The organism is Bacillus cereus group sp. MG9 (assembly GCF_040459995.1).
GTDB classification, from domain to species: domain Bacteria; phylum Bacillota; class Bacilli; order Bacillales; family Bacillaceae_G; genus Bacillus_A; species Bacillus_A mycoides.
Genome location: NZ_JARVHC010000001.1, coordinates 776372 through 1007057 on the forward strand (window position 1 = coordinate 776372; position 230686 = coordinate 1007057).

A 230686-nucleotide genomic window follows, 5' to 3' on the forward strand; every position below is an offset into this window, starting at 1 on the left:
CTGTCGTACGTTCGCCATTAAATCATGTTGTATCGCTGAAATCAGCAGGTATTAAGTCACCTAAAGACTTAGAAGGAAAAACAGTTGGATATTCTGGAACACCTTTAAGTGAAGCATATTTAAAAACAATGGTAAAAGAAGATGGTGGTAATCCAGATACAGTAAAAGTAGTCGATGTTGGATTCGATTTAGTACCAGCGTTAATTACGAAAAAAGTGGATGCTGTAACAGGAGCATACATTAACCATGAAGTACCTGTTATGCGTCATGAGGGCCATGAACCAGCGTACTTTAATCCAGCTGATTACGGTGTGCCGAATTATCATGAACTTGTGTTTGTAACAGGTGATAAAACTTTGAAAAAGGATAAAGAAGCATTACAGGCCTTTTTACGTGGTGCGAAAAAAGGATATGATTTCATGAAGAAAAATCCGGATGAAGCATTGAATATTTTATTAAATCATCAAGAAAAAGAAAACTTCCCACTTGTACCAGAAGTTGAAAAAGAAAGTATGAAAATTTTATTAGAGAAGATGGAAACGAAAGATGAGCCATTCTTATCAGATTCAAAAGAGTCATGGGAGAAACAAAATAAATGGCTGAAAGAAAAAGGAATGACGAAAGAAATCGTTCCAGCCGATGAATTATTCGAAAACATTTTAAAGTAGGCGAATGAATATGAAAAATGAGCTCCATGTAATCTCAAATGGTCACATGCCATTCGAAGAGTTAGTAAATGTAGCGATGCAAATTGAGAGTGAGATTGATTATTTGCATATTCGTGAGCGTGAGAAAAGTACGAAGGAATTGTATGAAGGTGTGGAAAGTCTTTTGGAGAAAGGCTTTCCGACATCGAAGATAGTGATAAATGATCGAATTGATATTGCTATTCTATTAAATATTCCGCGTGTGCAGCTAGGATATCGAAGCGCAGATGTAAGGTCAGTGAAAGAAAAGTTTTCTTATTTGCATGTTGGTTATTCAGTACATTCTCTAGATGAAGCGATAGTGGCATTTAAAAATGGAGCGGATTCCCTCGTTTACGGTCATGTATTTCCAACGGCTTGTAAAAAGGATGTGCCAGCAAGAGGATTAGAAGAAATTGCTGATATGGCAAGGTGTTTATCCATACCAATAACTGCAATTGGTGGAATCACTCCTGAAAATACAGGTGATGTTCTTGCAAATGGTGTAAGTGGCATTGCTGTTATGTCCGGGATTATAAGCAGTAGTAATCCGCATAGCAAGGCGAAATCTTATAAGGAATCAATAAGAAAGTGGGCGGAAAAACATGTGTAAGAAGTACGATGTAGCGATTATTGGCGGAGGTGTAATTGGTAGTTCAGTTGCACACTTTCTAGCAGAAAGAGGGCATAAAATAGCGATTGTAGAGAAGCAAGGAATCGCATCTGAAGCTTCGAAAGCAGCTGCTGGTTTGCTCGGTGTTCAGGCAGAATGGGATGCATATGATCCGTTGTTTGAGCTTGCTAGAGAAAGCCGTGCTATATTTCCACAACTTGCAGCAGTTTTACGTGAAAAAACAGGCATCGATATTGGGTATGAAGAAAAGGGCATTTATCGCATCGCTCAAAATGAAGATGAGAAGAAAAGAATTCTTCATATTATGGATTGGCAGCAGAAAACAGGTGAAGATTCCCGATTTCTAACGGGGGACCATTTACGGGAAAAAGAGCCGTTTCTTTCCGAGTCAATTATAGGAGCGGTATATTATCCGAAAGATGGTCACGTTATTGCACCAGAGCTTACGAAAGCATTCGCACATTCTGCAGCAATTTCCGGTGCTGATATATATGAACAAACAGAAGTGTTTGATATTCGTATTGAAAATAATAAAGTGACTGGAATTGTTACGAGCGAAGGTGTTATCACATGTGAAAAAGTTGTTATTGCGGGTGGTTCATGGAGTACGAAATTACTACATTATTTCCATAGTGATTGGGGCACGTATCCTGTGAAGGGTGAAGTTGTTGCAGTAAGAAGCAGGAAACCTCTCTTGAAAGCTCCTATTTTCCAAGAAAGATTTTACATCACACCGAAACGTGGTGGCCGTTACGTAATTGGGGCAACAATGAAGCCTCATACGTTTAATAAGTCTGTACAACCAGAAAGTATTACTGCCATATTAGAGCGTGCCTACACAATATTGCCTGCTTTAAAAGAAGCAGAATGGGAAAGTACGTGGGCTGGGTTAAGACCGCAGTCTAATCATGAAGCTCCTTATATGGGAGAGCATGAAGAAATAAAAGGTTTATATGCTTGTACGGGCCATTATCGAAACGGCATTTTATTAAGTCCTGTTTCTGGTCAGTATATGGCTGATTTAATAGAAGGAAAGCAGGAGAATCACTTGCTAGATTCATTGCTTTCTAAAACGGTTTAGAAAGGGGATGGAAGTTTGAATTTAAAAATTAATGGTAACCAAATTGAAGTACCAGAGAGTATAAAAACAGTAGCTGGGCTACTTACACATTTAGAGTTAGATAACAGAATTGTTGTAGTAGAACGTAATAAAGATATTTTACAAAAAGATGATCATAACGATACATCTGTTTTTGATGGGGACCAAATTGAGATTGTAACTTTCGTAGGAGGCGGTTGATTATGTTAAACATTGGACAATTTTCATTTCATTCTAGACTTTTATTAGGAACAGGGAAATTCCCTGATTTTGATGTGCAGCAAAAGGCAATTGATGTTTCTGAGGCTGAGATTTTAACATTCGCAGTACGTCGTATGGATATATTTGATGCGAAGCAGCCTAATTTATTAGAGAAACTTGATGTGAAAAAATATACGTTACTACCGAATACAGCAGGAGCAAAAAATGCTGAAGAAGCTGTTCGTATTGCAAAATTAGCAAAAGCTTTTGGACTTTGTGACATGATAAAAGTAGAAGTTATTGGTGATGATAGAACGTTATTACCTGATCCAGTAGAAACGTTAAAGGCATCTGAAATGTTACTAGAAGAAGGATTTATCGTTCTTCCTTACACATCTGATGATGTTGTATTAGCACGCAAACTACAAGAACTTGGTGTGCATGCGATTATGCCAGGAGCATCACCAATTGGATCAGGACTTGGTATTGTAAATCCATTAAATTTAAGCTTCATTATTGAACAAGCGACAGTACCAGTTATCGTTGACGCAGGTATTGGTAGCCCAGCTGATGCGGCATTTGCGATGGAATTAGGAGCGGATGGTGTGTTATTGAATACAGCTGTGTCGGGAGCAAAAGATCCTATTAAGATGGCACAAGCAATGAAATTAAGTATTGAGGCAGGTCGTTTAGGTTTTGAAGCAGGTCGTATTGCACGCAAGCGCTGCGCGACAGCAAGTAGTCCTTTAGAAGGAATGAGCGTAGTTGAATAATCGATATTCTCGCCAAGAACTATTTTCTCCAATTGGGGAAGAAGGGCAACAAAAGCTAGGAGAAAAGCATGTACTTATTATCGGTGCAGGTGCATTAGGTAGTGCAAATGCAGAGATGTTTGTAAGGGCAGGCGTTGGTAAGGTAACAATTGTTGACCGCGATTATGTAGATTGGAGTAATTTACAAAGGCAGCAATTGTATGCAGAGTGTGATGTAGAGAATAACCTTCCGAAGGCTGTGGCGGCAAAAAAACGTCTAGAAGAGATTAATAGTGAAGTAAGAGTAGAAGCTCTCGTGCAAGATGTAACGGCTGAAGAATTAGAAGAACTCGTTACAAATGTTGATGTAATCATCGATGCGACTGATAATTTCGAAACGCGTTTCATTGTGAATGATGTAGCGCAAAAATATTCTATTCCATGGGTTTACGGGGCATGTGTAGGAAGTTACGGTCTGTCTTATACTATTCTTCCAGGCAAAACGCCATGTTTATCTTGTTTATTACAATCGATTCCACTTGGCGGAGCGACATGTGACACAGCGGGGATTATATCACCTGCTGTATCTCTTGTCGTTTCTCATCAAGTAACGGAAACACTTAAACTGTTAGTAGAAGATTATGACTCGCTTCGAGATGGGCTTGTATCATTTGATGTATGGAAAAATGAATATTCATGTATGAATGTGCAAAAGCTTCGTAAGCATAATTGTCTATCGTGCGGTGAGAACGCATTATACCCGTATTTGAATAAAGAAAACACTTCAAAAACAGCCGTTTTATGCGGGAGAAATACAGTTCAAATTAGACCACCTCATAAAGAGGAAATGGATTTTGAACAATATAAAAAATTGCTGAATGATCGTGTGACTGATTTAAATATAAATCCATATTTATTATCCTTTTCTGTTGGAGAAAAGAGATTAGTTGCCTTCAAAGATGGTCGTGTACTTGTGCATGGAACAAAAGATATAAGTGAAGCGAAAACAATTTATCATCGCTATTTTGGGTAGAAAAGGATGAGTGGGATGAAAGTGAATAAAGCTTTAACAATTGCAGGATCTGATAGCGGAGGCGGCGCTGGAATTCAAGCAGATTTAAAAACTTTCCAAGAGCTTGGTGTGTATGGAATGACGGCTATTACAGCAATTACTGCTCAAAATACGCTTGGCGTTCAAGGGGTATATCCTGTTTCTTTAGAAGGAATTACGGAACAGCTGAATTCAATTGGTACGGATTTAACACCAGATGCTGTAAAACTGGGAATGTTATTTAGTAGTGAAATTATTCAAATTGTGGCAGAGCATATTAAGAAATTTGGCTGGAATAATATTGTGCTAGATCCTGTTATGATTGCTAAAGGCGGTGCGTCATTATTACAACAAGAAGCAGTACAAGCATTAAAAGAATATTTATTGCCAGTAGCAACTGTTGTAACACCGAATGTTCCTGAAGCAGAAGTGTTAACTGGAATGGAGATTCATAATGTAGAAGATAGTAAGGAAGCTGCAAAAGTATTGCACGAATTAGGTGCTAAATATGTGCTTATGAAGGGCGGACATGCAGAATATCAAGGTAATGAAGTAATTGATTTACTCTTCGATGGAGAAGAGTTTATTGAATTTAGAAGCGAGCGAATTCCTTCGAAGCAAACGCACGGAAGCGGGTGTACATTTGCGTCTGCAGTTACAGCAGGACTTGCTAAAGGGTATTCAATTGAAGAGGCAGTTCAAGAGGCGAAACAATTTATTAGCATAGCGATTGAAGAGCCGTTGAATATTGGAAGTGGTCATGGGCCGACGAATCATTTTGCGTATAAATGGAATAAAGCGCGTGCATAAGTAAGTGAAAAGCCAGTTTTGTAACTGGCTTTTTTTTCTGTTTACTTTTTCCAAATACAGGAGTAATATATCAGCCAGAATACATTTTTTGTAATACGCTGAGTCCAAATGTATGGAGCGGAGGAACCAATTTGTGCGTCGTCACTAGGGGTGAATCTTTCAATTTTGAAAGTAGGGCTACTCTCAAAGCCCGAATCCGACAGCTAACTTCGTAAGCGTCTTGAGAGAGGGCGGTGCCATGATGGATATATCACTTCGTCGGTCTGATTAGTATAGGAGAATATCAATCTATGTTTGAGTTCTTTTATGCTAAGGAGGATGAGGTACATGGAATTAACGCTTATTTGCGTTGGAGAAGAAAATAAGGTAAAGAGTTTAAGAGAGCTAGCAGCATTTCAGCATGAGTTAATTATTTTTACAGCAAATGAAGAGATAGCAGATCAAGTTAGAAATTGTGGATTTGATTGGACTTATAGCTGTACTAAGGAGCAGGATTTTACTAGTATTTGCGAGCATATTAAGAAGGTGATTTTACTAGGAGATGAGCTTCCGATAGTTAGTTTCTTCACAGAACGCATTCGTTTTTCTTTTCAAGCGCCTATTACTGTTGTTACAAGGAATAAACGATATCCGGCCAGGCTCTATGAAACAATTGGAGCTAAATTTGTAGTGTTTACGAACTGTGATAATATTTCTTTTTTATTTTTTGAATAAGGTGGGGGAAATGAAGATGAAAGTGTTGTTACTAGGAGATATAGCGAATCGTTGGGCGATATCGGTAGAGAGAGTTCACGAATTGGTAGTGCTCGATCCTCTTTTTCCAGGGCCATATATTATATTACCATCAAAAGATGTTTTGTATTTAGAGACGGATATTACCGAATATGAGCAGTTACATGCAGAATTATCACAAGTTTATATTCGAGGGAGAAATTTGCGTGCTTTTTTGCGTGGAGAATAAAGGTTGAATGAAAAAAGAGCGAATGCTGAGTGCAACAAGCTATGCACTTCATGTAATTCGCTCTTTTTATTTCATATTTAAAGGATCATTTTTATGAAAAAGAAAGAAAAGACAAGAAAACAGATGAAAAAATATTAATAACACTCAATGTAAACGCTTAAATGACGGAATATTTTCGTATTTTAAGAAATTCTCCTCTTTACAAGTTAAATATAGAGGAGTATATTTACTCTCATAAATCATTCATGAAATTTCCAAAAAAACCTAAAATCGCTGAGTTCCAGAAATGGAGCGGGGGAACCAATTTTGTGCATTGTCACTTGGGGTGAATCTTTCAATTTTGAAAGTAGGGCTACTCTTTAGGCCCGAATCCGACAGCTAACCTCGTAAGCGTTTAGAGAGGAGGTTTACTTTGTGTTGTTCGTTTCGAACACTAAGTAGAGCTTAGTGTTCTTTTTTTGATAACTAGATGGTAAATTTTAACAAAAGTGAGGGGTAGTTATGTTAGATGTTGTAATGATCGGTATTTTTGTTGGGTTAGTCGCATCGATGGCAAGTCTTGCAAGTTGGTCAGATAAAGTTGTGAAAGAAGGGAAGCAATCATGATGATTGCCTTATCGGTTATTGTTGCAGCGATTATGGTGTACTTAGTGTACGCATTATTAAATCCAGAAAAGTTTTAATTAGGGGGAATCATTCATTATGATTTGGGTTGCAGTCGTTATTACAATGCTCTTGTTTATTTTAGTAGCAAAGCCAACGGGAATTTATTTAGAGAAAGCCTTTCAAGGTAGTAAAACGCTAGATAAAGTATTCGGGCCTTTTGAAAAACTTATTTTTAAAATTACGGGTGTAAAAGCATACAATCAAACGTGGAAACAGTACGCATTATCATTAGTTTTACTCAATGGATTTATGATTGTTGTTGTATATTTCATTTTCAGATTACAAGGCGTATTGCCATTAAATCCAGCGCATATTGAAGGGATGGAGCCTACGCTCGCTTTTAATACAGCAATTAGTTTTATGGCTGATACAAACTTACAGCATTATAGCGGTGAAAATGGCTTATCTTATTTATCACAATTAATCGGGATTACATTTTTAATGTTTGCGGCACCAGCAACGACGTTAGCGCTCGTTATGGCATTTATAAGAGGGCTCGGTGGAAAAGAACTTGGTAACTTTTTCGTTGATTTTACGAGAGCATTAACGAGAGTTTTTCTTCCTATCGCATTTATTGCGGCGTTGGTCTTTGTCGCACTTGGTGTACCACAAACGTTAGACGGGGCAGTTACGGCACAAACAATTGATGGTGCGAAGCAAAGTATTTTACGTGGTCCAGTTGCATCATTCGTTTCAATTAAGGAACTTGGAAATAACGGCGGTGGATTTTTCGGGGCAAACTCTACACATCCTTTTGAAAATCCAGGGCAAATGAGTAATATTTTGCAAATGATGCTTATGATGTTATTGCCAACAGCACTTCCATTTACGTACGGACGAATGGTAGGAAATAAAAAACAAGGTCGTATCCTTTTCGTGTCACTATTCATGGTGTTTTTACTAGGATTTATAACGATTACGACATCTGAATTACATGGAAATCCAGTGTTAAATGGAATGGGTATCGAACATGTACAAGGAAGTACAGAAGGAAAAGAAGTCCGATTTGGAACAGTATTTTCTTCCCTTTATGCGACAGTAACGACAGCTGCGGAAACAGGGGCCGTTAATACGATGCATGATACGTTAACACCAATTGGTGGTCTAGTTCCACTCGTAAATATGATGTTAAATACAGTATACGGCGGTGTTGGAGCAGGTTTTGTGAACATTATTATGTATGCAATTATTGCAGTCTTTATATCTGGTTTAATGGTTGGACGGACACCGGAGTTTTTAGGTAAGAAAATTGAAGGTAAGGAAATGAAATTGATTGCGGTAACGATTTTATTTCATCCATTGCTTATTTTAGGGTTTTCAGCATTAGCTCTTTCAACAAGCTTAGGAACGGATGCAATTTCTCATTCAGGTTTCCACGGTTTAACGCAAGTTGTTTATGAGTATACATCATCAGCTGCGAATAACGGATCTGGATTTGAAGGATTGGGGGATAATACACCGTTTTGGAATATTACGACTGGTTTAGTTATGTTTTTAGGACGCTATTTCAGTTTAATTACGATGCTAGCTGTTGCAGCTTCACTGAAAGAGAAGACGGTAGTACCAGAAACAGTCGGGACATTCCGTACGGATAATGGTTTATTTGGAGGGATCTTTATCGGAACAATTGTAATTGTTGGTGCGTTAACATTCTTCCCGATGTTAGTACTTGGCCCAATTGCAGAATTTCTTACATTGAAGTAATGGAGGGGAAATGATGAGACCGGTAGTAGTAAAAGAAAAAAGAGTAAATGAATCACAAATACATGCTGTAGAAGATGAGGTTAGACAAGCAAAAACGATGGATCGTGATATCGTGACACATGCGATGAAACAATCCTTTGCGAAATTGAATCCGAAAGTAATGATAAAGAATCCGATTATGTTCGTTGTGGAAATTGGATTTATCATTACGTTAATTTTATCCTTTCTTCCAAGTAGTTCTAGTAGTGTACCAGGGTGGTTTAATATAACAGTTTCTCTCATTCTATTATTTACAGTTTTATTTGCTAACTTTGCAGAAGCTTTAGCTGAAGGGCGTGGTAAAGCGCAAGCTGATTCTTTAAAACAATCGAAGAAAGATGTATTTGCAAATGTTGTAAAAGAAAATGGAGATATTGTTCAAGTTTCAGCAACTGATCTGAGAAAAGGTGACGTTGTTATTGTAAAACAAGGAGAAATGATTCCAAATGATGGTGAAGTAATTAAAGGTTTAGCGTCTGTCGATGAATCTGCAATTACAGGGGAATCAGCTCCTGTTATAAAAGAAGCAGGTGGTGATTTTTGTTCAGTAACAGGCGGTACGATGGTCGTAAGTGATGAGATTACGATTGTAATTACGAGTAACCCTGGCGAATCATTTATTGATAAAATGATTTCTTTAGTAGAAGGAGCTGCGCGTCAAAAAACGCCGAATGAAATTGCCTTAAATACAGTATTAACGAGTTTAACTCTAATTTTCTTAATCGTCGTTGTGACGTTGCCGATTTTTACAAACTATTTAGGGTTTCAAATTGATACAGCTGTACTTGTAGCATTGTTAGTTTGTTTAATTCCAACGACAATTGGTGGGTTATTATCAGCGATTGGTATTGCTGGGATGGACCGCGTAACAAAGTTTAATGTATTAGCGATGTCAGGGAAAGCAGTAGAAGCTGCGGGCGATATTAATACGATTATTTTAGATAAAACAGGTACGATTACTTTCGGGAACCGGATGGCACATACACTGCTACCAGTAGGAAATGAAACGATTGAGCAAGTAGGAAAATGGGCTGCGATTAGCTCAGTTTTAGATGAAACACCAGAAGGTCGATCTGTTATAGAATATGTACAAACGAAATCTATATCATATAATAGAGAAATTACAGAACAAGGTGAATTTGTTCCATTTAAAGCAGAAACAAGAATGAGCGGTGTTGATTTACAGGATGGAACGAAAGTGAGAAAAGGTGCTGTTGGTGCCGTGATTGAATGGGTTCAATCGCAAGGCGGGATGATTCCAAAGGATGTGAATCAAAAAGCAGATTTAATTTCAAAAGAAGGCGGAACACCACTTGTAGTTGCAGTAGACAATCGTATTTACGGTTTAATATATTTAAAGGATACAGTGAAACCTGGTATGCGTGAACGTTTTGAACAATTGCGCCAAATGGGGATTAAAACGGTTATGTGTACAGGTGATAATCCGTTAACAGCAGCAACAATTGCAAAGGAAGCAGGAGTAGATGAATTCGTTGCTGAGTGTAAACCAGAAGATAAAATTGCGGTTATTAAAGCAGAACAAGACAAAGGGAAACTTGTAGCGATGACAGGTGATGGTACAAATGATGCCCCGGCATTAGCGCAAGCTGACGTTGGGTTAGCGATGAATAGTGGTACGACAGCTGCGAAAGAAGCAGCAAATATGATCGATTTAGATTCGAATCCAACTAAAATTATTGAGGTTGTAGGAATCGGTAAGCAATTGTTAATGACGCGTGGTGCGTTAACAACGTTTAGTATTGCAAACGATATAGCAAAATACTTTGCAATCATTCCAGCGATGTTTACATTAGCAATTCCGCAAATGGAAGCATTGAACATTATGAAATTAACATCGCCACTTTCAGCGATTTTATCAGCATTAATATTTAATGCGGTTATTATTCCGTTACTTATTCCGCTAGCGATGAAAGGTATCGCATATAAACCAATGAGTTCTAATGCATTGCTTAGCAGAAACTTACTCATTTATGGGCTTGGCGGAGTGATCGTTCCATTCATTGGAATCAAAGTAATTGATATGATTGTCGGCTTGTTCATATAAGGAAGAGGGGAAAAAAGATGGCGGAAAAACAAAGTATACTTTCACCAATTATTCGTATTACTTTTACGTTCTTAGTCTTGTGCGGACTTGTATACCCGCTTATTGTAACTGGTATTGCGCAAGCGGTAATGAAGGATAATGCGGATGGAAGTCTTATCTATAATGATAAGGATGAAGTAGTTGGTTCAAAATTAATCGGTCAAAATTTCACAGATCCACGCTATTTTCATGGACGTGTCTCTAGTATAGAATATAAAGCAGAAGCATCTGGTTCAAATAACTATGCACCGTCTAATCCAGATTTAGCAAAACGAGTTGAGAAAAGTATTGATGACTGGAAGAAACAAAACCGGGCCGTTCCAGTTACAGAAGTACCGATAGATTTAGTGACGAATTCAGGTTCAGGGCTTGATCCTGACATTAGTCCGAAGGCGGCTTCCGTACAGGTAGATCGCATCTCGAAATTAACGAATATTCCGAAAGAAAAGCTAGATCAATTGATTAAGGATCAAACGGAAGGTGCTGCACTCGGCTTGTTTGGAGAAGATCGCGTGAACGTCTTAAAGTTAAATTTAGAATTGCAGAAATTAATGAAATAGTAACAGTGCTACCTCAATCTAACGGATTGAGGTAGCGTTGTTTCGAAAGAAAGGTTGTGAGTGTTTTGTATGCGGATGACTATAAACCGACGTTTCAAAGGCGAACGCCAGAAGAGTATTTAGAATATATTCGGCAGCAAAATCGCGGAAAGTTAAAGCTATACGTAGGGGCTGCACCAGGAGTAGGGAAAAGTTATAAAATGCTCTATGATGCTAGAGAAATGAAAAAGGATGGTATTGATATTGTAATTGGTTTAATTGAAACACATGGTAGGGAAGAGACAGAAGAAGCGATTGCTGATTTAGAAAAAGTCCCTTTAAAAGAAATAGATTATAAAGGAAAGGGATTTTATGAGCTTGATGTGGAAGGAATTATAAAGCGGGCACCACAAATTGTTGTTGTGGATGAACTTGCGCATAGTAATATTCCCGGGTCGAAAAATAAGAAACGTTACATGGATGTGCAGGAATTGTTAGATGCCGGTATATCTGTATTATCAGCATTTAATATTCAACATTTAGAAAGTGTTCATGATATTGTAGCTCAAATTACGAATGTCAAGGTACGAGAGCGTATTCCAGACTTTATTTTACAAAAAGCAAATGAAATTCAGCTTGTTGATGCAACACCTGAGGTACTCCGGAAGAGATTAATAGATGGAAAGATATATAAGGAAGAAAAAATTCAACAAAGCTTACAAAACTTCTTTACGATAAATAATTTAGGGGCATTAAGAGAGTTATCACTTCGAGAAGTTGCAGATGATATGGATGAGAAAATTAGCCAAACAGTAATAGAACCGATCGGTGTGAAAGAAAAAATTCTCGTTTGTGTACAATACAGTTCAACAGCAGAGAAATTAATACGGAGAGGTTGGCGCATGGCTGATCGGCTAAATGCTGAATTGTATGTGTTAAACGTTGAAAGAGAAAATATAGATTCTATTTCAGCAGGCAAAAAGCAAACGATTGAAGAATGGAAATCGCTAACGAATCAATTTGATGCGAGCTTTGTATTAGAAGAAGCAAAGGGAAGAAAGCCCGCTGATGTTATTATTGAAGTTGCAAAAAGACTACAGGTGACACAAGTTTTACTCGGGCAATCGGCGAGAACACGGTGGGAAGAAATACGAAAAGGTTCTATTGTAAATGAAATTATGAGACAAACGAAGTATATTGATATTCATATCGTTGCTGATCAAAGAGCTTAAGAGACCATCTATAGGTCTCTTAAGCTCTTTGTGCAGCATGGGAATGTAGCATTTTCATTGCGTGTAAAACTATAAGTAGAAATATAATTGCCCCTAGGAAGAAAATCCAAAAGTAATTTTGATTAAATAAAAGAAACCCACCTACAATAGGCCCTGTACCCATACCAAGATAGCGAATGAAGTTGTACATACCGATGGCAGTTGCGCGTTCTTGTACGAATTCTTCCGTTAATAAAGTAGTGTGAGTCGGTATAGAAAGTCCCATACTAAAACCGTATAAAGAGGTAACGATAATTACGGATGGGATATTGATGCTATATGTGAAAGAGAATAAAGTGACACATATAATATTGAAGAAACTAGTGATGAATAAAGCCTGCTTTGTTGTGAAATGTTTTTGCGAAAATTTGTAGCAATAGCTTCCTAACATAAGAGAAAGGGACATCGGTACAAACATAAGACCAATTTCGCTTGCGCTTAGATGAAATATATTTGTTAATATGCTAGGTAAAAAAACGAGGAAACAGAAATATATACAAAATTGAATAAAGCCAATAAGTGTAATGGAAAATCCAGTTTTATTTTTTAAGATAAGCCAGTAATTCTTTTTTGCTTTAGGTTTCTCAATTACATTTGGTTTTGTTTCTGGAAGTAGTGAAATGTTTATAATTAATAAGATGATGCCAATTGTAGATAAAAAAAGAAATACAGATAAGTGGCCATTTATACTGCCGAGATAGCCACCTATGAGAGGACCGATTGCAGGTGCGAGAGCAAGTAACATTTGATAAAGGCTCATCGCTTCTCCGCGTTCTTTTCCTTCAAATAAATCACCGATAATCGTTGCTGCAACTACAGGTATAGCCGCTATTCCTATAGCTTGAACAGCTCTAAAAAATAGAAATAAGTAAATGTTTGGTGAGAAAGCACAACCAATTGAGCCGATTGTACTAATGATTAAACTAGGGATAAGGACAGATTTTCTTCCCTTTGTATCAATTAAAGGTCCGTATATGAGCTGCATAATCGCAAGAACGAATGTGAAAAGTGAAACTGTTAAATTTACAAGATAAAGAGAAGTATGAAACGAATTTTGAATCATCGGTAAGATCGGTGTGTAAATATTTTGAGAGAAGGAACCGAGTAAGGCACTCGTACAGACAACATATAAAATGAAATTCAGTTTGGTTTTTTCCATAATGCTAACCTCCTTGTTATTTAGTTTCCTTAGAAACTAAATTCATTTTAACATGATTTTCTCACTTGTAAAGATGGGGAAATGATTTTAAAATGGTATATAGTTAAATTGTTTCTTTGGAAACTTAGGAGGCGAACGGATTGGAACGTACAGCGAAACAAATGGAAATACTTTCGGATATTCGTACACTTTTTCATAAAAAAGAAGAGCAGTTGAAAGGAAATAATGAGAAGTTTCTTCGTGAGACAGGTGTAAGCGGTATGTCTTTATCTGAGTTACATGTTATCGAGTGTATCGGAAAAAAGGGTCTTATGAATGTAACGGCTATTACGACAGAAATGGGAATGACGAAGGGTGCAATCTCTAAAATTTGTACAAAGTTGTTTCAAAAGCAATTCGTTGAGAAGATGCAAATGTTAGATAATCAAAAAGAAATTTTCTTTCGCTTAACGGAAAGCGGAAATGAAATATATAAAGCTCATGATAAATTGCATAAACAAGCTGAAGAAAAGTGGCTGCTACTGTTAGATGGATATACGGAAGAAGAGCAAGATTTTATTCAAAGGTTTATAAAGGATGTCTCCAAACATTTGGAAATATAATTGGAAGAAAAAAACTCCTTTATTTCAAGCCTTTTGAATATAATTTCTAAAAAAACTCATATATAATAGAGGAAGATACTTAACAAAGTGAATAATTAAAGAGTCAATATATATAAAGAGGAGAGAATAACATGCTTGAAAATACGGGGTTAGTATTAGAAGGCGGCGGTATGCGTGGTGTATATACGGGCGGGATATTAGAATATTTTATGGAACAAGATTTATATTTTCCATATGTAATTGGTGTATCAGCTGGTGCTTGTCATGCAGCGTCGTATCTTTCCAGACAAAGAAATAGAAATAAAACAGTAAATATTGATTATGCATCACATCCGCAGTATTTATCGTATAAAAACTTGTGGAAAAAACGTCAGCTATTTGATATGGAATTCATTTTTCATGAAATTCCAGAAAAGCATGTACCGTTTGATTTTGAAACATACTTTAATAGTCCAGAGCGTTTCCTTGTAGGAACAACTGATTGTGAAACAGGACAGTCTGTTTATTTTGAAAAAGAGGGAACGAATGATGATGCACTAAATTTATTGCAAGCATCTAGTTCATTACCTTTCATTGCACCGGCAGTAAACTACCGAGGTAAGCAATTGTTAGATGGCGGGATTTCAGATCCGATTCCAGTTCGTAAAGCACAGGAAGATGGATTTGAAAAATCAGTCGTTATTTTGACGAGAAATCATGGTTACGCGAAGAAAAAATCAAAATTTGGTTGGATTGCAGCAAAGGCTTATAAGAAGTATCCAAACCTTGTAAATACGATGCTGAATCGTTATGAAGTGTATAATGAAACACTTCACTACATTGAAAAAGAAGAGCAAGCTGGTAATTTATTTGTTATTCGCCCAGAAGTACCGCTTCAAGTAGATCGTATGGAAAAGGATACGGCTAAATTACAAAGTTTATATGAGCAAGGCTATGAAGATGCAAAGAGACAATTTGCAGATTTACAGGCGTTTTTGCAAAAATAATAATTAGGCTGTGGAGAAGGAGTTCTCTGCAGCCTTTTTTATTATTGGTTTCAATACCGAATGTTGGTTATATACATTTTGGGATTATGGTATAATATGGATAAAAGTATGTAGAGAGGTGATACATATGGAAAATGTATATAAAGGGCTTAGACATACTGGATTTACAATGTTGCTTATTTTTGGTGGCGTATTTCTACTGCGCTGGTTCATTCATGATGAAATGTTATTAGATCAGCTTATTGGTTTTAGTATAGGAATGGTAATGGTTATTTCATCAGTGTTCATTCAAAAGTATAGTAAAGAATTGCAGGTAAATGAGAAATATTAAAGGTTTCTAACCTCTTTTAAGTAGTTTGGTCGTAGAGGAGGCTTTCATATGACTTTTTTATTTGCGGTATATTTTGTTTTTATTATGACATTGTTAATTACATTTCTTCTTTCTAAAAGATCATTTGAGAAGCCTTTTATTAAATATATACCAGCGTTCATATTGTTTATTTTGGCTTTCATTTCTTCTATTATTTTTATATTTAATAACGGAATGGGAGAGCTTATGATAGCAATCTTCTTAGGTGTTACAGCAATAGCGAACGGTCTTTTGCTTTTTGCGTTGAAAGTAGTTCGTGTGATTGTTGCAAAAGGAAAGTAGCGCATCGGAATTCGATGCGCTACTTTTTTATTTACGCTTCTTTTTAATAAATGAAAAGGCTAAAGCTGCAATTAAAATACTGCCTTTAATGATATCTTGCGCATAATAAGGAACGTTCATCATTGTAAGGCCGTTTAATATGATTCCAATTAATACGGAACCAAGAAATGTTCCGATGACATTTGGTTTCTTAGCACCGAACATTGCATAACCGATATAGGCAGCTGCAACTGCATCCATTAATAATGGGGCGCCAGCTGAAACTTGTCCTGTTCCAACGCGGCTACATAGAATAATACCGCCAATAGAGGCAAGTAAACCGCTAATCATATAAGCATATACACGGTAACGATCAGTAGGAATACCAGCTAGTCTAGCAGCTTCTCGATTCCCACCTGTCATATAAAAGAAACGACCGTACGTTGTTTTTTCTAAAAATACATATGCAATTAAAACGACGATAAGCATGATAATGACAGGGACTGGAATTCCTAACACAGAACCTTGACCGATAAATAAAAAGGATGGAATAAAATGTCCTTTGGCACCAGACATTCCTTCATAAATAGAAGATCCTTTTGAAAATGTTAAGTGTAGTCCATTCACGATATACATGATACTTAATGTAGCTAGTAAATCTGGTAGTTTAATTCGGATAACGAGTAGTGCATTTAATAATCCAACTAATAGCCCACAAAGAATAGGAACAAGGAGTGTGACTAATAGTTCTTGTCGATATAAAATGAGACAGGAAGCAGCGGCAATGGTTGCTAAACTAGCGGTAGAGCCGACTGATAAATCAAATCCATCTACAATTAATGTAAAGGTAACACCAATTGCAAGTAACGTTACGATAGAAATGGAACGTAAAATATCACTAATATTGTTGTATGTTAAAAAAGAATCGTTGACGATAGAGAAGAAAATTGTAACACCTATAATGATAGCAATCGTACTAAATTGATAAAAAAGATGAGTAGGTAAATATAGTTTCTTAGTTTTTGTTTTATGAACGAGATTCAATGGAATAACTCCCTTCAGATAAATGTAAAAGCTGTTCAGGAGATAGTTCGTCTGGTAAGTATTCACCTACAAATTCTCCGTTTGCGAGTATAAGAATGCGATCAGCGATATGTAGTGCTTCATCTTGTTCTCCTGTGAAGTAAATTACGGAACTTCCGTTTTCAGTAATGTTACGAATGAATTGAAAAATGTCTTGTTTTGCAGCTATGTCTACACCTTTAGTTGGCTCGTCCAAAAGAAATAGATTCGGTTTGAATCCATGCCACTTTGCAATGGAGACTTTTTGCTGGTTTCCACCGCTAAGTGAATGAATAAATGCTTTTGGGTCATTGGGTGAAATGCTGAAAGAAGAAATTGCTGTAGTAGCATTATTTACTTCGGTTTGCTTTCGTCTCCAACCTGATTGGTGTAAATTAGTGTGGCTTATAATATCTTCCGAAAGAAATACGCCTTGTTTTCTTCTTTCCTCTGGTACAAGTGCGATCTTTGCTTTAATCGCATCTCGCGGTGTTTTAATTGTTATTGTTTGACCATCTATTTCTGCGTGATAAGTATGACGAGTACCAAATAACGTTTCAGCAAGTGTTGTTTTGCCACTGCCAATTAATCCGTATATCACAACAGTTTCACCTTTCTGTACGGTGAGAGAAAGAGGAGAATGGTCTTTGTGTAATGGAAGTTCTTGTACTTTAAATAATTCTTCGTTCCCTCGTTTTGGCGCTGTATTAATAGGAAGTGTAAGTTGTTTTCCAGTCATCGCTTCCACAATTTGTTGATCTGTAACCTTTGTAATCGCTTCAGAAATTGCAACTTTACCGTTATGTAATACGGTTACATCATCCGCGAAATTTCGAATCTCTGATAAACGATGAGAAATTAAGATGATGCCAATTCCTTTCAATGTTAAATCTTTTAATAGTTGCCCGAAGGTTTCAACTTCTTTCGGTCCAAGAGAAGAAGTAGGCTCATCTAATAAAAGATAATTTGTATTGTTGGATAAAGCTCTTGCGATAAGAAGTAATTGTTTTTCATGTAATGAGCAGTTTGAAACATCTTCCGAAACATTTAAATCAGCCTGTACAGTTTGCAAATGTTGTTTAGCGAGTGAGACTAATTTTGACTTTGAAAATAGTACTTTATTTTGCATTGCTAAATGATCGATTAGTACATTTTCTAATACAGATAATCCAGGAATAAGTCCGTGATCCACTTCTTGTGTTACGAAAGAAATACCATGCTTTTTTGCATCGCGTGGTGAAGTAAAGGAAATAGACTGATTATCAATTTTTATATTCCCAGCAACTGGTTGAATTTCACCAGTTGCTATTTTTAGTAAAGTACTTTTTCCTGCACCATTCATTCCTAGTAAAGCGTGAACTTTTCCTTTTTGTATGTTAATAGAAACATTTTCTAGTACAGGGGTAGAGATGTGATAAGAATGTGTAATGTTTTGAAGAGAGAATGTCATCATTTTTTCTCCTTCTCTAATTTTTTCATCCAAGGTGAATATGCATCTTTCGAGTCTCCCCAACCGTTTATATGTTTTGATAATTGATCCATCGTTATATTTTCTTGTGGCAAACTATTTTTCTTTACTAAATAAGGTTCTAGTGAATAAATATCTGGCGTTTGTTCACCAGCGATTTTCTTGTATAAGAAACGCACTTGAACTTTACCGACTTCAGCTGGATCGGTTGCAGCCGTAGCAGTCCAAGGTGAATTTTCTTTTTGCATGAGTTGTAAATCTTCATTACTTAAGTCAATGCTGTATACTTTTATATCTGTACGACCAGCTTGTTCGAGTGCTTTGACGGCCCCCTTAGCAAACTCATCCCACGAAGCGAAAATAGCTTGTAAATCACCTTTTTTCGGATATTTTTTTAGTAAAGCCTCTACTTGTGTTTGCGTATCAAGTGGTGTGTTATTACTAGCGGTACCAAAGCGTGCAACTTCTTTTATATTTGGATAACGTTTATAAAAAGCATCAATGATAACATTGCGACGTTCCATTGGAGCAAATCCGCCAACCCATACGACGGCGATATTCCCTTGTCCATTCAGATCTTCCGCTAACGTTTTTAATGATTTCCATGCAAGACTATAGTCATCTTGATCAATAATCGTTACGCCTGGTAAGCGTAGGTCGTTATCAAATGCAACTACAGGAATATTCGCTTGTAATGCTTTTTCTACTCCGGGTTTTAGTGCTTCAGAGCGACCGTGATCAATTAAAATACCATCAACTTTTGAATTAATAGCAGTATCTAGATTTGCTGCCATTTTTGCTAAATCATTATCAGAATTGTAGACTTGCACACTGCCGCCGAATAGCTCGACTTGTTTTTTGACACCCTCAATATATTGAGAGGAAAAAGTTCCGATAGACATTTGCATAATTAATGCGATTTTTAATGGATTTTTTACTTGGCTTGGAATTTCTGTTTGTAAATGATTTGCTGCTGTAGTAGCTTCTTTCTTCACCGTTTGTTGCTTTTGTGAAGAGATGGCATCTTGTTCATTTGTGCAAGCTGTTAATGCGAGTAAGAGAATAATGAGTACGGTGGAACATAATTTTTTCATGAAAAAATCCCTCCTAAATTAAGAAAAGAGAGGAGGGAGTGAAAATAAAAACGTCTTTTCATATAGAAAAGACGTCTTATCATATTACTCTTATCTTTCAACACAATGTGTTGTAAGAATTAGCACCGTGCCCATAAATGGGTCGGTTGCCGGGCTTCGTAGGGCTCATCCCTCCACCTGCTCTTGATAAGACATCGAATATTTAACTATTTCGAATTATTCCATAAGTGTATGCTGTTGTCAAATGTTTTTTTGTAAATAAAAAATCCCTCTTTACGAGGGATTTTAATGTGGTAAGAAAACTAATTGATAAGCGAACAAGATCCCGAATAAATACACAAGTGGGTGAACAGCACGGAATTGTCCTTTTGCCACTTTCATAAGTGGGTATGAAATAAATCCAAGTGCAATACCTGTTGAGATACTTGATGTAAGTGGCATGCTTAAGATTACTAAAAATGCTGGGAATGCTTCATCGAATGTATCCCAATCGATGTGGCGAACTGAGCCCATCATAAGACTACCAACGATAATTAGTGATGGTGCTGTAATAGCTGAAACGCCAGAAACAGCGCTCACTAACGGTCCGAAGAATGCTGCTAATGCAAATAGAACAGCTACTGTAACAGTTGTTAAACCAGTACGACCACCAGCTGCAACACCAGCAGATGATTCAATGTAAGCTGTTGATGGTGTTGTTCCGAACATAGCTCCAATTGTTGCTGAGAATGAGTCAGATAGAAGAGCTCGTCCTGCTTTTGGAAGCTTTCCATCTTTCATAAATCCACCTTGTTGTGCAACGCCAAGTAGTGTACCTGTTGTATCAAATAGTGTAACAAGGAAGAATGAGAACACAACGCCGTATAATCCGTAGTTAATTACATCAGATACAGCAGTAATTGGATTTGAAACGATAATTCCTTCTGGTAATCCAGGCATTGATGTAACGCCGCTTGAGAATGTTAATTGACCTGTGAAGTAAGCAATAATACCAGTTAATAACATTCCGATAAATAGTGCCCCGTTTATATTTAAAGACATAAGGATAATTGTAATTCCAAGGCCAGCTAATGCTAGTAGAACTGGAGCAGAGTGAAGATCGCCAAGCCCAACTAAGTTTGCATCATTTTTTGTAACAATTCCCGTTAAGCGCAAACCGATAAAAGCAATAAAAAGACCGATACCAGCAGTAAGTGCATGTTTTAAGTTTTCAGGAATTACTTCCATTAATTTTGTACGGAATGATGTGAATGATAACAAAATTAAAATCATACCTGCTACGAATACAGCAGAGAATGCAATCGCGAAAGTCATGCCTTCATGAGCTTTTACAACAGAATAAGAGAAGTAAGCATTTAATCCCATACCCGGTGCAATTGCGATTGGTAAGTTTGTAAAGATTGCCATAAATAATGTTCCGACAACAGCAGCGATAATTGTAGCTGTAAATGCTTGTTCAAATGGAACGCCTGCATCCCCAAGGATGACAGGGTTTACGACAATGATATATGCCATTGTTAAAAAGGTAATAATACCTGCCATAATTTCAGTTTTAATAGAAGTTTTATGTTTTGAAAGGTTAAACATATAAACATCCTTTCTTTTTACGAATAATTTCCACAACAGTTATATATAATATTCGTTTTTTATCTATTTTGCAATAGTTTTGCATAAAAACTTTAGAACAACTCATATTTTATGTCTTAAATTCGAATGTTAACCGTAAAATTGCGTGTGAATTGCGGTTTTTTAATGTGTAAGTAGTTTTTATTATTGTGCACATTATAAGGGGAAAGGAGTTGAAGGAAGTTATGCCACAGCAAAAAAACTTTTTAACGATGCCAGCGCAGCATCAAAATAAACAGCCTGGTATTGAATCGTTAATGAATCCTCTTCCAAAGTTTGAAGATCCTAATTATAAAGGAAGCGAAAAGTTAAAAGGAAAGAATGTATTAATTACAGGGGGAGATAGTGGGATTGGGAGAGCTGTTTCCATCGCTTTTGCAAAAGAGGGAGCAAATATTGCGATTGCTTATTTAGATGAGGACGAAGATGCGAATGAGACGAAACAACTTGTTGAGAAAGAAGGCGTGAATTGTGTATTACTGCCGGGGGATTTAAGTAAGGAACAACAATGTAAAGATATTGTGGAAGAGACCGCCCGGCAGCTGGGGAGTTTAAATGTTCTTGTGAATAACGTCGCACAGCAATATCCGCAGCAAGGGCTAGAGTATATTACAGCGGAACAGTTAGAAAAAACGTTCCGTATTAATATTTTTTCTTATTTTCATGTTACAAAAGCAGCACTCTCTCATTTAAAACAAGGTGATGTAATTATAAACACGGCATCTATCGTTGCGTATGAAGGAAATGAAACGTTGATTGATTATTCTGCAACGAAAGGAGCGATTGTCGCTTTTACAAGATCGCTATCTCAGTCGTTAGTACAAAAGGGAATTCGTGTAAATGGTGTTGCACCAGGCCCAATTTGGACACCGCTTATTCCATCCAGTTTTGATGAGAAAAAAGTATCACAGTTTGGGAGTAATGTTCCTATGCAAAGGCCTGGTCAGCCGTATGAATTAGCGCCTGCATATGTATATTTAGCGTCTAGTGATTCGGCATATGTAACGGGACAGATGATGCATGTAAATGGTGGAGTAATTGTGAATGGATAGTTTTCATTTATAAGAGCAAAGTAAAGTTAATTGTATTTATCACGCTATTTGCGGGCAGTAAGACTCCTACCTAACAATTCGGTGAATACAAGGAAGTTAGGTGGGAGATAAATGTCCGTAAATGCTCGATTGGTGAAGGCTAATCCTCAGTGGGGATGGACAAAATCCCCCAACGAGTAAAGTTTCACTTTATTATGATGTTAGTGCTAGGGAGGATTTAGATGAAGAAAGTATGGTTTATCGCAATCCTATTTTTCTGCCTGCCAACTAGCGTTTTTGCTAATACAGATCATTTAATATTAGTTAACCTTACGACGAATCAGCTGTCTTTTTTTGAAGATGGAAACTATACTAAGACATTTCCGATAACGACAGGAAAAGACAGGACCCCGACGCCTGAGGGTAATTTTTGTATTATAACTAAATATAAAAATAAAGAATACCATCGTAAAAAAATAGCTGGGGGTGCTCCGAATAACCCTCTCGGTACGAGGTGGTTAGGTCTAGATAAAAAGGAATATGCAATTCATGGAACAAATCGGGAATGGACGATTGGAAGCAGGGAGTCGAATGGTTGTATTCGCATGCACGATCGGGACATACAATGGTTATACGACCGGGTACAATTACAGACGAAAGTAATTATTTCTCGTTTTCATACGAGTCCCGAATATGAAGCGTATAAGCTTGGTTATCGGGTTGTGAGTTGGAATGGTCGTAAAGTAGAAGAAGAACAAATTGGAATGCTTACGTTAGTAGATCGTGTAAATATATATTGGCAAGAACCAAATGGACAATTGACGAAAGTAAAAACGGTATTGCCAATTGAAAAATATACAGTGTATTCAAAACGAAAAGATGGAACCTATTATATAGGAAACAATTTGTATATTGTAGATGTAACGGGAGAAAAAATTCGTTATGAGCAATTACCTTATTCGATTTTAAGTAACATATATAAAAGGAAATATAATGTTCCATAATAGCTACCGTGTATAGGCGGTAGCTTATTTGTGATGAAGTTTAGTTGGTTTTAATGATTTCATACCAATCGCGCGCCTGTAAATAGTGAGATAAAAAAATTGAAACAGCAACTATTATGTTTTGCTGAATATAATACAGTACAGACTGGGGGGCGGTCACATTATGAAAAGTGAATTTGCATTTAAAATTTTCTTAATCACGACTTGTTTATTTATCGTGTATTTATATGCGTTACTCGTCTTCTCCTTTTATGTTCCATATATTGATTTAATATTGTTCGTTGGATTTATTTGGGCATTTGTTAAAGCGAGGGAAGGGGAGAAGAGTGTATATCGGCGCATTACTTTATGCGGGACGGTCCTTCTCGTTATTTTGTACTTTTTTATGATGCATGATGTTTGGAGAGGAATGTAAAAAAGCATACGACAATCGTATGCTTTTACGTTTAATATTTCGGTTTAAATGTATGACAACACGTTTCTACACTCGTTGTTACAGAACTTTCAAGCGTCTCGTTTGTTAAAGTAGCGTTTGTATATGAACTGTTTTCAATTTGACCTGCCTCTTGTGCATCAGGTTGAACAACGATTGCACTTGCTTGACAAAGGTTACCTTGTCCCCAAAATGAGCAATTGGAAACAGAGCATTTCACTTCTGGCATAAAACCCCCTCCTTATACATTAGTGTGGGAGTTTACACGCATTTCATGTATAGAAGGAGTTTCCTTTTCTTATTATTTTTTCGTTTGCTCAAGCCACTCTTTTAATTTGTCTTCCGGTTGTTCGCCGCTAATACGGCTCACTTCTTTACCATCTTTAAAATGAATGATTGTTGGAGTTCCTTTAATTTTATATTCATCCCAAGGAGCATCTAATTTTTCAATATCCATAACTTTCATATCAACATTCAAGTCTTTAGCCATTGGTACTAAGATAGGAGATAATTTTTGGCAATGAACGCAAGATGTTTGATAAAAGTATACTGTTTCTTCTTTTTTCTCTTTTAAATTCTTTTGGAGATCTGAAAGAGAGATTTTATTTGTGTAGTAGTCAGAACCATCTGTTTGACTAGTAGCATTATCAATTTTTTGGCTTGTTGAAGCATTTTTTTCTTCCATTTGTGTTACAGCGAAAATTGCTGCAAACAAGGCGATAATAATACCGCCAAATATAAGCATTTTTTTCATTCTTTCATCTCCTTATTTGTTTTTAATTACAATAAAGCTGCAAATAGCGATTGTGATAAAGCCGATAAGTGCTAAAAACGGGATTGTCACAAAGCCGAACCAGTTTATGTATTCTCCCGTACAAGGTACGCGGCCGCAAGCTGCCCCAGCAGCTGAAAATGCTGCGATTTTTTGAATTGCATAGTGATATAAAGAAATACAAGCACCAATACTTGCGATTGGTAAAGAATAACTTGCAATGCGATAGTCTTTCTTTACTACAGCGATACCGAGCCATAAAACAAATGGATACATAAAAATACGTTGATACCAACAAAGGACACAAGGCTCAAATTTCATAATTTCGGAAAAGTATAGACTTCCTAATGTAGCAATAAACGAAGCTCCCCATGCAGTAAGTAAAGCATATTCTTGCTTTTTTTCTCGTCCCATATTTTATACCTCACTTATAATAGTTACATACTAAATTATAGTATGAAGTAGTAGGGAAAAGAAAGAAAAAATATGTTTATCAATAAAAGTTTTATGAGGAGAAACATTTATTGATATGAACATTTTAAAAAGCGCCATTCTCATAAAGAGAATAGCGCTATATTTTACATTTGAATTTGCTCTACTTCTTCTACATGTGACTTTTGGGATGCGTGGTCAATATATTGAAATAGGAGCTGCAATTGTTTATCAACTTCTGGTAGTTCTTTACTGTATTGATAAGCGTATAAAAAATGCTCAATACGCTTAGAAAATAATTGATCGTTCGTTTGAACCATGAGAACGAGTAATTTATCCCAATTACAGCAATACGTGTAATAGAGAGCTTTATCATAGTCGTTATATGTTTGCACTGTGTACCCTCCTTACCGAGGAGTTATATATAGTGTGTGACAAGTAAGGAGAAATACACTTGAAAGAATTTGTTAAGAAAAAAGGTGAATGAAAAGAGAAAAACGAGGGATTTCCTCGTTTTTATGCTTTTGGCATTGGCGTAGGTGTTGGCTTGCCATAGCCTTCTTTGTATTTATTGTCGATATAGTTACGAATTTCGAGCGTTGATTTTCCTTTTTGTTTCATGGAAGCCGATTCAAACGCGATTTCTAGGCAGTTGACACAAGTTGTTGCGTGGGAATCCCAAACAACTTCACCATTCTTTTTAATTTCACGAATAAAGCAATTTTTATTATTTTTATGTCCTACACTTTCACCACACCCGCAGTAACAAGGAATCCAATCCAATAGTTCAGCATTTTGTCCAGCGACAGTATAGATGTCTTTCATTTGTGGATCAAGTTTGTCTAGGAAGGCCGGAAGTGTATCGACTCCTTTTGTCTTTTCTTGAATGTCAGCTTGCTGAGTATGTGATGCATGGTCATGCTCTTCTTTTGATTCAGATGATTTTTTTTCATTTGTACCAGTACTCCCGCATCCAGCAAGAATTAAACTCAGTACTGCAAGTAAAGAAAATACATATTTCTTCATACGCTTGTCCCCTTTACACATGTATTAATCAAATTGTATCAAATATCATGGTGTGTCGGGTGAAGATTCTTTCGACTTATTTTTGAAGCGCCATCGTAGTGAATGGAATAGAAATAAGATTGGGATATAAGCGTATACAATATATAAACCAGCTTGAGACAGTACAGTATTTAATGTATTGATACTTTCGCGGTTTGTGAAAAATAAGGATGAAATAAATATAGTTGCGATAAAAAATGGCAGTGCAATGTTAAATGGTATGCGAAAAGATTTCTTAGTAATGCAACAAGAAGACCAAATCGTTAAGCAAAGGTTAGGTAAAATAATAAGGAACCATACGAAAATAATTATGTATTCAAATCGCTGAATAAAAGGGATTTTAATAATTTTTAACATTGTTAATGTAGGCCAAATAGTATGATGTAGTTGTCCTTGGCTATAGTACATAAGGGACACGATCGCTAATATTACGTATAGAATGGTTGTAAAAACAATACCACTATGTGCCCATTTATTTAACGATTTTCCTTTTTTAATAAATGGATAAAAAATAAGGATTGCTTCAAATCCAAGAAATTCTAATGCAGATGCTTTAGCTGAATATAGAATGTCTAAAGGTGAATGAGTAAAAATCGGGAAAATGTTACGGACATGTGCATGTTTCATCGGGAAAACTAAGAAAAATAGTACGAAAATCGGTATTACGACGCCCCAAAAACATATTCCTGTTACAGAGCGAAAGCCGCCTCTAATTACGTAGTAAGTCACAAGTAAAAATAGTAAAGTTAATTTCCACGGTTTAATTGTAGGAAAGACCCAAACTTGAATGACTTCAATATATGTACGAAGAACAGTAAGGCAAAATAATAGAAGGTATGCGGCAAAGCACACGGAAAAAAAGGTTCCAATCCACTTTCCGAAACATGTCGTATGAATATTTATTAAATCATTATCTTTTTCTAACATTTTAAGCATGCAAAAGAGCACGATATGAGTTGCAATACCTGCAACAATAAGGGAAATCCAAGCATCATAGCCAGCATATTGCGCAATAATTCGTTGATATCCTAACACACCTACTCCGATTTGAAGGGAGTGTAATAGAAGAAATGCGAAATAAGGGGAAACAGTATTCTTTTTATTTTGCTCAGCCATTTTAGCACCTCATTATTCTCCGATACCAGATTGAACGACATTAATTTGCACATTAACGGCAACCTCTACGCTAGGATACATTTCTTGAATTTGTTTTATACTCCATTTTCTTGAGTGGCTACGAATTTCTTCACGTATCCCGATTGGATCGATTTCTTTTTCTTGAAATTGTTTTATTAATTCATTTAAATGTTTTTCAAGTGTGTTCTCCACATGTTTTTTTACATAAGTTATGTTTTTATTTTTTGATAAATCAAGCCAGTCGGGAGCGTTTTTTATGAGTCCATTTAATTTTAAGTGGATGTTAACTTTCGGAATGTCACCGTTTTGGGAAAGGGAACAAAAACTTTTTCCAGATAAGTTTTGAGTTGCGATTAATCCTTTATGTTTACCTTGACGTATCGGAACTTCGTAACGTCCATTGTTAGTTGGATTAATGAGTAATTTAAATAAAAAAGATCCTGTTTTATCTGTATACATAGCTACTTTATCCTTTTTTAAAAAAGCGAGTCCTTTAATGGAAGCAGACTTGTCTTCTGCAACTTGAATGTAAGGAAGAAATGGATCGGAACCTGATGAATAAAAGTTATATAAGAAAATATTTAAAGCTGTCCGAGGGATTGTCTCGGTTTCTATATTTTGCTCCAGTAAATCAGACAGATATAGCGATCCATTTGTTTTGACATGTTTAAGTAGTTTTTCTGTTGAACCATCTACAAGTGCTAGCTGCACATCTCGGCCAATGTTAGGATCACGTTGCAAGTTGTTAATAACATCCCCAATTCCACGTTCGCCAAATGATTTTCCAAATAGGACAAGACGCATTTGACCTACAGCGATAGTATGTGGCGATTTGGCGTTTAGGAGTGAAGAGATTGTTTCAATGGTACCAGCGGTAGTTGACTGAGTTTCTGGTTTGGATTGCACTCCTTTTGTGTAATCCGGATATAAAATCGTCCCACGGAATTTTGTATCTTTCGTTATATCGAATCCACCCACATGAATAATTCGCTGCGTATCAACTATATTCGTTTGTGTACAGCCGGATTGGAAAATTAAAATGATAATGGAAAAGCATAGTAAAATATTTTTCATTTTTTCTCACCATCGCGTTTTTCTTTCGCTTTGTTTGGATCATAGCGCCATTTCTTTTTTGGTCTCAGAAAAGAGGCGCGCCCTGCAGTTTGACTAAATGGTAAGCGCAGGAGACCTTCTGCTGTCCCTAAACCGCGAAATGGATATAAAGGTAATAAATAAGGTGATCCAAGTGATTTTAAGCGAATTAAATGAGCTAATATGAATACGAATCCTACAATGAGACCTAAGCCCCCAAATGCACCAGCTAAAAGAATAAGTGGAAATCGTAGTATCCGGATAGTAGAAGACATTTTTACAGTTGGTGTTGTAAAAGAAGCGAGTGCTGATAAAGCAACCGCAATTAATAAAATGGTACTCGTTAAAGCAGCCTGAACAGATGCTTGGCCAATTACAATTCCGCCAACGATGCCGATTGTTTGTCCAACTTTTGTAGGTAATCGTGCTCCAGCTTCACGGAGCAATTCGATTGTGATTTCTAAAAAAAGTGCTTCTAAAATGGGCGGAAAGGGTACATTGGCTCTTGAAAAAATAATCGGACCTAGTAAATCCGCAGGAATCATTTGATAGTGATACGTTAATACAGCTGTATAAATAGCTGATGAAAATAGCGAGAATGCTGCTCCGAAAAAGCGAACCATTCGAAGAAATGAGCCTGCTATCCAGGGTAAATAATAATCTTCTGGAGAGACGAAGAAATCGAGTAATGTCGCTGGTCCAGCTAATGCATATGGTGAACCGTCTGTTAAAATGACAACTCCTCCATTCAATAATGCATAAACGGAGCGATCTAAACGCTCTGTAGGGAGTAAAACAGGGAAGGGAGAGTTACTATTATCGCTAATAAATTGTTCGATCATAGTCGCATCGAAAGGAACATCAAAGTCAATGCCTTGTAGGCGCTGCATTGCAGTATTGACGTGCTGATCATTTGTAATGCCTTCGATGTAAGCAACTACGACCTTTGTTTTTGATATAGAACCAACTATAACTTCTTTGAAAACTAATTGTTCTGTTACGATATTTCGCCGAAGTAAGTGTATATTTGTATCGATATTCTCAACGAAGCCGACTTTTGGACCGATGACACTATATTCATTCTCTGTATCGTTATATAACCGTGTACCTAAAACCGAACTTTCAGCACGAATAAGTGCATATTCTGCTGAGTGAGAATCATTTTTTAGCTGAATAAGTACATACCCACTTAATAATTTTTCACGAATATCATCAATAGAAGGGTTGGTGATGATGTCCTCGAGTGTTACGATATTTGCTATATCACTTATATTTTCAATGTGATCTAATTCTCTTTTTATAGGTGTTAAAATGAACCGATTAATGAGGAGTGATTCGGCTGTAGATTTATAATAAAACAAACACAATGTTCCATCGTCTACTACGTTATAAGACACGAAATCACTGGATTCTTTCATAGTGTGGATAAACTCCGGAATAGAACAGAGTGCTTTTTTCTTCTTTTTAGATGATACACGGAACATTTCCTCACCCCTTACACACATCATTTACTTGTGTTAGTTTTTGGGAAAGACGGGAATTTATACTTGAAAATTGAAAGTTCATAAAGTGAAGGCTAATAATCGGGATTTTACGGGCAGCCCGACTCCCACCTAACTTCTTTGCTCCAGCCGAATTTTGAGGTGGGAGTTTTACTACCCACAAATAGCGGTATAAAGAAAAGGAAGAGTATTGAATATCTCTTCCTTTTTGACAGGCTAATTTGTTTTCTTTTCTTTAATAGACTTCACTAATTTAATCATTTCTGCCCGTATATCTTCTTTTTTAACATTTAATTTTTCCGCAATTTGTTTAATATCCATCCCATCTTTTTTCATTTTTAGTACATCGTCAAGAGGGGTATTACTTTTTTGAGAGATGATTGTTAACACGGTAAGTTGGCGTAAGCCGATGTTATATTCTTTCATTTTTTGTTTCAGTCCATCTGGTGTGGACTTTTGCATATTTGCTAATTTTTGCAGTAGTGCTTTTTTCGTTTCTTTATTCATATGATGCTTTTTCAATTTACTTGGGTCTACACCGAAATGCTCGGCTGTTTTCTCCCAAGATTTATTTTGCTTATAGTAAGCTAAAACGTCCTTAATTTCTTTTTTACTTATTCTTGCAATGTGGGAAGCTTTCCAAATTTCATGTTTATTATAGCCGAGTTTTTCGAGCGACTGCATTTCTTCTTCTGAAATAGGCTTATGATGGTGCATTGTTACTTCTTTTGGCGTGGCAGCGGAAGCAGGAAAGACAGATATCCCGCACAATAATGCTGCCATAGTCATACTTACTGCGATTTTCTTGTACATATAAACTCCTCCTAGATGGGTAATGTGGAAAACTTACACATATCATTTCCATAAAATATGAAAAACTTGTGAACACACTAAGTTTTTTTATTCACAACGAGAAATTAATTTTTTAGCTGTTTTCCAACATAAAACATTGATTAATAGTGAAAAACTAGGTTATAATCGAAATTGAAAATCAATATCAATAACGGAATTATACATATAGATAAAAATAAGGGAGAGAAAAATATGACTACATATACTTCCATCGCAAATGTTATTAAAGAAAGACGCTCTGTTCGTACATTTACAAATAAAGCAGTAGAAAAAGAGCTATTAATTGAACTATTAAACGACGCAACATGGGCACCGAATCATAAACACCGTGAACCATGGAATTGTAAATTATACATTGGAGAAGGCCGTCAGAAATTAGTGGACGCAGTACTAAACTCTTTCACAGAAGAAGAAAGAGCGAAACGCGGCAAAATTTTATCTGATCGTTTCTTAAGCACACCTGCACAAATCGTTGTTTACATTAATGAAGATCCGCGTCAAATTCAACGTGACGAAGATTACGCTGCAACATGTGCATTTATGCAAAACTTCCAATTACTTGCTTGGGAACGCGGCTTAGGATGCGTTTGGAAATCAGGTGGATTAAACTACAATCCACTATTTATAGAAGGAATCGGTTTAACAAGAGGTCAACGCATCATTGGAATTCTTCATATCGGCTATTTCGATAAAGCACCAGAAGGAAAAGCTCGTACACCGATTACGGAGAAGATGGAGATCATTGAAGGTTAATTAGAAAGAGGCATTCTCGTTTTTTTAGAGGGTGTCTTTTTATTATGCAATCAATCCTCATGAAAGCTTGTTCCTCATCATACACTTTCTTAAGGGAAAGTGTAAGGAGGGAAAATAATGAGAGCAAGTGATGATAAAGCACTACAATATGCGATTGCTGAAATTACGGAAATTGCGACTGGATTTGGTCTTGATTTTTATCCGATGCGCTATGAAGTATGTCCAGCGGAAATTATCTATACATTTGGTGCATATGGGATGCCGACGAGGTTTTCGCATTGGAGTTTTGGAAAGCAATTTTTCAGAATGAAATTACAATACGATTTAGGACTTAGTAAAATTTATGAACTCGTTATTAACTCTAATCCATGTTACGCCTTTTTATTAGATACGAATTCTTTAATTCAAAATAAATTAATCGTGGCGCACGTTTTAGCACATTGTGATTTCTTCAAAAATAATATTCGTTTTTCTAATACGAAACGCGATATGGTGGAGAGTATGGCAGCGACAGCAGATCGTGTGAAGGCGTATGAACATAAGTATGGAAGAGAAGAGGTAGAAACATTTTTAGATGCCGTACTTGCCATTCAAGAACATATTGATCCATCGCTTATGCGTCCGAAACTTGCATGGAGTATTGAAGATTTAGAAGAGGATGTAGAAAAGAAAAAGATATCACAGTACGATGATTTATGGAATTTAGATGATCGAAACAAAAAGAGAGAACGACCTAATATGCATAAAAAGAAGAAAATCCCACCGCAGCCAGAAAAAGATTTACTCCTCTTTATTGAAGAATATAGCCGTGAGCTAGAAGAGTGGCAGCGCGACATATTAACGATGATGCGTGAAGAAATGTTATACTTCTGGCCACAGCTTGAAACGAAGATTATGAATGAAGGTTGGGCTTCCTTCTGGCATCAACGCATACTTCGTGAAATGGACTTAACATCTGGTGAAGCAATTGAATTTGCGAAATTAAATGCAGGTGTCGTACAGCCATCAAAAACAAGTATTAATCCATACTACCTCGGTATTAAAATGTTCGAAGATATTGAAGAGCGCTATAACAACCCGACAGAAGAAATGAAACGACGCGGTGTGAAACCTGGTTCTGGTCGTGACAAAATCTTTGAAGTACGGGAAATTGAATGGGATGTATCGTTCCTAAGAAACTATTTAAATAAAAAACTTGTAATGAGAGAAGATATGTACTTATTCCAGCGCCAAGGAAAAGAATATAAAGTAATTGATAAAGAATGGGAGCATGTGCGTGATCAACTTGTAAATATGCGTACTAATGGAGGTTTCCCGTACTTAGTAGTAGAAGATGGAGACTACTTAAAGAATGGGGAATTGTACATTAAACATAGCTATGAAGGAATTGAGTTAGATTTAAAATACTTAGAAAAAGTATTACCGTATCTTCATCAGCTATGGGGAAGAACAGTGCATATGGAGTCGATTGTGGAGAGTAAGGGCGTTGTGTTTTCTTATGATGGGAAGATGGTGCATCGGAAGTATGTGTGATGGAAAGAACGGACATAGAAATGCTATGTCCGTTCTTTTTTATTATATGGAGTTTTTGTTTACCAAACAGGTCGTATGCTCGATGATAATTTTCCTGTATTTTCTTTAGTAACGAATGTTGTTAAATCCTCTTTAAGCATTTGCATTCGTTCTGCACCTATGTTTGCAATCCATCGTTGTTCTATTTCAGCTACTATTTCTTCTTTTGCTTTCATTACTGCTAAACCACGCTCGGTTAAAACAATAATTTTACCTCTTTTATCAGTAGGATGCGTTTGGCGCGTGACATAACCACTGTTCTCAAGAGAATCTACCATTTTACTTATGGCTTGTTTTGAAACCCCTAAATATTCAGCTAGTTCTATACCGGTTGCTCCATTAGGAAGGATACGTTTGAACATAAAACCGTGTGCGGGCCTAATATCTTCAAATCCCAATTCACTTAATTTGTCGTGTAGTTCAGTAATTAATGTACTGAAGGATAGTGATAAAAGTGAAGTAAGATCTAGTTCGTTAAGTGTTTGATGAGTCATGTATATAACCTCCTTACTTATAGTCAATTAAATTGACTATAAGTAGAATCTATTGTACTATACAGGATATAGTCAATCAAATTGACTATATAATAGTAATAGAACAAATAATGATTTATCTAAATAAAATCAATGAATTATGGAGGTTTCACATGGTTAATATCGTTAAAATTAGAGGGAGTGTATTTGCACCGTATGCTTTGCTGAAACCTATTCAGGATCCTGCGACGGGAAGAGTGTTTGAATATGCCGGAGATGCACGTGAATTTACACCATACGCTGTGAACACAAAGCGTTCAAGATTAGAACAAGAAGTGGTTGTTGATTTTTATAAAAGAGAAATTTTCACATATGCAGATGCTTGTATCGTTACTGTGAAAATTACAAATCCAGATGGCTCAATTGAGTATCAAAAAGGAGAAACAAGTACAGAAAACATTGCATGTACAAATATTGTATGGAGTGAAGATGAAGTTTCATTTGAAATGAGAGCAAGTGCAAGTAATCCGTTAAACGCGGCAGCACCTGCAGCTGATTATTTTTTGACTATACGAGTTAATGAAAGTGGTACTGCGCATGTTGAAGGTTTACATGATGGTTTTCCTTGCTATGAATTTTATAAACAAATCGACTTTGGTTCATTTGAATTAATATATACACATGATTTCAGGAAAACGGATGATACCCCAGCAGCACTAGCTGGAGAAATGGAATATAGCTTTAAAACGAAAATCTAGATATAAATATAGTGCTATTTTTTAGAAGGAAGTAGCAAACGTAAAAGAGAAAGCTATTGGTTCTAGGATTGAAATTGTGGTCTATTTTATTCAATAGTATGCAGTATATAAAATTAGAATTACAGGGGTGTTTCTTATGACGAATATCGTTAAAATTAGAGCCAGTGTATTTATTCCAATGTCTTGGACAGAACCGCGGAAGGATGCACAAACAGGGAAAGTAATCCAGTTCGAAGGTGATTCACGTGAATTTACACCACATGCGGTAAATACTATGCGCTCTAGAGTTGAGCAAGAGGTAGTAGTGGACTTTTATAAAGAAGAAGTGTTTTCATATGCAAACACGGGTATTACGACAGAGAAGGTCACAAATCCAGATGGTTCTGTGAATAAAAGAACAGGAAAAGCGAGTACTGAAAATATTGTTTGTACGGATATTTCATGGAATTCTGATGGTGTGCAATTCAAAATGAGTGCAAGCGCTAGTAATCCGTTAAATGTGTATGCCCCTCCTGTGGACTATTTATTAACTGTATGTGTGAACAAGGATGGTAGTATCGATATTCAAGGGGAACATGATGGATTCCCTTGTTTCGAATTTTATAAGCAAGTAGATTTCGGTTCATTTGAACAAATTTATACACATGATTTTAGAGAAACTGGTGATACACCTGAAGCGTTAGGTGGAGAAATGGATTATAGTTTTACAAAGAGATTATAAGAAGTAGGATAATAAAACGGTTGATTCCTTGATTCGTAAATGAAATGAATTAGTTGGACTACCAAGTAGTGTAGTTGAGAAATGCAAAAGCCAATGAAATCAGTGGCTTTTGCATTTTTACTATACTCTAGGAGATTTCAAAAAAATAAACCACTTTACAATATACCCTTAAGGGTATATGATGTTATACAAAGTTACAAAGTAATGTATAATATAGGTATAATTACGGAGGTGGTCTACAGTGGAATATAATCAAGATATGAAAAATAGATTGAAACGTATTGAAGGTCAAGTTCGTGGTGTGCTTCGCATGATGGAAGAGGGAAAAGATTGCCGAGATGTTATTACACAGTTAACTGCATCCCGTTCTGCACTTGATCGTACAATTGGACTCGTTGTTGGAACAAATTTAGAGCAATGTTTGCGCGAGCAGTTTGAAACAGGTAATGGTTCAAATGAAGAGTTAATTAAAGAAGCCGTTCAATTACTTGTAAAAAGCCGATAATCTGTCAAACGTATGTGTTGACAGATTTTCAAAAACATTTTATTATACCCCTACAGGTATATGTATGCTAATTAGGGAGGAAATGATTATGAGTATAAAAGTTGATATGAATTTAGACTGTAAAGGCTTGGCTTGCCCGATGCCAATTGTGAAGACAAAAAAGGCGATGGAAGGGTTGGCATCAGGGCAAGTTATTGAAATAGAGGCGACAGATAAAGGTTCTATGCTAGATATTCAAAGTTGGTCAAGTAAAGTAGGGCATCAATATATCGGAACGAAACAAGAGGGAGATATATTAAAGCATTATGTACGAAAATCCCATGAACATGAAGTAAATGAAGTTGTGAAGTATCCTCATACAATTACGAATGGGGAATTGCAAGATCTATTATTAAGTGGTGAAGAGTGTATTGTAGTAGATGTTCGTGAAGCGGCGGAATTTGCCTTTGGTCATATTCCATCTGCCATTTCGGTTCCATTAGGTGAAATAGATAGTGCTATGTTAGACAGTGCGAAACCAATTTATGTTGTTTGCCGAACTGGTAACCGTAGTGATGTAGCTTGCCAAGTGTTGAAAGAGAGAGGTTTTTCAAACGTGAAAAATGTCATTCCAGGTATGTTAGAGTGGCAAGGAAATATAGAAAAATAAAATTTTTTAAATATAAATATACCTCAGGGGGTAATTGAATGAGTGTTAAACTGTTACAAGCAAAAGATGTCGCAGAGAAAGTTTTATTCGGAGAATTGTTTATTTTAGATGTTCGTAATGAAACGGACTATGAAGATTGGAAAATTGAAGGGAAACAAGTTTCTTCTATAAATAAACCGTATTTTGACTTATTAGATGGTGTAGATCATATTGTAAATGAATTGCCGAGGGAGAAAGAAATTTTAGTCGTATGTGCGAAAGAAGGTTCTTCGCAGTTTGTCGCAGAGCAATTGTTACATGCCGGATTCAATGATATTTATTATTTAGCTGGTGGTATGAAGGCTTGGAGTGAATATGTAAAGCCGTTAAAAGTAGGAGATGTACAGGGCGGAGGAAGTGTATATCAATTTAACCGTCTTGGAAAAGGCTGTTTATCTTATATGATCGTCTCAAACGGTGAAGCAGCAGTTATTGATGCAGTCAGAACGGTTGAAGCATATGAAGATTTTGCGGAAGAGCATGGCGTTACTATTACGAATGTCATGGATACACATTTACATGCAGACCATATTTCTGGAGGACGTAGGTTAGCTGAAAAAGTAGGGGGTACGTATTGGTTACCTCCAAAAGATGCGGAGGAAGTCGTTTTCTCATATAAACCGCTTGTTGAAGGATCTGTTATTACGGTGGGGGGTACCAAAATTGAAATTGACGCATTATACTCACCGGGGCATACGATTGGAAGTACATCATTTATTGTAGATGATTCCTATTTATTATCAGGCGATATTTTATTTGTAGATTCAATCGGGCGTCCAGATCTTGCTGGGAAGGCGGAAGACTGGGTAGGGGATTTACGAAATACTTTATATAAACGTTATAAGGAATTATCTCAAGGTTTAATTGTTTTACCAGCTCATTATTCAAAAATAAGTGAAATGGACGACAGAGGCATTGTGAGTGCGCATTTACAAGATTTATTTAAGGAGAATGTAGGGTTAAATATTGCCGATGAGGTAGAGTTTCGTAAAACTGTGACAGAGAACTTACCGCCTCAGCCGAATGCTTATGAAGAAATTCGTCAAACGAATATGGGTAAGATTTATCCGAGTGTGGAAGAAGAGCGTGAAATGGAGATTGGTCCAAATCGCTGTGCAGTTCATGATTCATTATAAAATAAAAAACTGGAGGAATAGATGATGAATGTAAAACAAGTATTAGATGCGAAAGGTTTAGCATGTCCAATGCCGATCGTAAGAACGAAGAGAGCGATGGATACTTTACAAACTGGAGAAGTGTTAGAAGTACATGTAACGGATAAAGGATCAGTAAAAGATATTCCAGCATGGTCAAAAACAGGCGGTCATGAAATAGTAAAGCATAATATAGAAGACGATGTGCTGAAGTTTTGGATTAAGAAGGCGTAGTGAAGAACTAGTTTTGTAAAGGCGGAGAGGTTGGTTATATGAATACAATATTAAGTACGCTTTTCATTGTAATTGCTGTATGGTTTGTTATTTCACGTTTTTTACCGGTGAAAGGTGTTCAAAATATAAATGGAAAAGAATTAAAGAGTATAGTGGGAAAACAGGGAAAGCAGTTTATCGATGTTCGTACAGTAGGTGAGTATAGAGGGAATCATATGAAAGGATTTCAAAATATCCCGTTAAATGAGTTAGCGAGTAAAGCAAATCAGTTAGATAAAAATAAGGAAGTAATCGTTATTTGCCAGAGCGGGATGAGAAGTAAGCAGGCTGCAAAAGTATTAAAAAAATTAGGATTTCAGCACGTTATCAATGTTTCAGGCGGTATGAATGGTTTGTGAGGAGGGAATTTAAAATGAAAGAAATGAAAGCAAAAGAATTAGAAGGAAAATTGTTACGTAAAGAAGCAGTAAATATTGTGGACGTACGTGAAGTAGAAGAAGTAGCTGAAGGGGAAATTCCAGAAGCGTGTAATATTCCACTAGGACTATTAGAGTTTCGTATGCATGAGTTGGATAAAAAGAAAGAGTATATTATCGTTTGTCGTTCTGGCGGAAGAAGTGCACGAGCAGTTCAATTTTTAGAGAGCTACGGTTTTCAAGCAATCAATATGGTAGGCGGTATGTTAGCGTGGGAAGGTAAAGTCGTATAGTACAGAGATAAATGATTTGAGCCTTTTTATAAATGATAAAATACCCCTATAGGTAATTAGGAGGAGAACAACATGGAACAACAGAAGAAAACAACAATCGTTTTATTTAGCGGAGATTATGATAAAGCAATGGCTGCTTATATTATTGCAAATGGTTCAGCGGCGTACGATCATGAAGTGACTATTTTTCATACTTTCTGGGGTTTAAATGCTCTTAGGAAAGATGAGCATGTGAAAGTAAAGAAAACATTTATAGAGAAAGTGTTTGGAAAAATGATGCCGCGCGGCGCTGATAAGATGGGATTATCAAAAATGAATTTTGCCGGTATGGGACCAAAGATGATTAAAGGTATTATGAAAAAACATAATGCGATGCCTTTACCAGATTTAATCGATTTGGCGAAAGAACAGGGAATTAAACTTGTAGCTTGTCAAATGACAGTAGATTTATTAGGGTTAAAAGAGGAAGAGATTATGGATGGGGTAGAGTTTGCAGGAGTAGGAGCTTATTTAGCAGATGCTTCGGATGGGAATGTAAACTTATTCATTTAATTCACCTTCTTTTTAGAAGGGAGGGGATGTAAGATGAGCTTAGTCGTATTACTTTTTATAATTGGGTTTATAGGATCGTTTATATCAGGAATGGTTGGAATTGGTGGTGCAATTATTAATTATCCGATGATCTTATACATTCCGGTATTGCTAGGATTTGCTGGATATACATCACATGAAGTGAGCGGTATTACAGCGATTCAAGTATTCTTTGCAACTTTTGCAGGCGCGTGGGCGTATAGGAAAAGTAACGATATGGATAAAACTTTAGTTGTGTATATGGGAGCTAGTATATTGATAGGAAGCTTTGTAGGTAGCTTTAGTGCGAATCTATTAAATGAGCATGCTGTAAACGTTGTTTACACATTACTAGCTACTATTGCGTCTATTATGATGTTTATACCGAAGCGAAGCAATCGTAAGGGGACAGAAGGAATTACGTACAATAAGTGGCTCGCTAGTTTGCTAGCTTTTATTGTAGGAAGTGTTTCCGGCATTATTGGGGCTGGTGGTGCATTTCTTTTAGTACCGATTATGCTAGTTGTTTTAAAACTACCGATACGTACAACAATAGCAACATCTATCGCTATTACTTTTATTTCCTCGATAGGAATTACTACTGGGAAAGTGATTACTGGACAAATAGTTGTTATTCCGGCTCTTATCGTTGCGATAGCAAGTTTATTTGCCGCTCCTCTTGGAGTGAGAGTAGGGAAGAGAGTGAATCAAAAAGTTTTGCAATACGTATTGTCTACTTTAATTGTAGGAACCGCGATAAAGATGTGGGTTGATATGATATCGAAATAAAAAGATGGTGCTCTTGTAGCACCATCTTTTTATTTACGCCCAAATCACTTTCATTAAGTTCTTATATTCATCGTTTGCCAGTTTATATAGCATTCTCGTATGTTCAAAGACAAGTGCGGGATTAAAGTTTGGTTCTGAGAATGCAAGAGATGTTGAAATATCAATTGCATTTTGTTTGTTTAGCGTGAATTTTGCAAATCGATAAGATGTGTTTAATTCATTGATGACATGTAAAATATCATTTGTTGATGTTGAATCAGGTACAAGAGCAACATTGAAGCAGTATATATCCACAGCAGGATGTTCGCTTTGGAAAGCAGCGATAAGTTGAATTTTTGCGCCAGCTTCTGTTTCTAATCCTACTGAAAAATGTACCGAACCATCATTTTCATCTATATTTTCTTCCATGTATATATCGTTTGATTTTAAATACTCTTTAAAATCTGAAATGTTATGTTTTACTGCAGCTTTCATATGTATGAGCCCCCTGATAATTGGAATAGATTACTACTATTTATTATAATTTAAAAATATTAAAAAAGATAGTTGGAAAGTTCTGATTTTTTATTTTGAAAGCATTAAAAAGAAGCAGTGCTCTACCTCCATAGAGCACTGCTTCACTTTATTCATTGTCATTAGACGATGTTTCTGTATCTTCACTGTTATTCTTATTTTGAGTTTCATCGTTACTTGATTCGCGTTCACTCGTATTTTCAGACTTAGATTCTTTTGTTTTCTCTGAGCTTGTTTTTTTCGAATCAGAATCAGATTTTGTATAGGCAGGTAGTCCAAGGTGACTACGAAGTTCGTTTGTAACATTAGCTAATTCTTTTTTATCTGGATTGTAGTAGTAAGTTCGACCACCACCAGCTGACTTACTACATGTATCATCACCTTTTGCCATGTAACAATCTTCACCTTGAAGTTGTAATTTCTCAATTTCCGAATCCGATCCATATTTATAGAATGAAAGCATGTCATCGAATGTTAAGTTTGTAACGAATTGTCCGTTAATATCATCAATTATGTTACCAACTTTTGTTACAGAGTTAACGCTTGTTAGTTTCTTTAAAATGGCTTCGATAACGAGTTGCTGACGTTGACCACGCATCGCATCACTATCAATGTGCCTTGTTCTAGCAAGAGCAAGAGCTTCTTCACTATTTAACTTTTGAACACCTTTTTTCAGGTGAATTGCTTCGGCGTTATCATTACTATCTTGTTCAGTAAACTCAACTGGTACGTCAACTTCAATGCCGCCTAAATCATCAACGATTTTCATGAATGATTTAAAGTTGAATTTTACAAAGTAATCGACGGGAACATTCATTAATTTTTCAACTGCATCAATACTAGCTTGTGGTCCACCATCTTTTCCGTTTTTAGTAGAACCAAATGCATGAGCGTGTGTAATTTTATCTTTTTTCTTTTCTACTGGAATATAAGTATATGTGTCTCGTGGAATACTTAATAGTTTTACAGTTTTGCTATCTTTATTAAACGTTGCAAGTAATAGTGCATCCGTTCTTATAGCTTCACCATATTCTTTTCCGCGGACATCGCTTTCATCAACGCCCATTATTAAGACAGAGACGTTATTTGTAATAGGTTTTACAGCTTTATCACGTAAATCAGACTTATCACCGCGTGCTAAATCGTGAGCGGCGTTTCGAACAGCAGAAGATGCTTTATTTACTAAAAACCATGTATAACCGCCACCTATTATTAAAACTAATAGAATAACGCTTATAATAATTTTTGTTTTTTTCTTACTTTTTTTCGGTTTATTGCGTGTATTTTCTTGCAAAGATGGGTTTTGCTCCATTTCTTGTACTCCTTCATTTGAATTGAAATACGACACTCATATCCACTTATTATAATGAAATTTAGCGAAAAAAAACATTACAAATCATTTACATTTCGTAAAAATTCAATTTATTTATAAAAAGTCAGATTTTCTATATTTTATTTTTAAGATGTAGAACAAGTATAATGTGTTTTAGTAGAAATGAAAATATGTATTGTGAGAAAGTGATAGAGAAGTAAGATTTGTTGAAATATAGCCAAGAAGATGTGATTAGCTGTATATATACTTCTTATATAATAAAGAAAGATTTTACGGATGAAGGAGAGAGCATAATGAATCATACATCATTCCGAGCAATTGTCGTGAACGAAAAAGAAAATAATCAATTTGAAAGAAATCTTGTTGAGAGAGAAATTAATAGTTTACCTGAAGGAGACGTATTAATACGTGTTTATTATTCTTCATTAAATTATAAAGATGCCCTTTCAGCTACTGGTAATAAAGGTGTAACGAGAACATATCCTCATACACCTGGTATAGATGCAGCGGGAGAGGTAGTTAATAGTGAAAATAACGCCTTTCAGGAAGGCGATCAAGTTATTGTAACTGGATATGATTTAGGTATGAATACTTCTGGTGGTTTCGGGGAATATATTCGCGTGCCATCATCTTGGGTTGTTCCTTTACCAAAAGAAATGACTTTGAAGGAAAGTATGATGTACGGGACAGCAGGTTTTACAGCTGCCCTATCGGTATATAAGCTTATTAGAGCGGGAATTACGCCTAGTATGGGAGATGTTTTAGTAACGGGTGCTACGGGCGGAGTAGGCAGTGTAGCAGTTAGCATTTTAGCGAAGCTAGGATATAACGTAGTAGGATCAACTGGGAAAATGGAAGAGGAACAGATGCTGCTACGTTTAGGTGCAAAAAAGATGATTCATCGCGCGGAGTTGAGTGATGAATCAGGAAGACCGATGCTTAAAGGAATATACGCTGGGGTTGTCGATACCGTAGGCGGAAGCATGTTAGAAAGTTCTTTAAAGGTAGTTAAGTATGGAGGCTGTGTAACAACGTGTGGTAACGTAGCAGGGCATGAATTAAATACAACTGTATACCCATTCATATTACGAGGGATTAGCCTTTTAGGAATAGATTCAGTTCAATGTCCAGTAGATGTGAGAAGAGACGTGTGGGCATTGCTAGCAGGTGAGTGGAAAAATTCAGAGCTATTATCTTATACAGAAGAATGTACATTAAAAGAATTAGATGAGAAGTTTACACTTATACTGCAAGGAAAGTTAAAAGGAAGAACTGTTGTAAAGATGAAATGAAAAAAGAGACGCTAATTTGAGCGTCTCTTTCCTATTATAATGATTGTTTTAAATTTACTTTTCCTTGTTCACCTAAAACGCCATCAGCAATATTTACAGCGTGATCACCGATACGCTCTAAGTTACTTACCATATCAACGAAAATGATGCTTGCATCACCTGAACAGCTACGCTCGTTCAGACGTAATACATGACGTTTACGAAGAACACGTTCCATTTGGTCAATTTTACGTTCTTTTGCAATAACTGTTTGTGCTAATTCAATGTCGAAGTTTGTTAAAGCTCCAATTGCGTCTTGTAATGTTGAAATTGTTAATTCAAGCATTTCATTTAGTTCAGCTAGTGCTTCATCTGATAGTGAAACGCGGTTTGAAATTTGGAAATCTACAAGTTCTACCAGGTTTTCTACATGATCACCGACACGTTCAATATCTCCAACAACACCTGCTAGAACTGAATGCTTTTCGGAGTCTGTATGTGAAAGTGGTTTTTCTGATAGTAAAACTAAATACTCGATAATTTTTTTATCTAAATTGTTAATAGCTGCTTCTAATTGAGTAGCCATATCCGCGTGTTTCTTTTCTTGTGTATTTAAAAATTGGTTTGCTTCTTTTAATCCGTGTAATGAAAACTCAGCCATACGAATCACTTCTTTTTGTGCTTCTGTTAGTGCAATGGATGGAGATTGTTCAATAAAAATCGGATTCAAATGCTGTGGTTTAAAGTCAATAGCAGCATCTTCACCGCGAATGATTTTTGTTACAATCCATGCTAACACTGCAATGAATGGGAACTGAATAACTGCATTCGTTACGTTAAATGTTCCGTGAGCAAATGCGATTGTCATTTCTGGATTTAAGTTTAATGATGTTTGGAAATATTGAATTAAACTTGTAAATGGTACTAATAAAATTGTAAAGATGATTGCACCGACGATATTAAAGATAACGTGAACTAATGCTGCACGTCTTGCTGCAATAGAAGTACCGATTGCTGCTAATATAGCTGTAATTGTTGTACCGATGTTATCACCGAATAATACAGGAAGGGCAGCTTGTAAATCGATTGCACCTTGACCGAATAATTCTTGTAAAATACCGATTGTCGCACTTGAACTTTGTACAATTAAAGTGAAGACTGTACCAACAACGATTCCTAAGATTGGGTTATCACTCATGCTAACCATTAATTCTTGGAATGACTCTAAAGAGCGAAGAGGTTTCATACCTGAACTCATTAGTTCTAAACCGAAGAATAACATACCAAAACCGAATATCACTTGACCTAAAGAATGTACTTTTTTATTTTTAAAGAAGAATAGTAAGATTGCTCCAAGCGCCATAATTGGGAGAGCGTATTCTCCAATTTTAATTCCGATAATAAATGCAGTAACTGTCGTACCGATGTTCGCACCCATAATAACACCAATTGCTTGTCTTAATGTCATAAATCCGGCACTTACAAGTCCGACTGTTAAAGCTGTTGTTCCTGAACTTGATTGAATTAATACTGTAACTAACATACCCGCTAGTACACCCATAAGAGGGTTTGTTGTAAAACGATCTAGAATATCGCGAAGACGATCTCCAGCTGCTTGTTGCAGTCCATCGCCCATGTATTTAATCCCGAATAAGAAAATACCTAATCCACCAATGAACTGGAAGATCATATCTTGAATATTGTATTCCACGCATTCCACTCCTTAAATTTCATGTACGATGTAATTATTAACTAAACCTTGAGGCACTGTAAACGGTTTATCAGTAAAATTTACACTAAATTTACAAAGGGATAAAAAGTTTACAAATCTTTAAAGAAACACCTGGATTTAATTGGTTTTTCAGATGATATATCTGATCGGTTTGTAAAGAAGTCACATTTATCACACTATTTGTGGATAGTAAAAATAGGTGAAGGGAAACTACCCAACTGGGTATGTGGATTGGAATTTTATTTTGTTATGATGATGGTTCTTTGCATATTTTTTGATTAAAGTTAGAAAAATATGTAGGGAAACGGGGGAGGTTTGAAATGGATTTATTTAATGAGAGTAAAAAACGATTAAATTATTTTAAACTGTTTTCTTTTGAGATGCTCGCAACAATAAAAAAGAGCAATTCGCATATGAATTTGCTCTGCTTTTTTATGTTAAAAACTTTCGGTGCTTTGCATTTTAACAATTATGCAAAGTGTTTTTTCTTTATTTAGAATCGTCATTATGCTCCATAGTTATGACGACATTTCCCTTCTTATGTCCTTTTTCAACATATATGTGAGCCTCAATAATTTCCTCAAAAGTGTATTGCCTATCAATGACCACTTTTATTTTACCGTTCTCAACAAGTTTTTTAAGGAAATTTAATGCTTCGGAATTTTCAGGTGCGTTTTGACTTAATATGAGTTTCACGCGACTTGTCAATTTAGTCCAGAGCATTTGAGCACTTGGTAACGGTTCAACGATATTTATATAGGTACCATCTTCTTTTAACATTTTAATACACTCTGAAAAGGAGCTCCTGTTTACCGCTTCAAAGATAACATCATAAGTTTCGTCTGTAGTAGAAAAATTTTTTGTGGTGTAATCAATTACTTCGTCAGCTCCTAGAGATTTGACCAATTCTAAATTTGAGCTACTGCACACACCTGTAACTGTTGCGCCGAAATACTTGGAAATTTGTACTGCATAACTTCCGACACTTCCAGAAGCTCCGTAAATAAGAATGTTTTGACCGCTTTGAACGTTAGCTTTCCTAAGGAAAAACAAAGCTGTACGTGCTCCAATTGGGATGGCTGCGGCTTCTTCATAGGATATATTGGAGGGCTTCATGCACACTGCTCCACCTTCAGGTAGACAAATATACTCAGCATAAGAACCAAAATTTACTTGGGTAGCTGCAAAAACTTGGTCTCCTTTTTTAAATCGTGTGACGTCTTTTCCTACCGATTCAACTTCACCAGCCAATTCCATTCCGAGTATTTGTTTTTTCGGTTGCTTAAAGCCAAGTGCGATTCGAGCGGGTAGCCAAACAGAAGAGGGAACCGTAAAACTTCGTGAGCGAATATCTCCTGCTGTTACGGTTGTCGCTTTTATTTTTACTAGTATTTCATTGTCCTTAGGAGTAGGTTTTTCTATCTCTTTCAGTTGAAGAACGTCGGGGAGACCGTATTTTGTGTACACTATTGCTTTCATTAATATTTCCTCCAATTCGTTCTATATATATTAATATCATACGAACAACATGAATAAATAGAACAGCGGTTCACTCTTCAATACAATGCAAAAAGCAGTGTGATTTTTTTAGGAATCCACTGCTTTTTACAAATGTGTATACATGATTTTTTGGTCTAAGTACTTCGAAAAAGAACCAACTAGCCATTACCCAACGGCTTTTTCTTTTGTTTTATCCCCCTGTTTTTGCTTCCGTAAGCTTGTGATGTAAATGAAAAGAAAAGCGATAAGTAATAGAGAGGAATATCGATATACAGTTGCATAGTTGGTAAAGTGTGCAATGAATCCAAAAATAATCGCTCCAGCACCAATTCCAAGATCAAATGCTGAGAAGAATGTTGCTGTTGCTACTCCTCTCCGGTGCGGTGCTACTCGGTCAATCATCCATGCTTGTAGTGCCGGTTGAATTGCTCCGAAACCACTGCCGTAGCACGCTGCGGCAATAATTAAACTCGGAATTGTAGTTGTATACGACAGCAAGATAATACCTGTAAACGTAATAATAACTCCTGGAATGATGACGAATGTATGGCCTTTCGTATCATATAATCTTCCAGAAAACGGACGAGTTACAGCGATTGCAAGTGCGTTAAATAAAAAGAAGAGACTGATATCAGCAATCCCGACTTCCGTAGCAAATAATGTGATAAAGCTCCCAATTCCCCCGTACATTAATGTAATACATAATATTAATAATGAAGGAAGTAAAGCTTTACGCTCAATAAATCCATCGAGAAAGGTACCAGATGTTTGCTGTGGTGGTTGCGGCGATTTTTTGATTTGAAGTAGTTTCGTTAATATTAATGAAACTATTGTGCATGAAAGTGCACATAAAAAAAGAATCGTGAAGTTATATGCTTGCATAAGCCAAAGTCCGATAAGCGGACCGAGCGCCATGGCGATAGTTCCAGAAAGACCGAAATACCCCATGCCTTCACCGCGGCGAGCTTGCGGAATTAAATCTGAAACGACAGTTCCGTATGTAGTCGTTGTAATACCAAAACCAGCTCCGTGTAAAATTCGAACGGCAAGCAATAGGAAAACGGTTGAAGCGAAAAGATAACTGCCCATAGCGAGTAAACAAATAGCGGTACCGATCATTAAAATGATTTTTTTGTTGAATTTCTGCAAGGCATTTCCAGTTAGCGGCCTAATAAAAAGTGCTGCAACGGTAAACATGCCGACAACGAATCCGATATTTGAACTTGTGCCCCCAATTTCTTTCACATAAACAGGTAAAGTTGGAATTAACATTTGAAATCCTAAAAACATACATAAGTTTGCTAGAATTAGCGCAATAAACTCTTTCGTCCATAACGGTTCTCGTTTTACGAGTACTGCCTCTCCCATATATTCATCCCCTATATAAAAGTTTTCTCTATTCTTTCGAGTATATGTATTGGTCAACGTAACAGTCAAGGAAGGTGCCTTGAAAACGTATAACAATTTTCGAGGCGAAAAAACTGACAAATTTGTGTAAAAGCTACACAACTATGAAAAAAAGATGTAAGGTATAGATGTATAGACTAGTAGTTGTTATGAATGATAGAAATTGTTTTTTCTTTAAAGAAAGCGGATTCAAATTGTAGTGGAAGAAAAGGGGATACATACTTTTTCGCTACATATATTTGAAAAGGTTTACAATATGATGAAGAAAGAGGCGTGTACATATGAGACGATTAGGTATTTCTATTTATCCAGAACATTCGACAGTAGAGAAAGATAAAGAGTATGTAACATTAGCGAGTAAATACGGATTTACACGTGTATTCACATGTTTATTATCTGTAGATGGCGAAAAAGAGAAAATTATCGAAGAGTTTAAAGAAACGATCTCTCATGCAAATGCATTAGGGTTCCAAGTATTAGTTGATATTAGTCCGTCTGTCTTTACACAATTAGGTATTTCATATAATGATTTATCGTTCTTCCATGAGTTAGGAGCGTACGGTATCCGTTTAGATGTTGGATTCTCTGGTTTAGAAGAATCGATTATGACTTACAATCCATACGGCTTAAAAATTGAAATTAATATGAGTAACGGTACGAAATATGTAGATAACATTATGAGCCATAGACCAAATCGTGAAAATTTAATTGGTTGCCATAATTTTTATCCACATCGTTATTCAGGATTATCATACGATCATTTCATTAAATGCTCGAAACAATTTAAAGATTACGGTATGAGAACGGCTGCTTTTATTTCATCATTTGATGCAACATATGGACCTTGGCCAGTAACAGAAGGGTTATGTACGTTAGAGCAGCATCGCGAATTACCGATGACAACACAGGCGAAGCATTTGTTTGCAACAGAATTAATTGATGATGTTATTATTGCGAATGCTTATGCTTCAGAAGAAGAATTACAAGCACTAGGTGCGTTAAATAAAGAGAAACAAACATTTGATATAGAACTATACGATACAACAACAGATTTAGAAAGAATTATCGTATTAGAAGAACCTCATTTTTATCGGGGGGATGTATCTGAATATATGATTCGTTCTACACAAAGTCGTGTGAAATATAAAAAAGAAGAGTTTAAACCGCATAATACGCGTGAAATTAAGCGTGGCGATCTTTTAATTGATAATGAGAAATATGGCCAATATAAAGGTGAATTGCAAATTGCTTTAAAAGATATGGTGAATACAGGAAAAACAAATGTAGTTGGCCGAATTATAGAGGAAGAAATCTTCTTATTAGATTATTTACAAGCTTGGGATAAGTTTGGATTTACGCTAAAGAAATAATGAACGCGGGATAAAAGGGAAAAAACTACTGATTTCAGTGGCTTTTTCCCTTTTATATAAAGAGCGAGAGGAAGAGCTATGACAAAAGTGCATCAGCGATTAATTTCCATTTTAGAGGAGTTTTTAGAAGAGAAATCGATGTTAAATCGAGCTTTTTTAGCGAGCCGTTTACACGTATCAACGAAGACGATTCAAAAGGATATAAAATTATTAAATGATATATTGGAAGAACACGGAGCGAAAATTGAATCACAAAGAGGGAATGGGTACGAACTAGAAATTATACAAACTAAGAAGTTTGAAGATTTTTGCGTAAATGTATTTCAAAAACAGACAGAAAAGATTCCAACTTCTTATGAAGAAAGAGTAGCCTATATTTTACACCGTATTTTAACGACAGATGGGTATGTGAAGCTTTCACAGCTAGCGGAAGAGATTTATGTGAGTAAATCTACTGTAAACTTAATTATGAAAGATGTTACGGATATTTGTAGTCGCTATGAGTTGCAAATTGAAAAAAGACCATATTATGGTATACGTATTGTAGGAGAAGAATTTAATATTCGTTCTTGTTTATCACAATATGGTTTACCGCGGTATGAACATACTCCGTTTCATGAGAACTATGAGCAGACGGACACATATTTATCGTTACCCCATATTTCTCTCATCCGCTCAGTTATACTAAAGTATATCGAGGGAGGAACGATATATTTATCAGATATAGAAATTGATAATTTATCAATTCATATTGCGATTGCTTTAAAGAGATGCAGGGATGATCATTACATTCAAGCACTACATGTAGAGGAATCTGAACTTATAATAAAGAAAGAATATAAAATTGCGAAACAGATTTTAGGGAATTTAGGGGAAGAGCTAAAACTTCCATTTCCAGAAGAAGAAATTTTATATGTGACGATGCATTTATTAAGTACTGCTGTTACAGCGAGAGATCGCTATGAAAATGTGGAAGAGCTATTAGGGAAAGACGTATATGCATTCATGCAGCATATTCTTTTCAAAGTAGCGGAAGAACGGAATCTTACTTTTTATTATGATGAAGAATTATTATTTGGTTTTGGTGTTCATTTAAAAACGTTATTAAATCGTTTGAAATATAAGTTAAATACGCGAAATCCTCTTTTGGCAGAAGTGAAAAAAAATTATCCATATGCTTTTGAAATTGCAGTTCTCGTTGGAGATATAATTGGTGAATATACGGGTGAATCCATTCCAGAGAGTGAGATTGGTTATATTGCCATTCACTTTGGTGGGGCGATGAGCCGCTTGCAGGAAAATAATCAAAAGAAAAGATGTTTATTAGTTTGTGCAACTGGTCAAGGGAGTGCACAACTACTGAAATATAAAATTCTATCACATTTCCGAGATAAACTAGAGATTGTAGGTATTACAGGGTACTATCAATTGAAAGTGGAAGATCTTTATAAAGATAAAATAGATTGTATTATTAGTACGATTCATATACCGAGTGGTTTGCCTGTTCCGGTTATAAAGGTAAACTCAATATTTGATGATAAAGAGATTAAATCAATTGGTAAGCAGTTATTTACACATGTGAATGATAGTATGCAGCAATATATTAAGGAAGATTTGATCTTCTTAAATCGTAGTGCTTCTACGAAAGAGGAGGTTATTCAGTTTTTATGTGAGAAAGCTGCTGAGAAAAACTATGTACCCGCAAACTTTTATGCTTCTGTTATGGAGAGAGAGAACACATCTCCTACAGCGGTTGGAAACTTAGTGGCAATTCCGCATCCGATGCAATTATTAAGCGATACGACATTTTTGATGTTTTGTACACTCGATAAGGCGATTGACTGGGGAGATAAAAAAGTACAAGTTATTATTTTATTTAGTGTGAAGCGCAATAATAATGAAGATTTACAAAAGCTTTATGATTTTTTATATGATATTATGTCTAATCAAACTATAATAGAAAAATTGCATCAGGCTCAAGCTGTTGATGATTTTCAAGAAATCTTACTATCATTATGAAAAAGTATATTAAAACTTCCGTTACACAACGGAAGTTTTTTATGTTTAATTGTATGCGTTTTCATAATAAGATAAAAATATAGAAAAAAGATAGCTTGGGGGAATTTAAAATGACTGATATGCAAACTCCATTTGCGTTAATTTTACATGGTGGCAACGCGAGAAGCGCGGCACTTGAAGCAATCGCTTTTGCAAGACAAGGAGATTTTGAGAATGCGAGTGAAAAGATGACACTTGCTAGTGAGGAAATATCATCCGCTCATCGTATTCAAACGGATTTAATTCAAGAAGAAGCAAGAGGCAATCATGCAGAGATAAGTTTATTATTAGTGCATGCACAAGATCATTTAATGAATGCCATTACAGTGAAAGAACTTGCTGAAGAATTTATCACTCTTCATAAACGAGTGGAAGAGAAAGTGACAGTGTAATATGTACATTTTATTATGTTGCGCGGCAGGTATGTCAACGAGTATGGTTGTAAGAAAAATGCAAGAAGAGGCAAAGAAACAAGGGAAGGATTATAAAATTAAAGCAGTCGATTCAGAACTTGTGAAACTGGAAATGAAAAATGCTGATGTTGTTTTAATTGGACCACAGGTGAAGTATTTGTTTCCAGCGGTAGAGTTTCTTGCGAAATCATACGATATACCAGTTGCAATTATAGAGCAGCGAGATTATGGTATGTGTGATGGTTTGAAAGTACTTAAGCAAGCTGAACAATTAGTTTTAGCGTAATTATATTTTTTTAAATATAAACATTATAATGTTATAACTTTTACTTTTGTCAGATTGAACATAGGGAGGGTTATCGATGAATGGTTTTATGAGTTTTATGGAACAGAAGATTATGCCAACAACGCAAAAGATTGCGGGGCAACGACATTTATTAGCAATTCGAAATGGAGTTATTTCTACATTACCGTTAACGATTGTCGGGTCATTTTTCGTTATCTTTTTAAACTTACCAATTGATGCATATATGGAGTGGATTGCACCGTTTCGCCATATTTTAGATATTCCATTCCGATTTACAGTAGGCTTAATGGCGTTATACGCAGCATTCGGGGTAGGGGCTTCACTCGCGAACTTTTATCAGCTCAATCAATTAAGTGCAGGATTATTATCTGTACTCGCCTTTTTACTAGCATCAGTTGAACCAATTCAAATAACAAAAGCTGTACCAGGTGTTATTGATGCAGGTAGATATATTTCAGTAGGAACATTAAGTGCAACTTCTTTATTCGGAGCTATTGTGACAGCATTAATTGCAGTAGAAATTTATCACTTTATGATTAAGCATAATATTTCGATTAAATTACCAGATAGTGTACCACCAGCAGTTGCAAACTCGTTTGCAGCATTAATTCCAACTTTAGTAGTTATTCTTTTATTCTGGGGTATTCGTTACGGTTTGAAATTTGATGTAAATACAACGATCACATATTTAATTGCACCATTAAAGTCAGTGTTAGTAGGTAATAATTTATTCGGTGGTTTATTAACAGTATTCCTAATCGTGTTCTTCTGGTCGTTCGGTATACATGGCCCAGCGATTTTAGGACCAATCATCCGTCCGATGTGGGATTCAGCAATTCTAGAAAATATGGAAGTGTTCACGGCTACAGGAAATGCACATCAGTTACCAAACTTATTTACAGAGCAATTTATTCAATGGTTCGTATGGATCGGTGGATCAGGCTCAACGTTAGCTTTAGTAATTATGTTTATGTTCTCTAAATCTAAGTTCTTAAAAGAGTTAGGTAGATTATCATTCGTACCAGGATTATTCAATATTAACGAGCCAATTATTTTCGGGGCACCAATTGTAATGAACCCGATCTTAATTATTCCATTCGTTATTACACCGTTAGTTACAACGACAGTATCATATTTCGCAGTTGTTTCAGGTGTGATTCCGCTCATGATGGCGAAGCTGCCATTTACGATGTTAGCGCCAATTGCAGCGATTATTAGTACGGACTGGACAATTATGGCTGGTGTACTTGTACTTGTTAACTTTGTTATCTCATTCGTTATTTACTATCCATTCTTCAAAATGTATGAGAAGCAACAATTAGCAGGAGAGGAGAAAACAGAATGCTCGGAGCAATTATCATCTTAATTACATTCGTGGCGGGGCAGTGTATTGCACATTATTCAAAGTGGGTACAAAGTAAATCGCTATTAGTTTTACTACTTGTGTCGATATTATTTATTGGATGTTCAATGGGAGCTTATGTGGTATTTAGTTTAGAATCACCGTACTTTATCATCGTACCAACGATTTTATGTGCAACATGTTTATCTGCAAAATATAGATTTACGAGCATGGCATTAATACAACGTGTGAAGGAGATGCAAAAGCATGGAGCGTAAATTAGGAATTTCACTTTATCCAGAGCATTCAACGAAAGAACAAGATATGGCATACATTTCGGCAGCGGCACGCCACGGTTTTTCAAGAATATTCACTTGTTTACTGTCTGTTAATCGTCCGAAAGAAGAAATTGTAGCTGAATTTAAAGAAATTATTAATCATGCAAAAGATAACAATATGGAAGTTATTTTAGATGTAGCTCCAGCTGTATTCGATCAACTTGGTGTTAGTTATAGTGATCTATCATTCTTTGCAGAGCTAGGCGCGGATGGAATTCGTTTAGATGTAGGGTTTGACGGGTTAACAGAAGCGAAAATGACGAATAATCCATATGGCTTAAAAATTGAGCTGAATGTAAGTAATGATATTGCCTATTTAGAAAATATCCTTTCGCATCAAGCGAATAAATCAGCTTTAATTGGTTGTCACAATTTTTATCCGCAAAAATTTACTGGTCTTCCGTATGATTATTTCATTCGCTGTAGTGAACGCTTCAAAAAGCATGGTATTCGCAGTGCAGCCTTTATTACATCGCATGTAGCTGACATAGGTCCATGGGATATTAATGACGGATTATGTACGTTAGAACAACATCGTAACTTACCAATTGAAGTACAAGCGAAACATTTATGGGCAACAGGGCTTATTGATGATGTTATTATCGGAAATGCTTATGCGAGTGAAGAAGAGTTAGAGAAACTAGGAAACTTAAATCGTTACATGTTACAGCTAAAGGTACAATTTGTAGACGAAGCGACTGAAGTAGAGAAGAGAGCGACACTGCAAGAATTACACGTAAGACGCGGTGACATAACAGAGTATATGGTACGTTCTACAGAAGTACGTAAAAGGTACAAAGACTATGACTTCCCAGTGCGCGAAAGTGTACGACAGGAAAGAGGGCAAGTTGTAATTGGTAATAACCTATTCGGAAAGTATAAAGGTGAACTACAAATCATTCTGAAAGAAATGCCAATAGATGAACGGAAAAATATTGTCGGTACAATTGCAGAAGAAGAGTTATTCTTACTAGATTATGTAGGAGCTTGGACACAGTTTACTTGTGTGGAATAGGGAAGGTAAGAGAGGATGCTATAGCATCCTCTTTTTTCTGTTGAAATAGTAGTCTATCGTATATAGAATTCAAAGGGATAGATTTAACTTGGACGGGGGAGAAGGAGAAAGAGAAAGAATGTAAGAATCATAAAAAAAGAGTCAGTCTCAACGTTGAGACTGACTCTTTTTTTATATAGTAATTAGTTTAAAACTTTCACTGTAACTGTTTTACGTCCCCAGTTACTTGATGTACCTTTATCTGGCATTAAAACATCGATTTTATTTCCTTTAATAGCTCCACCAGTATCACCAGCGATTGCTACTCCGTAACCTTCAACCCATACTTTTGAACCTAATGGAATGACACTTGGATCAACTGCAATTAGTTTCATGTTTGGATTAGCTGTTAAGTTATGACCCATAGCTGATTTTACTTGGTCTCCTGCTTTGTAACCATTTTCAAGTGGATCCGCTGTGTAAGCTGTTGCTTGAACTCTTAATTCACGAGAAGAAGATGGTGCACTTGTTTCAGTTTCTTTTGCAACAGGTTGTTGTGTAGCTGGTTTTTGAGCTTTAGCCGCTTCACGAGCTTTAGCTGCCTCTTGAGCCTTAGCTGCTTCACGAGCTTCAGCTGCTTCTTGAGCCTTAGCTTCTGCTTTAGCCGCTTCACGAGCCTTAGCTGCTTCTTGAGCTTTAGCTTCTGCTTGAGCTTCAGCTTCTGCCTGAGCTTTAGCTGCTTCACGAGCTTTAGCTGCTTCTTGAGCCTTAGCTTCTGCTTGAGCTTTAGCTGCTTCAGTTGCTTCTTGAGCTTTAGCTGCTTCACGAGCTTTAGCCGCTTCTTGAGCCTTAGCTTCAGCTTGAGTTTCAGCTGCTTCACGAGCTTTAGTTGCTTCTTGAGCCTTAGCTTTTGCTTGAGTTTCAGCTACTTCACGAGCTTTAGTTGCTTCTTGAGCCTTAGCTTTTGCTTGAGTTTCAGCTACTTCCCCGGCTTTAACTGCTTCACGAACTTTAGCTGTATCTTGAACGTTAGTTACTTTTTCAGCTTTAACTACTGGCTGAACTTTAACTGGTGCTTTTCCTGTTAAGTAAGGAATGTGTACATAAGCTGTTTGACCGTTATATTCAAATTGGATCCAATCATTTTGTACTTGGTGTGTTGTTTCGATTACATCATCTTTTTTCAATTTACCAAGAATCGCTGAATCTGTATTCGCTCCAGCACGTACGTTTAATACGTTTGCTGTTACGTAGTAAGTATCTTTTGTGTAGTCAGCGCTTATGAAAGCCTCTTTACCACTATTTAATTTAACTTTTGACCATCCGTTTTCTGTATGTAAAACGTTAACTTTATATCCATCTAATAACTTTCCGACAACTTGTGATTCAGTAGTTGGGTTTTCTCGTACATTTAGTACATCAGTCGTTACGATTGTTTCTGCTTTAGCAGATGTTGTGAAAATCCCAAGACCAAAAACCGCTGCTGTTGCTATACCCATAAATTTTTTCATAATAGCCTCCATTGCATTTGTTTTCGTTGACCTCATTATAGCAACCATTATTTTCTTATTTGCGGAAAACACAAAACTACAAAGCATTCGTAACGAGGCATTAATATTCTGTAATAATTCCATTAATATCCTGATAGCGTTTTCTTTGCGTTTTTGAGGGGATTAGAACATACGATTCATAAAATCAACACTTTTTTAATTACTGATAGATTAATACTGTATCAGTAGTGTTACTCGAATGTTTCTGTAACGTTACAAAAAAGGGGTATTTAATTGTTTGAATCGTAATGTAGTTATGAAAATATAATCTTCTTGTGTGTGAAGTCGTATATATAGGGGGGATTTTAATGAAATAGAGATATAATTGTTACAAAATAAGTTGTAGTATGGAAAAAATTACGCCTTGAATTTGTTCTTTTACATATTATTTTTGCAATAATAGGATTGTAGGATAGTGGTAATGCGAAATGAAAGTTGCAAGGATAAAAAGATAATCGCAACATGAAACATATATAATAGAAGAAACATGATTTAAAGGGATGATATCGTTATGAGTTGGTTCGCGAGTTTCAGTAGAATTATCCCGCTATTTGTGGGCAGTAAAACCCTCACCTCAAAATTCGGCTGAAGCAAAGAAGTTAGGTGGGAGATTAACTGCCCGTAAAAGCCCGATTGGTGAAGGCTAATAATCAGTGGGGGATGAACAAAACCCCCACTGATTATAGTTTCACTTTATATAATAGAAGTTAGAGGTTCTTATTTTTGTCAAAACGTCGATGAAATTACATTTGCCTTCAACAAAATAAAAAACGTAGGAGTGTAAACTCCTACGTTTTTTATTTACTCATATCGTAAACATTCAATTGGATCAAGTTTAGCAGCTTTGTTTGCTGGTAGTAAACCGAATGCAATACCGATTAGCATTGAGATACCTACTGAAAGAAGTCCAAGTTCTTTTGAGATAACGAGTGGCCATCCGGCAAAGATTGAGACGATCCAAGCGAAGAAAATACCAAGCATGAATCCGATGAAACCACCGAGTCCTGTTAAAATACAAGATTCAATTAAGAATTGTGTTAATACTTTACCGCGCGTTGCACCAAGTGCTTTACGAATACCGATCTCACGTGTACGTTCTGTTACAGATACAAGCATGATGTTCATTACACCGATACCACCAACAAGTAAGGAGATAGCGGCAATGCCACCGAATACCATTTTCATCATACCGATGGATTCGTCTAATTGCTTCGTAAATTCACCTAAGTCCTGTGCTTCGAATTTGTGCTCGAATTTAGGAGCTTTCATGTCGTTTAAAACAGAAACAGCTTGTTTTTCTACACTTTTACGTTCTGTTGGAGAGGTCATTGTTAATTTTACAGAGTCATACTCATTTACTCCTGAAATGACAGGCGCGTTTTCAAGAGATGTATAACCTTCAGGCATAGCCATTCCAAATTCGTTTTTCGTTTCGTATACACCGACTATTTTATACGGCTTTCCTTTTACATCTGTGTATAAATTTGATTCCCAACCACTAAATAATTTGTTGAAAGCTTCTTCATTTAATATAACAGCAGGGATTGCTTGGTTTAATTCGCTGTCGTTTAATTCACGACCGTGAACTAATTTTATTTTCGAATCTGTCATAAAGGCGCCTGTTCCACCTTTTAAATCAAGAGAGACATCTTTTGAACCAGAAGATGCTTTTACTTTCATACTTACATCTGGATAAACATCTTTAACGCCTGGTACAGTTTGAAGACGTTTTAGCATATCAGGTGTGATTTTGGCACTATCAGTTCCATAATCAGGGTTGTTGTAGTAAATCGTTACTTCAGTATCTTTTCCTTGTCCTAACTCTTTTTTAAACTTTGCATTTGTACCATCACCCATTGAAATGATAGTAATAATGGCGCTAATACCGATAATAATACCTAGCATTGTTAATATAGAACGCATTTTATGAGCAAAGATAGAGGAAAGGGCCATGCGTATATTTTCACTCGTGTTCAAAATTAACCTCTCCAATCTTGGACGATATTTCCGTCACGAATTACAATTTGACGTGCTGCCGCTTCCCCAATTTCACGATCGTGGGTAATCATAATGATTGTTGAGCCTTGTTTGTTTAATTCGTAAAAGAGATCCATAATTTGTGTACTTGTTTTCGTATCAAGTGCACCCGTCGGTTCATCTGCTAAGAGAAATTTCGGGTTATTTACGATTGCACGTGCGACTGCGACACGCTGCTTTTGTCCACCTGACAATTCATTTGGTAAGTGAGTAGCACGATCAGCTAAACTGACTTTTGTTAAAGCTGCTAATGAGCGCTCACGTCTTTCTTTTTTATCGACTCCAGCGTAAATAAGAGGTAGTTCTACATTTTGAAGTGCTGTAAGTCTCGGTAATAACATAAAGTTTTGGAATATGAATCCGATCTCTTTATTACGAACATGTGCAAGTTCTGTTTCAGACATGTTTGAAATGTTTTGACCAGCTAGTTCGTACGCACCTGTCGTTGGTTTATCTAAGCAACCGATAATGTTCATTAATGTTGATTTACCAGAACCAGATGGTCCCATAATAGAAGTGAATTCTCCTTGGTTTAGTGTTACATCAATTCCGTGTAATATTTGAACGGACTCTGCACCATTTTGGAAAGATTTCGTGATGCCTTTTAAGTTAATCATTGAGTGACAACCTCCATACCGTCTTTTAAGTCTTTTTCAGGTTTAGAGATAATTTCCTCTCCTTTTTTCACTCCAGAAACTTTTGCTTCGCTATCTGTCTCGAATTCAACAGTAACTGCTTGTTCTTTCGCTTTACCGTCTTTTACAATGAAGACAACACTTTTGTCACCTTTTTTCACAATGCTGCTTTTCGGAACAATTGTACCAGTTGCTTCGCCGGATTTACTTGTTACGTAAACATGGAAGCCGTTTTGTAATTCTTCACTATTATCTAATGTGACAGTGAATTGATAATTAGAAACAGTTTTATTTTCGTCCATGCTCTTTAATGGTGTAGAACCGATTTCTGTTACTTTTCCTGTCCAAGTCTTACCAGCGACAGTTTTTGATGAAACAGTTACTTCTTGCCCAACTTTCATACTAGCAAGTTCATATTCAGAAAGTTGACCTTTTACTTTAAATTGACCAGCGTGACGAAGTGTAATGCCACTCATACCTGTTTTTTCATCAGCAGTTTTTACGATATCATCAATTACACCGTCGGTTGGACTCGTTACAGAAAGTGTGTTTACTTTCTCTTTTGCTGCTTTAATCATTTCATCAGCTTTTTCTACTTCAAACTTTTTCATTTCAAGTTGTGATTCTAATTGTTGCACTTCGACTTCCGATGCCTTTAATGCTTCCTGAGGAAGACCTGCATTTTTATCTTTTTGTAATTTTTGTTTCGCTGCATCAATTTGTTTTTGATATAATGTCACTTCTTTTTGTGCAATTTTCTTTTGCATTTCTGCTTCTGTTACACCTTGTTTAGCAGTAGGGTCATTATATTTAAATAGAAGCTGCCCTTTTTTCACTTCGTCACCTTTTTTAACAGCTAATTCATACGTACCTTTTGTTGGATCAAATGAAATTGTTTCGATGCCGTTTGGAATGACTTCACCGCCAAATTTTTGCGCGTTTTCAATTTGTTTTTCTGTTACTTTATATCCGCTATATGCCATTGCTACTTCTGAACTACCACCAGCTAAAGCAAAATATGATCCAGCTGCAATTCCGATCGCTACTACACTAGTAATTAACACTTTATTTTTCTTCTTCATCTATTTATCACCTTTTCGTTCGTTTTAGTATCTACATTAAGTATAGAAGAGGTGAAGAATCTGACAAATCGTTTTAGCTTACAATAACCTTACAGTTTTGTAAGGTATAAATATGTAAATGTAAGGTGGAGGTTGTCCTAGTTTAAGCAAATGAATTGACTCGTTGTTTCTTTCTAATAATAATATTGTATGAAGGAGAGGAGGAAGGAAGATGGAAGCTTATTTTAGTACGCATCCATTAAAACCATTTATTCCGTACTCGAGGCAACATGTCATTATATTATTTATTATGTTGGTGGGGATATTTTTTCTGTATCAATACCAAGATTTATTGCGTCAAAGTGAGTGGAATATAACGGTTCGATATGCGATTGCATTTCTATTTATAGGAAGTGAGATTGGACTTCATATGTGGGAATGGAAAGCCGGTATTTTTGAGCTAGGCACTTCATTACCATTTGAGTTATGTACGATTAGTTTATTGTTAGCATCGATTATGATTGTAACGAAAAGCTATCGAATATATGAGATTGTGTTTTTTACAGGAATTATCGGTGCATCGCAAGCCATTTTAACGCCGAACGTGCAATACGCTTTTCCGCATTTTCGCTTTATAGAATTCTTCATTGCACATGTATTACTCATTTGGGCACCGCTCTTTATGACGTGGGTAGAAGGATATAGACCTACCTTGCAATCGATTAAGCGTACGATGATATTTTTAAACATAGTAATTCCAATCGTTTCATTTGTTAATTATAAAACGGGTGGCAATTATATGTTTTTAGCTCATAAGCCAGAAACTGCTTCATTACTCGATATGTTAGGGCCGCATCCTTACTATATTATTTCATTAGAAATAGCTGCGCTTATGGGATGTTTCATTTTGTATATACCGTTTGCGAAAAGAGAAGGGCATGCGCATAAAGAATCACTAGGGTCATAACCTAGTGATTTTTCTTTATAAATATTTACAATTCAGAAAATTAAGAATAAAATTAGAGGGTAAATTATATATAGAGAGAAGGGAAAACGTGGTCAAAAAAGTTTTTCTGAATGGGATGGAAGTGACAATTCAATTTATTATTTCGATTTTGGGCATTATTTGTATAGGAGCACTGCCGAAATTATTTTATGGATTTGAGCTGCATGCATCAGAGTACATACAGAGTTTAAAAGAAGTGTTTGTGAACTTAATGGATATCTCCAATTTGCAATATGTGAGAGGTAAATTTTTATTTCCACAGTTGTTCGTCCATTATAAAGAAACGATTGTTATTTTTTTGGCTGCTTTTTTCATTTCATTATTTGTAGCATTTTGTATTGTTTATGTAATTATGAGTAGTTCACCGCGTATACAACATCGTATTAAATCATTTCTCATCTTTCTAGAATCTATTCCAGACATTCTTCTTATTTTAGTATCGCAAATTTTAGTTGTATGGTTTTTTAAACAAACAGGTTTTTTACCTTTTCAAATTGCGTCAATTGGAGGCGAGTCGATTAGAGGATTACCGATATTTTGTTTGAGTATACCGACTACGATTCTGTTCGTAAAAATGTTGGTGCTTCGTTTTGAAAATGAACTAGAAAAAGATTATGTACTATTTGCTAAGGCGAAAGGGCTAAATCGTATTCATATTTTAAATCGTCATGTTTTACGAAATGTGTTGCTTAGTACACTTTTCTTTGCGAAAACAAATATCTTTTTTATGTTATCTAATTTATATATTATAGAATGGATTTTTAATACGGGTGGTATTTTCATGTTTTTAAAATCGTACGAGGGTATTAGGGTGGAGGTTTTCATCGTTAGTGTGCTACTTATTTATATTCCGATTTTTATTTTGTTTAAATTGTTTGATTACCTCATTCCAGCTGCGATGAAGGAGAGACTATAATATGTGGACGTATATAAAACGCGATAAAAGATTTTGGATAAGCATTGGGTTTCTTCTCATATTAGTTCTTTTGAGCATCGGAAATACGATATGGAATGATGGACATATTAGACAAGTTACATTGCAATATGATGCGGATGAAAATCCAGAAGTACCACCGTTTTCACCTTCATTACAATTTTTACTCGGGACAGACCGGAAAGGATACGACCTTTTACATTTAGTCATTGAAGGGGCGAAATGGACGATTGGTATATCTATTTTAATTGCGGCACTTAGAATGGTAATAGGTGTTTTTTTCGGTGTTGTAATCGGAACGTATGTAAAAAGAGGCTTTTCAAAGATTGAGGCTTTTTTTGATAGTTTTACAGTTATTCCAACAGTTATGATTGCGTATTTTTTTCTTCACTTTGCAAATACATTTGGAAGTGGAGAGGAGACAACAACTTTTTTTGAAAGAGCTTCATTTCAAGTGGTATTACTCGTAATGCTTGTGATGCCAGTTATTGCACTGTATGTTGCGAAGGAAGTTCGTAAATTACAAACGGAAGAATTTATTGATGCCGCGCGCATATTAGGCGGATCGAGAAGACGTATTGTTATAAAACATCTTTTTCCGCATCTCTATATGACGTTTATACTCGTATTTCTTCAACAGTTTACGCAGACTCTTACTATTTTACTGCACTTAGGGTTACTGGAAGTATTCTTTGGTGGAACAGTTAACTTTATGGGGCCGGTGGAAGAAGTGGAATCTTATACGCATGAATGGTCAGGTTTAATTGGAGTATACTTTAGGTCATTAACAGTGCATCCATGGATTCCTCTCGTCCCAATTACATTTTTCGGGCTTACTATTTTTTCAGGAAATATGATTGTGAAAAGTATAGAAGAGGCGATGTTGAAAGTAAGATTAGGAGGAGAGAGAAAGAGGAAAGATGTAGAAGAGGAACAGCCTGCTGTGCAGTCAAAAGAAGAGTTATTTACTTTTAAACATACGATGTGAAGAGCCTAGGAAACTAGGTTCTTTTATTTTGTTATATTACAATATCGTAAGAGAGGTGTAATGAAAATCGATAGGGAAGAAATACAATTTCGTATACACTTCATGTATAGAGAAACGCGAGAGCTGGTGAAGGTATACGATGGATTTTTTAGAAGTATCAAAACGTAGTATAAAGCGGAATGTGAAAGATTATTTTCTATACTTTATTTCATTAGTAGGCAGCATTATTATTTATTTTACATTCGTATCGATTAAACGAAATGAAAGTGTAGTAGCTCTTTTAAAAGAGTCAGATAAGGTGGAAACGACATTTACGTTTGCACAAATATTATTGATTATCTTTTTGACGATATTTATTTTTTATTGTAATAGCTTCTTTTTGCGAAAGAAGAAAAAAGAAATTGCGCTATACAGTTTACTAGGTATCCGTAAAGAAGAAATTGCGAAGTTACTCTTTTATGAAACATTACTAGTTGGTGCTGCGGCAAGTGTATTAGGTATTATTTCTGGTTTATTTATAGCGAATATATGTGCAGGGCTTCTTGCGAAGCTAATGGGAAGTGCGTTTACTTTTACATTTACGATTTCATTTTTGTCTATAGTAGAAGTTCTTATAACGATAGGTGCGATTTTTTTTATTGCATCATGGAAAAGTAAAAAGTTAATTTATGAGTATCGTTTAGTTGAATTACTATATGGTGAAAATCAGAAAGAAGAAGCACCTACGTATTCAAGTAAGAAGGCAAAACGAGCGATTGTTTTATTAATTACAGGTTATATAATTGCGTTACTCACACAAGTTTTTGGGTTTGGAGCAATTTTTATTACAGGTCTAATTATTTTTGGGTGTATTGTAAAAGGTACATTTTTACTATTCGAGCAGTATACAGTGAAATCACTCCATAAAATAAAGGGAGATAAAACGAAATATTGGAATGGAACGAACATTTTATCCATTTCTTCATTGTTCTTTAGAATAAAAGGGAACGTAAAGATGCTTGCGCTATTATCTTTATTAAGTGCAGTGACACTATGTACAATTGGAATTAGTTCTAGTATGTATTATGGAGCGCAGAAAACGGCGACATTAATGAATCCAGTTAGTTATGAGTATGTAACAACTGGAAAGGAATTAGATAAGAAAGTTAGAGAAGAAATTCAAAAACATGAGTTAGGAATAAAAAATGAAACGTTCGTAGCTTTACTTTCTATGCAAGGGAAGATAGATGGAGAACAAATATTAACTGGGTATTTAATAGGTAATGGTAATGTACAAGTTATAAAAGAGTCGGATTTTAATAAATCAGCTTCTATGTTAGGGAATAAAAAAGCTGTGCTTCATTCGGAAAAGGAAGCAATTTTATTAGATCCGTATAAATCATATAACATTGAAAAGAATTCGCTTGAAGGAAACAACGTGTCCTTTGAAGGGATGAAGAATGGTATAACAATTGTTGAGCATCGTGAGGAAACAATTGTTAGTGCGAAACTTGCACCAGTTGGACTTGTTGTTCAAGATTCGTTCTTTAATAAGATGCAGCAAGGAAATGTTGTTTCAAAGGTAAGTGGATTTATCGTTGAAGGAAACGGTAGTAGAGAGCTAACGAAAGAGCTAGAGACTATTCTTTTTAAGGAAGCGAAATTCCAATCATTTGAACAGGCGAGTCAAGCTGAGTTGCAAGATGGTGCAGTGTTGTTATTTGCAAGTGTATTTTTAGGGATTGTTTTTATTCTGGCTACTGGCTGTATTTTATACTTTAAACAAATAACAGAAGCGCTGGCAGAGCGACCAGCATATGGAATGTTAAAGAAAATCGGACTAACGAAAAGAGAAGCAACAGAGTCTGTAAGAAAACAAGTAGGAGCGATTTTCGTAGTACCATTACTGCTTGCGATTTGTCATACATTCTTTGCATTTTTAAGTTTGATGGGCTTTACAGGGATGTTTGAATATAGTCTTCCTTTACTAGGTAGTATAGGAGTGTATATCATGATTTACTTAGGCTACTATATGTTAACTGTTCGCTCATATACAAATACTGTATTCAGCGATAGAAAATAAAAAGAAGCAAGCATGGATTTCATGCTTGCTTTTTTTCTTTATTTTGTAGAAACTTCACCTGCAGCTTCTGTTTGTGGAATACAGTATCCGATTATACCACCGATTATTGCTGGAACGATCCAGCCGATTCCTAAGTTATAAAAAGGAATTGTGTGTACGATATTAGCGATAAAACTTGGTATCATTCCCACATTATCAAGTGCATGAATACAGCTAATAATGAATGCTGCGATCATCGCTCCGATATAGACAGAAGGTTTACGTTTCGTATATTTATCGATAAATGATACGAAAATTAAAATGATTGTAATTGGATATAAAATAATTAATACGGGTAATGTAATTTTGATTAATAAACTTAATCCTAAGTTTGAAATAACGAAGCTAAAAATACAAACGTATAGTACAAGCTTCTTATATGAAACATTTGTTAATACTGTTGTGAAATAGTTGGCGAATGCACTTACAACACCGATTGCAGTCGTTAAACAAGCAGCTATAATTGCGATACTTAATAAAACATTACCGCTTGTCCCAAAGAATTGATACATAATAGTTGCTAATAGTTGACCGCCATTTTCAAATTGTCCTAAGTTTCCGTTTGAAGCGCCGATATAACCTAGTAAGAAGTAAACAATTGTTAAGAAAAGAGCCGCAATGCTTCCGCAAATAATTGTATATTTTGCAATGGATTTCTTATCTTGTATACCGTTTTGGCGAATTGCATTTACAACAATTGTTGATAATACGAGAGCTCCGATTGCATCTAATGTTAAAAAGCCTTCGAGAAATCCTTTGAAAAATGGGATTTCTTTATAGTCACCAACAGGTTCTGCGAACGATACTGGTGAAAGAATCGCCTTTGTTGCCATAATTGCAATAATTCCAAGCAAAATTGGCGTTAATATTTTTCCGATATGATCTACTAATTTGGATGGATTTAACGATAAGAAGTAGACGACTATAAAGAAAATCGCACTAAAAACTAACATAGAGTACCATTGATCTGGGAAAAGTGGTGCAATCCCAATTTCATAAGATACAGTTCCAGTTCGTGGAATAACAAATAGTGGGCCGATGGAAAGATAAATAATGATAGCGAATACTGCTGCGAATTTTGGGTGGACACGGCTCGCTAAAGTATTAAAACTACCACCAGCAAGGGCAACAGCGACGATAGCTAGTAAAGATAAACCGACATCTGTAATAATAAATCCTGTAATGGAAACCCACATATTTTCTCCGGAAGAAAGACCGAGAAGAGGCGGGAAAATCATATTACCAGCACCGAAGAAAACTGCGAATAGTAATAAACTAATCGAAAGTATTTGCGCTGGTTTTAAAGTTGTACGCATATAAAGAAAAGCCTCCTAATGAGCGTTTTTTTGTCGAAAATTCAAATAATTTGTCGATTAACTGTTATTATTTTAAAGGTCTGATGACTAGAAAGCAAGAGGGAATTTTAAAAATATTTTAAAATAATGCGTAAAATTGAATAAATATACTATTTATATGTTAATGCAGGAAGAATTTCACTTTTAACGTAAAAAAACACATATCGCTAGGATATGTGTATTAAAAATAAATTTGCCTATCACGTTCTTCTTTTAAAATTTCTACAGCCTCTCGGAAACGTTGAGAATGGACAATTTCTCGTTCGCGTAAAAAGCGTAAGCTATCATTTATATCGGGATCGTCTGATAAATCAATTAGCCATTGATAAGTCGCTCGTGCTTTTTCTTCAGCTGCAATATCCTCGTATAAATCTGCGATAGGATCTCCTTTCGCTTGAATGTAAGTGGCAGTAAAAGGAACACCACCTGCATTATGGTAAAACAAGGCGCTATCATGATTCGCATAATGCGCGTCTAATCCGGCAGCTTTCATTTGTTCAGGTGTTGCATCTTTTGTTAATTTATAAATCATTGTAGCAATCATTTCTAAATGTGCGAACTCTTCTGTACCAATATCGGTTAGTAAGCCAACGACTTTATCAGGAATAGTATAACGCTGATTTAAGTAGCGCAGAGCAGCAGCTAGTTCGCCGTCCGCACCACCGTACTGTTCAACTAATAATCTGGCGAGTGCTGGATTACAAGTACTCACCTTAACAGGATACTGTAATTTTTTTTCATAAATCCACATAGTTTCTCTCCTTCATATTTGCCATGGCCACGGTCCTTTGCTCCATTCCCAGGGAGCGTTAGAATAACTATTTCCAAACTGCTGAAGTGGTCCGTATTTTTCTTCAATTTTTTGTTTTAATACTCTTCGTTTATAAGAAAAATCGTTGAATTGATTTATAGCTGCAGTATCGTCGGGATGCGTATCTAAATAGAGAGTAAGTTCAACTAATACAAAGTCTAATTCTTGAAGTTCTTCAATCCATTTGTAATATTCATCAGGCAATGTTTGTGTCACGTCTTTATTCACCGTCCTTTTTTGTAAGGATTTTCATAATAATCATAAAAGGCAGGCCATAAAGTCCCTTTTCTTAAAGCTTCTTTTGGTGTGAATTGGGGTAAATTAGTTGGTTGAAAACCCATATATAAGTGCGGGGGAGTTGAGTAATATTTCTTTCCAATTGGAGGACAAGGATCGTTTGGACCGTGATAAGGTATGTAGGATTTCATGAATTTATCCATGTCACAACCCTCCTTTATAAATGAAATATCCATTACTATGTATTGTATTCGTACATAATTGTCATTTATGACTCATATAAAAAACTAATAGAGACAGGGGGAGTTGAGGATGGAAGGCATTACAACATGCATCGTATTAGAATCAAAAAATTTAAAGGAAACATTGTATTTTTATGAAGGGATTTTAGGCTTTAAACCAAGCAAGAAGAGACCTCAACTACATGTAACAGGTGTTTGGTATGACGTTGGTTTAACGAGAATTTGTTTTGTGGTAAATCGGAATTTACGAGGGCGAGAGAAGGTTGCTAATTCTTCGTGTGAATTAATAACCTTTTCAATTTCTGATATGGAAAAAGTAAAGAGAAAATTACAGTTTTACAAAATATCTTTTGCGGAAGAACAGCATGCGGATGGGGTGGTAATTACTCTGTATGATCCAGATTGCTATAAGCTTCAAATTTCATCAGAGGCATGAGTAACCATAGGGGGGATAGTGTGGATAGAATGTATGAAGAAAGCGCACTGTTTGAACATAAATTTTGGCTCAAAGTTCTTGGGGATCATGCTCAGTTTTTACTAGATGCTTTAGCTCCACAGGAGAAAGAAGATATACAGAAAGCCACCTATTTTGTAGAAAAATTTACGAACTTTTTAAATGAAATTCATACTGTAAATTTTATTGCATTTTCAAAAGATGCAGAACAAGCTGCAGAGGAGATTCGAGCATTTAAATTAAATATTATACAAAAGCAATTGGAAGGTAAAATTGTGATTCATTTTACTCCGACTTTTATTAATCATATGGTAAATGAAGTGGAGGAATATATAACAGTATTAGAATACTTAGGGAGGGGAGAAGTCCCGCCCGTTTTTCATGAACTACACTATCATCTCGCGTGGTTAACGGATGCAGCAGGGCATGCTGGTTCTATTTCAGGCGGATTAGATGTTGTGGAAAAAAGATTGAAGGAGAAAAGTGATTTGTTTGCTAAACATTTTGAACAATTTTATTTAAAGGCAGTTGAAATGACAGGTTATTTACGGGCAGAACTGAAACATTTTCCAGCTTTGAAGAAGTTTACAAAAGACGTTTCACTAGAGCTAAAGTTATTCTCGCATTTCCTTCGAGAAGTAGAAGAATTAGAGTTGTCTGAGCAAATATTAAGTTCATTATCAGCCAGGATGGCGGATCATATGGCGAGGGAGGAGTGTTACTATTTATTGAAGTTAGCACAATCCTCAGGGTTAGAGATACCGAAATGTAATCCGCTTTAAAAATAGATTGTAGGGAAGATTAAGCAGACAAATTGTAACAGTGATAGAAGTATGTGAAGTTTCATTATGAAAAAAATATTGACAAGCCCCTCCAAATATCTTAATGTGATTGTATAAAATTGTGTATCTAAAGGGGAGTAACTTATTACAGTAAAGTCGTCATTACAGGGAGAAACCCTCGGCTTTATTGGCAACGTTTCGTTGTTAGTGAGACCTTTACCAGCAATGGTAAAGGCCCCTTATTGTCTTTTTAGGACCCTTACCATATTTGGTAGGGTCCTTTTTGTATACAAAGAGAGGAGCTAGAAAATGAAAAAACTTATTAGTAGATTAAGAGTTGTATTTCATGTCCGCCGTTTTGTTCCATTTCTATTTGACTTTTTTACTTCAAAAGAGGTTTCCATAAAGAAGAAAATCTTATCTATTGCTTTTTTAGTTGGTTATGTAGCGATGCCGCTCGATTTAATTCCAGACTTCTTACCGTTTATCGGTATTTTAGATGATATTGGAATTGTGTTATTTATTTTAAATCGAATTGTAAAAATGGCGCCAGTGCAATTGCAAGAAAAGCATAACGTAAACGTAGGATAGGAGTTGAAAATATGGAGCAAATTATTTTAGATATAATCGAGTTTTTAAAGCAGTTTTCTTATTTTGGAGTCGTGTTAGCTTTAACTTTTGAGTTTATTCCAGCAGAGGTAGTTTTGCCTATGGTTGGATATTGGGTATACGAGGGTGATATGAATTTTTGGCTAGCTGTATTAGCTGGAACACTAGGGGGAACGACAGGACCATTAACGTTATACGCACTAGGTTATTACGGTGGTCGTCCTCTATTAATAAAATACGGGAAATACTTCTTCATTAAAGAAGAACAAATTCAAAAAGCAGATGATTTCTTTGAAAAATATGGACCGGTTGTAGCATTTGTTGGACGCTTTGTGCCAGGAGTTCGAACGCTTATTTCCGTTCCATGTGGTATGGCGAAAATGAACATATGGAAATTTAGCATATATACATTTGTAGCAATGTTCCCGTTAACGACTTTGTATATTTATTTTGGAATGAAATTAGGTCCGCATTGGGAAAAAGCAGCGGGTGTTGTTGGACAATATATGTTACCTATATTAGTGGTTGTTCTTATTGTTATAGGTAGTATCTTTATCTATAAATTTATGAAAAAACGAAACAAAACTGAATCTATTTAGTTAGTAGTATTAGGGTGGGATTATTTTTTGAAAATGGATGAATAGTACAGGCAAAAGACTCTGAAGGACATACACATATAGGGAATATAAAAGAGAGAGGGGAAACAACTATGTCTTGTGAGTGCTCAGGGTCAGTATTAACTTGCTGTCCAGATAAAAATTATGTGCAAGATAAAGTGTGTAGTCCGTGGTCTGCTACTGTAGTTGCAACAGCAATTGATAATGTTCTTTATACAAATAATATTAACCAAAATGTAGTTGGTACTGGTTTTGTTAAATATGATGTTGGTCCAGGTCCAATTACTGTAGAAGCGCTTGATTCTGCTGGGGCTACAATTGATACACAAACATTAAACCCAGGAACGAGTATCGCTTTTACGTATCGCCGCTTTGCTAGTATACAAGTTGTGTTACCTGCAACACCTGGTGGAACGTATCAGGGAGAATTTTGTATTACAACACGTTATCCACTTTCATAGTAGAATAGGAGAGGATCGAAATGGGAATGAGAAGTTCCGGTTTGTCTTGTTGTTCTAATAAAACACTTGTGCAAGATCAAGTATGTACAGACTGGTCTATTACAGGTGCTGGTACTCAAATTGTATATACGAATAATATTACACAAGAAGTATATGGTTCAGGTTATGTGAAATATGATGTAGGCGCGAATCCCATTACAGTTGATTTTTTAGTCGGTGCTACAGTAGTTGATACAATTACTGTACAACCACAAAGTAGTGGTACTTTCACTGTACGATATTTTACTACTGTCCGAATTACTACGACAGGAACAACTGTTAATCAAGGCGAGTTTTGTATTACAGTACGTTATCCAATTTCATAAAAAAAGCATACCGTAAATGGTATGCTTTTTTTAAATTGAGGAAGTAATAAAATTGGTATTCTATAAGCAACATGTAAATTGGCAACAGTACTTGCCTTCTAAATATAGTGAAGGATTATTTTGTATATTAATAATACTAACGGATTTTAAATCTTTACCTGTGTAAGATATTGTATTGCCAGGAAACACAGTGAAAATATTGGTTACTGCTCCAATGATTTGAATTGTAATTGCTTCAGTGCTGCTAGTACTATTGTAAACCGAGACAGTACCTGATATAAGCAGTATCCCATCACTTTGCCACAGTATCATTGATTGTAGTGCATCTTTGGTAGAGGGAATGGTGTTGTTAGTTATGAGGAAATTCCCTGCAAATTCATTTGTTACTCGCTCACAACTTGGATTTGGAGGAGGGGGCGGTGGACAAGGGTCTGGACAAATGATAGATAAAGGAGCGAAACAGCCAATATTTTTTTTGTTCTTCAATACAACCCCTCCTTTTTAAGTTGTCTTTTACTACTATTAAATGTAGAAGCATGGCCGATGTGTTAAGAAAAGAAGAAAATTTTTAAAAATAAGATTGTCTAATAGGCTTACAGCTTAACTTATCATTAATGTTACAGAAAAGATTATATGTGAATAGACATGGGAAAAGAATGATCAGACTCTTTTAGACAAAAGGTGGTTGTATACAATAGTACGAGTAATGTTGGACTTAACACTTAATTAACTGTATATTTACAAAAATCTAATAAAATTCATTTGTTATTTAAACGATATTAATATGTTTAAGATAAAATAGCCCTTGTAATGAATCAATTATTATGAGGAGGATTCACGTGGAAAGAACTGCTTTACGAAAAGTAAAAGGTCTTATTGGATTATTAATGGTGTTTGTATTGGCATTTGTATCATTACCGTGGAGTACGTCGGTTAAAGCGGAAGAGAAAAAGCAAGAAAAGGCACCAAGTGAGAAGAAGATAGTTTTTCCAGTTGTAAGTGATGTGCATATTAAAGATAGTGGAACAGATGATACGTTCCGCTGGAAAAGAGCGATTGAGCAATTTAATACGCTTGCACCAAAGCAAGATGCGTTTGTCATTGTAGGTGATTTTACTGATTCGGGTTCAGTAAAGCAATATGATCGTTTCATGCAAGTGTATAACGAAAATGCAAATAAAGATGCGGTACGAATGAATTCTCTAGGTAATCATGATTATTGGAACGGCTTATCGGTAGAGGGAGCACAGAAGCGTTTCTTAGAAAAGACAGGAATGGAATCGGTTTATTATCATAAGGTGGTAAAAGGGTATCATTTCCTTGTTATGTCTCCAGAGGATGGGACAACACATGGCTATTATTCGGACAAGCAAATTAATTGGTTAAAAGAAGAAACGGCAAAGGCACAAAAAGATGATCCAGAAAAACCGATTTTTGTATTTTTACATCAACATATTAAAGATACAGTGTACGGTAGCCAAGAATGGGGAACGAAAGATAGTGCGAAAGTTAATGCGGTATTAAAAGAATACCCACAAGTAATTACGTTTTCAGGTCATTCACATTATCCGTTAGATGATCCAAGATCGATTCATCAAAAAGATTTTACATCAGTTGGTACATCTTCTGTAAGTTATATGGAAGTTGAAGGTGGTAAAGTACAAGGAAATATCCCGCCAGGAGCTAGTACATTAAGCCAAGGTTTATTAGTAGAAGTGGATGATAAAGAAGTAACGATTAATCGTCGCGACTTCCATACGAATTCTTGGACAGGTGAACCTTGGAAAATTAAATTACCATCAAAGAAAGAAACATTTACTCATGTAGAAGATCGTGATAAAGAAAAACCATACTTTGCAAAAGATGCAAAGCTTGCTGTATCAAATGTAACAGAAAATGCAGCAACAGTAACATTCCAGCAAGCGTTGGACAACCTTCTTGTTCACTCTTATCGTGTACAAGCGAAGGATAAACAAACAGGTGAGATTAAAAATAAGTTATTAGCATTCTCAGAGTTTTATCGTGATCCAGTGCCGAAAGAACTTACATTTACACTGGCAGGATTAGATGGCGGGAAATCATATACACTTGAAGTAGTTGCGATTGATTCGTTTGGCAATGAAAGTGCGCAACCGTTAACTGCAGAAATCATAATGAAAAAAGATAATATTGATCCGAATGTGAAAGTACCAAAGGCAGACGTTTTTGATGTGAATTTCTTAGATGGTACATTTAAAGATAACTCACCGTTTGGAACAAAAGGTGATGTGAAAGGAAATGTATCTATTGAATATGATAAAGCGTTGAAAACAAATGTAATGAAATTAAATGGAAAAGCAAATACATTTGGGTATCTTCCATTTTCAGCAACACAAAAAGAAAAAGTAGCAAATTCATTTACATTAGAAACTGTATTTTCAATGAATGAAATTCGCGGACAAGGCATTTTGCAAAATACAGAGAGCGGTGGAATTGGTTTTGAGTCTACAGGAAGTGGATATGTAGAATTATGGGCTCATATTGGCGGAAGTTATAAACGTGTGGGTGTTCAATTAGAAGCAAACAAAACGTATCATTTAACAGGAACGTATAATGGAAGTGAAGTAGCAATTTATGTAGATGGTAAAAAAGTAAATAGTCAGCCGGCTCAAGGGAAAGTATATCACCCGAACGTACCATTCGCACTTGGTGCAGATCCTGATAGCAACGGAAATGGCGGTATTCCGTTAAATGGACAAATTGCATTAGCAAAATTATATAGTAAAGCATTAAGTTCTTCAGAAGTAGTAGCGGCATATAACGAGTTTTCTACTCGTACAAAATTAGAGCAAGTAAATACGTTATATGAAGAAATCGGAAAAGTGAAAGAAGTATTGGCAGGTACTTATGAATTTGGTGAACAGCCAGGTCAGTATTCACAAGCAGCTTTTAACGAATTACAAAGAAGCTATGACAATGCAAAGAAAGTGTTTGAGAATATAGCAAGTACAGGAGAACAAATTGTTCAAACGTATAATGAATTAAAAACAGCAAATCAAACATTTGTACAATCAAAGGTAGCAGAAGAACAGCCAAAAACACCGAAAGAAAAATTACAAGTGACTATTGAATCTGCAAAAGCAGTAGTGAAAAAAGCACAAGCTGCAAATGTAACGGACGGTTCAGTGAGATCATTGAGTCAAAAAATTACAGTTGCAGAAGCTGTATTAAAAGATGTGAAAGTAAAAGATGCACAGGTAGAAACGATGAATCGTACGTTAGAGTACGCTATTTCACTGGTTGAAAAAAGCATCAACAAATAAGGTATAAGAAAAAGAAGCTTATCATGATAGGCTTCTTTTTTGTTATACTAAAAGTAGTATAGAAAAAGGGAGCGAATAATTTGGAAGAGAAAAAGCTAAAAAGAATTCTTGAATATGTATGGATCGCCGTTGTGCTCCTTGTAGGATATTATTTATTAAAAGATAAAAGTATATGGATTCTATTTTTAATGACATTTTTATTAGCGGGATTAGGAACGCTATTTATTAACTTTTTCTTTGATAGTGTAAACGCGTGGAGAAAGAAAAAGAAAGAGACGAAGTAAGGGAGAATAAAGTGAAACTTTAATCAGTGGGAGTCTTACTGCCCGGCAAATAGCGGGATAAGTATACAAAAGTTGATCGGTATATTTTTCGTTTTACAATCGTTAATGAAAATAGCTCGCCTTTATTATAGGCGAGCTATTTTTTTATACTTCTTTTTTCTCATCATTTGTTTTTTTAGTAGCTAAATGACTATGTTTTCTAGAGTAGAAGAAGTATACGCATAAACCGACTATAAGCCAAAATGAAAAGCTGATCCATGTCGTTTTGGACAAATTAGTCATTAAATATAAACAACAAAGAATAGCGACAACCGGTAGTGCAGGTACGAGTGGTGTGCGGAAGCCTCGTTTTAAATCAGGATGAGTTTTCCGTAAAATAAGTACAGCAAAGCAAACGAATGTGAAGGCTGTTAACGTACCGATGTTTACTAAATTCGCTAGTAAATGTAGGTCTAAAAGTCCTGCTAATAAAGCTGCAAATACTCCAGTAATCCATGTATTTAATAAAGGGATTTTCACTTTTTTATTTACGCGTGATAAAGCTTTTGGGAGTAAGCCGTCTCGGCTCATTGCATAAGAAACACGAACTTGTCCATACATAACGACTAAAAGAACGGTTGTCATTCCTGTCATCGCACCTACTGCAAGTAGCCCCGCAATAGTATCTTCACCAACGAAATGTAGTGCAAATGCAACTGGATCAGAAACGTCTAATTGCGTATAAGGAACCATGCCTGTTAAAACGAAAGATACGATCATGTATAAAACTGTACAAATAAGAAGGGAACCGATAATGCCAATTGGTAAATCACGCTGCGGTTTTTTCGTTTCCTCTGCCGCGGTTGCGATTGCATCAAAACCTAAAAAGGCGAAGAAGACAGTGGCAGCTCCGGTAATAATACCGTCGTACCCGAATGGAATGAACGGTGTCCAATTTTCAGGCTTTACATATTTTGCACCTGCTACGATAAAGGCGATAATAACTGCTAATTTTATAAGGACCATAATATTATTAATGCGTGCGCTTTCGCGTATACCAAAACTTAAAAGCCCAGTAATGAGAAGTAAAATACAAACAGCTGGTAAATCAATGAGACCACCTTTTCCTGTACCAGGGGCCGAGGCTATTATGGCGGGCAGATGGATGTTAAATCCTTGTAGTAAAGATTGTAAATAACCAGACCAACCGACAGCTACTGCTGCGACGGCAAGTAAATATTCGAGCATTAAACACCAACCAACGATAAAGGCGACAACTTCTCCGACAGTCATGTATGCATAAGTGTAAACACTGCCTGAGACTGGTATAGAAGACGCGAATTCAGCATAACAAAAGGCTACACAAGCACAAGTAAATGCAGCAATAAGGAATGATAGCATAATACCAGGGCCAGAATGTTTTGCCGCTACGATACCTGTTAATACAAAAATCCCTGTCCCAATTACGGCGCCGATTCCTAAAAACGTTAAATCGAGTGCCGTTAATGTTCTATCTAGCTGTCGTGGTGATTCAGTACTAAGCGCTTTTTTTCGTAATAATGACTTCACTTTGGACTCTCCTCCCATTTTTCATCTCCATAACTGCGAATAGTGTGAATCCATTGGAAAAGAGTACGTAAGTGAATAAAGGTACAGTTATGGTATGTAGTTTTTTAAAATTTCTGGGTTAATTTTATTATAATTCAGAATATTTTGTCAAATAAAATGTGACAAATAATATTCGAATGAATAGGGGAAACTACTTGCAGGAATGGACGAGGGTTAACAGAGTGACAAAAACACTCATTAAAGTTTCACTTTATCCCGCATTAACTGCCCGTAAATGCCCGATTGGTTTAACTAATAATCAGTGAGGATGGGGAAATTCCCCACTGATTAAAGTTTCACTTTATAAAGTAGGAGAAGATGTTATGTTATTTTATTTTGAACTTGTCGTCATTTTACTTTGTACGAAATTAGCTGGTGATATTAGCGTAAGACTTGGCCAGCCCTCTGTACTTGGTAAATTAATCGTTGGTATTATTATCGGTCCTGCTGTGCTAGGTATTATTAATAGTTCAGAACTTATTGATGAGCTTAGCGAAATCGGTGTTTTGCTACTTATGTTTATGGCAGGACTCGAAACTGATTTAGAAGAGTTAAATCGTAATTTAAAATCTGCATTCGCAGTAGCGATGGGAGGAATTATTTTCCCATTCCTTGGTGGGTATTTAGCAGGGCTTGCTTTTGGAATGTTACAGTCGCATGCGATCTTTTTAGGGTTATTACTTTGTGCCACATCGGTTAGTATTTCTGTTCAAACGCTAAGAGATTTAGGGAAAATGAATACGAGAGAAAGTACGACGATTTTAGGTGCAGCTGTATTTGATGATGTAATTGTCGTTATTTTATTAGCGTTTGTCATGAGTTTTTTAGGCACACAAGATGTAAATGTAACGCTAGTCATTGCAAAGAAAATTATCTTTTTTGTAAGTATTGTTTTCATCGCTTGGAAAGTTGTTCCGTGGATTATGAAAATGCTCGTACCACTTCGCGTAACAGAAGCGTTAATTAGTGCTGCACTTATTATTTGTTTCTCTTTTTCGTATTACAGTGAAATGATGGGAATCGCAGGTATTATTGGGGCATTTGCAGCAGGAATTGCGATTTCGCAAACAGAGTATAAGCATGAAGTGGAACATAAAATTGAACCGATTGCTTACGCGATATTCGTACCGGTTTTCTTCGTAAGTATTGGAATGGAAATTACATTTCAAGGTATCGGAAGCCAACTTTGGTTCATTATCATTATGACGCTCATCGCAATTTTCACAAAGTTAATCGGATCAGGTTTAGGAGCAAGATTAACAGGGTTTAACTTACAATCTTCTATTAGTATTGGTGCGGGAATGGTGTCGCGCGGGGAAGTAGCGCTTATCATTGCAGCAAATGGACTTGCGGCGAATTTGTTAGCGAAAGAAAATTTCACAGCGATTGTCATTGTTGTTATATTGACGACAATTATTACGCCGCCGCTTTTGAAGAAGTATTTTGTATAGAGAGGAAGGGCTTATCTGATGTAGGTAAGCTCTTTTTTTATTGCAAAATGCAGTGGTCATGTAGCATGAATGGATTGTAATTATGATAAAATCTATGTATGTGATATGACAAGGAGAGGGAAGTGTGAAGATTACAAAGGGGAAAGTTATAGGTGTAATCATACTTATTGCACTATGTATACCATTTACTGCATGGAAAGAGTCAAAAGTGAAAAATTTTCCAGTTTCTATTTTTTCTTCCTATGTAGAAGACGAAAACCCGAAAGACTATAAGTACACTGCTTTTGTACCTGACTTTGCAATTTGGATACATGGATGGGAAAAACAGCGATCTGAAGGTGAAATAACGTCATATAAAAAAGAGGATCGAACTGTAATTGTTCACCATCCACCTGGCAATGATGGTTTTTATCTATATGATACAAATGATATTAGAGAATATACGCAACCGTAAGAAGTGGAGGTTAAATAGTGAAAGCTTCAACATTACTATTTAAAATTGAAAGTAATATGGATCAATTTTCACCAGCTGAAAAGAAGGTTGCCATGTACATAATGGAGAATGCTGAGATTGTTCCGAATTTAACGACGAAAGAAGTGTCAACGAATGCAGGTGCAAGTGAGGCGAGTGTTGTTCGCTTTTGTAAATCGATTGGAATCGGAAGCTTTAAAGCATTTAAGATAGCGCTCGTTCGTGAATTAACGATTGCTGATTATAATATTAATGATTTTTCAGTGATGAATACGGAAGATGGACCGTACGATTTGTTTAATAAAGTTACATATGTGAATAAAGCTGCAATTGAGGCGAGCGTTACTGCGATAGATAAAAAGGAACTTGAGAAAGCTGCAGATCGTATTGTAAATGCGGATAAAATTATATTTTACGGAGTAGGCGGATCGGCTACTCCGGCGATGGACGGGGCTTATAAATTTACAAGGCTTGGATTTACTGCAATGATGCTATCTGATTTTCATATGATGTTGCCACTCGTCACGAATTTAAAAGAGGGAGATATATTTGTTGCGATTTCAACTTCTGGTCGTACGAAAGATGTACTTGAAATGGCGCAATATGCGAAGAAGCGAGGGGCTACAGTTATTGCGATTACGAAGCTAGACCAATCATCTCCGTTATATAAAGCGGCAGACATTCGCCTTTGTATGCCAGATGTAGAGCAAGACCATCGCATTGCGAGTATTGCTTCGAGAATGACGCAACTGAATATGATTGATGCTTTATACGTGATTACTTTCAATCGAATTGGTAATAAAGTATTAGATCAATTTATGGAGACGAGAGAAGAAGCATTACGGTTACGGAAATTGAAGTAGAAGAAAAGATGGGGAGACTCATCTTTTTTATTATCTTTGACACAAATATGTCATGTTGTGAAATTTTATTTCATAAAATAAGAAAGAGTTATTGATTTTTAATTTCTTAAAGTTATAATAAAAGTGTGAAATATAATTTCGAAGAGGGTGGCAATATGTTAGAGAATTTATCGACAGAACACCGTAATGAGAAAACGATGAATCTAGATGAGATGAGTATAAAAGAAGTGTTACAAAGTATGAATGAAGAAGATCGAACTGTTGCGTTAGCAGTTGAAAATGAAATAGAAGAAATTGAAAAGGTTGTACAAATTGTTACTAAGTCTTTTGAAGAAGAAGGCCGTTTAATTTATATTGGGGCTGGTACGAGTGGCCGTTTAGGCATTTTAGACGCAGTAGAATGTCCCCCGACATTTGGAACAGATGATAACATGGTTCAAGGATTTATAGCAGGTGGATTGAAAGCGTTTACTAAGGCGGTGGAAGGTGCCGAAGATCGTGAAGAGTTAGCAAAAGAAGATTTAAAAAGTATTGGATTAAACGAGAAAGATACGGTTATTGGAATTGCAGCAAGTGGTAGAACACCCTATGTAATTGGCGGATTGAAATATGCAAGTAGCGTGGGAGCAAGTACAGCTAGTATTTCCTGTAATAAAAATGCTGAAATAAGTAAATATGCAAAACTAAATGTGGAAGTGGAAACAGGCGCAGAAATATTAACAGGCTCAACACGGTTGAAGGCTGGCACAGCGCAAAAGTTAGTACTCAATATGATTTCTACAGCGTCTATGATTGGTGTAGGGAAAGTATATAAAAACTTAATGGTAGATGTTCAATCTACAAATGAAAAATTGGTAGAACGCTCAAAACGAATTATTGTTGAAGCGACAGGCGCTAGTTATGAAGTAGCTACAGAGTGTTATGAGAAAGCAGATCGAAATGTGAAAGCTGCAATCGTTATGATATTACTACAGTGTGAATATGGGGAAGCACTAGAAAAATTAAAAGGTGCGAAAGGATTTGTGAAGAAAGCACTTTAAACTTTGGGGAGGGGGATTCTATTATGAAGAAAGAAGAGAGAATGGCCAAAGAGATTTCAGAGCAACTTGGGGGAGTAAAAAATATTCGTGGCATTGCTCATTGTATGACGAGACTGCGATTAACGCTTCATGATGAAAGTAAAGTGAATATGGACCTTTTGAAAAAGGTTGAAGGGGTTATGGGCGTTATTGAAGATGAGACGCTTCAAGTTGTTGTTGGACCAGGGATAGTAAATAAAGTAGCAGCTGAGATGGAAGGTTTAACGGGACTGCGAATTGGTGAGGTGGCAGATCACCACCTTGAAGATCTTGGGCAAGAGATGAAGTCAGAGATTAAGAAGAAAAATAATACACCAGTGAAAAACTTTTTAAGAAAAATAGGAAGTATTTTCATTCCGCTAATTCCGGGGCTTGTTGCGTCAGGAATTATAAATGGGGTTGCTAACTTTGCGAAAAACGCAGGTGCTGATCCGAATGCAACGTGGCTACAAATGCTACTACTTATTGGCGGCGGTATCTTTACATTCTTAGGAATTTTAGTCGGTTGGAATACAGCGAAAGAATTTGGCGGGACACCAGTTCTTGGGGCAATTGCAGGTATTTTAATTTTCAACCCAGCGATGGCGAATGTAAAATTATTTGGTGAAGCGCTCGTACCCGGACGGGGCGGATTATTTGCAGTTATTTTTGCAGCATGGCTTATGGTTGTAGTTGAGAGACGAGTGCGAAAAGCTGTGCCAAATGCAGTTGATATTATCGTAACACCACTCATTACTGTATTAGCTGTAAGTATAGTAACGATGTTAGCGATTCAGCCAGTAGCAGGCTTCTTATCTGATGGTATTACAAGCGGTATTAATGCAATTTTAAATGTTGGCGGAGCATTTGCTGGAGCTGTGCTTGCCGGAACATTTTTACCTCTCGTAATGGTCGGATTACATCACGGTTTAACACCGATTCATATGGAATTTATTAATCAAACGCACGTAACGCCTTTATTACCAGTATTCGCAATGGCTGGCGCTGGGCAAGTAGGAGCAGCAATTGCGATTTATGTGAAAACAAAAAATAAACGCCTTCGTAATGTGATTAAAGGTGGATTACCAGTAGGATTTTTAGGAATTGGCGAACCGCTATTATACGGGGTTACATTGCCACTTGGGAAACCGTTTATTACTGCTTGTTTAGGAGCGGCTGTCGGTGGTGCATTCCAAGCTGTTATGAAAACGGCTTCACTCGGAATAGGTGTATCAGGATTATCATTAATTCCGTTAATTGCTGATAATAAATATTTATTATATTTCCTTGGATTAGTAGTTGCATATACGTTCGGATTCATCTTTACGTACTTCTTCGGCTTTAAAGAAGAAATGGCAGAAAACATATAGAGAAAGGGATTCCTTTCTCTTTTTTTTATATTAATAGAAGGAGAGATTTATATGATAGGAGTTTCAATTTATCTTTCAAAAGAGCGAGTAGAGAAACAAGAAGCATGGTTAAAACTAGTGAAAGAAAACGGATTTTCATCTGTTTTTACATCTCTTCACATTCCAGAAGATGATCCGAATACGTATAAGGAGTTAATTCAAATACTTGGGAAACAAGCCCTCGAAAATGAAATGGAATTAATGGTTGATGTCTCTCCAAAATCGTTAAACCATTTAGGGATGACGTATGCAAATGTGGAAGAGTTATTAGAATTTGGCATTACTGGTTTACGAATGGATTACGGTATTACGCCAAAAGAAATCGCACGTGTATCTCATAAGATGAAGGTAGCGTTAAACGCGAGTACGATTACAGAATCATTTTGGAAAGAGTTACTTGCGGAAAATATACGAGTAGATCGAGTAGAAGCGTGGCATAATTTTTATCCGCGTCCAGAAACAGGACTAGCCAAATCATTCTTGCAAAAACAAAATAAATATTTACATGAGTGCGGAATAAAAACGATGGCGTTTATTCCGGGAGATGGTGAAAAACGCGGTCCGTTATATGAGGGTTTACCAACTTTAGAAAAGCACCGCTATATGCGCCCGCTTGAAGCATATTTAGAGCTTGTGCAAGAGTGCGATGTTGATAAAGTGCTAATTGGAGATATAAGCGGGAGCTTAGAGAGTGTACAAGAAATCTCGAGTGCGAGTGGTGGGATTATTCCAGTGCGATATGAGTCATTTATAAATGCAAGTGAAGTATTAAAAGTGGTAGCGCAAGTGCATACAAATAGGTTAGATCCGGCTCGTGATGTAATTCGTTCTGTAGAATCGCGCGAAGAAAATAAAGTTGCATTACAACCGATGAATACAATTTCAAGAAAACGAGGCAGTATTACAATTGATAATGAATTGTACGGTAGATATGCTGGTGAAATGCAAATAGTTATAAATGATTTACCTGAAGATAGGAAAGTGAATGTTGTTGGAATGGTGATGGAAGAAGATGTGTCTTTATTGTCTTATATAGGTGCTGGGAAAAATTTTCAACTTTTTTCTAAGTAATAGAGCGAAAGCTTGAATTAGCACTATTTTATAAAAAACATTATCTCAAAAAGGATAATGTTTTTTGGTTTCTTTAAAAAAAGTATTTGACGAATGAAAAGAAATACCGTATTGTTTTGTCTTGTGAATAAATGTTCACCATAACAAAACAAAAAAGGAGAGTTCAGAATGAATCAATATATTGGGAATTTAATTATTCGTATCGTATTAGGAGTTACTTTTTTTGCACACGGTTTAGCAAAGTTTCAATCAGGTATAGATAACGTAGTAGGATGGTTTACAAGCATCGGTTTACCAGGTGGTCTTGCATATGGCGTAGCGACAGTTGAATTAGTAGGTGGTATATTATTAATTATCGGTTTAGGCGTGAGGTATGTAGGATTGTTATTCGCTCTTATTTTGGCTGGAGCTATCGTAAAGGTAAATGGAGCAGCAGGCTTATTAGGAGATGGAAAGAATCCGGGATATGAATTAGATCTTGCATTATTATCAATGGGTGCGTATTTATTCGTTGTAAAAGCAGAAGGATATGTAGATCGCTTCTTAAAAGAGAAAGTAATGAAAACGAAGTAAATTTTATTTTTTTAGTGTTGACTTGACGACTTGGTGTAACTATAATGATTACATCAAGTCGATTAGTAATAAAATGATTCGTATATTTTTTTATTCCAGTTGTAACTAATTTAGTTACAATTGGAATGAAGCTTAAAGAATAAAGGAATATAAAAGAGTAAATAAAAAGTGGAGGAAATAACATGTCAAAATTACATTTAGAGGTTTTTACAGGATCTGAGCAAGCATTTCAAGTTACATCCACAATTGTATACGGAGAAAAAGATGCAATTCTTATCGATGCACAATTTTTATTAAGTGATGCGCACCGTTTAGCAGCTCAAATTATTGAAACAGGAAAGAATTTAACTCATATTTATGTGACTCATTTCCATCCAGATCACTATTTTGGATTAAATGTATTACATGAAGCATTTCCAGAAGCGAAGATTGTTGCATTACGGAATACTGTTGAAGATATTCGTAACACATTTGAGAAGAAAGTGGAACAGTGGAAACCATCTATTGGGCATAATGTTCCTCATCAACCAATTGTTCCAGATGAATTAACAGAAGAGAAATTGATTTTAGAGGGAAATGATTTAATCATTAAAGGTGGTTTGCAAGGTGATACACCGAATAATAGTTATGTATGGATTCCATCATTAAAAGCCGTTGTTACAGGCGATATCGTTTATAACAATACTTTCGTATGGACGTTAGAAACAGATGCTGAAGCTCGTCATAAATGGTTAGAAACATTAAGTGAACTTGAAAATCTTCATCCTGAAATTGTTGTAGCGGGTCATCGTGATTATGACGTACCAAATACAGGAGACGCGATTAAACATACTCGTAAATATTTAGTTGCATTTGATGAAGTTCTTGCAGGAAATCCTTCAAGTGAAGAAATTCAAACGGCAATAAAGGAGCGGTTCCCGCACGTTAAAGCGTTAGAAATTGGACTTGTTTTAGCGGCAAACGCGTTTGGGGTGAAAAAATAATGAAGCAAAAAACAAATTTAGAAATTATTCAAAGCACGTATGAAGGATCAGCTTCTTCGAATGCAAAACATTTAGCAGAAGCATTTTCTGAAAAAGTGGAATGGACAGAGGCAGAAGGTTTTCCGTACGGCGGAACGTATATAGGTACAGAAGCTATAATGGAAAATGTATTTAGTCGTTTAGGATCAGAATGGGATGATTATAAAGCGAGTGTAAAGACGTACCATGAAGTAAACGGAAAAGATGTAATTATTGCTGAAGGTGTTTATTCAGGAGTTTATAAAGAGACGGGAAAATCATTTGAAGCGGAATTTGTTCATGTATGGCAGCTTGGAAATGGAAAAATCGTGAAATTTAAGCAATATGTGGACAGTTACATTGTACGAGAAGCGATGAAGGCTTAAAATGAAATAAGGAAACAAATGGAATCGACTATGTGCAGGCGATTCCATTTGTTTATGTAATTATTAGGGGGAATGGGGAGTACATAATATGAAAAAATGGATAATAGGGACAATTACAATGATTGTAATTGCGGTAGGAGCTGTATTCGGTGTTACTAAACTTCTTAATTATATAGAGGAGGAGGAGAAGAGCCTTAAAGTACAAAAAGTAATGGATCAACAAGAGAAGAAAGTAAAGGAAGAGAAGCCACAAGTTAGTGAAGATGAAATTATTTCTACAATGCATAGGATGGTACATCAAAAAGTGAAATCATCTGATAAATGGGGATTTATCGAAATGACAAATAAGGAAATTCGTAGTGCGAAGAACGCAGTAGAAAGCAGTACAAATTTTAAATATAAAGCAAAGCTACTTTCTACTTTGAAGCGTTGGGAGAAAGGAGACTTTTCACAAACGGTTGAGGATCATAACTTTTTGTGGGAAATTCAAGGTGGTGATACCGGAAAGGCAACAGAACGTTTATCGCCAGAAGAAGAAAAGCAGTATGTGAAAGAAATGAAAGGTAAATAAAAACATCGCCACTTTGGTGGCGATGTTTTTGATTAAGAATGTTTTCGCATTAAAGCTCTAGTTGGCTGAACAGCAACGGTTTTGAAATGAGAAAATAAATAACACCCTGTCACGACGATGATTGTACCGAAAATTTGAATCCATGTTAATTTTTCTCCAAGGAAAAGGAATGCTAAAATAGCTGTGAAAATTGGATTGAAATTTAGAAAAATCCCCGATGTAGTAGCGCCTAATTTCTGTACACCAATATTCCAAAACACCATACAAAGTACCGTTGAAATGAGTCCTGTATATAAAAGTGATGTAATGAAAGAAGAATTAATATTGGAAACAGTGAAGCTTCCTATGTTAAATGGTAGTAATAAAATAACGCCGAAAATACCAGAATATAATGTTGCCATGAGTGGTGTAGTTGTTTTTGTAGCCCATTTACTACAAACAGAATAGATTCCCCAAATACAAACAGCCGCAATCATCCATAAATCCCCGCTATTAAAATGTAGTGAAAATAAAAGAGCAAAGTTTCCTTTTAAAAGAACGAGGATGACCCCGAAAAATGAAAGAATCATAGAAAGAACTTGAAGCGTATTTACTTTTTCTTTTAGAAATAGCACAGAAAATAATGCAATTGAAATAGCGTTCAATGTAGAAATAAGACCTACATTCGTTGCGGATGTTTTTTCTAGTGCTAAAAATTGAAAAATGTTAAAAAGAACGACTCCTGAAATTCCCATAAGTATTAATGGAAGTATTGCAGAGCGTGGTGGAATGATTTTCTTCTCTTTAAACCATACCATTGGTAATAAACAAACAATCGCAATTAGCCATCTTAAACTTGTCAGTGTCATCGGAGATGCATGATCGACGAGTGATTTCCCAACGACGAAATTTCCTCCCCATAATAAGCTTGTTAATAATAGTAAAAAGACATAAAAATAAGGCATGCTAAAAACCCCTTTGTTGAAATAAGAATGAACTGTAAATAATTTTAGCATTTTTCTTTATTGTCTAATATATTCTTTTGTATAATGGTAAAAACTCGATAAAATGTTTCGTTAGAAAACTATTTTGCAGAAAAACATTCAGTTTTATATAAGTTATGAGATGTTTCTTCGAATAATCATCGGTAAGAAAAAAGGAGGAATTTTGATGGAGTCATCTGTTATTAAAGTGTTAGATGATTTAGATGTACAAATTTTAGATATATTGCAGAAGGAGTCACAAGTAAGTAATGCAGAACTAGCACGCCGCGTTAATTTATCACCAGCTGCTATGCATGCAAGAATAAAAAGATTAGACGGGGAAGGATTCATTGATAAGCAAGTAGCAATTTTAAATCAAGAAAAGCTTGGATTTGATTTATTATGTTTCATTTTTATGAGCACGAATATTCATCAGTATGAAAAGCTTGAAGTGTTAGAACGAGAATTAGAATCTATGCCTGAAGTGTTAGAATGTCACTGTTTAACAGGAGAGTATGATTATTTATTAAAAGTTGCAAATCGTGATCGTAAGGAACTGGAGCATTTTATTAGGAAACTAAATAAATTAGGGATTACACGTATACAGACGAGTTTAGCACTTCGTGAAATTAAATATTCGACGGTATTGCCGATACGAAATGAGGAACCGAGCATCGATTAAGTTGCTTGGTTTTTTGTTTGTGTAAAGTGAAACTTTAATCAGTGGGGGTTTTGTTCATCCACCACTGATTATTAGCCTTCACCAATCGGGCGTTTAGGGGCAGTTGATCTCCCGCCTACCTTCTTTGCTTCAGCCGAATTTTGAGGTGGGAGTCTTACTGCCCGTTAATGCGGGATAAAATTCAGAAAAGTGATTGACGGAGAGAAAAGAGAGATGTATTATTATATGAAATTATGAATTAAAATTCATGTAATGTTATAAATATTAACACTGGGGGCAAGGGGATATAATATGGAAATCTTTAATGCGGTTACAAGTGATGTGAAAGAAATTTATAATCTCATTGAAATGTACGCGAAAGAGGGAGTTGTTTTGCCACGTTCTCTCTTGTCTCTTTATCAATATTTACAATGTTTATATGTCATGAAAGAAGAAGAGAATGTTATTGGAGTTGCTGGTTTACATGTGTTAGGAGGGGATCTTGCAGAAGTACGATCGTTAGTAGTTTCGCATACATATGCAGGAAAAGGGATAGGGCGTATGTTAGTGAATCATGTAATGAATGAGGCAGCAAAAATAAAAGTGAATAGAGTAATTTCTTTAACATATGAAACGGATTTTTTTCAAAAGTGTGGATTTGATTTTGTGAATAAAGAATCATTAACAGAGAAAGTATGGATTGATTGTAGACATTGTCCAAAAGTTGATTATTGTGATGAGGTGGCGATGATACGGTATGTTGGGTGAAATTTTTAGAGAGAAAAAAGGCCCACTATTATTTAAGAAATAGTGGGTATCTATATTTTAATACAAAATGAGATGGTATTAGGAATTTGAATTCGTTTTTCTCACGGCAAAATTATAAAGTGGATCTCTAAGTTCATAGTTATACGTAGAACCATCGACAAGTCCTACAACTTTATCGCTATCATAAAGGTCGAGCATAAATTGTGCCATTTGTTTTGCAGTGTGGAATTGTGGTACAACATTAGCGTATTGGAACTCAACAATATCAAATGAACGTTTTGCGAATTCTGTTTCAGTTGCAGCAGGAGCTAAAACTTTTGCTTGTAGTTTTGCACCTTGTTCTTTCAGTTCGTGAGATAGTCCTTCTGTAAATGCACTTACATAAAATTTCGTAGCGCAATACGTAACAGCATTGGCAACAATCGTGTATCCACCGCCTGATGAAATGTTAATAAGCTGTGTTCCTTCGGTCATTGAATAATCTCGAACGAAAAGGGAAGATAGTATTGTTAGTGCTTCTATATTTACATGCAACATCGTTTCTATCTTGTTTAAATTTTGTTCAGCAATTGAGGCGAAATTACCAAAACCTGCGTTGTTAATCCACGTTTCAATTTGAAAACTTTGTAGACTTTCATAAAATTTATAAACTTCTTCAGTGACTGATAAATCAGTTCTTCGAATGACAACATCCAATTCCGGATGCATTTCGTTAATTTTCAATTTTAATTCTTCTAATTCTGCTTGTCTTCGAGCTACAAGTATTAAGTTTTTTCCGCGAGATGCAAAGGCTAAAGCGGATTCATAGCCAATTCCTGAACTAGCACCAGTAATAACAGTATATTTCATATAAAAGCCTCCTAAATTCAAATTAATTTATCATGGTTAGATTGTATTTGTTAGAGTATACTCTAAGTCAAATGTTTTTTTATAAAGTGAAACTTTGATCAGTGGGGGGGGTTCATCCCCCACTGATTATTAGTTGAACCAATCGGGCGTTTACGGGCAGTTGATCTCCCACCTTGCTTCTTTGCTCCAGCCGAATTTTGAGGTGGGAGTTTTACTGCTCGTTAATGCGGGATAATTTGGATAAGGCAGTAAAATATATGAGAGTAAATGGCGTGCGAAGGGAGTATGGTTATGTACACAATTAGCGAGGTAGCTAAATTATTAGGAGTGAGCACACATACATTACGTTATTATGAAAAGGAGAACATATTAATAGCAAATCGCGATGCAAATGGGAATAGATTGTATGAAGAGTCACATATAAAGTGGTTGCAGTTTGTAATGAAATTAAAACAAACACAAATGCCGATAGCGAAAATAAGAGAATACGCTAGATTATATTTAGAAGGAGAGCATACAACCGAAGCTCGTTTACAACTGTTAGAAAATCATAAAAAATCTATTCGAACTCAAAGAGAAAACTTAGAAATTACAGAGAAGATGCTCGAAAATAAAATTATTGCATACAAAGACTCGTTGAAAAGTAAATAGCGTACAAAATATTTCGTTCTTTGTTGCATGTTGAAAAGGGAGTACAGGTCTTTGTTTTGGAATTTATCTATGAGTATTTTATTATAATGTACCGATAAATTAAAAAAGAGCAGTTAGCTAAAAGCAACTGCTCGATTCAAAGGGATCTCCAAGGGGGGAATGGAGAAAATATTATGTTACTACCATTATTGACAGATTATTAAGAAATATACATGTGGATTTAAGAAATTTAAAATATTTTTTAGTTAATAGAATCCGGGTGTTGACACTTTATCAATTGGTCATGTAGAATGTTTATGAATGACATTCAGTCATTTTTTCTGTGGAAGGGTGTAGATAAGCAACTTTTATATGTAGTTAGCTTAATAACGGAACAAATATAAGGATAAATGAGGATGATATTGGTTTTTTAAATAGTAGTTAGAGTGAGATTATATTTTTTAAATCAAAAATGACTGACGGTCAGTCAGTAAATAATAGAAGGTGAGAGATATGAAAAATAAAGCTTGGTTATATGTCATATTAACATGTATCTTTGAAATTTTTTGGGTGTTTGGTTTTAATACAGCTCATACTTGGTGGCATTGGGTCATTATTGTAGGAGTTATCGCTGTTGATTTTTACTTCCTATCGAAAGCGTGCGAACATCTTGCAACAGGGACTGTATATGCTGTGTTTGCCGGAGCTGGTACGGTTGGTACTTTCCTAATGGATGTATTCCTTTTCGGCGGCAGTTTCAGTTTAGGAAAGCTATTCTTTATCGTAATGGTCGTAGCGGGCGTTATCGGTTTAAAATTAGCTGATAATAAAGAAGAAACCGCGGAAGAAATTGTGAAAGGAGCTGCTTAAAATGGGTTGGTTTTTCGTATTTTGTGCTGCAATTAGTGAAATAGTCGGTGTGATAGGCCTTAAAATGTATAGTAAAGATAAGACGTTAGCAAATGGAGCGATTTATATAGGTGGATTTGCAACTTCCTTTGCATTCTTATACACATCTTTCTTGTTCTTACAAGTAAGTGTAGCTTATGCGGTTTGGATTGGCATTGGAACAGCAGGAGCTGTTTTATTAAATATGTTTCTGTTTGGTGAATCGAAAAGTAAGGCACGTTTGATTAGTGTAGCTCTTATCGTATGTGGAGTTACGGGGTTAAAAGCTCTTTCATAAGAAAAGGATATTAAAGTTAAATCTCCTAACGATTTGTTGGGAGATTTTTATTATGAAAAGTGCACGATGATTGACAGTACAGCTAGTTATTTTATAAAATGAGTGACAGTCATTCAATACGCGTGTGAAAGGGTTTAGATGATGAATAAAAAAGAAAAAATTGTCTATGCAGCTATTGAAGTGTTTCAGGAAAAGGGCGTTGAAAAAACGAAGATTTCTGATATCGTGAAATTGGCTGGCATTGCACAAGGAACTTTCTATTTATATTTTCCTTCTAAGTTATCTGTTATGCCTGCAATAGCAGAAGTGATGGTTGGGAAGATGATACTTGCAGTGAAAGAAAAAGTACAGAACGATTCACCTTTTTCAAGTAAAGTTGAGCAAGTAATAGATGCAGTATTTACCTTTATAGCTGAATATCGTGAAATACAAGCATTAATGTATGCGGGCCTTGCATCAACTGAACATATAAAAGAATGGGAAGCTGTATATGAGCCTCTTTATATATGGCTAAGTGACTTTTTAAGTGAGGCAAAAGAATCAGGTGAAATTCGTGATTCGGTTCACGCAGAGCGAACAGCGAAGTTATTTATCGCTCTTGTTGAATCAGCAGCGGAACAAGTTTATTTATATGATCATAAAGATGATGAGCAAGTCGAGCTACAAAAGGCAGAAGTACTAGATTTTTTAACACATGCACTACATATAAAGTGAAACTTTAAACAGTGGGAGGGTTCATCCCCACTGTTTATTAGTTGAACCAATCGGGCATTTAAGGGCAGTTATCTCCCACCTAACTTCCTCGCATTCGCTGAATTTTGAGGTGGGAGTCTTACTGCCCGTTAATGCGGGATAAAGAAGTAGTAAGATGAACCTGTCTGAAAAGGTAGGTTCATTTCTGCGGGAAACTGAATGATAGTCATTCACCCTGTGTTTATGTATGTGTGGAAGGATAGAGTGAAATTCTAATGAGTGGGGACATCTTTACTCAGTATGAGCCCACAAATAGCAGAATAAAGAAAAAACTTCTTGGGCATTATTTTTGAGAGGAACTACGGGAAGAGGTGTTAAAAATTGAAGAAACCGATAAAAGAACAAAAGATGGTATTGATCATTCTTTTGAGTAATATATTTATCGCTTTTTTAGGGATTGGATTAATCATTCCGGTTATGCCGTCCTTTATGAATGATATGAATTTAACAGGAAAGACGATGGGTTATCTCGTTGCAGTGTTTGCGATGGCGCAGCTTATTACTTCACCTATTACGGGTCGTTGGGTCGACATTTACGGTAGGAAGAAAATGATAATCATTGGATTATTTATTTTTGGTGTTTCAGAGCTTCTTTTTGGATTAGGTACAGATGTGTGGATGCTTTATGCAGCGAGGGTGTTAGGCGGAATTAGTGCCGCGTTTATTATGCCGGGTGTTACGGCATATGTTGCTGATATTACTTCTATTCAAGAACGTCCAAAGGCGATGGGCTATCTTTCAGCAGCTATCAGCACCGGATTTATTATAGGGCCTGGAATCGGCGGGTTTATTGCAGAATACGGTATACGTGTGCCGTTCTTTGTGGCAGCAGTGATTGCCTTTGTTGCATGCGTGATTTCTATATTTATTTTGAAAGAGCCGTTAACGAAAGAAGAACTTGCAGAGATTGCAGCTAATACGAAAGAATCCAGCTTTATCGGAGATTTAAAGAAATCATTAAATCCAATGTATGCAATCGCATTTATTATTGTATTTGTACTCGCATTTGGATTATCAGCATATGAAACTGTGTTTAGCCTGTTCTCTGATCATAAGTTTGGTTTCACACCGAAAGATATTGCTGCAATTATTACGATTAGCTCCATCTTTGGGGTAGTTGTGCAAGTATTTATGTTTGGCAAATTGGTTGACATGTTCGGTGAGAAAGTATTAATTCAAATATGTTTAATTGTAGGTGCAGTATTAGCATTCGTCTCAACTGTAGTCTTTAATTATTGGATTGTACTTCTCGTTACTTGCTTTATTTTCCTAGCATTTGATTTGCTTCGTCCAGCTTTAACGACGTTTTTATCAAAAGCAGCTGGAAAAGAGCAAGGATTCGTTGCTGGTATGAACTCAACGTATACGAGTTTAGGAAATATCGCAGGACCAGCGATGGGCGGAATATTATTTGATATAAACATTAATTATCCATATGCATTTTCAGGTGTTGTTTTAATCGTTGGTCTCGGCATTACATTTATGTGGAGAGAGAAACAGCTAGCTCAAAGTTTTGCGAAGTAATAAAACCCCTTACGATGGTAAGGGGTTTTTGTTTTATAAACTTAATCCAAACCGCTTTAATTCAATGAAAATTCCCTCTAATTGCTTTCCTTTATCCGTTAATGTGTACTCTACACGAGGCGGAACTTCTGGATATACTTTTCTCGTTATAATCCCTTGTGCTTCCAATTCTTTTAGGCGAAGCGATAAAGTTTTCGGACTAATCCCGTCCATTGATTTTTGTAAATCACTAAAGCGTAAAGTTCCTTCGATAAGAAGGTCACGAATGATTAAAAACGTCCATTTTGTACTAATTACGTCAAGCGTTTTAGCGATAGGACAAGGTATACCAGGTAAACCTTTCGTTAATACAACTGGATCTATATTGCTCATGGAAATAGCCTCCATAAAAATTTTTTGGATGAATTTGCCTTATCGTATCACAAAACTATCTTTTTGGTAACTATATGAAAAAAATATCACTACTTCCATAAAGGAAGTTAATGCATATACAATAGCAATACGAAATACAAAGGGTTTGTATGAGAAGGAGGTGATTTCCATGGGTATGAAAAGGTTATTTGCGTTACTTAGTTTTTTTGTCATTTGTATTGTGCTTGTAGCGTGTAGTGGGGAGGAAAAAATTGAAATCCAATTATTGAAGGAAATGCCGAAGCCAAAAACAATGACAATCGATCCTTCACTAGGCAAAAAAGAAGCGACAGAAATGGTTCATGCAGCGCAGCGCTTTTATGCATTTTGGGATACAGGTAGAGAGGAACTTATTCCGCAGACGGTTACTGAAAATTTTTTCGATAACACACTGCCGAAAGGTCGACCACAAGGCACTGAAGGATTAAAGCTTGCAGCGCAAAACTTTCGTAAAGTAGTTCCAGACATACATTGTGAAATTGAAGATTTATTAGTGGTTAGTGATAAAGTAACAGCTCGTCTTTCTTTTACAGGAACTCATAATGGTAAAAACATTCGTTTTTTTGCAATTGATATTTTACATGTGAAAGACGGAAAGATAACGGAAGATTGGCATTTAGAAGATAATCTTACGCTGAAGCAGCAACTCGGCTTAATAGCTGAAGAATAGATCATATAGGGGAGAGAAAAGTGATGAAAAATATATTGATTATAAATGGACATGAAAAATACGGTACGAAAGAAGGACGATTAAATAAAACGCTAGCTGATTGCATGATAAGTTTACTAAGTGAGAATCATCATGTGAAAACAACAACGATTCAAGATGGCCACAATATTAAAGAAGAACAAGAGAAGTTTTTATGGGCCGATGTTGTAATTTATCAAACACCAATTTATTGGTTTAGTGTTCCTGGATTATTTAAAACTTATATGGATGAAGTATATGAATATGGCTTGTTCTTTAAAGGTGTAGATGAATATGGAACAGGTGGTTTATTAAAAGAGAAGCAGTATATGTTTTCTACAACTTGGAATGCACCTGAAAAAGCATTCGGAGATAAGACGAAGTTCTTTGAAGGAGAAAGTTTAGAATCAGCACTTAGTCATTTACATCGTGTGCAGAAGTTTCTTGGTATGAGTCCGTTAAAGAGTTTTGCTTGTTATGATGTGGTGAAAAATCCTACTGTTGAGAAGTATTTAGAGAACTTGAAGAACCATTTAGAAGAAGTCATTCAATAATTACAGTCATAATATGTAGGCTTATTCATTTATACAATTGAATTTACAATACTCGGAGTGAGCTATAGTTTATGGATCTTATTAATCGCAGGGCTTTTCTAAACTGTAGGAGAGATGATGTATGTGCCAGTATGTCAATCTATTCTGGCACATATGGTACCAAATGAAGTAAGAGGTTCATTTATTGCATCTTGGGGCATGAGCACTCTATATTTCATCGTTGGTATGAGCAGTATTTTATTATTTATGAAGGCGATAGGGAAAGAGAAGTATCAGAATGAAGGAAATGTTTCTCAGATTGGATGAAACTATATAAAAGCGAACCAGTTATACTGGGACCCGCTTTTTATATAATTTTTAAAACGGATCAACTTCAGCTAAATCAGGATTGGCGTTAGGGTTTGTTAATAAGGTTTTCAGCTCACCTACTTCTGAGAGAGCGACGAGGATATAACCACTAATAAGGACGATGAGTCCGATGACTCGTAATGTTTGCAATTTAATGTCACGGCTATTTTCTTCTGAGTTGTTTTGGGGCGTTGCAGGTGGATTGTTGTTCATAATAGAGCTCCTATCTTTTTTATTTATATGTGCGAAATCATTATTTAACTTATGGATAGGAATTGTATAGTCATTTTCACTATATGAGAACTGCCTATGAAAAGTGATTAGAAATTTTGGGACGAAAAAAGAGGCTGTCTCAAAAAATCATTAAAGATGAAGAAATGTTTCATATGGTGTTAATTTTGGTTTTTACAAATAAAAAGGTTAACCAAAGTAGTTATTTAACTACTTTGGTTAACCTATAATAACTATCCTAATATACGCAATGATTCTTCAATAAACACTGGGATGTCCTCTGGTTGTCTACTTGTTACTAGCTGATTTTGGCATACAACCACTTCTTTATCATGAAAATTTCCACCGGCATTTTTCAAATCGACCGCAATGGATTTATATCCAGTCACATCGCGTCCTTCAAGTGTTTGTGCAGTGATGAGTAATTGGGGGCCGTGACAAATAGCAAAAACAGGTTTTTTCGCATCCATAAATGCTTTGCTAAAGCGAACAAAACGTTTATCTGCACGAAGTATATCTGGGGAAAATCCGCCTGTTATAAAGAGGGCATCAAAGTTCTCTGGAGAAACATCATCAATACTTTTATCAATTACGACTTCACTTTTTCCTTGTTTACCGTGTACCGTTTTACCTTTTTCCATTTCAATAGTTGTTAATTCGTATCCCTTTTGATTAAAAGCTTCTACTGGCTCTGTGTATTCTGTGTCCTCGAAATAATCCGTTATTAAAATAGCAATTTTTTTACTCATTGCAATCAGCTCCTTATATTATATAATCGGTTCCAGAATCGTCCTTGAGCAACGCCTTTTATAAAGTGAAACCTTAATTCATATTTTTTCATTCCCTCCAGTTCCTTTGCCCTGTTAATTTAATAAATACCCTTTTTATTAGGACGTAAACATGTATTATCGTTTTTGTATGTAAAAATCATAAAATATCGGTTGTTTCAGTGATTCTTGTTTGAGGAAGAAAAATAAAAAAGCCAAGGAGATAATTTATTTTCTCCTTGGCTTTTAAGATAATTCTTTTCGTTAAAACGAAGAAACGCGTTGCTTCGTTTTTGGTACAATAATAAATTTGATCCAGATTAACCCGATAATCATAATGATAAGACTATGTGAAAATTGCCCTGTAGCAATGAGTATAACACTTGAAAATACAATGAGTTGAATGCTTAGCAATATAAAGATTAAGCGGAGAAATTGATTCATTCGTTTTTCAGTATCAATTGGATATAATGCTACAATAATATTTCCCGAAAAATATTTCCACAGAGAACGAAGTTGCATAGAAATCATATATAGGACGATATAAGCGATAGCACCTTTTACATATATATTCGGAATGAAATATAGAGCGAAAGCACCGATCAACCCTAAGCGAATATATATACCGAAATAATCATTACCGCGTAAAAATGCTAGTGTATGTAAATAGAAGAAAGTTGCTCGTTTTTTATGTAATAAAGGTTCAATCCAATTTGTAAGCCACTTTCTTTTATTTACTTGCTTATTCAGTTGCGGAACATCGGTGAAAATGCTAGCAAATTGATAGAAACGAACGTCCATTTTTTCTTCTTGTTCGATTATGTAATCCCACGGTATTCGTTTTGTAGGTTGTTTCTTCGTGTATAGAAGCAGGAAAGCAAGAAGTAAGAGTAGTCCGCCTAACACGATCACATTTGCAGTATAAAACAGCATGTAAATGATCAGGGCGTTACAAGCAATACGAATGATAAACCATATGCTTTTTTCATAACTATCACGCCACATCCAATGTATGTATATGTTCCAGCCCTTTAGAATCATTAAAATTATAAAGATTGTACATAAGAAAGGTACGGTTAGTTGTAATGATTGCATGGCAAGCGGTACGATAACAAGGAACGTAAATATAAGCGGGAAAAGCTGAATGATGTAATTATATAGAAGAGATTTTTTAAAATAAGATGTTAATTTCTCTTCTAATGCAAGTAAATAGACAGCGTCCGGTTTTTGAATAAATGTGCGAACTTGGCATCTCGTTATAATGAGTGTAAGTACGATCGTGATGAGTAATAAAGATATTCCTTTAGAAGGATCCGTTTTAAGAAACTTAGCGTAATAATATGCACCTACACATGAGACGAAGATGAAGCTATATAGTAAACCGTTAATCATACGTGCAAAGTATGTGATGGCATTTTGAATATGTTGTTGAAAGCGAGAGCTCCATAGTGATTCGATTGACATGTTTTTCACCTCTTTTTTCTATTATATATGTTTTATAAAGTAAAAAACGAGCAAATTGCGTTACGCAACTTGCTCGTTTTTCTTTTCTTTATTTTTTTTCTGATCACGATCCATTAATGGATAGAAGGCAAAGCCAATCCCGAATAAACCAATTCCGAGAAGAAATGTTTTTATATCGGATGCGCCGGTTTTAATAACCCATAGTGCATAGCAAAGTGCGATAACTGCAACTACACCATCCATAATTCTTGAACCCATTTCATTTTTATATGTTTCACCAGTTGCGACTAGTTTTAACTGGAATATTGGTGAAACGAGATATGGAATGAGGTAGGCCAGTGTTGATACGGTAATAACGAATGTATAAGCTTCCGCAATTGTTCCTGATAATGTTGAGAATAAGAACACTTGCGACATAATGTTTGTTAATCGTAGTGAATGAATTGGACTTCCTTTTTTATTCGTTTTTGCGAAGAAGGAAGGGAAGAAACCTTCTTTTGCTGCTTGATAAGGTACTTCTGAGCTTAATAAAATCCAGCCTAATATTGAACCGAATAGGGAAGTAAGAGCAAGTAATGCCATAAGTTTCCCGCCGCCATGACCCATTGCAGCGTTTAATGCATCTGCTAATGGACGTTCAGAAGCTTGTAATTTATCAACGTGAAGTACACCCATTGTTAAAATTGTAATTCCTAAGTAAATTGCAACTGTGATAAGTAATCCTGCAACAGTTGCGCGTTTTACCGTTTTTGGAGAGGTAGCTCGGTTTGATAAAAGAACGGCTGATTCAATCCCGATAAATGCCCAAAGTGTTGTAAGAGCAGCTAAGTTTACTTGTGAAAGTAGACCGTGTGATACGCCTTCTTTATCGATCATTGGTGTGTACCATTGTCCAAATTTTGAAGCTTCGAACGCAAATAACGTAACGACGATGAATAGAAGGAATCCAGTCACTTTCGTTGTTGTTGCTAAGAAGTTTAGCTTCCCAGCTCCGCTTACACCGTTTGTTAAAATTAAATGTGTTCCCCAAAGTAAGATGGAACAAATAGTAAATGTAATTAGTTTTCCAACTTCTATATTGAAAGAGCCAATTGAAAATAGTAGTCGTGTATCTTTCATAATTGGGAAGAAGAGCGATAAATATCCCGCGAAAGATGTAATAATGGCAACGTTACTTGCCCAGTTTGCAACCCAATATCCCCATACCATGCTGAAACCAGCCATTTTCTTTCTTTTTGGTGTTGAGAATAAAGCATATGCATGACTTTGTGGTCCTGTCGTTAAATCAGGACGACGAATTGCTAAATTACCGAAAACAAGAGCTAGCATTAAAACACCAAACCCTGTTGTTAACCAAGCTAAAGTGACACCGAGTGGGCTTGCTGTTTGTGCTAACGTACTTGGCACCATGAAAATACCAGCGCCAACCATGTTACCGACAACGAAAGCTGTTAGTACCCAAAAGCCCCATTTTTTTTGTTGCATAGAAAATACCTCCAAAGTTAGTATAACCAAGTCAAGCGAGGAGATATGTATGTCTTCCTGATAAGGAAGAGAAGGTCCAAACAAAACAAAAAAAGCACGTAATTTGCCGCTACATGCTTTCTATCTTATAAGAAACCCACGACATACCTCTCGATAGCTCTCCACAAACGAAACGTTTGTGACAGTTCTGCACTTATTAAATGCAGACCCAGCAAGCGTGCATGGTGGACACGACTTACTTCGGCAATCATTCCTTTCTCATTTCTTCATCAATGCCACTACATCTCCTGAAATGATACTCTTAATGACTGCAACCTCTACCTCACCGAGATACGAATGAGGATTTATGTATTAAATTAACATGTTTAAGAGTAACAAATGTATTTTTATACGTCAATGGATATAGTAATAATCAGATTATAGAGAAGAATTTGTTATTAGGTCCCGGAGGATTTTAACTAAAAAGCAGCTGACCTAAATATTAGATCAGCTGCTACATATAAGATTAAACTAAGTTTAATACAGTTACTTTTTGACGAGTCATAGACTCAAGGCTCTTACGAATACCTTGTGCGCCCATACCTGAACCTTTTACACCGATGAATGGGAAGTGGTCAGGGCCGCGCTCTGTGCGTCCGTTAATTTGAACAGAACCAGTGTCGATTTTGTTAGCAATTGCAAATGCTTTGTTAATGTCTTTTGTGAAGACACTTGCTTGCAGACCGAACTCTGATTTGTTAGCAATTTCAATCGCTTGTTCGTCAGAAGAAACACGGATGATTGGAAGGATTGGGCCAAATGGCTCTTCCCAAGCAACTTTCATTTCTTCTGTTACGTTGTCGATTAATGTTGGATAAATTAGGTTGCGCTCACGTTTGTTACCGATAACGATTGTTGCACCTTTTTCAGCAGCATCGTCAATTAAACCTTGAACGAAGTCAGCAGATTTGTCGTCGATTAATGGAACGATTGTGCTGTTTTGTTCTGGAGATCCAACTGATAGTTCAGCTACTTGCTCTTTTAATAAACCAGCTAGTTCGTCTGCTACATTTTCATGTACAAGTACACGCTTAATAGCTGTACAACGTTGACCTGAGTAAGAGAATGCACCGCTTACGATATGCTTTGCAGCTTCTTGTAAGTCTGCATCTTCACAAACGATACCAGGATCTTTACCACCAAGTTCTAATACAAGTGGAATCATCGCAGCTTTTTTCGCTAAATGTTTACCTGTATTTGTACCACCTGTGAACGATACCATATTTACGCCAGGATGTTCTACTAAGTAGTCACCAATTACAGAACCGCGTCCTGTAGCTACGTTTACAAGACCTTTTGGAAGGCCAGCTTTATGAAGTGCTTCAACCATTTTAACACCGCTAATTGCACCTTGAGTTGCTGGTTTGAAGATAACAGCGTTACCCATAATAAGTGCTGGTGCAAGTTTTGCAGCAGATAAGTTTACTGGGTAGTTAAATGGTGCAATTGCTAATACAACACCAAGTGGTGCGCGCTGAATAATCGCAAGTTTAGATTTAGATCCACCAGGGAAGCTATCACCCATCATGCTTTCACCGTGCATGTGAAGTGCTTCGTCAACTGTGTAACGAATTAAGTCAGCTGTACGAACGACTTCTTTTTGCGCATCTTTATAGCCTTTACCGACTTCTTTCATAATGATATCGGCAATTTCATCTTGCATATTTACGAGCTCATCAGCCCATTTATATAAATATTTTGCGCGATCTTGTAGAGAAGCTTCAGCCCATGATTTTTGAGCTTCTTTTGCAGATGCAATTGCTTCATCTACTTCTCCTTGAGTAATTGCTTGTACTTGCCCAATTACTTCGTGTAAGTATGGAGATGGAATTTCGATTGTTTGACCAGAAGAGCTTTCTCTCCATTCTCCGTTTAAATAAAATTTGTACGTATTGCTAGTTGTCATGATTAGTCCTCCTAAAATAGCAACTTGTAAGAGTGAGTATAAGGTGATTGTAGGTGGTTTGATAATATTTTTCAAATGAAATGTTTGTGAAAACGATTTCTTACTATTTTTTTATTTTGTATGCCCTTTCTTACAGAAGATTCTCTTATTTCAAACTGAATTATAAGCAGAATGCATCACTTTTATTTTTTGTGATAAAAGATTATTTTATTCTAAAGCGAAAAAAATAATTGACAGAATACTCAATAAAGTTGTAAGATTATAAATGGAAAATAAATGAAGGGGGTGTGCGTAATGATTGTAATCGTAAATGTAATGGGCTTAGCTCTGTTAAATGGCGGAAAACATTCATATCATTACGCAACCCGTGCGGATATATAGGACCTTTTTGTCTTATGAGAAGCGTACGTTGCGTATATCGTAACGTACGCTTTTATGCATTCTATTGCATATCGTCAAGCGGCGGTATGCTTTTTTTTGTTTATTTTCCTTGTTACTATAAAAAATCAGAATTTGGAAGGTGGAAAAATGTGATGAAATTGTATGGCTTACGAAATGTAAATGTGATGGGTTTGGATAGCGGATAAAGAAATGTGAATCAAACGGGAACGAGAAAGGAGAGGTTATATTGTTTTCAGTATTACTAAAGTTAAGCTGGTTTTTTAGAGAGCATTGGAAAAGGTATAGTATTGCAATTGGGGTACTTTTAATTGTAAACGTGATAGAGGTAATTCCACCGAAAGTGTTAGGAATTACAATTGATAATATTAAAACGGGAGCCTTAACGAATGAGGCGATTATGCAATATATTCTTATTTTACTTGGGGTAACGATTGTTGGGTATGTACTTACTTTCATTTGGCAGCACCAACTATTTGGCGGTGCGTTCGTACTTGAGAAAACGATGCGTTCAAAATTTATGGGGCATTTACTTAAGATGACACCGACGTTTTATCAAAAAAATCGTACTGGCGATTTAATGGCGAGAGCGACAAATGATTTAAAAGCAATCTCCATGACAGCTGGTTTTGGTATATTAACGCTCGTTGATTCTAGTCTATATATGCTTACAATCGTTTGTATGATGGGCTTTTCAATTAGTTGGCAGTTAACATTTGCTGCGCTTATACCGCTTCCGATTATGGCGTATGCGATGAATAGATACGGAAAGAAGTTGCATGAAAGATTTACAGTCGCGCAAGATGCGTTCGGGGATATGAACGATAAAGTACTTGAATCAATTGCGGGTGTACGCGTTATTCGTGCGTATGTACAGGAGAACGCTGATCAAGAAAGGTTTCATCATTTAGGAGATGACGTATACGAGAAAAATATGAGAGTAGCAAGAATCGATGCATTATTCCAGCCAACTGTAAAAATGCTCGTCGGTCTTAGCTATTTAATTGGTTTAGTGTACGGTGCATATCTCGTATTCCAATCAAAGGTGACACTTGGTGAGCTCGTTTCTTTTAACGTCTATTTAGGGATGATGATTTGGCCGATGTTTGCAATTGGTGAATTGATTAATGTTATGCAAAGAGGAAATGCGTCGCTCGACCGTGTAAATGAAACGTTAGCTTATGAACCGGATGTAAAGAATCCGAAAGATCCAAAGGTTGTACAAGAGCCAGATTACATTGAATTTGATAATGTTACTTTTTCATATCCTTCATCAATTGAAACAAATTTAAAAAATGTTTCGTTCTCATTAAAACAAGGAGAGACACTTGGAGTTGTTGGGAAAACAGGAAGCGGGAAAACGACGCTCGTTCGTCAGTTTCTTCGTCAATATCCACTTGGGGAAGGGGATATTGCGGTTTCTGATGTGAAGCTAGATAAAATTACGAATGATAACGTACTTGGCTGGATTGGGTATGTACCTCAGGAACACATTTTGTTCTCAAAAACAGCGAAGGAAAATATTTTATTCGGAAACAGAGAAGCGACTGAAGAAGAACTTGAAAAAGCGATTGAAATAGCTGCGTTTAAAAAGGATTTAGAGTTTTTACCGGAAGGTTTAGAAACGCTTGTTGGAGAGAAAGGAGTTTCTTTATCAGGTGGGCAAAAGCAAAGGATTTCGATTGCGAGGGCTGTTATTCAAAATCCGGAAATTTTAATTTTGGACGATTCTTTATCAGCTGTTGATGCTCGTACTGAAGCGGCAATTATTGAAAACATACGAACAGAAAGAAGCGGGAAGACGACGATTATAACAACGCATCGTTTGTCAGCAGTGCAGCATGCTGATTGGATTCTCGTTATGGATAACGGTGAGGTTATTGAAGAAGGTTCGCATGAAGCGCTCGTTCGAAATGGGGGCTGGTATGCAGAGCAGTTCGAAAGACAACAAGGTGAAAGTGAAAGTACGGATAGTGGGGTGAAAATATGAGTGTTTCAAAACGATTGTTTCAATACGCGATGAAAGTAAAAGGGCCGATTTTTGCAGCGATGGCGATGCTATTTGTTTTCGTTATTGCAGAACTCGCGGGTCCTTTCGTCGCAAAAACGATGATCGATGAGCATATCGTTGGAATAGAGAGACCCTGGTATGAAACAGAAAAGAGTGAGGATGCTGTTTCATATAATGGCGCCTTTTATAAGCGAAGTGATCGCTTTGAACAAGGTGAGCAAAAAGGGAAAGAAGTCCGAGTGATTCAAGTTGGTTTTCAGTACTATTTTGTACCGAATAAAATAACGCTTGAAGGAACTCGTTCTGTTAAGGGTGATGTGCTTACAGTACAAAGTGGTAAGGCAGTGCAAGTGTATAAATCGAAAGCCTTAACGAAAGAAGAAGTATTTGCGTTTTATAAACCAGAAATAAATAGGTTATTACTACTTGGCGGTGGATATTTCGCTTTATTAGTAGTCGTATCATTATTTGCATACGGAAAGCAGTTCTTCTTACAGAAGGCGGCAAACAAAATTATTCAAATTATGAGGGAAGACGTCTTTTCCCATATTCAAACGTTGCCAATTCGTTATTTTGACCATTTACCAGCAGGGAAAATTGTATCGCGTGTAACGAATGATACAGAAGCGATTCGTGATTTATATGTAACAGTGCTTGCGACATTCGTCTCTAGTATCATTTATATTATCGGGATTTTTGCTGCGCTATTTTTACTTGATGTAAAACTGGCGGCACTATGCTTACTCATCATCCCAATTTTAATTGTTTGGGCGATTATGTATAGAAAGTATGCGTCTGTATACAATCATAAAATGCGTTCGCGTTTATCGGATATTAACGGAACAGTGAATGAATCAATTCAAGGGATGCCAATTATTCAAGCATTTCGTCAAGAACATGAAACGAAGAAGGAATTTGAAGAGTTAAATGGTGATTATTTTAAATATCAAAATAAAATTTTAAATTTAAATGCAGCAACTTCGCATAATTTAGTGTCTGTATTAAGAAACATCGCTTTTACAGGTGTAATTTGGTATTTCGGTGGTGCTTCATTAAGTGCTTCTGGCCTCCTTTCTCTAGGGATACTGTATGCTTTCGTCGATTATTTAACGAGATTGTTCTCGCCAATTACGAACATGGTGAACCAACTTGCTAACTTAGAGCAATCGCGTGTTGCATCAGAGCGCGTCTTTGAATTGCTAGAGGAAAAGGGAGAGGCAGTAGAAGAAGAACGTATGCCTCGCTTAACCGGAAATGTGAAATTCGATAATGTTTCGTTTTCTTACAATGGAAAAGATGAAGTATTAAAAAATATTTCTTTTGAAGCGAAACAAGGGGAGACAGTGGCACTTGTCGGTCATACTGGATCAGGAAAAAGTTCCATTATGAATGTACTCTTTCAGTTTTATGAATTTCAAAAAGGGAAGCTTACGATTGATGGTCACGATGTAACAGAGATGCCGAAACAAGCAACACGTGAACATATGGGAATTGTATTGCAAGATCCGTTTTTATTTAGCGGGACAGTGGCATCCAATGTAAGCTTAGAAAATGAAAAAATTTCAAAAGATCGCATCGTAAAGGCGTTACGTGATGTTGGTGCGGAAAGGTTTGCGAACAATATAGATGAAAAAATTACGGAGAAAGGAAGTACACTTTCAACCGGAGAACGTCAGCTTATATCGTTTGCTAGGGCACTTGCTTTTGATCCTGCTATTTTAATTTTAGATGAAGCGACTTCCAGTATTGATACAGAAACAGAAGCGATGATTCAACAAGCGCTAGAAGTTGTGAAAAAAGGACGAACGACGTTTATTATCGCTCATCGTCTTTCAACAATTAAGAGCGCTGATCAAATTATTGTGCTTGATAGAGGAACGATTTTGGAAAAAGGTTCCCATGATGAATTAATGAAAAAGCGCGGGCGTTATTACGATATGTATAAAACGCAAATGGAAGGAAACCAGAGTGCTTAATTTTTAGAAGAACTTGCGATTTTCGCAAGTTCTTTTTTGATAGGATTGTCCGCTTAGAAGTTAATATATTTCACCGGCTGAAAAACTTATAAATAAGTAGGTATTGTTTTACCTTTTTCTTTATAAATGCTATATTAAAAAATGTTACTTATTTTTTGTATGTAGCGCTATTTTTCCATTTTGTTTGATTATGAAGAAAAAGGTTAAACTAAATAAGAACATTTTCATTGAAAAATTGTTCGAAATTGCATACAATCAATATAGTTTTTAAATTCCTATCAGAATACTTGGAGGACTACTATCATGAAAAAATTATTTTCAGTGCTTGCAGTAACTACATTAGCGATTGGGATTGTAGCGGGCTGCGGTAAAGAAGAGAAAAAAGATACAGCTAATCAAGATGCATTACAGAAGATAAAACAAAGCGGTGAGCTTGTAATTGGTACAGAAGGTACATATCCACCATTTACGTTCCACGATACAAACGATAAATTAACTGGGTTTGACGTTGAATTAGCAGAAGAAGTTGCAAAACGTTTAGGTGTAAAGCCTGTATTTAAAGAAACACAATGGGATAGCTTACTTGCAGGAATAGATGCAAAACGTTTCGACATGGTTGCGAACGAAGTTGGTATTCGTGAGGATCGCCAAAAGAAATATGACTTCTCTAGTCCATATATTTCTTCTTCAGCAGCATTAGTTATTGCGAAAGATAAAGATAAACCTGCTACATTTGCTGACGTAAAAGGATTAAAAGCAGCACAATCTTTAACAAGTAACTACGCAGATATTGCTAAGAAAAATGGTGCGGAAATCACAGGTGTAGAAGGATTTAGCCAAGCAGCAGAATTATTAAGTTCTGGCCGCGTTGATTTCACAATCAATGATAAATTATCAGTGTTAAACTATTTAGAAACGAAAAAAGATGCAAAAATTAAAATTGTAGATACAGAAAAAGAAGCGTCACAAAGTGGATTCTTATTCCGTAAAGGTAGCGACAAACTTGTACAAGAAGTAAATAAAGCGTTAGAGGATATGAAAAAAGATGGTACGTACGATAAAATAACGAAAAAATGGTTCGGTGAAAATGTATCTAAGTAGCGCATTGATGTCAGATCGATTGTCTACTTGGATAGATATTATGCAGACTTCCTTCGCGCCTATGCTGAAGGAAGCTGTCTTTACGACAATTCCGTTAACGCTTATTACATTTATTATCGGTATTATACTTGCGACGTTAACAGCGCTCGCACGTATTTCAGGTAGTCGTATTTTACAATGGATTGCTCGTATCTATGTATCTATCATTCGCGGAACGCCACTTCTTGTACAGTTATTTATTATTTTCTATGGTCTTCCAACTCTTAATATTGAGGTTGAGCCATATACAGCAGCAGTTATTGGATTTTCATTAAATGTAGGTGCATATGCATCTGAAATTATTCGTGCTTCTATCCTTTCAATCCCGAAAGGACAGTGGGAAGCAGCTTACACAATTGGGATGACATACCCGCAAGCATTAAAACGTGTTATTTTACCACAAGCAACACGCGTATCAATTCCGCCGCTTTCTAATACATTTATTAGTTTAGTGAAGGATACGTCATTAGCGTCGTTAATTTTAGTAACAGAAATGTTCCGAAAAGCGCAGGAAATTGCGGCAATGAACTATGAGTTTTTAATTGTTTATTTTGAAGCAGGTCTAATTTATTGGGTAATTTGCTTCTTATTATCTATCGTGCAACAAATATTAGAAAAACGTTCAGAACGTTATACTCTAAAATAACCCTTTCATAAAAGGAGTTTTTGTTTTTATGATTTCAATTCAACATTTACAAAAAAGTTTCGGAGATAATACCGTATTAAAACATATAGACCTATCAGTTGAGAAGGGCGAAGTGGTTGTTATTATCGGGCCATCTGGATCTGGTAAAACGACATTCTTACGTTGTCTCAACGTGTTAGAAACGCCGAACGCTGGTAACATTCGCATCGGCAATAAAGAGCTCGATTTCTCTCAAAAAGTATCGAAGAAAGATATTGTAAATCTTCGTACGCAAACAGGTATGGTATTCCAACACCATAATCTATTTCCTCATTTAACAGCAATTCACAATGTAATGGAAGGGCTCGTTACAGTGAAAAAGATGGGGAAAGAAGAAGCGAAGAAAAAAGCAAACTATTTCCTTGAAAAAGTTGGTCTTGCGGATAAAGTAGACTTATATCCGTTCCAATTATCAGGTGGACAACAACAGCGCGTTGGAATCGCTCGTGCGCTTGCGATGGAGCCGGAAGTTTTACTATTTGATGAGCCAACGTCAGCACTTGATCCTGAGCTAGTTCAAGAAGTTTTAAAGGTTATGAAAGAACTTGCTAAAGAAGGAATGACGATGGTCATTGTAACGCATGAAATGCGCTTTGCTCATCAAATTGCGAACCGTGTTATTTTCATGGATGGCGGTGTCGTTGTCGAACAAGGTACACCGGAAGATGTATTTACAAATCCAAAAGAAGAACGAACGAAGAAGTTTTTACAAATGTTGCAATAAATTAAGGAAGGTCTCAAGGCATATGCCTTGAGACCTTTTTGCCATATATATTTATTTTTGGAATCCGCCAAGGCTTTGCTCAGCCATTGCAACTAGACGTTTTGTAATTTCTCCACCAACAGAACCGTTAGCGCGAGCCGTAGAATCTGCTCCTAATTGTACACCAAATTCTTGAGCGATTTCGTACTTCATTTGATCGATTGCTGCTGTTGCACCTGGTACTACTAATTGATTGTAAGAACTTTGGTTTGCCATAGGAATATATCCTCCTTAGAGTTATAAAAATTTTTTTGGTTGGACTAGCTGGATTTGAACCAGATTATCGCCCCGTTTGGCGCTAATCCATCGGTAATTAAGTTTGTACTCATAGTATGGATGTTACCTAGAAAGATATACAAAAAAATAATTTGTAAATTTTGTAAAAAATATTTCATCATTTCGTAAATTATGAAATAAGAGTAATCGTTGTATTTTTAAGAAAGAAGGCTAAACTAAGAGCGAAATCATATGCGTTTTTTTCCTTGTATAACCAGCTTGGCTTACTTAACTTATGATTTGTTAAAGTGAGACAAATTCCAGTTTAGTAAAATGAAAATTAAATCGGGAGCAACTACATAGTTCTGTTTTAACCCAGGATGGGGCAGAAAAAGGAACTGACCGCGTCTATGCACGGCTAGATGCTCTCTTCAATCTAAAAAAAGGGCTTTTTAATTGTTTTTAAACGATAACGTATGGAGGAATCATGATGGGAATTTGCCCGCTTTGCAACGCGCTAGAATCACAAACATATTCTTGTCAAAATTGCCAAGGTATACTCCAAGATTATGGGAAAACTGTAGATTACATAGACGATTACAGTGCATATATGGATCAAGAATTATTAAGTGCAGTAGACGGTTTAACACATAATAATTCACAGGAGTATTGCAATCATGTTTTTTATTGCGGAGTATGTAATGTGGAAACAGAAGTTGTAGTGAAGCTCGTTTAAATAAAAAACTTCCACCTTATGAAGGAGGTGGAAGTTTTTGTTTTTGTATTTGTGAGTTAATCATAGGGGAAGGGATGTTTTCGGTATGTGACGAAGGACCTGATTTTATTTGTGACATTTTTTCTTTCTTGTCGCGCAAAGAGTGTTCAGTTAAATAGATGGCATATTCATAAAATAATTGGCGCGTAAGTTCACTTTGTTCTTTTAACTTTTCATCTTGGAATACAGTTCGCCCCGGTTTAGAATTTGCTTCAAATAGCCACGGGTTTTCCGTGGTGTCTAAACCAATGTCAAAACCAATTTCTCCAATGTTCCCGGTTACTTGCCCATCGAGTGCATAACTGATTTGTAAGGCTGTTTGTTTTAGTTTATTTTCAATTTGAACTTGCTTTGTTGAATCAGGAAATAGTTCCTGAAGTAATTTCGTATCACCGCCGCTATTTACATGAGTTGTTAAGCTACCTTTGCCGGCGATTTTTGCGACGATTGCACTGACTACCCAATTACCAAAATGGTTTTTATTTGTATGAATGCGAAAATCGACGGGTTGCCCTTCGAAGCGGAGCAGTGAGATACCTTGTTGTACGATAAACTTTTTTAAATCATGTCCTTTTAACACATGGTTAAGAAGGGCTTCTAATGATTGATACTTTCTTAGTTTGTTTTGTTCATTTTCACGGTAACGACAATAGTAGCAATTATCAGTTTGAGAATAGAGTATTTGATGAATATTTCTTCCGAAGCTACCGTGTATTGGTTTCATATAAATGTACTTATGCGTACCGAGAAGTCGTTCTACTTGTTCAAAATGTTGAAATACTTCTGTATTTGGTAAGAATGGTTTAATTGAATCTTCTTTCATTAAAAGTTGATGCACTTCCCATTTATTGAAAAATCCCGGATTAAACCACGGAATCGCATAGTCGCTTTCTAAACGTTTTTTTGCTCTTACGATAGGTTTGTAATTTTCTGCTTGCCGATTTGGTAATCGGTCGTAAATGACATTTGGTAAAGGGACTTTGTTTTTTACCCATCTTCCTTCTTGAAAGAAGTACCCTTCAATTGTTTCCTCTTCCCAGTTTATATGTTGAATGCCAAAGACAAATACAAATGGCTGCAATGTGAATGGTGGTGTTAATAACTCACTGAGAGAGATGGAACGACTTCCTAAAGGAGAATTAGAATCATCGTTAAAGCCAGTTGTGAAAATCCCGATTAATGGGCCGAAAACAATGGTTTGATTGTGTAAGAAGGCATGGATTGTTGCTGAATGCGGTAGTAAAAGATCGGCTGCAATCTGTTCGCCAATAATAATTTCTCGCGTGAATGAATAATGAATTTTAATATTCTCACATGTAATATAACGTAAGCCAAAGAAAAAGGATGTAATTGGTGGTGTAATAGAAAAAACGTAAGGTAAAGTAATACTATTTGGATGCTCATCTGAAATACTTAATGTATATATGTGCTCTTTCAACAGGGATTTCCTCCTTTCATTATGGTGTAAATCGGCTAAACTTTAATGGACCATGAAAAATTTGTTCAGCCAGTTCGTCGTTGTACCTAGTATAAACATCGTAAGATGGCATCGTATTGACGTACATAAGCCAAATGGCACCTTTTTGATCCATAATGGTAGAAAGCTCTAGTTCAAATAATGAAGAATAGGACTGATCGAGTGTTTTAAACACTTCATTTACAACATCATGTAAAGCATCTTTTAATAATTGAACGCCAGTTGGAGAAAGTAAATATTTAATTTTAGAAAATGGATGTAACATAGAACGTTCTGTTGCTGAAAGTAAAAATTGTGCTGGGAATGAAGATTTTTGTATAAATTGACCGAGCACTTTCCAATTCTGTTCTTTATTTTTTTGCATAATGGTTCGAATATGAATCGGATATGATAGTTGATTTGGAGGTTGTAACATTGGATGAATCATATAACGGAATGAGTGTATGTTCGATTTGCACCATGATATAAATTTATCTGTTCGTTTGAATTGAGTAGAAGTATGATGTTGTTCATTTATTGTATCGATATGAAATGTTTTATTTTTGTAAGTGGCCCGATATAAATTTTCATTGGAGTGTATATTGATTGGTCTTATAATAATATCTCTTGTTTCTAGTAGTAATTTAAAAATTCCTTGTACTGTTCCTTTTATTATTTTTGGTACGTAAGGGGAAAGACGTTTATTAGTAAGAAAAAGATTGTGTAAATCGCTTGGGTTAATAAGTGTGTTGTTTAAAAAAGTAGTGGAAGAACGTTTGTGTAATGAATGAATAATCGCATTTGCTTGTTGGAATTCCTCATCCTCTTTGAAATGACAACGATCATATATATATGAAGGAATGGGAAAGGTTTGATCTATCCAATTTCCTGTATCTGTATCGTAAATAAGACCAGAAACAAGATCTGTCTTTGAATCAATGCTAAACGGTGTGAATTGGGCAACGACGTTATGATAAAGACGAGCTCGCTTAGCGATTTCGGTGTAATACGTTTGCTCGTGATGGAGCCCGGAAGTTAAAAGACCAAGAACCAACGAAATCACTCCTTTAGTAATAAGATGTTTGCATTATAGGCGAAGCTATATATTGCAAATACGTTTTTATACCATTATACTTTTGTCCGTATGATGATATGCTATAGTTTTGGAGAAGTGAAAGGTTGATTGTGATGAATATATGGTTAAATATGTTAATAACGACAGGGCTCGGGGCAATTATTGGAGGATACACAAATCATTTAGCGATAAAAATGTTATTTCGTCCTCATCGTCCGATTTATATTGGGAAGTTTCAAGTTCCATTTACGCCAGGGTTAATTCCGAAACGCCGCGATGAGCTTGCTGTTCAATTAGGTAAAATGGTTGTAGACCATTTGTTAACACCAGAAGGAATCGGAAAAAAACTAACAAATAAAGAGTTTCAAACCAGTTTAATTCGCTGGACACAAGTGGAAGTTGATAAAGTAATTACAAATGAACAGTCGTTACGGGATATGTTAGAAAAATGGAATTTAGAACATGTAGAAGAAGAGGCGATCGGGAAAATCGAACATGTTATTACAGAAAAAATTCATGCATTTTTAGCAGAGTACTATACATATACATGGGAACAGGCGTTACCTCATTCTGTTCATGAAAAAGTAGAGAATGCGATTCCGAATGTAGCATCTTTTATTTTAAAAAGAGGAATTAGCTTTTTGGAAAGTGAAGAAGGAAAGGAACGCCTTTCAAAAATGATTGATGACTTTTTTGCTTCTCGCGGGACGCTGCTTAACTTAGTTGGTATGTTTTTAGGGAATGTAAGTTTAGTTGATCGCGTGCAGCCGGAAGTCATTAAGTTTTTAGGACAAGATGGAACAGAGCGTCTGTTAACTGATGTACTGCAAAAAGAGTGGGAAAAGTTAAAAGGAAGAGACGTAAAAGAATTAGAAACGTTCGTAGAGAAAGAAATGATTGTGAACTCCATATTGACAGCGGTTAAAGTAGAGGAAACAGTGAGTAGATTTTTAAATCAGTCTGTTCAGCAAGTATGTGAGCCAGTTCGAGAAACAATCGTTGAAAAAGTGGTCCCTAGCGCAGTAGAGAAAGGCTTGAAGTGGGGGACAGAAAATGTGGGAAGTATATTGGGAAATCTACAGCTTGCGGAAATTGTCCAGCAAGAAGTATCTACATTTTCAACAGAGAGACTAGAAGATCTTGTATTGTCCATTACAAAAAATGAGTTAAAAATGATTACATATTTAGGGGCGTTATTAGGAGGAACAATTGGATTTATTCAAGGGTTGTTACTCTTGTTCCTTAAGTAATAAAGATGGGTGCATAGAAATAAAAGTGAAATTTCTTCCCATCTCTTGCATAGTTTGATATGGTAGGAAGAGGTGCGTATGTAAATGCACTTAAAAGGCAGTGCGAGCGAAAAGCGCTAGCCTTCTAAAGGAGGAAAAATAAAATGACAAAAAACATTCATGATGTTGCATATGAATTACAAAAAACAATCGCTGAAAACGAAGATTTCCAAACACTAAAAGCAAGCTACGCAGCAGTACAAGGAGATGCAGAGTCAAAGAACTTATTCGAAGAGTTCCGCGCGATGCAACTTGGCTTACAACAAAAAATGATGCAAGGCCAAGAAATAACTGAAGAAGACAACCAAAAAGCACAAGAAGTTGTAGCTCGCATTCAACAAGATGCAAAAATCACAAAGTTAATGGAAACTGAGCAACGTTTAAACATCGTTATCACTGACGTTAACAAAATCATCATGAAGCCACTTGAAGAATTATATAGCGCGCAACAAGCGTAATGATAGAAGACGCTCCTAGTATGGGGGCGTTTTTTTTGTATAGGAAATTTGATAGTCTTTCCACAAAAAAAACCCCTTCAAAATAGCCATGTGTTAGTGACTGTTTTGAAGGGGATATATGATGTATCTTTCAATTTCTCTTTTACATATATAATTACTTGTTGAAATACTCAGTTCTAATATTTTTTTCTTTCAAAAACTTTTCAATTTCTTTTTGCTTCCTACCATTAACTTTCTCAAAGCGTTTTGTAAAAGAAAAATCGGTTTTGAATAAGTTACCATCTTGCGCGATTTTGTCTAATTCGTGCTCTAGTTCTACTGAAAGTGCCGTAGATGCTGAAATGAATTCATACATTTCTTTCGAAGGTTTTTTGTAATCATCAGGGATCGTATTGTTACTAATAAAATCATGGAAATTCGCATCATTTTGTTGCGCTAAATCTACTAGTTGCTTTAATTTCTCTCGGTCGGATTCCGTGACATTCTCGTCAGACATAGATGATGAAAGTGGAACGATGTTTTCGTCTAACTCTCCGCTATAATCTAAATAAATTTTTATATTTTGTTTCATTTCGTCTTCGTTAATCGTTTCATTCTTTTTTGAGGAAGTGAATATAGTTTCTGGAATTTTTATCGTTACATCTTTAATAGATTGCACATCGTTTTCTTCCTTAGGTTGTGCACTGTTTGAACAAGCTGATAGAAATAAAATTGTAAGTAACATGAGTAGATATAAAGTATACTTCTTCATTTTAATCTCCTTTTATATTCATTATTATCTTTGTAAAATAGCTATATTCCATTTCAAATACTTTACTAAAGTTGCGTATAGATGTTTTACCATTTGGTAAGATATGACGGATATGAGTAAACCGCTGCAAAAAGCGATGAACACATTGTAAACATCGGAATAACTGATTTGATGAAACCCTTTAAAAAATCCTAACCCTATTAATAAAATAGGTGAGATGATTAATAGTGGAGTAGCAATGATAAGTGCTAGAAGAATCGGTAATAAAAAGAGTAGTACGAAAAAGGCGATAATGATAAAGGTAAAGTTTAAAACACTTAAACTCATAACAGAAAATAGTGCGGTTATCATATTTTTAAAGCTTCGTTTATTATCAGCGTTATGTATTGTATAGGAGACATTAAGCTCTTTCGCGATCGTTTTAGGGTTTCCTAGTTTTCTAGCAATTTCTTCTTCACATTTCCCATCTTGTTTACCACTGATAAAATGAGTTTCGTACTCTGAGATAATATCTTTCTTTTCTACATTAGGCATATTCCGCAGGGAAGAACTAAGTTGTTCCAAAAATTCATTTTTCTTCATAACAATCACTTTCCTTTATAAAATGATGAATTACAGCTGAGAATCCTATCTTTTGAAAAGGGGGATACGAATTATAAGGTGCGTTCCAATTATTGGGTATACCAATATTTACAAATATATCATTTAGTAATGTTCTTTGCAAGGTACTATAATCTTATTAATACTGTGATTAGATGGAATTTTTTCGTGCATTTTTAGAGGAGATATAAAAATGTTATTTTAGGATAAACAAAGGTTTGTAAGCGCATTCCTTAGAGGTTGTCAAAATACTGTCAAATTTATATCATTGGAAAAATAATGCATTTGTAATATAATGATAAACAATACTTCACCACATTAATTAACTAGGTGAAATTAAAAATCTTTATTACACACATTATGAAATAAAGGGATGATTAGTTTGAGTACAGGTGTAAAAGCAAACGACGTGAAAACAAAAACAAAAGGAGCAGATCTTGTTGTTGATTGTTTAATTAAACAAGGTGTTACACATGTTTTCGGTATTCCAGGAGCGAAGATTGACTCTGTATTTGATGTACTGCAAGAAAGAGGACCAGAGTTAATTGTTTGTCGTCATGAACAAAATGCAGCATTTATGGCAGCTGCTATTGGTAGATTAACAGGGAAACCGGGCGTATGTCTTGTAACTTCAGGACCAGGGACATCAAATTTAGCGACAGGTCTTGTTACTGCGAATGCGGAGAGTGATCCCGTTGTTGCTTTAGCTGGTGCAGTTCCGCGTACAGATCGATTAAAACGTACGCATCAATCTATGGATAATGCTGCATTATTCGAACCAATCACTAAATATAGCGTAGAAGTCGAGCATCCTGATAATGTACCAGAAGCACTTACTAATGCATTTCGAAGTGCTACTTCTACAAATCCAGGAGCAACACTTGTAAGTCTTCCGCAAGACGTTATGACTGCGGAAACGACAGTAGAATCTATAGGTGCGCTTTCTAAGCCACAGCTTGGAATCGCTCCCACAAATGAAATTACATATGTAGTAGAAAAAATAAAATCAGCGAAATTACCAGTTATTTTACTCGGTATGAGAGCAAGCACCAATGAAGTAACGAAAGCAGTTCGTGAGTTAATTGCTGGTACAGAACTTCCTGTTGTTGAAACATATCAAGCAGCTGGTGCAATTTCGCGTGAGTTAGAAGATCATTTCTTCGGCCGTGTTGGATTATTCCGTAACCAACCAGGTGATATTTTACTAGAAGAAGCAGACCTTGTTATTTCGATCGGTTATGACCCAATTGAGTATGATCCGAAATTCTGGAATAAACTTGGCGATAGAACAATTATTCACCTTGATGATCACCAAGCAGATATCGACCATGATTACCAACCAGAGCGTGAATTAATTGGCGATATCGCTTTAACTGTAAATAGCATTGCGGAGAAATTACCGAAGCTTGTATTAAATACGAAATCAGAAGCAGTTTTAGAACGATTACGCTCGAAATTATCAGAGCAAGCAGAAGTTCCAAATCGTGCTTCAGAAGGTGTTACGCATCCACTTCAAGTCATTCGTACACTTCGTTCTTTAATTAGTGACGATACAACCGTTACATGTGACATCGGTTCCCATTCTATTTGGATGGCAAGATGTTTCCGTTCTTATGAACCACGTAGACTATTATTTAGTAACGGTATGCAAACGTTAGGTGTTGCACTTCCTTGGGCAATTGCAGCTACTTTAGTTGAACCGGGCAAGAAAGTTGTTTCCGTGTCAGGTGATGGTGGTTTCTTATTCTCTTCGATGGAATTAGAAACAGCGGTACGTTTAAATGCGCCTGTTGTCCATCTCGTTTGGAGAGATGGTACATATGATATGGTTGCGTTCCAACAAATGATGAAATACGGTAGAACATCAGCTACAGAGTTTGGCGATGTTGATCTTGTGAAATATGCAGAAAGTTTCGGAGCAATAGGTCTTCGTGTCAATACACCAGACGAATTAGAAGGTGTATTGAGAGAAGCGTTAGAAGCAGAAGGTCCTGTCATTATTGATATTCCAATTGACTACCGTGACAACATTAAATTAAGCGAAAAATTATTACCAAACCAATTAAACTGATGGGGGCATGAGTGAGATGACTGTTGCGCAATTAATTGATATTGATGCAAAAAGAACGAAAATGAGTAATGAAGTATATCAAACATCTACAATGCTTGCGCTATTAGATGGTATATACGATGGTGTTATTAACTTTGAGGAACTGAAAGAACGTGGTGATTTTGGCATCGGTACATTTGATCAATTAGATGGTGAAATGATTGCGTTTGATAATGAGTTTTACCATTTACGTTCAGACGGTTCAGCGGAAAAAGTAGAACCGGAAGAAACAACACCTTTTGCGACTGTAACGTTTTTTGAAAAAGAAATGAGTTATACGGTAGAGCATCCGATGAATCGTGAAGAAGTGGAAGCATTATTACATGAGTTAATGCCAAGTAAAAACTTATTTTATGGTATTCGAATGGATGGAACGTTCCGTGAAGTTAGAACGAGAACTGTTCCAAGACAAGAAAAACCGTATACGCCGCTCGTTGAAGTGACGAAATCACAACCGATTTTTTCGTTTAAAGATACAGAAGGTACGCTAGCTGGATTTTGGACACCAGATTATGCGCAAGGTATTGGTGTAGCTGGTTTCCACTTACATTATATTGATGATGAAAGAAGCGGGGGAGGACATGTTTTCGACTATGTTGTAGAAAACTGTACGATCCAAATTTGTCAAAAAGCTCATATGCATTTAGCACTTCCTGAAACAGCTGATTTTATGGCGGCGGAATTATCAAGAGAAAACTTAGAGAATGATATTGCGACCGCGGAAGGTGCGGAGTAAAAAGGAATCGAAATTATGTATTCTCTATATAAAGAACCGAAGTCTTGTTCAGGCTTCGGTTTTTTTCATTGATTTGCAATCTTCGAGTGAAATTCCCCTATCCAATTTCACTGCACCGCCTCATTATGTTTCTTTTGTAAAATGAAAACTCAATTTTGAAGCAAAAGAAATATAAATTTCTCTCCAAACATATACATCAAAAGGATAGGGGGGATATGATGGAAAACTCCATTACTATTAGTTTATGCATGATTGTAAAAGATGAAGAACAAACTATATCAAAATGCTTAGAATCGGTTAAAAGTGTTGTGGATGAAATTATTATTGTAGATACAGGTTCCACAGATGCTACAAAAGAAATTGTGAAGAAGTACGACGCGAAAGTTTATGATTTCCAATGGATTGAAGATTTTTCAGCGGCACGAAACTTTGCGTTTTCTAAAGCTACAAAAGAATATATTCTTTGGCTAGACGCAGATGACATAATAGATACGGAAGATATAAAGAAATTGTTGCAGTTAAAACATACGTTAGATCGTAGTACGGATGCAGTATCTATGAAATATTATTTAACTTTTGATATAGAAGGAAATCCAACACATTCTTTAAGGAGATATCGATTAGTCAACAGAAGTAAAAATTTTCAATGGTATGGATTTGTTCATGAATATTTAGAGGTGTATGGAAATCTTATAAATAGTGACGTAGGGGTAAGTCATAAAAAAGAAAAAGCATATACTAATCGTAATTTGAAAATATATGAAAAACATCTTGAGGATGGAAAAGAGTTTAGCCCCCGCGATGTGTACTATTATGCAAATGAATGTAAGGATCACAGATTATTTGATAAGGCTGTTAAGGGGTATTCTAGGTTTTTAGATGAAGAAAAGGGTTGGGTTGAAGATAACATTCAAGCATGTTTAAAAAGAGCCGAATGTTATTTAGAATTGGGAGACTTAAAAAAATCTATACAGTCTTGTTTACAATCATTTACGTATGACACGCCTAGAGGAGAACTTTGTTGCCACTTAGGACGTGTATTTTTGCAACAAGGGGAATATTCTAAAGCGATATATTGGTACCATGCAGCAATTGACGGGCCACGACCAAAGGATTCGCCGTTTGTCCGAGAAGAGTGTCATACATGGTTGCCGCATATTCAACTATGTATTTGTTATGATCGAATAAAAGAATATGAAAAGGCAATTTATCATAACGAACAAGCTGCACTGTTCATACCTAATAATCCGAGCATTGAATATAATAGAAAATATTTTGATAGTTTATCGGAAAAATAATATTTAATAATACTAGATAATCATTTTGGCTGCTGAGAGGAGTTTGATTCATGCTCACAAGTATAATTATATTGACTCATAATCAATTACAGTATACAAAAGAATGCATCCAAAGTATTAGAACTTATACAGTGGAACAAGAGTATGAGTTAATAGTTGTGGACAACGCGTCAACAGATGGTACTGTAGAATGGTTACAAAAACAATCGGATATTATGCTAGTGGAAAATGCGGAGAATATGGGTTTTCCAAAGGGATGCAATCAGGGAATTAAAGAGGCAAAAGGTGACAATATTCTATTATTGAATAATGATGTGGTCGTAACTGAAAATTGGCTAAGCAACTTAATTCGGTGTTTATATGAAAGTAAGGATACTGGAGCGGTAGGGCCCATAACTAATAATGCCGCTTACTATACTGCTATACCAACCTTTTATAAAGATATTGAAGGAATGCAGAAGTTTGCAACTTTATATAATCAAAGTGATAAAAATAAATGGGAAGAACGTATGAAATTAATCGGATTCTGTATGCTTATAAAAAAATCAGTGTTAGATGAAGTTGGATTATTAGATGAACGATTTACACCGGGGAATTATGAAGATGATGATTTGTCACTAAGAATGTTTGAAAAAGGATATAAACTGTATTTATGTAAAGATACATTTATTCATCACTACGGAAGTGTCTCATGGAAAGAAGATAGTATGAAATTTTCTGTAGTTTTACATGCAAATAATATAAAATTGTATGAAAAATGGGGATTTTATGGTGAAAGTTTATACATTCATTATGATTTACTAGCAATTGTAGATCGATTTGCGCCTGATCAAGTGAATATTCTTCATATAGGAGCTGGATGTGGTGCAACTTTATTAGAAATGAAAAGGCGTTACCCGGCAGTTCCCATATTTGGAGCAGAAATTAATGAAAAAGCAGCAGCTCTTGCAAATAGGGTAGCTCCTACAACTTCTGCTGAGTATGACAAGTTACATGAGGTATTTACAGATGAAAAATTCCAGTACATTTTGTTATCACATCCTATTGAGCCAGCGAAATTACCGCAGGTCATACAATCTATGTCACAACTTTTAACGCCAACAGGAACTTTCATTATGTCGAAATTCAATTTGGATAATTATTATGCATTAAAAAAATAATGCTTTTAAGATTTTCTCTTTGGAGATGAGCTGTATTTGGCAATGTTGGAGGAACAACGGTTTCTTTTATAGAAACAAAACCGAAATCCGAGCCCGGATTTCGGCTTTTCGGCGTGTGATGAATTACGAAAAAAGAGCTATCCTATAAGTTGGTTTCACTTACTTATAGGATAGCTTCTTTATTTTGAAACAAACGGATGCTTTTCATAATAAAACCGCCATGGATAGTGAACGGCTTCTTCTGCATAATCAATATTAATACGAGGACCAGCTATTATGTTATGTGTGGATGATAAATGGTCTTCTTCAGGAACTAATTCAATATGTAACGTATCACTTTGAAGTGATACGCCGCGCTCTTCTAAAGTGATTCCGAGCGCGCGGCATAGTTTTCCGGGGCCATTTGTTAAGTTTTTATACTGAGCTTTCGTAATGTCAGTTTTGTTGTAGCGCGCTAGTTTCATGTCTTCGATTCCATCTACAGGTTCAAGGGCACGAATGAGAACTCCTTGCGGGGTGCCGATTGGTGCTGTAATTACGTTAAAGCAATGATACATGCCGTAAATTAAATATACGTAAGCATGTCCGGGTGCACCGAACATTACTTCTGTTCGATCAGTCCGTCTGCCTCCGTAACTATGAGCGGCCTTATCATCTGGACCTTTGTATGCTTCTACTTCTACAATAAAACCGCTCCGCTTTATGCCGTCTACAATATGAACGAGTTTATGTCCGAGTAACTTCTTTGCGACCACTAATGTATCGCCTTCATAAAAAGAAGGAGGTGCCTGCATTGTACTATCTCCTTTGCCAGTTGTATATGTATATAGTAAACCAAATTTTCAGTAGTAATTCTAACTCGTTCTATTTACTACATTTATTTCATAAATTATGGATAGAGTACAACAGCGAAGAGGGGGAGTGCGACATGATTTATCGCTTACTAGCTCTTAATATAGATGGGACACTACTATACAACAACGGAAAAATCGCAAAAGGGTTACGGGAGACAATTGACTTTGTGAAAAGAAAAGATGTATACGTTACATTGTTTACGAATCGTAATTTTCAATCTGCTCATAAAATAGCGAAGGCGTTAAAATTAGATTCTATATTAGTTACACATGGTGGTGCTTTCGTTTCAGCGACGTTAGATAAGCCGTTCGTTCAAAGGAGATTATCTGAAGAGAAAACCTTTAATATCGTGCAAGTGTTAGAGCATTTTGATTGTAATGTTCGCATTTCTCATGAACGATATTCAATTGGGAATCGTGAGAGAAATACACCAAACTTAATTGCGCGTACTGTATTATCAAGCGCAGATCCGTTATTTTATCCAGTTCAATTTGTAGATTCGCTAGGGGATGCACTGCGTGATCATCCAGTAGCTGCGCCAAAAATTGATATTGTTTTCCATACGAAAGGTGAAAAAGAAAGAGGGATGAATACGTTAAAAAAGGCATTTCAAGATGTAGAGTACGTCGAGTGTGATGAAAGACATATAGAAATTCTCCCTCAAAATGTATCAAAACTACGTGGTTTACAATTACTTGGGGAGCATTTAAATATTAACCTTAGTGAAATGGTTGCGATTGGAGATAGCGTAGAAGACTTAGAGGTAATTGAAAATGTTGGGCTTGGGGTAGCGATGGGGAACGCTCCTGTAGAATTAAAGCAAGCGGCGGACTGGATTACACGTTCTAATACTGAGAACGGCGTAGAGTACATGATTAAAGAGCATTTTCGTAAGCAATTCCCGCTTCCTTTTTTAAAGAATCATAAACATACACCGAAACGATGAAAGAAAAACGTAGCTTTTTGGCTACGTTTTTTTGTCGACTTTATTTGAAAAGTTTAAATCAATATTCCAATAAGAAATGAAAGCGTTTCAGGTTAGGAATTGTGTCTGTAATCCATACAATTCACTTGAATACTTTAAAAAACTGTTGTAGAGTGGATGATGTTGCCAAAATAGTTACACCACATGAAATATTCTTCGAGTTAATTTTATTGAGCTCCCGTACGTAAAAACACTTCGGCATGTTAGTTTAGTTCACGTATTATCTCAAAAATGAATTGTAGTAGTTTCGCCAATTAGTTGTAGAGCTTCTTTGTTTTATTTAAATGGATTATTTGTAAATTAGTATGAATAGGTTTTAAGTACATCTGAAATGTACTTCTTGTTATAAGTTTTTGAAATTTGAAAAGGGGGAATGAATTTCTTGAGGAAATCATTAAGTCAAAAAGTAAAAAAGATATGCAGTAGTTTTATAATTATATTGTTAGTATGTATGAATTTTTTAATCCATTTACCGTATAAAGCGGAGGCAGCTACAACAGAATTAAAAGGTTTAGGCGATACATCTTATTATAACGCAATCATTTTTGGTGATCATAGTGCAACGAGTGCGGATATTGAGGGTGCGATGGCTGTTCAAAAGAACATGAACGCATCAAGTTATACAGTCGTAGCGGCTGCAACTGGAGCAAACAACTTAGCTGGAGCAACATGGAAAGATGAAGGATATCCATCATTATTACTAGGTGGTCAATTTACGAAAGCGGGAGCAGGACAAGTAATCATTCAAGATGGAACAGTGGCGATGACAAAAGATGGTGACCCAGAAGGTGCAATGAAGTCATCTTATGACCGTATCTCTTATAAAGAGCAAGCAGAGATTGATGCCAAGTTCAAAGAATTTAGAAAAGACGTTGATGGTGTAATTGGAGATGCGAGTCAATTACATACTGATAAACCAAAACCTAATATGAGTTTTGGCATCGGAGAGGATGTAAACAATCCTAATATTTATGTTTCTTCAGGCTTAACAGGAAAGAAAACATTTGATGTAAGAGATGTTTATCTTCCGAATGTAAATAACAAAGACTTTATTGTTATTTATTCAGACGCAGAAGAAGTGAATTTTGGTAGCGGTGCAATTTTGTACGATACGAAAAATACTGGGATGGCAACAGACTTAATTAATACATCACAAGCATATGATCCTAATTCACCTTTTACTGAGTTAGCTAGTAAAGTAATTTGGGCGTTTCCGAATGCTACAAAAATATCAACAAAAGGATATGGCGTAGTAGGAAGTGTGTTTGCTCCAAATGCTGTTGTAGAGACAAAGGGTGGTTCTATTAATGGACAAGCCTATGTTGGGGGATTACACCAAAGAGATGGGTTTGAGGTTCACAATTTTAAATTTAACTGGCCGAAATGGAAAAATCCATCAGTTGAAAAAGGAAATTTACAAATTAAAAAAGTTGATGCAAACGATGAAAACATTGTGTTAAAAGATGCAAAATTTGATGTTATAGACAAAGACAATAATGTTGTAGCTACTGTTACAACGAATGAAAAGGGTATTGCTGAAGTCAAGGATTTACCACTTGGTGACTATTTTGTAAAAGAAATAAGTGCACCAGAAGGATATATAAAAGTTGATACACCAGTAAAAGTAACAATTAATGGTACAAACGTAATTGAAATTGTTATGAAGAATACGAAAAAAGTAGAGAATGGTCAATTTAAATTGTTGAAAAAAGATAGTGAATCTGGTCAACTTCTACCAGGTGCAAAATTTGATGTTATAGATAAAGATGGAAATGTTGTTGAAACAATTATTACAGATGGTAAAGGTGCAGCTTTATCAAAACAACTTCCAGTTGGAACATATACATTAAAAGAAGTTGAAGCACCAAAAGGTTATGAACTATCATCTAGCTCAGTTCGTGTTGATGTAGCTGCTAATAAAACAGTGACTGTAGATGTGTTGAATAAAAAAATCGCTGAAAAAGCTACAGGCCAATTTGAAATCGTAAAAGTAGATGCGAATGATAAAACGAAGCTATTATCGGACGCAGAGTTTGAAGTGTATAAAGATGGTGAAAAGGTAGATACGTTACGAACAGATAAAACAGGTAAAGTAATATCTACGAAATTAGAACCAGGAAAGTACACATTAAAAGAAACGAAAGCACCAAAAGGATATAAATTACTAAAAGAAGAAATTGAAGTCGTTGTGGAAGCAAACAAAGTAGTACAAGTACAAGTAGAAAATGCGAAAGAACTAGGAAGCTTACAAGTAATCAAAAAGGATGCAGAGAGTGGAAAAGTTCTAGAAGGCGCAGAATTCAGACTGAAAAACGAAACTGGTCAAGTAGTTGGAGAAGCGAAAACAACGAATAAAGATGGTGTTGTGACATTCGAAAACTTAGTGCCAGGTAAGTACACGTTAGAAGAAACGAAAGCGCCGGAAGGCTACAAAGCGGTAGAATTAAAAGTGGAAGTAAATGTTGTAGCAAATGAAGTAGTAAAACAAGAAGTAATGAACGAAAAAGTTCTGGGTCAATTTGAAATCGTAAAAGTAGATGCGAATGATAAAACGAAGCTATTATCAGATGCAGAATTTACTGTGTATAAAGATGGTAAAAAGGTAGCAGAGTTGAAAACTGATGAGAGTGGAAAAGCGATGTTACCGAAATTACCATTAGGTGAATACACAGTGAAAGAAACGAAAGCACCAGCAGGTTACAAGATTTCAAATAAAGAATGGAAAGTAACAATTCAAAATGAGAAAGAAGTAGTAAAAGTAGAGGCAGAAAATGAAAAACTCTTGGGCTCTCTACAAATTATTAAAACAGATGATAAAGATCAAGCGGAACGTTTAGCAGGCGCAGTATTTACATTGAAAGATGCTAAAGGAAATGTTGTAAAAGAAAAAATTACAACAGATAAGTCTGGAACGGTTAAAGTAGAAGGACTAGTACCGGGTGAGTATACGTTAGAAGAAACAAAAGCACCAGAAGGTTATGAGTTAACAAAACAAGTAATTCATGTAACAGTCGACGGTGAAAAAGTTGTTGATGTAAAAGTAACGAATAGTAAGAGCCTTGGTCAATTTGAAATCGTAAAAGTAGATGCAAGCGATAAAACGAAGCTTTTATCAGACGCAGAATTTGAAGTGTATAAAGATGGTAAGAAAGTAGAGATGTTACGAACAGATAAAACAGGTAAAGTAATCTCTAAGAAATTAGAACCAGGAAAATACACGTTAAAAGAAACGAAAGCACCAAAAGGATATAAATTACTAAAAGAAGAAATTGAAGTCGTTGTGGAAGCAAACAAAGTAGTACAAGTACAAGTAGAAAATGCGAAAGAACTAGGAAGCTTACAAGTAATCAAAAAGGATGCAGAGAGTGGAAAAGTTCTAGAAGGCGCAGAATTCAGACTGAAAAACGAAACTGGTCAAGTAGTTGGAGAAGCGAAAACAACGAATAAAGATGGTGTTGTGACATTCGAAAACTTAGTGCCAGGTAAGTACACGTTAGAAGAAACGAAAGCGCCGGAAGGCTACAAAGCGGTAGAATTAAAAGTGGAAGTAAATGTTGTAGCAAATGAAGTAGTAAAACAAGAAGTATTGAATGAAAAAGTGAAAGAAAAAATCACAGGTCAAGTAGAAATTACAAAGATAGATGCTAATGATACAGAGAAAAAATTAGAAAGTGCAGTGTTTGAAATTCTGAAAGATGGAATAAAAATAGACACATTAACATCAGATAAAAATGGTAAAGCAACTTCGAAGAAACTGGAACCAGGAGATTACGTTTTAAAAGAAGTCCAGGCTCCAGAAGGATATAATTTATCTGATAAGGGAATTGAATTTACGATTTCTAATGAGAAAGTAGAAGTTATAAAGCTTCAAATTACCAATGAAAAAGAAACAGGAAAAGGTCCAGAGAAACCAGGTGGAGAGACAGAAACACCAGGTGGAGAGACAGAAAAGCCAGGTGAAGGAACAGAAAAGCCAGGTGAAGGAACAGAAACACCAGGTGGAGAAACAGAAACACCAGGTGAAGGAACAGAAAAGCCAGGTGAAGGAACAGAAAAGCCAGGTGAAGGAACAGAAACACCAGGTGAAGGAACAGAAAAGCCAGGTGAAGGAATAGAAAAGCCAGGTGAAGGAACAGAAAGCCCAGGCGAAGAAGTAGAAAAGCCTAACTTACCAGAAAAAGAACAAGGCGGTTTTAACAATCAAAAACTTCCAGCTACAGGGCATGATATGAATTATCTTCCATTCGTCGGTGTTGTTCTTCTATTATTAGGAATACGTTTAAAATTTATGACTAAAAATAGTTAATACATGTATAAAAGGCAAAAGAGATAATATTATCTCTTTTGCCTTTTAGGTTAATACAGAAGGATTAAAGTAAAAACATCTATATTTAGTTATAAATGTTTTTAAGCTTCAATCACGTTAAGCATTCTGTTTATAAATGCAGCTGCGTGAGCACGTTGTGATGGTCCTTTTGGTACGAATTGATTAAATTCGTTACCTTTTACAATTCCATATCCATACACTCTTTGTACTTCTTCTTTAGCGTAAATTAAGTTTTGGTCTACGAATGGTAGTTCAACTGGTTTTGCGAAAATACCAGCGTGTTTTAGAGAACGATCAATCATAATAACAGCTTCTTCGCGTGTAATTGTAGTATTTGGATCAAAGGTATTATCACCACGTCCGCGGATTATGCCTGCGCTTGCTGCACGATTAATACCGTCTCTTAAAGATGGATGTACTTGTTCTAAGTCTGTGAAATTAGCATTTCCACTTGGTAATTGTAAAGCACGAGTAATTAATGTAGCAAATTCAGCACGCGTTACAAGACGTTCTGGGAAGTACTTGCCGTTCCCTTCTCCTTGCATAATGCCTCTAGCTGCTAATTGACGAATGTCTTGTTCATACCATCCACCTGTAATGTCATCAGTTACTGGATCTTTTCGGTTTTCCTTATAGTATGTTTCAGTTCCTTTTAAGAAAGCATCCCATTGTCCGCGTTGAATCATATACGCAGGGCAATTTTTTCCTGACCAAAATTGGTGTTTTTGGACCTTATCTAGAGAAATATTTAATTCGTTCATTAAATAAGCTGCTAATTTACGGGCATTCTCTACCGCTTTTTCATAGTTTCCATCTTGATTAACGGCAATTTCAATTCCGATAGATTCATAGTTTCCAGTTTTATTTCCAGCATGCCATCCAACTTCATTTACTGGAAGATGTTGATAAATTTCTTTATCATCTACTGTGAAATGCCAAGATGCGGCGCGATCAGCTGTTCCGCGTGCTTGACTATCTAAGAATTTTGCGTGATTTAGAGCATTGGCACCTTTCGCTGGATTAGCCGTTTCGTGAATCGTAATATATTTAGGGACCATCGCGTAGCCAGGGCGAATATCGTCATTTCCTTTTGGGACAATCATTTCTTTAAATGTAACGCCATAAATATTGTTTGTTTGTAGAGTAGCTGGAGCTCTCAATAAACTACTTTTAGCAGAACGACCGTTTTTTAATAATGAAGCTTTTGTACCTTCAAATGTAGCAGAAGGTGCATAAATCCATTTTGATGTTTCATTTATTTGGACTTTAAACCAATTTCCTGCTTGTTCAGTAGGAATAATTACTTGAGGCTGTAGTTTACCCTCTTCTTTAAACGTTTGGAATGGTAATGAATGTATGGAAGCTTCTTCTTTCACAATTAATTTTTGATTAGATAGTTTATGAATCTCTTGAACTTCTAAGCTATTATCATTGTTATTTATCCACCCAGCGCCAGCTGGAGTTGTTATGTAGTATGCATTCCCTTTTTTCTTTGTCGCCGTTACGACTTGTTCTGTAATCTCGATATTCGATTTGTTTTTTAAATCATTCGCGGTATATAATGAATGTTTTTTTGATGTGTATAGTAGGAATTGGCCAGTAACCTCGATATCTTCTTCATGAGTACTATGCTCTTTCACATGCTCTTTGATACTTTTAAAAACTTGATCCTCCGTATATACTTCGGCGGATTTTTCAGCACTCTCTGCAAATGAATAAGTAGGTGCAAGAACAGTTTGTAATGCAAGAGAGAGAGTTAAAACACTATAAAATTTCTTTTTCATATTTTTTTTAACACATTAGATTATGGAATCTAGTGTTAACATTCCTCCTTTATATATTGTATTTTCACCATGTATAGATTTTCGTACTAATAAATTTTAACAAGAGAAAATCATGATGTCTATATACATGAGCGATATTCATAAAAAGAATTATTTGAAAAAATGTAAGAGAAACAGGTAAAACCTTCTGTATTGACCTTCAAACGCCCTTCAAGTAAACTAAAGAGAGTTTGCAAATGAAAAGGTGATAATGTTGTTAATTTCAATTAAAACGTTACAAGATGATCGTTTTTTACGTCCGCTACAAAATATTGGCGGTTTATTTTTTGAAGAGAGCACGATAGGGTTTGAGAAAGAAGAAGCAAATCTTATCGTTGATATACAGATAGAAGGTAATGTGACAGCATCGGCTCGTTTAACAGATGTTGCAACCGGAAATGTATATGAAGAAACATTCGCAAAAGATTTATCTGCTTTCACAGAAGAAAAAGAACGTATGAAGCAAGTGAAACATGTTGTTTCTTACGTATATCTTTCTGTACTTCAACAGCTAACTGGACTTGAACAGAGCTGGGGAATATTAACTGGGGTACGCCCAACGAAACTTCTTCACAAACTGCTTCAAAATGGTATGTCAAAAGAAGAAGCGCATAAAGAACTTCGTGAAAGTTATTTAATTCATGAAGAGAAAATTGAACTTCTTCAGCGTATTGTTGATTGCCAATTAGCGGTTGTTCCGGATTTATACCGTTTGAAAGAAGAAGTAAGTATTTACATTGGTATTCCGTTTTGTCCTACAAAATGTGCGTACTGTACGTTCCCGGCTTATGCAATTAACGGACGCCAAGGATCAGTTGATTCGTTCTTAGGCGGGTTACATTATGAAGTTCGTGAAATTGGTAAGTTTTTAAAAGAAAAAGGTGTTACAGTTACGACGATTTATTACGGCGGAGGTACACCGACGAGTATTACAGCAGAAGAAATGGATATGTTGTATGAAGAAATGTACCAAGCTTTCCCTGATGTGAAAGATGTACGTGAAGTAACAGTTGAGGCAGGTCGCCCAGATACGATCACACCAGCAAAGCTAGAAGTGTTAAATAAATGGAATATTGACCGTATTAGTATTAATCCGCAGTCATACCACCAAGAAACACTAAAAGCAATTGGACGTCATCACACTGTAGAAGAAACGATTGAGAAGTATCATTTAGCACGTGAAATGGGAATGAACAATATTAATATGGATTTAATTATTGGTCTTCCTGGTGAAGGATTAGACATCTTTAAGCATACGTTAGATGAAACAGAAAAGTTAATGCCAGAATCGTTAACAGTTCATACGTTATCATTTAAACGTGCTTCTGAAATGACGCAAAACAAACGTAAATATAAAGTAGCAGGTCGCGAAGAAATTACTGCGATGATGCATGAGGCGGAAGAGTGGACGAAGAACCATAATTACGTACCATACTATTTATATCGTCAAAAAAATATTTTAGGTAACTTAGAAAACGTTGGGTATGCAATACCGACGCAAGAAAGTATCTACAATATTGTTATTATGGAAGAAGTACAATCGATTATCGGACTTGGTTGCGGGGCATCAAGTAAATTTGTTCACCCACAAACAGGAGCAATTACACACTTTGCGAATCCGAAAGATCCAAAATCATATAACGATGGCTTCGTGAAATATACAGAAGATAAACTGAAAATTTTAGAAGAGCTATTCGTGTAAGAAGAAGGGGGTTGTTCCGGTTTGGAACAGCCTCTTTTTATATTGTCAGTTTTTGTCGGTAAGTCGATATATTCGAAACATAGCTGATATAAATTGAGTTGCGTTCGATATATTCAAAAAATCGCCGATATAATTTCATTTACCATCAAACGGTCTATATGTAAAACTATGTCGATAATAATCAGAAAAATTAGTCAGATTATTAGAGGACAATGTCTACTTATAGACGAAATGATAGATTTATGAAAGAGAAAAGGGGGAAATTGTTGGCATGTACATGACGATAGGGAGAATTTTTGATTTGGCAGTTGGCAAATATCCGAATAAAGAGGCGTTAGTAGAACCAGAAAAAAATATTCGTTGGACATATAAACAGTGGGATGAGCAAATAAATAAAACGGCGCAAGCTCTATTGAAAGAAGGAGTAAGAAAGGGAGATTGTGTATCTGTTTACCTATATAACTGTCGTGAATTTGTAAACGTTTACTTAGCTTGTGCGAAAATTGGCGCGATCTTCAATCCAATTAATTTCCGCTTAAAAGCAAAAGAATTATCGTATATCCTCCAAGATGCAGCCTCGAAAGTAGTTGTCTTTGAAAAAGCAGTCGAATCAACAGTTACTATGATTGAACGAGATTTTCCAAATTCGTCTTTTTGGTACGTGGAAGACGATGCACCTTCCTATGCTAGTTCTTACCATGAAAAAGTAAATGAAGCATCAGCTGAGAAAGTAGATATTGTAGTCGATGAAATGGATTTTTGTTCTATGCTTTATACGAGCGGAACGACTGGTCATCCGAAAGGCGTACTACATCGCCATCGTGATATGGCTGAGCATAGTATGATTTGTACGTATTTCATAAAATATAACAGGGATAGCGCCGGGCTTGTGGTAGCACCTTTATATCATTGCGGCGAGTTAAATGCTGGAATCATACCGCGCATTCAAGTTGGCGGAAAGAATGTTATTTTACATCATTTTGATACGGATAGAGTATTACATACCATTCAAGAAGAGAAGATTACGACGTTTTTTGCAGCACCGACGATGTGGAATATGTTACTGCAAAAAGATCTAACTAAGTATGATTTAACTTCAATGAAAATCGGTGTATACGGCGGAGCTGCAATGGCACCGGCGCTAGTGAAGGAATGTAAAGAGCGCCTTTATATTGATCTTGTTCAAATTTACGGAATGACAGAAATGGGACCAGTTGTTGCGTTTCTCGTAGAAGAGGATCAAATTACGAAAGCTGGTTCAGCAGGAACACCGTGCTTTAGCCATGAAATTCGAATTGTGAAACCGAACGAAGATGGACCAGCAGAGCCAGATGATACGTTGCCTCCTTATGAAGTAGGGGAAATTATTTTGCGCGGTCCAACTATGATGGCTGGTTATCATAATCGAGAAGAAGCAAATGCAAAATCGATGTATAAAGGCTGGTATCATTCTGGTGATTTAGGATACTTCGATAAAGACGGCTATTTATTCGTTGCAGACCGCGTTGATGATATGGTAATTAGCGGTGGCGTAAATATTTATCCTCGCGAAATTGAAGATTTTCTTCATAGTCACCCTGGTGTATTAGATGTTGCAGTACTTGGTGAGCCAGATGAATTATGGGGAGAGCGTGTCGTTGCGGTCGTTGTAAAGAAAGATGAAAATATTTCAGAAGCTGATTTAGAAACGTATTGTAAAGAAAGTGATGAATTAGCAGATTATAAACGTCCACGTCATTACTTATTTGTAGATGAACTTCCACGTAATGCGAGCGGGAAGTTGCAGAAGTTTGTGCTGAGGGAGTCGTTAAAAGGGGCAAAAAAATAGAAAGTGGGGACACCCACTTTCTATTTTTATTTACGTGAAAATCCTTCTTCATCAAGGTATTCCGCAGCTTCTGGATAAGAGTTGAATGTACCGTCTAAGTTTACGCCAGCGTAAACGTTCCACATGTCATCCTCTTGAATAAGAGTTAGGATATGACCGTCTTCGTTACGCCATTCTTCTTCCGCAGCAGGTTCCATTGGTGCTACAATTTCCTCTTGCTCCTGTGATAGACGTTCAATTACTTTTTCAATTAATGAACGCAGTTCTTCTTCTGAAAACTCACGGATGTTAATCATACCTTTATCATCTGTTCTATAACCTTTAATGAAGTTTGCATATACAAATCCGTTTCCATTTGGGTGTAAATGATATACAACGTTCTTTTTATCTAAACGACTTTCTTCAAAGTGGAAGTTTACACGTTTTAATGATACGTTCTTTCTTTCTAGTTCTGGGAAAGATTCAATAATCGATAATTTTTCTTCAAAAGTTAGCATAGTGCCTCCAAGTATATAGTAAAAGATTTAATTTGTTCATTATAGCATAGTTGTAATTGTTTCCAAAGGTAAGGGGGAAACTTTTATTTGGATGCGTTTACTTCACGATACTGTAAAGAGTTTCTTATAAACAGGCTAACGGATGAGTATTTTTAGGTGTACAATGGAACGTGGACTTTATCCCGCATTAACGGGCAGTAAGACCTCCACCTCAAATTTCGGCGAATGCGAGGAAGTTAGGTGGGAGATCAACTGCCCGTAAACGCCCGATTGGTGCGGGCTAATAATCAGTGGGGATGAAAAAACTCCCCACTGATTAAAGTTTCACTTTATATGAAGGTGGTTATTTATATGTTTCAAAAAATAGCAAAGGAATGTTTAGCAGGATTTACTGTTGCGATTGTTGCGTTGCCTCTAGCAATTGCATTTGGTATTGCCGCGACAGGGACGTCTGAGGGAGCACTTGTTGGATTGTATGGTGCGATTTTTGCAGGTTTATTCGCAGCGTTATTTGGCGGGACACCTGGGCAAGTAACGGGGCCAACTGGACCAATTACTGTTATCGCAACAGGAGTTATTGCGACGCACGGCTTAGAGGCAAGTTTTATTGCCTTTATGATGGCAGGGTTATTTCAAATTTTATTCGGTGTATGTAAGCTCGGTTCTTACGTTCGATATATTCCGTATCCTGTCGTTTCAGGATTTATGAATGGTATTGCATTAATCATTATTTTAGGTGAAATAAAGCACGTACAAAATAGTTTTCTACTTGTTGTGTTAACGATTATTGTAATGATTGTTTCTGGCAAATGGATTAAGGCGATTCCGTCTAGTTTAGTAGCACTAGTCGGTGTGACAGCTTTGCTTCCTTTATTTTCTTCTCTACTCGAAGGACTTACAGTAAAGTTACCGATTATCGGAAATCTTTCATTAAACAAAGTAATTGAAAAGATTGGAACCATTCCAGAAGCGATGCCTACGCTTCATATTCCATCTTTAAGTGGAACAGGAATAGCAACACTTATTTTACCAGCGCTTAGTATTGCTTTATTAGGATCGATTGACTCGTTGTTAACATCGGTCGTAATGGATAATGTGACAGGTACACGTCATAAAAGTAATAAAGAGCTCATTGGACAAGGTATCGGTAATATGATGAGCGGATTGTTTGGCGGATTAGCAGGTGCAGGTGCGACTGTAAGGTCTATCGTGAATATAAGAAGTGGTGGTAAAACAGCACTTTCGGCATGTATGCATAGTGTTATATTATTTATTTTTATTATGGGTCTTGGTTCGGTCGTACAATACATTCCGCTTGCTGTATTATCAGGTATTTTAATTTTAACTGGTATTGGAATGTTCGATTGGGAAAGCATGAAAAAGATGCATGTCGCTCCTAAAGGTGATGTCGTTGTTATGCTCGTAACGATGATTGTAACGGTGAAGTTCGATTTAATGATTGCTGTTGCATTCGGTATTATTCTTTCGTTCATCATATATATGGTGAAGTGTAAAGAACGTAAAACTTCTATCGTAAAAGAAAGAGAAGAAACGTACACGATTCAAGGGCCGCTCTCTTTCCTATCAGTAGATCGTATTTTCTCTACTTTACAAGATGTGAAGTCACCGGTTGTTTTACGTATGAAAGATGTGCGTTATATGGATGTATCAGGAGCTATGGCATTATTAAATTTTGTTGAGCAATCAAATAAAGTAGGAGCAAGTGTAAAGCTTGAGCAAGTACATCCGAGTATTGAAAAAACAATCGTAGTAATGGCGAACGATGAACAGAAAGAGCAATTGAAAATCTTAAGTGTTTAGATGGTAATTAGAATATCTCACAATCTTACATACATTATAATGTAGAGTTGTGGGATATTCTTATAATGTTTTTAGTAATATGTATCGCATTGATAGAGAAGAAGAGCTTTTTTGAGTAACAGAAACAGTGATAATATTTACATATATAATGGAAAGAATTAGAAAATTAATTGTGAAGAAATAGGCGTGAACTGGTTCTCTTTTCTATTTTGAAAAAAAAACCAAGTATTCAACCTATAATAAATTTGTTATGATAATCAATGGGATAAAGTGAATCCCTATCGTTTAAAACAATATGTTTGAGAGTATATGTATAAAAGAAAAGAGAAAAAATATGAATAAAACATTTGTAAAAGGAGCAGCAATTTTAACCATTACAACTTTTTTGTCGAAATTGCTTGGTAGTTTTTTTCAAATTCCATTACAAAATATTGCAGGAGATGAAGTGCTCGGTATTTTCCGCCTTGTTTTTCCTGTATATATGATTGCTCTTACATTATCGGTAGCCGGAGTTCCGCTTGCAATTTCGAAATTAATTGCAGAGTTGAACGAAAAAAATAAGCAAAAGGAAATTGCGAAATTATTTAAATCAGCGTCAATTATAGGGATAGCATTTGGCGTTTTCGGCTGTTTAGTCATTGTATTATTTTCTATTGAAATTGCAAATATGCTTGGTGGACAAGAAACTAGAATGCCGTTGCTTATTACTTCATTAGCATTACTCATTGCGCCATACATGGCGGTTTATAGAGGGTATTTTCAAGGTTTCGGTGATATGAAACCAACAGGGGTATCACAAGTCATTGAGCAATTTGTACGTGTGTTTTTTATGCTAATAATTGCTTACATACTAGTATCATGGGATAAGAGTAATACTGTTATTACTAGTGGTGCGATGGTTGGCTCTTTTCTTGGAGTCATTAGTTCGCTTATATATTTGCGTATAAAATATAATAGAAGTCCATACTACAATAAAAGCAATTCCTATTCGCTCCGAGATTTAAGAGAAAACGGCAAAAAGATATTGCGGGTATCGATCCCAATCGCTATCGGAGCTTTATCAATGCCACTTTTAAATTTAGTAGACTCGCTTACAATACCGCATGTATTACAAGGATCATCAACAGAAATTCAAGAACAATTTGGAATATACAGTCGCGGTTTTGCATTCACGCAAATAATTGTTATTTTTGCAAGTGCAATTGTATTTCCGTTAATACCACTCTTAACTTCCGCATTGGCCAAAAGAGATATAAATTTGGCGAAAATAACAATTCAAAATACAAATCGACTAGCGCATGTTTTGACAGCACCGTTAACAATATGGTTGATGGCATTAACAGTACCGTTAAATATCGGATTGTTCACAGACGTAAAAGGCAGTAGTATGTTAACAGTTATGATTGGCAGTTCGTATTTTACTGCGGTTATGGTATTATCAATAGGTGTTTTACAGGGGATTAATCGTTCTGCACAAGCTGCATGGATTGTTATTGGCGCGAGTTTTGTGAAAGTCGTGTTAAACATGATGTTAGTGCAGGAGTTTGGCATAGATGGAGCGGCGTATAGTACATTAATTACTTACGTATTGATTTGTATTGTAAATTATTTGTATATTCGAAGCTACATTGCCTATTCTATTCATTTAAAAAGCTTTTTTGGTGTGCTAGGAATAGCATGTATTTTGGGACTAGGATTGTATGAACTGTGTAATGTGATAGATGTTACATCTTCAAGAATTATGACGTTATTATTCAGTGGTATAGCATTAAGTATTACAACCATTTTGTATGGTGTATGTGCTTTGAAATTAAAATGGATATCAATAAAAAAAATACCATTTTTGAAAAGATAAATATAGAAATTTAATTTTTTATTAAAATTCATATGAGCTGATAAAGAGGAAACTATGTAGGGTATCAAGTGTTTAGGTAAGGAATGGGTACCAGTTTATGTTAAATGAGATAAACGGTTACCTAGTTTTGGAGGAGATTTAGGGTGCGTTTAGTCTTATCAGGATATTATGGTTTTTATAATGTTGGAGACGAGGCGATTCTACAATCAATTATTGAATCGTTAAGTAAAGAGAACCCGGATATAGAACTAGTAGTACTATCAAATGATTCTAAATATACAAAGGAAATGTATGGTGTAGAATCGGTAGATCGCTGGAATATAAAAGCTGTTTATCATGCGATTAAAAACAGTGATGGAGTTATTAGCGGTGGCGGGAGCCTTCTTCAAGATCAGACAAGTACGAAGAGTATTCTATATTATACGGGTATTATGGGACTCGCTCGATTATTAAAAAAGCCGTATTATATTTATTCACAAGGAATAGGGCCAATTACAAAAGGATATAATCGTCTATTAGTAAAATGGAACTTGTCAAAAGCTTCCTATGTATCAGTTCGAGATGAGGATTCGTTTTTATATTTAAAAGGACTTGGTATAAAAAACGATATTGAAATTGTTCCAGACCCTGTTTTAACATGGAAACGAACAAAACAATCGGATTGGTTGCAAAAGCATTCGATACATGGAAAAGTAATCGCGGTTAGTGTACGTTATTGGCATGCAAAAGAAGATTATATAAAAAAATTAGCTATGGCATTAAAAAAATTAAAGCAAGAAGGATACCAAATTTTATTTGTTCCAATGCATGAGCCATTTGATCAAAAAGCTTCGCGTGAAGTAATAGAATTAATGGGAGAGGAGACGTATATGCTTCCATATAAAATGGATATCGACGAGAAAATATTCATTTTATCACAATGTTCATTACTAATTGGTATGCGTCTTCATGCACTTGTTTTTTCTGCAGTAGCCAAAACTCCAATGGTCGGGATTTCGTACGATCCGAAAATTGATTCGTTTTTAAGTCAAGTGAATCAGCCAGTTATAGGAAGTGTGGATGGCGAATGGAGTGCTGAGTATTTATATGAACTTGCAAAAAAGCAATTAATGCAACAAGGAACTGTGCAGCAAGAGTTACAATTAACAATAGATGAACTTCGGTTGCAAGGCAAACAGGCAACAAAGAAACTCATTGATCATATGGAAAAAGACACTTTATTAAAAAAGTAAAGTGTCTTTTATTTTGTTTTTTAATTTAATGAAAATTCTAATTATAAAAACGTTTTATGTTAATTTCTATTTATTATGCTAAAATGATTGCGATTATTATATAATCAAATTTGTGATAATAAATTCGTAGATTACGAGGAGGATAACCTTGAAGACTTTTTCAAAAGGTATAACAGCAGTGGCATTAACGGGATCATTACTTTTAACTCCTATTTCAAGTTATGCGGCAAATGATGATATTACAGGTCATATGTTTGAGACGCATATGCGTTCACTTATTACTAAAGGAGTTTTAATGGGGTATGGTGAGAATGTATATGCGCCTGATAAATTAGTAACAAGAGCAGAGTTTGCTACATTCATAGCAAGGGCTTTAAATTTACCGAAAGCTGATTCGAATTTCGAGGATGTGCCGAAGACTTACGGTTTATATGATGGTGTAAGTAGAGCATATGGAGCGAAAATTATTAATGGTCGTACTAACGAGACATTCTCACCAAATGATGTGATTACACGTGAAGAAATGTCGATAATGGTAAAGCGAGCGTTAGACTATAAAAATATTAAAATAGCTGTAAGTCCGCTTACCTTTACTGATAAAGATAGTATTAACTATAAAGAGCATGTACAAGTTATGGTGGCTACTCAAATTATTAAGGGGTATCCAGAAGATAATACATTTAGACCACATTTATCAGCTACAAGAGGTATGGCTTCAGCTATGTTGGATCGCATGCTTCAGACAATTGAAAAAAACGGAAATAGCAATCCTGTAGAAACTAAGAAATATGTCGTGATAAATGTAAGAGAAAACGGAACAGAGCAAGAAGTAGAGCGCTATAATACATATAAAGAAGCAGTTACAGCTGCGCAAAATAAAGGTATTAATGCAGTGAAGTATGAAAATGAATTCTTATGGATTAAAGATGGATTTGCAAGTGCGAAGCGAGTAGAAGGACAAAATATAATTAATGTTTATGGTAACGATTTACAAACAGTTTATACTTATGTTCAGTATGGAACGGAATTTAAAGTGCTAGAAGTTGGAGAAGATCGTGTGAAAGTTCAACTTTCTGATTTAACAGGTTATGTGAAGAAAAATGAAATCACTTTAATTCCTACAAATGAAATGAAGAACTCATCTTATTATGTGAAATCAGATGGATATTTATACCATAGATATTATACATATAATACAAGTTCACCTGGATATACAGAATTTAGATATGGAGCGGCACCTTCTTTCATGAAGCAAGGACAGCAAATGTATAGTGTAGATGGAAAGACGTTTGGAAATGAAACTTTCTATCAATATTTCAATTATTTATCATTGCGTTCTAAAACAGACTATACAGCTGAACAATTAGATAGTTACATAAAATCGGTTAAACCAGATTCTCCACTAATCGGTTTAGGAAAGAAATTTAAAGAAGTAGAAAGTAAGTATAATGTAAATGCATTATTCCTATATTCATTAGCAGTTCATGAGAGCTATTATGGAACAAGCGCTCTTGCAAAAGATAAAAATAACTTGTTTGGTTTAAAAGCAACAGACGATAGTCCATATGGTAACGGAGAATCTTTCAATTCAAAAGAAGATTGTATTGAACATGCTGCAAAAGTATACATGAATGAAGGATATTTAAATCCGGGACATTGGCGTTATACAGCAACATATACAGGTGATAAAGCTACCGGTTTAAATATGAAATATGCATCTGATGCGAACTGGGGCAAAAAAGTAGCAGGGCATATGTACCGTTTTGATTCTTATTTAGGTAAAAAAGAATACAACAAGTATAAACTTGCTCGTGTGAAGAATGATGTGGAAGTGAAAAAGGATCCTCATAGATCAAATGAACGACTTTATCGCTTAACTACAAATAAAGTTGTAACAGTTACAGGTGAAGAAACGATAAATGGACAAGTGTGGGTTAAAATTATTTCTGATAATCCTGCTGTAAATGAAGCATATATCGCAAAAGAAAACTTAGAATACGTAAAACACTAATTAAATATAAAAGAGAAAAACTGATTATTTAGATGCATTTTAAAAAAAGGTGCTCAAAAAGCCAGAATAACTGACTTTTTTGAGCACCTTCTTTTTTATTATTCAATTTCAAAATCAACAATCATATAAGCGAGTATAACGACGAAGAAAATACTAACGGACGGCGCTGTTAATACGTGGCCGGACATAAAGCCGATTCCGATTGATAGTACAACGGTGCTAGCTAATAGCATATATTTCACAGTTAATATTTTCTTGAAGTTTGTCATGATACGAATGAATAATTTAATACCGAAGTATAGAAATGGTATTAAGTAAATAAGGAAACCGACGATTCCGAATGCAAAGAATAGGTCATGGAAATCCATTTCGATTAACTTAATTTTATCAGTATAGTTACCAGCATAGCCCATTCCGAATAGTTTTTGTGATAGTGGTGCGTCTTTATAGTATTGTTTGTATACTTTTAAAAATTTATCGCGATCACTGTAAATTAAACTTTTCATTTCAGAGTCTGTTAGTTCACCCTGCTCATGTTTTTCTTCTTTAATTACTTTTCCTTCTTTTCTATCCTTTTCTTCTTGTACTGATTTTTTGTATTCGTATATTTGCATGTGGATGCCCATATTTTTTGCGATAGGAGTATGTGGTGTAAGTACAATTAAACCTCCTAGTACAATAGCGGCAACAACTGTATTTACGAGATATGTGAATCCTGTTCCTTCTTTTTTGCGATGAATCATATATTCAATGAATGAGAATAAAAGTGCCACGCCAAGCGTTAGAACAATTGCACCATATCCTACTTTCGTTCCGACCATAATACTTGCATACATCGCAAGCATTGTTGGAATCCAGTAATAGATTTTCGAGAAAGAAGTTGTTTTATGAATCGAATAGAGCACTACGATTGGGAACATAATTGCAAAAATAGAACTTAAATCATTTCCAGCAAAGAACCAACCTCTTGAGCCAATCTTTGAGTGAGGGTAGCTTGGGAAATCTGTACCAGTTTGCATCGCAACAATCAGTGTGATGCTTAAAATTAAAGTTGTATATAAGAAATATGTAATGATTTTATGCAACGTATATTCTTTATTTTTCAACTCTTTAAAGACGATGATATATCCAAACAGTAGCACAATTGGATATATGCTCTTTAAAATAAATTTTACTTCTTCGCCAAATGAAACTGGAGATTTAATCATCATATTATTTGCAAGACCAATTGCTAGTACGATCCCGAGTAGGCATAAATAGAGAATGTACTTTTTCGCTCCAGGTTGTTCTCTATGAAGAAGTAGATAACCTAATGCAAGAAGCATAAAGGCGAAACGGACTACGATTCCAACTGTTGCGCTCATGTGTAATACATAGATTGAAAAAGACGTTAATAAATCTAAAATTGGTTGAAACACAATGAATAGCAATAGGAAATGCGGGAAGTAGTTATCCGTTTGTTTCAACTTATTAACCATATATTCCTCCATTTCTTCATTCCTTTAGTTCAATACCCAAGAGATGGGGATAAAAGCCTTATTTACATAATAAGGCGAATGAATTTCAATATTTATTTTTTTGCATCAAAATTAAGAATACACCATTTCATTGTAATGGTAAATAGATGAAAAATATTGATAAACCGACTTTAATTTCTATATTTTTTAACGAAATTGGATGTTTTATACGGAGATATATACAAATTACGAGAAAATTAGACAGAAAATTAAGAAAAAAGAAGGATTTTTAATATGCTTTCTATAATTATATAAGTATAATCTTTAAGTGGAAAAGAGGGGTATATATAATGGAAGTAACAAGTAAAACAGAATCTGTTGTTGTGAAATATGAAGGGCGCGTAGCAACGGTTATGGTCAATCGCCCAGAGGTTTTAAATGCATTAGATGAACCAACGTTAAAAGAGTTATTACAAAAGTTGAAAGAAGTAGCGGAAAGCTCTGTTCACGTTGTTGTGTTATGCGGAAGTGGCCGTGGTTTTTCTGCGGGTGGAGATATTAAATCAATGCTTTCAAGTAATGATGAAAGTAAGTTTGAAGGCATCATGAATACAATTTCTGAAATCGTTGTGACGTTATATACGATGCCAAAGCTTGTTATTAGTGCAATTCACGGGCCAACTGCTGGACTTGGATTAAGTATTGCATTAACAGCTGATTATGTAATGGCAGATATATCATCAGTTATTGCGATGAATTTTATTGGAATCGCTTTAATTCCAGATGGTGGTGGCCATTTCTTCCTTCAAAAGCGCGTCGGTGAAAATATGACGAAGAAAATCATTTGGGAAGGGAAGAAATTATCAGCGACAGAAGCGCTAGATATCGGTTTAATTGATGAAGTAATCGGTGAGGATTTCCAAACGGCTGTGAAGCAAAAAATTAATGAATGGTTACAAAAACCAATCAAGGCGATGATTCAAACGAAACAAATTTTATGTGAAGTAAATCGTTCTAATTTAGAACAAACGCTTCAGCTCGAAAAGCGTGGTCAATATGCGATGAGGCAAACAGCGGACCATAAAGAAGGTATTGCTGCTTTTCTAGAAAAACGTTTACCAGCATTTAAAGGGGAATAAAGTGAAGCTGTAATCCGTGGGGATTTGTTTATCCCCCGCGGATTATTAGTTTTACTGCCCGTTAATTCGAGATAAAGGGAAGAAAGTGCTAACACATTTTAGTATAATTGTGTTAGCACTTTTTTTAGGAGTAATAAATGAAGAAAATTAGCGGTGTTATCGTTATGATTTTACTTGTATATTACACCATCTCTTGCGGTACGGACTGCATTATTCTTTGAAGGACATCCAACTGTTGCTTTCTCTGGTGAAGTGAAGAAAGAACGGGATGTGAAAAAAGAGTGGTTTTTCTATAAAGTGAAGGCTAAATCAGTGGGGTTTTTGTTCATCCCCACTGATTTAGCCTTCACCAATCGGGTGTTATTAAAAATAGGAGGATAAGTGATGTCAACTTATAACAGGTTAGTAAGAGACCGTGTCCCGGAGAAAATCTTAATGTCTGGAAAAACATATACAGCACAAAAATTAACAGGACAAGCTTACATACAAGCGTTAGCGAAAATTGGTACAGAAGAAATTCGTGAATTTGCTTCGATGAAAGATCGTGAACATGCGTTAGATTCACTTGCAGATGCACTTGAAGTTATTGTCTCATTAGCTCGCGCAGAAGGTGCAACAATTGAAGAGGTAGAGCGTATTCGTAAGCAGAAAGAAGAAGAGCGCGGCGGGTTTACAAGAGGGATTTATTTAATGGACGTTTCGGAAGAGTAATTTTATAGAAAAAGCACAGCGTTAATGCTGTGCTTTTTTGTCATTAAGATTAGGGTAAAGTGAATTTTATTACAATTTAGAAAATTAAACTATATTAGTAGAGGTTTTATAGTAAATTTTGTATACTGAATAGTAGAGAGAATGAGGAGGAAACGACAATGGCACATCATGCAAAAGAAACGATGGAATTAATTAAAGAGCTTGTCTCTATTCCAAGTCCATCTGGAAATACGGCGAAAATTATTAATTTTATTGAAAACTATGTAAGCGAGTGGAATGTAGAGACGAAGCGTAATAATAAAGGCGCTCTTATTTTAACGGTTAAAGGAAAGAATGATGAGCAGCATCGTTTATTAACTGCACACGTTGATACGTTAGGTGCAATGGTGAAAGAGATTAAGCCTGACGGTCGTCTTCGTCTATCTATGATTGGTGGATTTCGCTGGAACTCTGTAGAAGGGGAATATTGCGAAATTGAAACGTCAAGCGGTAAGGCGTATACAGGTACAATTTTAATGCATCAAACTTCTGTCCATGTGTACAAAGATGCAGGGGAAGCGAAGCGCGATGAGAAAAATATTGAAGTGCGTATTGATGAGCGTGTCTTTTCAGCAGATGCAGTACGTGAGTTAGGAATTGAAGTAGGAGACTTCGTTTCATTTGATCCACGCGTACAAATTACAGAGAGTGGATACATAAAATCACGTCATTTAGACGATAAAGTAAGTGTAGCAATTCTATTAAAACTAATTAAAAGATTGCAAGATGAAAAGGTAACATTACCATATACAACACATTTCTTAATTTCTAATAATGAAGAAATTGGATACGGTGGAAACTCAAATATCCCAGAGGAAACGGTAGAATATTTAGCAGTTGATATGGGAGCGTTAGGTGATGGACAAGCATCTGATGAATATACAGTATCCATTTGTGCGAAGGACTCTAGCGGTCCATACCATTACGCTTTACGTAAACATTTAGTTGAACTGGCGAAAGCGAACGCTATTGAATATAAAGTGGATATTTATCCATACTACGGATCAGACGCATCAGCTGCGATTCGCGCCGGATTTGATGTGAAACATGCATTAATTGGAGCTGGTATTGATTCTTCTCACGCATTTGAGCGTACGCATGAGAGTTCCATTATGTATACAGAAGCATTAGTGTATGCATATGTAATGTCTAATTTAATTGAGGAATAATTTCATAGCAAATAGAGAGGGCTGATTGAAAATATTATTTTTAATCAGCTTTTCATTAGCGCAAGTTTTTTATATTCATAAAGGAAAAGTACTCGAAGTGAAAATTGGCGAAGGTGACCTAGGTATTGCAGGAACTTGTTTTAAAGCTTTAGATAAAGGGAAGTTCCTTATAGGGAATTATGATAATGGAGAAGGAATATGGTATTTCTCGACTTTCCAAACAAATCTTGAGACGGGAAAAGCAGAAAGGATCGATCAGGTAAAGCTTTCTTTGGAGGAAGGGAATATATATTAAAGAAAATTTTAAATAATACATTAGGAAAAGCGATTAGAGTACTATGTACTAATCGCTTTTTTATATACATTCATTATCAGTTATATATATACGATTTTTGTTATGTGAAGGGAAAACGTATTTACTATAGATATATAATGTTATAAACTATGAAAGGATTAATTATTAGTTAATACTTTATAGTTAGTTTAATGGGAGAAATTGTATAAATATGAAGTTTCGAGAGGAGATTTATTTTTCATGAAGTACAAAGCAATAGCCGCAGGTATATTAGCAGCAAATTTACTAGCACATCCAATTAGTAGTTTAGCAGAAACGAAGAAATTTCCTGATGTTTCAGACGATGCGTGGTCGAAAGACGCGATTTATTATTTAGTAGAGAGAAATGTAATTAATGGTATGCCAGATGGTAACTTTATGCCACAAGGAAATTTAACACGTGCTCAGGCGGCAAAGATTATCGCAACAGCAATTGGCGTTAAAGTGGATCCAAACGCGAAGCCATCTTTTAATGATTCAAAAAATCATTGGGCAGCTCAATATATTGCAGCGATTGAAAAAAAGGATATTATTAAAGGCCGAGGACCGGGAGTATTTGATCCTGAAGGACAAGTAACTCGTGCTGAAATGGCGGCTATGCTTGTAAGGGCATATGAATTGAAAAGCCAAGTAACCGGAACAGCGCCTACAAAATTTGCTGATTTAGAAAATCATTGGGGTAAAGAAGAAGTAAATATTTTAGTAGAATTAAAACTTTCTTTAGGTACAGGTGACGGCTGGAAACCAGATAATTCTATTACACGTGAACAGGCAGCTCAGCTTACTGCTCAAACAGATAAATTTGGAAAGAATAGTAATCGTCCAGTAGAAACAAAGAAAATATATATGGATAGAAAATTCATTACATATCACGGACCATCATTAACATCTGGGATTAGTGCAAATCAGCATGATCCACAAATGGTTGAAGTAAAAGAAGAGCGAGATGGATGGATCAAAATTGCAACAAGTAACGGTGATAAATGGACACCTTTAGTAGAGAAAACAGAAGCTATTAAGGAAGGATTCACTACATATGCAGGGACTACCCATACTTCTAAAGTACTAGGTACATATGGAGCACAACAAGTAACTGTTATTGAAGAAAGCGGCAGCTGGATTCGCATCCGTACAACTAGTGGTTTCCAATGGGTTGATAAAAACCAATTGAACCCAGCGAAACAAGGGAACTTCTTAGAAGGAAAAGCGATTATTATTGATCCGGGGCATGGCGGGGTTGATCCAGGGCATTCTGGTGTGAAAATGGATGAAAGTGCTATCGTATTAGATACATCTTTACGCGTACAAAAACTATTTGAACAAAAGACACCATTTACTGTTTTATTAACACGTAATGATGATACACGTCCAGGAAATACCTCTGGTGAATCTTTGAAAAAACGTATAGAATTTGCGCAAGAAAATAAAGGTGATATTTTTGTGAGTGTTCATGCAAACGGGTTTAATGAACAAGTAGAAGGAACAGAAACGTTCTACTACAGATCAGCATCAAATCCAAATTCAGAAGAGAGCCGTGTACTAGCAGAAAAAGTACAAAAACGTTTAGTACAAGCACTTCAATCAAATGATAGAGGTGTAAAAACAGAAGACTTCTATGTAGTGAAATACAATACAATGCCTGCTATTTTAGCTGAACTAGGTTTCATCGATGCTAAAGGCGAAGGTGAAAAACTAGCTACTGAACAATGGAGACAACGTGCAGCAGAAGCAATTTATTCTGGTATTCTAGATTACTATGAATGGCAAGGTAACGATGTATCTTCTTATCGTTAATAATAGAAAAAATTATGGAAGAGATTGCCGAGAGGCAGTCTCTTTTTATTTATAAAACAAATTATAAAGGTTTCTCTTTATTTCGGGCATATGATATCATTTAATTTTATATGAAAAAGTATTTGAGTAATTTTGATCATAACAATTTTAAACGATAAAGGATGATAATAGATTGAGTAATCATAGTAAAACACCTGCATGTATATATACGTATGCATTTCGTGAGGAGGAGCGTGCTTTATGTTACTTGGAAATGCGCTCGTTCTTTGGAATGGAGTCTCACGTTAATATTTTGAAAAGCGATGTCAAAATTGACCCGAGTAGAAGTGCGTTTATTAAAGAGCGCGTTGAGGTTATTTATGAAGGAGAAGACTTAGAAAGCATCTTGAAACAAGTGGAACAAATTGACTTGGCAGGAGCGACGTTCAAAGTCATCTTCGTTAAAATCAATGATCTTGGCAAAGAAAATAAAATTGAATATGGGGAAAGACGTCTCATTGAACGAGACCTCGGCATGCATATTGAAGGAGAAGCTGATGTTCGTAATCCAGAGCGTGTATTCGGGATTGTTCCTCTTGGAGGACGCTGGTACTTCGGGCACTATATAGAAAGTGAACCAGTTTGGTATCATCACATAAAAAAACCGCATAGTTATTCGACATCTCTTAGCACACGTGTTGCGAGATCAGTTGCCAATATTGCTGTACCAAATCCAGATGGAGTACGAGCAATTGACCCGTGCTGCGGTATTGGAACAGTAGTAGTAGAAGCACTTTCTATGGGGATTAACATCGTTGGTAGAGATATAAATCCACTTGTGGTGCTTGGAACGAGAAAAAACATCGCACATTTCGGGTTTGAAGGAACAGTAACAAAAGGTCCAATCGAGGAAATTACTGAGAACTACGACGTTGCAATTATCGATATGCCGTACGACTTATTTACGCATGCAACACCAGAAGACCAGTTCTCCATTCTTTCAAGTGCGCGCCGCATTGCAAAAAAGGTAGTCGTTGTCACGATGGAAACAATGGACGACATGATTCATGAAGCAGGATTTGAAATTACAGACCGCTGTATCACAAGAAAAGGATCATTTTCTAGACAAATTCTTGTTTGTGAATAGGAAAGGTCACCCGTTTATTAAATTAATAAATTACAGGATAGTTAGTCCATTATGAGGCTGATTATCCTTTTTTATTTAACAACAAATACAAAAACTCCATTTTGAATAAAGATTGATCAAAATGGAGTTACCCTTTTTAGCTAAGTATGAGATTTTTATAAAAAAGTTTGATTATTTTACTGAGCCTTAATGAATAACATTTCAAGAATACCAATAAAAAGCATAATCAGTCATAACTGAAGAATCACCCAACTGATGTAACATAGCTGAAATATTCCCTCTATGATAGGTTCCATGATTCACAACGTGTAAGACCATTTCAGATATACTTGTTTCTCTTAATCCTGCCCATGGATTATCCAACATTATTCTCTTTTCCATATCTTCCTGTCTGTTCAAAAAGGTTTTAAACCGGGATGTTAAAGTGTGAAATTCCGTTTCTAAGCCTTCAATGGGCAGTTTCTCAATCTTTTCTTGAATTTGAAATGAAGATTGCATTGCTTCATTCATACTCTGACCCTCAAGGGTATGAAGCCATCCATATTCCACCAAATAGAGATGAGATAAAACCTTTGAAACAGAAGAAAAGACACTTTTCATTTCCTTTTGATATTTCTCAGGAGAAAGTGTCTTAAGATGATCAATAATCCGTTGATTTGCCCATACATGATAGTTATATAGATTTTCTACATGATTTGCCATACAATCGCCTCCTTATCATCACGTTTTTTAATGTTCTTTATCAGAATGAATTATTCCTTTAAATATCATTACTTATTTGATGAGATCTTCAACTAAATGGCCCAATTGTTGAACAAAGGTCAAAGCAATCTTCAATTAACCTGCCCCGTTAGTTGAAGTACATTTCTTCACAATGTTTCTCGTTAGATTAACATAAATATCCAACGAGAAAACATCAAACCTCTAAGAAATCTATAGAGGTTTGATGTTTTTAATCAATCTTTTTTACAAAGCTACACTTGTGACAAAAAAGCTTATTTTTTCATTTTGTGGTGATTCTGAATTCTTAAGTTGATGGGCATGCCTGTGTAGGTGACCTTTTTTGGGTTTGTATCAATGTGTGATTAGTTGGTAGTTTAGATGGGAGATTTGACGGGATTTGTTGAATAGACGATATATCTCGAGAGTTGTTTTGTTAGTGAATTACTCTTCTTTCGTTGTCTCTTGTTGTGCGATTAATAAATTGCGTAATACGTGTGCGCGGTAACTTTCTAGTTTTCGTCCTTCATGATAGCGAACACCTAATTTCTTTAGTTCAGCTACGTACCAGCCTTTCGTTCCGTAATACATGAGACCACTTCCTTCTTTCTTTTGAACAGTATATGTGCCTGGGCGAGAGAATTTTCTTGTTTATTCATGAAATTTGCGGAGTTTAACATTGAATATTCAGTTTATTTTTATTATGATTAACTTATTATCGGATGACAGTGATTAGCCTCGCTGTAAGCCCGGATTTATGTTTGAAAATGAAGAGAGTAACTTCTTTCCACTTGAGCTTCTTTAGCAGAAGTACGAGCTATAAGGATAAGGGTAGTAAAATTCAATGCAAATGTGTACATTGTTTTTCTGGCTCTTAACATAGTAATGGAGGATGAAATATGCGTAAAGGGACTTTTTTTATGGCAGGACATTCGAGACTTCCGAAAGGTATGGCTGTTCGCAGTATGTATGAAACATTAACAATTACAATTGAGGCAGATCATAAATATCATGTCATTATTGAAGCTTCATGTACGCTTGCGACAGAGCACGGTAGAGACTTCGTCGCTCAAATGTTGAGAGGACATAGTTTGCAAGATGGTATTGAGGAAATCGTTCAAGATATTACGGACCATTATCAAGGAAAAGCGCAAAATGCTATCGTCAGTGCGGTGAAAGATTTACATCGCCAATATGTAAGTTATTTAAATGATGAACAGCCCAGGGGAGAGTACGAGGAAACAACACCATAAAAACTATCTAGTTTACAACCATAAACGAGAGCCAGTTGTATTTCTTTTAAAGAGATACGACTGGCTTATTTTATTGAGGAGGCAAGAACTATGAAAAAGTTAAATGAAGTGTAAGTTGTAAAACAAGAGATGAAAAAAAGAGGGTGCGTAGAAAGTAAGGGGATTTTTAAAACATATAAAGTATGTAGAGAAAATAATAAAAAACGAATTGACAGTTAGAATATTTTGAATTATTATTTAATTAATAAGATCCATACGAGAAATTAGCCTTCTCTATATTCGATCTTGCTTTCCTGTTTTACAAATATTTTCATACAAACTGTCTATTATTATTGTACTTTAAGAGATTAAAGAACACTCGTAATTATGAGCCAGTTGTACGTTTCTACGATTTTATGTCGTGGATGCGTATAACTGGCTTTTTCGATGTTAGGGCAGTAAGACCGAATCTCAGTATAAGAAGATAAGGATAACTGTCTGTAAAAAACGTCAATAAGTTCTTCATATTTAAATTAGGGAGGAATTGAAATGTCGATTATTACAGAACAAAGTACAAAGATGAAATTTGCAAAGAAATATGAGGGGTATGAGATTGTTCCTCATCCAGAGCATAAACGTTTATATCATATTACGCTAAACCAGCAATTGCTTAAGCAGTTTTTTGAAGAGGTAAAAGAGCATTCAGAGCAGTCATTACAATACATTCCTTATTCTCGGTTTAATCTTGCGGATGGAATGAGAAAGATTTTTGGGCAATCATTTATGGATAACATTCGCGGCATTGTTCATGACCGTGAAACGGGCGGATTTACAATTGGGGTACAAGGTGAAACGTCAGATCCAGCAGACTACGTGAAATTTGCAACAGCATTAACACATTTAATCGGGGAGCCAAACTTTGATGCAATGACAGGAACGTACTATGCTAGATTTAATGTGAAAGATACGGATAGTAGTGATTCTTACCTTCGTCAAGCGTACCGATTGTTTACACTGCATACAGACGGTACATTCGTTGATGAGCCGACAGATTGGCTTCTTATGATGAAAATTGAAGAGCAAAATGCAGTAGGCGGAGAATCTCGTTTACTACATTTAGATGATTGGGAAGACCTTCATAAATTTAGAAATCATTCGCTCGCATCTGTTAAGGTTACGTATAAAGCGCCACCAAGTAAAAATGCGCAAGAAATCGTCTATCGTGAAACGTTTTTTGATGTGAATAACGCACCATGTATTTGCTTTATTGATCAGTTCGCTTATCCAGATAATATTGAACAAGCAAACTATTTGAAAGACTTATCATATTCTGTTGAAAACTCACCAGCAACACATGCATTGAAATTACCAATTGGTGACTTAGTTCTTTTAAACAACTTATTTTGGATGCACGGAAGAGCTGCATTTGAAAAAAATAAAGATTTATATAGAGAACTAATGCGTCAACGTGGTTGTTTTTCTAAATAAGTTTGTACGGCGGGTCTTAAAAAAGGCCTGCCTTTCATCATATTAAGGGGGAAGTAGGATGTATGACTTTATAATTATTGGCGGAGGAATTGTTGGGCTTTCAACGGGAATGGCTTTAACGAAAAAATTCCCTCGTGCGAAAATCGCGATCATTGAAAAAGAAAAGGAACTTGCACATCATCAAACTGGACATAATAGCGGAGTAATTCATTCTGGAATTTATTATAAACCAGGGAGTTATAAAGCGAAGTTTGCCAAAGAAGGAAATGCAGCTATGGTTCAATTTTGTAAAGAAAATGACATCGCTTATGACATGTGCGGAAAAGTAATTGTCGCGACAGAAAAGGACGAACTTCCTCTTTTACATAATTTATATGAAAGAGGCTTACAAAACGATTTACATATTGAAAAAATAGGTAAGGAAGAATTAGCTGAAATTGAACCTCATGTAAAGGGACTTGGGGCAATTCGTGTTCCATCTTGCGGAATTGCTGATTATAGAGGAGTAAGCCATGCATTCGCTCGCTTAATTCAAGAAAGCGGGGGAGAAGTACATTTAGGAACAGCCGCAGAGCGTATTACTGAGAAGAAAGACGCCGTAACAATTGAGACGAATCAAGGTGTATTTAAAACGAAATTTCTCATTAACTGCGCTGGATTACATAGTGATCGTATTGCGAAAAAGACAGGTATATTAACAGATATGAAAATTGTTCCGTTCCGCGGTGAATATTACGAACTTGTCCCAGAAAAACGCCATCTTGTAAAACATTTAATTTATCCAGTTCCAAATCCAGAATTCCCGTTTCTAGGTGTTCATTTCACAAGAATGATAAACGGAGACGTACATGCAGGACCAAACGCAGTATTAAGCTTTAAGCGAGAAGGCTATACGAAAACAGACTTCAACATAAAAGACTTCATGGAAACAATGACATACACAGGATTTTGGAAAATGGCGATGCCAAATATGAAAGAAGGCATAAAAGAAATGGTGCGCTCATTCAGTAAACAATCATTCCTAAAAAGCTTGCAGCGCTTAATACCAGAGCTTACAGAGAAAGATATCGTGCCAACCCATGCAGGTGTAAGGGCACAAGCCATTTTATCAAACGGAAATATGGTTGATGACTTCTGCATTATCCCTGGCATCAATTCTCTGCACATTTGCAACGCACCATCCCCGGCCGCAACGGCTAGTATAAAGATTGGTGAGGAGATTGCTAAGCAAGTGCCAGATGTGGTGGCGGTTAGGGTTTGATGGGTCAGGGTGATTTGAGTCATAAATCCGCCTCGTTTTGAAGCGTAATATTACCGTGAATCATGAATTTGAAGAATCCCTTCTCACAAAGTGAAGCTTTAATCAGTGGTAGTTTTTCCTCAGCATTAGGGCTACGAAATTGAAAACTATTTAAAGAAAATACGACATCACTTCTATTTCTAGTTTATTAAAATAGGATTTATAGTAAGAATTTCTAAAAGTATAAAGGAGGGATATGCTTTGTTTCCAGGTACTTTATATGAAACACATGTTAAAACAAAAAATTTAGAAGTGGCAAAAGAGTTTTATACTAAACTTGGATTATTTCATGCTCGCACTATTGAAGAACGCCGTGTAGCTTTCTTTTGGTTTGATAAAGAAAATAAGAAGGAACAAATGCTGGGCATTTGGGAAGTATCGGAAGAAGCATTCCATACAAGTCACTTTGCATTCAAGGTTAACTATGAAGAAATCATTCATGCAAGAGAATGGCTTCTTAATAAAGGAATAAACCCAAGGGCTGCTTTCGGTCTTGAACCTTCCGAGCCTATGGTTCAAACTTGGACACCTAGTGCAAATCTTTATTTTTACGATCCTGACGGCAATTCTTTAGAATTTCTATGTTTACTTCCTGAAAAGAAAAAAGTAAAACAAGACGTCATGTATTTGAGTGAGTGGGAAAGCTTGGGGAGTGAAGAATAAATTCGATTTTTAACTCGAATTTCGCAAAGCTATTTTAAAGGGAACCATAACCTTATCTAAGTGGCAAAGTTATGGTTTAAATCACCCCCTGAGTTTTCGGGGGATCTTTTTGTTTTGGGGCTAATAATCACCTACTGTATAAAAAAATAGACAGTAGTATGTATTTTTCAAAAAATGTATACAGATTTATCCCGCATTAACTGCCCGTAAAAGCCCGATTGGTGTGGGCTAATAATCAGTGGGGGATGAAGACCCTCCGACTGATTAAAGTTTCACTTTATACTCTATGCGTTGGCATGATACTTGCAATGAAAATAGTATTAACATATAGGGGAGAGATAGAAATGAAGGTTAGTAAAATATACACAACAATTGATGCTCACGTAGCTGGGGAACCACTTCGAATCATTACGGGCGGGGTAGCAGAAATAAAAGGAGAAACGCAGCTGGAAAGACGCGCATACTGCATGGAACATCTGGATCATCTTCGCGAGGTTCTTATGTATGAACCGAGAGGACATCACGGCATGTACGGTTGTATCATTACTCCGCCCGCAAGTCCTCATGCTGATTTTGGCGTATTATTTATGCACAATGAAGGCTGGAGTACGATGTGTGGTCACGGAATTATCGCTGTTATTACAGTAGGAATTGAAACTGGTATGTTTGAAGTGATAGGGGAAAAACAAAAATTTATTATTGATAGCCCTGCTGGGGAAGTCATTGCGTACGCAAAATTTAACGGGAGCGAAGTAGAGTCAGTATCATTTGAAAACGTTCCTTCGTTCGTATACAAAAAAGACGTTCCTATCAAAATAGATGACTATGAATTTCAAGTAGATATCGCGTTTGGCGGAGCATTCTACGCTGTAGTGGATAGTAAAGAGTTTGGTTTGAAAGTCGATTTTAAAGATTTAGCTGCAATTCAAACGTGGGGCGGTAAAATTAAACACTACATTGAAAGTCAAATGGAAGTAAAACATCCACTTGAAGAAGATTTAAAAGGAATATACGGAGTTATTTTCTCAGATGAACCGAAAGGCAAAGACGCTACTTTACGAAATGTAACGATCTTTGCTGATGGGCAAGTGGACCGTTCTCCTTGCGGTACAGGAACATCCGCAAGAATCGCAACTCTTTTTGAAAAAAATGCCTTACAAAAAAGAGAGATGTTCATCCACGAATGCATTACTGACGGCCAATTTGAGGGAGAAGTATTGTCGGTAACCGCAGTAGATACATATGAAGCTGTCATTCCGAAAGTAACGGGGAATGCATTTATTACAGGATTTCATCAGTTTGTTGTAGACCCGAGAGATGATTTGAATAGGGGATTTTTGTTAGAGTAGAAGGAGGAGGTGGAAAGATATGCTAGTCATAAGCGCGAACGAACAACGAAACTTAGTAAATATGAAGGAAGTCATTGAATACGCGGCGCTTGCTTTAAAAGAATTTTCAGCAGAAAGAACGATCACACCAATTCGCGGTTCATTACCATTTGCGAACGAGCAAAATACCGCATTAATTATGCCTTCAGTAGCGGAAGGACTCAAAGCGCTCGGTTTAAAAGTAGTAACGGTAGCTCCGCATAATAAAAAGATAGGAAAGAAAACGATAAACGGGATCGTTATGCTATCAGACTTTCAAACGGGAGAACCACTCGCACTTTTAGAAGGATCGTACTTAACGATGATTCGAACAGGAGCCTTATCAGGAGTAGCGACAAAACATTTAGCTCGTCATAACGCAAAAACTTTATGCATCATCGGTACCGGTGAACAAGCGGAAGGAATTGCAGAAGCTGTACTCGCCGTTAGGGATATTGAAAAAGTAATTTTGTACAACCGAACGGAAGAAAAAGCCTATGCATTCGCGCAATATATACAAGAGAAATTCAATAAACCGGCTTACGTCTACAGGGATCCAAATGAAGCAATAAGCGAAGCGGACATCATCGTCACAACAACGAATGCATCCACACCAGTCTTCTCAGAAAAACTACAAAAAGGCGTCCACATAAACGCCGTCGGTTCATTTAGACCGAGCATGCAAGAACTACCATCCCACGCCATCGCGAACGCAAACAAAGTAGTAGTCGAATCAAAAGAGGCAGCACTCGAAGAAACGGGTGACCTTCAAGTCCCGATAAAAGAAGGATTATTTGAAGCGAACGACATCCACGCCGAACTTGGTCAAATCATTAACGGGGAAAAGGCTGGTAGGGAGAATGATGAAGAGATTACTATTTTCAAATCAGTAGGTTTAGCAGTAGTAGATATAATTGTTGCGAAGTATTTGTATGAAAAAGCGGTGGAGTGTGGAGTGGGTACTATGATTCAGTTGTGAGACTGCCTTTTGGTGGTCTTTTTGTTTATAATGCGCGTATGCATCTCAATTGTAATGTGTAGTGTTTGCAAAGAAATTATGTGATGTATCATATATTCTGTTAAAATTAAACAAAAATGCATATAAGAAATTGCAGGTGAGAAACCTTGGATTTAGTTCGGAAATTAACTCGTATTTATGGCTTAGGGCTTTGCTGTGGGTTGTGGAGTAAAGCTGAAGTAATTCAATGGTGTGATGAATTGATTGAAGCAAGTGACAGTCCGCCATATGAAATAATTGAGATATCCTTAATGTCTAAAGCAAAGATAGATGATATTGAAGGGAAGTTATTTGAGTTTAGTAGCACAGTTGATGAAGAATACACTGTTAAGTTAACTCTTTCCGTCATTCATGAAAAACTAAAAAAACATGAACTGACGATTGAAGAATCAATTAAATGCACCACTAGACTTTTAGTCAACAGGGGGGTGCATTGGGAGGCGGAATACTTTGAATTGTATAGTCTAGACGATAGCTATGACTTAGCTAAAGATGGTGTTCATTTTGATTTAAGTCAAGTTATTCATACATATATTGAAATGTTAAGTATTTATAGTAAGTATTTTAGTGGGTTTGAAAAACTGTATTTTAAAGTAATGGGAAATGAATGGAGATTTTAATGTATATCAGTATTTGATTAGCTTTGTTTGTCCCTTATTTTCCATTTGGAGAATAAGGGACAAAGTTTTATGAAGGAGTAAATTTAGACACCAAGTATGCAGCTTTTTACCATTCTCGCCATTCTTCTGTTATATCTTCTTCGGATTCTAAGCCAGCTATTCGTGCTGCTGCATCGATAAATTCATAGAGATCTTCTCTTTCCATTGTTTCGATAAAATGGTCATGTTCGATATTTAGTTCATTTAGTTTAATAACTACCTCTTTAACAACTTGCATTACTTCGACTTCGGTTGGAGTCTCGCCTAATTGCTCTAGATGGTTAATGTAAGTGTCAAGAACCTTATTTGTTGCACTTATATTTTCTTCAGTGAAAAATTCCCCATCTTCATCATGCTCAACCCATGAGGTTGTTGGTTTGTTTTTTTTCAATTCATCAAACGTCATGATAACCTCCTAAAAATGTTTTTTTATCTTTAATCTCATTCTACATTTTCAATTATATATAACAACCATTTCAGAGAAACTTTCTGTAGGCTGCTAGTTTTTCAACGCATTTTACGAGGCCACCTATTCGTGGTCTTTTTATTTTACCCCCCGCATAAATATATTTTATCGCAAGAATTCATTAATAGATTTCAAACTGTCTATCTTTGCGAAAAAGTTTGACAATACATAAGGGTAGTGGTAATTTAAAACCTATAAGAAAACTCGGTATTAATTCCGAGTTTTCTTATAGGTGTAAATAGTCGAGAGGGGTCGAAATATGAAGAAGAAGTTGTTTGCATTACCATTTGTCCTACTATTACTTATTGCATTAGCGGCTTGCTCAGGGGAGAAAGATTCTTCGAAGCAAGCAGGAACTAGTAAATCAGGGACTCCGAAAGATGGAGGAACGTTAACGGTTGGTGTTAGTGATAATCCAGATACGATGAACCCGCTTTATGCGAATGATCGAGTGTCGTTAACTGTGCAGCAAGCTTTATATGCACCGCTGTATCATATGGAAGACGGTAAGAAAAAGTTTGTTCTTGCTGAGAGCTTTACGCCTTCAGAGGATCAATTAACATGGACTTTAAAATTAAAGGACAATTTGAAATGGCATGATGGTAAGAAAATTACATCAGATGATATTGTATTTACATTCAAATCTATTCTAGATGAGAAGCAAAATAGTTCAAGCCGTGAAAACTTTATTTTTAAAGGAAAGCCGCTTGAGGTGAAAAAAGTGGATGAGCTAACGACTCAATTCGTTTTACCACAAGTAAGTGCATCTTTCGAAGGGGTTATGAATGATTTCTTCCCAATTCCGAAACATGTATTTGAAGGTGAAGCGGATTTAGTGAAGAGTAAGAAAAACCTACAACCTGTAGGATCAGGTCCATTTAAATTAAAAGAGTTTAAATCAGATGAATATGTTGCGCTAGAGCGATTCGATGATTATTTTGCTGGTAAAGCGAAATTAGATTCTATCGTGTACCGTGTTGTAAAAGACCGTAATACAGCAAACGTTTCACTACAAAATGGTCAAATCAATATGAAAATGATTGAACCGCAAGACTTTAAGAAATTAGATAGCACTGGGAACTTCTCAATGGTCACATTCCCTGAAGGTAGATTATTCTACTTAGCTTATAACTTTAATACAGACCTTATGAAGAAAAAAGAAGTGCGCCAAGCGATTGCGCATGCATTAGATAAGAAAGAAATGATTAACTCAGCATTCGTTTCTAGTCAATTTGCAGAACCGGCAAATTCAATCTTAACGCCAGACGCTATGTATTATGCGAAAGATATTAAAGAGTATAAGTATGATCAAAAAGAAGCGAAAGATTTATTAGCAAAAGCTGGTGTGAAAGATAAAGAAAAAATCCGCGTTATGTATGTGACGAATAATAAAATCATGGAAAGTCTAGCACTTTATACACAGCAAAAATTACAAGAAGTTGGCTTACAAGTTGAACTGAATGCATTAGATGCTAGTGCAGCAAGTGAAAAAGGCTTAGATAAAGAGAATAAAGAATATGACATTACATTCGGTGGTTACATAATGGGACCAGAGCCAGATTCATATAAGAGCCTGTACTTAAGTAATGCGGAATACAATTATGCACGTTATAAAAATGCTGACTTCGATAAGTTATGGGAAGAAGCTGCGGTTGAAACAGATAAAACAAAACGCGCAGAGCTATACCACAAAATCCAAGATACAGCGAGAGAAGACTTACCTTATCTTCCAATCGCATATCCGAAAGCAGTTATTGCAGTAGATAAAAAGTTTGATGGGTTAAAAGAAGCAAAAGCAATTCCAGTTACAATGTTTGAAGATCTATCGAAGATTTATGAAGTGAAGTAAGAAACTGTAAAGAAGCTGGTGAAAATCAGCTTCTTTATCCCGCTTTAATGGGCAGTAAGACTCCCACCTCAAAATCTGGCGAATGCGAGGAAGTTAGGCGGGAGTAGGGCTGATTAAAGTTTCACTTTATCCCGCATTAACGGGCAGTAAGACTCCCACCTCGAAAGTCAACTGAGGCAAAGAAGTGAGGTGGGAGATCAACTGCCTGTAAATGCCCGATTGGTTCAACTAATAATCAGTGGGGATGGACAAAACCCCCACTGATTAAAGTTTCACTTTATCTTGAGGGGGGAAGTTTGTGTATAAAGTAATTGCAAAGAGGCTTTTAAATGCGATTCCGCTTTTATTTGTTATTTCTATTATTTCTTTTCTATTAATAAAACTAGCGCCGGGCGATCCTGTTCGAAACTTTGTAACGCCGAATATGAGTCCGATTGATGTCGAGCGTATTCGCAAAAGTTTAGGACTAGATCAGCCGATTTACGTGCAATATTTTTTATGGTTAAAAAATATTTTAACAGGGAATTTTGGATACTCACTTCAAAACCATCGTCCTGTTTTAGAACTTATTACAGAAAGATTACCCGCAACAATCGGGTTAATGGGATCATCTTTACTCGTCTCATTTGTAATCGCAATACCGCTTGGACTATTTACAGGTGTGAAAAAGAACTCGTTCTTTGACCGCATTGTGAACTTCATCTCCTATGTGGGAATCTCAATGCCAGTCTTTTGGTTCGCGTTACTATTAATCTACTTATTCTCTTTAAAGTTGAATCTTCTTCCGAGTATGGGTATGCGCACAGTCGGTCAAGATTCCTTCTGGGATATTGTCCAGCACGGCATTTTACCTTGCATGGTGCTAGCGTTCCAAAACATCTCTGTTTATATGAGATATATTCGCTCAAGTACCATCCAGCAATTAGAGGAAGATTACGTACAAATTCAATATGCGTACGGTGCTTCACAGAAAACAGTTTTATTTAATCACGTACTTCGAAACGTATTAATACCGATCATTACAATTTTCGGATTATCCATTCCAAGTTTAGTAGGCGGAGCGTTCATTACGGAAACAGTATTCTCATGGCCGGGACTTGGTTCACTTGGGGTAAATGCTATTTTTAGATTTGATTATCCAATTATTATGGCAATCACATTATTATCATCGTTCATGTTAATTCTCGGTAATTTAATTGCTGATATTTTATATGGCGTAGTAGATCCGCGCATTCGAATGAGGGGGTGATGGAATGAACAATAGGAGATTTCAAACGATAAAAAATAGTTTTACGAAAAATAAGTTTGTAGTAATGGGAGTTATTATACTGGGTGTTTTAACAATCGCGTCTCTTTTCGCATTCGTATCACCGTACGATCCTAGTAAAATGTCGATTCCAGATCGTTTACAAGAACCGAGTTTAAGTCATCCGTTTGGCACGGATGATTACGGAAGGGATTATTTAACGAGAGCGTTATATGGCGGACGAGTTTCCCTTGCGGTTGGTTTTCTAGCGATGGTTGTTTCCATTACAATCGGGACCGCAGTAGGAACAATTAGCGGATATTTTGGCGGAAAGTTAGACAACTTCTTAATGCGAATTGTTGAAGTTTTAATGTCAATTCCATCATTCTTTTTAATGCTGTTATTAAATGCGTATTTAAAACCAGGAATTACAACGCTTGTTCTTATTATCGGATTATTAACGTGGATGGACACCGCCCGCATTGTAAGGGCAGAAACGTTATCTGTAAAAGAGCGTGAATACGTGTTATACGCAAAAGTATCTGGACAAAAATCATTGATGATTATTGTAAGACACATCATTCCAAACATTTTATCGACCATTATAATCGCAGCGACATTAACAATTGCGACATCGATTTTAATGGAATCATCACTTAGCTTCTTAGGGTTAGGTATTAGAGAACCAGATTCTTCTTGGGGCAGTATGCTAAATAATGCGCAAGGATACATAGGTGAAGCTTGGTATTTAACACTCTTCCCAGGGTTCCTTATTTTATTAACAGTACTAAGTTTTAACGTAATCGGTGAAGCGTTGAAAAAAGCTTTCGCGCCAAAAGGGGCTCATCATGAGAACTAATGCTTTAAGTGAGGGGGAGTGAAAAGCGTGTCTGAAAAACTATTAGAAGTGAAAAACTTAAAGACTTCTTTTTTCATAGAAGACGGCGAAGTAGAAGCGGTTCGCGGCGTTTCATTTAGCTTGAAAAAAGGTGAAGTCGTTGGGATTGTTGGCGAATCGGGAAGCGGAAAGAGCGTTATGGCGAAATCGGTTATGGCCCTCGTTACGCCTCCGGGGAAAGTGAAAGAAGGAGAGATTCTTTTTCAAAATGAAAACGTGCTTTCTAAATCGGAGAAAGAATTGCGTTCTATTAGAGGAAATCAAATTTCACTTATCTCCCAAGATCCAATGTCGGCATTAAATCCAGTTGTGAAAATTGGAAAGCAAATGACGGAAGTAATTATTCGGCATCAAAAAGTGAAAAAGAAAGAAGCACAAAATATCGCGGTCAACTTACTAAAACAAGTCGGTCTTTCTTCACCGGAAGAAAGGGTAAAACAATATCCGCATGAACTAAGCGGCGGTATGAAGCAGCGGGTTATGATCGCAATGGCAATGTCTTGTAATCCAGACCTTCTCATTGCGGACGAACCGACGACAGCGCTTGATGTAACGATACAAGCACAAATACTAGATTTAATGAAAAACTTAAAAAACGAAACGAATATGTCGTTACTTCTTATTACGCACGATCTTGGAATTGTTGCGCAAAACTGTACACGCGTCATCGTTATGTACGGCGGGCTTATTATGGAAGAAGGACATGTACTTGATATTTTTCAATCGCCGAATCATCCATATACGAAAGGGTTATTAAACTCTCTGCCAAAAATATCGAACGGAGTAAAAGAAAGACTAGCACCAATTCAAGGTGTAACGCCCAACTTACTACATCCGCCGAAAGGTTGCCCATTCGCAGAGCGTTGCCCACATAAAATGGACATTTGTGAAAAAGAACGTCCGCCATATTTTGAAATCGGAAACGAAAGACGCTCTATGTGCTGGCTAAACGATAGGGCGGTAGGTGATTCCCATGCATGAAGAAAACTTAATTGAAGTTCGGAACTTAAAAAAGTATTTTTCTATTAAAAAAGGACTATTCGGCAGAAAAACAGAGCAATTAAAAGCAGTCGATGACCTAAGCTTCACAATTAAAAAGGGTGAAACGTTCGGACTAGTAGGGGAATCCGGCTGCGGGAAATCAACGACAGGAAGAAGCATCATTCGTTTACACGATGTAACTTCAGGTAACATCCTATTTGACGGAAAAGATATCGCGGATCTAAAGGAAAGTGAACTAAAAGAATACAGAAAACGAATGCAAATCATTTTCCAAGACCCATACGCATCATTAAACCCGGCAATGAACGTATTCCAAATTATTAGCGAACCGATGAACATTCATGGCTCTTACACAGCCGAAGAAAGAAAAGAAATCATTCTAGACCTTCTCAAAAAAGTAGGACTAAAAGAAGAACACCTATATCGCTACCCGCACGAATTTAGCGGAGGCCAAAGACAGCGCATTAGCATCGCACGCGCACTATCTGTAAAACCGGACTTCATCCTATGTGACGAACCAATCTCAGCACTAGACGTCTCAGTCCAAGCACAAGTCGTAAACATGCTGCAAGATATTCAAGAAGAAACAGGCGTCACATACTTATTCATCGCACATGACCTATCCATGGTAAGACACATATCAGACCGAATCGGAGTCATGTACCTAGGAAACATAGTAGAAATTGCCGACAGCGAAGACCTATACACAAAACCGGCACATCCATACACACAAGCACTACTCTCATCCATGCCAGAACCAGATCCAACAAACACAGGCAAAGAACGGATCATTCTGCAAGGCGAAGTTCCAAGCCCACTCAACTCACCATCCGGCTGCAAATTCAGAACGCGCTGCAAATTCGCCACTGAAAAATGCGCAAAGGAAGTACCAAAGATGGTTGAGATTGCGAAAGGGCATGAGGTGGCTTGTCATTTGTTTTAGAGTGGGGGAAAAGCATTGGGGGGACCTGGTGCTTTTTTGCTTTACGTGGCCATTAAGTTAACAAAGGAGATTATTAGATACGAAACGCTTCTTGTTTCAGAGATAACAAGCTTTGATTGCCGGTGCTCCAAAATTAAGTGGAGAAATCACTATGGGTATTATGTGCTAATCAAAGGGAACAGGTTCTACAAAATTAAATGTTTTAGAATTTAAGTCCTTTTTTATAGTAAATAAATTCAATATGTAGTACATATTATTTTGTAAGATGAAACAAATATTAGTTATACATGCATAATTTATAATAACCTTCATATTGGTAGGGTTAAATTTAGACTTAAGTATGAGAAATAAGGAAAGCGCGCAGAGCTAAGATAATATATAGTTATCGAAGCCAGAAATGGATACATTAAGGTGTTTTTTATACTAATATTTAGGCCCCATCATCATGAATTGATTCGCGAAGCTATCCATTGCTCTTCTATATCTATCTAAATCATCTCCTATCTTTCTAAATTCATCGATTCTATAGACGAGTTCCTTCTCTACTTCACTTAACCTTCTTTCAATTTCTTTAGCGGTATTTCCTTTCCAGCTATGTGCTAATAGTGTTTTTATGGCATTAACATTCTTTCTGTGATTTTCTAATTCTAAAATACACGATTCTAAATCATTTTTGGCACCTACTACATCGGCAGCATGTGCTATAACATCATAATTTTTCATGAAGATCACCCGTTTTTCAGTTTTGTTTATCAACAGTTTCAAATTCAACCGCTCTTTGTTCAATGAAATCAGCCTCAGAACGAATACGTTCCATATATCCTCTTTGAAATCCATAAATGCCGTATGTAAGTGTATTAATTAAATTGCCATCAACACTAGCTGGCGATTGTTGTAATACATTAATAATTTTATTGCTTGCTTGTACGATCTTTTGGTTAATATCATCAATTTCCCTTCTTAAATCTGAAGTAATTTGTTTAACTTCTTCGACTGTTAAATGAATTGTAACCCCATCAGCGCGCGGGGAACCCTGAATTTTCTCTCCTGTCTCCCCATCGTACATATTCGGCATATTTAAATAACCGTATTTATCGTGACTAAGGTTATCCATGGAATGAAAGCTTGGACCCATAAAACCCATGAAAAAACGAACAGTATTATAACCATTTGTTAAAAAAGGTAAAAATGGAATATAACCACTTGTATCATGAATCCTATTATCATTTTTTATATCTGGTTTATCTGTATAAAATAAATGACCTATACGACCTCTATTTTTATTATCATTTCCTCTAAAACCAGTAAATACAGTATCATTGGGGTTTCCGATAGTTGTAATTTGATCTTTATAATCTCCCCTTAAGGCTTTTTCCTTTTTATCTTTAGGTAATGAATCAATAACATTTGGAGCTTCGTAACTAACAACTGCTACATTATTCATAACCCCAGCATATTCACCTAAACCACCACCTAGAGAATGGCCGGTTAATGTAAGCTGGTATCCGTCTAACTCATTTTTAGGGTCTTCCATATATTTCTTTACTTCTTTTGTTAAATCATCAGCATTAGTAAATTGACTTTCTGCAACCATTTTTTGCTTTCTTTCTTTCGCCATAGCGAAATTAAATTGTTCAGTTAAAGGAAGTGATGAAGTGTCAAAGCTATTCATTTTTTCCAAACTATCTTGATTTTTTCTAAAACGATTCCCCATAACATCAAATACATCTGCATCATAAAAATCAGGTGCTTCCCAAGAGCCGCGAAAAGCAATCACAACTTGTTTTGTTTCTTCATTCTTGTAAACAGTTGCATCAAAGCTATTTTTTGAGTTATGAAGAACAGCACCATTTATTTCTACAGGTTTCCAAATCTCTTTTTGTTTACCAAATTCTACAACTTCTGTAAGAGCATCACCATAACTACTAGTAGCCAAATGGGAAAGGCTTTTATCTGAAACTGAACTTCCCATATTTCCATCTCCTCAAAAAAGATTTATAGTTATATTATAAATCTTCTTAAGGAGGAAATATATTGAATAAGAGAAAAAAGGTGAATATTGCTATTTTTACGATTTTATTATTAATAATAGGCTACATATCTTATACAATGTACAACAAAAATATTACTCAAGATAAAGCTTCAAAAGTAGCAATAAATCATATGAAGGATAAAGAAAATATAGATCTTGTAGTTACTAAAGTTGAGATTTTACATGGAGTACGTGATGGTTTTATTGATGTAGAAGGTTATTCTAAAAATGATAAGAAAAAGGTAATCCGCGTTACGATAAACAAAACGCAAAACTATTTAGTCTCTGGTTGGGGATTTAAGGATCAAAGGTAAACGATTAGATTACTCAAATAGTAAATTCAAATGAGAGAAAGGCACCTTAAGGTGCCTTTTTTAACTAGATTTATTATTAACTAATTGATCCCCACCACCAAGCTCTGCCTCAATCTGCGAAGTCTTCGATGACTCATCCATACGCCAATACGTAATAAAGCTTATCGCGATACATCCAGCTACGTAGAAGTAAAATAGTGATTCCATTCCAATACTCTTTAGCCATAATGCGATGAACTCGGCTGTTCCACCAAATATCGCAACGGTTAGAGCATATGGTAAACCTACGCCAAGTGCGCGAATTTCAGTTGGGAAGAGTTCTGCTTTTACAATTGCGTTAATGGAAGTGTAGCACCGATCATCATGAGTAAGAATGCACCGATTGAATTGGCATACTTTGGAGTGACCCAATAAAGTGAGACAAGGATAGAACACCCAGTCTGTCGTATGTAGATGTAAACGACAAATTGAAGGTGTTTCTTTCTTTTGTAGGGAGCGTGGGTGCCGGTGTGGGATTGGTTGGTGTTTTGGTTATAGTTTTCACGAAATTTGTCGGTAAGTCGATATGTTGTGTCGAATCGTCGATATATTCGGAGTTGTGATCGATATAATTGGATAATCGTTGATATATTTTTGTAAAGAGTGGGATTGGTTGTAGATTAATGGTCAGCGACTGTCTATATTTGTATCTCCTATCATATAATTCCCTTTATTTTTCAACTATAATTTTAATGACGAACTTCTTTTTGTTGGGAAAGCACGTAAAGTAAGACAACGTATTAAAAATCATCGTGATGAAGTGTATCGTATTGATATATGTATTGTAGAAAATCCGATGGAAAGAGGAATTTACGAAACATATATGATTAACGAATTTCAAGCGAAGTATAATGTGGATAAAGTATTTTATAAATAACATCAACGTAAAACATGATCTTGGTACTACATCAAAATCATGTTTTTTATATGTAATAAAAACAATTGATTATTCTTAATTATTCGACAATATGCAACAATTTAAGATTGTATTTTTTGCTATGATAAGTAAGGAATTTATATATCGTGTTATTGGGGGATAAAAAGAGATGTTGAAAAAATTTACTACATGTATTTTAGGTGGCGCTTTAGTATTCAATTTATCTGGTTGCGGCAATGCATCCGAAAAAACTTCTTCAGAATCTAAAGAAACCAATTCTAAACAAGAAGAAAAGAAAGTGCAAACAACTGATGAGGCGAAAACGAAAGAGAATACAAAGCAGAAAAATACAGAACAAACAAAAGAGAAATCAAAAGTAAAAGAAAAAGAGTATGCTGTAAACAAGGATTTTCATACACCTAAATTTGATGTAACTGTAAAAAGAGTTGTAGAAAGAGATAAGGTTGGTAAAGAAAGTATAGGATTCCAAGAACCTGAAAATGGACATGTATTTATTGTTTTAGAAGTAGAAGGGAAAAACATCACAAACGAATCGATGAAATTAGCCGTTTTACCATCAGTGGATTTAGTGGATGAAAATGATAATGCTTACCAAAGTGATGTGTGGGCAGCTAGTAGTTATGAGGTTGAAAAAGGTGAGACCTCTACTATTACTAAGGAATTAAAACCAGGGGAGGTAAAGAGACAAAATAAAGTTTACGTGATTAATAAAGAAAAATTTGATACAGGAAAATGGTATGTACTTGTTAACCATGAGTATAAGGAACAAATTAAATAGTGTTTATTTATTAAGAGGAGATGACTCCTCTTTTTTTGTTACAAGTTAACACAGGATTTCGTTATAATGTAGAAATTTAATGTTTTCGGAAAAAAGAATTGACTTCTATATTAGTTGTAACTAAAATGGTTACATAAAGATGTAATTGATTTAGTTACAACTAATATCAGCTAAAAAATATGATTTATATATTTAATTAAGGATGGTGGTCCATACGTTGCCACCCGGTGTAGACAGTTACTAACGCATTCAAATCAATGCATATTCCAAGCTTTAGTATTTTCTGTTACGGGGCAATAAGGTGCAGCGTTATCTTTTGTTAAAAACCTTGGTTGATCTTTCTTTGGAAATATTAGTTTTGGGGAAATATAGTAAGGTATCTAAAAAAAGAACAAGGTATAAAAAGATGTACTTATATAAACCAAAAATTTAGTTGAGCTGGATAATAAAAAGAAAGGTAGGAGATTTAAATGGAGACGAAACAAGATAACCTTATTTACGTATGGGACGCATATTGTGGATGGTGCTATGGTTTTTCAGAAAGTATTAAAGGATTTTACAAAAACCACACTGAAGTGCCATTAATGGTTTTATGTGGAGGGTTATTTTTAGATAATTTACCAATGAAAAACTTCTCATATATAGAAGAAGGAAATAAAAGAATTAATCAACTTACAGGTGCTGAATTTGGTCCTTCATATCAAAAACTGGTGGAGGAAGGGACTTTTAAAATGAATTCGAAAGATGCTGCAATTGGCTTTTCAGCTTTACGATCATTAGCGCCAGACCGTTTGTTAGAATTCACTTCAGCTATGCAAAAAGCGTTTTATTATGAGGGACAAAGTCTGAGTGATCCTGAAACATATCGTAAGATTGCAATTGAGCATGGTTTGAATCCTGAACAAGTACTAGAACGTTTAAACGCTCAAGAAACAATAATAGATGTCCAAAATGATTTCAATAAAGTTCGACAGCTGGGTGTAAATAGTTATCCTTCATTACTTTTACAAAAGGATAATCAAATTATCCCTATTGGTGGTGGGGTAATGACGCCGGATAAAATCGAAGCACGTTTTAAGAATTTTTAATAAGAAATATTAGATTAAAGTATATAACATTTAACTTTTAATAAAGACCAGAAGTAGATTGAAATGTATCTTTCTTATAACAGTTTTTGTTTCAATTTATTTCTAAAGAGGATTCAATTTTACTATAGGCCATAGTGGCAAACATGTTATCTTACGCCAGCTGATATTCTGATGGTGCTAACACATTTTCAGGTGAATGGAAGAGGAAGCTTCTGTCGGAACAAGTTAAAAATATGTTAACTAGTTAATAACTTTAACAAAAGGAGAATAACATTCTATGTTTAAAACAATTGATACAAATCAAAAAGATGTAAAATTGACGGTGTTTAATTCAGACGAAAAAAGTTTCATGGTCACTGCAACCTTAGTTGAGAAAGCAGGACATGCGTTTTTAATAAACTCAAAATTTACTCAGTCTGATTCGAAAGAAATTGTTGAGTATCTGAAAAAAAACGACTTATCTTTAGATAAAATCTTTATTACTCATGGGGATCCTGATTACTACTTTGGATTAGAAAATATTAAAGCTGCTTACCCAGAAGCTATAGCGTATGCTACAGAGTCTACTGTTGAACATATTGTTCATTCTGTCTTAGGGAAATTAAAAGTTTGGAAAGATGCCCTTGGAGAAAATGCACCAAGTAACGTGGTATTACCTCAAGTGTTTAAAGAAAAAACGATTAATTTTCAGGGGTTAACATTTGAACTAGTAGGCTTAGATTATTACAGAACTAGCTTATTTAATAAAGAGCTAAAAGTATTAATTGGTGGTATTGATGTATTTAACGAAATACATGTATTCTTAGCGGATACTAGCTCAAAAGCGGCGATGGAGACATGGATTGAGAACTTGAAAGTGTTACAAGCATTAAATGCTGACATAATTGTACCTAGCCATGGATCAATCGAAAAATCCCTAAATAATCAAGCACTTACTGCGACAATGGATTATCTAAGAACTGCGGTTCAAGCTTCTGAGGAAAGTGGAACTTCAAAAGATTTTGTGGCAAAACTTGAAGCAGCATATCCAGGCTATGCAAATAAAGGTGTATTAGAATTAAGTGCAAAAGTTGTAACAAAAGAAATGCCTTGGGGTTAATGTTATGAATAAATATCAAAAACTATTACATGAAACGTATGTGTTAACTGGCGAAGGAAAATTGGATGCGTTCAAAACGTATTTAAGTGAAAATGTATCTTGGACAGAAGCTGCTGGGTTTCCATATGCAGGTACTTATATAGGTCCAGATGAAGTAGTGAAAAACGTACATGAACGTCTTGGTACGGAATGGGATGACTATAGTGCTAAAGATGAAATTTATACTTTTAATAACAATACTGTTATCGTGTATGGAAAATATAGTGGAACATATAAAGCTACGGGGAAGTCATTTGTAGCAGATTTTTGTCATCTTTATAAGTTTGATGAGAACAATAAGGTTAAGAAGTTTATTCAAATTGTGGACAGTGCAACTGTTAATGAGGTATTAAGTTAGAGTTAATCGTTTCTAATATGCCTTGTATAGGGGGGAGTGTTAGGATAAATGAAATTTCCTAACATTACCCCTGACATTACATTTTTGGGAAGGGTTTTACTTCCCAATCGTGTTATGGAATATAATTTATATGATTAGAAGAGGTAGGTATATATGAAATTAGAGAAAAATTTAATAGTAATAATTATTTCTGTGTTTATTTTAGGAATTGTGTCGACTTTGATATTTCAAGCTTCCACCGGTAATAACAAAGGTAACTCAATAAAGAGCGAGAATGTTGCTTCTGTATCAAAAGAAGTGAAAGAAAATGAAAAGAATAAAAAGATGGTAGTTGATTTCTATAATGAAGTTTTTAGCAAACATAATATCGATATTATCCCTAAATATGTTAGCGAAGATTATAAGCAACATAATCCTTTTGTTGCTGATGGACGAAAAGCCTTCATGGATTTCTTTAAGGAGGATTTTGTTAAAAATCCTAATTCCTCTGCAGAGATTAAACGTGTGGTAGCTGAAGGGGATACAGTTGCTCTTCATGTACATTCTCGTACTAATTCTCAAGATAAGGGAGTTGCTATAGTGGATATATTTTGTATCAAGGATGGAAAGATTGTTGAACACTGGGATGTAATTCAAGAGATTCCAAGTGAAGCAGCTAATGATAATACGATGTTTTAGATAGAAGATATATCTAATAATTGTTTAATTGATAGTGCTGTATAGAATTTAGAAATTTAGATAAGTAAAGGAGATGTCCTAGTACCATGCCTGGGACATCTCCTTTTTGTTTTAACGAGATTTAATTTATTGTTATTTGTATTTTTTTATGTACTACTATTCGAGTACACATCATTTCAGGCGGTTTTCTTTTATCCCGCATTAACGGGCAGTAAGATCCCCACCTCAAAATTCAGCGAAAGCAAAGAAATTAGGTGGGGGTCGGGCTGCCCGTAAAAGCCCAATTGGTGAGGGCTGATAATCAGTGGGGATGAAGAGAACCCCCACTGATTAAAGTTTCACTTTATGCTTCTATATCTTTTTCCTCTTCTACACCAGCAAAAGCAAATTAGATAAAAATGTAGGGCTTAAGTAACTAAAATAAAGAAAAAGCCATACAAGTAGTATGACTTTCTTTGCGAAACAATTAAGCTTGTGATGCAGGCGGTCTTCCATGATCGTAAGTAGGTGCACCGCCACCATTACCGTGACTATACGCTAAGTCAGGTCTTTGAGGTGACCAGCCTTCTCCATGTGTTGATTGTAATTTATTAACGTTCTCTATCTTTGCTGTTTGTTGTGTTTCAGGAATAGTACTTAATCCGAAAGACATAATACCTGTAGCAGCTAAACTCATTACCGTTAAACCAAGCTTTTTCATTACTTTAACGCCCCTTTAGCTAATAATTTTGTTCTTGCTTCAAGACCTAAACAGAAATAGTCACTAGATGTTTGGTACTCACACGCAGTATGTAATCTAGTTGCTAACAGTTCTGCATATTCTTCTACATAATCCCAAAGTGTTTCTCTTTTGAAATAGGAAATACCTGCAATAGTTACTCTTTTTAATTCTTCAATAGAAGCATTGTTATTTAGTGCTTTTAAAATGGTAAAGTGATGCGTGTATTCTTCATTCTCTAGGTTTAAACAAATTTTTAAACCTTTTTCAATTAGGTCAGAGGCAATATTTGTTTCACCTAACTTAGAATATTCTCTAGCTTGTAGGAAAATAGCTTTAAAATGATTAGGAATTTTCTCTGTTACTTCTGATAAGTGACGAATAGCTGATTCAGAAAGATTTTGACTTGAATATAACCAACCTAAATTGTGGCGGACTAATGAAATTAATGTTTCTTCGTTATTCTTGTTTAATAAGTTTAATGCAGAATTTAAATGTTCCTCGGCTTGTTCAAATTGTTTTAGAGATACACAACTCATTCCGATTGTATTTTCACAAGAAGCTACATTACTTTCATAACCTTGGTGTTTAGAGAAGATATCTTTTGAAGTAGTTGCATAACGAATAGCTAAAAGTGGTTCGTAGGTGTTATGGTAAAACAAAGCTAACTTAGATTGAAATTCAGCTTGTTCGATTTCATTGGAAACATATTTCAAAAGAGATTCAGCTTTTTCATAATGATTTTGTGCCTCATTATGGTCAGTGAGTATCATGAAATGTACAGCTTTATAAAAATGATAATAATAAGCTAAGAAACCATCAGTCGGAGTTTCAAAAGAATCAATTTTATCAAAACTACTTTTAGTGATACTGAATCTATCGGTAAGTGTTTTAAAACGAAAATCTAATAGAGAGTAGTATAATAATAGGTTTTGGTCTTGTAGTTCTGCGTTTTCTTCAGTTTTTAAAATTTTAATATATTCATCAAGTTCTTGTTTTAAGTTTGTTACTTTTGAAAGTTGTTGTTGTAGCATTAATTGATACCAGTCATTAAGTAACTTTGTAATCTTTTCATTCCCCTTCACTGGAACCTGCATATAATCCCTTCCTTTTCTGAATAGTCTTACATTAAATAATAGCAAGAATAGAATATAATGGAAATTGAAATTTGATATTTCTCAACATTTGTTTAACAATTTTATTTTCAATGTATATTTTAAATATATTTAAATGCAAGGGGATTTTCTATGAAGAAAAAAACGGTAATTATCTTATCCATTATTTGTATTATAGCAGGAGGGTATTTTACTATGGAATACTTAAAACAAAAAGAAAAAGAAGAAAAGTTTTGGAAAGACCAAGAAACACGGATAGGAAATTATATTCATTACAATATTCAGGATGTAAAATGTATTACGTTTACAAAACATGATATAAGTCCGATGGGTGTTCCTAGATTAAAAGGATATATAAACAATAATGAAAAATTAGATTTTATAGCTTATATTAGTACTACAGAAAATTTTGAAGATGATTTTACACGTTCTAGAGAATTAGGAAAACTTATAAAAGATCCTGAAAAATCGGTATCTGAAATTGAAAAAGAAGAGAAGGAAAAGAAACAAGAGTAGTCTTTGCGATTACTCTTTTATTTTTCTATAATAAAAGAGTTGAAAATATGAAAGTAAACTAATAATAAAAAGTTTGCTTTCAAATTAGAAAGGGTTAGTCCCTCACTCTACTCCAGCTAAAAACCTCACACCCAAAAACAAAGGGGAACTCAATTATTCAAATTCATATAAAGTTTCAATCTTGTCTAAGCATCCATTAGGATATACAATTGATCATCTATTTTTCTTTACATAATCTCCAGATACAGTCCATATCAACTATAGATTCTTGTCTTATGCTAAATGTAGTTCCAAACAAAACAAGGAGGTAATGAAAAATGATTAAAACATTATTAGCAGGAGCACTTTTAAGTACAGGATTGGTAGCGGGGGGTGCAGTAGGTGCAGATGATGCGAAAATGGACAATTTAAAATCAAATGAAAATAGTTCAAATCAAGTAATTACACAAAGTGCAGATGGAACAACGTCTTTCTCACAAAACTTTGATTTACCTAAAGATGCAGTGCCAGCAACTCCTAAAGGAGACGCAAAAACTGTTGAAAGAACAGAAGGTACAGGTTCTCAAGAAGGAAAAATGGTGCCAACAAAAGAAGGTACAGATTCTCAACCTGGATTTGAAATGGGAGCCCCTGAAAAACCAGAACATGCAAAAACTGTTGAAAGAACAGAAGGTACAGACTCTCAAGAAGGAAAAATGGTACCAACAAAAGAAGGTACAGATTCTCAATCTGGATTTGAAATGGGAGCCCCTGAAAAACCAGAGCATGCAAAAACTGTTGAAAGAACAGAAGGTACAGACTCTCAAGAAGGAAAAATGGTACCAACAAAAGAAGGAAATTAAATAATATATAGTTATAACGAAGAGCATCCAAAAAGTGGTGCTCTTTTTATATTATAGGGATTAACTAGTTTTACTCAATATAGAACTGTAGCGGGAATTGAGGCTAGAACATGGGGGACTATCTCTTCAAATCATGGTGTTTGGAGCACTAGTTTTGGTGGTAACGTTACAACATAAACATTTTATTAGAGGTTTTTTAAATTTACATACACTCTAGATAAACTACATATCAACTTCAGATACTTGTTTTATGATACAAGTAATCAAACAAAAGGAGGGCAATACAAAATGATTACAACAGTATTAACAGGGCACTCTTTTAAGTACAGGAGATTATTAACAGGTGGAGAAAATGTTGAAGATGTACAGACAGATAAACATATTCCATATGAACAAAATGAATTGCAGCAAACTCTAGAAAAGTACGATTCGAAGAAATTTGAGTTATAAAAAGAAAATAGATAAATATAGTGAAAATAGATAAATTGACAAGAGAAAAGCACTTTGTGTATATCACAGGTGCTTTTTATTTTCATTTTGATATAGGGCTTGAATTAAATTTTTACACTAAAATATGTACGACAAAAAGGGGGGAGTTCATTGCACAAAGTTATTTATGGAATATTAATTTTAATTTATACTTTGTATTCATTTTTTGTAAGTGATGGAAGTGAAGTAAGGTTTATTATGCTGTTAACTATAGTACTTATCTTTTCTGTGGTTTTAGAAAAAGGAAATGCAAACAAAACGACTGATTAAAGGTCTTTTTGTTTGCATTTTTTAGTTGGCTATTAAAGTCCAGATGTTTTAGGGATAGCACCAAATCGCCATCAAGCTTAAAGAACGATTTATCGCCAAACAATAAAAATGAGCTTTTTATTACAAGTTAGCACCAAATTTCGTTTTTGGGACACTATTAAATTTTTAGTGGATGAAAACACCAGCCTAAAATAGAAAACTTTTAACCTATTATCACTTATTCCGTAGCTTTTAAGGTATTTAACACGACCTTGGTTGCGTCTGCAATAAGTTTATCATCGTATTTAGCATCTTCTTTATCATGATTAGAAAGTATAGCAAGAACAATCGGCTTTTTATTTGGTGGCCAAATAATTGCGATATCATTTCTTGTTCCGTAAGATCCCGCGCCTGTTTTATCAGCTACTTCCCATCCTTTTGGTACGCCCGCACGAATCAATTTATCTCCAGTTGTATTTCTCTTCATCCAATCTACTAATAGTTCACGTTTTTCTGTTGGAAGTGCAGTTCCTAATGTAAATGATTGAAGTGTCTTAGCTATCGCTTCTGGTGTACTGGTATCATGTGTTTCTCCTGGATGCACTTCATTTAATTCAGGTTCAAATCGTTCTGAAGTAGTAACAGTATCTCCCATTTCTCTCAAGATTTTTTCAAATTCAGAGGGCCCCCCTAACTGTTTAAGAATCAAATTATGTGCTGTGCTGTCACTATATCGAACAGAAGCATCTGCAAGTTCTTTTAACGTCATTCCTGTATCAACATGCTTTTCAGTAATTGGATTATAATTAGAAAGATCTTCATGAGTATACGTAATCCTTTGATCAAGAGCTTCTAATGAGTTCTTGCGTAAAAGAGCGCCCACAGCTAATGATTTAGATGTAGATGCAAATGCAAAACGATCATCTGAATGATAAGCAACAGTTTGATTTGTACCTGTGTCCAGTGCATAAATACCAAGCTTAGCATCATATTCTTTTTCAAGTTTAGTAAAAGAATGATTACCTGTATTTTCTTGTTTAATTTGATTAGCTTGATTCGTTTGTTTAGGTGGTTCAGATTGAGTGTTACTATTGGAACAGCCTATAAGTGATACACATGAAAGTAATACTACAGGCACAATCTTTTTGTAATGTAAAATGTTAAAGAACTTGTTTAAAACGAACATAAATTTTCAACCTCTTTCAAGAATATATGGATTTTGTCTAGGTATTCTAAATACCAATGAAATTAAAGATGGCATAGGGTAACAATACTACTGCAGCTAAAATTTCACAGGTTAAAGGACATCCAAAACGTTTATCCCGCTATTTGTGGGCAGTAAGACCCCCACCTCAAAATTCAGCGGAAGCAAAGAAGTTAGGTGGGGGTCGGGCTGCCCGTAAAAGCCCGATTGGTGAGGGCTGATAATCAGCGGGGGATGAACAAAACCCCCACTGATTAAAGTTTCACTTTATATGATTGATAAGTCACGGTTTGGGCTGTTTCTTTTTTGTTTCCACTTGTAATGGTTCACCTGTGAAAGTATTACAATACATATTTTTTACTTTTGGGAATAATAAGTCCTTTCTTTTTTTTGTAATACATAAAAATAGATGTCAAACGGGATATGTTGTATCCAATCTGGACAACTAATATTAGAAATACACTTATTAGACACTCTAAGTAATAAATTTGTTCCACTTTAAGATGAGGAAGAATTTGGGGTTTGTAAAATAACAATGGAACTACGTGTTTTTTCGTCATACAAAAACCTCTACATATAAGTAGAGGTTTTTAAATTGTATATTAATGAATTATGCTTTTTTAGATAAAGCAAATCGAGTTCAGGTAAACGAAGAACATAGAATACGTAATTTTAACTAGATTTATTATTAGCTAGTTTATCTCCACCATTAAGCTCCGCCTCAATCTGCGAAGTCTTCGATGACTCATCCATACGCCAATACGTAATAAAGCTTATCGCGATACATCCAGCTACGTAGAAGTAAAATAGTGATTCCATTCCGATACTCTTTAGCCATAATGCGATGAACTCGGCTGTTCCGCCGAATATCGCAACTGTTAGTGCATACGGTAAACCTACACCAAGTGCGCGAATTTCAGTTGGGAAGAGTTCGGCTTTTACAATTGCGTTAATGGAAGTGTAACCAGTAACGATAATGAGGCCGACCATCATGAGTAAGAATGCTACAATTGGTTCTGTCGTTTTTTCCATAAAGAAGAAGATTGGTGCTGTTAGTAACGTTCCGAGAATACCGAAAGCCATTAATAGTGGGCGGCGTCCAATTTTATCGGATAATAGCCCTGCAATCGGTTGAAGTACAACGAATATAAGTAGTGCGGCAAAGTTAATCCAGCTTACAACTTCTTTCGGGAGACCGACTGTGTTTACCATGAACTTTTGTAAATATGTTGTGTACGTATAGAATGCAACAGTGCCTCCTAGTGTTAGGCCGACTACTGTTAATACTGCTTTCGGGTGTTTCATAAGAGCGCGAACGGTTCCTGCGCTTTCGCGATTTTTAGATTCCATGTTTGAGAACTGCTCCGATTCATCCATCGTACGGCGAAGCCATAATACAGCTACTGCTCCCATCGCACCAATAATGAATGGAATACGCCATCCCCAAGCTTTCATATCTGGTTCGCTTAGTAATTGCTGAAGAACAATTTGAACACCTAACGCAACCATCTGTCCAGCAACGAGCGTTACATATTGGAAACTTGAATAAAAGCCACGGCGTCCACTACTAGCCATTTCAGATAAATACGTTGCGGAAGTTCCATACTCTCCGCCAAGTGATAACCCTTGAAGTAAACGAGCAAGAACTAAAATAATTGGCGCCATAATACCGATGCTTTCGTAACTAGGTGTACAGGCGATAATTAAAGAACCACCGGCCATAACTGTAATGGAAAGCGTTAATGCTGCCCGGCGTCCGTGCCGATCTGCATAGCGTCCCATTAATAAACTTCCGATAGGGCGCATTAAAAATCCGACAGCGAAAATAGCGGCTGTGTTCAGTAATTGGCTCGTTGGATCTCCTTTAGGAAAGAACTCTGCTGAAAAATAAACGGCGAAAGCAGAGTAAACGTACCAGTCGTACCATTCAATTAAATTGCCGACGGAACCTTTGAAGATATTGCCGGCGACTCGGTTAGATTTTGCTTGAGCCATAATAATTCCTCCTCTTGCTTATAAATAAAAAGTATATATGAAAGCGTGTTTATTATAGTTGAATTGTACTGTTTACAGAGTTAAATCTCAATATTATGACAATTTTATTCTTTTTGTATTTTATGTACATGGAGAGTTTTAACATATTATCCGAAAGAAGTCTCCTTCCTCCAGCGTGTGAAAAACGATAGTCAGCGGTAGGTGGGAGATGAATTTCGGTTTGGCGTAGCCAAACATTTGGTTTTCCTATTTATTTCGCCCCTGATATAATCAGTCTTATAAGAGGTAAAGTTTGGTATAACAATGAAAGTAGATAATAATCAGATTGTGTAATCACCGTCATAGCTTATGGGAAATGAAGCGAAAAGTGAGGTGAATGGATGTGCCAAAGCAGAATAAGGCGTACAAATTTCGTTTGTATCCTACAGAAGAACAAGCACATCTTATACGTAAAACATTCGGGTGTGTACGCTTTGTATATAATAAAATGCTGGCTGAACGAAAGGAAGTATATGAAAAACACAAAGCGAATAAGGAAGAACTGAAGAAGCAAAAATTTCCTACTCCTGCGAAATACAAGGCGCAGTATGAATGGTTGAAAGAAGTTGATTCATTGGCATTGGCCAACGCGCAATTAAACTTGCAAACTGCGTATAAGAATTTTTTTAGTGGTCAAAGTGATTTTCCTACATTCAAAAGTAAAAAGAGTAGAAAATCCTATACAACGAATCGAGTAAACGGAAATATTATGTTATTTCATGGTTATATCAAATTACCGAAATTGAAAATGGTGAGACTGAAGCAACACAGAGAAATTCCGCCAAAACATATCATCAAATCGTGTACGATTTCGATGACACCAACTGGTAAATATTACGTGTCTATTTTGACTGAATATGAAAAAGAAATCACTCCAAAAGAAGTAGAACGTGTAGTTGGATTAGACTTCACAATGGCTGAATTGTATGTGAGTAGCGAAGATGAGAAAGCCAATTATCCTCGCTTTTATCGTCAGATATTAGACAAATTAGCAAAAGCGCAACGAGTATTAGCAAGACGTGTGAAAGATTCGGAGCGCTGGAATAAACAACGCATTCGTGTCGCGAAGTTGCATGAAAAAGTCGCCAATCAACGTAAAAATTTCCTTCATCACAAGTCTAAAGAATTAGCTACGAGTTTTGACGCTGTAGCAATTGAAGACTTACATATGAAAGGAATGTCACGAGCACTACGCTTTGGTAAAAGTGTAGCGGACAACGGTTGGCGGATGTTCACGACATTTTTAGCATATAAGCTACAAGAACAAGGAAAACAGCTTGTAAAAATAGATAAATGGTTTCCTTCTACAAAGATGTGTAGTTGTTGTGGAAATAAAAAAGAACTGCGATTATGTGAACGCATGTATGCGTGTTCGTGTGGACTCACAATCAGTCGTGACTATAACGCAGCTATCAATATCAAAAAGGAAGCCATGCGGTTATTAGCATTGATATAAATCGTGAGAAATAACCTTTGGAACAAGGGAGTTAGCTCGGCTGTCCTAGGACAAATTCGTTAGCTATCAAAAGTAGCGATGAACCGAGAAGCCCCCACTTTGGGGTAAGCTCGTAAGAGATACTAAGTGGTGGGTAGTTCACTAAAAGGTATTGAATCTAACATACTGAGCAGGATGGGACTTAACAGCACGAGCAATGCAAAAAACACTAACAGAAGAAAAAATCTTCACAAAACCAATCACAGTCACAAACAAAGTTGGTGGCAGTGGTGATGTCGGATGGAAATATACGAAACAAAAAGGCGGTCACGTACTTACGATTAACTCAAGCTTACTCATAACGAATAACCTACTAGGCCACAGTAAACTAATATATAAAGACTTCACGCCGCTCGCAACATTAGCATCAGACTGGGAAGTCGTTGTCGTATCAAAAGAATCAAGCATAGAAAACGTAAACGAACTAATGGAACAACTAAAACAAGACAAGAAAAACTTCAAAATCGGCGTTGCTCCAGGCCTAGGAAACGACGATCACCTATCCTTTGTACAAGTAAGCAAAGCATTCGGCATAAACCCTGCCGAACTAGAATTCTTCGTCTACGAAAACAAAGAAAAAATCATAAATGCCCTAATGAACAAACAAATCAACGCCGCAACCATGACCCTATCCGAAGCCGAAAAACAATACAAAGCCGGCAAAATAAAAATACTAGCCGTATCCGCATCCAAACGCCTAGACCGACTACCGGAAATCCCGACGTGGAAAGAACAAGGAATCAACGTTGTCTTCCAGCACTGGAAAGGAATTATGGGACCTAAAGATATGACGGAGGAAGAGGTTGCTTATTGGGATGATGTGATTAAGAGGATGGCACAGAGTGATACTTGGAAGGGGATTTTGAGGGAGCGGGATTGGGAGGGGTTTTATAAGAATAGTGGGGAGAGTAGGGGGTTTTTGGAGGAGAGTAATTTTAGGTATGAAGAGATGGTGAAAAAAGAGGCTTAAGAGGGAAGTATTCAATCATGCTTTATTTTTGTAGTTACTTCTATATAATATAAAAGAGATGAGAGTGTTAGGCTAATTACATTAATGGTACTAGATAGGAATAGATAAAAGCTGTCTAACTGATTAAAAATTTATTAGTCGTTAAAAGATATAAAAGGCATTTTTCAGTCTATAAGGTGTGGAAACGTAAATTATAGAGTTTCTGTTAGGTTAAGGAGGACATTATGAAAAAAAATATTTATGTTGTTGGAGCAGTAATTGTTCAAGATGAGAAAATTTTATGTGCACAAAGAGGACCATCTAAATCGCTACCTCTTATGTGGGAATTTCCAGGTGGAAAAATAGAAGAGGGAGAATCACCTCAAGAGGCTCTAAAGCGTGAAATTAGTGAAGAAATGCATTGTAGTGTGCAGATTGGTGAACAAATTGATTATACAGCCTATGAGTATGATTTTGGTATTGTTCATTTGAAAACTTTTTATTGTAGGCTTGTTGAAGGAAGCCCAGTTTTAACTGAGCATGTCGCAATTAAATGGTTATCTCCAAATGAACTAGCAGCTTTAGAATGGGCACCTGCGGATATCCCAACTATTGAGAAATTAGCAAAAGAATCGCTTGTAAAGTGATTGGATTAAAAACTATTCGTTTTATGCGGATAGTTTTTTATTGTAATAAATTTGCACTTTAAATCAGTGAGTAATACAATTAGTATAAAAATTTGTCATAAATGGTGATCATATGGAGAATTTTATTCAAAAATTAGAGGGGTCTTTATATAAAGGGTTTATTGATCAAAAACATAGTCATCCCGGAATATATAAGCCTAAATTATTAGTAAACAATACGAAAAAAAATGAGAATGTTTTAAGCTCATTGTTGGAGGAGCTAGAAAATAGTACATCTTTTATTTTCTCAGTAGCTTTTATTACGGAAAGTGGGCTAGCGACTTTAAAATCACATTTCCTTGATCTTAAACAAAAAGGGGTTAAAGGACGTATATTAACATCTACATTCTTAAATTTTAATACACCAAAAGTGTTTAGAGAATTAATGAAACTTGAAAATGTAGAAGTAAGATTAACAAATTTATCTGGTTTTCATTCAAAGGGATACATATTTGATAATAAAACACATTGTTCATTAATTGTCGGTAGTTCAAATCTAACTGCACATGCTTTGAAGGTAAACTATGAATGGAACGTCAAGTTAACATCGCATGAAGATGGAGAGATTGTTCAGCATTTTAAAAATCAATTTGAAGAAGTTTGGGAGCATTCTCAAGTATTAACTGAAGAGTTGATTGCAAATTACGAAACAATATATGAACAAGTTGCAGAAAATAAGTTGCTAGATCGAGTTATAGAATTACCTGGTCAATATCATAATGCAATTGAAGAAGCGTTGAAAATTACACCAAATAAAATGCAACAAGCTGCATTAAAAGAAATACAAGCTATTCGAGAAGCTGGAGAAGCAAAAGGCTTAGTTATTTCCGCAACAGGAACGGGTAAGACATATCTTTCAGCATTTGATGTTAGAAATTTTGCACCTAAACGGATGCTATTTATTGTTCACCGAGAGCAAATATTAAATAAAGCAAAATCAGATTTTCAAAAAGTTCTTGGTGGAGCCGATGAGGATTTTGGGATTTTATCAGGATCAAATAAGCAAATAAATGCTAAATATTTATTTGCGACGATCCAAACCATTTCAAAAGAGGACGCTTTACACCAATTTGATCCTGAGCTATTCGATTATATTTTAATAGATGAAGTTCATAAAGCTGGTGCTAGTTCTTATCATAGAGTTATTGATTATTTTAAACCGAAATTTTTAATGGGAATGACCGCTACACCTGAACGTACAGACAACTTTAATATTTATGAGCTATTTGATTACAATATTGCTTATGAAATTCGATTGCAAGAAGCACTTGAAGAAGATATGCTCTGTCCTTTTCATTATTTTGGAGTTACTGATTTTGAATATGATGGTGAAAAGATAGATGACACTACTGTTTTATCTAAACTTGTTACGGAAGAGCGAGTGGATCATATAGTTGAAAAAGTAAAATACTATGGTTTTTCTGGTGAAAAGGTAACAGGATTAATGTTTTGCAGCCGAAAAGATGAGGCAGAACAATTATCATATACCTTAAATAATAGAGGTTTTCGCACATTTGCATTAACCGGTGATCACTCCCAACAGGAAAGAGAACTGCGGGTCAATCAATTAGAAAATGGCATACTGGATTATATTTTAACAGTAGATATTTTTAATGAAGGAATTGATATTCCAAGTGTTAATCAAGTTGTCATGTTAAGACAAACTCAATCAAGTATTATCTTTATACAGCAGTTGGGGCGTGGACTTCGAAAACACGATTCGAAAGATTTTGTTACGGTTATTGATTTTATTGGAAACTATAAAAATAACTATTTAATTCCGATTGCCCTTTCAGGAGATAGATCACAAAATAAAGATAATATACGTAGATATACAAATGACACGAGTTATATTAAAGGTATTTCAACAGTTAACTTTGAAGAGATAGCGAAAAAGCAAATCTTTAAAGCGATTAATAATAGTAATTTAACAGCAATGAAAGTATTGAAGGAAGCCTTTGCTGAGTTGAAAAATAGAATAGGAAGAATTCCATATTTATATGACTTTATAGTAAACCATTCTATTGATCCAGTTGTGCTTGTGGAAGGATATTCGAACTATTATCAGTTTCTATTGAAAATGAAAGAAGATGTCCCTGCATTAACGGATTACGAAAATAAAGTTTTAACAATGTTCTCATTGGAAGTATTAAATGGAAAACGTAAAAACGAAATCGTCTTGTTAGACTTATTATTAAAGCAAGAAAAAGTTGATAAAGATGAGTATGTAAGACAACTTGAAAAATCTAATTGCTTAACAGATGATGAAACGATTACTTCTGTGCAGCGGGTCTTTGAGTTATCGTTTTTCACACAGAATGGCCAGAAAAAATATGGGGAAAAGTCAATTATCGCATTGCAAGAAGATAAGACGTATATGTTTAATGATTTAATCCGAGAAAGTTTAGAACGGAATGAATACTTTAAGTATATGGTAATGGACATCATTAAAAGTGCGAAAGAAAAAAACAAAAACTATGAGTGTGATAGTAACCTGACTATATATAAAAAGTACTCAAGAAAAGATGTATGCAAACTTTTAAATTGGCATATTGATGAAACTTCAACTGTATATGGTTATAAAACAAAATATTATACTTGTCCAATATTTATCACATATCATAAAAATGATGAAGTAGAATCCAGTGTGAACTATGGTGATGAATTTCTTAATCAAGATGTTCTTAAATGGTATACCAGAAGTAATAGAACATTAAAGTCAAAGGAAGTTCAGACGATTATTGATGCTAAAGAAAATAATATTGATGTCCATATTTTTGTGAAAAAAGATGATGACGAGGGAAGCGACTTTTACTATTTAGGGAAAGCGAGCCCTGATAAAACAAGTGTAGAACAAACTGAAATGCAAGATAAAAATGGGAAAGAACTACCGGTTGTGACAATGAATATGATTATGGAGAAATCAGTTGATAATAAGCTCTATGATTATTTAAAGGATAGTAATGTTTTGTAAGTAGATTAAAATTTTAATGCTTGTATAGCCCAAAAATGATTAATGGGATAGTAGTATTAGTGGATAAGATAAGGCTGTATCAAAATGGCATCGGAGTATGCTTTTGATATGGCCTTATTTATTGGATTAGAATATATTGTTTAAGTTAAGTAGGATATAAGAGGATTCTACTTTTAATTTTGTATATGTTTGAGCGAATAAAAGGAAGAGTATTCAAATCCTAAATTTTAATAATTTATTTGCAACCAAAAAATCTTTATATTAAAAAATCTTTATAAATTATAAAGGACGGAGGGATATAGATGAGTAAGTACTGGTATGATAATTTGAAAGATAATCCTGATTTTTATTCAAGGTATTGTAGTAAACTATGCCGTTCCTTAGGTATAAATGAGTTACATACTGTTAAAGTTTTATATTTCGCTAATCTTATTCATACTGTTACTGCGAAGTATGATGATATTCTTTTACATTGTGGAATTAGGCTGCCTTCAGATTCATTTACTTGGAAACTTAGGGAAGCAGATTCAAAAAATGAAAACTTTGATATCGAAGATTTCTTGGATTATGCCAGTGAGTTGGTTGATGATTATGCAAAAATTGATCCTGATAACTTGAGAATCAGTTTATTACCTTTACATAAGTATGTACAATCCTCTTCGAAGTTTGAGTTGTTCGTTCTAAATGGAGATATTTTTAACTTTATCGATGAACATTCTAACTTACCAGGTGTATTTGTAATAACTTGTGAAGATGAATATCTTTTTGCATCTGAAACAAGTGTTGATATTGCGAACGCTATGGATGCTATTATAAAAATTAAACGAGACCATCCGATTTTTGATTTACATGTAATTTTTACCGATACAGAATCGGAGGCAGAATTATATTCAGTTTATTTGAATCTGAAATATTTGGGTGTGGAAGATTTAAATGTAGCCTTAGATATTCCGGGATACAGTAAAAGTTTAAAATGTAATTTTGAGAACTGCATAGTATGAGTGGTTTGTGATTAATTTTATTGATGTGTAATAATTAATATTTTGTATGGAGATCTTCGTCAGATTGCGGCGAGGGTCTTTTTATATCAAAAATATTTAGTAAGTAAAAAATCAGATACTAAAACGAATGATGAGTTAGATCGTATAGGATTATATTTTGAATACAATGAGTATTCGATGACTATAAGTGTAAATATCAACCTAAACATGTACATTTTTATTTGTCTAAAGATGTACAAAATTACTCATTTTATCCTTTTTTCATTGAGTATCATCGTAAGATAAATTCTTCTGTTTTTTACCTTTATAAGTATTTTTACAGGTAGTTCATTTGATGAATTTCAATTTTTATTATCTGACAAATCAATTAAATAATTTAATGTTGAAAAAAATATTGAAACATGGGAATATATAGTTTGTATGAAATTAATTGTAATTAGATTAAAGAATGAGAGGACTAAGTGAATTGAATACTTTATTTGCATTATTGTTTTTTGTATGTTTAATAGCATTAATTATTGGGGTTATTAAACCTCAACTAGTAGTTAGATGGGGAGCAGTAGAAAAAAGAACTAGAAAAAGCGTATTAAAGTTTTACGGAATAGGCTTAATAGCAATGTTTGTTTTAATGGTTGCGACTGCTAATGATACGAAAAAAACAGAAGAGGCAAACACTGAGGCTAAGCCAGCTAAAGCTGAGCAGAAGAAAGAGTTAACAGCAGAGGAAAAAGCAGCAGCAGAGAAGGCAGCAGCAGAGAAGGCAGCGGCAGAGAAAGCGGCAGCAGAGAAAGCAGCAGCGGAGAAGGCAGCAGCAGAACAAGCAGCGGCAGAGAAAGCAGCAGCGGAGAAAGCGGCGAAAGAGGAAGAAGAGCGAATTGGATATGAAACGGGAATTACATATGATCAATTAGCTAGAACACCGGATGATTTTAAAGGAAAGAAAGCTAAATTTACAGGAAAAGTCATTCAAGTAATGGAAGGACAAGGTGAGACTCAATTAAGAGTGGCAGTTAGTGGAAATTATGATAAAGTATTATACGTTGCTTATAAAAGTGATATTATAAATTCGAGAGTGTTAGAAAATGATAATGTTACTGTTAAAGGGAAATCTGCAGGTATATATACTTATAAATCTACTATGGGTGGAGAAATTAGTATCCCAGCAATGTTAGTAGAAAAGATTGATATTAATTAATAAGAAGAAGCAATCAAGCAAGCAGTTTAACAACTAGTTAAACTGCTTTTTTATTTATATTAGAAGAAAAAAGTAACGAAGGAATCCCATGCCAACCTCCTAAAACTAAAAACGCCCTAGCCAAACAAAAAGGTACAAAACTAAAAGAAATCAACAAAATCCGTAAAAAGAAAGCAATAGAACGAGGCGGCTTCAAAAACAGAGTATTCTTAGTCGAAGTAACCGATAACTAGCCCCTTCCAAGCCCCTACCAAGTAATAAATCACTAAGAAAAAACATAACAAAACAAAAACAACTACAAACACCGTAGTAGTAGTCAAAAAAAAATTTGAAATAACACGCCAAAAACCCACCCCTCCTTCCTATATATAGTACAAAGAAGAATTTTTTACTTTTGAATCGGGACAGGAGGAATTAGGATGGCGGTGTATCGTAATGTGCAGGTGAATTTTTGGCAGGATGATTTTGTTTTGGATTTGACGCCGGAGGAGCGGTATTTTTATGTTTATTTGTTAACTTGTTCGAAGACTACGCAGTGTGGGATTTTTCCTTTTCCGAAGCGGTTAGCTGAGATGGAGACTGGTTATAACAGGGAGACTGTTGATAAGCTTGTGCAGCGCTTTATTGATTATGGGAAGATTCTTTATGATGCGGAGACGCGGGAGTTATTTGTTTTAAATTGGCTTCGTTATAATCCTGTGACGAATACGAATGTGGAGAAGTGTGTGCTTCGTGAGCTGAAGGGTGTGAAGAATAAGGAGTTTGTACATATGTTTCTTCAGAAGTGTGCGGAGGAGGAGTTGAGTGTTCCGATGCTTTTAGCACATTTTGGTATGCCGAGTGATTTGGCTGTGGATGATGTAGAGCCAGTTTGCGGGGAGGCGGAGGAAGAGGTTATAGAGGAAGATACGGGAAGTCGCGTGTTTTCTTTTTATGAGCAACATTTTGGTAGTTTGTCTCCGTTTGCGGTAGAGGAATTGAGTGCGTGGATGGTTGATTTGTCAGAGGAGCTTGTGCTGAAGGCTCTTCAAATTGCGTATGAGAATAATAAGCGGACGGTTGCTTATGTGAAGGGGATTTTGAGGGGATGGCATGGGAAGGGATTTACGAAAGTGTCGGAGGTTGAGGCGGATACGGCAAATTTTCGGAAGAAGGAGTCGTCTGTTAGCAGTGGGGAGACGGAGAATTTTTTGGCGAAGTGTGAGGAGTGGGAGAAGAATGCGCTGTCAGAGGAAGAGTTGCAGCGGTTTTTAGCGGAACGCGGGTGGCGTCCATGAGTATTCAAAATGTGGAGGCGGAAAAGACGGTATTAGGTTCTCTTTTAATTGATGGAGAGCTTATTAAGGAGTGCCGTTTGACGGAGCATTATTTTTCTATGCCGGTGCATAAGTCTATATTTCGGTTAATGCGAAAAATTGAAGATGAAGGGCAACCAATTGATCTTGTGACGCTCGTTTCTCGGATGAATCCAAATTTTTTGGAGAATATCGGGGGAATGGAGTATTTTATAGCATTAATAGAGGGTGTGCCTACAACTGCCAACTTCTCTTATTATGAGGGTCTTGTTCGAGGTGCCTGGAAAATGTATCAGGCTGGTGTTCTTGGGCACAAGATGGGAGAGCGTCTTATTGCGGAGAAGAGTGAGAAAATTATTGGTGAGACGATTACGGCACTTTGTGAGTTAGAGGAAAGGGATTGTGTATGTGAGTTTGATTTGAAGGATGCGTTAGTTGATTTGTATGAAGAGCTGCATCAAGATGTAAAAGAGATTACTGGTATTGAGACTGGTTATACATCGCTAAATAAAATGACGTGCGGATTGCAGGAAGGTGATTTTGTTGTTCTTGGTGCGCGTCCTTCTATGGGGAAGACTGCGTTTGCGCTTAATGTTGGATTGCATGCGGCGAAGTCTGGAGCGGCGGTTGGATTGTTTTCGTTAGAGATGAGTAGTAAGCAATTGTTAAAAAGGATGGCTTCTTGCGTAGGCGGAGTGTCAGGAGGTAGGCTGAAAAATCCGAAGCATCGTTTTGCGATAGAGGACTGGGAGAAGGTAAGTAAGGCGTTTGCGGAGATTGGTGAGTTGCCATTTGAGATTTACGATCATGCAGGCGTTACGGTGCAAGATATTTGGATGCAGACTCGTAGGTTAAAGAGGAAGCATGGTGATAAAAAGCTGTTAGTCATTGTAGATTATTTGCAGCTTATTACGGGCGATCCAAAGCATAAGGGCAATCGATTTCAAGAGATTAGTGAAATTTCACGTAAGCTTAAGTTATTAGCGCGTGATTTAAATGTTTGTGTAGTAGCATTATCGCAATTGTCTCGTTCTGTAGAGTCACGTCAAGATAAGCGTCCGCTTTTATCTGATTTAAGAGAGACGGGGCAAATTGAGCAAGATGCGGATGTCATTATGCTTATGTATCGTGAGGATTATTACGATAAGGAAACGATACAGAAAGAGATGACGGAGATCCATGTGGCGAAGCATCGGAATGGGCCTGTGGGTAGTTTTAAGCTGAGATTTTTGAAGGAGTTTGGGCGGTTTGTGGAGGGGAATAGTTAAAAGACTGGAGTATCACTTTGTAAATAAAATAAAGCATAAGTTTTCTATTTAATTAACTTATGCTTTATTTTTCGATTCTTTGAATATGTTTCTTATTTCCCCATAAAGAAGGATTTTCTCTCTGTAGTAATCCATTGTTCCAAATTGTCTTGGCTACGTTGGACAAGTCGATTCACTAACACATCATGCCATACATAATCCTCTAATAGGTATATATGAACGGGGTCATCTGTATAAAAAGCAATATTACGCTCCTCAAGTGATGGTCCATAAATCATCTCTTTAGAATCTATAGATAAAATAAACCAATGTTCTGTAGACAGAGTTTCTGTATAAGGTGTTATACGATGGGCTTCTAGATTTTTAATGGGATTTTCAACATGCAGGGTAATACCTTGTACTGTAACTTTATCAGCTACCTCAGATAGTTCCTCTTTTAACGCTTCATACATCTCATCCCACATTGAAATGACAATACGTTTTTGGGCTTTTTTTATTAATGCCTGACAGTAGCTAATTATTGTTTTATTGTCTTTTAAAGTAATCACTCGATTATCTGTTTTTTCCTCGAAAGTTTCTAGTTTTTTTAATGAATCACTGATTCCTTCATAAGTAGACTGCCATTCTGATTGTGCCTTTTGTAAAAAGATTTCAACAGGTAGAGGTGAATAGCGAGTGGTGTCATTTATTTCTTCCTTCATGACAATTCCTTTTTCTACAAGGTTACCCAAAATCTCATAAATTCGCGCTCTTGGGATACCCGAATCCTTACTCACTTGGTAGGCAGTGACAGGTCCCTGTTTAACAAGAGATACATAAGATTTAGCTTCATATTCATTAAAACCAATTTTTTTAAGCTGTTGCACTATGTAGTCCACTTTTTTCGTCCTCCGATGTTTGCTTTTATATTTTAACGTTACAATAACTGTTTACATTTAGCAAATTATTAGTTACTATTCGAATAGTGACTAAAGGGGAGGTTAATAATATGGATTTTTATTTAGACCCATCCGTATTAATTATTTTGATTGCTTTTGGATTTTTAGCTGCATTTATTGATTCAGTTGTAGGTGGTGGAGGACTCATTGCTTTACCAGCTTTATTATTTACAGGACTGAACCCAGCAAGTGCAGTAGCTACGAATAAACTAGCGTCGACAATGGGGTGTGCAACTAGTAATATTGTGTTTTATCGTTCTGGTAATCTTGATTTGAAATCGGCGTTTAAATTATTTCCGCTCACTTTCATAGGTTCCATAATAGGGGCATGGACCGTTCATTTAATGAACCCAGAAGTACTGAAGCCATTGATGCTGATCATGCTTGGTGTGGTCGCTATTTATACGATTTTCAAAAAGGATTGGGGTAGTGTTTCCACTCATAAGAAATTGTCCAGTCAACACTTCATTATTTTTACTTTTTTTATTTTTATTATTGGTTTTTATGATGGGTTTCTAGGCCCTGGTACAGGTTCGTTTTTAATGTTTTCTCTTTTATTTATTGGGTATGATTTTTTAAAAGCAGCAGGTAATGCGAAGCTTCTTAATTTAGGAAGTAATGTTGGTGCATTGTTGATGTTTATGTATGTAGGGCAAGTAAACTATGTGTATGGTTTTATAATGGGGATTGCTCAAATTGCTGGAGGGATTGTTGGATCCAAATTTGCTATAAAAAAAGGAAGTGGGTATGTTCGTGCTCTTTTCATTACAGTAACTTGTTTATTGTTAGCGAAAAATCTGTATGACTATATTCAGTAAGTAATTTTGAACATCTTTTCTTCAAAAAACGTAGAAAGGGTTAAATATGAAGACTACATAAAGTATAAGAAGATACCAGGGGGGAATTCTTTTTAACAATTTTAGATGCTATCTTATTTGAAGATAGCATCTAAAAAGTCTCATTTAAAAGAAGATCTAAGTGAAGAGAATGAAAATAATATAAACTCATATTTTTCTAGGGTATGTTTATTGATCATAGTAAAATGTTTACTCTATATTCTTCTTATAATTAACCCGCAACAACCCCTTAAAATCCACCTCAGCAATCAACACACTTAACAATATAAGCGTCGCCCCTAAGTACCCTTTTCCTGTGAGTGTTTCACCTGTGAACACGAAAGCAAATCCTGCTGAAAAGACAGGTTCTAATGAAAAGATAAGTCCTGTATGTGTAGGCGTCGTGTATTGCTGGGCGATAACTTGCACGATGAAAGCGACCGCGGTACAAAATATGCTTAAGACTAATATGATTAGCCATGAGTTGATCGTGCTAGGAAGTTTTGGGGTTTCTATAATGAATGAAAAAATAAGACTAAATAGACCGACGAAACCGAGTTGTATGACTCCAAGTGCAATGGAGTTCACATGTTTCGTTACGCTTCCAGTGATGATTACATGAATGGCATAAAATAAGGCAGACAGTATGCAAAATATATCGCCATTACCGATCTTGAATTCGCTAGTTAATGTTAATAAACCAATTCCTATTATCGTTAAAATGATTCCTACTATAACTTTCTTTTCAGGAATGTGTTTTAAAAATATAGCTGATAATATCGGAATGAAGATGACTGTGAGACATAGTAAGAAACCAGCATTAGAAACACTCGTATACTTTGTGCCGAAAGTCGCGAAAATGTAAACGATAAATAAAACAGAAGCGAGTATAAATGCATATTTTACAGTTTTAAAATCGACTTTGAATAAATGTTTGTAAAATATTAAACCTGATAAAAGAAAGGCGATAATAAATCGTAATGCGATTAAATTGTATTCTTCTATGCCTTCAAGTCCAATCTTGGTAAGTAAGATGGATGCACCCCAAAAGAATGTAACTAGTAGTAGCATTAAATCCGCTTTTAATTGAGTTCTCATTTCTATTCCCTCGTTATGTATAATTTATGATTCCATACCCCTATCCCCATTGTTTATTTTAATATTAATTCTGAATATTTGGAACAAAAATTTATCGACGTTTTTTTCTATAGTTACGTACGACTTAACGTTATCTACCGCAAAAACATTAGCGAAGTTAAATCCAAACATGACGTTCATTTACGTATCTGGTAGCGGCACAGATAGTACAGAATCAGGACGTACGATGTGGGCGAGAGTGAAGGGAAGAACGGAAAATGAGTTATTACGTTTACCTTTCAAATCTGCGTATATGTTTAGACCAGGATTAATTATCCCGACAAATGGTGTGAAATCAAAAACGAAATCGTATCAATTGATGTACGATGTGATGAAGCCGTTTAACCCTCTGTTGAAGCGATTCGGCAGTGTGATAACTTCTGAGCAATTGGGAAGAGCTATGGTACGAGTTGGGAAAGATGGATATTCTCGTTCAATTATAGAAAGTTCGGATTTGAAAAAAATCGGTAAGTAATAGTATGTAAAAAACGCCTATTTCATATAGGCGTTTTTTTGATGGTGAAGTTATTCTTCCTCAAACTGAAAAATATCCCGGTTAATAAGTTGGTGAAGATATTGGTCCATTTCAGCAGCAGAAACGCTTCTTTCATTTTTAAACCACCACGCACTTAATGAGGTGATTGCCCCTGAATAAAATTCAATGGTTAAATCATTTGGCATCGTATGGTTTTTGCAAAGTTGATTTAACGCTTCTATTTCTTGTTTTCTCGTTTCGTGACTTAAATAATGTGTACGGCTAATAAATTGTTCATCAGACATTTGCGTTTCTAATATTTTACCGATTTCTTCATGGTGTAGAAATTGTTCCATTACTTGAAATGGTTTACTTAATCGATCTGAAACCGGTATTCCCGCAATCATCTTGCTGTATCGTTTAAATCCAAATGTTAATAAAGCATCTTTATCTTCAAAGTGTTTATAAAAAGTTGTTCGGTGTACCATTGCGCGATCACAAATTTGGTTAATCGTGATAGTACTATATTTCTGTTTTGATTGCGTCATTAATTCAAATAAGGAATCCCACAATAATTTATGTGTACGTCTAATACGTAAATCAAGTTGTTTTTCATTATCATTCATCTACAATTCTCCTTTTTTGTAGATTAAATATACAATGGATGAAAATTGATTCTCCCTTTTTAATCTACATATGTATATTATATTACATGTGTTCCGGTGTATTTAAAGCTTTTTAAGTAAGAAACAGGAGGAGAATTTGCAAATGAATATAACAACTAAGAGCCCTGCAAGTGGCAAAGTTGATACTTCTAATATGAAACATACCCCGATTTTAATTGCATTACTTTTAGGGGCAATGGTTGCATTATTAAACGAAACATTACTTGGTAATGCGTTAACTGTATTAATGAAAGAATTTGACGTAACAGCTTCAACTATTCAATGGCTTTCTACAGCTTACATGTTGGTGGTAGGGGTTTTAGTCCCGATTACAGCGTTACTTCAGCAATGGCTCACAACGAGACAAATGTTTTTGATCGCTATGGTAACGTTTTTAGTCGGTACATTAATTGCGGGATTTGCACCGACATTTTCCGTTTTATTAGTCGGCCGTATCGTCCAAGCAGTAGCGACGGGGTTAATTTCACCGTTATTAATGAATACGATTTTAATTATTTGTCCACCTGAAAAGCGCGGTGCCACGATGGGATTAATCGCACTTGTGATGATGGCAGCTCCAGCAATTGGTCCTACATTATCTGGAGTAATCGTTGATTCATTAAATTGGCGCTGGTTATTCTACATTGTTATTCCTATCGTGATCATTTCAATTGTAATTGGAATGAAATACATTAAAAATGTTACAGAGTTAACAAGACCGAAAGTAGATTATCCCTCTATCCTTTTATCGACATTAGGATTTGGCGGGCTTGTGTATAGCTTTAGTGCATCAGGTGATTTAGGGTGGCCCGATCCGAAAGTGTATGGCGCCTTAATTGTTGGGCTTATATCACTATGTATTTTTGTAGTGCGACAATTAAAAATCGAGAATCCAATTTTAGAATTACGTGCATTTAAAGTTCCGATGTTTACAATATCAGTTGGATTAATCGTCATTGTTATGATGTCGTTATTTTCAACGATGACTTTATTACCGATGTTCCTGCAAACAGTTTTACTCGTTACAGCATTTAAATCAGGACTAATAATGCTTCCAGGAAGTATTATTAGCGCCATAATGGGACCAATCGCAGGTAAACTATTTGATAAATTTAGCCCGAAAGTTGTTATCGTTACCGGTATTGTGTTAGTAGGTATTGCAATGTTCTTATTTAAAGGCATTACTCCTGATACATCAATGGTACAAATTATTATTATGCATAGCGTATTAATGGTTGGACTCATGTTCGTAATGACAGCACAAACATACGGTTTAAATCAATTAACACCAGATCTATATCCGCACGGAACAGCGCTGTTTAATACGTTACAGCAAGTAGCTGGTGCAATTGGTACGGCTATCTTTATTTCGAAAATGTCTTCAGGAACAACTAAGTATATGGAAAGCTCAGCAAATCCAATGGATCCAGTAGAGAAGTTAAATGGTTTAACATCTGGATTCCAAGGTGCATTTACACTAGGGTTAATCTTTATCATTATTGCTTTTATCGTATCGTTGTTCTTAAAAGAAGAGAAAAAGGAAGTAAAGGCAGCGAGGGTTTTACAGAACGAAAATTAAGGTTCATATTAAAAAGACATCTTTACAAGATAAAGATGTCTTTTTACATTTCTTTCGTAACATCATACCGCAACAATTGCCCCTGATCATAAAACTTCTCAAAAACGATGCCCATTACATAGAAGAACAACAGACCGAAGCAAATGTGAATGAGCGTAAAGGTAGCTCCGAATGAAGAAAATTCATACACCATAATCGGTAATTTCGCAGTTGTCCAAACACCTAAGAAAAATACGATGTACCTAATGCTGGCGCCTTTTTTTAATAGTAGTGCTGCAATCGGAAAGGCAACATAGAGGGGACCAGCTGCAATTCCGCCTAATAATAGAGAGAATAATATTCCATATATGCCGGACTTTTCTCCCATGTATTTCATTAGTGTTTCTTTCTTCACCCACTGATCAAGTAACCCTACAAATATTAGGACAGGGGGGAGTAGAAACAACATATCTAAAATGCTATTCCCCGTTAATTGTAATGCGCTCCATCCTAAAGATTGGTTTATAAAAGTTAGTACGAGGAGCCCAAACAGTAATATGAAAAAGAAGCGATATCTTTTTAGTTCATTCATACCATCACCACCCAAATGATATATGAGAATAGGAGTGACATGAGTAATGCAGATGCATTACGAGCGTAAGCAAAGCTTCGTCCGAATATCTTTTGTTCCATCGGCAAGGTTGTAATTCCTACTGACATTAGTGTAGACATGAGTGCCGCAACTTGAGGAAGACCTGCGCCGTGCTGTACTAACGTATTACCAAGAGGAAACACGACAAAGCTTGGGATAAGTGCCACAGATCCGAGTATTGCAGAATAAATAATACCTAACAATCCGGACTGTTCTCCAATGATGGAAGAGATGAAGGACGGCGTTAAGATAGAAAGTGATAGTCCAACGAAAAGCATAATGGAGAGCATGGCAGGGAGGAGGTTTCGAAATATTTTCCATGATTTTAATAGGGCAGCTTTCGTTTTATTCCGATCTTTCATAAAAGAAATCCCCGTAAGAATAATGGCTAAAGTGTAAAGAATAACACCATTAATCATGATTAGATTCCTTTAAGTCTTTATATTTGTCTAAGAAAAATGATAAGTTTTTCATTTTTTCCTCAATATCCATTTGAAAATCCGCTAATTGTTCTTTTCCGGCTATAGTAATTTTGTACATCTTTCTCGGCTTATCTGGAACGGATGTACTTACATAAGATTCAATAGCGCCTTCGTTTTCTAATTTCTTCAGCGTGCGGTAAAGGATGGCACTATCAATTGGATTGACCGGAAGTTCTTCTTCACATTTCTGAAGTAGCTGCCCGCCATAGTTATCGCCTTCTGCTAAAAATAACAAAAGAAATGCACCTGTATGTCTTCCTGTATGCTTCATGAATATACCTCCTAGAATATATACTGTTAATGACAGTATACTGTTGTTAACAGTATATGGTGCATGAAGTGCTATGTCAATTTGAAAATGTTACTGAGGGGAAATGGCAATTCATGTTTTAATCTTGTTAAATAACAAAATAAAAGCCTACTGTTTTCTTGTGACAGTGGCTTTCATAGTTGGTAAACTACTATATTACGCTTAGGGAATCTCACCTTTTGATAGTAACACATATATGTTAGCCCTATATTGAGAAATAAAAAAAAGACACTCTCAAGAGTGCCTCTTATTAGCAGCCGAATCCGCCGCCCCAACAGCTAGCTCCAACGATGATTAATAAGATAAAGAGCACAACAAGTAAGGCGAATCCACCGCCAAAACCACAGCCTCCACCACAACTACCACCATAGCCTCCACAACTACCACCATAGCCCATATTAACTCCTCCTTCCATAAAGTCCATATATTAATGGATTTATATCACTTTATGTTTTTACGGATAAACTTGAGCAGGTCCTTTTGAAAAAATAAAAGTACTCGGTATTTTAAAAGAGTTGACGAACTTATTTTTGTCACGAGTATTCCGCTTATTACATATGGTATTTTATTCTGTGCATTGGGGGAAAGGAGATCGTTATGGCTAATTCTGAGATGATATTACGTTTACTTACGGATTTAAAGATTGAGCAGCAAGCTTTAAAAGAACAGCTGGAGAAAATGCAAACAGCTTTGAGTATTCTTGAAGAAAAACCAACTATTCTTGAAGAGAAATCAACTACTCTTCAAGAGAAACCAGTTGTTACAAAGCAACGTGGACATTCTGGGTTTCCAACATCTTTTCGTGATTGGAGAGCATCTTCTCAAAAGAACTAAGGAATCCTGTTATAGTGAGTTATACAAAATCACAAATGAAAAAGTACAGTCTACTGTAGTTAATACAGAGGCTGTACTTTTTTTTATGTTAGTATAAGTTGTGATAGGTGGTTTATATTTTCTTTGACTATTCCACCTTTAACTCGATCCCTTTATCCAGCATATCTCCATTAATTTTCAAAGTTAATCCTTGTGTGTTTTTCGGTACATCGAATACAATTTTCCCTTCCGAATTTTCATTAGGATTAAGAACACCAAATTTAAATGTAGAGGTATTTGCAGCTTTAAGTACTAATTGAGACTCATTAGAAATGTAATATTCTCTTCCTAGTCCGTCAATTAATTTAAAGTTGTTACTATGTAGTGTAATGGGTTCCTTTTGGCTATTATAAACTGAGACGTCTAATACTTTAAATACACCTTGTGCTGTAACCTCTCCACTACCTATAGCATCTAATGACTCTGCATAGGGTATTGATATGTATACATCAGAAGAAACTCCCTGAGTGGAAAGCTTTTCTTGCGAATCCTTGTTACTAAGTTCAGTATTCTTTGTTTCTTTAGGCGCCTTATGCTCGTTTTTCGTGTTATTACTAGATGTATCATGTGAACTGCAAGCTGATAATCCAAATAAGAATGTGCTACATAATAATGATGTTAATAACTTATTGTTCATAGTTTGTTCCTCCAAAATAAAAGTACTTTCATGGGTGCCATAATGATTTAATAAATCTATATTTTTCTTTATATGTATTAAATGTTGCATTTGATTATATTGGTTTTGGGATAAAAAGGAAACTTGATGCAAATAAACAAGACACTTTGCAGTGTCTTGTTTATTTAAGTTATGCGCATTACTTAATAAGACGTTAGTTTCTCATCCTGAACATGAGTAACTATGTAGGATGGTTTAATTATAACATTTTAACCAGTAATGGGTCTATATGGAATTCTCAATAGTTGTTTTTAATTATTCAGAATGATACATGTGGTGAAAGGTATATATTATCTATAATAATTGTATATATAACTAGCCTTGTAATGAGTTTCTACTATATTTGAAATTGAAATATAAATGAAAAGAAAAGCACAAAGAAGGGGCTGTGGAATATGGGCGCTTGGGGAACTGGATTATTTGTATGTCACACTAAAGACCGAAAGTGATGAAGAGCTTTTTATTACAAAGAAAAGACACCCATATAAGAGTGTCTTTTCCGATAGTTTTTTAGCAGAAGCAAGAAGCTCCAACAATGATTAATAAAATAAACAATACAACTAGTAAAGCAAAGCCGCCGCCACAACTACTACAACTACCACCAAATCCCATAATAGTTCCTCCTTTAATAAGAGGGGAAAACAAGGGGTCACTCATGTATTTTAACGGATTCAATTTACTTTATGTTTTTTACGCAATAATTGAGCAGGTCCTTTTGAAAATAAAGAAAAGACACCCTAAGGTGCCTTTCTCCGACTTGAACCATCTTAATTTTAATAATATTGGACTCCCGTCCAAATATTATTTTACCATGTTAAGTTGTTTTTGGAAATATGCCATATCGATAATTACAATACACGTTTTAGTTTTTAAATTATTTATCTTTCTAAAAGTTGAAATTAATAAGAACCCCATAAATGATAAACCATTCCACTAACAAAAAACACTAATCCTAAAAACAAAACAATTAAAGCAAGTACTCCATTTTGATTATGTTCCATAAAATTAGCTCCTTTTAGATTTATTTTTATCCCGCTATTTGTGGGCAGTAAAACTCCCACCTCAAAATTCAGCTGGAGCAAAGAAGTTAGGTGGGAGCCCTGCTGCCCGTAAAAACCTGATTGGTGAAGGCTAATACTCAGTGGGGGGATGAACAAAACCCCCCACTGAGTAAAGTTTCACTTTATATACAAAAAAGCCTTTAGTCGTAATTATGGCTAAAGGCTTTGATCATTATACTTTTTAGTTTATAAAATTTGAAACTGAAAATGTACTAGCTTGATAATGAAGCTTGGCTATTAGAATTGAAAAATTTTAGTTTTATTATAATTAACAGAAATGAGAGTAGTGTGAAAATGAATCCGCTCCAAATAAGCTGGTGAATACCTAAGTTTGAAATGAACCAGCCTCCAATAGTTGTTCCTAAAGTAATTCCGAGATTTGAGAATGAAACGAATAGGCTATTACCAAATTCAGGCGCTTCTTTTGCTTCGCTTATTAACCATGTTTGACCAACAATTAATCCACCAGCATGTACGATTCCCCAAATGAATACGATAAAAATCATTGGAACAAGGTAGGAACCTAAATAATAAACCAATATGTAAACAATAGAATATAGGATAGGGAATAATATTACTGTATTTACTATACTTTTTTGCAGGAGACTACCAAATAAATGATTGCCTAAAATCATAACTATGCCAAATATGAATAGCATGATACTGATGAGAGATCCATTCATGGAAGTTACTTTTGCAAGGTACTCGGCGAAGTAGCTGTATACGGAAAACATGGCTGCAAAAAGGAATGTGACGGTTAAAATATTTAACCATAATCCTGGTTTGCCGAGTATACGAATTTGTTTGCCGAAAGACATTTTTTCTGTAACAGGCATAGAAGGAAGTAGGATTAGTATTCCAATGAATGCAAGAGTGTTAACAAGTGCTCCGAATAAGAAAGCAATTTCGAGTGAAAATTGGTCTGCAAGGTAAGAGGTTAGTGGTACACCTAAAGCAAAGCCAACAGTAATTCCCATGAAAACTTTTGTAACCGCTTGACCGCTCTTTTCTGGAGGGACAAGTTTAGCAGCTGTTACAAGAGCAATTGAAAAGAAGAGTGGGTGAAGTGCTGCCGGTAAAATACGAAAAATAAGCATGATTTCAAATTGTGTTGTATAAGCGTAGATTATATTTGAAATAACAAATGCAAAAATTGCTGTTAATAAAATTATTTTGCGATTAATACTAGAGACGAGCAGAATTAAAAACGGACCAGAAATAGCAACAACTAGTGCAAATATACTTACTAAAAATCCAGCTTGTGTAGTTGAAATTCCAAATTTTTGAGTGATTTGTGGTAATACGCCGACAATACCCATCTCGGTAGTAATAATTCCGAACACACCTATTGCGAGTGTCAGAATAAGTAAAGGATTTACTTTTTTCATTTATAAAACTCTCCATTCGTATCGGTATTTTGAAAGTAAATTCATTAACAAAGAAGCATTATTACAAGTATGATTGGATGCCAATATTATCAGGACTATGTAATTTTAAATACAATAACAGATATCTAAATAACTAGATATGATATATTAAAAAATTTTCTCCTTTCTATGTTTCTTGCTTTTATAGGTAGTGCAATCTTATAAAAAAGTAATTGGATACCTGTAAAAAAGCAGAATGTGTGAAAGCTAATAATCAATTGATATGTAGATTGATTATTAGCTTTCATTTTATAATTCGTTTTGAACGTATTCAGAAAACTCTCGTATTGTTTTTTCATTTCGACGATAGTATGTCCATTTTCCAATTCGGTCAGAGTCTAGTAGTCCTGCTTTTTTCATAGTTAATAAATAACTAGAAATAACCGATTGGGCTAAGCCAGTTTTAAGCTGGATATCTCCTACGCACACTCCAACTTGAAAGTTAAGGTCTTGCTCTAGATAAGGTTTTTCATCGAAATAGTTTTCTGGATTTTTCAACCATGATAAAATTTGACATCTTGTTTCATTTGACAATGCTTTATAAATTAATAAAGGTTCCATAAGGATATTATATCTACTTTTATAGATTTGTAAATGGGTTTTGGTTATTTTAGGGGAGAAGGTATACGTGATCCTTTTAAATGTGAATGGGGTGCTTTAGCCATGGGGCTTTCTTTCTGGATGTGAATTTATAAAAAGTTGCACCGTCATATTGCTTTAGAATATGATTGGTTAAAGAGTAGGTGATGAGTACATGCAGGAAACAAAACAATTCCCGCTTATATCTGGAAATCTCTCATTAGATTTAGTGAATACAGAGTTAGTTAGGCGTGGACAACGTTATGATTTATTAATAACAGATGAAGATGTATTAGAATGGCTACATGTAGTAAAGGAGAATATTCCTTTTGACAATGAAATGGTGCTCCAAGAGCGCATGAATCAAGTTACATCTAGCATATTAGAAATAAGAGAGGTACTGAGAAAACAGTTCGAAGCAATTGCTGATCAGCACGAAATTTCTAATGATTTTATTGTGTATTTAGAAAAACAAATTGAGAAGGCGCCATTTACATATAAAGTCATTGAACAGCGTCTCGTACCCATCCCAGTTGGAGAAATTGAGGATGTTCTCGTATCGTTAATTGCATTTGATACTTTAACGTTAATAGCAGAGAATAAGCTTATTTCTCTTAAAAGATGTTCAAACCCTGATTGTGTTTTATTATTTATAGATAAAAGTGGAAAACGAAAATGGTGTTCTATGAAAATATGTGGAAACCGGAAAAAGGTGGCAAAATTTCAGGATCGAAAATCTGAAGAGGTTTAGGGAATCAACTTATAACAGTTGATCCTTTTTTTTTTTTTTTGACCTTTAAACTAACCCCTAAAATTGATATTTACAGGTTAGTTAATTCGGGTTATAATTGTAGGTAAATAAAGTGAAACTTTAATTAGTGGGGTGTCCATCCCCGCGAATAGCGGGATAAAGGAGGAAACGATGGATAATATAACAGCAGCTAAGCAGAAAGAGGCTCAGCCAATAAGTGTACGATATTTTTCAAAAATGAAAGGGAAAGGGAGAAGTCCATTACAAGTAAATATAAAGGATTCTTTAACGGGACTACTGGGGGGATTTTTAACAATTCTCACCTTAACATATTTAACGAGTATAACCTCTACAGAATTGCTAATGGCTCCATTTGGAGCGAGTTGTGTATTAGCGTTTGGAGTTTGGAATGCACCGCTATCTCAGCCGCGTAATATTATTGGAGGACATTTAATTTCAACTTTCATTGGTCTATCAATATATCATTTGTTTGGGAATGAATATTGGACAATTGCTTTAGCAGTGGGGATGGTAATAGCCGTTATGATGTTAACGAGAACAACGCATCCTCCGGCAGGGGCCGATCCAATTATCGTTATTTTAGGGGCAAACAGTTGGAGTTATTTAGTAACACCAGTTTTAGTTGGTTCCGTGGTTATTGTGGTTATTGCTTTATTCATTAATAATATGAGTAGTAAAAGAAGCTATCCAACTTTTTGGATATAATTTGTAAAGTGAAAGACAATTTAAGTGAGTATTCTATTTTTACTATGTTTTATTTTTTATATAGAAAAAGCCTTAGTTGTAATTATGGCTAAAGGCTTGGGTTCGCATCCTTTTTAATTGATAAAGAAAAGACACCCATATAAGAGTGTCTTTTTTATTGGAGTTATGCGCATTGCTTAATAAGACGCTAGTTTCTCAGTCTGACTATGAGTAACTATGTAGGGTGATTTAATTATAACATTTTAACCAAAAATGGGTCTATATGGAATTTGAAAAAACTAAATATTATGCCTTTGTTTTCCCTTGTAAAAAAATGTTCAATAATTCGTTGTTGCAACCGCTTACTTGTTGTGTATAATAAAGGTAAGTTAATAAGTAAAAGGATTGTTACTGTTCGGCAGGCAAAACCTAAATTGATCTAGAGGCTACGTGTGTAGTGTGGCTTTTGGAATCAGTTTAGGTTTTTTTATTACCCTTTGTGACTTTAGTAGAAAAAGAAGGCGGAACAATATGAGAATCCATAAAATCTTAAATAATAATGTTGTTTGTACGATGAAGGATAATGATACAGAAGTTGTACTTATGGGCAGAGGTTTAGGATTTCAGAAAAAAGTAGGCGATACTATTGATGAATCTAAGATAGAAAAGACCTTTGTGCTAGAAACAAAAGAATTATCAGAGAAACTTGCTAGATTGTTAACTGAAATTCCTGTGCAGAATTTAGAAATTACAGAGAGAATTATTCGATTCGCTAAGACAGTTTTGCCGGGGGAGTTAAGTGATTATATTTATCTTACATTAACAGATCACTTAAGTTTCGCCTTAACTAGGCATAAAGAAGGAATGGATCTCAAAAATACTTTGCTTTGGGAAGTTAAGAGATTCTATCAGAAAGAGTTTGAAATCGGTCTACAAGCTTTACATATTATTGAAGAAGAGACTGGGTTTAGACTTTCTGAAGATGAAGCAGGGTCAATTGCACTACATTTCGTTAATGCGCAGCAAGGAGAGCCGGCGATGCAGCAAACGGTGGCGATGACGAAAATCGTCCAAGATATTTTAAATGTTGTTAAGTACCACTATAAGATGAACTTAGATGAAAATTCATTTAATTATAGTCGGTTTGTAACGCATTTACGATATTTTGCTCAACGTTTAATGCAGAAGGAATTAAATTCGGCAGATGATGATTTTTTATATGAGCAAGTGAAAAGTAAGTATCATGAAGCATATTGTTGTACAGAAAAAATTGAAGCATACTTACGAAAAGCGCATAATAGTCATCTTTCAAAAGATGAAAAAGTGTATGTAACGTTGCACATTCATCGTGTAACGAAGCGTAATGAGTTATCTAATTGAATAAATCGGGATTGTTACTGGCTGGCAGGCAAAACCTAAATTGACTTTTAATGGAGTGATTCGTATGTATCACGTCATTAGAGTTAGTTTAGGTTTTTTCTTTTATAAATGATAAATGGGATGATTATAAGGAGGGGAACCTATTATGAAATATGAAAAATTAGCAAAGGATATTTTGAAAAACGTAGGTGGAAAAGAAAATGTACATAGTGTTGTTCACTGTGTGACTCGCTTAAGATTTCAATTAAAGGATGAGGGGAAAGCAAATACGGAAATACTGAAAAGTATGGAAGATATTGTGACTGTTATGAAAAGCGGTGGACAGTATCAAGTTGTTATTGGTAACCATGTATCCGACGTGTATAAAGCGGTTATTGTTGCCGGAGGATTTCAAGAAACAGAAGAGGAAGCTACGAGTGAGAAGAAAAAGAGTAGTCTTATAGATATTCTTTCTAGCATTTTTACTCCTATTTTAGGGGTGTTAGCTGCAACAGGGATGATTAAAGGATTTAATGCACTATTTGTAGCGTTAGGTTGGTTAAGTACTCAGTCAGGGACGTATCAAATATTAAACGCGGTTGGGGATTCGTTATTTTATTTCTTCCCAATCTTCCTAGGATATACAGCAAGTAAGAAATTTGGAGGATCACCATTCATTGGTATGGCAATTGGGGGAGCTTTAGTTTATCCGGCTTTATCAGGTTTAAAAGCAAGCGAGCCATTATATACGCTATTTGCGGGAACGATGTTTGAATCACCAATTCATATTACGTTTTTAGGAATACCAGTTATTTTAATGAATTATGCGTCATCAGTTATTCCAATTATTCTCGCTACTTATTTTGGATCGAAAGTAGAAAGAAATTTAAAGAAAGTAATTCCAGATGTTGTTAAAACATTTGTAGTACCATTTTTCACATTACTTATCGTTGTACCAGTTACATTTCTTGTGATTGGCCCGATTGCGACGTGGGCAGGTCAATTTTTAGGACAGGCTACACTTTGGGTTTATAATTTAAGTCCATTAGTAGCAGGGATAGTACTTGGTGCTTTCTGGCAAGTGCTCGTTATTTTCGGACTTCATTGGGGAATTGTCCCGATTGGCTATAATAATTTAGCAGTGCACGGTATTGATCCTATATTAGCGCTCATATTCGCTACTTCATTTGCTCAAATTGGGGCTGTTCTTGGAGTTTGGATGAAAACGAAAGACCAGAAATTAAAAACACTTAGTATTCCAGCTTTTATTTCGGGTATTTTCGGGGTTACAGAACCAGCGATTTATGGTATTACACTTCCTCTTAAAAAGCCGTTTATTATGAGCTGTATTGCGGGAGGAATTGGCGGCGGAATACTTGGCGTATTCGGTACGCAAGCTTATATGACAGGTGGTCTTGGGATATTTGCGATTCCAACATTTATTAGTCCGAAAGAAGGCATCACGGCTGGATTTTGGGGAGCGATTATTGCGATGGTTGTCTCCTTAATATTAGGTTTTGTTCTTACTTACTTATTTGGTTTTACTAAAAAGAAAGCTTCTACAGAAACAGTTGAAACAATTAATAAAATTGCTGCATCAAACGATGATGAAGTAATCTTTAGTCCTTTTCATGGTGTAGTTAAGCCTCTCGAACATATTGATGATGCTGCATTTGCATCAGGTGCGTTAGGTGAAGGAGTTGCGATTGAGCCTTCAGAAGGAAAGTTGTTTTCACCAGTATCAGGTACGATTTCTGCGCTTTTCCCGACGAATCATGCAGTAGGAATTACGGCGGATTCAGGCGCTGAAATTTTAATCCATATTGGGATGGATACTGTGAAACTAAATGGCGAATTTTTCTCTTCTCATATTGAACAAGGAGCGAGAGTAGAAAAAGGGCAATTACTTATTGAGTTTAATATATTTGAAATTCAAAAGGCGGGTTATATTGTGACAACACCAGTTGTTGTTACAAATTATGATAAATATAGCATTAAAAAAACGGAAGTAGAAAAGATTCAAGCAGGAGATTCATTACTAGAGTTAGCAGTTAAATAGTAGTTACATTTCATACAGGTTCAAACGAAGAAAGGTATTCTTTAAAAATTGTAATGCCTTTCCTCGTTAATTCTTATATAAAGGAGTTTTTCTATATGTCTAAAGTTATTTTTCCTAAAGGATTTTTATGGGGCGGCGCGATTGCTGCCAATCAAGCTGAAGGAGCATATTTAGAAGATGGAAAAGGATTGACGATAGTTGATCTATTGCCAACTGGTGAAAATCGTTGGGATATTATGAAAGGGAATATTCATTCATTTACACCGGTAGAAGGGGAGTTTTATCCATCACACGAAGCAATTGATTTTTATCATCGTTATAAAGAAGATATTGCTCTGTTTGCAGAAATGGGATTTAAAGCGTTACGCGTATCTATTGCTTGGACACGTATTTTCCCAAATGGTAATGATGAAAAACCACATGAAGCAGGATTACAGTTTTATGATAACGTATTTGATGAACTGTTAAAGCATGGAATTGAACCAGTCGTTACGATGGCGCACTTTGATGTTCCTGTTCATTTAGTAGAAAAGTATGGAAGCTGGAGAAGTAGAAAGCTTGTAAACTTCTTTGAGGCGTATGCAAAAACGATTTTTAATAGATATAAAGATAAAGTGAAATATTGGATGACGTTTAACGAAATTAATATGCTTTTACATTTACCTTTCATGGGAGCAGGGTTAGCATTTAAAGAAGGTGAGAATAAAAAACAAATTCAGTATCAAGCAGCGCATCACCAGCTTGTCGCAAGTGCGTTAGCTGTGAAAGCGTGTCATGAAATTATTCCAGATGCAAAAATCGGTTGTATGCTTGCTGCTGGTGCAACGTATCCATATACATGCAATCCGGATGATGTTTTACGCGCGATGGAACAAGACCGTGAATCATTCTTCTTCATTGATGTGCAAGCAAGAGGAGCATATCCTGGGTATGCGAAACGTTTCTTTAAAGACAACAATTTGACGATTGAAATGGAAAAAGACGATGAGTCAATCTTGAGAGATAATACAGTTGATTATATCGGATTTAGCTACTATTCAAGCCGAGCAACAAGTACAGATTCGGAAGTATTAAAAAGCATAACGAGCGGGAATGTATTCGGTTCTGTTGAAAATCCATATCTGGAAAAATCAGAGTGGGGATGGACGATTGATCCGAAAGGCTTCCGTATTACAGCGAACCAACTTTACGATCGTTACCAAAAACCTTTATTTGTTGTTGAAAATGGTCTCGGTGTAATCGATCAATTAAATGGTGAAGACGAAGTGAATGATGAATACCGTATTGATTATTTGCAAAAGCATATGATTGAAATGTCCGAAGCAATCCAAGATGGAGTAGATATTATCGGATATACAAGCTGGGGCCCAATTGACCTTGTAAGTGCCTCTACTGGAGAAATGAAAAAACGCTACGGATATATATACGTTGATAAAGATAATGAAGGAAAAGGCTCATTAAAAAGATCGAAGAAGAACAGTTTCAATTGGTATAAAGAAGTAATTGAGACGAATGGTGAGAGTTTGAAATCTTAAGTATAAAAAGAAGACATCAATTAAGATGTCTTCTTTTTTTCATTGTGAATAAAGTATGGAGCTATATTTTCCTTTACACGAACATAACAGTATAATATAGTTAAGTTAAGTAAACTTAACTATTTAACAAAACGAAATAACAGCATAACTGGAGGAAGAATGCTATGACTAGATCATATAAAGAAGTAATTAATGAAATGAACCGAGCCTATAATGAATTCTACATTTTACTATTTCAGGAGTTGAAAGATGAGTACGGTCTTACAGGACAGCAAGAGAGCATGCTATTTCATATTAATTTAAATGAAAATACGACAGCAAATCACATTGCGACTACTTTTAATATATCGAAAAGTGCTGTGAGCCAAGTGTTATCGAAATTGGAAAAGCAGAAAATGATTTCGAAACAAGTAAACCCTAATAATAAACGGGAGTATTTCCTTACACTTGGTCCAAACGGTAGTAAGTATATAGAGCGGTTGTCTGAGTTAGATGATGTATTAATTGAGAAATACTTTTCTAAAATCAATATAAATGCTTTAGAGCAAATGACGGATACGTTAACGAAAATAAATAAAGTGATATTGGAAGAAAAACAGAAGGATCTTGATTGTAATGAGTAAGAACCTTGATGAAGCAATTAGTAGAAAGGAGGAGAAGCCTGTTATGAGTTACATACCAAATATGATTACGATAGCAAATTTTGTATGTGGGCTTTTGGCTATTTACGCTGTCCTCGTTCACGATATGTATTTGGGGGCAGTTTTTATTATTACAGGTATGTTATTTGATTTTTTTGATGGCATGGTCGCTCGGAAACTTGATTCTGTTTCGGAAATTGGTGGGGAGCTAGATTCATTTGCGGATTTAGTTACCTTTGGTGTGGCACCTTCTATTCTTGCATATAGTATCGCGTTAAAAGATTTGCAGTCTATCGGGATGATATGTGCGCTTGCTTACAGTGTTTGTGGAATGCTGCGGCTTGCGAGATTTAACACGCAGCAAAGCAAACTCCCGACATTTATAGGCATGCCAATTCCATTCGCGGCAATGTGTCTCCTCATTTTATGCCTCATGAATAATCCAGTTTCCGTGGCGTTTGGCACATGCGTACTCGCTTATTTAATGGTGAGCAAAATCAAATTCCCCCATTTTAAAAAAGATATATCGGAAAGTTTGAAGTCCGAAAGATGGGATTGATGATACGGAAATATAACGAGAAAGATAAGGAGCATAACATGATTCGTATGGCATTAAGATCATTTAACATACAAATATATTGTTTGCTAGGCGTGATGTTATTAGGATGGTTGCTCACACCTTTTTCAGCCCAGTTTGTAGGGATAAGCATTGGCCTTTTAGTGAGTATGTACTGCGCCTGGATTTTAGGAAGGCGTATTGAAAAGTTCGGAGATAGCATTGTAAAAAAAGAAAAAGCACCGATGCTTGGAATGATGAATCGGTTTGCAGCTGCAATACTCGGCGCGATTATTATGTATGAAATTGAACATCATGATTTCATGTGGACATTAGCTGCTGGAATTATGGGTGGGTATTTCTTAGTTATTATTAATTTAGGGTATTACAGTATGAGAGATGAGAAGGAATAAAGTGAAACTTTAATCAGCGCACATCAATCGGCGTTTTTAAAAGCGAGGAAAGTAGCTACTTTCCTCGCTTTTGTGTTGTATGAAAAAAATTAAGGGATTGCCATGTGGCAATCCCTTAATTAATATAATTCATTAATCGTTTCTTTCGCGATTTTATTAGAAGCATCTAATTTCATCAAGTACCTTTTCATTCATGCTTACTGTTTTCCTCTTGTCAGAATAAGTATATCTGATTGAGTCAGACTTTAACTGAACAAACGATTCACATGATTATATATACTGTATTGATGAAAATACTACAAGGGTTGCATGTGAAGATTTAAGAAAAATTTAATGTTTACCCCGCTCTTTATTTTAAAAGTTTTTCCTATCCTATAAATGAGTTACATCAAGAAGAAGACTAAAAACGAAAAAGTCATAGATGAAAATGTAAAGTTAGGGGATTCTACATGCATACAGGAGTTTTGATGGGTTATTTGTATACTTATTTTTTTACTATTATTTTTTGTATTGTGTTTCAAATTGGATTTTATTTTAAAGCGAAAAGAACTATATCTATTCGGCATTTTCTATGGGTATATGTTTTTCTGTTCTACCTTTCGCTAGTGTATAAGGTGACGCAAATCGCGACTGTATGGGATATAAGTAGATATGAAACGTGGATTCGTGTAAGTCAAATCAACTTGACTCTATTTGATACTGCAGGTAGTACTACGTATCTTTTGAACATTTTACTGTTTATGCCGTTAGGTTTTTTATTACCGACTATTTGGCCGCATTTTAGAAAACTGAAAAACACCGTATGTGCGGGATTCTTTTTTTCATTGGCAATTGAGTTAAATCAATTACTAAATAATAGAATTACAGATATTGATGATTTATTTACGAACACCCTCGGGGCGATTGTTGGGTATTTATTATATAGAGCTTTATTTAAAATGATATTTAAAAGAGAGGAAGAAAAGCTTGATAACAATTCGTCTCTAGTCATAAAATACGAGGCTATTTTTTGTTTAGTGTGTTCATTTGTAGGTGCGATGTTAATTTATTATCCAGCTTTATTTGGAAGACCTGTAATCCTTCAGTGAGGTGATTATGTCCTTGTATGATAAAATGATTCTAGTTCTCCAAGCTCAAACACGGTAAAATGTGAATGGCGCATCCTCCTTTTCTAACTTAATAGAAACAGTTTATGTATTAAATGATAGGTAGGTGTAAATGTGTTAAGTGTTCAATTATCTCAATACTTACTAAAAGAGTCTCAACCTGCTCTTCATATAGATGGAAAACGAGTGTATATGTTAAATGATGAAGGATTATCACCTTATCCTATCTATTTAAATCACCCTATTATGATGAGTGTTTTAATTATATAAGTTTCGGATCTAAGGAATTAAAGTTAGTTGAGCAACTTTGTGTAGGAGAAGGATTATTTGTATGTCACACTAAAGACCGAAAGTGATAAGGTGCTGTATAAATAACTAATTTGGATGACTTGAATGTATAAACCTAAAAACTTTCCTTTATGGAGAGTTTTTTATTACAAAGAAAAGACACCCATATAAGAGTGTCTTTTCCGATAGTTTGTTTAGCAGAAGCAAGAAGCTCCAACTATGATTAATAAAATAAACAATACTACTAATAAAGCAAAGCCGCCAGAAAATCCACAGCCGCCACAACTACCACCAAATCCCATAATAGTTCCTCCTTTAATAAGAGGGGAAAACAAGGGGTCACTCATGTATTTTAACGGATTCAATTTACTTTATGTTTTTTACGCAATAATTGAGCAGGTCCTTTTGAAAATAAAAAAAAGACACATTAAGGTGCCTTTCTCCGACTGGATAACCGCATTTCGAAACTGGTGGATAACTTGCAAATAGTATGTATGCTTCTATTTATTTACAGATACCTAAGATTTATACATTCTTCATATAAGTCAGTACTTTTGATTACTAAACGTTCAATCATCATAATGTTTAGTTTATTGTTACCAACCACTCGCTCCAACATCCGCCTTCAACCACTTCACCCAATCCAAATCCTCTACCTTAAGTAAACTCAGCGAAACACCTTTCATATCTAAAGAAGTGAGAAGGGTACCAACCTTTACGAACTTCACATGTAAGCCTTCCAGCTCACATAAACGGCGAATATCGTTTGCGAAAATGTATTGTTCCATTAATGGTGTCGCACCGAGTCCGTTAATGAGGATGGCGAAGTTGTCACCTTTTCTCCAGCGATAAATGCTTTTTAGTTTGTTCATAAGTTCAATCGCTAATATTTCAGAAGAGGCTAGTGCTTCTTTGCGGTAACCTTTTTCGCCATGAATACCAACGCCGTAAAAGACTTCATCGTCGTTTAATGTGAATGAAGCTTTTCCTTGTACTGGATCATTTGCAGGTGAAAGGGCGACTCCTAATGTGTGTAAGTTTTGGATGACAGAACGGCCAAGTGCTGTTAGTTCTTCTAAAGAATGACCGCTCTCAGCGGCCACGCCTACTATTTTTTGAATGAAAACAGTACCAGCGACGCCGCGTCTTCTTTTATTAAACGAAGCATCATCTTCAATTGAAACGTCGTCATTTACGATGATGTGGTCAATTTGTCTTCCTTCTTCTTTTGCGATTTGTTCTGCCGCTAAAAAGTTTTCTACGTCATCTTTAAAGTTTTTTATGATGAATAAAATACTTTTATCTTTTGGCATGAGGCGAGTTGCCATTGTAATTTGTTCCACTGTAGGCGGAGTGAAAATGTTGCCGTTTACGGCCGCTGTAAGCATTCCTTTTCCTACATAACTTATATCAGCAGGTTCATGTCCGCTACCACCGCCGCTTATAATCGCGACGTCTTGCTTCAGTTTTTCGATATCTTTTACATAAATGATGTTATGTGTTTCGTCGTAATTTACTTTGTCGTTATGTTCAAAATAAAAGCCATGCATCATATCTTGAACGATATTTTGTACATCATTCATAATCTTTTTCATTGCTTTTGCCACCCTTTAATTACTTTGCTGATTGCTCCAGTAATAGTAGTAATTGATTGTTTATCATATTTTTCATGAGAGAAGACATAATGGAAGGATCTACTTCGCATTTGCTTTCAATCCAATCTTTTATCGTTCCGACGAAGCCGTGACTATAAAAAGAGGCAATCGTATTTTTTGTCTCATCAGAAAGGCTGAATCCACAGCTCATAGATAATTCATCAATAATCTTCATATATAAGTTTTTCGTATGCTCAAATAAATAGTGATTAAACGAGTTTTGCTCAATGACTTTAAAGGCATTTCGGTAAAATTTTTGATTTTCATAAAAGTAATCAAATAATAAATCGAAAATGTTTTCCCATGTTTCATAATCAAGAAAGTCTATAATATTTTCTTTCGTTTCTTCTTTATAAATCCAGCTTAATAGTTCGAATTTATCTTTAAAATGATAATAAAAAGTTTGCCTGCGCATTTGACAGTGTAACATAATATCGCTTACTGATATTTTATGAAACGACTCTGTTTCCATTAAATATTTCAATGAATTCGCGATTATCTTTTTAGAAATTATAGAAGAGGTCATCTAAATCATCCCTAGAATGTTATTAATATAAAAATTCTATCTATAAACGAAAGAAGCGTCTTTAGACAGATTGTCCATTTTGTCCGTTTACTATAAAACGCTTTCATTTTAACATGAGTAGTAAGAAGAAGATTTCAAATATATCACAATATATTAAAGGAATTGAGGGAGAATCACAATGAAAAAGATTATAAATAAACCAGAAACATTAGTAATGGAAATGTGCAACGGAATGGTTATGGCTCATCCAGAGCTTGAGTTTTTGAAAAAGTATAAAGTTATTAAGAAGAAAGAAATGAATGAAAATAAAGTAACGTTAATTAGCGGCGGCGGTAGTGGTCATGAGCCAGCGCATGCAGGTCTAGTCGGAAAAGGAATGCTGGATGCGGCAGTGTGCGGAGATGTGTTTGCTTCTCCTTCACAAATTCAGGTATATCAAGCGATTAAAGAGACAGCTAGTAAAAAAGGTACGTTATTAATTATTAAAAATTATAGCGGCGATATTATGAATTTCAAAAACGGTGCACATTTAGCGACTGAAGATGGAATTGAAGTCGACTACGTAAAAGTAGACGATGATATTGCGGTAGAAGATAGCCTGTATACAGTAGGACGCCGCGGTGTTGCGGGAGTTATTTTAGTTCATAAAATTGCCGGTGCAGCTGCGGAAGCAGGAATGGATTTAGGAGCGGTGAAAGCTGTAGCGGAAAAAGCAGCGGCTAACGTGCGTACAATCGGTTTAGCATTAACTTCTTGTACAGTTCCAGCGAGCGGATCACCTACTTTTACACTTGAAGAAGATGAAATGGAATACGGCGTAGGTATTCACGGTGAACCAGGTATTAAACGTGAAAAAACGCTGTCAGCAGATGAATTAGCTAACCGTATGACAAATGATTTAATAAAAGATTTAGGAGTAAAAGATGGTGAGGAAATCGCGCTTCTAGTAAATGGTTTTGGCGGAACACCACTGCAAGAACTATATCTATTTAATAATGCAGTTACGAGAGAATTAGCTGATAGAAACATTAAAATTAATAGAGTATTCGTCGGTAATTATATGACGAGTATCGATATGGCAGGTATGTCTTTAACAGTAATGAAGTTAGATGACGAGTTAAAAACGTTGTTATCGAAAGAGTGTAATACACCAGCGTTTAAAGTAGATGGACCAGTTGAAAGTGTAGAGTACGTGAATGTGCTTGAAGATGTAGAAGAGAAGGAAGTTTCCTTCGAAATAGAAACAGCGGAAGAGCACGCTGTTATTAAAGATAATGTCATTACATTAAATAACATGATTTATCTCGTTGATAAAATGAGTGACATTATTATTAAAAATGAAGTACCGTTCTGTGAGTTAGATACACATGCAGGTGACGGAGACTTCGGAATGAGTGTTGCAAAAGGATTTAAGCAATTAAAGCGTGAGTGGCATTCTATTGTAGATCAAGAGAATGTAACGATCGGATCATTCCTTGACGGTTGTTCAATGATTATTATGGAACATTGCGGCGGCGCTTCTGGTCCAATTTGGGGCGGAGCATTCCGCGCAGCTAGTAAGGCAGCAGGCGAAAAACGTGAGTTAACAGCCAAAGAGTTCGCTGAAATATTGCAAGCGGCACTTCAAGGCATACAATCTATCGGTGAAAGATCGTTCGGTAGAGGAGCGGTAGTTGGTGATAAAACACTTGTTGATGCACTTGCTCCATGTGTAGATTCTTGGATTGACAGTGCTTCAAACGGCACAGACGTGAAAACTGCCTTCGAAAAAGGTGCAGAATCCGCGGTTAAAGGCGCAGAGTATACGAAAGAAATCGTAGCTCGCATGGGCCGCGCCGGTACAGTTGGTGAAAGAAGTTTAGGATATCCAGATGCAGGTGCACATGCGCTTGGAGTTATCTTTACGGAGATTGCGGGTAGTTTGAAATAGGAATGAGAAGATCCCCTCTACCTTATGGTGGAGGTTTTTTTTATAGTTAATATGTAGAAGACTTCTTTCGGGGCTCTCTCTGTAAAATATGAGTTTGTTAATATTTTTGATAAAATATTATTTCAAAACTACAACTAATATTTCTCAACATTAATATATTGAAAATAGTTAGAATATTTAAGATAATCATTTGTGAAGCAATATATTATAAAAAAAGGGGGAATTTATTTTGTTACGTCGCTTATCTATTTGTACTTTATTAACAGCTTTTATGTTTACTTTGTTTACATTTAACGGCTCTGCTTTTGCGGCTACGAATACTACTGAAAATAAAACTGTAGTAGCAGCTTGTGCAAAGGGAGGTACGGTAGGTGTATATGGTGCAAAGATGCGCAGTGGTTACACTGTTGGATCACCTGTCTTACATACATTTAATGATGGTGCGAAAATTACTGGAACATGGGTAACTGGTGAATATGTTCAAGGTCATTACAGTAATTCTAAACAGTGGTTAAAAGTTACATATAAAGGGATGACAGGTTATGTATCCCATACAACATTATATAATGTTTGCTCATAAAACTATGTACTATAATAGCTTTTGATGTATTGAGCTAATCTCTTCTAGGGATTAGTTCTTTTTTGTCTCCTAGTTTTTAATGGAGCATTTTTTGAAAAAACCAACGATTCATTAAATCGATGGTTTTATGTTTATATATTATTCATTTGTATCTATATCAAATTTTTCATTGCTTTTTGCTTATTTGAGACTTAGTTTTTTTGTGATTGCAACTTATCGATTTTCCAGCGTGCTCCTAGAGGATCTAAAGAGCTTTCAATATAAAACATATATTCATCTGCGGTACTTGTTACTTCAAAAGCTATTTTTAATTCTACCGTTTCATTTGGTTTAACTTGTATATCAGAAGGGTTTTGATCAAGCACCTTTCCTTCATAGGCCTTTCCGGCTTTTTTATCTTTTAGGTTATATTTTAATTCTGATAGTCCAATCGTTTGACCTCGTACATTTTTTACAGAGACATTAACAACGACGGAATCGTTGTTAGCATTTAAATATGCACTTTGAACGGTGGCCAAGTAATAGCCTCCTTTAACACTCTCACCAACTAATAAAATACCTTGTTCCAAGCGGCTCATATCTTCTTTTTCTTCAAAATTTATTAATTCTTCATTTTCATTTTTTGCGGTTGGTTCTTCTATTGGACCATTTTCAACGGCACTATCTTTTTTATCTTGTGTACAAGCAGCCGTAACACTGACTAATACTAGAATTAAAGTAAGTAATATGAATGATTTTCTCATAAAATTGATCTGTCTCCTTAAGTTTCTCAATTTTGTGCAACTATACATATAAGATTAACATAATGTCTCATTATTGGCTCAAAATAGGTAATCTTTTAGACACCTTATTCTTTTTCCTTTTAATATACATTCGATTGGTTCTCACGATATTTTTTAATCTTTTAAATCATTGTCTTAGTAATACCAAGGGTTATTATAGATATATTAATCATATAATTTGTCCATATCAAAATGAACGTTTCTTGCATCTAATATATTGTAAATATATTTTATTTTGAAAGGATGTGATTATATGGCTCATAAATCTACTGGAGTGTTTCGAGTTCCAGTTTCTGAAAATGGGATTATTCCAACTGCTCTCAACATTATGTTAAACAATGATTCACGCTGCCATACTAGTAATGTAACGGTAACTGTTAAGAGAAGTCGAAACACTTTTTTCCCAACTCAAAATGAATTAGTTGAAATCTCTCGTACTTTTGTTTCTTTAGAACCAAACAGAACAACTAAGATTGTGTTGTTTACGCCAGAATTCGAAATAGAAGATTTTCTTGATGTCATCATTAGTGGAAATAAAGATGATGTTAAGGATGTTCTTGTATATTCTTTCTTAGCAGATTCAGCAGGTCACAATCTACCATCTACTGTTTTCAGAAATGCAGAATACACTTTTGCTTGCTGATGCCGTGATGATGTATTCTTTACTGTCATATATCTGAAGGAAAATGTTAAATAGGAGTTGATTTAACTTTTATTTGGGTTCTCCAAAGAAGTCTGCTTTAGCTAAATAAACAAGGAACCGACTAATAGGTTCCTTGTTTATTTGTATTAACATGAAATTTAGTGTCTATTATCCCGAAAACAACTTTACAGAGGAACGGATTTTTCCTAGTGAAGCAGCACCTATAGATGAAAGTACCCAATATTCTAATTCTAAAGGTAGGCGAAATGCTTGAATGCTACCATCATTGCTTTTTTATTCATATGATTGGTGTATTTACTCTAGTTGTAGCGAAATCGTCCGTTGTTATCATTCCTACTGTATCATTAATAAACATCTGCATAATATGTAATTAGTATTATTTTATTCTTTAAATATCTCCGGTTTTTCAACTCTAAATGATTGCACCTCACCGCACTCTAAACAAAATGTGGTTAATAGTTTGGAACGTTTCCCTCCTGAAAAGAATCTACTAGATTCATCCTCACAAACATATGCATGATAAGCAGATCCAACCCTTCCTTCTTTAAATGTAGTAGAACCACAATTCTCGCATCGTTTATTTTTCATGTTACTAACACCTCATTTGATTGATATTTATTTTTCTGTGTTTTTAAGATAGAAGTAAAGCAACTTGGTTATAAATGATGTTTTCGACATGATACAACATAGCCCTTTATATATCCGCAAGTAAAACAACACAATACCCTTATAAACCTCTATAACAATATGGTTTTTCATATATCATTTAATGTTTATCGGAAAAATAAGTATTAAAGTATTGAGTTTTATTATTCTGATGATTATAATAAATGGAAATCAAACAATTCTTATGTTGAGAAGTGGAGGGACGGGCCCTATGAAACTTCGGCAACCTCGTTTTAGACGAAAGGTGCCAAATCCTGCAGGTGAAAAAACACCTGAAAGATAAGAGCGGTTCATTTAGTCAAGAAGGCTACTCTTATTTCGTTAAGAGTAGCTTTTTTTTATGGCTAAAAGTTAAAGGGGGAATAGGTAGTGGAGTCTGGTTTTTGGTTACCGATTTTGGGGGGATGGCTTCGAAATGTAGATGATGAATCTATGCCACCTACGTTTGAGTATGCAAAACAAACAGCGCAAGCGGCAGAACAATTAGGTTTTTCAACAACACTTATTGCGGAATTAAACTTAAATGATATAAAAGGTGTTTCAGCACCAAGTTTGGAAGCATGGACAACTGCGGCAGCACTTGCTGCGGTAACAGATCGATTAGAGGTTATGACAGCTGTAAGACCTTGTTTTCACAATCCAGCAGTTACAGCGAAAATGGCAGCAAATATTGATCAATTAAGTAATGGTCGTTTTACATTGAATGTAGTTTCAGCGTGGTGGGAAGAAGAAGCGAGACAGTACGGCGGGGTATTTACCGCACATGATGAACGATATGATCGTACAGAGGAATTTGTAACAGTTTTGAAAGAGCTTTGGAAAGAAGAAGAGTTTTCTTATAAAGGGAACTTTTATGAGCTTCATCATACACATTTAAGTCCAAAACCTGTGCAGAAACAAGGCATTAAGATCTATGCAGGTGGTGAGAGTGAGCGAGGAAAAGAAGTAATTGTAAATCACGCGGATGCATATGTAATGCATGGCGGAACAGTGGAAGAAGTATTTGTGAAAATAGAAGATATGAAGAATCGTAGAAAGAAAGTCACAGAGGAGCCATTGCAGTCACTCGGGCTTGCGGCTTACGTCATTTGTCGTGATACAGAAGAAGAGGCATTAGAGGAATGGAGACGCATAACGGATGTGAAAGACGATGCTTTAGGTTACGCGGGTTATCAAGACTTTATTAGTAAATCGCATTTGGAACAGCAAGTGAAGCTAAATGATTATTCCGTATCTAATCGCGGGTTACGTCCTAATTTAATCGGAACACCAGAACAAATTGCAGAAAGGATACTTGCTTTTGAAAAAGTGGGTGTTACGTTATTACTTTTACAATTTTCGCCACAGCTTGAAGAGATGAAACGATTTTCTGAAAAAGTGATGCCGTTAGTTGAAGCAAAAAGAAAGGAATTGATTACAAATGAGTAAAATTTACATATTACATGAGAATAAGGAATGGACGAATCATTTAGTGAAAAGGTTGGAAGAACTGGAGTTACCTTATGAGGAGTGGTTTTTAGATGAAGGAACTGTTTCGTTAGAACAAGAACCTCCCCAAGGTGTTTTTTATAGCCGCATGAGTGCTTCTTCACATACGAGAGGGCATCGATATGCACCTGAATTGACTGAAGGGGTTCTTGCTTGGCTAGAGGGATACGGACGAACAGTATTTAATGGGTCTCGAGCATTACACCTTGAAGTAAGTAAATTGAATCAATATGCAGCATTAAGAAATTTTGGGATACAAGTGCCAAAAACAATTGGTGCTGTTGGCCGTGATAATATAGTAAAAGCAGCAAGGGAGTTAGGGGAAGTACCGTTCATTACAAAGCATAACCGTGCAGGTAAAGGCCTTGGTGTTCAACTGTTTCATTCTATTGATGCTTTAGAACAATATTTGGATGGTCCGACATTTCAAGAACCTATTGATGGAATTACTTTAATCCAGCAATATATTGAAGCGCCAGAACCATATATTACACGTTGTGAGTTTGTAGGCGGTCAGTTTGTATATGCAGTTAAAGTAGATACATCAGAAGGATTTGAGCTTTGCCCGGCAGATGCATGCTCGATTCAAGATGCTTTTTGCCCAGTAGGAGAAGAGAGTAAGAAAGAGTCGTCAACAAAATTTGAAATTATATCGGACTTCCAAGAGCCAATTATTGAACAATACAAAGAATTTTTGAAAGAAAATGAAATTACCGTTGCTGGTATTGAATTTATTCGCAGTTCGGATGGAACAATTTATACGTATGATATTAATACAAACACAAACTATAATTCTGACGCAGAGTCTGTAGCTAATCAATTTGGTATGCTTGAACTTGCTAAATTTCTTGGAATAGAATTAGAAAAACAAGTAGAGTCAGTTAAATAATGTTGATTAAAAAATAAGGTTCTGGTGCAAACCTTTGCTAAATTAATAGTATCAGTGTGTCCAAGTTTAAGAGCGTACTTACAAGGTTTTTAGAGTTTTTGCACCAGCAAGAAAAGTATCAGTTTATATTAAAAAACAGCCCAAGTTTGGTCTTACCCCTGTCAAGTAGACAGTATGAAAAAGACTAAGCAGCCATCGAGATTCGATATTCTATCGGAGCTCGATGGTTGAGTCGTTTTTGGAACCGTTTATAGTTATAAAAGTAAATATATTCTTCAATTGCTTGTATTAAATCTTCTTCTGTTTTAAAATGATTCAAATACAACATCTCCGATTTAAAATGGGAGAAAAATGACTCGATACAAGCGTTATCATGGCAGTTTCCTTTGCGAGAGTGGCTACCAATGATACCTAAATCGGAAAGTCGTTTGTTGTAGGCATGAGATGTGTACTGGAATCCCTGATCTGAATGGAGAATGGTTCCACGCACATCTCTTTTTTGTGCCAACATTTCAATCGTATCTAATACAAGTTCATTATCATTGCGCGTAGATATTTTCCAAGAAACAACTTCGTTATTATAAACATCTTGTACAACAGAAAGATACCGAAATCCCTCTTGGAATCGTAGGTAAGTAATATCTGTAACAAGTGCCTCATTTTGTTGGCGATCTTTAAATTCACGGTTTAAAACATTCGGAAAAATATTGGAATAGTTCCCTTTAAAGAAGCGACGCTTCTTTCGAATAATAGATTGAATATTGAGCTCACTCATTAAGCGATATACTTTTTTGTGATTTATAAAATATCCCTCTTCCTGTAAAGCGATTTTCATACGTGGATAACCATATTCTTTGTGCTTTACGTGAATAGATCGTATTACCTTTTTTAATCGTTTCTCGGATTTTAGTCGTATGTTTTTCATACCTTTGGTATGAATCCATTTATAGTAACTTGAACGATGTACACCCGCAAATTTCGTAAGCCATATAACTGGATACTTTGTCTTTAATGATTCAATGATATGATATCTCTCTTTATATTTTAGTACACCTCCATTTATAGATTTGGATACTGCTTTTTTAAATATTCAACCTGTGCCTTATAGTAGTCACGTTCCTCTTCAATTGTCTTAAAATAAACACGTTTTCCTTTTAGAGGGTTTGGTATACCTTTCATTCCCCCATTTTTCCCGCGAGTATCTGTAATCTCACCACATTCTTTATATTTTTTGACCCAATTGTTAAGTTGGGTAGAACTTCTAATCTGATATCTTTCCTTTATCATATTGTAACTTCCTTCTCCGTTTAAATAACTTTGAACAGCTGATAACTTTAATTCTTCTGAATAGGTATTAAATGTCGATCCTTTTTTAGTCATGAAAAATCCCCTCCAAGTAATAGTGTAACATCCATGTGTGTACATGGTCTTTTTTACACTGTCTACCTAAAGGGGATAATATCAGTTCGAATAGGGAACTTGGGCTGTTTGTATGTTGTATTTTCTTTCCTTTCCTAGCACTACTCTATCGCCATCAAAACAAAAGAACGAGTGAGCCCACTTTATGGTTATGTGCAAAACATAAACTAGTAGAAGTTTTGTATTTTTTATCCTACGCATCCCCACCCTGCACAAAAAAATATTTCTCAACATTTTATTCGTTGAAAAAGATTGAATATTCTCTATAAAGAGAATATTATGTTTCTATCGGCAAAAAAAACGATAATTCGCAGACACTGGGGAGGAAATGCATTGAAAAAGAATAAGAAGTTAAAACCATTATCAGTTTTAGCAACAGCAGCAGTACTAAGTAGTAGTTTTGCTTTTGGAAGTCATGCAGCGTATGCTGATTCGCCATCATCTCTACCAATAGATGAGCATTTAATACCGGAAGAGCGTTTGGCAGAAGCGCTAAAACAACGGGGCGTAATTGATCAATCTGCATCACAAGCTGAGACGTCAAAGGCTGTCGAAAAATATGTTGAGAAAAAGAAAGGGGAAAACCCTGGTAAAGAAATCTTGACAGGAGATAGTCTTACGCAAGAAGCTTCTGATTTTATGAAAAAAGTAAAAGATGCAAAAATGAAGGAAAATGAACAGGCGCAGCAGCCAACAGTAGGGCCAGTAGCTGGACAAGGTGCAGGATTGAATTCTAGTAAATTAAATGGAAAAGTACCTACTGCACCAGCGAAGCAAGAAGAGTACAACGGTGCTGTTCGAAAAGATAAAGTACTTGTTTTACTTGTAGAATTTAGCGATTTTAAGCATAACAATATTGATCAAGAGCCAGGATACATGTATTCTAAGGACTTCAATCGTGAACATTATCAAAAAATGTTATTTGGTGATGAACCATTTACGTTATTTGATGGATCGAAGATTAACACATTTAAACAATATTATGAAGAACAATCTGGCGGCAGCTATACAGTTGATGGAACTGTAACGGAATGGCTTACTGTTCCAGGGAAAGCTTCAGATTACGGTTCGGATGCAGGAACTGGCCATGATAATAAGGGTCCTTTAGGGCCACGTGATTTTGTGAAAGAAGCATTAAAAGCAGCGGTAGCAAAAGGAATTAATTTAGCAGATTATGATCAATTTGATCAATACGATCAAAATGGTGATGGAAATAAAAACGAGCCAGATGGCATTATTGATCATTTAATGGTTGTACATGCTGGCGTTGGTCAAGAAGCTGGCGGCGGTAAATTGAAAGATGATGCGATTTGGTCTCATCGTTCAAAACTTGGATCAAAACCATATGCGATTGATGGCACAAAATCTTCTGTTTCGAATTGGGGCGGAAAGATGGCTGCATACGATTATACAATCGAGCCTGAAGATGGAGCAGTTGGTGTGTTTGCGCATGAGTATGGTCATGATTTAGGCTTACCAGATGAATACGATACGAAGTACTCAGGACAAGGTGAACCTGTTGAGTCATGGTCTATTATGAGCGGCGGCAGCTGGGCTGGAAAAATTGCAGGAACAGAGCCAACAAGTTTCTCACCACAAAATAAAGAGTTTTTCCAAAAGAATATGAATGGCAACTGGGCGAATATCGTTGAGGTAGATTATGATAAACTTCGCACGGGAGTCGGTGTTGCAACATATTTAGATCAAAGTGTTACAAAATCAAAACGACCAGGAATCGTTCGTGTTAACTTGCCAGACAAAGATATTAAAAATATCGAGTCAGCATTTGGTAAGAAGTTTTATTACAGTACAAAAGGAAATGACATTCATACAACACTTGAGACACCAGTATTTGACTTAACAAATGCAAAGGATGCTAAGTTCGATTATAAGGCATTCTACGAACTTGAAGCGAAGTATGATTTCCTTGACGTATATGCGATTGCAGAAGATGGAACGAAGACACGTATTGATAGAATGGGCGAAAAAGATGTAAAAGGCGGCGTGGATACAACTGATGGTAAGTGGGTTGATAAATCATACGATTTAAGCCAATTTAAAGGGAAAAAAGTAAAACTGCAATTTGAGTATTTAACAGATATTGCAGTAGCTTATAAAGGATTTGCGTTAGATAATGCTGCATTAACTGTAGATGGAAAAGTTGTTTTCTCAGATGATGCAGAAGGCGGGCCAGCAATGACATTAAAAGGATTTACTGTATCTAACGGATTGGAACAGAAAAAACATAACTATTATGTAGAGTGGAGAAATTACGCTGGTTCTGACACGGCGTTACAACATGCGCGTGGTCCAGTCTTTAATACAGGAATGGTTGTATGGTATGCGGATCAAAGCTTTACAGATAACTGGGTAGGTGTTCATCCAGGTGAAGGATTCTTAGGAGTAGTAGATTCTCATCCAGAGGCAATCGTAGGAACATTAAACGGACAACCGACTGTGAAGAGCAGTACGCGTTATCAAATTGCCGATGCGGCATTCTCATTTGATCAAACGCCAGCATGGAGAGTAGATTCGCCAACTCGCGGTATCTTTGACTATAAAGGATTACCAGGAGTTGCAAAATTTGATGATTCTAAGCAGTACATCAACAGCGCTATTCCAGATGCAGGACGTAAGTTGCCAAAATTAGGATTGAAGTTTGAAGTAGTAGGTCAAGCTGAAGACAAATCTGCAGGTGCAGTTTGGATTCATCGATAGAATAAGGTGAAACTATGAGAGCTGTCCATAAGTTGGTGAAACTGACTTATGGACAGCTCTTTTCTTATTCTAGAAACGTGGCAGTTTAGTTTAGGAACCAGTTCATTGGAAAGGAAGATATAAAATTTATTTTCAATAAAAACGAGAAATGATATCTCTAGAAAACTTCCTTTTCCTTCCATATTCGAGGTATAAAACAAAGGGAGAAAGTCAGTAGCGGTCCTGTTATATTCTGCATAGCAGCGATTTATATGTCGAGAAATCAAAATAGATTTATGTAGCATGCCGCTTTAGTTTTAAAAGTAGAAATAAATCAATAAATTACAATATAGCATAATTCAAATTAATTGAAATGCATGAGCAAAAATACATTCTCATACGAAATTTTTATTAAATTACAAAATACTTATCAGATTTGATTGTAAGAAATGATAAGTATAATTGATTTTTTATGATGTACAGAAAAAATTAATTATCACATCCCTTTATTTTCACACTAGAACCTAAAAAGAGGTTCTGTTACAAAGTTTTTTAACAAGAAAAAGTTATGTTGCAAAAAGGGTTGTGCCTATTAATTATATGAAGAGAGGCAGGTAGTGTGTTACTAGACAAAAATACTTGATACACCAATGTTACCTTCACTCACCCTCCTCAGTATTATAAGCTAATAGTGGTTCGTACATCATTATAGCGTGATTCTCCGTTACATATTGGTCTTCTATAAACTGTTTCTGTTGAGTATATACTTTACGTTGAATAACATTATGTCGTATATAACCACCCCAGTATGCAGATTGGATTGAGTGTTCTTTTTCATATACTTCATATTGATAAAGCTGCGGATGGGCAATTCTCCACTCACCGACTAAATGCTTATCTGTAATATAAAGGTGAAGTTGATACGATTGGTCCGTTTCATTTTTGATTTGTAAATCCAAATAATTATAAGAACAAGTCGCTCCACTTCCAAATGGTTGGGTCCGCTTGGAATCAGGAAAGACATCAAAACTATGACGATATCGCTCTGTTACTGTCAATGGTGTATGTAAGGTCATCCAATATATTAAATTTGAAAGCTGACAAAGCCCTCCTCCAATGCCTGCTTGAAAAGATCCATAGTGTAGTATCATGCCCTCTACATACCCTTTTCTTCTCGTAGGCTTACCTATTAAACGCCAGTAAGAGAATGTTTCTCCCGGTCTAATGACGATACCATTTAGTTGTTTAATAGCAATCTTCAAATTAACAACTTTATTCTGTTGATACCACATATCTACATCTTTGAGCTTACGAAGTAGTATCGTTCGATGCTGAATCGCTGTATAGGGTAACTTTTCTTGTTGAAACGTTTTTGCATATGTTTTTCCATCTGCTAACCACTGAATGTACCTCTTTGTAGAGTAATACCATGTCCCTAGTAGAATGCGATACTTAGACCGCTGTTTAGGACGTAAGTTCACTAAATTCATTTTATTTCCTCTCTCCATCGTTTTCATATGTTATCATTTCCGTAATTACGATCCCAATCAATTGTCTTATTAATGCCTTTGAATTTACCCAAGTTTTCCCGCACAGAACTGTAATATTAATTGTCGCATTCTCTCGTTTTTTAACTACATTCTTATATGTATATCCATCAATAAATTGTACTTTTCTTAGCTGCATAGTAATTAACATAAATAGATAAGAGACGCAAAAAAACAGTATAATTAATCTAATGGGGACCTTGTTTTTTCCATTTTTCGAATTGCTTATAGTCATGTGAAACTCTGCCTCAATATGATAAATTCAAATAAATACATTATAAATATAAAGGATAACCTTAAATAAAGAATAATGAAAATTAAAGAAATTCTAAAGAATCAATATATTTTTACTAAATATTGATTGATAATAAGTTGTTTTTTGAGACTTTACTAGGTTCTGTTGCAAAGTTTCTTAGCAAATAAAAAGTTAAGTTAATTACAATGAATCATGTTAAAAGGTATGTTCTCAGGATTATATTGTGATTTTAATGGAGGTAGCATTGTTTTTTAGGCTACATTTTAGCGAAATAAAAGCTCAAAAAGCGATATGTATATTTACAATGTTACATTAGTGTTTTTCTTTTTATTTATCCCGCGTTAACGGGCAGTAAAACTCCCACCTTAAAATGCGGTTGGAGCAAAGAAGTTAGGTGGGAGATCAACTGCCCGTAAACGCCCGATTGGTGAAGGCTAATAATCAGTGGGGGATGAACAAAACCCCCACTGATTAAAGTTTCACTTTATATATTCGTAAATAAAATAGCATAATATCAGTATGAATCCCTATAGCGATATGAATTTTTGCATATTTTGAAATTCAGTATATCCTCCGAAAAGTTTTAATTGTATAATGTGTTTTGTCATATTATTTTAGATTTTTCGACAAAAAACAACAAAAATAGAAGACGTATTGGGAGAATGCATTATGTACATAAAACTATTAAAATCAATTACATCATTATCACTTATTGGTGGTGCGTTATTATATACAAATGGCAGTGATGTGAAAGCTGCGGAAGCGGGCGTTTTTTCTGATGTACCAACATCGCACTGGTCCTATCCTGCGATTAAAGACTTAGCGAGCAAAAATATTATTTCAGGTTATGGAAATGGGATGTTTGGTTTTGGTGATGTTGCGACGAGGGAGCAAGTTGCAGCTTTAATTTATCGTGTGTTAGTACCGAATAAGCAAGGCGGTACGTTTAGTAATGATGGTGCTCGTTATGTATTACAAGATGGGTCTACTTTAAATAATCCGTATCGTGATATTCGCTCAGGTTCTACAATGTTTCCGGAAGAGGTTTTAACGTTAACGAAATTGGGGATTTTTAAAGGTGATGGAAATGGCGGTTTTAGACCGAAAGATTCTGTTAGCCGCGCAGAAATGGCGCAAATTATTAAAAATGCGTTCCAAGTTTCAGCTAAACAAAAACATACATTTAATGATGTTCCAAATGGATTTTGGGCAGAAAATGCGATTAGTGCGGTGCAGTCAAACGGGATTGCATCTGGTACAGGAGACGGGAAATTTGAACCAGCTAAAACGGTAACGCGTGAACAGTATGCACAGTTTTTATATAATGCATTGAAATATAAAAAGCCTGAGGTTGCGGTGCAAGATACAGGAGATGCGGCATTATTAGCAGCATTCAAAAATGAAGTACAAACGCGTATTAATACGTATGAAACGAATATTACACTTCCATATAAAACGAAAAATAGCAATACAAAAGAAGTGATGAATACACTTTTCACCGCATATAAAGAAGTCGCAAGTAAAAATGAGTATACAAATTATAATAGATCGAATGTTTCATACTCACTATCTGGATCGTCAGGGAATTATACGTTTACGCTAAAGATTACATATCGTGAAACGAAAGAACAAACAGAATATGTGATGAAACAAGCGAAAGCGATCGTTTCTTCTATTATTCAAGTCGGGATGGATGATCATGAAAAAGTGAAGGCGATTCATGATTATGTTGTAAAACATGTTTCTTACGATACGTCTTATAAAGCCTATACAGCATATGAGGCACTCGCGAATCGTTCTGCCGTTTGCCAAGGTTACACACTATTAACCTATCAATTATTAAAAGAAGCTGGAATTGAGAATCATTTTGTAGTAGGAACTGGAGACGGTCAGCCTCATGCTTGGAATTTAGTGAAAATCGATAACAAATGGTACCATCTTGATACAACATTTGATGATCCAGTGCCAGATGAACAAGGCCGCGTAACGTATTCATATTTCAACTTATCAGATGAGCAAATTGCGAAGAATCACGTGTGGAACCGAGGGGACTATCCGCAAGCTACAACAAACTATTATAGTACATTAACAAATAAAATTGCGACAGGTGGTACGAAAGCACCTGCATATCAGCAAATATTAAAAGATACAAAGTTAAATTATTTAGGAAATGAATATATCGCAAATAACTATAATGAATTCAAAAATAAAATGCAGCAACGTTATAGCACAAAGTCAGCAAAGATTGAAATCCTTTATAAACAATCAATGGATGGCGCACTGCAAGATGTGAAAAAAGTAATTGGAGAAATCGGTTATCCGCAAGGAGCGAACCGTGTTTCTTATAAAGCTGAGCCGTATAATGCGAAAGAAGGATATTCTTTAGTGACGATTACGTTTATGTAAAAAAGAAACCTAGATCCTATGAGATCTAGGTTTCTTTTTTGTACCTAAATTTGACATATACAGTTCGACTATATAGTTTAGCTATATATTAATCGTTACATTGGAGGTCTTTATGAATAGAGATAAAAATTTACCATTAACGGAAACAACGTATTACGTTCTTTTAGCTTTATTAGAGCCAGCTCATGGATATTTAATTATGCAAAAGGTGGAGGAACTTAGTAATCATCAAGTGAAAATCGCAGCGGGTACATTGTATGGTGCGGTTGAAAATTTATTAAAGCAACAATTAATAGAATCTGTAAAAAGTGAAGATAAACGAAGAAAAGTGTATGTCATTACTGAACGCGGGAAAGAAGTATTACATTTAGACTTTATGAGAATGCAGCACATTATTGGGGTTACAAAAAGCTTATTAAATGTATAGTTAGGGGGAAGCAAAGATGTGGAGATTGAAATTCTTTTTAGACTTTGAGAAAGAAGAGAAATGGTTAGAAGAGATGGCTTGGAAAGGCTATCAACTAAAAAGTAATACATTCGGTTATAAATTTAAAATCGCAGAACCAGAGGATGCGACAATTAAAATAGATTATAGAATATTTTATAGACGAAGTGATTTTATTAATTATTGTACGTTATTTGAAGATAGCGGCTGGAAGCATATAGCCGGTAAATGGTGGGCAGGCACGCAATATTTTAAAAAGATAGATGAGGAAAGTGAAGATGACATTTTTTCAGATCAAATGTCACGAGCAGGGAAGTATAAACGTTTATCTAAGACATTTTTAGAATTAGCAATATGCTATTTGCCGCTGTTAATCCTATTTATGTTTAATAATACAATTGATTTAGGAGTGATTTTAAATCCGAAAGGCCTATACTATACACCAGGATTATGGGATATGCACGGTGCAGCATTTTTAGGATCATTATTATTTGAAACGCCATTTGCATTAATGAGAGGTATTTCATGGTTGTTTATCCCAGCTGCGATTGGTATGTTTTTCTTTTTCTCATATAAAGCAAATCGATTGTATGAAGAGAGAAGATACTAGGAGGACCCCCTTAAAGTTGATGCTTTGAGGGGGATTCTTTTGAATTTGTAAATGGTGTACTTGGTTAGCTTGATGGGCATGTGGTACTACCCTAAATAACAATAAGATCCTTCGAAAATTAATATAGTTTTTTAAAAATAGAGATGATATGATGGATAATCATACCATTTTTTTACTTCACGTATGATTTTACAGCAGAATACCTCTATATTAAGATAATATAAAAAAGGGGGTATATTAGTAACAGGGGGAGAATAATGAAAAAGTTATTACAAGAAATTATAAATTGGATCAGTATGACCGATGAACAGATTGTTATTGGCATTTCAGGACACGGTGCTGCCGGAAAAACAACGTTCGCCAATAAGCTCATAAACCAATTAAATCAAAATAAAGTGAGTTATATTAATACAGATCCATACATTGTTAGTTCAAATGTACGAAAGTATACAAATATCCATTATACATATCAGAATGAAAATCATTATGATAAAATGACAGCTTGTCATCCATCAGCCCATCATTTGTCTGCGTTAGAAAGAGATGTTCAAATGGTAAGAGCTGGTTTAGATTTTTATACAATGGATACACATTATATAAAAAGTGAGTTAATTTCTTCGAAAAATAAGGTGACGATTGTAGAAGGAATGAGTGTCGCATTTATTAATCCAAATTTATTTGATTTGAAAATTTACTTCTATACAGATGGAGAAACAGAATTAATGAGAAGGTCTAGCCGTGATATTATTGAAAGAGGAGCCGATATTAATTACTTAAGGAAGTCTCATGAAGAACGTCGGATTCAGTATGAAGTGTTTATGCATCAGTATAGTCAACGTTTTGATATTATTATCAAAAATTCCAATGAAACAATATGTTTAGAAAAAAATACATTTGAGTTTTATAAAGTTTAAATACAAATACTTTATTTACTAAAATAGCAAGTTAGTGAATAAATTTTTCATATTTTTTCGGAAGGATGTTAAGCAATGAGAGCACCGTATCAAGTATTGATATTTCCTTATATAAAAACTGACGATTCCATTCAATATGCCATTTTTAATCGAAGTGATTATGGTTATTGGCAAGGAATAGCTGGTGGTGGAGAAGATGGTGAGACTCCTATTGAATCAGCAAAACGAGAAGCGTTTGAAGAGGCTGGTATTACAAGAGAAAGTCCATATATAAAACTAGATTCTGTGTCTTCACTACCAGTAGAGGATGTAGTTGGTGAATTTCTTTGGGGCGAAGATGTTTATGTAATAAAAGAATTTTCTTTTGGAGTTAAAGTTCCTACAAAAAATATTAAATTATCTAAAGAACACTTCAATTATAAATGGCTGTGCTTTGAGGAAGCCGTAACGCTTTTAAAATGGGATAGTAACAAAACGGCTTTGTGGGAATTAAACAAAAGGCTGTTAAAATAATTAAAGTGTTAGTTAACAAAGCCGATAGTGGAGCGAGAATTAAACAACTTAAAAAAGCTTTGCTACATTACTTATGTAGCAAGGCTTTTTTCTTAGCGTACGAAATCGCGTTTTGTTGGCGGCACCCCATGCCCATCAAGCTAAGATTTTAAAGTACCCCCTAAATGGAATTTTTTTATAGCACCGAAGTTCATTTTTATGATTTTTGGGGAAGAATGTGCTTCTTAACTTGATACCGCAAAAAAACAAACAGGAATGACTATTAAGTCATTCCTGTTCCTTAAAGAAACCTTCTATGGTACTAGTAACTTCCTTGAATGCTTCACCTTGGACACTAGAAATTGATAATCCTCCAATTATATTTTTCCACTGTGAATTTACACTATCCCAGTTATCATCCCAGTTTTCAGTAATATGCTTATAAGCTTTAAAAGGTTTATCACGACTTGGTGAAACATATTTTAAAGCATCTATCAACTCTACAAACTCCAAAACACTTCAGGCCCTTCTTTTAGAATTGGAGTTACCTCTTCGTTTCGAGATAAAACTTCCATTTAGGTGGTGCTATTAAATTTGAAAAGCTAAAACAAGCATAACCCCGTTCTAAATTTAGGACGGGGTTAAAATATAGTTGTTTAATTTCCGATATAAGATACTTCACTGTACTCAAAAATATAACAATAAAGTCGATTGATAATCTAAGGTTTATTCAGCAATCGCGCCCGATTGCGGAAGACCAAGAAAATGATTATGATTGCTGCTTATAGCTTGTTGAACTAACGCACACGTTACTTTAAGTGAATTGATTCACAATCTTACTGGGGATTTACCTAAAAAAGCTGAATTAACTTAATAAAAAAAAGGACTCCCTTTTTGGGAATCCAATTCATTCAGTGTCACTTTGGTTAAAGTCTAATCTTCTCGGTTCGCAACACTGTCATTAGCCTCATCGGCACCTTCGCCGACTTTGTTACCCATCGCTCCTCCTGCAACAGCTCCTGCAACGGTACCAAGTGGACCAAGAACAGAACCCAAAGCAGCTCCAGCGACAGCACCGACACCAGTTCCTACCGCTTCGCCAGTATCATTATCAACACGGTTACGTTCGTTTTTATCAGCCACTCATCTCACTCCTTATTTAGAATAGGCAAGTGCATTCCAGCACAATACCTTACATATTTTGACCTATAAGGACAGATTTATGCGAAGTGTTAGAATCCTGAGGATTTAGCAAACCGGCGCTTTACATAGCGATGATCTTGTTCTATGTAATTATTGAAATGTTTGATTGTAGAATGAGTAGTACTTTTATAAAAGTCATTCACCTTTAATTTTTTGAGTGAACAAAGTAAAGAAAGGGCCTTATCTGTTGTCAGAACCGCTGGTTCTCCAAAAGTTTGAACGAGTCGTTTCATAAAAGCATACGCAGATTGTGTATTCCGTTTCTTAAGTTGATGGGCATATGGCGATATCCTTTAATCGTAATCAGCATTATGATAATCGTTATTTAAGCTGGGCACTCTTCCATGGGGACGATATTCTATGTGAAAGGTATTATGTTATTACTTGTACTGAGGCTCTTCATGTTCAATTTGTTGAAGACGAGGATTTAAAGATTCAATAATTTCTTGAGTTTGTTGTGCTGCACCTTTATATAATTGTTTTGCTTGCTTGTTATCAGTATCAAGAACAAATCCTTCTAGGCATGCTTGAGCACTCTTTAATCCAGCGATAGTTTGTTTAAGTTTAGTACTTACTGTCATGTAGTATTCCTCCTTGTAAATGTACTTCAAAATATAGAATGCCTATTTTGTTATCATAGTACGATTTCCAATTTTAGGGATATGCGAATGAGAAATTTTATAGTTAATCATTCAAAGGAGAATTTTTTAGCTAATAGATGTATGGAATAGTTTTGTCCCAATAACAAAAACTAACAGAAATAAAACGATAATATATAAAGGAGATTAAATATGCTGAAAAAGATAGGAAGAGTTTTCCGAGTATTCCTCTTTTTATTTATCGGTGGATGTTTAGTTCTGTTTGTTTGGGGGGAAATTGACAGAACAATAGCCGAAAAAAATGGGGTATTTAGCCAGAATTCTAGTCAATACCCTATGCGTCAAAGTGATATTACTATGTATACAGATGGGAAACAGTTAAACAATCAATTATTCTCAGATATAGAGAAAGCAAAGCATTACGTGCATATTAACTTTTTTTCTATTGCTGATGATAAAGTAAGTCATCAGTTTCTAGAGCTATTGCGGAAAAAAAGTCAGGAAGGTGTAGAAGTATACTATGCAGTGGACAGGTTAGGTGGAATTTTACTAAAGAAAAAGGAAAGAGAATTATTAGTTAAAAAAGGAGTTCATTTTACATATTACAATAAACCTGTTTTCCCTTATCTTTTTTCTTCTTTGGATCATCGGAATCATCGTCGTATTTCAGTTATTGATGGAAAGGTTGGTTACATTGGCGGATTCAACATCGGAAAGAAGTATTTGGGGGAAAAAGAAAAACTTGGTTATTGGAGAGATTATCATCTTCAAATACGAGGAGAAGGAGTTCAAGATTTAGAACACCAATTTGTATTAGACTGGAATAAAAACTCAGAGAAACCGATTCCGATACACAATGCGGTAAAGGAAAAGGGAGCAACCTCGCAACGATTTACTGCATATTATAGTGGAGAAAAACTTGGGCAAGATTATGCAATGCTGTTTCAACAAGCAAAAGAATCCATCATTATATTAACACCTTATTTTATACCAAAAGACAGAACTATTTGGAACGCATTAGTAGATGCAAGAAAGAGGGGAGTCAGTGTCAAAATTCTATTCTCACCTCATTCGGATGCACTATTAGTTAAAGAAGCAGCATATCCATATATCCGAAAAGCATTAAAACAGGGGATGGAAGTATATGGTTATAAAAATGGGGTGTTACACGGTAAAGTATTTTTGATTGATGAAAAAGTATTGATGGTTGGGACCGTGAATTTTGATTCACGCTCGTTTCATTTAAATGAAGAAATGAACTGTTATATTCATGACCCTATCTATATTTCGAGAATAAAACCAGTGATTAATGCAGACTTACAAAATTCAAAGCAAGTAACATCCTCTGATGTCAATCAATTATCTATAAAAGAAAAAATGAAAGAAAAGGTTGCAAAAATGTTTGAGTATTATTTGTAAAGACAAAGTATTTTTATATTAGGGATAGTTTCACATTGCCATCAAGATAAGAAATGCAAATACCCCATATCCATCAAGCTAACAAGGACGAGTTACTCCAAAACGATAAAAACGATCAACATGCATCAAAAAAACCACGCTAAGCAAAAATACAATAAGCTGTCCATATGGACAGCTTATTTACATAATTACCGTTATTGGAAGTAAATAGATGTAGTTTGTTTAACATTAGTTATTTACTAGTTGAATAACAGAAATTTGTTCTTAGTCTGGTAACTCTAAGAATTCTTCTAGATGTTTCCTAAGTTCAATTTGAATGTCTTTTTCTGATTCATCAATAAGTTCCCCAATTACTTTGCTTCCAGGGAGATTTATCGAAACTGGGAGACCAAAAAAATGACGATTACATTCCCAAATTGGTATCGTATAAAAATCAATCATATCCCCTTGTGCATCAGTCACTCCCAGTAATATTGAGGATTTATAACCTATTTCAAAGGTATCCTTTTTACTTTTTTCAAGCTCAATAAAAAGCTCCATATCCTTTTTAATAAATAAAGGGGCGTAGTTTTGTAGTAATAGAACAGAAACATTTCTAAGTTTTTGTTCTATGTTAACTATCTTTTCTTTCAAATCTAACGTAAATTCTTTTTCCTTATAGTTCATCTATAAACCACCTTATTAGAGGGATAAATATTATATAATCAAAGTTTATATTTTCTTTATGGGGTACGAAAACGATTCTGGGTATGAGGGGCCACTCTGGAAAGATATTCAAAAAGAGTCAAATCATAAAATAACTTGACTCTAAATAATTAAGCTCTCTTTAATGGAGTAATATCACAATAATTTAATACAAATGACTTTAGAAATAAGAGAACTTCTTCTGTCAAAACAAGATCTCCTCTAGAAGATAAACAAAAATGATGCCCAGACCAGTCAGCATAATGCGCATTTTCAGTAGTTACTGTCCCAATAGGAGTAAGTCTCCAAAAATCGGGGATTTTCTTGTCAGGATATAATTCTTGAAATTCCTCTGAAAGACTAATCAAACATTTTTCTATTTTAAAATCTCTTAATTGACTAGATTCTAATGCATTTTTAAATTTATCTGAAACAATAAAACAAGGTGTAGATTCTAA

At 35.6% G+C, this 230686-nt stretch carries 233 protein-coding genes, 9 pseudogenes and 5 riboswitches (2 of these 247 cut by a window edge); of the genes and pseudogenes, 159 read left to right on the top strand and 83 right to left on the bottom strand.

Annotated features, from left to right (window positions below):
• The 15 genes from QCI77_RS03890 to kdpDN form a co-directional block, all read left to right on the top strand.
• Nucleotides 1-668, top strand: the 3' portion of a protein-coding gene (locus QCI77_RS03890) for an ABC transporter substrate-binding protein (protein ID WP_242237848.1). It extends 334 nt beyond the left edge of the window; the window shows 668 of its 1002 coding nt (coding positions 335-1002); its start codon lies beyond the left edge, outside the window; it ends in the stop codon at nt 666-668.
• A gap of 10 nt (nt 669-678) precedes the next feature.
• Entirely contained in the window at nt 679-1299 is a 621-nt protein-coding gene (gene tenI, locus QCI77_RS03895) for a thiazole tautomerase TenI (RefSeq protein ID WP_353825754.1), read from the top strand.
• Complete coding sequence (gene thiO / locus QCI77_RS03900) at nt 1292-2401, top strand: glycine oxidase ThiO (protein WP_353824524.1); 1110 nt, start codon at nt 1292-1294, stop codon at nt 2399-2401. Before tenI ends, thiO begins: the two co-directional genes overlap by 8 nt.
• Nucleotides 2402-2416: 15 nt before the next feature.
• Entirely contained in the window at nt 2417-2620 is a 204-nt protein-coding gene (thiS, locus tag QCI77_RS03905; protein ID WP_002010653.1) for a sulfur carrier protein ThiS, read from the top strand.
• Between the two features lie 2 nt (nt 2621-2622).
• Nucleotides 2623-3393, top strand: a complete 771-nt coding sequence (thiG, locus tag QCI77_RS03910) for a thiazole synthase (RefSeq protein WP_353824525.1) — start codon at nt 2623-2625, stop codon at nt 3391-3393.
• The gene (locus QCI77_RS03915) at nt 3386-4405 is read left to right on the top strand and encodes a thiazole biosynthesis adenylyltransferase ThiF (RefSeq protein ID WP_353824526.1); all 1020 of its coding nucleotides are present in this window, start codon (nt 3386-3388) and stop codon (nt 4403-4405) included. The genes thiG and QCI77_RS03915 overlap by 8 nt, the downstream gene beginning before the upstream one ends.
• Nucleotides 4406-4411: 6 nt before the next feature.
• Entirely contained in the window at nt 4412-5233 is an 822-nt protein-coding gene (thiD, locus tag QCI77_RS03920; RefSeq protein WP_353824528.1) for a bifunctional hydroxymethylpyrimidine kinase/phosphomethylpyrimidine kinase, read from the top strand.
• 86 nt (nt 5234-5319) lie between these two features.
• Nucleotides 5320-5467: riboswitch (cyclic di-AMP (ydaO/yuaA leader) on the top strand.
• Between the two features lie 93 nt (nt 5468-5560).
• The gene (locus tag QCI77_RS03925) at nt 5561-5947 is read left to right on the top strand and encodes a hypothetical protein (RefSeq protein WP_060749973.1); all 387 of its coding nucleotides are present in this window, start codon (nt 5561-5563) and stop codon (nt 5945-5947) included.
• Nucleotides 5948-5963: 16 nt separating this feature from the next.
• Nucleotides 5964-6194, top strand: coding sequence for a hypothetical protein (locus QCI77_RS03930; protein ID WP_061675212.1), 231 nt, complete (start codon nt 5964-5966; stop codon nt 6192-6194).
• Between the two features lie 261 nt (nt 6195-6455).
• Nucleotides 6456-6601, top strand: a riboswitch (cyclic di-AMP (ydaO/yuaA leader).
• A gap of 94 nt (nt 6602-6695) precedes the next feature.
• Complete coding sequence (locus QCI77_RS03935) at nt 6696-6800, top strand: SipW-dependent-type signal peptide-containing protein (protein ID WP_000887888.1); 105 nt, start codon at nt 6696-6698, stop codon at nt 6798-6800.
• Nucleotides 6800-6877 (top strand): K(+)-transporting ATPase subunit F, encoded by a 78-nt coding sequence (gene kdpF, locus QCI77_RS03940; RefSeq protein WP_353825755.1) that lies wholly within the window; start codon nt 6800-6802, stop codon nt 6875-6877. Before QCI77_RS03935 ends, kdpF begins: the two co-directional genes overlap by 1 nt.
• A 19-nt stretch (nt 6878-6896) precedes the next feature.
• Entirely contained in the window at nt 6897-8564 is a 1668-nt protein-coding gene (gene kdpA / locus QCI77_RS03945) for a potassium-transporting ATPase subunit KdpA (protein WP_353824529.1), read from the top strand.
• Between the two features lie 13 nt (nt 8565-8577).
• Nucleotides 8578-10668 carry a potassium-transporting ATPase subunit KdpB gene (kdpB, locus tag QCI77_RS03950; protein WP_353824530.1) on the top strand — a complete coding sequence of 697 codons (2091 nt, stop codon included), beginning with the start codon at nt 8578-8580 and terminating at the stop codon, nt 10666-10668.
• 17 nt (nt 10669-10685) lie between these two features.
• On the top strand, nt 10686-11267 hold the full coding sequence (gene kdpC, locus QCI77_RS03955; protein ID WP_060749977.1) for a K(+)-transporting ATPase subunit C: 582 nt from the start codon (nt 10686-10688) through the stop codon (nt 11265-11267).
• A 56-nt stretch (nt 11268-11323) separates the two neighbouring features.
• On the top strand, nt 11324-12478 hold the full coding sequence (gene kdpDN, locus QCI77_RS03960; RefSeq protein ID WP_148706553.1) for a KdpD-like non-kinase potassium sensor: 1155 nt from the start codon (nt 11324-11326) through the stop codon (nt 12476-12478).
• Between the two features lie 19 nt (nt 12479-12497).
• On the opposite strand, the gene QCI77_RS03965 is transcribed toward kdpDN, so the two are convergent.
• A complete protein-coding gene (locus QCI77_RS03965; protein WP_060749979.1) occupies nt 12498-13676 on the bottom strand; it encodes an MFS transporter in 1179 nt (392 codons plus the stop codon).
• A gap of 161 nt (nt 13677-13837) precedes the next feature.
• Between QCI77_RS03965 and QCI77_RS03970 the strand changes: the two genes are divergently transcribed.
• The 4 genes from QCI77_RS03970 (at nt 13838) to QCI77_RS03985 (ending at nt 15916) form a co-directional block, all read left to right on the top strand.
• Nucleotides 13838-14278, top strand: coding sequence for a MarR family transcriptional regulator (locus tag QCI77_RS03970; RefSeq protein ID WP_407707245.1), 441 nt, complete (start codon nt 13838-13840; stop codon nt 14276-14278).
• Between the two features lie 131 nt (nt 14279-14409).
• On the top strand, nt 14410-15264 hold the full coding sequence (locus tag QCI77_RS03975) for a patatin-like phospholipase family protein (RefSeq protein ID WP_044444609.1): 855 nt from the start codon (nt 14410-14412) through the stop codon (nt 15262-15264).
• 127 nt (nt 15265-15391) lie between these two features.
• A complete protein-coding gene (locus QCI77_RS03980; RefSeq protein ID WP_000432819.1) occupies nt 15392-15595 on the top strand; it encodes a hypothetical protein in 204 nt (67 codons plus the stop codon).
• Nucleotides 15596-15643: 48 nt separating this feature from the next.
• Nucleotides 15644-15916, top strand: a complete 273-nt coding sequence (locus QCI77_RS03985) for a hypothetical protein (protein ID WP_000143386.1) — start codon at nt 15644-15646, stop codon at nt 15914-15916.
• A 27-nt stretch (nt 15917-15943) separates the two neighbouring features.
• Here QCI77_RS03985 and QCI77_RS03990 read toward each other — a convergent pair whose 3' ends face one another.
• From QCI77_RS03990 to QCI77_RS04005, 4 genes are all read right to left on the bottom strand, one after another.
• On the bottom strand, nt 15944-16939 hold the full coding sequence (locus QCI77_RS03990) for an ABC transporter permease (protein ID WP_001054974.1): 996 nt from the start codon (nt 16937-16939) through the stop codon (nt 15944-15946).
• Nucleotides 16923-18410, bottom strand: coding sequence for a sugar ABC transporter ATP-binding protein (locus QCI77_RS03995; RefSeq protein WP_353824531.1), 1488 nt, complete (start codon nt 18408-18410; stop codon nt 16923-16925). The genes QCI77_RS03990 and QCI77_RS03995 overlap by 17 nt, the downstream gene beginning before the upstream one ends.
• Nucleotides 18407-19519: a sugar ABC transporter substrate-binding protein gene (locus tag QCI77_RS04000; RefSeq protein ID WP_002134502.1), complete on the bottom strand. Its 1113-nt coding sequence runs from the start codon at nt 19517-19519 to the stop codon at nt 18407-18409. Before QCI77_RS04000 ends, QCI77_RS03995 begins: the two co-directional genes overlap by 4 nt.
• Before the next feature lie 87 nt (nt 19520-19606).
• Nucleotides 19607-19712: riboswitch (SAM riboswitch) on the bottom strand.
• A 92-nt stretch (nt 19713-19804) separates the two neighbouring features.
• Nucleotides 19805-21106, bottom strand: a complete 1302-nt coding sequence (locus tag QCI77_RS04005; RefSeq protein ID WP_002029878.1) for an NCS2 family permease — start codon at nt 21104-21106, stop codon at nt 19805-19807.
• Nucleotides 21107-21330: 224 nt separating this feature from the next.
• Between QCI77_RS04005 and QCI77_RS04010 the strand changes: the two genes are divergently transcribed.
• From QCI77_RS04010 to QCI77_RS04020, 3 genes are all read left to right on the top strand, one after another.
• A complete protein-coding gene (locus QCI77_RS04010) occupies nt 21331-22197 on the top strand; it encodes an SDR family oxidoreductase (protein WP_353824532.1) in 867 nt (288 codons plus the stop codon).
• Between the two features lie 221 nt (nt 22198-22418).
• On the top strand, nt 22419-23180 hold the full coding sequence (locus QCI77_RS04015) for a L,D-transpeptidase (RefSeq protein WP_353824533.1): 762 nt from the start codon (nt 22419-22421) through the stop codon (nt 23178-23180).
• Nucleotides 23181-23343: 163 nt separating this feature from the next.
• Nucleotides 23344-23595, top strand: coding sequence for a hypothetical protein (locus QCI77_RS04020; protein ID WP_002029881.1), 252 nt, complete (start codon nt 23344-23346; stop codon nt 23593-23595).
• Nucleotides 23596-23626: 31 nt separating this feature from the next.
• Here the strand turns inward: QCI77_RS04020 and QCI77_RS04025 are convergent, their stop codons facing one another.
• From QCI77_RS04025 to QCI77_RS04065, 9 genes are all read right to left on the bottom strand, one after another.
• Nucleotides 23627-23842, bottom strand: coding sequence for a DUF1540 domain-containing protein (locus QCI77_RS04025; RefSeq protein ID WP_002029883.1), 216 nt, complete (start codon nt 23840-23842; stop codon nt 23627-23629).
• A 72-nt stretch (nt 23843-23914) separates the two neighbouring features.
• A complete protein-coding gene (locus QCI77_RS04030) occupies nt 23915-24367 on the bottom strand; it encodes a thioredoxin family protein (RefSeq protein WP_353824534.1) in 453 nt (150 codons plus the stop codon).
• A 12-nt stretch (nt 24368-24379) separates the two neighbouring features.
• A complete protein-coding gene (locus QCI77_RS04035; protein ID WP_002140448.1) occupies nt 24380-24799 on the bottom strand; it encodes a disulfide formation protein C in 420 nt (139 codons plus the stop codon).
• A 164-nt stretch (nt 24800-24963) separates the two neighbouring features.
• Nucleotides 24964-25212, bottom strand: coding sequence for a YhdB family protein (locus QCI77_RS04040; RefSeq protein ID WP_353824535.1), 249 nt, complete (start codon nt 25210-25212; stop codon nt 24964-24966).
• A gap of 121 nt (nt 25213-25333) precedes the next feature.
• Entirely contained in the window at nt 25334-25843 is a 510-nt protein-coding gene (locus tag QCI77_RS04045; RefSeq protein ID WP_353824536.1) for a PCYCGC domain-containing protein, read from the bottom strand.
• Between the two features lie 45 nt (nt 25844-25888).
• Nucleotides 25889-26998, bottom strand: a complete 1110-nt coding sequence (locus QCI77_RS04050; RefSeq protein ID WP_353824537.1) for a GerAB/ArcD/ProY family transporter — start codon at nt 26996-26998, stop codon at nt 25889-25891.
• A 12-nt stretch (nt 26999-27010) separates the two neighbouring features.
• Complete coding sequence (gene gerYC / locus QCI77_RS04055; protein ID WP_353824538.1) at nt 27011-28093, bottom strand: spore germination protein GerYC; 1083 nt, start codon at nt 28091-28093, stop codon at nt 27011-27013.
• Nucleotides 28090-29595 (bottom strand): spore germination protein, encoded by a 1506-nt coding sequence (locus QCI77_RS04060; RefSeq protein WP_353824539.1) that lies wholly within the window; start codon nt 29593-29595, stop codon nt 28090-28092. Before QCI77_RS04060 ends, gerYC begins: the two co-directional genes overlap by 4 nt.
• Before the next feature lie 234 nt (nt 29596-29829).
• Nucleotides 29830-30426: a hypothetical protein gene (locus tag QCI77_RS04065; protein WP_113768963.1), complete on the bottom strand. Its 597-nt coding sequence runs from the start codon at nt 30424-30426 to the stop codon at nt 29830-29832.
• A gap of 231 nt (nt 30427-30657) precedes the next feature.
• Between QCI77_RS04065 and QCI77_RS04070 the strand changes: the two genes are divergently transcribed.
• Together QCI77_RS04070 and spoVR are read left to right on the top strand one after the other, a co-directional pair.
• Nucleotides 30658-31218 (top strand): nitroreductase family protein, encoded by a 561-nt coding sequence (locus QCI77_RS04070; protein WP_044444615.1) that lies wholly within the window; start codon nt 30658-30660, stop codon nt 31216-31218.
• A gap of 117 nt (nt 31219-31335) precedes the next feature.
• Nucleotides 31336-32751, top strand: coding sequence for a stage V sporulation protein SpoVR (spoVR, locus tag QCI77_RS04075; protein WP_002029894.1), 1416 nt, complete (start codon nt 31336-31338; stop codon nt 32749-32751).
• Between the two features lie 59 nt (nt 32752-32810).
• Here the strand turns inward: spoVR and QCI77_RS04080 are convergent, their stop codons facing one another.
• Nucleotides 32811-33284: a MarR family winged helix-turn-helix transcriptional regulator gene (locus tag QCI77_RS04080; protein WP_002087475.1), complete on the bottom strand. Its 474-nt coding sequence runs from the start codon at nt 33282-33284 to the stop codon at nt 32811-32813.
• A 152-nt stretch (nt 33285-33436) separates the two neighbouring features.
• On the opposite strand from QCI77_RS04080, the gene QCI77_RS04085 reads away from it, so the two are divergent.
• The 10 genes from QCI77_RS04085 to QCI77_RS04130 all read left to right on the top strand — a co-directional run bounded on the left by QCI77_RS04085 (nt 33437) and on the right by QCI77_RS04130 (nt 39391).
• Nucleotides 33437-34021, top strand: a complete 585-nt coding sequence (locus QCI77_RS04085) for a DUF3238 domain-containing protein (protein WP_002029900.1) — start codon at nt 33437-33439, stop codon at nt 34019-34021.
• 136 nt (nt 34022-34157) lie between these two features.
• On the top strand, nt 34158-34742 hold the full coding sequence (locus tag QCI77_RS04090; protein WP_002140456.1) for a DUF3238 domain-containing protein: 585 nt from the start codon (nt 34158-34160) through the stop codon (nt 34740-34742).
• A gap of 241 nt (nt 34743-34983) precedes the next feature.
• The gene (locus QCI77_RS04095) at nt 34984-35247 is read left to right on the top strand and encodes a metal-sensitive transcriptional regulator (protein ID WP_000456201.1); all 264 of its coding nucleotides are present in this window, start codon (nt 34984-34986) and stop codon (nt 35245-35247) included.
• 88 nt (nt 35248-35335) lie between these two features.
• Nucleotides 35336-35896, top strand: coding sequence for a sulfurtransferase TusA family protein (locus tag QCI77_RS04100; RefSeq protein ID WP_002140458.1), 561 nt, complete (start codon nt 35336-35338; stop codon nt 35894-35896).
• A 38-nt stretch (nt 35897-35934) separates the two neighbouring features.
• On the top strand, nt 35935-37071 hold the full coding sequence (locus QCI77_RS04105; protein WP_353824540.1) for an MBL fold metallo-hydrolase: 1137 nt from the start codon (nt 35935-35937) through the stop codon (nt 37069-37071).
• Nucleotides 37072-37092: 21 nt separating this feature from the next.
• Entirely contained in the window at nt 37093-37323 is a 231-nt protein-coding gene (locus QCI77_RS04110; protein WP_002029907.1) for a sulfurtransferase TusA family protein, read from the top strand.
• A gap of 38 nt (nt 37324-37361) precedes the next feature.
• Nucleotides 37362-37721, top strand: coding sequence for a rhodanese-like domain-containing protein (locus QCI77_RS04115; protein WP_353824541.1), 360 nt, complete (start codon nt 37362-37364; stop codon nt 37719-37721).
• A 14-nt stretch (nt 37722-37735) separates the two neighbouring features.
• Nucleotides 37736-38032, top strand: coding sequence for a rhodanese-like domain-containing protein (locus tag QCI77_RS04120; RefSeq protein ID WP_353824542.1), 297 nt, complete (start codon nt 37736-37738; stop codon nt 38030-38032).
• Nucleotides 38033-38104: 72 nt separating this feature from the next.
• On the top strand, nt 38105-38584 hold the full coding sequence (locus tag QCI77_RS04125; RefSeq protein WP_002087459.1) for a DsrE/DsrF/DrsH-like family protein: 480 nt from the start codon (nt 38105-38107) through the stop codon (nt 38582-38584).
• 33 nt (nt 38585-38617) lie between these two features.
• Nucleotides 38618-39391 carry a sulfite exporter TauE/SafE family protein gene (locus QCI77_RS04130; protein WP_044444629.1) on the top strand — a complete coding sequence of 258 codons (774 nt, stop codon included), beginning with the start codon at nt 38618-38620 and terminating at the stop codon, nt 39389-39391.
• 33 nt (nt 39392-39424) lie between these two features.
• Here the strand turns inward: QCI77_RS04130 and QCI77_RS04135 are convergent, their stop codons facing one another.
• Together QCI77_RS04135 and QCI77_RS04140 are read right to left on the bottom strand one after the other, a co-directional pair.
• Nucleotides 39425-39865, bottom strand: a complete 441-nt coding sequence (locus QCI77_RS04135) for a hypothetical protein (RefSeq protein WP_002029912.1) — start codon at nt 39863-39865, stop codon at nt 39425-39427.
• A gap of 148 nt (nt 39866-40013) precedes the next feature.
• A complete protein-coding gene (locus QCI77_RS04140; protein WP_353824543.1) occupies nt 40014-41216 on the bottom strand; it encodes an LCP family protein in 1203 nt (400 codons plus the stop codon).
• Between the two features lie 314 nt (nt 41217-41530).
• Here QCI77_RS04140 and QCI77_RS04145 point away from each other — a divergent pair, with 314 nt between their 5' ends.
• Complete coding sequence (locus QCI77_RS04145) at nt 41531-42529, top strand: YhdH/YhfP family quinone oxidoreductase (RefSeq protein WP_088292492.1); 999 nt, start codon at nt 41531-41533, stop codon at nt 42527-42529.
• A 34-nt stretch (nt 42530-42563) separates the two neighbouring features.
• Here QCI77_RS04145 and QCI77_RS04150 read toward each other — a convergent pair whose 3' ends face one another.
• The 3 genes from QCI77_RS04150 to QCI77_RS04160 form a co-directional block, all read right to left on the bottom strand.
• Nucleotides 42564-44219 carry a Na/Pi cotransporter family protein gene (locus QCI77_RS04150; protein ID WP_113768967.1) on the bottom strand — a complete coding sequence of 552 codons (1656 nt, stop codon included), beginning with the start codon at nt 44217-44219 and terminating at the stop codon, nt 42564-42566.
• Nucleotides 44220-44729: 510 nt separating this feature from the next.
• Nucleotides 44730-45719: an NAD(P)-dependent alcohol dehydrogenase gene (locus QCI77_RS04155; RefSeq protein WP_353824544.1), complete on the bottom strand. Its 990-nt coding sequence runs from the start codon at nt 45717-45719 to the stop codon at nt 44730-44732.
• Nucleotides 45720-45905: 186 nt separating this feature from the next.
• Complete coding sequence (locus QCI77_RS04160) at nt 45906-47108, bottom strand: MFS transporter (RefSeq protein WP_002029919.1); 1203 nt, start codon at nt 47106-47108, stop codon at nt 45906-45908.
• Nucleotides 47109-47428: 320 nt separating this feature from the next.
• Here QCI77_RS04160 and QCI77_RS04165 point away from each other — a divergent pair, with 320 nt between their 5' ends.
• The 7 genes from QCI77_RS04165 (at nt 47429) to QCI77_RS04195 (ending at nt 53990) form a co-directional block, all read left to right on the top strand.
• A complete protein-coding gene (locus QCI77_RS04165) occupies nt 47429-48517 on the top strand; it encodes a DUF871 domain-containing protein (RefSeq protein ID WP_113768969.1) in 1089 nt (362 codons plus the stop codon).
• Nucleotides 48518-48595: 78 nt separating this feature from the next.
• A complete protein-coding gene (locus tag QCI77_RS04170) occupies nt 48596-50536 on the top strand; it encodes a BglG family transcription antiterminator (protein WP_193652611.1) in 1941 nt (646 codons plus the stop codon).
• A gap of 110 nt (nt 50537-50646) precedes the next feature.
• A complete protein-coding gene (locus QCI77_RS04175; protein WP_002087442.1) occupies nt 50647-50967 on the top strand; it encodes a PTS lactose/cellobiose transporter subunit IIA in 321 nt (106 codons plus the stop codon).
• 1 nt (nt 50968) lies between these two features.
• A complete protein-coding gene (locus tag QCI77_RS04180) occupies nt 50969-51274 on the top strand; it encodes a PTS sugar transporter subunit IIB (protein WP_002134545.1) in 306 nt (101 codons plus the stop codon).
• 76 nt (nt 51275-51350) lie between these two features.
• A complete protein-coding gene (locus tag QCI77_RS04185) occupies nt 51351-52661 on the top strand; it encodes a PTS sugar transporter subunit IIC (RefSeq protein WP_002140468.1) in 1311 nt (436 codons plus the stop codon).
• Nucleotides 52637-52915 (top strand): hypothetical protein, encoded by a 279-nt coding sequence (locus tag QCI77_RS04190; RefSeq protein WP_061675597.1) that lies wholly within the window; start codon nt 52637-52639, stop codon nt 52913-52915. The genes QCI77_RS04185 and QCI77_RS04190 overlap by 25 nt, the downstream gene beginning before the upstream one ends.
• The gene (locus QCI77_RS04195) at nt 52905-53990 is read left to right on the top strand and encodes a DUF871 domain-containing protein (RefSeq protein ID WP_113768971.1); all 1086 of its coding nucleotides are present in this window, start codon (nt 52905-52907) and stop codon (nt 53988-53990) included. Before QCI77_RS04190 ends, QCI77_RS04195 begins: the two co-directional genes overlap by 11 nt.
• Nucleotides 53991-54172: 182 nt before the next feature.
• Here the strand turns inward: QCI77_RS04195 and entC are convergent, their stop codons facing one another.
• The 4 genes from entC to QCI77_RS04215 form a co-directional block, all read right to left on the bottom strand.
• A complete protein-coding gene (gene entC / locus QCI77_RS04200) occupies nt 54173-55603 on the bottom strand; it encodes a cell wall-binding protein EntC (protein WP_353824545.1) in 1431 nt (476 codons plus the stop codon).
• A 717-nt stretch (nt 55604-56320) separates the two neighbouring features.
• Nucleotides 56321-57472 (bottom strand): ABC transporter permease, encoded by a 1152-nt coding sequence (locus QCI77_RS04205; protein WP_002029935.1) that lies wholly within the window; start codon nt 57470-57472, stop codon nt 56321-56323.
• A gap of 26 nt (nt 57473-57498) precedes the next feature.
• Nucleotides 57499-58173 (bottom strand): ABC transporter ATP-binding protein, encoded by a 675-nt coding sequence (locus tag QCI77_RS04210; protein ID WP_002087431.1) that lies wholly within the window; start codon nt 58171-58173, stop codon nt 57499-57501.
• Nucleotides 58170-59273, bottom strand: a complete 1104-nt coding sequence (locus QCI77_RS04215; RefSeq protein WP_113768974.1) for an efflux RND transporter periplasmic adaptor subunit — start codon at nt 59271-59273, stop codon at nt 58170-58172. The genes QCI77_RS04210 and QCI77_RS04215 overlap by 4 nt, the downstream gene beginning before the upstream one ends.
• 211 nt (nt 59274-59484) lie before the next feature.
• On the opposite strand from QCI77_RS04215, the gene QCI77_RS04220 reads away from it, so the two are divergent.
• The 4 genes from QCI77_RS04220 (at nt 59485) to QCI77_RS04235 (ending at nt 64242) form a co-directional block, all read left to right on the top strand.
• Nucleotides 59485-60219 carry a YwaF family protein gene (locus tag QCI77_RS04220; RefSeq protein ID WP_113768975.1) on the top strand — a complete coding sequence of 245 codons (735 nt, stop codon included), beginning with the start codon at nt 59485-59487 and terminating at the stop codon, nt 60217-60219.
• An 88-nt stretch (nt 60220-60307) separates the two neighbouring features.
• Nucleotides 60308-61174, top strand: a complete 867-nt coding sequence (locus tag QCI77_RS04225) for an ABC transporter permease subunit (protein ID WP_353824546.1) — start codon at nt 60308-60310, stop codon at nt 61172-61174.
• A 1-nt stretch (nt 61175) separates the two neighbouring features.
• Nucleotides 61176-62180, top strand: a complete 1005-nt coding sequence (locus tag QCI77_RS04230) for an ABC transporter permease (protein WP_088035200.1) — start codon at nt 61176-61178, stop codon at nt 62178-62180.
• A gap of 139 nt (nt 62181-62319) precedes the next feature.
• Nucleotides 62320-64242: an FtsX-like permease family protein gene (locus tag QCI77_RS04235; protein WP_113768977.1), complete on the top strand. Its 1923-nt coding sequence runs from the start codon at nt 62320-62322 to the stop codon at nt 64240-64242.
• Between the two features lie 38 nt (nt 64243-64280).
• Here QCI77_RS04235 and brnQ2 read toward each other — a convergent pair whose 3' ends face one another.
• The 4 genes from brnQ2 to QCI77_RS04255 all read right to left on the bottom strand — a co-directional run bounded on the left by brnQ2 (nt 64281) and on the right by QCI77_RS04255 (nt 66887).
• The gene (gene brnQ2 / locus QCI77_RS04240) at nt 64281-65597 is read right to left on the bottom strand and encodes a branched-chain amino acid transport system II carrier protein BrnQ2 (protein ID WP_002029943.1); all 1317 of its coding nucleotides are present in this window, start codon (nt 65595-65597) and stop codon (nt 64281-64283) included.
• A gap of 220 nt (nt 65598-65817) precedes the next feature.
• Complete coding sequence (gene cotJC / locus QCI77_RS04245; RefSeq protein ID WP_002140479.1) at nt 65818-66387, bottom strand: spore coat protein CotJC; 570 nt, start codon at nt 66385-66387, stop codon at nt 65818-65820.
• Nucleotides 66388-66399: 12 nt separating this feature from the next.
• Nucleotides 66400-66663, bottom strand: coding sequence for a spore coat protein CotJB (locus QCI77_RS04250; RefSeq protein WP_002140482.1), 264 nt, complete (start codon nt 66661-66663; stop codon nt 66400-66402).
• Between the two features lie 8 nt (nt 66664-66671).
• Nucleotides 66672-66887 (bottom strand): spore coat associated protein CotJA, encoded by a 216-nt coding sequence (locus QCI77_RS04255; protein WP_000357172.1) that lies wholly within the window; start codon nt 66885-66887, stop codon nt 66672-66674.
• Nucleotides 66888-66996: 109 nt separating this feature from the next.
• On the opposite strand from QCI77_RS04255, the gene QCI77_RS04260 reads away from it, so the two are divergent.
• The 6 genes from QCI77_RS04260 (at nt 66997) to QCI77_RS04285 (ending at nt 70214) form a co-directional block, all read left to right on the top strand.
• A complete protein-coding gene (locus QCI77_RS04260; protein WP_113768978.1) occupies nt 66997-67362 on the top strand; it encodes a VOC family protein in 366 nt (121 codons plus the stop codon).
• A gap of 20 nt (nt 67363-67382) precedes the next feature.
• On the top strand, nt 67383-68162 hold the full coding sequence (locus tag QCI77_RS04265) for a DUF2935 domain-containing protein (RefSeq protein ID WP_060750015.1): 780 nt from the start codon (nt 67383-67385) through the stop codon (nt 68160-68162).
• A 309-nt stretch (nt 68163-68471) separates the two neighbouring features.
• Nucleotides 68472-68753, top strand: a complete 282-nt coding sequence (locus tag QCI77_RS04270; protein WP_000733844.1) for a YkvA family protein — start codon at nt 68472-68474, stop codon at nt 68751-68753.
• Nucleotides 68754-68764: 11 nt separating this feature from the next.
• Nucleotides 68765-69370 (top strand): DedA family protein, encoded by a 606-nt coding sequence (locus tag QCI77_RS04275; protein WP_113768979.1) that lies wholly within the window; start codon nt 68765-68767, stop codon nt 69368-69370.
• A 110-nt stretch (nt 69371-69480) separates the two neighbouring features.
• Nucleotides 69481-69849, top strand: a complete 369-nt coding sequence (locus QCI77_RS04280) for a DUF3992 domain-containing protein (protein ID WP_113768980.1) — start codon at nt 69481-69483, stop codon at nt 69847-69849.
• 20 nt (nt 69850-69869) lie between these two features.
• Nucleotides 69870-70214, top strand: a complete 345-nt coding sequence (locus QCI77_RS04285) for a DUF3992 domain-containing protein (RefSeq protein ID WP_000525803.1) — start codon at nt 69870-69872, stop codon at nt 70212-70214.
• A gap of 60 nt (nt 70215-70274) precedes the next feature.
• Here QCI77_RS04285 and QCI77_RS04290 read toward each other — a convergent pair whose 3' ends face one another.
• Nucleotides 70275-70700 (bottom strand): S-Ena type endospore appendage, encoded by a 426-nt coding sequence (locus tag QCI77_RS04290; RefSeq protein WP_002087412.1) that lies wholly within the window; start codon nt 70698-70700, stop codon nt 70275-70277.
• Nucleotides 70701-71053: 353 nt separating this feature from the next.
• Here QCI77_RS04290 and QCI77_RS04295 point away from each other — a divergent pair, with 353 nt between their 5' ends.
• Nucleotides 71054-73516 (top strand): LamG-like jellyroll fold domain-containing protein, encoded by a 2463-nt coding sequence (locus tag QCI77_RS04295; RefSeq protein ID WP_353824547.1) that lies wholly within the window; start codon nt 71054-71056, stop codon nt 73514-73516.
• A gap of 80 nt (nt 73517-73596) precedes the next feature.
• A complete protein-coding gene (locus tag QCI77_RS04300; RefSeq protein WP_000391506.1) occupies nt 73597-73800 on the top strand; it encodes a hypothetical protein in 204 nt (67 codons plus the stop codon).
• A gap of 144 nt (nt 73801-73944) precedes the next feature.
• Here QCI77_RS04300 and bcaP read toward each other — a convergent pair whose 3' ends face one another.
• Nucleotides 73945-75348: a branched-chain amino acid transporter BcaP gene (gene bcaP / locus QCI77_RS04305; protein ID WP_033710191.1), complete on the bottom strand. Its 1404-nt coding sequence runs from the start codon at nt 75346-75348 to the stop codon at nt 73945-73947.
• A gap of 362 nt (nt 75349-75710) precedes the next feature.
• Here bcaP and QCI77_RS04310 point away from each other — a divergent pair, with 362 nt between their 5' ends.
• From QCI77_RS04310 to QCI77_RS04355, 10 genes are all read left to right on the top strand, one after another.
• Entirely contained in the window at nt 75711-76838 is a 1128-nt protein-coding gene (locus QCI77_RS04310) for a cation:proton antiporter (protein ID WP_002010790.1), read from the top strand.
• Between the two features lie 124 nt (nt 76839-76962).
• The gene (locus QCI77_RS04315; RefSeq protein ID WP_113768982.1) at nt 76963-77292 is read left to right on the top strand and encodes an outer surface protein; all 330 of its coding nucleotides are present in this window, start codon (nt 76963-76965) and stop codon (nt 77290-77292) included.
• 17 nt (nt 77293-77309) lie between these two features.
• Nucleotides 77310-78173 (top strand): MurR/RpiR family transcriptional regulator, encoded by an 864-nt coding sequence (locus tag QCI77_RS04320; protein ID WP_002029960.1) that lies wholly within the window; start codon nt 77310-77312, stop codon nt 78171-78173.
• 155 nt (nt 78174-78328) lie between these two features.
• Nucleotides 78329-79213, top strand: a complete 885-nt coding sequence (murQ, locus tag QCI77_RS04325; RefSeq protein ID WP_002166328.1) for an N-acetylmuramic acid 6-phosphate etherase — start codon at nt 78329-78331, stop codon at nt 79211-79213.
• Nucleotides 79214-79236: 23 nt separating this feature from the next.
• Nucleotides 79237-80601 carry a PTS transporter subunit EIIC gene (locus QCI77_RS04330; protein WP_353824548.1) on the top strand — a complete coding sequence of 455 codons (1365 nt, stop codon included), beginning with the start codon at nt 79237-79239 and terminating at the stop codon, nt 80599-80601.
• Nucleotides 80602-80652: 51 nt separating this feature from the next.
• Complete coding sequence (locus QCI77_RS04335) at nt 80653-81711, top strand: DUF871 domain-containing protein (protein WP_353824549.1); 1059 nt, start codon at nt 80653-80655, stop codon at nt 81709-81711.
• Between the two features lie 168 nt (nt 81712-81879).
• Nucleotides 81880-82284 carry a DoxX family protein gene (locus QCI77_RS04340; protein WP_353824550.1) on the top strand — a complete coding sequence of 135 codons (405 nt, stop codon included), beginning with the start codon at nt 81880-81882 and terminating at the stop codon, nt 82282-82284.
• 182 nt (nt 82285-82466) lie between these two features.
• A complete protein-coding gene (locus QCI77_RS04345) occupies nt 82467-83267 on the top strand; it encodes an MBL fold metallo-hydrolase (protein ID WP_353824551.1) in 801 nt (266 codons plus the stop codon).
• On the top strand, nt 83267-83671 hold the full coding sequence (locus QCI77_RS04350; protein WP_353824552.1) for a nuclear transport factor 2 family protein: 405 nt from the start codon (nt 83267-83269) through the stop codon (nt 83669-83671). The genes QCI77_RS04345 and QCI77_RS04350 overlap by 1 nt, the downstream gene beginning before the upstream one ends.
• Nucleotides 83672-83759: 88 nt before the next feature.
• Entirely contained in the window at nt 83760-84242 is a 483-nt protein-coding gene (locus tag QCI77_RS04355) for a PRK06770 family protein (protein WP_353824553.1), read from the top strand.
• 32 nt (nt 84243-84274) lie between these two features.
• Here the strand turns inward: QCI77_RS04355 and QCI77_RS04360 are convergent, their stop codons facing one another.
• Nucleotides 84275-85186, bottom strand: a complete 912-nt coding sequence (locus QCI77_RS04360; RefSeq protein WP_353824554.1) for a DMT family transporter — start codon at nt 85184-85186, stop codon at nt 84275-84277.
• A 205-nt stretch (nt 85187-85391) separates the two neighbouring features.
• Between QCI77_RS04360 and QCI77_RS04365 the strand changes: the two genes are divergently transcribed.
• Entirely contained in the window at nt 85392-85886 is a 495-nt protein-coding gene (locus QCI77_RS04365; RefSeq protein WP_002140498.1) for an Lrp/AsnC family transcriptional regulator, read from the top strand.
• A gap of 291 nt (nt 85887-86177) precedes the next feature.
• Nucleotides 86178-86633: an N-acetyltransferase gene (locus QCI77_RS04370; protein ID WP_353824555.1), complete on the top strand. Its 456-nt coding sequence runs from the start codon at nt 86178-86180 to the stop codon at nt 86631-86633.
• A 78-nt stretch (nt 86634-86711) separates the two neighbouring features.
• On the opposite strand, the gene QCI77_RS04375 is transcribed toward QCI77_RS04370, so the two are convergent.
• Nucleotides 86712-87482 (bottom strand): SDR family NAD(P)-dependent oxidoreductase, encoded by a 771-nt coding sequence (locus QCI77_RS04375; protein ID WP_353824556.1) that lies wholly within the window; start codon nt 87480-87482, stop codon nt 86712-86714.
• Nucleotides 87483-87773: 291 nt separating this feature from the next.
• Here QCI77_RS04375 and QCI77_RS04380 point away from each other — a divergent pair, with 291 nt between their 5' ends.
• From QCI77_RS04380 to QCI77_RS04400, 5 genes are all read left to right on the top strand, one after another.
• Entirely contained in the window at nt 87774-88133 is a 360-nt protein-coding gene (locus tag QCI77_RS04380) for a MerR family transcriptional regulator (RefSeq protein WP_002087388.1), read from the top strand.
• Nucleotides 88134-88625: 492 nt separating this feature from the next.
• The gene (locus QCI77_RS04385) at nt 88626-88982 is read left to right on the top strand and encodes a DMT family transporter (protein ID WP_002125474.1); all 357 of its coding nucleotides are present in this window, start codon (nt 88626-88628) and stop codon (nt 88980-88982) included.
• Nucleotide 88983: 1 nt separating this feature from the next.
• A complete protein-coding gene (locus QCI77_RS04390; protein WP_000539672.1) occupies nt 88984-89298 on the top strand; it encodes a DMT family transporter in 315 nt (104 codons plus the stop codon).
• A gap of 138 nt (nt 89299-89436) precedes the next feature.
• Complete coding sequence (locus QCI77_RS04395; protein ID WP_113733377.1) at nt 89437-90012, top strand: TetR/AcrR family transcriptional regulator; 576 nt, start codon at nt 89437-89439, stop codon at nt 90010-90012.
• A gap of 360 nt (nt 90013-90372) precedes the next feature.
• The gene (locus QCI77_RS04400) at nt 90373-91575 is read left to right on the top strand and encodes an MFS transporter (protein WP_002140503.1); all 1203 of its coding nucleotides are present in this window, start codon (nt 90373-90375) and stop codon (nt 91573-91575) included.
• Between the two features lie 33 nt (nt 91576-91608).
• On the opposite strand, the gene QCI77_RS04405 is transcribed toward QCI77_RS04400, so the two are convergent.
• Nucleotides 91609-91947: a winged helix-turn-helix transcriptional regulator gene (locus tag QCI77_RS04405; RefSeq protein ID WP_002166316.1), complete on the bottom strand. Its 339-nt coding sequence runs from the start codon at nt 91945-91947 to the stop codon at nt 91609-91611.
• A gap of 169 nt (nt 91948-92116) precedes the next feature.
• Here QCI77_RS04405 and QCI77_RS04410 point away from each other — a divergent pair, with 169 nt between their 5' ends.
• The 3 genes and pseudogenes from QCI77_RS04410 to QCI77_RS04420 form a co-directional block, all read left to right on the top strand.
• Entirely contained in the window at nt 92117-92656 is a 540-nt protein-coding gene (locus QCI77_RS04410) for an ester cyclase (protein ID WP_353824557.1), read from the top strand.
• 23 nt (nt 92657-92679) lie between these two features.
• Nucleotides 92680-93228 carry an NAD(P)H-dependent oxidoreductase gene (locus QCI77_RS04415; RefSeq protein WP_353824558.1) on the top strand — a complete coding sequence of 183 codons (549 nt, stop codon included), beginning with the start codon at nt 92680-92682 and terminating at the stop codon, nt 93226-93228.
• Nucleotides 93229-93240: 12 nt separating this feature from the next.
• Nucleotides 93241-93534: pseudogene (locus QCI77_RS04420) on the top strand (MDR family MFS transporter); the annotation flags it as partial.
• Nucleotides 93535-93585: 51 nt separating this feature from the next.
• Here QCI77_RS04420 and QCI77_RS04425 read toward each other — a convergent pair.
• The 5 genes from QCI77_RS04425 to gapN all read right to left on the bottom strand — a co-directional run bounded on the left by QCI77_RS04425 (nt 93586) and on the right by gapN (nt 99468).
• Complete coding sequence (locus QCI77_RS04425) at nt 93586-93789, bottom strand: hypothetical protein (protein ID WP_002010828.1); 204 nt, start codon at nt 93787-93789, stop codon at nt 93586-93588.
• 251 nt (nt 93790-94040) lie between these two features.
• On the bottom strand, nt 94041-94556 hold the full coding sequence (locus QCI77_RS04430; protein ID WP_353824559.1) for a type 1 glutamine amidotransferase domain-containing protein: 516 nt from the start codon (nt 94554-94556) through the stop codon (nt 94041-94043).
• Nucleotides 94557-94838: 282 nt separating this feature from the next.
• Nucleotides 94839-96038, bottom strand: coding sequence for an ABC transporter permease (locus QCI77_RS04435; protein WP_353824560.1), 1200 nt, complete (start codon nt 96036-96038; stop codon nt 94839-94841).
• A 60-nt stretch (nt 96039-96098) separates the two neighbouring features.
• A complete protein-coding gene (locus QCI77_RS04440; protein WP_353824561.1) occupies nt 96099-97523 on the bottom strand; it encodes an amino acid permease in 1425 nt (474 codons plus the stop codon).
• 146 nt (nt 97524-97669) lie between these two features.
• Nucleotides 97670-97851, bottom strand: a riboswitch (Lysine riboswitch).
• Nucleotides 97852-98028: 177 nt separating this feature from the next.
• Complete coding sequence (gene gapN, locus QCI77_RS04445) at nt 98029-99468, bottom strand: NADP-dependent glyceraldehyde-3-phosphate dehydrogenase (RefSeq protein ID WP_088035237.1); 1440 nt, start codon at nt 99466-99468, stop codon at nt 98029-98031.
• Between the two features lie 628 nt (nt 99469-100096).
• On the opposite strand from gapN, the gene QCI77_RS04450 reads away from it, so the two are divergent.
• The 5 genes from QCI77_RS04450 (at nt 100097) to QCI77_RS04470 (ending at nt 106403) form a co-directional block, all read left to right on the top strand.
• Nucleotides 100097-101857, top strand: a complete 1761-nt coding sequence (locus tag QCI77_RS04450; RefSeq protein WP_002140514.1) for an ABC transporter ATP-binding protein — start codon at nt 100097-100099, stop codon at nt 101855-101857.
• Nucleotides 101854-103854: an ABC transporter ATP-binding protein gene (locus QCI77_RS04455; RefSeq protein WP_002140515.1), complete on the top strand. Its 2001-nt coding sequence runs from the start codon at nt 101854-101856 to the stop codon at nt 103852-103854. The genes QCI77_RS04450 and QCI77_RS04455 overlap by 4 nt, the downstream gene beginning before the upstream one ends.
• Before the next feature lie 303 nt (nt 103855-104157).
• Entirely contained in the window at nt 104158-104955 is a 798-nt protein-coding gene (locus tag QCI77_RS04460) for an amino acid ABC transporter substrate-binding protein (protein WP_002030008.1), read from the top strand.
• Nucleotides 104942-105640 carry an amino acid ABC transporter permease gene (locus QCI77_RS04465; protein ID WP_033706449.1) on the top strand — a complete coding sequence of 233 codons (699 nt, stop codon included), beginning with the start codon at nt 104942-104944 and terminating at the stop codon, nt 105638-105640. The genes QCI77_RS04460 and QCI77_RS04465 overlap by 14 nt, the downstream gene beginning before the upstream one ends.
• 28 nt (nt 105641-105668) lie before the next feature.
• Nucleotides 105669-106403 carry an amino acid ABC transporter ATP-binding protein gene (locus tag QCI77_RS04470; RefSeq protein WP_002010843.1) on the top strand — a complete coding sequence of 245 codons (735 nt, stop codon included), beginning with the start codon at nt 105669-105671 and terminating at the stop codon, nt 106401-106403.
• A 51-nt stretch (nt 106404-106454) separates the two neighbouring features.
• On the opposite strand, the gene sasP is transcribed toward QCI77_RS04470, so the two are convergent.
• Complete coding sequence (gene sasP, locus QCI77_RS04475) at nt 106455-106658, bottom strand: small acid-soluble spore protein, SasP family (RefSeq protein WP_000013349.1); 204 nt, start codon at nt 106656-106658, stop codon at nt 106455-106457.
• A 490-nt stretch (nt 106659-107148) separates the two neighbouring features.
• Between sasP and QCI77_RS04480 the strand changes: the two genes are divergently transcribed.
• Entirely contained in the window at nt 107149-107394 is a 246-nt protein-coding gene (locus QCI77_RS04480; protein ID WP_002087367.1) for a hypothetical protein, read from the top strand.
• A 16-nt stretch (nt 107395-107410) separates the two neighbouring features.
• Here the strand turns inward: QCI77_RS04480 and QCI77_RS04485 are convergent, their stop codons facing one another.
• Together QCI77_RS04485 and QCI77_RS04490 are read right to left on the bottom strand one after the other, a co-directional pair.
• A complete protein-coding gene (locus tag QCI77_RS04485) occupies nt 107411-108871 on the bottom strand; it encodes a YheC/YheD family endospore coat-associated protein (RefSeq protein ID WP_353824562.1) in 1461 nt (486 codons plus the stop codon).
• Between the two features lie 19 nt (nt 108872-108890).
• On the bottom strand, nt 108891-109943 hold the full coding sequence (locus QCI77_RS04490; RefSeq protein ID WP_002010850.1) for a YheC/YheD family protein: 1053 nt from the start codon (nt 109941-109943) through the stop codon (nt 108891-108893).
• 125 nt (nt 109944-110068) lie between these two features.
• Here QCI77_RS04490 and QCI77_RS04495 point away from each other — a divergent pair, with 125 nt between their 5' ends.
• Entirely contained in the window at nt 110069-111214 is a 1146-nt protein-coding gene (locus QCI77_RS04495; RefSeq protein ID WP_113768992.1) for a DUF445 domain-containing protein, read from the top strand.
• Nucleotides 111215-111357: 143 nt separating this feature from the next.
• Entirely contained in the window at nt 111358-111711 is a 354-nt protein-coding gene (locus QCI77_RS04500; RefSeq protein WP_002125511.1) for a YlbF/YmcA family competence regulator, read from the top strand.
• 154 nt (nt 111712-111865) lie between these two features.
• Here the strand turns inward: QCI77_RS04500 and QCI77_RS04505 are convergent, their stop codons facing one another.
• Nucleotides 111866-112462: an NDxxF motif lipoprotein gene (locus QCI77_RS04505; RefSeq protein WP_113768993.1), complete on the bottom strand. Its 597-nt coding sequence runs from the start codon at nt 112460-112462 to the stop codon at nt 111866-111868.
• A 24-nt stretch (nt 112463-112486) separates the two neighbouring features.
• The gene (locus tag QCI77_RS04510; protein ID WP_113768994.1) at nt 112487-113044 is read right to left on the bottom strand and encodes an HAAS signaling domain-containing protein; all 558 of its coding nucleotides are present in this window, start codon (nt 113042-113044) and stop codon (nt 112487-112489) included.
• A 400-nt stretch (nt 113045-113444) separates the two neighbouring features.
• On the opposite strand from QCI77_RS04510, the gene alsS reads away from it, so the two are divergent.
• The 4 genes from alsS to QCI77_RS04530 all read left to right on the top strand — a co-directional run bounded on the left by alsS (nt 113445) and on the right by QCI77_RS04530 (nt 118366).
• Nucleotides 113445-115133 (top strand): acetolactate synthase AlsS, encoded by a 1689-nt coding sequence (alsS, locus tag QCI77_RS04515; RefSeq protein ID WP_113768995.1) that lies wholly within the window; start codon nt 113445-113447, stop codon nt 115131-115133.
• 16 nt (nt 115134-115149) lie between these two features.
• Nucleotides 115150-115908, top strand: a complete 759-nt coding sequence (alsD, locus tag QCI77_RS04520; RefSeq protein WP_002125519.1) for an alpha-acetolactate decarboxylase — start codon at nt 115150-115152, stop codon at nt 115906-115908.
• 218 nt (nt 115909-116126) lie between these two features.
• Nucleotides 116127-117206: a glycosyltransferase gene (locus tag QCI77_RS04525; protein WP_113768996.1), complete on the top strand. Its 1080-nt coding sequence runs from the start codon at nt 116127-116129 to the stop codon at nt 117204-117206.
• 50 nt (nt 117207-117256) lie between these two features.
• Nucleotides 117257-118366, top strand: a complete 1110-nt coding sequence (locus QCI77_RS04530) for a glycosyltransferase (protein WP_002169077.1) — start codon at nt 117257-117259, stop codon at nt 118364-118366.
• A 179-nt stretch (nt 118367-118545) separates the two neighbouring features.
• On the opposite strand, the gene QCI77_RS04535 is transcribed toward QCI77_RS04530, so the two are convergent.
• Nucleotides 118546-119160: a DNA-3-methyladenine glycosylase gene (locus QCI77_RS04535; RefSeq protein WP_012260391.1), complete on the bottom strand. Its 615-nt coding sequence runs from the start codon at nt 119158-119160 to the stop codon at nt 118546-118548.
• A 134-nt stretch (nt 119161-119294) separates the two neighbouring features.
• Between QCI77_RS04535 and QCI77_RS04540 the strand changes: the two genes are divergently transcribed.
• Nucleotides 119295-120167, top strand: coding sequence for a Cof-type HAD-IIB family hydrolase (locus QCI77_RS04540; RefSeq protein ID WP_012260392.1), 873 nt, complete (start codon nt 119295-119297; stop codon nt 120165-120167).
• 421 nt (nt 120168-120588) lie between these two features.
• Nucleotides 120589-124512, top strand: coding sequence for a SpaA isopeptide-forming pilin-related protein (locus tag QCI77_RS04545; protein WP_353824563.1), 3924 nt, complete (start codon nt 120589-120591; stop codon nt 124510-124512).
• A 101-nt stretch (nt 124513-124613) separates the two neighbouring features.
• On the opposite strand, the gene QCI77_RS04550 is transcribed toward QCI77_RS04545, so the two are convergent.
• Complete coding sequence (locus tag QCI77_RS04550; RefSeq protein WP_012260394.1) at nt 124614-126317, bottom strand: S-layer homology domain-containing protein; 1704 nt, start codon at nt 126315-126317, stop codon at nt 124614-124616.
• 250 nt (nt 126318-126567) lie between these two features.
• Between QCI77_RS04550 and QCI77_RS04555 the strand changes: the two genes are divergently transcribed.
• Both QCI77_RS04555 and QCI77_RS04560 read left to right on the top strand, forming a co-directional pair.
• A complete protein-coding gene (locus QCI77_RS04555) occupies nt 126568-128058 on the top strand; it encodes a coproporphyrinogen III oxidase (protein ID WP_002010930.1) in 1491 nt (496 codons plus the stop codon).
• 271 nt (nt 128059-128329) lie between these two features.
• Nucleotides 128330-129886 carry a fatty acid--CoA ligase gene (locus tag QCI77_RS04560; RefSeq protein ID WP_088038597.1) on the top strand — a complete coding sequence of 519 codons (1557 nt, stop codon included), beginning with the start codon at nt 128330-128332 and terminating at the stop codon, nt 129884-129886.
• Between the two features lie 26 nt (nt 129887-129912).
• Here QCI77_RS04560 and QCI77_RS04565 read toward each other — a convergent pair whose 3' ends face one another.
• Nucleotides 129913-130383: a hypothetical protein gene (locus tag QCI77_RS04565; RefSeq protein WP_002010927.1), complete on the bottom strand. Its 471-nt coding sequence runs from the start codon at nt 130381-130383 to the stop codon at nt 129913-129915.
• Nucleotides 130384-130734: 351 nt separating this feature from the next.
• Here QCI77_RS04565 and QCI77_RS04570 point away from each other — a divergent pair, with 351 nt between their 5' ends.
• From QCI77_RS04570 to QCI77_RS04585, 4 genes are all read left to right on the top strand, one after another.
• Entirely contained in the window at nt 130735-132204 is a 1470-nt protein-coding gene (locus QCI77_RS04570) for a SulP family inorganic anion transporter (RefSeq protein ID WP_012260397.1), read from the top strand.
• 334 nt (nt 132205-132538) lie between these two features.
• Nucleotides 132539-134059: a putative polysaccharide biosynthesis protein gene (locus QCI77_RS04575; RefSeq protein ID WP_193652638.1), complete on the top strand. Its 1521-nt coding sequence runs from the start codon at nt 132539-132541 to the stop codon at nt 134057-134059.
• 143 nt (nt 134060-134202) lie between these two features.
• The gene (gene csaB / locus QCI77_RS04580) at nt 134203-135291 is read left to right on the top strand and encodes a polysaccharide pyruvyl transferase CsaB (protein ID WP_002087333.1); all 1089 of its coding nucleotides are present in this window, start codon (nt 134203-134205) and stop codon (nt 135289-135291) included.
• A gap of 148 nt (nt 135292-135439) precedes the next feature.
• Complete coding sequence (locus tag QCI77_RS04585) at nt 135440-137302, top strand: S-layer homology domain-containing protein (protein ID WP_088035283.1); 1863 nt, start codon at nt 135440-135442, stop codon at nt 137300-137302.
• Nucleotides 137303-137400: 98 nt separating this feature from the next.
• Here the strand turns inward: QCI77_RS04585 and QCI77_RS04590 are convergent, their stop codons facing one another.
• Nucleotides 137401-138780 (bottom strand): O-antigen ligase family protein, encoded by a 1380-nt coding sequence (locus tag QCI77_RS04590; protein WP_353824564.1) that lies wholly within the window; start codon nt 138778-138780, stop codon nt 137401-137403.
• Between the two features lie 329 nt (nt 138781-139109).
• On the opposite strand from QCI77_RS04590, the gene QCI77_RS04595 reads away from it, so the two are divergent.
• The 7 genes and pseudogenes from QCI77_RS04595 (at nt 139110) to QCI77_RS04625 (ending at nt 145071) form a co-directional block, all read left to right on the top strand.
• Nucleotides 139110-139898: an enoyl-CoA hydratase gene (locus QCI77_RS04595; RefSeq protein WP_002010905.1), complete on the top strand. Its 789-nt coding sequence runs from the start codon at nt 139110-139112 to the stop codon at nt 139896-139898.
• A 174-nt stretch (nt 139899-140072) separates the two neighbouring features.
• Nucleotides 140073-140279, top strand: a complete 207-nt coding sequence (locus QCI77_RS04600) for a hypothetical protein (protein ID WP_353825803.1) — start codon at nt 140073-140075, stop codon at nt 140277-140279.
• 3 nt (nt 140280-140282) lie between these two features.
• A complete protein-coding gene (locus tag QCI77_RS04605; RefSeq protein WP_088035287.1) occupies nt 140283-140609 on the top strand; it encodes a nucleoside triphosphate pyrophosphohydrolase in 327 nt (108 codons plus the stop codon).
• A 158-nt stretch (nt 140610-140767) separates the two neighbouring features.
• Nucleotides 140768-141817 (top strand): M42 family metallopeptidase, encoded by a 1050-nt coding sequence (locus QCI77_RS04610; protein WP_113769001.1) that lies wholly within the window; start codon nt 140768-140770, stop codon nt 141815-141817.
• Between the two features lie 58 nt (nt 141818-141875).
• A pseudogene (locus QCI77_RS04615) lies at nt 141876-142128 on the top strand (hypothetical protein); the annotation flags it as partial.
• Between the two features lie 224 nt (nt 142129-142352).
• Nucleotides 142353-143945, top strand: coding sequence for an N-acetylmuramoyl-L-alanine amidase (locus QCI77_RS04620; protein WP_113769002.1), 1593 nt, complete (start codon nt 142353-142355; stop codon nt 143943-143945).
• 172 nt (nt 143946-144117) lie between these two features.
• Nucleotides 144118-145071 (top strand): TRM11 family SAM-dependent methyltransferase, encoded by a 954-nt coding sequence (locus QCI77_RS04625; RefSeq protein WP_113769003.1) that lies wholly within the window; start codon nt 144118-144120, stop codon nt 145069-145071.
• Nucleotides 145072-145272: 201 nt separating this feature from the next.
• On the opposite strand, the gene QCI77_RS04630 is transcribed toward QCI77_RS04625, so the two are convergent.
• Nucleotides 145273-145773 (bottom strand): DinB family protein, encoded by a 501-nt coding sequence (locus tag QCI77_RS04630; protein WP_061689465.1) that lies wholly within the window; start codon nt 145771-145773, stop codon nt 145273-145275.
• A 462-nt stretch (nt 145774-146235) separates the two neighbouring features.
• Entirely contained in the window at nt 146236-146382 is a 147-nt protein-coding gene (locus QCI77_RS04635; protein ID WP_002010895.1) for a YflJ family protein, read from the bottom strand.
• A gap of 308 nt (nt 146383-146690) precedes the next feature.
• Here QCI77_RS04635 and QCI77_RS04640 point away from each other — a divergent pair, with 308 nt between their 5' ends.
• From QCI77_RS04640 to QCI77_RS04670, 7 genes are all read left to right on the top strand, one after another.
• Nucleotides 146691-147044, top strand: a complete 354-nt coding sequence (locus QCI77_RS04640; RefSeq protein ID WP_001225455.1) for a DUF3870 domain-containing protein — start codon at nt 146691-146693, stop codon at nt 147042-147044.
• A gap of 528 nt (nt 147045-147572) precedes the next feature.
• Nucleotides 147573-148511: a glutarate dioxygenase GlaH gene (gene glaH / locus QCI77_RS04645; protein WP_353824565.1), complete on the top strand. Its 939-nt coding sequence runs from the start codon at nt 147573-147575 to the stop codon at nt 148509-148511.
• A gap of 58 nt (nt 148512-148569) precedes the next feature.
• Nucleotides 148570-149772 (top strand): L-2-hydroxyglutarate oxidase, encoded by a 1203-nt coding sequence (gene lhgO, locus QCI77_RS04650; protein ID WP_113769005.1) that lies wholly within the window; start codon nt 148570-148572, stop codon nt 149770-149772.
• Between the two features lie 240 nt (nt 149773-150012).
• Nucleotides 150013-150474, top strand: a complete 462-nt coding sequence (locus tag QCI77_RS04655; RefSeq protein ID WP_002010888.1) for a VOC family protein — start codon at nt 150013-150015, stop codon at nt 150472-150474.
• Between the two features lie 296 nt (nt 150475-150770).
• Nucleotides 150771-151823: a proline racemase family protein gene (locus tag QCI77_RS04660; protein WP_113769176.1), complete on the top strand. Its 1053-nt coding sequence runs from the start codon at nt 150771-150773 to the stop codon at nt 151821-151823.
• A 19-nt stretch (nt 151824-151842) separates the two neighbouring features.
• Nucleotides 151843-152820, top strand: coding sequence for an ornithine cyclodeaminase family protein (locus tag QCI77_RS04665; protein ID WP_353824566.1), 978 nt, complete (start codon nt 151843-151845; stop codon nt 152818-152820).
• Nucleotides 152821-152966: 146 nt separating this feature from the next.
• Nucleotides 152967-153479 (top strand): protein kinase, encoded by a 513-nt coding sequence (locus QCI77_RS04670; RefSeq protein ID WP_353824567.1) that lies wholly within the window; start codon nt 152967-152969, stop codon nt 153477-153479.
• A gap of 106 nt (nt 153480-153585) precedes the next feature.
• Here QCI77_RS04670 and QCI77_RS04675 read toward each other — a convergent pair whose 3' ends face one another.
• Nucleotides 153586-153924 (bottom strand): hypothetical protein, encoded by a 339-nt coding sequence (locus QCI77_RS04675; RefSeq protein ID WP_149190189.1) that lies wholly within the window; start codon nt 153922-153924, stop codon nt 153586-153588.
• Between the two features lie 319 nt (nt 153925-154243).
• Between QCI77_RS04675 and QCI77_RS04680 the strand changes: the two genes are divergently transcribed.
• The 5 genes from QCI77_RS04680 to QCI77_RS04700 all read left to right on the top strand — a co-directional run bounded on the left by QCI77_RS04680 (nt 154244) and on the right by QCI77_RS04700 (nt 159922).
• Nucleotides 154244-155833, top strand: a complete 1590-nt coding sequence (locus QCI77_RS04680; RefSeq protein WP_353824568.1) for an ABC transporter substrate-binding protein — start codon at nt 154244-154246, stop codon at nt 155831-155833.
• 298 nt (nt 155834-156131) lie between these two features.
• A complete protein-coding gene (locus tag QCI77_RS04685) occupies nt 156132-157082 on the top strand; it encodes an ABC transporter permease (RefSeq protein ID WP_353824569.1) in 951 nt (316 codons plus the stop codon).
• Between the two features lie 4 nt (nt 157083-157086).
• Entirely contained in the window at nt 157087-157938 is an 852-nt protein-coding gene (locus QCI77_RS04690) for an ABC transporter permease (protein WP_002186601.1), read from the top strand.
• A 27-nt stretch (nt 157939-157965) separates the two neighbouring features.
• Nucleotides 157966-158958 carry an ABC transporter ATP-binding protein gene (locus tag QCI77_RS04695; RefSeq protein WP_113769009.1) on the top strand — a complete coding sequence of 331 codons (993 nt, stop codon included), beginning with the start codon at nt 157966-157968 and terminating at the stop codon, nt 158956-158958.
• A complete protein-coding gene (locus tag QCI77_RS04700; RefSeq protein WP_353824570.1) occupies nt 158951-159922 on the top strand; it encodes an ABC transporter ATP-binding protein in 972 nt (323 codons plus the stop codon). The genes QCI77_RS04695 and QCI77_RS04700 overlap by 8 nt, the downstream gene beginning before the upstream one ends.
• Before the next feature lie 423 nt (nt 159923-160345).
• Here the strand turns inward: QCI77_RS04700 and QCI77_RS04705 are convergent, their stop codons facing one another.
• Complete coding sequence (locus QCI77_RS04705) at nt 160346-160645, bottom strand: hypothetical protein (protein WP_353824571.1); 300 nt, start codon at nt 160643-160645, stop codon at nt 160346-160348.
• Nucleotides 160646-160661: 16 nt separating this feature from the next.
• On the bottom strand, nt 160662-161699 hold the full coding sequence (locus QCI77_RS04710; RefSeq protein WP_353825756.1) for a lipase family protein: 1038 nt from the start codon (nt 161697-161699) through the stop codon (nt 160662-160664).
• A 257-nt stretch (nt 161700-161956) separates the two neighbouring features.
• On the opposite strand from QCI77_RS04710, the gene QCI77_RS04715 reads away from it, so the two are divergent.
• Nucleotides 161957-162268: a hypothetical protein gene (locus QCI77_RS04715; RefSeq protein WP_088035318.1), complete on the top strand. Its 312-nt coding sequence runs from the start codon at nt 161957-161959 to the stop codon at nt 162266-162268.
• A gap of 60 nt (nt 162269-162328) precedes the next feature.
• Here QCI77_RS04715 and QCI77_RS04720 read toward each other — a convergent pair.
• Nucleotides 162329-162651: pseudogene (locus QCI77_RS04720) on the bottom strand (alpha-ketoglutarate transporter); the annotation flags it as partial.
• A gap of 326 nt (nt 162652-162977) precedes the next feature.
• On the opposite strand from QCI77_RS04720, the pseudogene QCI77_RS04725 reads away from it, so the two are divergent.
• The 6 genes and pseudogenes from QCI77_RS04725 to QCI77_RS04750 all read left to right on the top strand — a co-directional run.
• Nucleotides 162978-163184: pseudogene (locus tag QCI77_RS04725) on the top strand (GIY-YIG nuclease family protein); the annotation flags it as partial.
• A 169-nt stretch (nt 163185-163353) separates the two neighbouring features.
• The gene (locus QCI77_RS04730; RefSeq protein WP_088035320.1) at nt 163354-163983 is read left to right on the top strand and encodes a hypothetical protein; all 630 of its coding nucleotides are present in this window, start codon (nt 163354-163356) and stop codon (nt 163981-163983) included.
• Between the two features lie 470 nt (nt 163984-164453).
• A complete protein-coding gene (locus tag QCI77_RS04735; RefSeq protein WP_088035322.1) occupies nt 164454-165071 on the top strand; it encodes a DsbA family protein in 618 nt (205 codons plus the stop codon).
• Between the two features lie 277 nt (nt 165072-165348).
• Complete coding sequence (locus QCI77_RS04740; protein ID WP_088035324.1) at nt 165349-166170, top strand: MBL fold metallo-hydrolase; 822 nt, start codon at nt 165349-165351, stop codon at nt 166168-166170.
• Between the two features lie 4 nt (nt 166171-166174).
• Nucleotides 166175-166567, top strand: coding sequence for a nuclear transport factor 2 family protein (locus tag QCI77_RS04745; RefSeq protein ID WP_088031561.1), 393 nt, complete (start codon nt 166175-166177; stop codon nt 166565-166567).
• Between the two features lie 153 nt (nt 166568-166720).
• Nucleotides 166721-167245: a nuclear transport factor 2 family protein gene (locus tag QCI77_RS04750; protein ID WP_353824573.1), complete on the top strand. Its 525-nt coding sequence runs from the start codon at nt 166721-166723 to the stop codon at nt 167243-167245.
• Between the two features lie 466 nt (nt 167246-167711).
• Here QCI77_RS04750 and QCI77_RS04755 read toward each other — a convergent pair whose 3' ends face one another.
• Nucleotides 167712-167945: a Phr family secreted Rap phosphatase inhibitor gene (locus tag QCI77_RS04755; protein ID WP_046957198.1), complete on the bottom strand. Its 234-nt coding sequence runs from the start codon at nt 167943-167945 to the stop codon at nt 167712-167714.
• Nucleotides 167945-169060 carry a response regulator aspartate phosphatase gene (locus tag QCI77_RS04760; RefSeq protein WP_046957197.1) on the bottom strand — a complete coding sequence of 372 codons (1116 nt, stop codon included), beginning with the start codon at nt 169058-169060 and terminating at the stop codon, nt 167945-167947. The genes QCI77_RS04755 and QCI77_RS04760 overlap by 1 nt, the downstream gene beginning before the upstream one ends.
• 150 nt (nt 169061-169210) lie before the next feature.
• Here QCI77_RS04760 and QCI77_RS04765 point away from each other — a divergent pair, with 150 nt between their 5' ends.
• The 4 genes from QCI77_RS04765 to QCI77_RS04780 all read left to right on the top strand — a co-directional run bounded on the left by QCI77_RS04765 (nt 169211) and on the right by QCI77_RS04780 (nt 171195).
• Nucleotides 169211-169594 carry a DUF1433 domain-containing protein gene (locus tag QCI77_RS04765; RefSeq protein WP_088032095.1) on the top strand — a complete coding sequence of 128 codons (384 nt, stop codon included), beginning with the start codon at nt 169211-169213 and terminating at the stop codon, nt 169592-169594.
• A 317-nt stretch (nt 169595-169911) separates the two neighbouring features.
• Nucleotides 169912-170436 (top strand): hypothetical protein, encoded by a 525-nt coding sequence (locus QCI77_RS04770; RefSeq protein WP_061689535.1) that lies wholly within the window; start codon nt 169912-169914, stop codon nt 170434-170436.
• Nucleotides 170437-170724: 288 nt separating this feature from the next.
• Nucleotides 170725-170886, top strand: coding sequence for a hypothetical protein (locus tag QCI77_RS04775; protein ID WP_002150223.1), 162 nt, complete (start codon nt 170725-170727; stop codon nt 170884-170886).
• A 150-nt stretch (nt 170887-171036) separates the two neighbouring features.
• Nucleotides 171037-171195: a hypothetical protein gene (locus tag QCI77_RS04780; RefSeq protein WP_000549711.1), complete on the top strand. Its 159-nt coding sequence runs from the start codon at nt 171037-171039 to the stop codon at nt 171193-171195.
• 217 nt (nt 171196-171412) lie between these two features.
• On the opposite strand, the gene blaIII is transcribed toward QCI77_RS04780, so the two are convergent.
• Nucleotides 171413-172360 (bottom strand): class A beta-lactamase BlaIII, encoded by a 948-nt coding sequence (blaIII, locus tag QCI77_RS04785; RefSeq protein ID WP_353824574.1) that lies wholly within the window; start codon nt 172358-172360, stop codon nt 171413-171415.
• Between the two features lie 690 nt (nt 172361-173050).
• Nucleotides 173051-174373 (bottom strand): MFS transporter, encoded by a 1323-nt coding sequence (locus QCI77_RS04790; RefSeq protein WP_353824575.1) that lies wholly within the window; start codon nt 174371-174373, stop codon nt 173051-173053.
• A 382-nt stretch (nt 174374-174755) separates the two neighbouring features.
• Between QCI77_RS04790 and QCI77_RS04795 the strand changes: the two genes are divergently transcribed.
• From QCI77_RS04795 to dnaB, 9 genes and pseudogenes are all read left to right on the top strand, one after another.
• Nucleotides 174756-175868, top strand: coding sequence for an RNA-guided endonuclease TnpB family protein (locus QCI77_RS04795; RefSeq protein WP_353824576.1), 1113 nt, complete (start codon nt 174756-174758; stop codon nt 175866-175868).
• Nucleotides 175869-176037: 169 nt separating this feature from the next.
• A pseudogene (locus QCI77_RS04800) lies at nt 176038-176877 on the top strand (tripartite tricarboxylate transporter substrate binding protein); the annotation flags it as partial.
• A gap of 224 nt (nt 176878-177101) precedes the next feature.
• The gene (locus QCI77_RS04805) at nt 177102-177503 is read left to right on the top strand and encodes a (deoxy)nucleoside triphosphate pyrophosphohydrolase (RefSeq protein ID WP_353824577.1); all 402 of its coding nucleotides are present in this window, start codon (nt 177102-177104) and stop codon (nt 177501-177503) included.
• A 112-nt stretch (nt 177504-177615) separates the two neighbouring features.
• Nucleotides 177616-180516, top strand: coding sequence for a DEAD/DEAH box helicase (locus tag QCI77_RS04810; protein ID WP_353824578.1), 2901 nt, complete (start codon nt 177616-177618; stop codon nt 180514-180516).
• A gap of 302 nt (nt 180517-180818) precedes the next feature.
• Nucleotides 180819-181517 carry a hypothetical protein gene (locus QCI77_RS04815; protein WP_353824579.1) on the top strand — a complete coding sequence of 233 codons (699 nt, stop codon included), beginning with the start codon at nt 180819-180821 and terminating at the stop codon, nt 181515-181517.
• Nucleotides 181518-181983: 466 nt separating this feature from the next.
• Nucleotides 181984-182712: a hypothetical protein gene (locus QCI77_RS04820; protein ID WP_353824580.1), complete on the top strand. Its 729-nt coding sequence runs from the start codon at nt 181984-181986 to the stop codon at nt 182710-182712.
• 110 nt (nt 182713-182822) lie between these two features.
• Nucleotides 182823-182945: pseudogene (locus tag QCI77_RS04825) on the top strand (nucleoside triphosphate pyrophosphohydrolase); the annotation flags it as partial.
• 186 nt (nt 182946-183131) lie between these two features.
• The gene (locus tag QCI77_RS04830; protein ID WP_353824581.1) at nt 183132-183989 is read left to right on the top strand and encodes a DnaD domain-containing protein; all 858 of its coding nucleotides are present in this window, start codon (nt 183132-183134) and stop codon (nt 183987-183989) included.
• A complete protein-coding gene (gene dnaB / locus QCI77_RS04835) occupies nt 183986-185275 on the top strand; it encodes a replicative DNA helicase (RefSeq protein WP_353824582.1) in 1290 nt (429 codons plus the stop codon). Before QCI77_RS04830 ends, dnaB begins: the two co-directional genes overlap by 4 nt.
• A 92-nt stretch (nt 185276-185367) precedes the next feature.
• Here the strand turns inward: dnaB and QCI77_RS04840 are convergent, their stop codons facing one another.
• The gene (locus QCI77_RS04840; protein WP_353824583.1) at nt 185368-186153 is read right to left on the bottom strand and encodes a TrmB family transcriptional regulator; all 786 of its coding nucleotides are present in this window, start codon (nt 186151-186153) and stop codon (nt 185368-185370) included.
• Nucleotides 186154-186263: 110 nt separating this feature from the next.
• Between QCI77_RS04840 and QCI77_RS04845 the strand changes: the two genes are divergently transcribed.
• A complete protein-coding gene (locus QCI77_RS04845; protein ID WP_353824584.1) occupies nt 186264-187031 on the top strand; it encodes a TSUP family transporter in 768 nt (255 codons plus the stop codon).
• A gap of 228 nt (nt 187032-187259) precedes the next feature.
• Here the strand turns inward: QCI77_RS04845 and QCI77_RS04850 are convergent, their stop codons facing one another.
• A complete protein-coding gene (locus tag QCI77_RS04850) occupies nt 187260-188147 on the bottom strand; it encodes a DMT family transporter (protein ID WP_353824585.1) in 888 nt (295 codons plus the stop codon).
• Between the two features lie 49 nt (nt 188148-188196).
• Here QCI77_RS04850 and QCI77_RS04855 point away from each other — a divergent pair, with 49 nt between their 5' ends.
• Entirely contained in the window at nt 188197-188661 is a 465-nt protein-coding gene (locus tag QCI77_RS04855) for a Rossmann-fold NAD(P)-binding domain-containing protein (RefSeq protein WP_353824586.1), read from the top strand.
• A 50-nt stretch (nt 188662-188711) separates the two neighbouring features.
• On the opposite strand, the gene QCI77_RS04860 is transcribed toward QCI77_RS04855, so the two are convergent.
• Nucleotides 188712-189287, bottom strand: a complete 576-nt coding sequence (locus tag QCI77_RS04860) for a TetR/AcrR family transcriptional regulator (RefSeq protein WP_326997066.1) — start codon at nt 189285-189287, stop codon at nt 188712-188714.
• A 142-nt stretch (nt 189288-189429) separates the two neighbouring features.
• On the opposite strand from QCI77_RS04860, the gene QCI77_RS04865 reads away from it, so the two are divergent.
• Entirely contained in the window at nt 189430-190905 is a 1476-nt protein-coding gene (locus tag QCI77_RS04865) for an MDR family MFS transporter (RefSeq protein WP_353824587.1), read from the top strand.
• 43 nt (nt 190906-190948) lie between these two features.
• Here the strand turns inward: QCI77_RS04865 and QCI77_RS04870 are convergent, their stop codons facing one another.
• From QCI77_RS04870 to QCI77_RS04885, 4 genes are all read right to left on the bottom strand, one after another.
• Entirely contained in the window at nt 190949-191476 is a 528-nt protein-coding gene (locus QCI77_RS04870) for a permease (RefSeq protein ID WP_353824589.1), read from the bottom strand.
• Nucleotides 191473-191955, bottom strand: coding sequence for a hypothetical protein (locus QCI77_RS04875; RefSeq protein WP_002087270.1), 483 nt, complete (start codon nt 191953-191955; stop codon nt 191473-191475). Before QCI77_RS04875 ends, QCI77_RS04870 begins: the two co-directional genes overlap by 4 nt.
• Nucleotides 191948-192289 carry a PadR family transcriptional regulator gene (locus QCI77_RS04880; protein WP_002087269.1) on the bottom strand — a complete coding sequence of 114 codons (342 nt, stop codon included), beginning with the start codon at nt 192287-192289 and terminating at the stop codon, nt 191948-191950. Before QCI77_RS04880 ends, QCI77_RS04875 begins: the two co-directional genes overlap by 8 nt.
• Nucleotides 192290-192578: 289 nt before the next feature.
• Nucleotides 192579-192725 (bottom strand): YjcZ family sporulation protein, encoded by a 147-nt coding sequence (locus QCI77_RS04885; RefSeq protein WP_000540380.1) that lies wholly within the window; start codon nt 192723-192725, stop codon nt 192579-192581.
• Nucleotides 192726-192925: 200 nt separating this feature from the next.
• Here QCI77_RS04885 and QCI77_RS04890 point away from each other — a divergent pair, with 200 nt between their 5' ends.
• Nucleotides 192926-193162 carry a hypothetical protein gene (locus QCI77_RS04890; protein WP_002087264.1) on the top strand — a complete coding sequence of 79 codons (237 nt, stop codon included), beginning with the start codon at nt 192926-192928 and terminating at the stop codon, nt 193160-193162.
• Nucleotides 193163-193289: 127 nt separating this feature from the next.
• Here the strand turns inward: QCI77_RS04890 and QCI77_RS04895 are convergent, their stop codons facing one another.
• The 4 genes from QCI77_RS04895 to QCI77_RS04910 all read right to left on the bottom strand — a co-directional run bounded on the left by QCI77_RS04895 (nt 193290) and on the right by QCI77_RS04910 (nt 196926).
• On the bottom strand, nt 193290-193838 hold the full coding sequence (locus QCI77_RS04895; RefSeq protein ID WP_353824590.1) for a DUF4352 domain-containing protein: 549 nt from the start codon (nt 193836-193838) through the stop codon (nt 193290-193292).
• Nucleotides 193839-194387: 549 nt separating this feature from the next.
• Nucleotides 194388-194489: a YjcZ family sporulation protein gene (locus QCI77_RS04900; RefSeq protein WP_000505688.1), complete on the bottom strand. Its 102-nt coding sequence runs from the start codon at nt 194487-194489 to the stop codon at nt 194388-194390.
• Between the two features lie 661 nt (nt 194490-195150).
• Nucleotides 195151-196326 carry an MFS transporter gene (locus tag QCI77_RS04905; RefSeq protein WP_353824591.1) on the bottom strand — a complete coding sequence of 392 codons (1176 nt, stop codon included), beginning with the start codon at nt 196324-196326 and terminating at the stop codon, nt 195151-195153.
• Nucleotides 196327-196614: 288 nt separating this feature from the next.
• Nucleotides 196615-196926, bottom strand: a complete 312-nt coding sequence (locus QCI77_RS04910) for an ArsR/SmtB family transcription factor (RefSeq protein WP_113769034.1) — start codon at nt 196924-196926, stop codon at nt 196615-196617.
• Nucleotides 196927-197119: 193 nt separating this feature from the next.
• Between QCI77_RS04910 and QCI77_RS04915 the strand changes: the two genes are divergently transcribed.
• The 10 genes from QCI77_RS04915 (at nt 197120) to QCI77_RS04960 (ending at nt 206339) form a co-directional block, all read left to right on the top strand.
• Nucleotides 197120-197695 carry a CGNR zinc finger domain-containing protein gene (locus QCI77_RS04915; protein ID WP_353824592.1) on the top strand — a complete coding sequence of 192 codons (576 nt, stop codon included), beginning with the start codon at nt 197120-197122 and terminating at the stop codon, nt 197693-197695.
• Between the two features lie 171 nt (nt 197696-197866).
• On the top strand, nt 197867-198421 hold the full coding sequence (locus QCI77_RS04920) for an HPP family protein (protein ID WP_353824593.1): 555 nt from the start codon (nt 197867-197869) through the stop codon (nt 198419-198421).
• A 510-nt stretch (nt 198422-198931) separates the two neighbouring features.
• A complete protein-coding gene (gene licT, locus QCI77_RS04925) occupies nt 198932-199780 on the top strand; it encodes a BglG family transcription antiterminator LicT (protein WP_289403210.1) in 849 nt (282 codons plus the stop codon).
• 145 nt (nt 199781-199925) lie between these two features.
• Nucleotides 199926-201818 (top strand): beta-glucoside-specific PTS transporter subunit IIABC, encoded by a 1893-nt coding sequence (locus QCI77_RS04930; protein ID WP_088031146.1) that lies wholly within the window; start codon nt 199926-199928, stop codon nt 201816-201818.
• Between the two features lie 95 nt (nt 201819-201913).
• A complete protein-coding gene (locus QCI77_RS04935; RefSeq protein ID WP_353824594.1) occupies nt 201914-203353 on the top strand; it encodes a 6-phospho-beta-glucosidase in 1440 nt (479 codons plus the stop codon).
• Between the two features lie 164 nt (nt 203354-203517).
• A complete protein-coding gene (locus tag QCI77_RS04940; RefSeq protein ID WP_353824595.1) occupies nt 203518-203976 on the top strand; it encodes a MarR family winged helix-turn-helix transcriptional regulator in 459 nt (152 codons plus the stop codon).
• Nucleotides 203969-204553, top strand: a complete 585-nt coding sequence (gene pssA / locus QCI77_RS04945) for a CDP-diacylglycerol--serine O-phosphatidyltransferase (RefSeq protein ID WP_033708850.1) — start codon at nt 203969-203971, stop codon at nt 204551-204553. The genes QCI77_RS04940 and pssA overlap by 8 nt, the downstream gene beginning before the upstream one ends.
• A gap of 38 nt (nt 204554-204591) precedes the next feature.
• Entirely contained in the window at nt 204592-204963 is a 372-nt protein-coding gene (locus QCI77_RS04950; RefSeq protein ID WP_353825757.1) for an ATP synthase subunit I, read from the top strand.
• A 449-nt stretch (nt 204964-205412) separates the two neighbouring features.
• Nucleotides 205413-206051 carry a VanZ family protein gene (locus QCI77_RS04955; RefSeq protein ID WP_353824596.1) on the top strand — a complete coding sequence of 213 codons (639 nt, stop codon included), beginning with the start codon at nt 205413-205415 and terminating at the stop codon, nt 206049-206051.
• Nucleotides 206052-206183: 132 nt separating this feature from the next.
• Nucleotides 206184-206339 carry a hypothetical protein gene (locus tag QCI77_RS04960; RefSeq protein WP_353825804.1) on the top strand — a complete coding sequence of 52 codons (156 nt, stop codon included), beginning with the start codon at nt 206184-206186 and terminating at the stop codon, nt 206337-206339.
• A 212-nt stretch (nt 206340-206551) separates the two neighbouring features.
• Here the strand turns inward: QCI77_RS04960 and QCI77_RS04965 are convergent, their stop codons facing one another.
• The 3 genes from QCI77_RS04965 to dhaS all read right to left on the bottom strand — a co-directional run bounded on the left by QCI77_RS04965 (nt 206552) and on the right by dhaS (nt 208538).
• Entirely contained in the window at nt 206552-206659 is a 108-nt protein-coding gene (locus tag QCI77_RS04965; RefSeq protein WP_000505673.1) for a YjcZ family sporulation protein, read from the bottom strand.
• A gap of 294 nt (nt 206660-206953) precedes the next feature.
• The gene (gene dhaQ, locus QCI77_RS04970; protein WP_353824597.1) at nt 206954-207952 is read right to left on the bottom strand and encodes a DhaKLM operon coactivator DhaQ; all 999 of its coding nucleotides are present in this window, start codon (nt 207950-207952) and stop codon (nt 206954-206956) included.
• Nucleotides 207953-207971: 19 nt separating this feature from the next.
• Nucleotides 207972-208538, bottom strand: coding sequence for a dihydroxyacetone kinase transcriptional activator DhaS (gene dhaS / locus QCI77_RS04975; RefSeq protein ID WP_002166228.1), 567 nt, complete (start codon nt 208536-208538; stop codon nt 207972-207974).
• Between the two features lie 178 nt (nt 208539-208716).
• On the opposite strand from dhaS, the gene dhaK reads away from it, so the two are divergent.
• Both dhaK and QCI77_RS04985 read left to right on the top strand, forming a co-directional pair.
• Nucleotides 208717-210468: a dihydroxyacetone kinase subunit DhaK gene (gene dhaK / locus QCI77_RS04980; RefSeq protein ID WP_353824598.1), complete on the top strand. Its 1752-nt coding sequence runs from the start codon at nt 208717-208719 to the stop codon at nt 210466-210468.
• A gap of 229 nt (nt 210469-210697) precedes the next feature.
• Nucleotides 210698-211048: an SH3 domain-containing protein gene (locus tag QCI77_RS04985; protein WP_000946188.1), complete on the top strand. Its 351-nt coding sequence runs from the start codon at nt 210698-210700 to the stop codon at nt 211046-211048.
• Nucleotides 211049-211239: 191 nt separating this feature from the next.
• Here the strand turns inward: QCI77_RS04985 and QCI77_RS04990 are convergent, their stop codons facing one another.
• Nucleotides 211240-211791 carry a DUF4352 domain-containing protein gene (locus tag QCI77_RS04990; protein ID WP_353824600.1) on the bottom strand — a complete coding sequence of 184 codons (552 nt, stop codon included), beginning with the start codon at nt 211789-211791 and terminating at the stop codon, nt 211240-211242.
• 292 nt (nt 211792-212083) lie between these two features.
• On the opposite strand from QCI77_RS04990, the gene QCI77_RS04995 reads away from it, so the two are divergent.
• Nucleotides 212084-212473 carry a hypothetical protein gene (locus tag QCI77_RS04995; protein ID WP_002125705.1) on the top strand — a complete coding sequence of 130 codons (390 nt, stop codon included), beginning with the start codon at nt 212084-212086 and terminating at the stop codon, nt 212471-212473.
• A 121-nt stretch (nt 212474-212594) separates the two neighbouring features.
• Here QCI77_RS04995 and QCI77_RS05000 read toward each other — a convergent pair.
• Both QCI77_RS05000 and QCI77_RS05005 read right to left on the bottom strand, forming a co-directional pair.
• A pseudogene (locus QCI77_RS05000) lies at nt 212595-212840 on the bottom strand (hypothetical protein); the annotation flags it as partial.
• Nucleotides 212841-212875: 35 nt separating this feature from the next.
• A complete protein-coding gene (locus QCI77_RS05005) occupies nt 212876-213082 on the bottom strand; it encodes a hypothetical protein (RefSeq protein ID WP_002035364.1) in 207 nt (68 codons plus the stop codon).
• A 257-nt stretch (nt 213083-213339) separates the two neighbouring features.
• A riboswitch (SAM riboswitch) is annotated at nt 213340-213446 on the top strand.
• Between the two features lie 83 nt (nt 213447-213529).
• Between QCI77_RS05005 and QCI77_RS05010 the strand changes: the two genes are divergently transcribed.
• Entirely contained in the window at nt 213530-214588 is a 1059-nt protein-coding gene (locus tag QCI77_RS05010) for an LLM class flavin-dependent oxidoreductase (protein WP_353824601.1), read from the top strand.
• Nucleotides 214581-215537, top strand: coding sequence for an ATP-grasp domain-containing protein (locus tag QCI77_RS05015; protein WP_353824602.1), 957 nt, complete (start codon nt 214581-214583; stop codon nt 215535-215537). Before QCI77_RS05010 ends, QCI77_RS05015 begins: the two co-directional genes overlap by 8 nt.
• A 184-nt stretch (nt 215538-215721) precedes the next feature.
• Here QCI77_RS05015 and QCI77_RS05020 read toward each other — a convergent pair.
• A protein-coding gene (locus QCI77_RS05020; RefSeq protein WP_353824603.1) for an IS3 family transposase occupies nt 215722-216917 on the bottom strand; the annotation gives its coding sequence in 2 pieces (ribosomal slippage) (nt 215722-216611 and nt 216611-216917; 1197 coding nt in all).
• 372 nt (nt 216918-217289) lie between these two features.
• Between QCI77_RS05020 and QCI77_RS05025 the strand changes: the two genes are divergently transcribed.
• Nucleotides 217290-219674, top strand: coding sequence for an immune inhibitor A domain-containing protein (locus QCI77_RS05025; protein ID WP_353824604.1), 2385 nt, complete (start codon nt 217290-217292; stop codon nt 219672-219674).
• Nucleotides 219675-220312: 638 nt separating this feature from the next.
• Here the strand turns inward: QCI77_RS05025 and QCI77_RS05030 are convergent.
• Both QCI77_RS05030 and QCI77_RS30895 read right to left on the bottom strand, forming a co-directional pair.
• On the bottom strand, nt 220313-221143 hold the full coding sequence (locus QCI77_RS05030) for a VanW family protein (RefSeq protein WP_098635059.1): 831 nt from the start codon (nt 221141-221143) through the stop codon (nt 220313-220315).
• 88 nt (nt 221144-221231) lie between these two features.
• Nucleotides 221232-221435, bottom strand: a pseudogene (locus QCI77_RS30895) (hypothetical protein); the annotation flags it as partial.
• Between the two features lie 690 nt (nt 221436-222125).
• Here QCI77_RS30895 and QCI77_RS05040 point away from each other — a divergent pair.
• The 5 genes from QCI77_RS05040 (at nt 222126) to QCI77_RS05060 (ending at nt 226344) form a co-directional block, all read left to right on the top strand.
• Entirely contained in the window at nt 222126-223862 is a 1737-nt protein-coding gene (locus QCI77_RS05040) for an S-layer homology domain-containing protein (RefSeq protein WP_353824606.1), read from the top strand.
• 112 nt (nt 223863-223974) lie between these two features.
• Entirely contained in the window at nt 223975-224289 is a 315-nt protein-coding gene (locus QCI77_RS05045; RefSeq protein ID WP_001078071.1) for a PadR family transcriptional regulator, read from the top strand.
• Nucleotides 224290-224305: 16 nt separating this feature from the next.
• Nucleotides 224306-224917: a DUF2812 domain-containing protein gene (locus tag QCI77_RS05050; RefSeq protein ID WP_002035046.1), complete on the top strand. Its 612-nt coding sequence runs from the start codon at nt 224306-224308 to the stop codon at nt 224915-224917.
• Between the two features lie 257 nt (nt 224918-225174).
• Nucleotides 225175-225831: a uridine kinase family protein gene (locus QCI77_RS05055; protein WP_002125725.1), complete on the top strand. Its 657-nt coding sequence runs from the start codon at nt 225175-225177 to the stop codon at nt 225829-225831.
• A gap of 75 nt (nt 225832-225906) precedes the next feature.
• Nucleotides 225907-226344: an NUDIX hydrolase gene (locus QCI77_RS05060; RefSeq protein ID WP_001202613.1), complete on the top strand. Its 438-nt coding sequence runs from the start codon at nt 225907-225909 to the stop codon at nt 226342-226344.
• A gap of 267 nt (nt 226345-226611) precedes the next feature.
• On the opposite strand, the gene QCI77_RS05065 is transcribed toward QCI77_RS05060, so the two are convergent.
• The 4 genes and pseudogenes from QCI77_RS05065 to QCI77_RS05080 form a co-directional block, all read right to left on the bottom strand.
• Nucleotides 226612-226836 carry a hypothetical protein gene (locus QCI77_RS05065; RefSeq protein ID WP_002035172.1) on the bottom strand — a complete coding sequence of 75 codons (225 nt, stop codon included), beginning with the start codon at nt 226834-226836 and terminating at the stop codon, nt 226612-226614.
• A gap of 420 nt (nt 226837-227256) precedes the next feature.
• Nucleotides 227257-227466 (bottom strand): glycine zipper domain-containing protein, encoded by a 210-nt coding sequence (locus QCI77_RS05070; protein ID WP_000764047.1) that lies wholly within the window; start codon nt 227464-227466, stop codon nt 227257-227259.
• Nucleotides 227467-227558: 92 nt separating this feature from the next.
• Nucleotides 227559-227792 (bottom strand): annotated as a pseudogene (locus tag QCI77_RS05075) (DDE-type integrase/transposase/recombinase); the annotation flags it as partial.
• A gap of 114 nt (nt 227793-227906) precedes the next feature.
• Nucleotides 227907-228107, bottom strand: coding sequence for a DUF1657 domain-containing protein (locus QCI77_RS05080; RefSeq protein WP_000218933.1), 201 nt, complete (start codon nt 228105-228107; stop codon nt 227907-227909).
• Nucleotides 228108-228317: 210 nt separating this feature from the next.
• Between QCI77_RS05080 and QCI77_RS05085 the strand changes: the two genes are divergently transcribed.
• Complete coding sequence (locus tag QCI77_RS05085; protein WP_193663881.1) at nt 228318-229544, top strand: phospholipase D-like domain-containing protein; 1227 nt, start codon at nt 228318-228320, stop codon at nt 229542-229544.
• A gap of 264 nt (nt 229545-229808) precedes the next feature.
• Here QCI77_RS05085 and QCI77_RS05090 read toward each other — a convergent pair whose 3' ends face one another.
• Together QCI77_RS05090 and QCI77_RS05095 are read right to left on the bottom strand one after the other, a co-directional pair.
• A complete protein-coding gene (locus QCI77_RS05090; RefSeq protein WP_061674068.1) occupies nt 229809-230210 on the bottom strand; it encodes a hypothetical protein in 402 nt (133 codons plus the stop codon).
• Between the two features lie 149 nt (nt 230211-230359).
• Nucleotides 230360-230686 carry the 3' portion of a hypothetical protein gene (locus QCI77_RS05095; protein ID WP_002188565.1) on the bottom strand. 150 nt of this gene lie beyond the right edge of the window, so the window shows 327 of its 477 coding nt (coding positions 151-477); its start codon lies beyond the right edge, outside the window — the gene reads right to left on this strand; it ends in the stop codon at nt 230360-230362.

What these genes read in the sequence shown, in the direction of transcription:
- tenI (WP_353825754.1), top strand. Translation starts at nt 679, where the DNA reads ATGAAAAATGAGCTCCATGTAATCTCAAATGGTCACATGCCATTCGAA.
- thiO (WP_353824524.1), top strand. Translation starts at nt 1,292, where the DNA reads ATGTGTAAGAAGTACGATGTAGCGATTATTGGCGGAGGTGTAATTGGT.
- thiG (WP_353824525.1), top strand. Translation starts at nt 2,623, where the DNA reads ATGTTAAACATTGGACAATTTTCATTTCATTCTAGACTTTTATTAGGA.
- thiD (WP_353824528.1), top strand. Translation starts at nt 4,412, where the DNA reads ATGAGTGGGATGAAAGTGAATAAAGCTTTAACAATTGCAGGATCTGAT.
- QCI77_RS03925 (WP_060749973.1), top strand. Translation starts at nt 5,561, where the DNA reads ATGGAATTAACGCTTATTTGCGTTGGAGAAGAAAATAAGGTAAAGAGT.
- QCI77_RS03930 (WP_061675212.1), top strand. Translation starts at nt 5,964, where the DNA reads ATGAAAGTGTTGTTACTAGGAGATATAGCGAATCGTTGGGCGATATCG.
- QCI77_RS03935 (WP_000887888.1), top strand. Translation starts at nt 6,696, where the DNA reads ATGTTAGATGTTGTAATGATCGGTATTTTTGTTGGGTTAGTCGCATCG.
- kdpF (WP_353825755.1), top strand. Translation starts at nt 6,800, where the DNA reads ATGATTGCCTTATCGGTTATTGTTGCAGCGATTATGGTGTACTTAGTG.
- kdpA (WP_353824529.1), top strand. Translation starts at nt 6,897, where the DNA reads ATGATTTGGGTTGCAGTCGTTATTACAATGCTCTTGTTTATTTTAGTA.
- kdpB (WP_353824530.1), top strand. Translation starts at nt 8,578, where the DNA reads ATGAGACCGGTAGTAGTAAAAGAAAAAAGAGTAAATGAATCACAAATA.
- kdpC (WP_060749977.1), top strand. Translation starts at nt 10,686, where the DNA reads ATGGCGGAAAAACAAAGTATACTTTCACCAATTATTCGTATTACTTTT.
- QCI77_RS03965 (WP_060749979.1), bottom strand. Translation starts at nt 13,676, where the DNA reads ATGGAAAAAACCAAACTGAATTTCATTTTATATGTTGTCTGTACGAGT.
- QCI77_RS03970 (WP_407707245.1), top strand. Translation starts at nt 13,838, where the DNA reads ATGGAAATACTTTCGGATATTCGTACACTTTTTCATAAAAAAGAAGAG.
- QCI77_RS03975 (WP_044444609.1), top strand. Translation starts at nt 14,410, where the DNA reads ATGCTTGAAAATACGGGGTTAGTATTAGAAGGCGGCGGTATGCGTGGT.
- QCI77_RS03980 (WP_000432819.1), top strand. Translation starts at nt 15,392, where the DNA reads ATGGAAAATGTATATAAAGGGCTTAGACATACTGGATTTACAATGTTG.
- QCI77_RS03985 (WP_000143386.1), top strand. Translation starts at nt 15,644, where the DNA reads ATGACTTTTTTATTTGCGGTATATTTTGTTTTTATTATGACATTGTTA.
- QCI77_RS03995 (WP_353824531.1), bottom strand. Translation starts at nt 18,410, where the DNA reads ATGATGACATTCTCTCTTCAAAACATTACACATTCTTATCACATCTCT.
- QCI77_RS04000 (WP_002134502.1), bottom strand. Translation starts at nt 19,519, where the DNA reads ATGAAAAAATTATGTTCCACCGTACTCATTATTCTCTTACTCGCATTA.
- QCI77_RS04005 (WP_002029878.1), bottom strand. Translation starts at nt 21,106, where the DNA reads ATGTTTAACCTTTCAAAACATAAAACTTCTATTAAAACTGAAATTATG.
- QCI77_RS04010 (WP_353824532.1), top strand. Translation starts at nt 21,331, where the DNA reads ATGCCACAGCAAAAAAACTTTTTAACGATGCCAGCGCAGCATCAAAAT.
- QCI77_RS04015 (WP_353824533.1), top strand. Translation starts at nt 22,419, where the DNA reads ATGAAGAAAGTATGGTTTATCGCAATCCTATTTTTCTGCCTGCCAACT.
- QCI77_RS04020 (WP_002029881.1), top strand. Translation starts at nt 23,344, where the DNA reads ATGAAAAGTGAATTTGCATTTAAAATTTTCTTAATCACGACTTGTTTA.
- QCI77_RS04025 (WP_002029883.1), bottom strand. Translation starts at nt 23,842, where the DNA reads ATGCCAGAAGTGAAATGCTCTGTTTCCAATTGCTCATTTTGGGGACAA.
- QCI77_RS04030 (WP_353824534.1), bottom strand. Translation starts at nt 24,367, where the DNA reads ATGAAAAAAATGCTTATATTTGGCGGTATTATTATCGCCTTGTTTGCA.
- QCI77_RS04035 (WP_002140448.1), bottom strand. Translation starts at nt 24,799, where the DNA reads ATGGGACGAGAAAAAAAGCAAGAATATGCTTTACTTACTGCATGGGGA.
- QCI77_RS04045 (WP_353824536.1), bottom strand. Translation starts at nt 25,843, where the DNA reads ATGAAGAAATATGTATTTTCTTTACTTGCAGTACTGAGTTTAATTCTT.
- QCI77_RS04050 (WP_353824537.1), bottom strand. Translation starts at nt 26,998, where the DNA reads ATGGCTGAGCAAAATAAAAAGAATACTGTTTCCCCTTATTTCGCATTT.
- gerYC (WP_353824538.1), bottom strand. Translation starts at nt 28,093, where the DNA reads ATGAAAAATATTTTACTATGCTTTTCCATTATCATTTTAATTTTCCAA.
- QCI77_RS04060 (WP_353824539.1), bottom strand. Translation starts at nt 29,595, where the DNA reads ATGTTCCGTGTATCATCTAAAAAGAAGAAAAAAGCACTCTGTTCTATT.
- QCI77_RS04065 (WP_113768963.1), bottom strand. Translation starts at nt 30,426, where the DNA reads ATGTACAAGAAAATCGCAGTAAGTATGACTATGGCAGCATTATTGTGC.
- QCI77_RS04070 (WP_044444615.1), top strand. Translation starts at nt 30,658, where the DNA reads ATGACTACATATACTTCCATCGCAAATGTTATTAAAGAAAGACGCTCT.
- spoVR (WP_002029894.1), top strand. Translation starts at nt 31,336, where the DNA reads ATGAGAGCAAGTGATGATAAAGCACTACAATATGCGATTGCTGAAATT.
- QCI77_RS04080 (WP_002087475.1), bottom strand. Translation starts at nt 33,284, where the DNA reads ATGACTCATCAAACACTTAACGAACTAGATCTTACTTCACTTTTATCA.
- QCI77_RS04085 (WP_002029900.1), top strand. Translation starts at nt 33,437, where the DNA reads ATGGTTAATATCGTTAAAATTAGAGGGAGTGTATTTGCACCGTATGCT.
- QCI77_RS04090 (WP_002140456.1), top strand. Translation starts at nt 34,158, where the DNA reads ATGACGAATATCGTTAAAATTAGAGCCAGTGTATTTATTCCAATGTCT.
- QCI77_RS04100 (WP_002140458.1), top strand. Translation starts at nt 35,336, where the DNA reads ATGAGTATAAAAGTTGATATGAATTTAGACTGTAAAGGCTTGGCTTGC.
- QCI77_RS04105 (WP_353824540.1), top strand. Translation starts at nt 35,935, where the DNA reads ATGAGTGTTAAACTGTTACAAGCAAAAGATGTCGCAGAGAAAGTTTTA.
- QCI77_RS04110 (WP_002029907.1), top strand. Translation starts at nt 37,093, where the DNA reads ATGATGAATGTAAAACAAGTATTAGATGCGAAAGGTTTAGCATGTCCA.
- QCI77_RS04115 (WP_353824541.1), top strand. Translation starts at nt 37,362, where the DNA reads ATGAATACAATATTAAGTACGCTTTTCATTGTAATTGCTGTATGGTTT.
- QCI77_RS04120 (WP_353824542.1), top strand. Translation starts at nt 37,736, where the DNA reads ATGAAAGAAATGAAAGCAAAAGAATTAGAAGGAAAATTGTTACGTAAA.
- QCI77_RS04125 (WP_002087459.1), top strand. Translation starts at nt 38,105, where the DNA reads ATGGAACAACAGAAGAAAACAACAATCGTTTTATTTAGCGGAGATTAT.
- QCI77_RS04130 (WP_044444629.1), top strand. Translation starts at nt 38,618, where the DNA reads ATGAGCTTAGTCGTATTACTTTTTATAATTGGGTTTATAGGATCGTTT.
- QCI77_RS04135 (WP_002029912.1), bottom strand. Translation starts at nt 39,865, where the DNA reads ATGAAAGCTGCAGTAAAACATAACATTTCAGATTTTAAAGAGTATTTA.
- QCI77_RS04140 (WP_353824543.1), bottom strand. Translation starts at nt 41,216, where the DNA reads ATGGAGCAAAACCCATCTTTGCAAGAAAATACACGCAATAAACCGAAA.
- QCI77_RS04145 (WP_088292492.1), top strand. Translation starts at nt 41,531, where the DNA reads ATGAATCATACATCATTCCGAGCAATTGTCGTGAACGAAAAAGAAAAT.
- QCI77_RS04155 (WP_353824544.1), bottom strand. Translation starts at nt 45,719, where the DNA reads ATGAAAGCAATAGTGTACACAAAATACGGTCTCCCCGACGTTCTTCAA.
- QCI77_RS04160 (WP_002029919.1), bottom strand. Translation starts at nt 47,108, where the DNA reads ATGGGAGAGGCAGTACTCGTAAAACGAGAACCGTTATGGACGAAAGAG.
- QCI77_RS04165 (WP_113768969.1), top strand. Translation starts at nt 47,429, where the DNA reads ATGAGACGATTAGGTATTTCTATTTATCCAGAACATTCGACAGTAGAG.
- QCI77_RS04170 (WP_193652611.1), top strand. Translation starts at nt 48,596, where the DNA reads ATGACAAAAGTGCATCAGCGATTAATTTCCATTTTAGAGGAGTTTTTA.
- QCI77_RS04175 (WP_002087442.1), top strand. Translation starts at nt 50,647, where the DNA reads ATGACTGATATGCAAACTCCATTTGCGTTAATTTTACATGGTGGCAAC.
- QCI77_RS04180 (WP_002134545.1), top strand. Translation starts at nt 50,969, where the DNA reads ATGTACATTTTATTATGTTGCGCGGCAGGTATGTCAACGAGTATGGTT.
- QCI77_RS04185 (WP_002140468.1), top strand. Translation starts at nt 51,351, where the DNA reads ATGAATGGTTTTATGAGTTTTATGGAACAGAAGATTATGCCAACAACG.
- QCI77_RS04190 (WP_061675597.1), top strand. Translation starts at nt 52,637, where the DNA reads ATGCTCGGAGCAATTATCATCTTAATTACATTCGTGGCGGGGCAGTGT.
- QCI77_RS04195 (WP_113768971.1), top strand. Translation starts at nt 52,905, where the DNA reads ATGGAGCGTAAATTAGGAATTTCACTTTATCCAGAGCATTCAACGAAA.
- entC (WP_353824545.1), bottom strand. Translation starts at nt 55,603, where the DNA reads ATGGAATTATTACAGAATATTAATGCCTCGTTACGAATGCTTTGTAGT.
- QCI77_RS04205 (WP_002029935.1), bottom strand. Translation starts at nt 57,472, where the DNA reads ATGGCCCTTTCCTCTATCTTTGCTCATAAAATGCGTTCTATATTAACA.
- QCI77_RS04210 (WP_002087431.1), bottom strand. Translation starts at nt 58,173, where the DNA reads ATGATTAACTTAAAAGGCATCACGAAATCTTTCCAAAATGGTGCAGAG.
- QCI77_RS04215 (WP_113768974.1), bottom strand. Translation starts at nt 59,273, where the DNA reads ATGAAGAAGAAAAATAAAGTGTTAATTACTAGTGTAGTAGCGATCGGA.
- QCI77_RS04220 (WP_113768975.1), top strand. Translation starts at nt 59,485, where the DNA reads ATGGAAGCTTATTTTAGTACGCATCCATTAAAACCATTTATTCCGTAC.
- QCI77_RS04230 (WP_088035200.1), top strand. Translation starts at nt 61,176, where the DNA reads ATGTGGACGTATATAAAACGCGATAAAAGATTTTGGATAAGCATTGGG.
- QCI77_RS04235 (WP_113768977.1), top strand. Translation starts at nt 62,320, where the DNA reads ATGGATTTTTTAGAAGTATCAAAACGTAGTATAAAGCGGAATGTGAAA.
- brnQ2 (WP_002029943.1), bottom strand. Translation starts at nt 65,597, where the DNA reads ATGCGTACAACTTTAAAACCAGCGCAAATACTTTCGATTAGTTTATTA.
- cotJC (WP_002140479.1), bottom strand. Translation starts at nt 66,387, where the DNA reads ATGTGGATTTATGAAAAAAAATTACAGTATCCTGTTAAGGTGAGTACT.
- QCI77_RS04255 (WP_000357172.1), bottom strand. Translation starts at nt 66,887, where the DNA reads ATGGATAAATTCATGAAATCCTACATACCTTATCACGGTCCAAACGAT.
- QCI77_RS04260 (WP_113768978.1), top strand. Translation starts at nt 66,997, where the DNA reads ATGGAAGGCATTACAACATGCATCGTATTAGAATCAAAAAATTTAAAG.
- QCI77_RS04270 (WP_000733844.1), top strand. Translation starts at nt 68,472, where the DNA reads ATGAAAAAACTTATTAGTAGATTAAGAGTTGTATTTCATGTCCGCCGT.
- QCI77_RS04275 (WP_113768979.1), top strand. Translation starts at nt 68,765, where the DNA reads ATGGAGCAAATTATTTTAGATATAATCGAGTTTTTAAAGCAGTTTTCT.
- QCI77_RS04280 (WP_113768980.1), top strand. Translation starts at nt 69,481, where the DNA reads ATGTCTTGTGAGTGCTCAGGGTCAGTATTAACTTGCTGTCCAGATAAA.
- QCI77_RS04285 (WP_000525803.1), top strand. Translation starts at nt 69,870, where the DNA reads ATGGGAATGAGAAGTTCCGGTTTGTCTTGTTGTTCTAATAAAACACTT.
- QCI77_RS04310 (WP_002010790.1), top strand. Translation starts at nt 75,711, where the DNA reads ATGTTATTTTATTTTGAACTTGTCGTCATTTTACTTTGTACGAAATTA.
- murQ (WP_002166328.1), top strand. Translation starts at nt 78,329, where the DNA reads ATGTTAGAGAATTTATCGACAGAACACCGTAATGAGAAAACGATGAAT.
- QCI77_RS04330 (WP_353824548.1), top strand. Translation starts at nt 79,237, where the DNA reads ATGAAGAAAGAAGAGAGAATGGCCAAAGAGATTTCAGAGCAACTTGGG.
- QCI77_RS04335 (WP_353824549.1), top strand. Translation starts at nt 80,653, where the DNA reads ATGATAGGAGTTTCAATTTATCTTTCAAAAGAGCGAGTAGAGAAACAA.
- QCI77_RS04340 (WP_353824550.1), top strand. Translation starts at nt 81,880, where the DNA reads ATGAATCAATATATTGGGAATTTAATTATTCGTATCGTATTAGGAGTT.
- QCI77_RS04345 (WP_353824551.1), top strand. Translation starts at nt 82,467, where the DNA reads ATGTCAAAATTACATTTAGAGGTTTTTACAGGATCTGAGCAAGCATTT.
- QCI77_RS04350 (WP_353824552.1), top strand. Translation starts at nt 83,267, where the DNA reads ATGAAGCAAAAAACAAATTTAGAAATTATTCAAAGCACGTATGAAGGA.
- QCI77_RS04355 (WP_353824553.1), top strand. Translation starts at nt 83,760, where the DNA reads ATGAAAAAATGGATAATAGGGACAATTACAATGATTGTAATTGCGGTA.
- QCI77_RS04360 (WP_353824554.1), bottom strand. Translation starts at nt 85,186, where the DNA reads ATGCCTTATTTTTATGTCTTTTTACTATTATTAACAAGCTTATTATGG.
- QCI77_RS04365 (WP_002140498.1), top strand. Translation starts at nt 85,392, where the DNA reads ATGGAGTCATCTGTTATTAAAGTGTTAGATGATTTAGATGTACAAATT.
- QCI77_RS04370 (WP_353824555.1), top strand. Translation starts at nt 86,178, where the DNA reads ATGGAAATCTTTAATGCGGTTACAAGTGATGTGAAAGAAATTTATAAT.
- QCI77_RS04375 (WP_353824556.1), bottom strand. Translation starts at nt 87,482, where the DNA reads ATGAAATATACTGTTATTACTGGTGCTAGTTCAGGAATTGGCTATGAA.
- QCI77_RS04380 (WP_002087388.1), top strand. Translation starts at nt 87,774, where the DNA reads ATGTACACAATTAGCGAGGTAGCTAAATTATTAGGAGTGAGCACACAT.
- QCI77_RS04385 (WP_002125474.1), top strand. Translation starts at nt 88,626, where the DNA reads ATGAAAAATAAAGCTTGGTTATATGTCATATTAACATGTATCTTTGAA.
- QCI77_RS04390 (WP_000539672.1), top strand. Translation starts at nt 88,984, where the DNA reads ATGGGTTGGTTTTTCGTATTTTGTGCTGCAATTAGTGAAATAGTCGGT.
- QCI77_RS04395 (WP_113733377.1), top strand. Translation starts at nt 89,437, where the DNA reads ATGATGAATAAAAAAGAAAAAATTGTCTATGCAGCTATTGAAGTGTTT.
- QCI77_RS04405 (WP_002166316.1), bottom strand. Translation starts at nt 91,947, where the DNA reads ATGAGCAATATAGATCCAGTTGTATTAACGAAAGGTTTACCTGGTATA.
- QCI77_RS04410 (WP_353824557.1), top strand. Translation starts at nt 92,117, where the DNA reads ATGGGTATGAAAAGGTTATTTGCGTTACTTAGTTTTTTTGTCATTTGT.
- QCI77_RS04415 (WP_353824558.1), top strand. Translation starts at nt 92,680, where the DNA reads ATGAAAAATATATTGATTATAAATGGACATGAAAAATACGGTACGAAA.
- QCI77_RS04425 (WP_002010828.1), bottom strand. Translation starts at nt 93,789, where the DNA reads ATGAACAACAATCCACCTGCAACGCCCCAAAACAACTCAGAAGAAAAT.
- QCI77_RS04430 (WP_353824559.1), bottom strand. Translation starts at nt 94,556, where the DNA reads ATGAGTAAAAAAATTGCTATTTTAATAACGGATTATTTCGAGGACACA.
- QCI77_RS04435 (WP_353824560.1), bottom strand. Translation starts at nt 96,038, where the DNA reads ATGTCAATCGAATCACTATGGAGCTCTCGCTTTCAACAACATATTCAA.
- QCI77_RS04440 (WP_353824561.1), bottom strand. Translation starts at nt 97,523, where the DNA reads ATGCAACAAAAAAAATGGGGCTTTTGGGTACTAACAGCTTTCGTTGTC.
- gapN (WP_088035237.1), bottom strand. Translation starts at nt 99,468, where the DNA reads ATGACAACTAGCAATACGTACAAATTTTATTTAAACGGAGAATGGAGA.
- QCI77_RS04455 (WP_002140515.1), top strand. Translation starts at nt 101,854, where the DNA reads ATGAGTGTTTCAAAACGATTGTTTCAATACGCGATGAAAGTAAAAGGG.
- QCI77_RS04460 (WP_002030008.1), top strand. Translation starts at nt 104,158, where the DNA reads ATGAAAAAATTATTTTCAGTGCTTGCAGTAACTACATTAGCGATTGGG.
- QCI77_RS04465 (WP_033706449.1), top strand. Translation starts at nt 104,942, where the DNA reads ATGTATCTAAGTAGCGCATTGATGTCAGATCGATTGTCTACTTGGATA.
- QCI77_RS04470 (WP_002010843.1), top strand. Translation starts at nt 105,669, where the DNA reads ATGATTTCAATTCAACATTTACAAAAAAGTTTCGGAGATAATACCGTA.
- sasP (WP_000013349.1), bottom strand. Translation starts at nt 106,658, where the DNA reads ATGGCAAACCAAAGTTCTTACAATCAATTAGTAGTACCAGGTGCAACA.
- QCI77_RS04480 (WP_002087367.1), top strand. Translation starts at nt 107,149, where the DNA reads ATGGGAATTTGCCCGCTTTGCAACGCGCTAGAATCACAAACATATTCT.
- QCI77_RS04500 (WP_002125511.1), top strand. Translation starts at nt 111,358, where the DNA reads ATGACAAAAAACATTCATGATGTTGCATATGAATTACAAAAAACAATC.
- QCI77_RS04505 (WP_113768993.1), bottom strand. Translation starts at nt 112,462, where the DNA reads ATGAAGAAGTATACTTTATATCTACTCATGTTACTTACAATTTTATTT.
- QCI77_RS04510 (WP_113768994.1), bottom strand. Translation starts at nt 113,044, where the DNA reads ATGAAGAAAAATGAATTTTTGGAACAACTTAGTTCTTCCCTGCGGAAT.
- alsD (WP_002125519.1), top strand. Translation starts at nt 115,150, where the DNA reads ATGACTGTTGCGCAATTAATTGATATTGATGCAAAAAGAACGAAAATG.
- QCI77_RS04525 (WP_113768996.1), top strand. Translation starts at nt 116,127, where the DNA reads ATGGAAAACTCCATTACTATTAGTTTATGCATGATTGTAAAAGATGAA.
- QCI77_RS04530 (WP_002169077.1), top strand. Translation starts at nt 117,257, where the DNA reads ATGCTCACAAGTATAATTATATTGACTCATAATCAATTACAGTATACA.
- QCI77_RS04535 (WP_012260391.1), bottom strand. Translation starts at nt 119,160, where the DNA reads ATGCAGGCACCTCCTTCTTTTTATGAAGGCGATACATTAGTGGTCGCA.
- QCI77_RS04540 (WP_012260392.1), top strand. Translation starts at nt 119,295, where the DNA reads ATGATTTATCGCTTACTAGCTCTTAATATAGATGGGACACTACTATAC.
- QCI77_RS04550 (WP_012260394.1), bottom strand. Translation starts at nt 126,317, where the DNA reads ATGAAAAAGAAATTTTATAGTGTTTTAACTCTCTCTCTTGCATTACAA.
- QCI77_RS04555 (WP_002010930.1), top strand. Translation starts at nt 126,568, where the DNA reads ATGTTGTTAATTTCAATTAAAACGTTACAAGATGATCGTTTTTTACGT.
- QCI77_RS04560 (WP_088038597.1), top strand. Translation starts at nt 128,330, where the DNA reads ATGTACATGACGATAGGGAGAATTTTTGATTTGGCAGTTGGCAAATAT.
- QCI77_RS04565 (WP_002010927.1), bottom strand. Translation starts at nt 130,383, where the DNA reads ATGCTAACTTTTGAAGAAAAATTATCGATTATTGAATCTTTCCCAGAA.
- QCI77_RS04570 (WP_012260397.1), top strand. Translation starts at nt 130,735, where the DNA reads ATGTTTCAAAAAATAGCAAAGGAATGTTTAGCAGGATTTACTGTTGCG.
- QCI77_RS04575 (WP_193652638.1), top strand. Translation starts at nt 132,539, where the DNA reads ATGAATAAAACATTTGTAAAAGGAGCAGCAATTTTAACCATTACAACT.
- QCI77_RS04590 (WP_353824564.1), bottom strand. Translation starts at nt 138,780, where the DNA reads ATGGTTAATAAGTTGAAACAAACGGATAACTACTTCCCGCATTTCCTA.
- QCI77_RS04595 (WP_002010905.1), top strand. Translation starts at nt 139,110, where the DNA reads ATGGAAGTAACAAGTAAAACAGAATCTGTTGTTGTGAAATATGAAGGG.
- QCI77_RS04605 (WP_088035287.1), top strand. Translation starts at nt 140,283, where the DNA reads ATGTCAACTTATAACAGGTTAGTAAGAGACCGTGTCCCGGAGAAAATC.
- QCI77_RS04610 (WP_113769001.1), top strand. Translation starts at nt 140,768, where the DNA reads ATGGCACATCATGCAAAAGAAACGATGGAATTAATTAAAGAGCTTGTC.
- QCI77_RS04620 (WP_113769002.1), top strand. Translation starts at nt 142,353, where the DNA reads ATGAAGTACAAAGCAATAGCCGCAGGTATATTAGCAGCAAATTTACTA.
- QCI77_RS04630 (WP_061689465.1), bottom strand. Translation starts at nt 145,773, where the DNA reads ATGGCAAATCATGTAGAAAATCTATATAACTATCATGTATGGGCAAAT.
- QCI77_RS04635 (WP_002010895.1), bottom strand. Translation starts at nt 146,382, where the DNA reads ATGTATTACGGAACGAAAGGCTGGTACGTAGCTGAACTAAAGAAATTA.
- QCI77_RS04640 (WP_001225455.1), top strand. Translation starts at nt 146,691, where the DNA reads ATGCGTAAAGGGACTTTTTTTATGGCAGGACATTCGAGACTTCCGAAA.
- glaH (WP_353824565.1), top strand. Translation starts at nt 147,573, where the DNA reads ATGTCGATTATTACAGAACAAAGTACAAAGATGAAATTTGCAAAGAAA.
- lhgO (WP_113769005.1), top strand. Translation starts at nt 148,570, where the DNA reads ATGTATGACTTTATAATTATTGGCGGAGGAATTGTTGGGCTTTCAACG.
- QCI77_RS04660 (WP_113769176.1), top strand. Translation starts at nt 150,771, where the DNA reads ATGATACTTGCAATGAAAATAGTATTAACATATAGGGGAGAGATAGAA.
- QCI77_RS04665 (WP_353824566.1), top strand. Translation starts at nt 151,843, where the DNA reads ATGCTAGTCATAAGCGCGAACGAACAACGAAACTTAGTAAATATGAAG.
- QCI77_RS04675 (WP_149190189.1), bottom strand. Translation starts at nt 153,924, where the DNA reads ATGACGTTTGATGAATTGAAAAAAAACAAACCAACAACCTCATGGGTT.
- QCI77_RS04680 (WP_353824568.1), top strand. Translation starts at nt 154,244, where the DNA reads ATGAAGAAGAAGTTGTTTGCATTACCATTTGTCCTACTATTACTTATT.
- QCI77_RS04690 (WP_002186601.1), top strand. Translation starts at nt 157,087, where the DNA reads ATGAACAATAGGAGATTTCAAACGATAAAAAATAGTTTTACGAAAAAT.
- QCI77_RS04700 (WP_353824570.1), top strand. Translation starts at nt 158,951, where the DNA reads ATGCATGAAGAAAACTTAATTGAAGTTCGGAACTTAAAAAAGTATTTT.
- QCI77_RS04705 (WP_353824571.1), bottom strand. Translation starts at nt 160,645, where the DNA reads ATGAAAAATTATGATGTTATAGCACATGCTGCCGATGTAGTAGGTGCC.
- QCI77_RS04730 (WP_088035320.1), top strand. Translation starts at nt 163,354, where the DNA reads ATGTTGAAAAAATTTACTACATGTATTTTAGGTGGCGCTTTAGTATTC.
- QCI77_RS04735 (WP_088035322.1), top strand. Translation starts at nt 164,454, where the DNA reads ATGGAGACGAAACAAGATAACCTTATTTACGTATGGGACGCATATTGT.
- QCI77_RS04740 (WP_088035324.1), top strand. Translation starts at nt 165,349, where the DNA reads ATGTTTAAAACAATTGATACAAATCAAAAAGATGTAAAATTGACGGTG.
- QCI77_RS04745 (WP_088031561.1), top strand. Translation starts at nt 166,175, where the DNA reads ATGAATAAATATCAAAAACTATTACATGAAACGTATGTGTTAACTGGC.
- QCI77_RS04750 (WP_353824573.1), top strand. Translation starts at nt 166,721, where the DNA reads ATGAAATTAGAGAAAAATTTAATAGTAATAATTATTTCTGTGTTTATT.
- QCI77_RS04755 (WP_046957198.1), bottom strand. Translation starts at nt 167,945, where the DNA reads ATGAAAAAGCTTGGTTTAACGGTAATGAGTTTAGCTGCTACAGGTATT.
- QCI77_RS04760 (WP_046957197.1), bottom strand. Translation starts at nt 169,060, where the DNA reads ATGCAGGTTCCAGTGAAGGGGAATGAAAAGATTACAAAGTTACTTAAT.
- QCI77_RS04765 (WP_088032095.1), top strand. Translation starts at nt 169,211, where the DNA reads ATGAAGAAAAAAACGGTAATTATCTTATCCATTATTTGTATTATAGCA.
- QCI77_RS04770 (WP_061689535.1), top strand. Translation starts at nt 169,912, where the DNA reads ATGATTAAAACATTATTAGCAGGAGCACTTTTAAGTACAGGATTGGTA.
- QCI77_RS04775 (WP_002150223.1), top strand. Translation starts at nt 170,725, where the DNA reads ATGATTACAACAGTATTAACAGGGCACTCTTTTAAGTACAGGAGATTA.
- blaIII (WP_353824574.1), bottom strand. Translation starts at nt 172,360, where the DNA reads ATGTTCGTTTTAAACAAGTTCTTTAACATTTTACATTACAAAAAGATT.
- QCI77_RS04790 (WP_353824575.1), bottom strand. Translation starts at nt 174,373, where the DNA reads ATGGCTCAAGCAAAATCTAACCGAGTCGCCGGCAATATCTTCAAAGGT.
- QCI77_RS04805 (WP_353824577.1), top strand. Translation starts at nt 177,102, where the DNA reads ATGAAAAAAAATATTTATGTTGTTGGAGCAGTAATTGTTCAAGATGAG.
- QCI77_RS04810 (WP_353824578.1), top strand. Translation starts at nt 177,616, where the DNA reads ATGGAGAATTTTATTCAAAAATTAGAGGGGTCTTTATATAAAGGGTTT.
- QCI77_RS04815 (WP_353824579.1), top strand. Translation starts at nt 180,819, where the DNA reads ATGAGTAAGTACTGGTATGATAATTTGAAAGATAATCCTGATTTTTAT.
- QCI77_RS04830 (WP_353824581.1), top strand. Translation starts at nt 183,132, where the DNA reads ATGGCGGTGTATCGTAATGTGCAGGTGAATTTTTGGCAGGATGATTTT.
- dnaB (WP_353824582.1), top strand. Translation starts at nt 183,986, where the DNA reads ATGAGTATTCAAAATGTGGAGGCGGAAAAGACGGTATTAGGTTCTCTT.
- QCI77_RS04845 (WP_353824584.1), top strand. Translation starts at nt 186,264, where the DNA reads ATGGATTTTTATTTAGACCCATCCGTATTAATTATTTTGATTGCTTTT.
- QCI77_RS04850 (WP_353824585.1), bottom strand. Translation starts at nt 188,147, where the DNA reads ATGAGAACTCAATTAAAAGCGGATTTAATGCTACTACTAGTTACATTC.
- QCI77_RS04860 (WP_326997066.1), bottom strand. Translation starts at nt 189,287, where the DNA reads ATGAATGATAATGAAAAACAACTTGATTTACGTATTAGACGTACACAT.
- QCI77_RS04865 (WP_353824587.1), top strand. Translation starts at nt 189,430, where the DNA reads ATGAATATAACAACTAAGAGCCCTGCAAGTGGCAAAGTTGATACTTCT.
- QCI77_RS04870 (WP_353824589.1), bottom strand. Translation starts at nt 191,476, where the DNA reads ATGAATGAACTAAAAAGATATCGCTTCTTTTTCATATTACTGTTTGGG.
- QCI77_RS04875 (WP_002087270.1), bottom strand. Translation starts at nt 191,955, where the DNA reads ATGATTAATGGTGTTATTCTTTACACTTTAGCCATTATTCTTACGGGG.
- QCI77_RS04880 (WP_002087269.1), bottom strand. Translation starts at nt 192,289, where the DNA reads ATGAAGCATACAGGAAGACATACAGGTGCATTTCTTTTGTTATTTTTA.
- QCI77_RS04885 (WP_000540380.1), bottom strand. Translation starts at nt 192,725, where the DNA reads ATGGGCTATGGTGGTAGTTGTGGAGGCTATGGTGGTAGTTGTGGTGGA.
- QCI77_RS04890 (WP_002087264.1), top strand. Translation starts at nt 192,926, where the DNA reads ATGGCTAATTCTGAGATGATATTACGTTTACTTACGGATTTAAAGATT.
- QCI77_RS04895 (WP_353824590.1), bottom strand. Translation starts at nt 193,838, where the DNA reads ATGAACAATAAGTTATTAACATCATTATTATGTAGCACATTCTTATTT.
- QCI77_RS04900 (WP_000505688.1), bottom strand. Translation starts at nt 194,489, where the DNA reads ATGGGATTTGGTGGTAGTTGTAGTAGTTGTGGCGGCGGCTTTGCTTTA.
- QCI77_RS04905 (WP_353824591.1), bottom strand. Translation starts at nt 196,326, where the DNA reads ATGAAAAAAGTAAATCCTTTACTTATTCTGACACTCGCAATAGGTGTG.
- QCI77_RS04910 (WP_113769034.1), bottom strand. Translation starts at nt 196,926, where the DNA reads ATGGAACCTTTATTAATTTATAAAGCATTGTCAAATGAAACAAGATGT.
- QCI77_RS04915 (WP_353824592.1), top strand. Translation starts at nt 197,120, where the DNA reads ATGCAGGAAACAAAACAATTCCCGCTTATATCTGGAAATCTCTCATTA.
- QCI77_RS04920 (WP_353824593.1), top strand. Translation starts at nt 197,867, where the DNA reads ATGGATAATATAACAGCAGCTAAGCAGAAAGAGGCTCAGCCAATAAGT.
- licT (WP_289403210.1), top strand. Translation starts at nt 198,932, where the DNA reads ATGAGAATCCATAAAATCTTAAATAATAATGTTGTTTGTACGATGAAG.
- QCI77_RS04930 (WP_088031146.1), top strand. Translation starts at nt 199,926, where the DNA reads ATGAAATATGAAAAATTAGCAAAGGATATTTTGAAAAACGTAGGTGGA.
- QCI77_RS04935 (WP_353824594.1), top strand. Translation starts at nt 201,914, where the DNA reads ATGTCTAAAGTTATTTTTCCTAAAGGATTTTTATGGGGCGGCGCGATT.
- QCI77_RS04940 (WP_353824595.1), top strand. Translation starts at nt 203,518, where the DNA reads ATGACTAGATCATATAAAGAAGTAATTAATGAAATGAACCGAGCCTAT.
- pssA (WP_033708850.1), top strand. Translation starts at nt 203,969, where the DNA reads ATGAGTAAGAACCTTGATGAAGCAATTAGTAGAAAGGAGGAGAAGCCT.
- QCI77_RS04950 (WP_353825757.1), top strand. Translation starts at nt 204,592, where the DNA reads ATGATTCGTATGGCATTAAGATCATTTAACATACAAATATATTGTTTG.
- QCI77_RS04955 (WP_353824596.1), top strand. Translation starts at nt 205,413, where the DNA reads ATGCATACAGGAGTTTTGATGGGTTATTTGTATACTTATTTTTTTACT.
- QCI77_RS04965 (WP_000505673.1), bottom strand. Translation starts at nt 206,659, where the DNA reads ATGGGATTTGGTGGTAGTTGTGGCGGCTGTGGATTTTCTGGCGGCTTT.
- dhaQ (WP_353824597.1), bottom strand. Translation starts at nt 207,952, where the DNA reads ATGAAAAAGATTATGAATGATGTACAAAATATCGTTCAAGATATGATG.
- dhaS (WP_002166228.1), bottom strand. Translation starts at nt 208,538, where the DNA reads ATGACCTCTTCTATAATTTCTAAAAAGATAATCGCGAATTCATTGAAA.
- dhaK (WP_353824598.1), top strand. Translation starts at nt 208,717, where the DNA reads ATGAAAAAGATTATAAATAAACCAGAAACATTAGTAATGGAAATGTGC.
- QCI77_RS04990 (WP_353824600.1), bottom strand. Translation starts at nt 211,791, where the DNA reads ATGAGAAAATCATTCATATTACTTACTTTAATTCTAGTATTAGTCAGT.
- QCI77_RS04995 (WP_002125705.1), top strand. Translation starts at nt 212,084, where the DNA reads ATGGCTCATAAATCTACTGGAGTGTTTCGAGTTCCAGTTTCTGAAAAT.
- QCI77_RS05005 (WP_002035364.1), bottom strand. Translation starts at nt 213,082, where the DNA reads ATGAAAAATAAACGATGCGAGAATTGTGGTTCTACTACATTTAAAGAA.
- QCI77_RS05015 (WP_353824602.1), top strand. Translation starts at nt 214,581, where the DNA reads ATGAGTAAAATTTACATATTACATGAGAATAAGGAATGGACGAATCAT.
- QCI77_RS05030 (WP_098635059.1), bottom strand. Translation starts at nt 221,143, where the DNA reads ATGAATTTAGTGAACTTACGTCCTAAACAGCGGTCTAAGTATCGCATT.
- QCI77_RS05040 (WP_353824606.1), top strand. Translation starts at nt 222,126, where the DNA reads ATGTACATAAAACTATTAAAATCAATTACATCATTATCACTTATTGGT.
- QCI77_RS05045 (WP_001078071.1), top strand. Translation starts at nt 223,975, where the DNA reads ATGAATAGAGATAAAAATTTACCATTAACGGAAACAACGTATTACGTT.
- QCI77_RS05050 (WP_002035046.1), top strand. Translation starts at nt 224,306, where the DNA reads ATGTGGAGATTGAAATTCTTTTTAGACTTTGAGAAAGAAGAGAAATGG.
- QCI77_RS05055 (WP_002125725.1), top strand. Translation starts at nt 225,175, where the DNA reads ATGAAAAAGTTATTACAAGAAATTATAAATTGGATCAGTATGACCGAT.
- QCI77_RS05060 (WP_001202613.1), top strand. Translation starts at nt 225,907, where the DNA reads ATGAGAGCACCGTATCAAGTATTGATATTTCCTTATATAAAAACTGAC.
- QCI77_RS05080 (WP_000218933.1), bottom strand. Translation starts at nt 228,107, where the DNA reads ATGACAGTAAGTACTAAACTTAAACAAACTATCGCTGGATTAAAGAGT.
- QCI77_RS05085 (WP_193663881.1), top strand. Translation starts at nt 228,318, where the DNA reads ATGCTGAAAAAGATAGGAAGAGTTTTCCGAGTATTCCTCTTTTTATTT.
- QCI77_RS05090 (WP_061674068.1), bottom strand. Translation starts at nt 230,210, where the DNA reads ATGAACTATAAGGAAAAAGAATTTACGTTAGATTTGAAAGAAAAGATA.